This window comes from Variovorax sp. AC194 (genome assembly GCF_979257995.1).
In genome coordinates, this window is sequence record NZ_OZ409823.1 from 3818276 (window position 1) to 4040178 (window position 221903).

The 221903-nt window shown below is 67.4% G+C and carries 216 protein-coding genes and 2 tRNA genes (1 of these 218 cut by a window edge); 98 read left to right on the forward strand and 120 right to left on the reverse strand.

Annotated elements, in window-relative coordinates:
- On the forward strand, positions 1-2669 hold the 3' portion of the coding sequence (locus tag ACZYRS_RS18155; RefSeq protein ID WP_463420364.1) for a bifunctional acetate--CoA ligase family protein/GNAT family N-acetyltransferase. It extends 31 nt beyond the left edge of the window; 2669 of the gene's 2700 nt are visible here — the last part of the coding sequence; its start codon lies beyond the left edge, outside the window; its stop codon occupies positions 2667-2669.
- 21 nt (positions 2670-2690) lie between these two features.
- On the opposite strand, the gene ACZYRS_RS18160 is transcribed toward ACZYRS_RS18155, so the two are convergent.
- Positions 2691-5822 carry an amidohydrolase family protein gene (locus ACZYRS_RS18160; protein WP_463420365.1) on the reverse strand — a complete coding sequence of 1044 codons (3132 nt, stop codon included), beginning with the start codon at positions 5820-5822 and terminating at the stop codon, positions 2691-2693.
- A gap of 228 nt (positions 5823-6050) precedes the next feature.
- On the opposite strand from ACZYRS_RS18160, the gene ACZYRS_RS18165 reads away from it, so the two are divergent.
- Genes ACZYRS_RS18165 through ACZYRS_RS18180 form a run of 4 tightly spaced genes read left to right on the forward strand, consistent with a single transcriptional unit; the run spans position 6051 to position 9805 of the window.
- Positions 6051-7091 carry an Lnb N-terminal periplasmic domain-containing protein gene (locus tag ACZYRS_RS18165; protein ID WP_463420366.1) on the forward strand — a complete coding sequence of 347 codons (1041 nt, stop codon included), beginning with the start codon at positions 6051-6053 and terminating at the stop codon, positions 7089-7091.
- A gap of 14 nt (positions 7092-7105) precedes the next feature.
- Positions 7106-9106, forward strand: a complete 2001-nt coding sequence (locus ACZYRS_RS18170; protein ID WP_463420367.1) for an esterase/lipase family protein — start codon at positions 7106-7108, stop codon at positions 9104-9106.
- Between the two features lie 29 nt (positions 9107-9135).
- The gene (locus ACZYRS_RS18175) at positions 9136-9528 is read left to right on the forward strand and encodes a hypothetical protein (RefSeq protein WP_463420368.1); all 393 of its coding nucleotides are present in this window, start codon (positions 9136-9138) and stop codon (positions 9526-9528) included.
- Between the two features lie 31 nt (positions 9529-9559).
- Positions 9560-9805, forward strand: a complete 246-nt coding sequence (locus tag ACZYRS_RS18180) for a hypothetical protein (RefSeq protein WP_198783905.1) — start codon at positions 9560-9562, stop codon at positions 9803-9805.
- 121 nt (positions 9806-9926) lie between these two features.
- Here the strand turns inward: ACZYRS_RS18180 and ACZYRS_RS18185 are convergent, their stop codons facing one another.
- The 9 genes from ACZYRS_RS18185 to ACZYRS_RS18225 all read right to left on the reverse strand — a co-directional run bounded on the left by ACZYRS_RS18185 (position 9927) and on the right by ACZYRS_RS18225 (position 18474).
- The gene (locus ACZYRS_RS18185; RefSeq protein WP_463420369.1) at positions 9927-10976 is read right to left on the reverse strand and encodes an LLM class flavin-dependent oxidoreductase; all 1050 of its coding nucleotides are present in this window, start codon (positions 10974-10976) and stop codon (positions 9927-9929) included.
- Between the two features lie 17 nt (positions 10977-10993).
- Positions 10994-11935 (reverse strand): ABC transporter substrate-binding protein, encoded by a 942-nt coding sequence (locus tag ACZYRS_RS18190; RefSeq protein WP_463420370.1) that lies wholly within the window; start codon positions 11933-11935, stop codon positions 10994-10996.
- 12 nt (positions 11936-11947) lie between these two features.
- Positions 11948-12877, reverse strand: a complete 930-nt coding sequence (locus ACZYRS_RS18195; RefSeq protein WP_198783908.1) for an ABC transporter substrate-binding protein — start codon at positions 12875-12877, stop codon at positions 11948-11950.
- Between the two features lie 30 nt (positions 12878-12907).
- On the reverse strand, positions 12908-14746 hold the full coding sequence (locus ACZYRS_RS18200; RefSeq protein ID WP_463420371.1) for an amino acid ABC transporter permease/ATP-binding protein: 1839 nt from the start codon (positions 14744-14746) through the stop codon (positions 12908-12910).
- Positions 14743-15279: a GNAT family N-acetyltransferase gene (locus ACZYRS_RS18205; protein ID WP_463420372.1), complete on the reverse strand. Its 537-nt coding sequence runs from the start codon at positions 15277-15279 to the stop codon at positions 14743-14745. Before ACZYRS_RS18205 ends, ACZYRS_RS18200 begins: the two co-directional genes overlap by 4 nt.
- Complete coding sequence (locus ACZYRS_RS18210) at positions 15279-16619, reverse strand: LLM class flavin-dependent oxidoreductase (RefSeq protein ID WP_463420373.1); 1341 nt, start codon at positions 16617-16619, stop codon at positions 15279-15281. The genes ACZYRS_RS18205 and ACZYRS_RS18210 overlap by 1 nt, the downstream gene beginning before the upstream one ends.
- A 50-nt stretch (positions 16620-16669) precedes the next feature.
- Positions 16670-17674: an LLM class flavin-dependent oxidoreductase gene (locus ACZYRS_RS18215; RefSeq protein ID WP_463420374.1), complete on the reverse strand. Its 1005-nt coding sequence runs from the start codon at positions 17672-17674 to the stop codon at positions 16670-16672.
- Between the two features lie 100 nt (positions 17675-17774).
- The gene (locus ACZYRS_RS18220) at positions 17775-18275 is read right to left on the reverse strand and encodes a P-loop nucleotide/nucleoside kinase family protein (protein ID WP_463420375.1); all 501 of its coding nucleotides are present in this window, start codon (positions 18273-18275) and stop codon (positions 17775-17777) included.
- 1 nt (position 18276) lies between these two features.
- Positions 18277-18474, reverse strand: coding sequence for a hypothetical protein (locus ACZYRS_RS18225; protein WP_463420376.1), 198 nt, complete (start codon positions 18472-18474; stop codon positions 18277-18279).
- Between the two features lie 151 nt (positions 18475-18625).
- On the opposite strand from ACZYRS_RS18225, the gene ACZYRS_RS18230 reads away from it, so the two are divergent.
- Positions 18626-18832 (forward strand): dodecin, encoded by a 207-nt coding sequence (locus tag ACZYRS_RS18230; RefSeq protein ID WP_093432557.1) that lies wholly within the window; start codon positions 18626-18628, stop codon positions 18830-18832.
- Between the two features lie 26 nt (positions 18833-18858).
- Here the strand turns inward: ACZYRS_RS18230 and ACZYRS_RS18235 are convergent, their stop codons facing one another.
- From ACZYRS_RS18235 to mgrA, 10 genes are all read right to left on the reverse strand, one after another.
- Positions 18859-19194: a hypothetical protein gene (locus ACZYRS_RS18235; protein WP_463420377.1), complete on the reverse strand. Its 336-nt coding sequence runs from the start codon at positions 19192-19194 to the stop codon at positions 18859-18861.
- 8 nt (positions 19195-19202) lie between these two features.
- A complete protein-coding gene (locus ACZYRS_RS18240) occupies positions 19203-19625 on the reverse strand; it encodes a hypothetical protein (RefSeq protein WP_463420378.1) in 423 nt (140 codons plus the stop codon).
- A gap of 10 nt (positions 19626-19635) precedes the next feature.
- Positions 19636-20214, reverse strand: a complete 579-nt coding sequence (locus ACZYRS_RS18245) for a tail fiber protein (RefSeq protein WP_463420379.1) — start codon at positions 20212-20214, stop codon at positions 19636-19638.
- An 85-nt stretch (positions 20215-20299) separates the two neighbouring features.
- A complete protein-coding gene (locus ACZYRS_RS18250) occupies positions 20300-20959 on the reverse strand; it encodes a hypothetical protein (protein ID WP_198783918.1) in 660 nt (219 codons plus the stop codon).
- Between the two features lie 138 nt (positions 20960-21097).
- Positions 21098-22033 (reverse strand): FHA domain-containing protein, encoded by a 936-nt coding sequence (locus tag ACZYRS_RS18255; protein ID WP_463420380.1) that lies wholly within the window; start codon positions 22031-22033, stop codon positions 21098-21100.
- A 26-nt stretch (positions 22034-22059) separates the two neighbouring features.
- Positions 22060-24207 carry a TOMM precursor leader peptide-binding protein gene (locus ACZYRS_RS18260; RefSeq protein ID WP_463420381.1) on the reverse strand — a complete coding sequence of 716 codons (2148 nt, stop codon included), beginning with the start codon at positions 24205-24207 and terminating at the stop codon, positions 22060-22062.
- The gene (locus ACZYRS_RS18265) at positions 24197-25048 is read right to left on the reverse strand and encodes a class I SAM-dependent methyltransferase (protein WP_463420382.1); all 852 of its coding nucleotides are present in this window, start codon (positions 25046-25048) and stop codon (positions 24197-24199) included. The genes ACZYRS_RS18260 and ACZYRS_RS18265 overlap by 11 nt, the downstream gene beginning before the upstream one ends.
- The gene (locus tag ACZYRS_RS18270) at positions 25026-25814 is read right to left on the reverse strand and encodes a BMA_0021/BMA_0022 family TOMM bacteriocin (RefSeq protein WP_463420383.1); all 789 of its coding nucleotides are present in this window, start codon (positions 25812-25814) and stop codon (positions 25026-25028) included. The genes ACZYRS_RS18265 and ACZYRS_RS18270 overlap by 23 nt, the downstream gene beginning before the upstream one ends.
- A gap of 17 nt (positions 25815-25831) precedes the next feature.
- Complete coding sequence (locus tag ACZYRS_RS18275) at positions 25832-29947, reverse strand: TOMM system kinase/cyclase fusion protein (protein WP_463420384.1); 4116 nt, start codon at positions 29945-29947, stop codon at positions 25832-25834.
- A gap of 164 nt (positions 29948-30111) precedes the next feature.
- The gene (gene mgrA / locus ACZYRS_RS18280; protein ID WP_463420385.1) at positions 30112-31152 is read right to left on the reverse strand and encodes an L-glyceraldehyde 3-phosphate reductase; all 1041 of its coding nucleotides are present in this window, start codon (positions 31150-31152) and stop codon (positions 30112-30114) included.
- A 152-nt stretch (positions 31153-31304) separates the two neighbouring features.
- On the opposite strand from mgrA, the gene ACZYRS_RS18285 reads away from it, so the two are divergent.
- The 5 genes from ACZYRS_RS18285 to ACZYRS_RS18305 are packed head-to-tail and all read left to right on the forward strand — an operon-like array spanning position 31305 to position 35394.
- On the forward strand, positions 31305-32375 hold the full coding sequence (locus ACZYRS_RS18285) for an ABC transporter substrate-binding protein (RefSeq protein ID WP_463420386.1): 1071 nt from the start codon (positions 31305-31307) through the stop codon (positions 32373-32375).
- Between the two features lie 12 nt (positions 32376-32387).
- Positions 32388-33197 carry an ABC transporter ATP-binding protein gene (locus ACZYRS_RS18290; protein ID WP_463420387.1) on the forward strand — a complete coding sequence of 270 codons (810 nt, stop codon included), beginning with the start codon at positions 32388-32390 and terminating at the stop codon, positions 33195-33197.
- The gene (locus tag ACZYRS_RS18295) at positions 33194-34021 is read left to right on the forward strand and encodes an ABC transporter permease (RefSeq protein ID WP_463420388.1); all 828 of its coding nucleotides are present in this window, start codon (positions 33194-33196) and stop codon (positions 34019-34021) included. Before ACZYRS_RS18290 ends, ACZYRS_RS18295 begins: the two co-directional genes overlap by 4 nt.
- Positions 34014-34871: a substrate-binding periplasmic protein gene (locus ACZYRS_RS18300; protein ID WP_463420389.1), complete on the forward strand. Its 858-nt coding sequence runs from the start codon at positions 34014-34016 to the stop codon at positions 34869-34871. The genes ACZYRS_RS18295 and ACZYRS_RS18300 overlap by 8 nt, the downstream gene beginning before the upstream one ends.
- Positions 34872-34920: 49 nt before the next feature.
- Positions 34921-35394, forward strand: coding sequence for a hypothetical protein (locus ACZYRS_RS18305; RefSeq protein WP_463420390.1), 474 nt, complete (start codon positions 34921-34923; stop codon positions 35392-35394).
- A gap of 3 nt (positions 35395-35397) precedes the next feature.
- On the opposite strand, the gene ACZYRS_RS18310 is transcribed toward ACZYRS_RS18305, so the two are convergent.
- The 4 genes from ACZYRS_RS18310 to ACZYRS_RS18325 form a co-directional block, all read right to left on the reverse strand.
- On the reverse strand, positions 35398-36885 hold the full coding sequence (locus ACZYRS_RS18310; protein WP_463420391.1) for an MFS transporter: 1488 nt from the start codon (positions 36883-36885) through the stop codon (positions 35398-35400).
- A gap of 238 nt (positions 36886-37123) precedes the next feature.
- Positions 37124-38356, reverse strand: a complete 1233-nt coding sequence (locus ACZYRS_RS18315; RefSeq protein WP_463420392.1) for a class I SAM-dependent methyltransferase — start codon at positions 38354-38356, stop codon at positions 37124-37126.
- 123 nt (positions 38357-38479) lie between these two features.
- The gene (locus tag ACZYRS_RS18320; RefSeq protein WP_463420393.1) at positions 38480-39421 is read right to left on the reverse strand and encodes a cation diffusion facilitator family transporter; all 942 of its coding nucleotides are present in this window, start codon (positions 39419-39421) and stop codon (positions 38480-38482) included.
- Between the two features lie 14 nt (positions 39422-39435).
- A complete protein-coding gene (locus tag ACZYRS_RS18325; RefSeq protein WP_463420394.1) occupies positions 39436-40440 on the reverse strand; it encodes an AraC family transcriptional regulator in 1005 nt (334 codons plus the stop codon).
- 246 nt (positions 40441-40686) lie between these two features.
- Here ACZYRS_RS18325 and ACZYRS_RS18330 point away from each other — a divergent pair, with 246 nt between their 5' ends.
- Positions 40687-41721 (forward strand): aldo/keto reductase, encoded by a 1035-nt coding sequence (locus ACZYRS_RS18330; RefSeq protein WP_463420395.1) that lies wholly within the window; start codon positions 40687-40689, stop codon positions 41719-41721.
- Positions 41722-41840: 119 nt separating this feature from the next.
- Here ACZYRS_RS18330 and bioD read toward each other — a convergent pair whose 3' ends face one another.
- From bioD to ACZYRS_RS18360, 6 genes are all read right to left on the reverse strand, one after another.
- Positions 41841-42581, reverse strand: a complete 741-nt coding sequence (bioD, locus tag ACZYRS_RS18335; RefSeq protein ID WP_463420396.1) for a dethiobiotin synthase — start codon at positions 42579-42581, stop codon at positions 41841-41843.
- Positions 42578-43810: an 8-amino-7-oxononanoate synthase gene (gene bioF, locus ACZYRS_RS18340; protein ID WP_463420397.1), complete on the reverse strand. Its 1233-nt coding sequence runs from the start codon at positions 43808-43810 to the stop codon at positions 42578-42580. The genes bioD and bioF overlap by 4 nt, the downstream gene beginning before the upstream one ends.
- Positions 43794-45176 carry an adenosylmethionine--8-amino-7-oxononanoate transaminase gene (gene bioA, locus ACZYRS_RS18345; RefSeq protein WP_463420398.1) on the reverse strand — a complete coding sequence of 461 codons (1383 nt, stop codon included), beginning with the start codon at positions 45174-45176 and terminating at the stop codon, positions 43794-43796. The genes bioF and bioA overlap by 17 nt, the downstream gene beginning before the upstream one ends.
- Before the next feature lie 305 nt (positions 45177-45481).
- Entirely contained in the window at positions 45482-46345 is an 864-nt protein-coding gene (locus ACZYRS_RS18350; protein WP_463420399.1) for an NmrA family NAD(P)-binding protein, read from the reverse strand.
- Positions 46346-46356: 11 nt separating this feature from the next.
- Positions 46357-46668, reverse strand: a complete 312-nt coding sequence (locus ACZYRS_RS18355; protein ID WP_463420400.1) for a plasmid stabilization protein — start codon at positions 46666-46668, stop codon at positions 46357-46359.
- 81 nt (positions 46669-46749) lie between these two features.
- Positions 46750-47667 carry a LysR substrate-binding domain-containing protein gene (locus ACZYRS_RS18360; protein ID WP_463420401.1) on the reverse strand — a complete coding sequence of 306 codons (918 nt, stop codon included), beginning with the start codon at positions 47665-47667 and terminating at the stop codon, positions 46750-46752.
- A 148-nt stretch (positions 47668-47815) separates the two neighbouring features.
- Here ACZYRS_RS18360 and ACZYRS_RS18365 point away from each other — a divergent pair, with 148 nt between their 5' ends.
- From ACZYRS_RS18365 to ACZYRS_RS18390, 6 genes are all read left to right on the forward strand, one after another.
- On the forward strand, positions 47816-48946 hold the full coding sequence (locus tag ACZYRS_RS18365) for a C45 family autoproteolytic acyltransferase/hydolase (protein ID WP_463420402.1): 1131 nt from the start codon (positions 47816-47818) through the stop codon (positions 48944-48946).
- 54 nt (positions 48947-49000) lie between these two features.
- Positions 49001-49888, forward strand: coding sequence for a hydrolase (locus tag ACZYRS_RS18370; RefSeq protein ID WP_198783939.1), 888 nt, complete (start codon positions 49001-49003; stop codon positions 49886-49888).
- Positions 49889-49920: 32 nt separating this feature from the next.
- Positions 49921-50865, forward strand: a complete 945-nt coding sequence (locus ACZYRS_RS18375; RefSeq protein ID WP_198783940.1) for an ABC transporter permease — start codon at positions 49921-49923, stop codon at positions 50863-50865.
- Positions 50866-50873: 8 nt separating this feature from the next.
- Positions 50874-51701 carry an ABC transporter permease gene (locus ACZYRS_RS18380; RefSeq protein ID WP_463420403.1) on the forward strand — a complete coding sequence of 276 codons (828 nt, stop codon included), beginning with the start codon at positions 50874-50876 and terminating at the stop codon, positions 51699-51701.
- Positions 51702-51715: 14 nt separating this feature from the next.
- Positions 51716-53368: an ABC transporter ATP-binding protein gene (locus tag ACZYRS_RS18385; protein ID WP_463422504.1), complete on the forward strand. Its 1653-nt coding sequence runs from the start codon at positions 51716-51718 to the stop codon at positions 53366-53368.
- A 79-nt stretch (positions 53369-53447) separates the two neighbouring features.
- Positions 53448-55013: an ABC transporter substrate-binding protein gene (locus tag ACZYRS_RS18390; RefSeq protein ID WP_463420404.1), complete on the forward strand. Its 1566-nt coding sequence runs from the start codon at positions 53448-53450 to the stop codon at positions 55011-55013.
- On the opposite strand, the gene ACZYRS_RS18395 is transcribed toward ACZYRS_RS18390, so the two are convergent.
- Genes ACZYRS_RS18395 through ACZYRS_RS18410 form a run of 4 tightly spaced genes read right to left on the reverse strand, consistent with a single transcriptional unit; the run spans position 55010 to position 58069 of the window.
- Positions 55010-55708, reverse strand: a complete 699-nt coding sequence (locus ACZYRS_RS18395) for a glycosyltransferase family 2 protein (protein ID WP_463420405.1) — start codon at positions 55706-55708, stop codon at positions 55010-55012. The genes ACZYRS_RS18390 and ACZYRS_RS18395 overlap by 4 nt on opposite strands.
- On the reverse strand, positions 55705-56316 hold the full coding sequence (locus tag ACZYRS_RS18400) for a class I SAM-dependent methyltransferase (protein WP_463420406.1): 612 nt from the start codon (positions 56314-56316) through the stop codon (positions 55705-55707). Before ACZYRS_RS18400 ends, ACZYRS_RS18395 begins: the two co-directional genes overlap by 4 nt.
- Positions 56313-57071: a PIG-L deacetylase family protein gene (locus ACZYRS_RS18405; RefSeq protein ID WP_463420407.1), complete on the reverse strand. Its 759-nt coding sequence runs from the start codon at positions 57069-57071 to the stop codon at positions 56313-56315. The genes ACZYRS_RS18400 and ACZYRS_RS18405 overlap by 4 nt, the downstream gene beginning before the upstream one ends.
- On the reverse strand, positions 57059-58069 hold the full coding sequence (locus ACZYRS_RS18410) for an acyl-CoA dehydrogenase family protein (RefSeq protein WP_463420408.1): 1011 nt from the start codon (positions 58067-58069) through the stop codon (positions 57059-57061). Before ACZYRS_RS18410 ends, ACZYRS_RS18405 begins: the two co-directional genes overlap by 13 nt.
- Positions 58070-58329: 260 nt before the next feature.
- Here ACZYRS_RS18410 and ACZYRS_RS18415 point away from each other — a divergent pair, with 260 nt between their 5' ends.
- The 3 genes from ACZYRS_RS18415 to ACZYRS_RS18425 are packed head-to-tail and all read left to right on the forward strand — an operon-like array spanning position 58330 to position 59536.
- Positions 58330-58545 carry a hypothetical protein gene (locus ACZYRS_RS18415; protein ID WP_463420409.1) on the forward strand — a complete coding sequence of 72 codons (216 nt, stop codon included), beginning with the start codon at positions 58330-58332 and terminating at the stop codon, positions 58543-58545.
- Positions 58542-58871: a four-helix bundle copper-binding protein gene (locus tag ACZYRS_RS18420; RefSeq protein WP_463420410.1), complete on the forward strand. Its 330-nt coding sequence runs from the start codon at positions 58542-58544 to the stop codon at positions 58869-58871. Before ACZYRS_RS18415 ends, ACZYRS_RS18420 begins: the two co-directional genes overlap by 4 nt.
- Positions 58871-59536 carry a UdgX family uracil-DNA binding protein gene (locus ACZYRS_RS18425; RefSeq protein WP_463420411.1) on the forward strand — a complete coding sequence of 222 codons (666 nt, stop codon included), beginning with the start codon at positions 58871-58873 and terminating at the stop codon, positions 59534-59536. Before ACZYRS_RS18420 ends, ACZYRS_RS18425 begins: the two co-directional genes overlap by 1 nt.
- Before the next feature lie 3 nt (positions 59537-59539).
- Here the strand turns inward: ACZYRS_RS18425 and ACZYRS_RS18430 are convergent, their stop codons facing one another.
- Together ACZYRS_RS18430 and ACZYRS_RS18435 are read right to left on the reverse strand one after the other, a co-directional pair.
- Complete coding sequence (locus ACZYRS_RS18430) at positions 59540-60160, reverse strand: alpha-ketoglutarate-dependent dioxygenase AlkB (protein ID WP_463420412.1); 621 nt, start codon at positions 60158-60160, stop codon at positions 59540-59542.
- Positions 60147-62483: an ATP-dependent DNA helicase gene (locus tag ACZYRS_RS18435; protein WP_463420413.1), complete on the reverse strand. Its 2337-nt coding sequence runs from the start codon at positions 62481-62483 to the stop codon at positions 60147-60149. Before ACZYRS_RS18435 ends, ACZYRS_RS18430 begins: the two co-directional genes overlap by 14 nt.
- A 144-nt stretch (positions 62484-62627) precedes the next feature.
- On the opposite strand from ACZYRS_RS18435, the gene ACZYRS_RS18440 reads away from it, so the two are divergent.
- The 13 genes from ACZYRS_RS18440 (at position 62628) to ACZYRS_RS18500 (ending at position 76447) form a co-directional block, all read left to right on the forward strand.
- Positions 62628-66125 carry a response regulator gene (locus ACZYRS_RS18440; protein WP_463420414.1) on the forward strand — a complete coding sequence of 1166 codons (3498 nt, stop codon included), beginning with the start codon at positions 62628-62630 and terminating at the stop codon, positions 66123-66125.
- 80 nt (positions 66126-66205) lie between these two features.
- Positions 66206-66988, forward strand: a complete 783-nt coding sequence (locus ACZYRS_RS18445; RefSeq protein WP_198784866.1) for a CheR family methyltransferase — start codon at positions 66206-66208, stop codon at positions 66986-66988.
- Complete coding sequence (locus ACZYRS_RS18450) at positions 66985-67590, forward strand: chemotaxis protein CheB (RefSeq protein ID WP_463420415.1); 606 nt, start codon at positions 66985-66987, stop codon at positions 67588-67590. The genes ACZYRS_RS18445 and ACZYRS_RS18450 overlap by 4 nt, the downstream gene beginning before the upstream one ends.
- On the forward strand, positions 67580-68842 hold the full coding sequence (locus ACZYRS_RS18455; protein WP_463420416.1) for a hybrid sensor histidine kinase/response regulator: 1263 nt from the start codon (positions 67580-67582) through the stop codon (positions 68840-68842). The genes ACZYRS_RS18450 and ACZYRS_RS18455 overlap by 11 nt, the downstream gene beginning before the upstream one ends.
- Positions 68843-68915: 73 nt before the next feature.
- A complete protein-coding gene (locus ACZYRS_RS18460) occupies positions 68916-69278 on the forward strand; it encodes a response regulator (RefSeq protein ID WP_463420417.1) in 363 nt (120 codons plus the stop codon).
- 21 nt (positions 69279-69299) lie between these two features.
- The gene (locus ACZYRS_RS18465; protein ID WP_463420418.1) at positions 69300-69818 is read left to right on the forward strand and encodes a hypothetical protein; all 519 of its coding nucleotides are present in this window, start codon (positions 69300-69302) and stop codon (positions 69816-69818) included.
- Between the two features lie 94 nt (positions 69819-69912).
- The gene (locus tag ACZYRS_RS18470; RefSeq protein WP_463420419.1) at positions 69913-70644 is read left to right on the forward strand and encodes a FadR/GntR family transcriptional regulator; all 732 of its coding nucleotides are present in this window, start codon (positions 69913-69915) and stop codon (positions 70642-70644) included.
- An 83-nt stretch (positions 70645-70727) separates the two neighbouring features.
- The gene (locus ACZYRS_RS18475) at positions 70728-71558 is read left to right on the forward strand and encodes a substrate-binding periplasmic protein (RefSeq protein WP_463420420.1); all 831 of its coding nucleotides are present in this window, start codon (positions 70728-70730) and stop codon (positions 71556-71558) included.
- A 26-nt stretch (positions 71559-71584) separates the two neighbouring features.
- A complete protein-coding gene (locus ACZYRS_RS18480; RefSeq protein ID WP_463420421.1) occupies positions 71585-72250 on the forward strand; it encodes an amino acid ABC transporter permease in 666 nt (221 codons plus the stop codon).
- Positions 72250-72909, forward strand: coding sequence for an amino acid ABC transporter permease (locus tag ACZYRS_RS18485; protein ID WP_463420422.1), 660 nt, complete (start codon positions 72250-72252; stop codon positions 72907-72909). Before ACZYRS_RS18480 ends, ACZYRS_RS18485 begins: the two co-directional genes overlap by 1 nt.
- The gene (locus tag ACZYRS_RS18490; protein ID WP_463420423.1) at positions 72909-73673 is read left to right on the forward strand and encodes an amino acid ABC transporter ATP-binding protein; all 765 of its coding nucleotides are present in this window, start codon (positions 72909-72911) and stop codon (positions 73671-73673) included. Before ACZYRS_RS18485 ends, ACZYRS_RS18490 begins: the two co-directional genes overlap by 1 nt.
- 54 nt (positions 73674-73727) lie before the next feature.
- Positions 73728-74939 carry a D-mannonate dehydratase ManD gene (gene manD / locus ACZYRS_RS18495; RefSeq protein WP_463420424.1) on the forward strand — a complete coding sequence of 404 codons (1212 nt, stop codon included), beginning with the start codon at positions 73728-73730 and terminating at the stop codon, positions 74937-74939.
- A gap of 2 nt (positions 74940-74941) precedes the next feature.
- Positions 74942-76447 carry a mannitol dehydrogenase family protein gene (locus tag ACZYRS_RS18500; protein ID WP_463420425.1) on the forward strand — a complete coding sequence of 502 codons (1506 nt, stop codon included), beginning with the start codon at positions 74942-74944 and terminating at the stop codon, positions 76445-76447.
- A 28-nt stretch (positions 76448-76475) separates the two neighbouring features.
- Here ACZYRS_RS18500 and ACZYRS_RS18505 read toward each other — a convergent pair whose 3' ends face one another.
- The 6 genes from ACZYRS_RS18505 to ACZYRS_RS18530 all read right to left on the reverse strand — a co-directional run bounded on the left by ACZYRS_RS18505 (position 76476) and on the right by ACZYRS_RS18530 (position 82430).
- On the reverse strand, positions 76476-77111 hold the full coding sequence (locus ACZYRS_RS18505) for a CAP domain-containing protein (RefSeq protein ID WP_463420426.1): 636 nt from the start codon (positions 77109-77111) through the stop codon (positions 76476-76478).
- A 47-nt stretch (positions 77112-77158) separates the two neighbouring features.
- Positions 77159-77485 (reverse strand): hypothetical protein, encoded by a 327-nt coding sequence (locus ACZYRS_RS18510; protein ID WP_463420427.1) that lies wholly within the window; start codon positions 77483-77485, stop codon positions 77159-77161.
- Positions 77486-77517: 32 nt separating this feature from the next.
- Positions 77518-78993, reverse strand: a complete 1476-nt coding sequence (locus ACZYRS_RS18515; protein ID WP_463420428.1) for a DUF1501 domain-containing protein — start codon at positions 78991-78993, stop codon at positions 77518-77520.
- Between the two features lie 16 nt (positions 78994-79009).
- On the reverse strand, positions 79010-80836 hold the full coding sequence (locus ACZYRS_RS18520) for a DUF1800 domain-containing protein (protein ID WP_463420429.1): 1827 nt from the start codon (positions 80834-80836) through the stop codon (positions 79010-79012).
- Positions 80837-81047: 211 nt separating this feature from the next.
- The gene (locus ACZYRS_RS18525; RefSeq protein ID WP_463420430.1) at positions 81048-81401 is read right to left on the reverse strand and encodes a hypothetical protein; all 354 of its coding nucleotides are present in this window, start codon (positions 81399-81401) and stop codon (positions 81048-81050) included.
- An 81-nt stretch (positions 81402-81482) separates the two neighbouring features.
- Positions 81483-82430, reverse strand: coding sequence for an adenylate/guanylate cyclase domain-containing protein (locus ACZYRS_RS18530; RefSeq protein WP_093432461.1), 948 nt, complete (start codon positions 82428-82430; stop codon positions 81483-81485).
- A gap of 265 nt (positions 82431-82695) precedes the next feature.
- On the opposite strand from ACZYRS_RS18530, the gene ACZYRS_RS18535 reads away from it, so the two are divergent.
- Positions 82696-83034, forward strand: a complete 339-nt coding sequence (locus ACZYRS_RS18535; RefSeq protein ID WP_463420431.1) for a hypothetical protein — start codon at positions 82696-82698, stop codon at positions 83032-83034.
- A gap of 68 nt (positions 83035-83102) precedes the next feature.
- On the opposite strand, the gene ACZYRS_RS18540 is transcribed toward ACZYRS_RS18535, so the two are convergent.
- The 8 genes from ACZYRS_RS18540 to ACZYRS_RS18575 all read right to left on the reverse strand — a co-directional run bounded on the left by ACZYRS_RS18540 (position 83103) and on the right by ACZYRS_RS18575 (position 89669).
- Entirely contained in the window at positions 83103-84068 is a 966-nt protein-coding gene (locus ACZYRS_RS18540; protein ID WP_463420432.1) for an LD-carboxypeptidase, read from the reverse strand.
- Complete coding sequence (gene tadA, locus ACZYRS_RS18545; protein WP_463420433.1) at positions 84065-85186, reverse strand: tRNA adenosine(34) deaminase TadA; 1122 nt, start codon at positions 85184-85186, stop codon at positions 84065-84067. The genes ACZYRS_RS18540 and tadA overlap by 4 nt, the downstream gene beginning before the upstream one ends.
- Positions 85176-85409, reverse strand: coding sequence for a hypothetical protein (locus ACZYRS_RS18550; protein WP_463420434.1), 234 nt, complete (start codon positions 85407-85409; stop codon positions 85176-85178). Before ACZYRS_RS18550 ends, tadA begins: the two co-directional genes overlap by 11 nt.
- A gap of 1 nt (position 85410) precedes the next feature.
- Positions 85411-86055, reverse strand: coding sequence for an FMN-binding negative transcriptional regulator (locus ACZYRS_RS18555; RefSeq protein WP_463420435.1), 645 nt, complete (start codon positions 86053-86055; stop codon positions 85411-85413).
- A gap of 44 nt (positions 86056-86099) precedes the next feature.
- The gene (locus ACZYRS_RS18560; protein WP_463420436.1) at positions 86100-86771 is read right to left on the reverse strand and encodes an ankyrin repeat domain-containing protein; all 672 of its coding nucleotides are present in this window, start codon (positions 86769-86771) and stop codon (positions 86100-86102) included.
- A 28-nt stretch (positions 86772-86799) separates the two neighbouring features.
- Positions 86800-87294: a GlcG/HbpS family heme-binding protein gene (locus ACZYRS_RS18565; RefSeq protein ID WP_463420437.1), complete on the reverse strand. Its 495-nt coding sequence runs from the start codon at positions 87292-87294 to the stop codon at positions 86800-86802.
- A 261-nt stretch (positions 87295-87555) separates the two neighbouring features.
- Entirely contained in the window at positions 87556-88194 is a 639-nt protein-coding gene (locus tag ACZYRS_RS18570; protein WP_463420438.1) for a response regulator transcription factor, read from the reverse strand.
- Positions 88191-89669, reverse strand: a complete 1479-nt coding sequence (locus tag ACZYRS_RS18575) for a sensor histidine kinase (RefSeq protein WP_463420439.1) — start codon at positions 89667-89669, stop codon at positions 88191-88193. Before ACZYRS_RS18575 ends, ACZYRS_RS18570 begins: the two co-directional genes overlap by 4 nt.
- A gap of 61 nt (positions 89670-89730) precedes the next feature.
- On the opposite strand from ACZYRS_RS18575, the gene ACZYRS_RS18580 reads away from it, so the two are divergent.
- The gene (locus tag ACZYRS_RS18580; RefSeq protein ID WP_463420440.1) at positions 89731-90804 is read left to right on the forward strand and encodes a DUF72 domain-containing protein; all 1074 of its coding nucleotides are present in this window, start codon (positions 89731-89733) and stop codon (positions 90802-90804) included.
- 3 nt (positions 90805-90807) lie between these two features.
- On the opposite strand, the gene ACZYRS_RS18585 is transcribed toward ACZYRS_RS18580, so the two are convergent.
- From ACZYRS_RS18585 to ACZYRS_RS18615, 7 genes are all read right to left on the reverse strand, one after another.
- A complete protein-coding gene (locus ACZYRS_RS18585) occupies positions 90808-91302 on the reverse strand; it encodes a RidA family protein (RefSeq protein WP_463420441.1) in 495 nt (164 codons plus the stop codon).
- A 92-nt stretch (positions 91303-91394) separates the two neighbouring features.
- Positions 91395-91715, reverse strand: coding sequence for a non-heme iron oxygenase ferredoxin subunit (locus ACZYRS_RS18590; RefSeq protein ID WP_463420442.1), 321 nt, complete (start codon positions 91713-91715; stop codon positions 91395-91397).
- A gap of 19 nt (positions 91716-91734) precedes the next feature.
- The gene (locus ACZYRS_RS18595) at positions 91735-92694 is read right to left on the reverse strand and encodes a Bug family tripartite tricarboxylate transporter substrate binding protein (RefSeq protein WP_463420443.1); all 960 of its coding nucleotides are present in this window, start codon (positions 92692-92694) and stop codon (positions 91735-91737) included.
- On the reverse strand, positions 92691-93059 hold the full coding sequence (locus tag ACZYRS_RS18600; RefSeq protein WP_463420444.1) for a chorismate mutase: 369 nt from the start codon (positions 93057-93059) through the stop codon (positions 92691-92693). The genes ACZYRS_RS18595 and ACZYRS_RS18600 overlap by 4 nt, the downstream gene beginning before the upstream one ends.
- Before the next feature lie 3 nt (positions 93060-93062).
- The gene (locus ACZYRS_RS18605; protein ID WP_463420445.1) at positions 93063-93548 is read right to left on the reverse strand and encodes an aromatic-ring-hydroxylating dioxygenase subunit beta; all 486 of its coding nucleotides are present in this window, start codon (positions 93546-93548) and stop codon (positions 93063-93065) included.
- Positions 93545-94804, reverse strand: coding sequence for an aromatic ring-hydroxylating dioxygenase subunit alpha (locus ACZYRS_RS18610; RefSeq protein WP_463420446.1), 1260 nt, complete (start codon positions 94802-94804; stop codon positions 93545-93547). Before ACZYRS_RS18610 ends, ACZYRS_RS18605 begins: the two co-directional genes overlap by 4 nt.
- A gap of 30 nt (positions 94805-94834) precedes the next feature.
- Entirely contained in the window at positions 94835-95833 is a 999-nt protein-coding gene (locus ACZYRS_RS18615) for a 2Fe-2S iron-sulfur cluster-binding protein (protein WP_463420447.1), read from the reverse strand.
- Positions 95834-95971: 138 nt separating this feature from the next.
- Here ACZYRS_RS18615 and ACZYRS_RS18620 point away from each other — a divergent pair, with 138 nt between their 5' ends.
- The gene (locus ACZYRS_RS18620) at positions 95972-96886 is read left to right on the forward strand and encodes a LysR family transcriptional regulator (protein ID WP_463420448.1); all 915 of its coding nucleotides are present in this window, start codon (positions 95972-95974) and stop codon (positions 96884-96886) included.
- Positions 96887-97133: 247 nt separating this feature from the next.
- On the opposite strand, the gene ACZYRS_RS18625 is transcribed toward ACZYRS_RS18620, so the two are convergent.
- The 4 genes from ACZYRS_RS18625 to ACZYRS_RS18640 all read right to left on the reverse strand — a co-directional run bounded on the left by ACZYRS_RS18625 (position 97134) and on the right by ACZYRS_RS18640 (position 99238).
- Positions 97134-97634, reverse strand: coding sequence for a hypothetical protein (locus ACZYRS_RS18625; protein WP_463420449.1), 501 nt, complete (start codon positions 97632-97634; stop codon positions 97134-97136).
- Positions 97635-97733: 99 nt separating this feature from the next.
- Positions 97734-98273: an endonuclease V gene (locus ACZYRS_RS18630; RefSeq protein ID WP_463420450.1), complete on the reverse strand. Its 540-nt coding sequence runs from the start codon at positions 98271-98273 to the stop codon at positions 97734-97736.
- Complete coding sequence (locus ACZYRS_RS18635; RefSeq protein WP_463420451.1) at positions 98270-98875, reverse strand: 2'-5' RNA ligase family protein; 606 nt, start codon at positions 98873-98875, stop codon at positions 98270-98272. The genes ACZYRS_RS18630 and ACZYRS_RS18635 overlap by 4 nt, the downstream gene beginning before the upstream one ends.
- 78 nt (positions 98876-98953) lie before the next feature.
- Positions 98954-99238, reverse strand: a complete 285-nt coding sequence (locus ACZYRS_RS18640; protein ID WP_198783995.1) for a hypothetical protein — start codon at positions 99236-99238, stop codon at positions 98954-98956.
- 300 nt (positions 99239-99538) lie between these two features.
- Here ACZYRS_RS18640 and ACZYRS_RS18645 point away from each other — a divergent pair, with 300 nt between their 5' ends.
- Both ACZYRS_RS18645 and ACZYRS_RS18650 read left to right on the forward strand, forming a co-directional pair.
- Complete coding sequence (locus tag ACZYRS_RS18645) at positions 99539-100147, forward strand: TetR/AcrR family transcriptional regulator (protein WP_463420452.1); 609 nt, start codon at positions 99539-99541, stop codon at positions 100145-100147.
- Between the two features lie 64 nt (positions 100148-100211).
- The gene (locus tag ACZYRS_RS18650) at positions 100212-101249 is read left to right on the forward strand and encodes an MBL fold metallo-hydrolase (RefSeq protein ID WP_463420453.1); all 1038 of its coding nucleotides are present in this window, start codon (positions 100212-100214) and stop codon (positions 101247-101249) included.
- Between the two features lie 22 nt (positions 101250-101271).
- Here ACZYRS_RS18650 and guaA read toward each other — a convergent pair whose 3' ends face one another.
- From guaA to guaB, 4 genes are all read right to left on the reverse strand, one after another.
- A complete protein-coding gene (guaA, locus tag ACZYRS_RS18655) occupies positions 101272-102888 on the reverse strand; it encodes a glutamine-hydrolyzing GMP synthase (protein ID WP_463420454.1) in 1617 nt (538 codons plus the stop codon).
- An 11-nt stretch (positions 102889-102899) separates the two neighbouring features.
- Complete coding sequence (locus ACZYRS_RS18660) at positions 102900-103319, reverse strand: type II toxin-antitoxin system VapC family toxin (RefSeq protein WP_198784867.1); 420 nt, start codon at positions 103317-103319, stop codon at positions 102900-102902.
- Between the two features lie 11 nt (positions 103320-103330).
- Positions 103331-103579: a type II toxin-antitoxin system Phd/YefM family antitoxin gene (locus ACZYRS_RS18665; protein WP_093432414.1), complete on the reverse strand. Its 249-nt coding sequence runs from the start codon at positions 103577-103579 to the stop codon at positions 103331-103333.
- Between the two features lie 165 nt (positions 103580-103744).
- The gene (gene guaB, locus ACZYRS_RS18670; protein WP_198784001.1) at positions 103745-105214 is read right to left on the reverse strand and encodes an IMP dehydrogenase; all 1470 of its coding nucleotides are present in this window, start codon (positions 105212-105214) and stop codon (positions 103745-103747) included.
- Positions 105215-105343: 129 nt separating this feature from the next.
- Between guaB and ACZYRS_RS18675 the strand changes: the two genes are divergently transcribed.
- The gene (locus ACZYRS_RS18675) at positions 105344-105874 is read left to right on the forward strand and encodes a DUF4124 domain-containing protein (protein ID WP_463420455.1); all 531 of its coding nucleotides are present in this window, start codon (positions 105344-105346) and stop codon (positions 105872-105874) included.
- Positions 105875-105890: 16 nt separating this feature from the next.
- Here the strand turns inward: ACZYRS_RS18675 and ACZYRS_RS18680 are convergent, their stop codons facing one another.
- Together ACZYRS_RS18680 and ACZYRS_RS18685 are read right to left on the reverse strand one after the other, a co-directional pair.
- A complete protein-coding gene (locus tag ACZYRS_RS18680) occupies positions 105891-106226 on the reverse strand; it encodes an RnfH family protein (RefSeq protein ID WP_463420456.1) in 336 nt (111 codons plus the stop codon).
- The gene (locus ACZYRS_RS18685; protein WP_463420457.1) at positions 106226-106672 is read right to left on the reverse strand and encodes a type II toxin-antitoxin system RatA family toxin; all 447 of its coding nucleotides are present in this window, start codon (positions 106670-106672) and stop codon (positions 106226-106228) included. The genes ACZYRS_RS18680 and ACZYRS_RS18685 overlap by 1 nt, the downstream gene beginning before the upstream one ends.
- Positions 106673-106734: 62 nt before the next feature.
- On the opposite strand from ACZYRS_RS18685, the gene smpB reads away from it, so the two are divergent.
- From smpB to ACZYRS_RS18715, 6 genes are all read left to right on the forward strand, one after another.
- Complete coding sequence (gene smpB, locus ACZYRS_RS18690) at positions 106735-107211, forward strand: SsrA-binding protein SmpB (RefSeq protein WP_198784005.1); 477 nt, start codon at positions 106735-106737, stop codon at positions 107209-107211.
- Positions 107212-107316: 105 nt separating this feature from the next.
- Positions 107317-107706, forward strand: a complete 390-nt coding sequence (locus tag ACZYRS_RS18695) for a COG4315 family predicted lipoprotein (protein ID WP_463420458.1) — start codon at positions 107317-107319, stop codon at positions 107704-107706.
- Positions 107707-107733: 27 nt separating this feature from the next.
- The gene (locus ACZYRS_RS18700; protein ID WP_463420459.1) at positions 107734-108249 is read left to right on the forward strand and encodes a sigma-70 family RNA polymerase sigma factor; all 516 of its coding nucleotides are present in this window, start codon (positions 107734-107736) and stop codon (positions 108247-108249) included.
- Positions 108250-108265: 16 nt separating this feature from the next.
- A complete protein-coding gene (locus ACZYRS_RS18705) occupies positions 108266-109096 on the forward strand; it encodes an anti-sigma factor family protein (RefSeq protein ID WP_463420460.1) in 831 nt (276 codons plus the stop codon).
- 73 nt (positions 109097-109169) lie between these two features.
- Complete coding sequence (locus tag ACZYRS_RS18710) at positions 109170-109562, forward strand: COG4315 family predicted lipoprotein (protein WP_198784009.1); 393 nt, start codon at positions 109170-109172, stop codon at positions 109560-109562.
- A gap of 85 nt (positions 109563-109647) precedes the next feature.
- The gene (locus tag ACZYRS_RS18715) at positions 109648-111072 is read left to right on the forward strand and encodes a hypothetical protein (RefSeq protein ID WP_463420461.1); all 1425 of its coding nucleotides are present in this window, start codon (positions 109648-109650) and stop codon (positions 111070-111072) included.
- Between the two features lie 23 nt (positions 111073-111095).
- On the opposite strand, the gene ACZYRS_RS18720 is transcribed toward ACZYRS_RS18715, so the two are convergent.
- The 12 genes from ACZYRS_RS18720 to ACZYRS_RS18775 all read right to left on the reverse strand — a co-directional run bounded on the left by ACZYRS_RS18720 (position 111096) and on the right by ACZYRS_RS18775 (position 127371).
- Entirely contained in the window at positions 111096-112025 is a 930-nt protein-coding gene (locus ACZYRS_RS18720; RefSeq protein WP_463420462.1) for a DMT family transporter, read from the reverse strand.
- A 15-nt stretch (positions 112026-112040) separates the two neighbouring features.
- Positions 112041-113879: a translational GTPase TypA gene (gene typA / locus ACZYRS_RS18725; RefSeq protein WP_198784012.1), complete on the reverse strand. Its 1839-nt coding sequence runs from the start codon at positions 113877-113879 to the stop codon at positions 112041-112043.
- On the reverse strand, positions 113876-114844 hold the full coding sequence (gene truB, locus ACZYRS_RS18730) for a tRNA pseudouridine(55) synthase TruB (RefSeq protein ID WP_463420463.1): 969 nt from the start codon (positions 114842-114844) through the stop codon (positions 113876-113878). The genes typA and truB overlap by 4 nt, the downstream gene beginning before the upstream one ends.
- Before the next feature lie 2 nt (positions 114845-114846).
- Positions 114847-115218, reverse strand: a complete 372-nt coding sequence (gene rbfA, locus ACZYRS_RS18735; RefSeq protein WP_198784014.1) for a 30S ribosome-binding factor RbfA — start codon at positions 115216-115218, stop codon at positions 114847-114849.
- A gap of 21 nt (positions 115219-115239) precedes the next feature.
- The gene (infB, locus tag ACZYRS_RS18740) at positions 115240-118212 is read right to left on the reverse strand and encodes a translation initiation factor IF-2 (protein WP_463420464.1); all 2973 of its coding nucleotides are present in this window, start codon (positions 118210-118212) and stop codon (positions 115240-115242) included.
- 24 nt (positions 118213-118236) lie between these two features.
- Complete coding sequence (gene nusA / locus ACZYRS_RS18745) at positions 118237-119730, reverse strand: transcription termination factor NusA (RefSeq protein ID WP_198784016.1); 1494 nt, start codon at positions 119728-119730, stop codon at positions 118237-118239.
- Positions 119731-119746: 16 nt separating this feature from the next.
- Positions 119747-120394 carry a ribosome maturation factor RimP gene (gene rimP / locus ACZYRS_RS18750; protein WP_463420465.1) on the reverse strand — a complete coding sequence of 216 codons (648 nt, stop codon included), beginning with the start codon at positions 120392-120394 and terminating at the stop codon, positions 119747-119749.
- Between the two features lie 213 nt (positions 120395-120607).
- Positions 120608-121804 carry a YbfB/YjiJ family MFS transporter gene (locus tag ACZYRS_RS18755; protein WP_463420466.1) on the reverse strand — a complete coding sequence of 399 codons (1197 nt, stop codon included), beginning with the start codon at positions 121802-121804 and terminating at the stop codon, positions 120608-120610.
- Positions 121805-121823: 19 nt separating this feature from the next.
- A complete protein-coding gene (locus tag ACZYRS_RS18760) occupies positions 121824-123455 on the reverse strand; it encodes an ABC transporter ATP-binding protein (protein ID WP_463420467.1) in 1632 nt (543 codons plus the stop codon).
- A 5-nt stretch (positions 123456-123460) separates the two neighbouring features.
- Positions 123461-124510 (reverse strand): ABC transporter permease, encoded by a 1050-nt coding sequence (locus ACZYRS_RS18765; RefSeq protein WP_463420468.1) that lies wholly within the window; start codon positions 124508-124510, stop codon positions 123461-123463.
- Positions 124494-125534 (reverse strand): microcin C ABC transporter permease YejB, encoded by a 1041-nt coding sequence (locus ACZYRS_RS18770; RefSeq protein ID WP_198784021.1) that lies wholly within the window; start codon positions 125532-125534, stop codon positions 124494-124496. Before ACZYRS_RS18770 ends, ACZYRS_RS18765 begins: the two co-directional genes overlap by 17 nt.
- A 25-nt stretch (positions 125535-125559) precedes the next feature.
- Positions 125560-127371: an extracellular solute-binding protein gene (locus ACZYRS_RS18775; RefSeq protein ID WP_463420469.1), complete on the reverse strand. Its 1812-nt coding sequence runs from the start codon at positions 127369-127371 to the stop codon at positions 125560-125562.
- Between the two features lie 37 nt (positions 127372-127408).
- Between ACZYRS_RS18775 and fabI the strand changes: the two genes are divergently transcribed.
- Entirely contained in the window at positions 127409-128191 is a 783-nt protein-coding gene (gene fabI / locus ACZYRS_RS18780; protein WP_463420470.1) for an enoyl-ACP reductase FabI, read from the forward strand.
- Positions 128192-128261: 70 nt separating this feature from the next.
- On the forward strand, positions 128262-129116 hold the full coding sequence (locus tag ACZYRS_RS18785) for a DNA ligase (protein ID WP_463420471.1): 855 nt from the start codon (positions 128262-128264) through the stop codon (positions 129114-129116).
- Between the two features lie 6 nt (positions 129117-129122).
- Here ACZYRS_RS18785 and ACZYRS_RS18790 read toward each other — a convergent pair whose 3' ends face one another.
- Positions 129123-131432, reverse strand: coding sequence for an Orn/Lys/Arg family decarboxylase (locus ACZYRS_RS18790; protein ID WP_198784025.1), 2310 nt, complete (start codon positions 131430-131432; stop codon positions 129123-129125).
- 197 nt (positions 131433-131629) lie between these two features.
- Between ACZYRS_RS18790 and ACZYRS_RS18795 the strand changes: the two genes are divergently transcribed.
- The 5 genes from ACZYRS_RS18795 (at position 131630) to ACZYRS_RS18815 (ending at position 134193) form a co-directional block, all read left to right on the forward strand.
- Positions 131630-132055: an NfeD family protein gene (locus ACZYRS_RS18795; RefSeq protein ID WP_463420472.1), complete on the forward strand. Its 426-nt coding sequence runs from the start codon at positions 131630-131632 to the stop codon at positions 132053-132055.
- A 34-nt stretch (positions 132056-132089) separates the two neighbouring features.
- On the forward strand, positions 132090-133019 hold the full coding sequence (locus ACZYRS_RS18800; RefSeq protein WP_042579791.1) for an SPFH domain-containing protein: 930 nt from the start codon (positions 132090-132092) through the stop codon (positions 133017-133019).
- 24 nt (positions 133020-133043) lie between these two features.
- A tRNA-Ser gene (locus tag ACZYRS_RS18805) sits at positions 133044-133134 on the forward strand.
- A 212-nt stretch (positions 133135-133346) separates the two neighbouring features.
- On the forward strand, positions 133347-133703 hold the full coding sequence (locus tag ACZYRS_RS18810) for a hypothetical protein (protein WP_463420473.1): 357 nt from the start codon (positions 133347-133349) through the stop codon (positions 133701-133703).
- A gap of 100 nt (positions 133704-133803) precedes the next feature.
- Positions 133804-134193 carry a response regulator gene (locus ACZYRS_RS18815; protein ID WP_198784028.1) on the forward strand — a complete coding sequence of 130 codons (390 nt, stop codon included), beginning with the start codon at positions 133804-133806 and terminating at the stop codon, positions 134191-134193.
- A 103-nt stretch (positions 134194-134296) separates the two neighbouring features.
- On the opposite strand, the gene ACZYRS_RS18820 is transcribed toward ACZYRS_RS18815, so the two are convergent.
- From ACZYRS_RS18820 to ACZYRS_RS18835, 4 genes are all read right to left on the reverse strand, one after another.
- On the reverse strand, positions 134297-135505 hold the full coding sequence (locus ACZYRS_RS18820; protein ID WP_198784029.1) for a branched-chain amino acid ABC transporter substrate-binding protein: 1209 nt from the start codon (positions 135503-135505) through the stop codon (positions 134297-134299).
- 137 nt (positions 135506-135642) lie between these two features.
- Positions 135643-136038 (reverse strand): hypothetical protein, encoded by a 396-nt coding sequence (locus ACZYRS_RS18825; RefSeq protein ID WP_198784030.1) that lies wholly within the window; start codon positions 136036-136038, stop codon positions 135643-135645.
- Positions 136038-136481, reverse strand: a complete 444-nt coding sequence (locus tag ACZYRS_RS18830) for a DNA polymerase III subunit chi (protein WP_463420474.1) — start codon at positions 136479-136481, stop codon at positions 136038-136040. The genes ACZYRS_RS18825 and ACZYRS_RS18830 overlap by 1 nt, the downstream gene beginning before the upstream one ends.
- Positions 136478-138007, reverse strand: a complete 1530-nt coding sequence (locus ACZYRS_RS18835) for a leucyl aminopeptidase (RefSeq protein ID WP_463420475.1) — start codon at positions 138005-138007, stop codon at positions 136478-136480. Before ACZYRS_RS18835 ends, ACZYRS_RS18830 begins: the two co-directional genes overlap by 4 nt.
- Before the next feature lie 21 nt (positions 138008-138028).
- On the opposite strand from ACZYRS_RS18835, the gene lptF reads away from it, so the two are divergent.
- The 8 genes from lptF (at position 138029) to ACZYRS_RS18875 (ending at position 143946) form a co-directional block, all read left to right on the forward strand.
- Positions 138029-139168, forward strand: coding sequence for an LPS export ABC transporter permease LptF (gene lptF, locus ACZYRS_RS18840; protein WP_463420476.1), 1140 nt, complete (start codon positions 138029-138031; stop codon positions 139166-139168).
- Entirely contained in the window at positions 139165-140274 is a 1110-nt protein-coding gene (lptG, locus tag ACZYRS_RS18845) for an LPS export ABC transporter permease LptG (RefSeq protein WP_198784034.1), read from the forward strand. Before lptF ends, lptG begins: the two co-directional genes overlap by 4 nt.
- Entirely contained in the window at positions 140271-140648 is a 378-nt protein-coding gene (locus tag ACZYRS_RS18850; protein ID WP_463420477.1) for a sirohydrochlorin chelatase, read from the forward strand. Before lptG ends, ACZYRS_RS18850 begins: the two co-directional genes overlap by 4 nt.
- Before the next feature lie 62 nt (positions 140649-140710).
- The gene (locus ACZYRS_RS18855) at positions 140711-141652 is read left to right on the forward strand and encodes a CysB family HTH-type transcriptional regulator (RefSeq protein ID WP_198784036.1); all 942 of its coding nucleotides are present in this window, start codon (positions 140711-140713) and stop codon (positions 141650-141652) included.
- Positions 141649-142821 carry a pyridoxal phosphate-dependent aminotransferase gene (locus ACZYRS_RS18860; protein WP_463420478.1) on the forward strand — a complete coding sequence of 391 codons (1173 nt, stop codon included), beginning with the start codon at positions 141649-141651 and terminating at the stop codon, positions 142819-142821. Before ACZYRS_RS18855 ends, ACZYRS_RS18860 begins: the two co-directional genes overlap by 4 nt.
- Positions 142822-142849: 28 nt before the next feature.
- Positions 142850-143224, forward strand: coding sequence for a rard protein (locus ACZYRS_RS18865; protein ID WP_463420479.1), 375 nt, complete (start codon positions 142850-142852; stop codon positions 143222-143224).
- Positions 143225-143235: 11 nt separating this feature from the next.
- Positions 143236-143688, forward strand: coding sequence for a DUF3592 domain-containing protein (locus ACZYRS_RS18870; RefSeq protein ID WP_463420480.1), 453 nt, complete (start codon positions 143236-143238; stop codon positions 143686-143688).
- A 99-nt stretch (positions 143689-143787) separates the two neighbouring features.
- Positions 143788-143946 carry a DUF3309 family protein gene (locus ACZYRS_RS18875; protein WP_013541242.1) on the forward strand — a complete coding sequence of 53 codons (159 nt, stop codon included), beginning with the start codon at positions 143788-143790 and terminating at the stop codon, positions 143944-143946.
- 45 nt (positions 143947-143991) lie between these two features.
- Here ACZYRS_RS18875 and hrpA read toward each other — a convergent pair whose 3' ends face one another.
- The gene (gene hrpA / locus ACZYRS_RS18880) at positions 143992-147855 is read right to left on the reverse strand and encodes an ATP-dependent RNA helicase HrpA (protein ID WP_463420481.1); all 3864 of its coding nucleotides are present in this window, start codon (positions 147853-147855) and stop codon (positions 143992-143994) included.
- A 381-nt stretch (positions 147856-148236) separates the two neighbouring features.
- Here hrpA and ACZYRS_RS18885 point away from each other — a divergent pair, with 381 nt between their 5' ends.
- From ACZYRS_RS18885 to ACZYRS_RS18900, 4 genes are all read left to right on the forward strand, one after another.
- Entirely contained in the window at positions 148237-150228 is a 1992-nt protein-coding gene (locus ACZYRS_RS18885) for an AAA family ATPase (RefSeq protein ID WP_463420482.1), read from the forward strand.
- A gap of 40 nt (positions 150229-150268) precedes the next feature.
- Complete coding sequence (gene argA, locus ACZYRS_RS18890) at positions 150269-151615, forward strand: amino-acid N-acetyltransferase (RefSeq protein ID WP_198784042.1); 1347 nt, start codon at positions 150269-150271, stop codon at positions 151613-151615.
- A 25-nt stretch (positions 151616-151640) separates the two neighbouring features.
- Positions 151641-152279 (forward strand): LysE family translocator, encoded by a 639-nt coding sequence (locus tag ACZYRS_RS18895; RefSeq protein WP_463420483.1) that lies wholly within the window; start codon positions 151641-151643, stop codon positions 152277-152279.
- 135 nt (positions 152280-152414) lie between these two features.
- Positions 152415-153416, forward strand: a complete 1002-nt coding sequence (locus tag ACZYRS_RS18900; protein ID WP_463420484.1) for a DUF3829 domain-containing protein — start codon at positions 152415-152417, stop codon at positions 153414-153416.
- Positions 153417-153422: 6 nt separating this feature from the next.
- Here ACZYRS_RS18900 and ACZYRS_RS18905 read toward each other — a convergent pair whose 3' ends face one another.
- On the reverse strand, positions 153423-154430 hold the full coding sequence (locus ACZYRS_RS18905) for a zinc-dependent alcohol dehydrogenase family protein (RefSeq protein ID WP_463420485.1): 1008 nt from the start codon (positions 154428-154430) through the stop codon (positions 153423-153425).
- Positions 154431-154523: 93 nt separating this feature from the next.
- On the opposite strand from ACZYRS_RS18905, the gene ACZYRS_RS18910 reads away from it, so the two are divergent.
- From ACZYRS_RS18910 to ACZYRS_RS18945, 8 genes are all read left to right on the forward strand, one after another.
- Complete coding sequence (locus tag ACZYRS_RS18910) at positions 154524-155390, forward strand: LysR family transcriptional regulator (protein WP_463420486.1); 867 nt, start codon at positions 154524-154526, stop codon at positions 155388-155390.
- Positions 155391-155422: 32 nt separating this feature from the next.
- Positions 155423-156634: a succinyldiaminopimelate transaminase gene (gene dapC, locus ACZYRS_RS18915; protein WP_463420487.1), complete on the forward strand. Its 1212-nt coding sequence runs from the start codon at positions 155423-155425 to the stop codon at positions 156632-156634.
- Positions 156635-156687: 53 nt separating this feature from the next.
- Positions 156688-157521: a 2,3,4,5-tetrahydropyridine-2,6-dicarboxylate N-succinyltransferase gene (gene dapD, locus ACZYRS_RS18920; RefSeq protein ID WP_198784048.1), complete on the forward strand. Its 834-nt coding sequence runs from the start codon at positions 156688-156690 to the stop codon at positions 157519-157521.
- Positions 157522-157575: 54 nt separating this feature from the next.
- A complete protein-coding gene (locus ACZYRS_RS18925) occupies positions 157576-158724 on the forward strand; it encodes a PilT/PilU family type 4a pilus ATPase (protein WP_198784049.1) in 1149 nt (382 codons plus the stop codon).
- Between the two features lie 16 nt (positions 158725-158740).
- A complete protein-coding gene (gene dapE, locus ACZYRS_RS18930) occupies positions 158741-159916 on the forward strand; it encodes a succinyl-diaminopimelate desuccinylase (protein ID WP_463420488.1) in 1176 nt (391 codons plus the stop codon).
- A complete protein-coding gene (gene prmB / locus ACZYRS_RS18935; RefSeq protein ID WP_463420489.1) occupies positions 159913-160794 on the forward strand; it encodes a 50S ribosomal protein L3 N(5)-glutamine methyltransferase in 882 nt (293 codons plus the stop codon). The genes dapE and prmB overlap by 4 nt, the downstream gene beginning before the upstream one ends.
- Before the next feature lie 141 nt (positions 160795-160935).
- On the forward strand, positions 160936-162924 hold the full coding sequence (locus ACZYRS_RS18940; protein ID WP_463420490.1) for an ABC-F family ATP-binding cassette domain-containing protein: 1989 nt from the start codon (positions 160936-160938) through the stop codon (positions 162922-162924).
- A gap of 50 nt (positions 162925-162974) precedes the next feature.
- A complete protein-coding gene (locus tag ACZYRS_RS18945; protein WP_463420491.1) occupies positions 162975-163484 on the forward strand; it encodes a hypothetical protein in 510 nt (169 codons plus the stop codon).
- A 181-nt stretch (positions 163485-163665) separates the two neighbouring features.
- Here ACZYRS_RS18945 and ACZYRS_RS18950 read toward each other — a convergent pair whose 3' ends face one another.
- The gene (locus ACZYRS_RS18950; RefSeq protein ID WP_198784054.1) at positions 163666-163905 is read right to left on the reverse strand and encodes a helix-turn-helix domain-containing protein; all 240 of its coding nucleotides are present in this window, start codon (positions 163903-163905) and stop codon (positions 163666-163668) included.
- A 63-nt stretch (positions 163906-163968) separates the two neighbouring features.
- Here ACZYRS_RS18950 and ACZYRS_RS18955 point away from each other — a divergent pair, with 63 nt between their 5' ends.
- Entirely contained in the window at positions 163969-164679 is a 711-nt protein-coding gene (locus ACZYRS_RS18955) for a helix-turn-helix domain-containing protein (RefSeq protein WP_198784055.1), read from the forward strand.
- A 296-nt stretch (positions 164680-164975) separates the two neighbouring features.
- On the opposite strand, the gene ACZYRS_RS18960 is transcribed toward ACZYRS_RS18955, so the two are convergent.
- The 3 genes from ACZYRS_RS18960 to ACZYRS_RS18970 form a co-directional block, all read right to left on the reverse strand.
- The gene (locus ACZYRS_RS18960; RefSeq protein WP_198784056.1) at positions 164976-165536 is read right to left on the reverse strand and encodes a fasciclin domain-containing protein; all 561 of its coding nucleotides are present in this window, start codon (positions 165534-165536) and stop codon (positions 164976-164978) included.
- Positions 165537-165669: 133 nt separating this feature from the next.
- Entirely contained in the window at positions 165670-165990 is a 321-nt protein-coding gene (locus ACZYRS_RS18965) for a hypothetical protein (protein WP_463420492.1), read from the reverse strand.
- A gap of 115 nt (positions 165991-166105) precedes the next feature.
- Positions 166106-166909, reverse strand: coding sequence for a MetQ/NlpA family ABC transporter substrate-binding protein (locus ACZYRS_RS18970; protein ID WP_463420493.1), 804 nt, complete (start codon positions 166907-166909; stop codon positions 166106-166108).
- A gap of 296 nt (positions 166910-167205) precedes the next feature.
- On the opposite strand from ACZYRS_RS18970, the gene ACZYRS_RS18975 reads away from it, so the two are divergent.
- The 6 genes from ACZYRS_RS18975 to ACZYRS_RS19000 all read left to right on the forward strand — a co-directional run bounded on the left by ACZYRS_RS18975 (position 167206) and on the right by ACZYRS_RS19000 (position 173272).
- The gene (locus ACZYRS_RS18975) at positions 167206-168723 is read left to right on the forward strand and encodes an amidohydrolase family protein (protein ID WP_463420494.1); all 1518 of its coding nucleotides are present in this window, start codon (positions 167206-167208) and stop codon (positions 168721-168723) included.
- A 59-nt stretch (positions 168724-168782) separates the two neighbouring features.
- A complete protein-coding gene (locus tag ACZYRS_RS18980) occupies positions 168783-169838 on the forward strand; it encodes an ABC transporter substrate-binding protein (protein WP_463422505.1) in 1056 nt (351 codons plus the stop codon).
- A complete protein-coding gene (locus tag ACZYRS_RS18985) occupies positions 169835-170704 on the forward strand; it encodes an ABC transporter permease (RefSeq protein WP_463420495.1) in 870 nt (289 codons plus the stop codon). Before ACZYRS_RS18980 ends, ACZYRS_RS18985 begins: the two co-directional genes overlap by 4 nt.
- A 47-nt stretch (positions 170705-170751) precedes the next feature.
- Positions 170752-171534, forward strand: a complete 783-nt coding sequence (locus ACZYRS_RS18990; protein WP_463422506.1) for an ABC transporter permease — start codon at positions 170752-170754, stop codon at positions 171532-171534.
- A 151-nt stretch (positions 171535-171685) separates the two neighbouring features.
- Positions 171686-172546 carry an ABC transporter ATP-binding protein gene (locus tag ACZYRS_RS18995; protein WP_463420496.1) on the forward strand — a complete coding sequence of 287 codons (861 nt, stop codon included), beginning with the start codon at positions 171686-171688 and terminating at the stop codon, positions 172544-172546.
- A gap of 345 nt (positions 172547-172891) precedes the next feature.
- Positions 172892-173272, forward strand: coding sequence for a hypothetical protein (locus ACZYRS_RS19000; protein WP_463420497.1), 381 nt, complete (start codon positions 172892-172894; stop codon positions 173270-173272).
- Between the two features lie 222 nt (positions 173273-173494).
- Here ACZYRS_RS19000 and ACZYRS_RS19005 read toward each other — a convergent pair whose 3' ends face one another.
- Positions 173495-173710 (reverse strand): hypothetical protein, encoded by a 216-nt coding sequence (locus tag ACZYRS_RS19005; protein WP_233101481.1) that lies wholly within the window; start codon positions 173708-173710, stop codon positions 173495-173497.
- A 354-nt stretch (positions 173711-174064) separates the two neighbouring features.
- On the opposite strand from ACZYRS_RS19005, the gene ACZYRS_RS19010 reads away from it, so the two are divergent.
- The 8 genes from ACZYRS_RS19010 to ACZYRS_RS19045 all read left to right on the forward strand — a co-directional run bounded on the left by ACZYRS_RS19010 (position 174065) and on the right by ACZYRS_RS19045 (position 182771).
- The gene (locus ACZYRS_RS19010) at positions 174065-174268 is read left to right on the forward strand and encodes a hypothetical protein (RefSeq protein ID WP_198784067.1); all 204 of its coding nucleotides are present in this window, start codon (positions 174065-174067) and stop codon (positions 174266-174268) included.
- Positions 174269-174365: 97 nt separating this feature from the next.
- On the forward strand, positions 174366-175322 hold the full coding sequence (locus tag ACZYRS_RS19015) for a LysR family transcriptional regulator (protein ID WP_463422507.1): 957 nt from the start codon (positions 174366-174368) through the stop codon (positions 175320-175322).
- A gap of 115 nt (positions 175323-175437) precedes the next feature.
- Positions 175438-176187: an SDR family NAD(P)-dependent oxidoreductase gene (locus ACZYRS_RS19020; RefSeq protein WP_463420498.1), complete on the forward strand. Its 750-nt coding sequence runs from the start codon at positions 175438-175440 to the stop codon at positions 176185-176187.
- Between the two features lie 536 nt (positions 176188-176723).
- Entirely contained in the window at positions 176724-177086 is a 363-nt protein-coding gene (locus tag ACZYRS_RS19025) for a response regulator (RefSeq protein ID WP_463420499.1), read from the forward strand.
- 205 nt (positions 177087-177291) lie between these two features.
- Positions 177292-178095: an alpha/beta fold hydrolase gene (locus ACZYRS_RS19030; protein ID WP_463420500.1), complete on the forward strand. Its 804-nt coding sequence runs from the start codon at positions 177292-177294 to the stop codon at positions 178093-178095.
- Between the two features lie 9 nt (positions 178096-178104).
- Positions 178105-179226: a PAS domain-containing sensor histidine kinase gene (locus tag ACZYRS_RS19035; protein ID WP_463420501.1), complete on the forward strand. Its 1122-nt coding sequence runs from the start codon at positions 178105-178107 to the stop codon at positions 179224-179226.
- A 343-nt stretch (positions 179227-179569) separates the two neighbouring features.
- A complete protein-coding gene (locus ACZYRS_RS19040; protein ID WP_463420502.1) occupies positions 179570-181072 on the forward strand; it encodes an ATPase domain-containing protein in 1503 nt (500 codons plus the stop codon).
- A 4-nt stretch (positions 181073-181076) separates the two neighbouring features.
- Positions 181077-182771, forward strand: coding sequence for a response regulator (locus ACZYRS_RS19045; RefSeq protein ID WP_463420503.1), 1695 nt, complete (start codon positions 181077-181079; stop codon positions 182769-182771).
- Between the two features lie 300 nt (positions 182772-183071).
- Here ACZYRS_RS19045 and ACZYRS_RS19050 read toward each other — a convergent pair.
- From ACZYRS_RS19050 to tolB (ACZYRS_RS19075), 6 genes are all read right to left on the reverse strand, one after another.
- Positions 183072-183147: transfer RNA gene (locus ACZYRS_RS19050), tRNA-Lys, on the reverse strand.
- 50 nt (positions 183148-183197) lie between these two features.
- Positions 183198-184028 (reverse strand): tRNA threonylcarbamoyladenosine dehydratase, encoded by an 831-nt coding sequence (locus ACZYRS_RS19055; protein WP_463422508.1) that lies wholly within the window; start codon positions 184026-184028, stop codon positions 183198-183200.
- 31 nt (positions 184029-184059) lie between these two features.
- Positions 184060-184809, reverse strand: coding sequence for a tol-pal system protein YbgF (ybgF, locus tag ACZYRS_RS19060; protein ID WP_198784111.1), 750 nt, complete (start codon positions 184807-184809; stop codon positions 184060-184062).
- Positions 184809-185330, reverse strand: a complete 522-nt coding sequence (pal, locus tag ACZYRS_RS19065) for a peptidoglycan-associated lipoprotein Pal (protein ID WP_463420504.1) — start codon at positions 185328-185330, stop codon at positions 184809-184811. Before pal ends, ybgF begins: the two co-directional genes overlap by 1 nt.
- 24 nt (positions 185331-185354) lie before the next feature.
- The gene (gene tolB / locus ACZYRS_RS19070; protein ID WP_463422509.1) at positions 185355-186524 is read right to left on the reverse strand and encodes a Tol-Pal system beta propeller repeat protein TolB; all 1170 of its coding nucleotides are present in this window, start codon (positions 186522-186524) and stop codon (positions 185355-185357) included.
- 190 nt (positions 186525-186714) lie between these two features.
- On the reverse strand, positions 186715-188031 hold the full coding sequence (tolB, locus tag ACZYRS_RS19075) for a Tol-Pal system beta propeller repeat protein TolB (RefSeq protein WP_463420505.1): 1317 nt from the start codon (positions 188029-188031) through the stop codon (positions 186715-186717).
- Positions 188032-188194: 163 nt separating this feature from the next.
- On the opposite strand from tolB (ACZYRS_RS19075), the gene msbA reads away from it, so the two are divergent.
- Positions 188195-189979 carry a lipid A export permease/ATP-binding protein MsbA gene (gene msbA, locus ACZYRS_RS19080; protein WP_463420506.1) on the forward strand — a complete coding sequence of 595 codons (1785 nt, stop codon included), beginning with the start codon at positions 188195-188197 and terminating at the stop codon, positions 189977-189979.
- 9 nt (positions 189980-189988) lie between these two features.
- Here the strand turns inward: msbA and rng are convergent, their stop codons facing one another.
- From rng to ACZYRS_RS19120, 8 genes are all read right to left on the reverse strand, one after another.
- Positions 189989-191515, reverse strand: a complete 1527-nt coding sequence (gene rng / locus ACZYRS_RS19085; protein WP_198784114.1) for a ribonuclease G — start codon at positions 191513-191515, stop codon at positions 189989-189991.
- Positions 191516-191522: 7 nt separating this feature from the next.
- Positions 191523-192125, reverse strand: coding sequence for a Maf family protein (locus ACZYRS_RS19090; protein ID WP_463420507.1), 603 nt, complete (start codon positions 192123-192125; stop codon positions 191523-191525).
- A 112-nt stretch (positions 192126-192237) separates the two neighbouring features.
- Entirely contained in the window at positions 192238-192705 is a 468-nt protein-coding gene (gene rlmH, locus ACZYRS_RS19095) for a 23S rRNA (pseudouridine(1915)-N(3))-methyltransferase RlmH (protein ID WP_042579728.1), read from the reverse strand.
- A complete protein-coding gene (gene rsfS, locus ACZYRS_RS19100) occupies positions 192702-193391 on the reverse strand; it encodes a ribosome silencing factor (RefSeq protein ID WP_463420508.1) in 690 nt (229 codons plus the stop codon). Before rsfS ends, rlmH begins: the two co-directional genes overlap by 4 nt.
- The gene (nadD, locus tag ACZYRS_RS19105) at positions 193391-194020 is read right to left on the reverse strand and encodes a nicotinate (nicotinamide) nucleotide adenylyltransferase (RefSeq protein WP_463420509.1); all 630 of its coding nucleotides are present in this window, start codon (positions 194018-194020) and stop codon (positions 193391-193393) included. Before nadD ends, rsfS begins: the two co-directional genes overlap by 1 nt.
- Complete coding sequence (gene hemF / locus ACZYRS_RS19110) at positions 194017-194934, reverse strand: oxygen-dependent coproporphyrinogen oxidase (RefSeq protein WP_463420510.1); 918 nt, start codon at positions 194932-194934, stop codon at positions 194017-194019. Before hemF ends, nadD begins: the two co-directional genes overlap by 4 nt.
- A complete protein-coding gene (gene purD, locus ACZYRS_RS19115; RefSeq protein ID WP_463420511.1) occupies positions 194934-196232 on the reverse strand; it encodes a phosphoribosylamine--glycine ligase in 1299 nt (432 codons plus the stop codon). The genes hemF and purD overlap by 1 nt, the downstream gene beginning before the upstream one ends.
- A 45-nt stretch (positions 196233-196277) precedes the next feature.
- Positions 196278-197003, reverse strand: coding sequence for a YebC/PmpR family DNA-binding transcriptional regulator (locus ACZYRS_RS19120; RefSeq protein ID WP_198784120.1), 726 nt, complete (start codon positions 197001-197003; stop codon positions 196278-196280).
- A 117-nt stretch (positions 197004-197120) separates the two neighbouring features.
- On the opposite strand from ACZYRS_RS19120, the gene ACZYRS_RS19125 reads away from it, so the two are divergent.
- The 4 genes from ACZYRS_RS19125 to ACZYRS_RS19140 are packed head-to-tail and all read left to right on the forward strand — an operon-like array spanning position 197121 to position 200531.
- Complete coding sequence (locus ACZYRS_RS19125; RefSeq protein WP_463420512.1) at positions 197121-197909, forward strand: class I SAM-dependent methyltransferase; 789 nt, start codon at positions 197121-197123, stop codon at positions 197907-197909.
- Between the two features lie 2 nt (positions 197910-197911).
- Positions 197912-198946, forward strand: a complete 1035-nt coding sequence (locus ACZYRS_RS19130; protein WP_463422510.1) for a chorismate transformation FkbO/Hyg5 family protein — start codon at positions 197912-197914, stop codon at positions 198944-198946.
- Between the two features lie 44 nt (positions 198947-198990).
- Positions 198991-199788: a lysophospholipid acyltransferase family protein gene (locus ACZYRS_RS19135; RefSeq protein ID WP_463420513.1), complete on the forward strand. Its 798-nt coding sequence runs from the start codon at positions 198991-198993 to the stop codon at positions 199786-199788.
- Positions 199755-200531: a glycosyltransferase family 2 protein gene (locus tag ACZYRS_RS19140; RefSeq protein ID WP_463420514.1), complete on the forward strand. Its 777-nt coding sequence runs from the start codon at positions 199755-199757 to the stop codon at positions 200529-200531. The genes ACZYRS_RS19135 and ACZYRS_RS19140 overlap by 34 nt, the downstream gene beginning before the upstream one ends.
- Here the strand turns inward: ACZYRS_RS19140 and ACZYRS_RS19145 are convergent.
- The 11 genes from ACZYRS_RS19145 to ACZYRS_RS19195 form a co-directional block, all read right to left on the reverse strand.
- Complete coding sequence (locus tag ACZYRS_RS19145; RefSeq protein WP_463420515.1) at positions 200522-201949, reverse strand: efflux transporter outer membrane subunit; 1428 nt, start codon at positions 201947-201949, stop codon at positions 200522-200524. The two genes, ACZYRS_RS19140 and ACZYRS_RS19145, sit on opposite strands and share 10 nt — an antisense overlap.
- Positions 201906-203888, reverse strand: coding sequence for a macrolide ABC transporter ATP-binding protein/permease MacB (gene macB, locus ACZYRS_RS19150; RefSeq protein ID WP_463420516.1), 1983 nt, complete (start codon positions 203886-203888; stop codon positions 201906-201908). The genes ACZYRS_RS19145 and macB overlap by 44 nt, the downstream gene beginning before the upstream one ends.
- Entirely contained in the window at positions 203885-205048 is a 1164-nt protein-coding gene (gene macA, locus ACZYRS_RS19155) for a macrolide transporter subunit MacA (RefSeq protein ID WP_463420517.1), read from the reverse strand. The genes macB and macA overlap by 4 nt, the downstream gene beginning before the upstream one ends.
- 204 nt (positions 205049-205252) lie before the next feature.
- On the reverse strand, positions 205253-205756 hold the full coding sequence (locus ACZYRS_RS19160; RefSeq protein ID WP_463420518.1) for a disulfide bond formation protein B: 504 nt from the start codon (positions 205754-205756) through the stop codon (positions 205253-205255).
- Positions 205753-206850 carry a sulfate/molybdate ABC transporter ATP-binding protein gene (locus tag ACZYRS_RS19165; RefSeq protein WP_198784128.1) on the reverse strand — a complete coding sequence of 366 codons (1098 nt, stop codon included), beginning with the start codon at positions 206848-206850 and terminating at the stop codon, positions 205753-205755. Before ACZYRS_RS19165 ends, ACZYRS_RS19160 begins: the two co-directional genes overlap by 4 nt.
- 21 nt (positions 206851-206871) lie before the next feature.
- Positions 206872-207774 (reverse strand): sulfate ABC transporter permease subunit CysW, encoded by a 903-nt coding sequence (cysW, locus tag ACZYRS_RS19170; protein ID WP_463420519.1) that lies wholly within the window; start codon positions 207772-207774, stop codon positions 206872-206874.
- Between the two features lies 1 nt (position 207775).
- Entirely contained in the window at positions 207776-208663 is an 888-nt protein-coding gene (gene cysT / locus ACZYRS_RS19175) for a sulfate ABC transporter permease subunit CysT (protein ID WP_198784130.1), read from the reverse strand.
- Positions 208664-209680, reverse strand: coding sequence for a sulfate ABC transporter substrate-binding protein (locus ACZYRS_RS19180; protein ID WP_463420520.1), 1017 nt, complete (start codon positions 209678-209680; stop codon positions 208664-208666).
- On the reverse strand, positions 209677-210252 hold the full coding sequence (locus ACZYRS_RS19185; protein WP_463420521.1) for an RBBP9/YdeN family alpha/beta hydrolase: 576 nt from the start codon (positions 210250-210252) through the stop codon (positions 209677-209679). The genes ACZYRS_RS19180 and ACZYRS_RS19185 overlap by 4 nt, the downstream gene beginning before the upstream one ends.
- Before the next feature lie 22 nt (positions 210253-210274).
- A complete protein-coding gene (locus tag ACZYRS_RS19190) occupies positions 210275-210916 on the reverse strand; it encodes a peroxiredoxin (RefSeq protein WP_198784133.1) in 642 nt (213 codons plus the stop codon).
- Between the two features lie 78 nt (positions 210917-210994).
- Positions 210995-211963, reverse strand: coding sequence for a LysR family transcriptional regulator (locus ACZYRS_RS19195; protein ID WP_198784134.1), 969 nt, complete (start codon positions 211961-211963; stop codon positions 210995-210997).
- A 130-nt stretch (positions 211964-212093) separates the two neighbouring features.
- On the opposite strand from ACZYRS_RS19195, the gene ACZYRS_RS19200 reads away from it, so the two are divergent.
- Positions 212094-212741 (forward strand): FMN-dependent NADH-azoreductase, encoded by a 648-nt coding sequence (locus ACZYRS_RS19200; protein ID WP_463420522.1) that lies wholly within the window; start codon positions 212094-212096, stop codon positions 212739-212741.
- Between the two features lie 67 nt (positions 212742-212808).
- Here the strand turns inward: ACZYRS_RS19200 and ACZYRS_RS19205 are convergent, their stop codons facing one another.
- Complete coding sequence (locus ACZYRS_RS19205) at positions 212809-213366, reverse strand: NADPH-dependent FMN reductase (protein ID WP_463420523.1); 558 nt, start codon at positions 213364-213366, stop codon at positions 212809-212811.
- A gap of 132 nt (positions 213367-213498) precedes the next feature.
- Here ACZYRS_RS19205 and solA point away from each other — a divergent pair, with 132 nt between their 5' ends.
- From solA to ACZYRS_RS19220, 3 genes are all read left to right on the forward strand, one after another.
- The gene (gene solA / locus ACZYRS_RS19210; RefSeq protein WP_463420524.1) at positions 213499-214728 is read left to right on the forward strand and encodes an N-methyl-L-tryptophan oxidase; all 1230 of its coding nucleotides are present in this window, start codon (positions 213499-213501) and stop codon (positions 214726-214728) included.
- 63 nt (positions 214729-214791) lie between these two features.
- A complete protein-coding gene (gene panE, locus ACZYRS_RS19215) occupies positions 214792-215724 on the forward strand; it encodes a 2-dehydropantoate 2-reductase (RefSeq protein WP_463420525.1) in 933 nt (310 codons plus the stop codon).
- A gap of 17 nt (positions 215725-215741) precedes the next feature.
- Positions 215742-216452, forward strand: a complete 711-nt coding sequence (locus tag ACZYRS_RS19220) for an Asp/Glu/hydantoin racemase (protein WP_463420526.1) — start codon at positions 215742-215744, stop codon at positions 216450-216452.
- A gap of 8 nt (positions 216453-216460) precedes the next feature.
- Here the strand turns inward: ACZYRS_RS19220 and ACZYRS_RS19225 are convergent, their stop codons facing one another.
- Complete coding sequence (locus ACZYRS_RS19225; protein WP_463420527.1) at positions 216461-217819, reverse strand: NAD(P)/FAD-dependent oxidoreductase; 1359 nt, start codon at positions 217817-217819, stop codon at positions 216461-216463.
- 121 nt (positions 217820-217940) lie between these two features.
- On the opposite strand from ACZYRS_RS19225, the gene ACZYRS_RS19230 reads away from it, so the two are divergent.
- Positions 217941-218945, forward strand: coding sequence for an alpha/beta hydrolase family protein (locus ACZYRS_RS19230; protein WP_463420528.1), 1005 nt, complete (start codon positions 217941-217943; stop codon positions 218943-218945).
- A 5-nt stretch (positions 218946-218950) separates the two neighbouring features.
- Here the strand turns inward: ACZYRS_RS19230 and ACZYRS_RS19235 are convergent, their stop codons facing one another.
- Entirely contained in the window at positions 218951-220831 is a 1881-nt protein-coding gene (locus tag ACZYRS_RS19235) for a family 2A encapsulin nanocompartment cargo protein cysteine desulfurase (protein ID WP_463422511.1), read from the reverse strand.
- 63 nt (positions 220832-220894) lie between these two features.
- On the reverse strand, positions 220895-221827 hold the full coding sequence (locus ACZYRS_RS19240; protein WP_042579703.1) for a family 2A encapsulin nanocompartment shell protein: 933 nt from the start codon (positions 221825-221827) through the stop codon (positions 220895-220897).
- Positions 221828-221903 lie beyond the last annotated feature (76 nt).

Genomic DNA, 221903 nt, shown 5'->3' on the forward strand with positions numbered 1-221903 from the left:
CGCCGGCCTCGGCCGTGGCCTTCGTCGGCAATGCCAGCGACCCCGGCGGCCAGACCGCAGCGGGCCGCGTGCTGCGCGAGGCCTTTCGCGCCAACCGCTTCGACGGCACGCTGCGCTTTCTCGACGTGCGCACCAAGGGCACGCTCGAAGAACTCTCGCAGACGCATGCCGACCTCGCCCTCATCGCGCTCGCGCCGCAGGACGTGGCGGCCGCTCTCGAGATCGCCGGCCGCATCGGCTGCAAGGCCGCGGTGGTCATCTCCAACGGCATCGCGCCGGAACAGGCCGCCCAGTGGCGCAAGATCGCGCGCCGCGAAGGGGTGCACCTGCTCGGGCCGAATTCGCTGGGCTTCCAGCGCCCGCTGCTGCACCTGAACGCGAGCGTCGCGGGGCCATTGGCCAAGGCCGGGCCGCTCGCGCTGGTGTCGCAATCGGGTGCGCTCACCGCCTCGATGCTCGACTGGGCGCGGCAGAACGGCGTGGGCTTTTCCAGCGTGGTGTCGCTGGGCCCACACACCTCGGTAGACATTCCGCAGGTGCTCGACTTCCTGGCCAACGACCAGGCCACGCACAGCATCATCGTGTACCTGGAAGGCATCTCTGACGCGCGCCGCTTCATGAGCGCGCTGCGTTCGGCCTCGCATGCCAAGCCGGTGGTGGTGCTCAAGGCCGGGCGCAAGCCCGCCGGCAACGCGGCGGCGCAGACGCACAGCGCGGCCATCGTGGGCAGCGACGACGTGTTCGATGCCGCGCTGCGCCGCGCGGGCGCCGTGCGGGTGCGCTCCTTCGTCGAGCTTTTCTCTGCGGCCAAGTGCCTGGCTTCGCGCTACCGGCCCGTGGGCAAGCGGCTCGCGGTGGTCACCAACGGTGGCGGCCCCGGCGTGCTGGCGGCCGACTGGATCAACGAGATCGGCCTCGATCTGGGCAAGCTCTCCGCGCCCGCGCAGAAGCTGCTGCAGCCCGCGCTGCCGCCGCTCGCGTCGCTCACGGACCTGATCGACCTCTCCGAAGACGCCACGCCCGCGCACTTTCGCGCCGCGATCGACACCGCCTCGGCCGACAGCCAGGTCGATGGCGTGCTGGCCATCTTCTCGCCCAAGGCCGGCGTCGATGCGGCCGCCACGGCGCGCGCGCTGGCCGACATCCCGCGCCCCATGAACAAGCCGCTGCTCGCCTGCTGGATGGGCGACGCCTCCGTCGGACCCGCGCGCAGCGTGCTGGCCGAAGCCACCATCCCGAGCTTTCGCACGCCCGAGGCGGCCGTGGGTGCGTTCGGCAACATCGCGGCCTTCTATCAAAACCAGCAGTTGCTGCAGCAGACGCCGCCGCCGCTCTCCGCGCTCGCCAAGCCCGACATCGAAGGCGCGCGCCTGATCATCGAAAGCGTGCTGGCCGAGCGGCGCAAGGTGCTGACGGAAATGGAGTCGAAGTCGCTGCTGTCGTGCTTCCACATTCCGATCACGCGCACCCTGCTTGCGCGCAGCGCCAACGAGGCCATGATGATCGCCACGCAGCTGGGCTTTCCGGTGGCGCTGAAGATCGATTCGCCCGACATCAGCCACAAGTCCGACGTCGAAGGCGTGGCGCTCAACGTGCTCAACGGCACCAGCGCGCGCGACACCTACGTGGAAATGATGGAGCGCGTGGCCCGCCTCGCGCCCGAGGCGCGCATCAATGGCGTGACCGTGCAGAAGATGGTGAAGGCGCGGCGCGGCCGCGAGATCTACGTGGGCCTGGTGACCGACGAGCCCTTCGGCCCGGTCATCGTGTTCGGCGCGGGCGGCACCATGATCGAGCTCATGAACGACCGCGCGATGGAGCTGCCGCCGCTCAACCAGTTTCTCGCGCACCGCCTCATCGAACGCTCGCGCGTGGCCCAGACGCTGGGCGAATGGCGCGGCGCCCATCCGGTGAACATGGAGGCGCTCGAAGACGTGTTGCTGCGCGTGTCGGAAATGGTGTGCGAGCTGCCCGAGCTGCGCGAGATGGACATCAACCCCATCATCGTGGACGAGCACGGCGCGGTGTCGGTCGATGCGCGCATCGTGGTGGACAGCAGCCCTCAGGCGGTGGCAGGCCACGTGGGCAGCGGCTACCAGCACCTGGCCATCATGCCGTACCCCGCGCGCTACCGGCGCGAATGGCCGCTTCCCGGCACGGGCGGCGACCTCTACACCGTGCGGCCGGTGCATCCGAACGACGCGCAGATGCTGCAGGCGCTGGTGCAGGGTCTCTCGCCCGAGAGCCGGTGGTTCCGCTTCGTCTCGCGCTTCCACGAACTGCCGCCCTCGATGCTCTCGCGCTTCACGCTGATCGACTACGACCGCGAGATGGCGCTGGTGGCCGTGGTGATGGAGCGCAGCAACGCGCCCGACGGCACCATCCTGGACAGCGAGCGCATCGTGGGCGTGTCGCGCTACGTCACCAACCCCGACCAGACCAGCTGCGAGTTCTCGCTGGTGGTGGCCGACGAGTTCAGCGGCAAGGGCATCGGCTCGCGGCTGCTCGAAAGCATCATCGACGTCGCGCGCGACCGGGGCCTGGCGGAAGTCGACGGGCTCGTGCTCGCCAACAACCCCGACATGCTCAAGCTGGTGCGCCGCATCGGCTTCACCGTGAAGTCGTTCCCCGAAGATCCGGACTTCAAGCTGGTGACCTACCAGCTGTAGGTCACCAGCGCGCCGCCGCGTTCAATCGGCGTGGTTCATGTCCGCGCAGTCGTGCGGATCGGCGCGGCACAGCTTCTCGTACGCGACCACCGCCTTCCTGCGCTCGCTCAGGGCGGCCGGCGTGCGGAACGGCGCGAGGATCTCGCCGAGCGACATGCTCACGCCGTTCTTCACCACGTACTCGACGGCGGCCGCGGCCTTCAGGTCCTGCAGCGGATTGCCGCGCACGATCACCAGGTCGGCCAGCTTGCCCACTTCCACCGTGCCCAGGTCCTGCTCGACGCGGCTCATCCGCGCGGCGTTGAGGGTCACGTTCTGCAGTGCCTGGTGGTTCGAGGTGGCCATGCCCGCCGCGCGCAGGTTGGTCTGCAGCGCGATGCCCGGCGCGACCAGCGGCGTGTCGGTGCCGATGGCCAGGAGGCCGCCCGCGCGCTGCACCTTGGCCGATTGCTCGGCGTCCTTGCGCGCGAGTTGCAGCACGGCCGGCGTCGGCGTCGCGGTGCCGCTCAGGCCCGCGAGGAAGTTCGGCGGAATCAGCAGCTTGAAGCGGTCGTCGCTGGTCATCAGCGGGTCCTGCCCCACCAGCGCGAGCGAGGAGAAGAGCGTATCGACCAGGTGGAAATCGGCCTTCGCATGCAGGTCGTAGGCGTCCTGGTAGGTGAAGCCGCCGACCGATTTCGACCAGCCATAGCCCATTCGCTGCGTCGCCGACAGGTGCGTGGTGCCGCCGATGCCGGCCGCCGCGCCCGGCGCCAGCATGTGCGTGCCGGTGGGCACCCCCATGTCGAGCCCGGCCTGCGCGATCTTCACCATGATCGGGATCGGCGCGCGCACGTACGACTTCAGGTAATCGACGCCCATGGCCTTGGCCTTGGCGATCTCCAGGTCGGCCACCTCGGGCCTGCGCAGGGTCCGCGCGAAGCTGTAGAAAAGCCGGTTGCCCTCCCACAGCGGCGGTGAGACGAACAGGCGCGGGCCCACGAGGTTGCCCGCCTCCAGCGCCTCGCGCATCTCGATGCTCTGGTGCAGCGGCCCCGCGACCGATTGCGTCGAGGTGATGCCATAGGCCAGCATCGACGCGGCCACCTGCCCGTACTGCCCGCCCTGGTACAGCGTGAGCGGATGGAAGTGCGGGTCCCACAGGCCCGGCATCACGGTGAGCGCCGAGGCGTCGATGTACTTGCGGGCGCGCCGCGCAGCCGCCGGGTCGTGCGGGCGGATCGCGGTGATGCGGTTGCCGTTGATCACGATGTCGACATCGGTGCGCAGGGTCTCGCTGTTGCCGTCCCACAGGCGGCCGGCGCGCACGACCGTGGTTCCGGTCGACACGGCCTGCGTCCACGAGAGATCGAGCGGAATCTCCCGGGCGCCCGAACCGTCGGCCGCGATGGTCTTGAGCTTGTCGGTCGCCTTGTAGAGGATGGTGCGCGAATCGCCCGCCCACGAAGGCATGTCCGCCGTCTCTGCCGCGAGCTTGATCGGCGCGCCGAAGGGCGAGCCGTCGGGGTTCAGCTGCATCACGTGCAGCACCGAATCCATGATGAAGGCCACCTTGGTGCCGTCGGGCGATACGACCGCAGCGCCCTCCTCGCGGTCGGAGATCTGCATCGGCGCCTTGGCCACGGCGTGGAAGGTGCCGGTCTTGCCCGCGATGTCGATCACGCGCAGCTTGTTGTAGCCCTCGCGAAAGCGGTTGTTGATGCGCTCGTTGTCCACCAGCACCACCCGCTTGCCGTCCGGCAGCCACGAGGGCGTGCTGACCTGCGAGCTCACCTGCGCGATCACCACCTGCGGCGTGCGCGAGGCGATGTCCCACACCTCCAGCTGGCCCGAGCCGGTGGTGTAGGCGATGCGGTCCCCCGTGGGCGACATCTTCGGCGTGACCATCGACTTGGCGGGGATCGCCGCGAGACGCGTGCGCCGCTTGGAGCCGATCTCCACCTGGTCGATGGCCAGCGCGCCGCCGTTGCCCTTCTCGGTCGAGAAGTACACGGCGCGCCCGTCGGGCGTGAACTGCGGGCTGCCGTCGCGTGCCTTGTCGTTGGTCAGGCGCACGGGTGACTGGCCGATCGTCATCACCCACACGTCGTTGAGCGCGACGAAGGCGATGCTCTGTCCGTCGGGCGAGATCACCGGTGCGCTGATGCCGCGCACCGGCTGCGGTCCCAGGGTGTCGAAGCCGCGGTCCTTGCGCTTGTCGATGACGGGCCGGCGCACGGTGAGCGTCGCGCTGAACGGCACGTTGGCCGGCGCCTCGCCGGCGGCGTTGCGGATCTTGATCTGGCCGTCCGCCGTGTACATGAAGCGGCCGTCCGCAAGGTGCCGCACGGGGAACGGAAAGAAGTCTTCGTTCTGCGCGATGTCCTTGCCGCGCACGCTCAGTGTCTTGCGGTCGGTCTGGAACACCAGGCCCGAGCCGTCGGGCGCCCAGGCGGGCATGGTGCCGGGGCCGATGAGCTTGGGCGCCTCGGTGCCGCCGACCGGGCGGGTGAAGACGCGCGCCGTGTCCACGAAGGCAAGCTGCTTGCCGTCGGGCGAGAGGACCGGGTTGCTTTCTGCGCCGGGGCCCGAGGTCAGCCTCGTGTAGACCGCGTCCAGCGACACGCGCCAGATCTTGTAGTTGCCGTCGTTGCTGCGGTCCGATGCGAAGACCAGGCCCTTGCCGTCCGGCGTCCATGCAGGCTCGCGGTCGTCGTTGGGACCGGTGGTGACGCGCCGCAGGCCCGACCCGTCGGGGTTGACGACCCACAGGTGGTAGTTGCCTTCCGCGTCGTAGTTCTGGAACGCGACGAGGCTGCCGTCGGGCGACCACACCGGCGCGGTCGGCTCCATGTCCCAGCTGGTGATGCGCGTGGCGATGCCGCCGCGCAACGGCAGCATCCAGAGCGCGCCCATCGCGGTGAACGCGATGCGCTTGCCGTCGGGCGACGGTGCGGCGGCCATGTTGGTGCCTTCGTGGAATTCCACCGACACGTCCCTGGTCGAGCCCTGCAGCGTGTTCACGCTGGTCACCGGCACGGCGGCCTTCGTGACACCCGAGAAATCGGTACGGGAAACGAGGCCGCTGCCGCTGCCGTCGGTGCCGCATCCGGCGATCAGCACCGAGACGGCCACGGCAACAGCCAGGGCCGGCGCATGTTTGCGCATCTTCATGAGGGAGGTCTCCTGTTGGTCTTCTTGTTCCGCACATTCGCCTGCGGACGGGCGGCACACCGGGGGGGCGCCAGATCACTCTGTGTGCGCTTTCTGACAGCGCGCTTACCCGTTACCGGTGGAGACCAGAAGCCCTGCAAGGCACCGGCGCGTCGTAAGCTCCGGCGTCGCGTTGCGCGCTTCCGCGTAATGAATTCGTTGCAAGTCTTCCCTTTCCTTCTCCTCTCCATGATCCGAACGTTCCTGCGTATCTCCGGCCGCCTCGTCGCGTCGCTCGCCGTGCTGCTCTCGGCCGCGTGGGCCTGCGCGGCCCTGTGGTACCAGCTGCCGGCAACACCGGCCGTCAAGATCGCGGCCGGCGTGCTCTGGGCCGGCTTCGGCCTCGCGGCGATCGCGCTGCTGTGGCGCGGCACGGCCGCGCGCGCCCTGCTCTCGTATGCCGTGGGCTTCGCCATGGTGCTGGCCTGGTGGGGCACCATCCTGCCGTCGCAAAACCGCGCCTGGTCCGACGACGTGGCGCGGCAGCTCATCGCGCGCGTCGAGGGGAACAAGGTCACGATGCAGAACGTGCGCAACTTCGACTGGCGCACCGACACCGACTACACCCCGCGCTGGGAAACCCGCCGCTACGACCTCGACCGTCTGCGCTCGGTCGATGTGTCGCTCTCGTACTGGAGCGGCCCGGCCATCGCGCACACGCTCGTCTCATTCGGCTTCGACGACGGCCAGTTCGTCACCTTCTCCATCGAGATCCGCAAGGAGCGCGGCGAGAGCTTCTCGTCCATCGGCGGCTTCTTCAAGCAGTTCGAGACCAGCCTCGTCGCGGCGGACGAGCACGACATCCTGCGCGTGCGCACCAACGTGCGCGGCGAAGACGTCTACATGTACCGCGTGCGCCTGCCGCAACCGGAGATGCGTTCGCTGTTCCTCGGCTACCTCGGCGAAGGCGCGGCGCTGGTGCAGGCGCCGAGCTTCTACAACACGCTCACCGCCAACTGCACGACCATCGTCTACGCGCTCGCCAAGCATGTCGTGCCCGGCCTGCCGATGGACTGGCGGCTGCTGGCTTCGGGCTACCTGCCCGAGTACCTGCACGACGTCGGCGCCCTGACGCCGCGCCTGGACATGGAAGAACTTCGCGCGGCCGGTCGCATCACCGAGCGTGCGCGCGCCTACGACACCCACCCCGGCACGGAAAGCTTCTCGCAAGCCATCCGGAACGACTTGCCCGGTGTCGAAATGGCGGTGGATGCCGGGGCCAGGCCATGATGTTTTCGCGCTTCATGGCACTGCCAGCTTTGCTGTGCGCCGCGCTGCTGACCGGCTGCGCGGGCGTCACCGTCGGCTCGATCTCGCCGGCCGAATACCTCGCGCAACGCCGCGGGGACGTGCTCACCACCGGCAAGCTGAGCACCTCGGCGCAGGAGGTGCTGCGCGTGATCGGCTCGGACGCCGATCTGTGCCGCAAGAACGGCCAGGCCTGCCGCCAGTCGCTGGCCGACTCGTCCGGCATCACCGACGAGCAGCGCCTGTCCGCGCTCTCGGAGGTCTGGCTGCAGGTGGCGCTCGCGGCCGGCAAAAACGGCGGCACAGGCGCCGGCCCCGCTGCGCCCGAGGCCATCGAGGCATGGCTGGAGAGCGCGCGCCATGCCTACGCGTACCTCTTCTTCACCACGCGCAAGCCGCGCGACCGGGCCTTCGAAGACCGCCAGACGCAGGTGCGCGACTACTACAACTACGCGGTGCAGCAAGCCATCACGGGCCTCTTCCGGCGCTACCGCCAGGACGGCCGCCCCGACGACAACGCGCTGCCGCGCGTGCCGCAGGTGGGCGACTGGCGCATCGACGTCGACCTCTCCGCGCTCGAGCTGCGCCCCGGCGACCCGGTGCCGCAGGAGCTGATTCCCGCCGCCTCGCTCACCTTCTCGGGCCTTCGCAACACCTACCGGCGCGACGGCTTCGGCGCCGAGCTGGTGGTGGCGACCAACCAGCCGGCTGTCGCGCCCCACCCTGCGACCACTGCGACCACTGCGACCACCACGGCCGAAGACGACACCCCGTCCTACAGCGAAATGCCCTTCCCCGGCCTCACCGCGCTGCTGCGCTTCGAGGGCGCGGACCTGCGCGCGGTGCTCGCCACGCACACCGCGCGCATCGTGGTGTTCGACCCCTACCGCACCTCGACCACGCGCCTCGCGGAGCAGGACATTCCGCTCGCGGCCAACTTCACCTCCGGCTACGGCCTCTGGCTCGCGCGCTCGGACTTCGCGCGGCAGGCGCTGCGGAGCCTGTTCGGCAGCGCCGACGGGCTCACCCGGCCGCGCATCTACCTCATGCAGCCCTATGACCCGAACCGGCGCACGGTCATCATGCTGCACGGCCTGGCGAGCAGCCCAGAGGCGTGGATCAACGTGGCCAACGAGGTGCTGGGCGACGAAACGCTGCGCCGCCGCTACCAGATCTGGCAGGTCTACTACCCGACGAACGCGCCGCTGCCGATCAACAACTTCGCGATCCGCCAGGCCATCACCGAGACGCTGGCGCACTTCGATCCGACAGGCCAGGCCGAGGCCTCGCGCAACATCACGCTGATCGGGCACAGCATGGGCGGCGTGCTCTCGCGCCTCCTGGTGTCCTCGTCGGGCGACAAGCTGTGGGACGCGCTCCTCACCAGCTACCCCATGCAGGGCGCGCAGCAGCAGCGCATCGAGCAGCGGCTTGCGCCCTACCTGCGCTTCGAGCCGCTGCCGCAGGTGAGCGATGCGATCTTCATCGCCTCGCCGCACCGCGGCACGCCGTTCGCCAACAACCGCGTGGCGCGCTGGGTGGCCAACCTCATCACGCTGCCGGTGGCGATGCTGGGTCAGTTGAACGACATCTCGCGCGAGCTCATGCGCATCGCGCCCGGCAAGCAGGACATCGGGCCGCTGCGCATTCCCAACAGCATCGACAACCTGAGCGACCGCGACGCCTTCGTGCAGATGTCCTCGGGCCTGCCGATGAACCCGCGCGTGCGCTTCCACTCGATCATCGGCAACGACACGCCCGGTGTCGTGCAGGCGCTGTCGAGCGACGGCATCGTGCCCTACGAGAGCGCGCACCTGGAGGGCGCGGCGTCCGAGCTGGTGCTCGCGTCGGCGCACAGCGTGCAGGAGAACCCGCTGGCGATCCTGGAGATACGGCGAATCCTCCGGGAGCAGTTGCTGCTGACACCACGTTGTCAGGACACCCCTGTCAAGCTTCCTGGCGTGGGCGCGGCCGAAGGGCCGCCCTGCTCACCATGAAACGCGATGAAGCAAGACGAGGAAACCCAGTGACCCATTCAGCCACCGTTCAAAACTATTCTTCCGCATGGGCCCAGGCCACCGAACGGGACATCCGCGAGGCGCTCGCGCTGTGCTGGACACCCGCCAGCACCTACACCGACCCGATCACCCCGACCGCCACCGGCCCCGAGGAACTGGCCGCCGTCATCCTCGACTTCCGCGCACGCTATCCCGGCGCCTTCATCGTGCCGGCCAGCCAGCTGGACGTGCACCATGCGGTCGGCCGTTTCGCGTGGCTCCTGAAATCGCCGGCGCCGCTGGAGGTCGATGGCACGGCCTATGGCCTGGAGATGGATGGCTTCGACTACGTAGAGTTCTCGCAAGACGGCAGCCGCATCCTCAAGATCACCGGTTTCTTCGGTCCGTTGCGGGCACGGTGAACGTAATACTGGCGTGCGTTAATAGCGCCCCATGGACAACTTGCAAGCATTGCAGTCGCTCGGCATCACGCTGCCGAGCCCGGCCTACATCTTCGGCGCCGTGCTGTTCGGCCTCGCGGGCATCGCGGCCTACCGGTGGGGCAAGCGCTCCGGCCGCCGGCGCAGCAAGTGGCTCGGCGTGGCGTTGATGCTCTACCCCTATGCGGTCCCGTGGACCTGGCTGCTCTACGTCGTCGGCATCGCGCTGTGCGCGGGCGTGTTCATCGACCACGACTGAAGCTGCGGCGCATCCAAAAAAACGGGCCCGAAGGCCCGTTAAAAGTCGTCCATCAGGCTGGCAGGAAGACAACCCGACTCCGACTCACCTCGAACTCATCCAGTCCGGCCTTCCCGGTTTGTTATCCGGGCTCCAGTGTTTCTTCGCGCGCAGCAGTTGCCGCAACCGGCGATCGCCACCCCAGCTCCGGTGCGATGCGGCGCGCGATGTCGTCCAGGATCTGCGCGTACTCCTCGCTCGCGAAGTTGTAGGGCAGCTCCACGCGCAGCTCGCTCACCTGCGGCAGCACGGGGTCCTTGCGCAATCGCGCCAGGATTTCGTCGGACGTGCCCACCAGGTCCATCGCGAAAAGCGTGCGCCGCTCGCCCTGCGGCGCCAGCGTGCGCTCGATGCGGCCCGCAGCGAACTCGCGGTAGCGCCGTCGCGTGGCCGTATCGGCGCCGTCGAGCGGCACGATCACGCGGCCCAGCGCCACCCGTCCCGCGCGCGGCCCGGCTTCGCTCGCGCGGTAGCGTTCGATGAGCGCCGACTGCGCCTGCAGGAAATCGTCCGTGTGCTCGCCCGAGAGCACGTTGCCCAGGAGCAGGTTGAAGCCGTTGCGCCCCGCCCATTCGGCCGAGCGCAGCGATCCGCCGCCGTACCAGAGCCGGTCGGCCAGCCCGGGCGCATAGGGCTGCACGCGCGGTCGCACGCGCCCGCCGGCCGATTCGACGAAGGTATCGTCGTCGCCGAGCAGCACGTCTTCGAGGTTGGCCCTCAGGCGCGCCACGCGCTTGTGCGTGAAGTCGATGGTGTTGGGCGCCGCGTCGTAGAAGCGGCTGCCCAGCAGCGCGCCGTGCGGCGGCACGCCCGCGCTCAGGCCCACCTGCAGCCGGCCGCGCGAAAGCACGTCGACGGTGGCCAGGTCTTCGGCGAGGCGAAACGGGTTTTCATAGCCCATCTGGATCACCGCGGCGCCCAGTTCGATGCGGTGCGTGCGCTGCGTCGCGGCCGCCAGGATGGTCGTGGCCGACGACACGCCGCGCTCCAGGTGGCGCTGTCGCACCCAGGCACTGTCGAAGCCGCGCCGCTCGCCGAACTCGAAGAGCGCAAGCGCCGCCTCGAGACCGGCCAGCGGATTCGCCTCGGCGTAGTTGCCGGGCGTGAGAAAACCGATGTGATGGATCGCCATGGCGTCGCCCCTCTTGTTCAGAACTTGGGCAGGCCGGGTGGATTGATCTCGGACTTCGGCAGCGCCTCTTCCGCCAGGCTCCAGCGCGCGAGCGCCTTGCCGTAGGTGCCGTTGCGGATCAGGTTGTTGGCCGCGACGCTCAACGCTGTCGCCAGGCCGCTGCCCTTGCGCGTGGCAATCGCCACGTCGGACTTCAGCGGCCAGCCCGCGTTCACCGTGCCGACCAGCCGCAGCTGCCCGTTCTTGGCGGCCTCGTAGGCCTGCGGCGCGTTGGGGTTGAAGTTGGCATCGACGCGCTTGGTGGTCACCGCCAGCCAGCGCGTCACATCGTCGTCGTAGTACTGGATCGCGATCGGCTTCAGGCCCGCGGCCACGTTCTGCCGGTCCCATTCGAGCAGGATGCGTTCCTGGTTCGTGCCCGCGCCGGTCGTGAGCTTCAGGCCCGCCACGTCCTTCGGCTCCTTGATGGACTTGATGGCGCTGTCCGTGCGCACGTAGAAGCCGTGCAGGCCGAGGCGGTAGGTCGAGAAGTCGAACTTCTCCTTGCGCTGCTCGGTCACGCCCACGTTGGAGATCACCGCGTCGTACTTGCCCGAGGCCAGGCCCAGCGGCCAGTCGGGCCATGCGACGGGCTGCAGCTCGAGCTTCAGGCCCAGCGATTCGGCGATGAGGAGCGCGAAATCGGGATCGAAGCCGACGACGGTCTTCGCATCGGTAGCGTAGGTGGAGATGGGCGGCGCGAACGGCGCGATCGCGATGGTCAGCACGCCCTCCTTCACGAACTTGAAGCTGGGCGGAATGGCGTTGACCGCCTCCGCGTCCTTGCCCGTGTGCAGGCGGCCCTTCTGCTCGGGGCTGAAGTCGAACTTGTCGGCGGCGTGTGCCGTCGCCATCACCGTCGTCATCGCGATGAAACCGAAGGCGAGCAATGCTGCGCCGGCTTTGCTTCTGAAAGACATGGTGGCGCGGCCTCAGTTCTTCGGCAGGCCGGGCGGGTTGGTGCGCGCCACCTCGATCGCCTCGGAGCCCAGACTCCAGCGCGAGAGCGCCTTCGCGTAGTTGCCGTTCTTGATCTGCGCGTTCAGCGAAACCGTGATGGCCTCGGCGATGCCCGAGCCCTTGCGCGAAGTCACCGCAATCTCCGCGTTCAGCGGCCAGCCGCCAGAGACCAGGCCCGCGAGCCGCGTCTTGCCGTCGCGCGCCTCGTAGGCCGCGATGGCGTTGGGGCCGACATACGCATCGGCGCGGCCCGACTGCAGCGCCAGGCGCTGCACCACATCGTCGTCGTAGTACTGGATCTCCACGGGCTTCAGGCCCGCCGCCACGTTCTGCTTGTTCCAGCGCAGGAGGATCTGCTCCTGGTTCGTGCTGGCCGCCACGATGAGCTTCAGGCCCGCGATGTCCTTGGGCTCCTTGATCGCCCCCAGCTTGCTGTCGGACTTCACGTAGATGCCCAGCTGGTCGTTGCGGTAGGTGGAGAAATCGAACTTCTCCTTGCGCTCCTCGGTCACCGTGACGTTGGACACCACCACATCGAACTTGCCCGACTGAAGGCCCAGCGGCCAGTCGGCCCACGCCGTGGAGACGAGTTCGAGCTTGCGCCCGAGGCTGTCGGCCACGAGTTGCGCGATGTCGGGCGCGTTGCCCACGGGCGTCTTGGTGTCGGTCGCATACGCGGCGAACGGCAGCCGTCCGGTGGTGGTGCCGACGACGAGAACGCCCTCCTTCTGGAACTTGAAATCCTTGGCGAGCCTGATGGCCTCGTCCAGCTTCTGCGCGCGCGGCCGGCCGGCCTGCTCGGGGCTCAGGTCGGTGGCGGGCTGCGCCGAGGCCGCCAAGGGAAGCAGCAGCAGCATGGCGGCGCCCAGGAGCGCGGAGAGGAGGTTCTTGCGATGGATCATGGGAGGGATTTCAGTCAGGGGAAAAATGGGTCAGAGCACCTTGGCCAGGAACTCGGCCGTGCGCGGATGCGAGGGCGCGTTGAACACCTTGTCGGGCGTGCCGGTCTCCAGGATGCGGCCCTGCTCCATGAAGACGATGGTGTCGGCCACCTCGCGGGCAAAGCCGATCTCGTGCGTCACGATGACCAGCGTGGTGCCCGAGCGCGCGAGCTCCTTGATGACGGCCAGCACCTCGGCCACCAGCTCGGGGTCGAGCGCGGAGGTGGGCTCGTCGAACAGCAGCACCTTGGGCTTGAGCGCGAGCGCGCGGGCAATGGCCACGCGCTGCTGCTGGCCGCCCGAGAGCTGGCGCGGATAGGCATGCGTCTTGTCGCCCAGGCCCACGCGCACGAGCAGTTCCGACGCCAGCGCCTGGGCCTCCTCGCGCGCCAGGCCGCGCACCGACACCGGCGCCTCCACGATGTTCTCCAGCACCGTCAGGTGCGGGAACAGGTTGAAGTTCTGGAACACCATGCCGACGTCGACGCGGCGCCGCAGGATCTCCTTCTCGTGCAGCTCGTACAGCGTGTCTTCGTCGCGCCGGTAGCCGATGAGTTCGCCGTCGATCGCGATGAAGCCGTCGTCCACGCGCTCCAGGTGGTTGATGGAACGCAGCAGCGTCGACTTGCCCGAGCCCGACTGCCCGAGGATCACCGTCACGCTGCCTTGCGGCACGGTGAGCGTCACGTCGTCGAGCACCTTGAGCGCGCCGAAGCTCTTGGACACGCCATGGATCGTGACCTCGCCGCCCAGCGTGAGCGGGTCGGTCCAGCGCGGTACCAGCACCGGTGCGGGCGGCGAAGACACCACGGCTTCGGCCGCTGCCGGCGCCTTCGAACGCCACAGCCCGCGCGCCACGCCGGCCAGCCGCGAGCGCGGCGGGTTGCGCAGCGCGCCGCGCGAGAAATGCCGCTCGATGTAGTGCTGCGCGACCGACAGCACCGTGAGGATCACCAGGTACCACACCGTGGCCACCATCAGGAGCGGAATCACCTCCAGGTTGCGCCGGTAGATGATCTGGATCGTGTAGAACAGCTCGGGCAGCGCGAGGATGTAGAGGTTCGACGTGCCCTTGGCCAGGCCGATGATGTCGTTGAAGGCCGTGGGCAGGATGGTCCGCATCGCCTGCGGCAGCACGATGCGAAAGGCCTGCCGCCTGCGCGAAAGCCCCAGCGCCGCCGCCGCTTCGAGTTGCCCCTGCTCCACCGAAAGAATGCCGCCGCGCACGATCTCCGAAGCGAAGGCCGCCTGGTTCAGCGTGAGGCCCAGCAGCGCCGCGACGAACGGGCTGATCAGCTGCGTGGTCGGGTACGAGAAGAAGGTGATGTCGGTGCCCGGAATGCCCAGCGCCACCGTCTCGTAGAGATAGCCCAGGTTGTTGATGATCAGCAGCAGCACGATGATCGGCACCGAGCGGAAGAGCCAGGTGAACACCCACGACATCCGCGCCAGCAGCGGCGAACGCGAGACCCGCGCAAGCGCCAGGCCCGTGCCCAGCACGAAGCCGAAGACCGCGCCCAGCGCCGTCAGCAGCAGCGTGCGGCCGAGCCCGGCGAGCACCGGCTCGGCGAAGAACCACTGCGCGAAAACGCTCCATCCCCAGCGCGGATTGGTCAGTACCGAATGCAGCACGATGCCGATGAGCAGCACCGCGAACACGGTGCCCACCGTGCGCGCCGGGTACTTGGCCGGCACCACGCGGAAGTGCGAGTAGTCGCCTTTGGCGGGCGCGGCCTGGTGCGGCGCCGAAGGCTCGGGCCGGGCCACGGGGCGAGCCGGCGCCGGGTTGCGCGGCTCGGGGCCGACGTCGAGGATGGTGGTCGTGTTCATCGCTGCGCCGCCTCGCTCAGGGACGCAGCGGGCTGGCCATGGTGACGCGGCAGCACGAGGTGCTTTTCGAACGGCAGCTTGCGCGGCGTCTCAGGGTCCACCGCTTCCTCGAACAGCGCGGTGTAGCCATGGCCGCGGTACAGGCCCACAGCCTCGGGCTGTCGAAAGCCGGTCGTGAGATAGATGCGCTCGTAGCCCTGGCGCCGTACCAGTGCCTCCAGCTCCAGCAGCACCTTGCTCGCAAGGCCTTGCCGGCGCAGGTCGGTGCGCGTCCACACGCGCTTGAGTTCGGCGGTGCGTTCGTCATGCCGCATGAAGGCGCCGCCGCCGATGGCGATGCCGTCCCGCAGCAGCAGCACGAAGTTGCCGTGCGGCGGTGCGAACACCTCGGGCGGATAGCGGTCGATTTCTCGCGGCGCGCCGGGCTCGCGCAGCACGTCGCCGTAGCGGCTGTCGTACTCGAAGCTCAGGCCTTCCAGCAGCGGCTGGGCGCGCGGATCGAGCGGCGTGGTGTAGACGAACTGCTCGCTCATCACGCGGCCTTTCGCGCGGTGTCGATGGCGTTGTCCGCCGCCGCATGGCGGCTCGCCTTGCGTGGCAGGCCGAGATGGTCGCGCAGCGTCTGCCCGGGCAGTTCGCGCTGGTAGCGGCCACGCGCCACCAGCACGGGCACGACGAACTCGATGAAGTCGTCCAGCCCCTGCCCCAGCACCGGGAAGCCGAGGATGAAACCGTCGGCCGCGCCCTCGTCCACCCAGCGGATGATCTCGTCGGCAATGCGCTCGCCCGTGCCCACGAACTGCGTGCGCGGCGTGGCGACTTCGAGCGCCACCTCGCGCAGCGTCTGGCCGCCGGCCTTCGCCTTGGCCTTGATGCGGTCGGTGGTCGAGCGAAAGCTGTTGCGGCCGATCTCGCCCAGCTCGGGGAAGGCCTCGTCCAGCGGGTACTGGCTGAAATCGTGGTGATCGAAGAAGCGGCCCAGGTACGCCAATGCCTCTTCGATGGTCAGCAGTTCGCGGATCGCGCGGTACTTGGCCTCGGCCTCTTCCTCTGTGGCCGCAACGACGGGGCCGATGCCGGGAAAAATCTTCACGTCGTCGGCCTGCCGGCCCTGCGCCACCGCGCTGGCCTTCACCTGCTTGAGAAAGGTGCGCGTTTCCTCGATGGAAGGCGAATGGGTGAACACCGCATCCGCGTACTTGCCCGCGAGGCCCACGCCCGCGTCCGACGAGCCGGCCTGGAAGATCACCGGCTGCCCCTGCGGCGAACGCTGGATGTTCAGCGGCCCCGCCACCTGGAAGAAACGCCCCTTGTGGTCCAGCGCGTGCAGCTTCTCGCGGTCGAAGAACTGGCCGCTCTCGCGGTTGCGCGTGAAGGCGTCGTCGTCCCAGCTGTCCCACAGGCCCTGCGTGATCGCGAGGTATTCGTCGGCGATCTCGTAGCGCAGCGCATGCTCGGGATGCACGCGGCTGTAGTTCTTCGCGCTGCCTTCCAGCGGCGTGGTCACCACGTTCCAGCCCGCGCGCCCGCCGCTGATCAGGTCGAGCGATGCGAACTGGCGCGCCACGGTGAACGGGTCGCTGTACGAGCTGGAGACCGTGCCCGCCAGGCCGATCTTCGAGGTGACCGTCGCGAGCGCCGACAGGATCGAGATCGGCTCGAAGCGGTTGAGAAAGTGCGGGATCGACTTCTCGTTGATGTAGAGCCCGTCCGCCACGAAGGCGAAGGCGATGCCGTTGTCTTCGGCTTTCTTCGCGGTGCGCACGAAGAAGTCGAGGTTCACGCTGGCATCGGCCGGACCGCCCGGGTGCTTCCATGAATTCATGTGGCTGCCGGCCCCTTGCAGCATGACGCCGAACTTGATGTTGCTCATCGCGATGTGTTCTTCTCGAGGTGGAAAAAAAGGGGAAAAGGTGAAGGCGCTCAGGCCAGCGCGGGCTCGCGCGCCTGGGCCAGCAGCTCGACGGCGGTGGCGCGCTCGGCAAAACCGGCCACGGGAATGTCGATGACGAACTCCTCGATGCCGTAGCGCTCGCTCAGCGCATCGAGCGCGTCGCGCACCTCGTCGGCCGTGCCTGCGATCACATGCGGACGCCGTTCTTCGGTGCGGTAGTCGGTCACGCCGGCCTGCCGCGCAAACTCGGCGGCGGCTTCGAGGCTCCCGAGGTTCACGCTCTGCCCACTCGGCAGATGCACCTTGAAGCTGCGCAGCGCGCCGACGAGTTCGGCCGCCTTCTCGTGCGTCTCGGCCGCGAAGGCGAAGAGCGCGAGCAAGGGCGCGCGGCCGGTGGCCGAGCGGTAGGCCTCGATGGATTGCCCGATGTTCACCGGGTCGCCATTGAAATGGCCCGCGTAGACGAACGCCCAGCCCAGGCGCGCCGCGAGCGCCGCGCTCTCCGGCGTGCCGCCGAGCAGCACGCGCTGCGGCAACTGCGGAGGGTTCGGCGTGGCGAGCGCACCGGCCAGCGCATGGTCCGCGGCGACACCGTCGTGCAGGAATGCATCGAGCTCGGCGAGGCGAAGCGCGAAGTCTTCTTTCTGCTTCACCGGATCGTGCAACCACTGCAGCGCCTTGCTGGTGAGCGGCAGCCCGCCGGGCGCCTTGCCGACGCCCAGGTCCACGCGGCCCGGCGCGAGCGACGCGAGCACACGGAAGGTTTCCGCGACCTTGAACGGGCTGTAGTGCTGAAGCATGACGCCGCCGGTGCCCACGCGAATGCGCGAGGTTTTCGCGAGCACATGCGAGGCCAGCACTTCGGGCGCCGAGCCCGCATAGCCGCGGTTGCCGTGGTGCTCCGCGAGCCAGTAGCGGCGATAGCCCAGGCGCTCGGCGCTCTGGGCCAGCGCGATCGTGTGCTGGAACGCCTGGGCGGCGTCGGCGCCTTCGGGAATCAGGCTCTTGTCGAGGAGGGACAGCGAATAGGACACGGTGTGCAGCGATGACGCCCTTGAAAGAATTGCTGCGAATTCTCTTGGGCATCGCGCGCACCGCTTGCGCTGATTTCCTCTATCGATATCTGCATATTGTTCAGGGGCGGGCTGCTGCCGCGATCCGCTGCACCGCATCGGCTACGTCGACGGTGGCCGTGTCGACGACGAGGCGATCCGTGGTCCATGGCGCGTAGTCGTGCCGCAGCACCGACGCCCAATCGGGCAGCACGTGGCCCGGAATGTCGGGCGCGCGCAGTTCCACGCGCCGACGGTGTTCCGCCGCATCCGAACAGACGATCTCGACCTCCAGCACGCGCGACGAGGTGCTCGCCGCGACCTCGCGCCACGCCTCGCGCGTGACCGGCAATGGGTTGACGCAATCGGCCACTACCGTGAGGCCGAGCGCAAGGTTGGAGCGGGCAAGCGCATAGGCGACCTCGTAGCCTGCGGGGCCGACTTCCCCGGCCAGCACCTTCGCCGACACCAACGCCTGCTCGATGGCATCGATGCGCAGATAGACGGCCGAAAGCCGAACCGCGAGTTCGCGTGCGACGGTGGTCTTGCCCGAGCCGGGCAAGCCGGAGAAGACGATCAGCATCTCACCATGAGTGCGGCAGCAAGGCCAGGGCCGTTGCCGCGTGGAAACGCCGCAGGGCGCGGATCGGCACATAGCCATGCGGCGCACGCCGCGCCACCTCGTGCGGAGAAGACGGCGCGATGCGCCACGCTGCGGTGGTCAGCGCGAGAACGTGGCGGGCCTGGGCCGCCGGAGATACATAGGGACTGCGCTGTGGCATGGACAACTTCCGGGTGAACGCTGGGGGCGATTCTGCGCAAGCACTGGCCTTTCTCAAAGAAGGATTGCGAGTTACATGATGCAGAAAATCCCCCCCGCCGCGGCACGCCGTGACTACGATGCCCCTACGCCAATTTACAAGGAGCAGAGACATGTCCAACCACGTCTACAAGTCCCTCGAGCTGACCGGCTCGTCGCCCGTCGGCATCGAGGATGCGGTGCAGACCGCCATCGCCAAGGCCCACGAGACGGTGCGCAACATCCAGTGGTTCACCGTCACCGAGACGCGCGGCCATGTCGTGGACGGCAAGATCGCGCACTGGCAGGTGACGGTGAAGATCGGGTTCACGCTGGAGTAGCGCGCACCCGGCCTTGCGCTCCGGCCTCAGTCCGCGATCACGTGCAGGCTGTGGTTCTCGCGGTGCGCCCGCGCGCACATGCGCGAAAGCGCCAGCAGGAACTCGAACACCGCCGGCTTGCCCGAGCAGGCCGGCGCGACCGCCATGATCTCCTTGCGGAACACGGCCACCTCGCGCCCGGCGATCACCATCTCGGCGGAGGCGCCGTAGTAGTGCTTCCAGAAGGTCTGCAGCGTGCCGCTGTCCAGCTCGTCGATGACCAGCGAATAGCCGTCCTCCCAGACGGTCTCTTCCATCGGGAGGCTGTGCAGGCCCGGCATGTCGGGCCCGACGCCTTCGGGCACCTGGATGATTCGACGCATGCCGGATGCTATTGGCAATTGCCGGGTGCGCCGGCGAGTTCCGGAAACTCCGTGACCACCGTGCCGTTGGCCGCGCCCTCGATGATGAGGCGGCCGCATTTCTCGCCGGCCGTGCCGACCACCTGGCCGAGGTTGGCGTCGTAGCGGATGCGGTTGTCGGGCTGGACCACGCGGGTCTTGTTGACCGCGCCTTGCACCATCCGGCAGAAGTTCTGCGCCGCGGCCGCGTTGGTGCAGTACTGCGGCAGCAGCTGGCTCGCGCCCGACGACGCGGTGCAATGGCGCGCGAAGATGTGCTGGTAGCCGGCCGGCGTGACGACGCACTGCGCATCGACGAGGGCGGCTTCGGGCGCCGACGCGAGGCCCTGGCAACCGCTCAGGAAGGCCAGCGCCGCGGCGCACAGCAAGGCAAGTTGGTTCGTTCTTTTCATGATGTCGCCCTCAGCGAAATTTGATGATGTAGTTGATCGACAGGTTCTTCGGCCGCGTCTCCGAGGTGAGGCGCGCGGGCTTGTTCGGCACCGTGGTCTCCAGGTCGCCCGAGGACTGCCCCGCCGCATTGCCGCTCTGCGACACCGCGGCCAGCGTGACGGCCTTGTAGGTGTGGGTGTGCGTCTGCATGGCATCGCACTGGTAGGAGCCCACGCCGTTGACGGTGCCGCTGCCCGTGGGGCCGATGCGCGCCGCCGCATCCGGGTCCATGCCCGAGCCGGCATCGTTGCCGCGCAGGAACAGGCCCCGGTAATCGGGAATGCAGAAGTCTTCGCTCGCGCCGCCGTACAGGTAGCCCAGCGCGGCGAACAGCTCCGGGTACGCGCTCGCCTTGAGCTTGCGTCCGTCGCACAGCATCCAGCCCTGCTGCTCGAGGTAGCTGATCGGGATGTCGTCGCGCCGGGGCGCGGTCACCGAGTTCTGGCTCGTGCATGCGGTGTTTTTCCAGATGTTGTTGGCGTCGCCCGAAACGGGGTTCACCTGTCCGGCAAAGCCGCAGACGCTGCCGATGAGGCATGCATCGAACATGTCGAAGTCCTTTCAGCCCGGCCCTGGGCGAACTGCGGCAACCGCCGTCGCGCTTCGGGCCGGTGGGTGTGACAGGCTGGGGGGCTCAGGCCGCTTCGAGCAGCTGCAGGCGCTTCTGGTTGGCCTGGGCCAGCGTGGTGGGGTTGTCCCACGTGCCGTCGACATTGAGCGTCGTGGTCAGCGCGTAGACGCCGGTGGGGTACGCCAGGCGCAGCGGATTGTTGACGCTGCTGACGTCGATCACGTCGCCCTCGACGTAGTCGCCGTAGGCGATGAAGTACTCGGGGTGCGGCGAGAAGGTCAGGTTCTGGTTGGGACGCGCCTGCACCGCATACACGGTGCTGCCCGACATGGTCACGCCGACGGCGGCTTGCGACTTGAGCGGGATGCTCTTGGTCTCGGCCAGGTAGTAACGGTCCTTGTCCGCACCCGCGGCCGGGTCGATGAACTGGTAGGCGCCGTTGTAGTCGAGCGTGATCTTGTTCAGCCCGTTGTGCGGAATGTAGAGTTCGGTCGCGGCGAACTGGATGCCGGGCTTCAGTTCGCCCGTTTCGGCCCACGAGAAGCCGGTTTCGACGGACCACTCGAACTTGACGCGCGCGGTCGTGCTCGGGTTCGAGTACTTGGCGAACCAGGCGAGCGACAGGGCGTTCGGCGACCAGCTTGTCGGGTCGTTTTGGAACACCATGAAAAATGCCGAATGGCTTGCACGGTTGTTGACGGTGATCGAATAAGTCTTGCCCATGACGCTCTCCAGAAGAAGTGGTTGGTTGAACAGTTCGCGCCACAGTGGCTGCGAACTGGAACCGACTCTAGGGAGCCGTCGCCCTCAACGGAATTACAGGCAATTACACCCACCGCAGTCTGCGGAATGCACAGCCCTTCAGCCCTGCGCACCGCCCTGGATGAGAAACGGAAAACTGCCGAAACGCACGTCGCCGCGCCGCCGCTCGACCAGCTGCGCATCGGCCGGCTGCGCGGGCAGCGCATTGAGGATCTGGTGCTTCGCGCGAAAGATCTGGATGTTCACGTACGAGGGCTCCACGCCCAGCATGCGCGAGAGTTCGTCCAGCGCGATCCAGCCCTGGCTCTGCGGCGCCAGGCCGCGTTGCGCGTCCTGCGAACGCACGCGCGCGAGGGTCACGAGCGTGTAGTGGTGGATGCGCTCGCCGAGCGAAACCGACCTGCCGCCCGTCACCAGGCTCAGGCTCGTGTGCTCCTCGTTCTGGCTCACGTTGAAGTGCAGCGCAACGTCCACGGGCTGGGGCGATGCCGTCGCGATCGTGTTCACGGCGGTCGATTCCAGGTCGTCGCACAGCACGAACTCCCACGTGCTGCCGGCGGTGCGGACCATCGCGCCATCGGCCAGGCGATCGATGCCGTCGATGTGCTCATGCACCCATTGGCCTTCATGGAAATAGACGTTCGCCTCGGGCCGGTTCGCATCCGGCAGCAGGTTCTCGCGCAGGCTCAACGGCAACGGCATGCCGTGCCCTTCGCCCGAAAAAAGACAGGTGACCGGCGGTGCGAGATCCTCGGCGATCCACACCGATTCCTCGCCCAGGCCGAGGCGCACTTCGGCACCTGGCGGCAGCACGGTCCAGCGGCCGTTCGGCAGGCGCTCGCCGTTCAGCGTGGTGCCGTTGCGGCTCTGGTCGACGATCTCCCAGGCCTGCCGGTTCCACCGGACCAGCGCGTGGATCTGCGAGATGTCCGGCGCCTGCAGCACCGTCTGGCAGGCCGAGGGGCGGCGGCCGAACGCATGCAGGGGGCGCAGCACGGTGCCGCGTTGATCGAGCTTGTTCCTGAAGACGGCCATCGTTGCTTTTTTCCTTCTGCCTTGCGTCAGACGTAGAGCGCCTGCGGATTGAGGTCGCTCTCCTGCAAAGGCGCGCTGCGCCATCCCATGGCGACCGGCACGCGGTACAGGCGCGGGTTGCCCAGTTCGGGCCAGATGTGGCACAGGCCCGGCACGACCACCTTCACGGTGCACAGCGGGATGTCGGGCCGCGTGTGGTCGAGCACCACGGTCTCCATGCCGAGGGCCGAGGCGATGCCGACGCAGCGGGCGATCTCCTGCGCGATGTCTGCTTCTGCGGCACAGGCGGCCGGACGCATCGGCGTTGCGTCGCCTGGCATGAGAAAACGTGGCGCGCCGTTCGCATCGTCCGAATGCGGGACAGCGAACTTCTTTTCAGCCGCGATCAACTGGCTCATTTCCGTGAGCGCGCGTTCGCAGGCCAGCACGGGACTCGGACTGCAGCCGAAGCCGATGGCCCAGTCGCCGGTCGTTCGGTGGCGGCCGATGGCGGCCACCACCGGAATGCCGAAGTCGTGGGTGATGTCGAGAGCCCAGTAGTGCCACGACGGCCCGAGGCCGCGTGCGACCCGCGCGAGGCTTTCGGCGGACAGGATGCCGAGGTCGATGGCCGGCCTTTGAATCCGCCCGTACCACCAGATGGCCGCGGCATCGCGCTCCACGAGTTCGAGGAAGCCTTGAAGAATGGCCTCCTCGCGCGTGTTGCCGGCGGCGCAGCCGTTCGATGTCCATATGGCGTGGCGTTGGCTCTCTGCAGGTGCGTTGGCGTAGCAGTAGGACAGTGGGAGGTAGCAACGCTCGTTCGATGTCAGCGACCACGCCGGTGCCCACCAGGCGGTGTCGTTCGCCGAGGCGGCCTGCGGGGCGACCGCGTGCGGCGGCCTGTTCCCCTCTTCGCGCTGACGTTCGCTGAAGCGCGCGAGTTCGGGCGCCCGGATGCAACGCGCGTCCAGCGCCGATGGTGCCGCGACGACGGCGGCTTCATCGCCTTGATGGAAGGCGGCATACCGTTCGATCGCCTCGCACATCGCGCTCGCACGCGACTGCGCGGTGGATATGCCCTTGCCGAGGCACACCTGCACGAGCGCGTTCGCGGAAGGGGCGCCGTGCGCGGCCGGCGTCCTGAAGATCTCGCTGCGGTAGACCGTCAGCGCGTCTTCCACTTCTGCGCCCAGCGGCACGACCCGCGCGATGACACCGCACAGCGGATCGAGGTGCGGAGCCAGGCGCGCGACCGTGGCCGACGCAGGCATCGTGCGCCAGCCGCCGTCGGGCCGAGCGCTGGCAAGACATGGCGCGAGCGTGACCGGCTCGCGCTGCAGGCGTGCCATGAGCCCGGCGTCTCCGCAGTGCGGACATTGGGGCCGCGCCACGACGGCATGCGGCTGCAGAGGGTCGAGCGTCCACAGTTGCTGACTGCGTTGTGTGACGGCGCCCTTCGCCAACGCAAGCAAGTCCTTCAACCGTGCCTCGACGAGTTCGCGGTCAGCGCGCACCGGCACGCCGATGGCTTCGCCGCCATGCCGGGCTTGCCACCAGGCCCGTGCAGGCTGGTTCCGCAGCAGGCGGTGCGCGAGGCAATGCCAGCATGCCGTCGCTTCGTGCGGCGTGAACAACGGCCCGACCATCGCTTGCTCTCCGCTCGGCTTGACCAGCAGCCAGGGCCTTTTGTCTGCCCGCTGCTTTGCGTCGATCTGCCCGAGCCTGGGATCGAGGTAGTCGTCGCAGAACACGATCGTCAACGCATCGCAGCCGGCCGCCTCATGCTCCCAGCGCAAGGCCGCTTCTTCGTCCACCGCCTTCGACAGCACGACGACATCCGCCTGCTCATTCAATCGCACACGCGTGGCCGGCAACGAGAAGTCCGGAACGACATACCGCGCCGCGCCATCACCGCGCACCGGCCTCACGAGGCCCTGCCGAACCAGCGCCTCCAGCGCATGCAGCATTTCCGCCAGCAGCGCGGGCGGCCCCTCGGTGCGGCAGTGCGAAGCCAGGCTCACGCCTTCGCGCAGCACGCGTTCGACGGCCAGCACACCCGGCGAGCCGAGTGAGAGCAGTTCGGTCTCGCTCAGCAGCAGCAGGTCGTCCGGCTGCACCAGCGGCGGCAGGTACCTGTCGTGCCACTGGAAGACGTCGGTGAAGAGGTCCATCGGCGGCGGGCTACGCGTCATGCGGCGATCCCAATGCGAAGCGGGCGACCGTATAGGGCCATTGGCCGGTCGTCGCCTGGAAGTCGGTCTCGAAGAGCCGGTGCTGTTCGGAGAACTGCGCATAGAGGTGGTCTTCGGAGCGCACGCGGATCGACGGATGGATGGCCGCGACACGTGCCGAATCCTCGAACCCCGACACCACCGGCAGGTGCATGCCGCCCACCTGCACGGGCATGCGCGCGAGGATCGGGTGGACGTAGTCCATCACGAGCACGCACGTCGCCGAACGCCGGCCGAACCACTCGGCCATGCGATGCAGCATGGCCTCCAGCGGCGCCTGTGGCAGATAGGGGCACACGCCCTCCAGCATCAGCAGCACGGGACGATCGCCGTGCAACGCCACCGCGTCGAGCCACGCGGGGTCCAGCACCGAGCACGCGAGGTTGCGCTCCTGTTCGGCGGGCGCCAGATGCGCTTCACGCAGCCGGACGGCATCGGGCAGGTCGACGTTGAGCCAGTCGACGCCACTGTGCCCGCCCAATCGACTGCGGCGCGTGCACAGCCCCGCGCCCAGCGTGACGCCGATGCCGTGCGGATGCGCCGTGAAGAACTCCGCCGCGAAGCGATCGATCAGCGCGGCCCGCGAGACCACGCCCCGCACGAACGCCGCATCCCCCGCATACGCTGCAAGGTCGAGCGCCATCGCCGCGGCGATGCGCTCCGCTTCGGGATCGGAGAACACCGACCCCGCGGCATCGTGGATTGCACCGCTCGCACCGGCGCGCGCGGCCAGCGTCAGCAGCAGCGTCGCCGTGGCGCCTTGCAGCGCGGTCTTCGGCTCAGCAGGTGAACGGATAGGCACTGCCCGTGTTGTTGTAGGCGGTGAGCGCGATCGCGCGCATGCCCTCTTCCACCGGCGGCTGCGGGTAGTTGAGCTGGATGGCGTTCTTGATCAGCGCCCCGTCGCTCCCCTTCAGGTTCCACGCGCCGCGCTTGGCATCCCAGGTGAGTTGCGGGTTGGTGGCCATGCGGATCTCGAAGTTGAACGGGTTGTTGTAGCCCAGCCATTGGCTCAGCACCGGGGCCTTGTCGGTGCCCGGCGCGCGCGTGAGCTCGGCCAGGAACTCCGGCGACTTCCAGGCGAGCGCGATGGCGCGCAGCACCACGCCGCCAAAGGCCAGCAGCGAATCCGCGCCGCCGCCCGGAATACCCAGGCCGGTGGGCAAGGCGCCCTGCACCGGTCCGGGCGGCGTGGGCGGCGGATCGAACGCGGCCGCCGAGCCCATGAAGTTGGGGAACACCTGGTAGTAGGCCGCGAGCGCCTCGGGCGCGAGCGCCGTCGGCGCCTCCGGCAGCACGATGACGAAGGCGTCGTCGGGGCCGATCCAGCCGGCCGTGAGCATCGGCTTCCACTCGGCCCACATCGCGGGGTTGCTGTCCACGTGCAGGCTGATGTCCAGCTGCGGCCAGAGCGTCGGCAGGCCGAAGTCGCGGTGCAGCAGGGGCTGGATGTCTTGCTGGTCGAGCAGTTCGCGGCGGTACGCATCGTCCTGCCACGATCGCGCGATGGCCCTGAGGTAGGCGAGGCGGAATTCGAGCAACGGCTCGGCACTTTGGCGCTGGGTCATGATGACTTCTTCCTTGTTCAAGAAAATTGCGCAGGCGGTCGCTTGCGCGGGGACAACTCCGGCCGCATCGCGGCCAGATCCTTCATGCGGTCGCGGGCCTCGTCGCTCACGGGCGCGAGGGCCTGCAGTGCGGTGAGCGCGTCGAATTCGGTGCGGTGCTTGCCGCCCTCGCGCGCCAGCGCCGCGGCATGCGAAAGGCTCTGGACCGCCGCCGCGCGGTCGCCGCCCGCACCCAGCAGGTAGCGGGCCTTCTTCAGGTGCAGCTCGGCGCTGTAGAGCCCCTCGTTGAGCTGCGCCACCAGCTGCAGGCAGTCGTCGATGCGCGCGATCGCCTCGGCCCATCGCTGGTGGCTCGCGAGCGTTTCGGCGGCGAAGGCGCGGTAGTAGGTCTGGCAGTAGCGGCACCCCATGTTCCACAGCGCCTGCACGGTGCCGTCGGCCTGCGCGATGTCCGCCAGGTCGCCGGTCGACCAGCAGCGGATGATGTCCGCATAGCCCTGGAACGCCGGCAAGCCGTAGCGCGCGGTGATGTCCAGCAGCTCGGTCGTGCTCGCGAGCGCCGCCGCCCGGTCGCCGCGCGCCTGATGGCCCAGGCTCTGGTAGAGCAGCGCCATGCTCAGCGACGGAATGTGCGACATCTCGCGCGCCCACTGCACGGCCTGCGCCGCATCGGCGCGCGCGGCCTCGTCGTGGCCGGCGAACCAGCGCACCAGCGAGCGCCCGGTGGTCGCCCACACGCGCGTGTCGAAACCGAATTCGGCCGCATGGTGCGCATGCGCCTCGGGGCTGTAGCAGTCGATGGCGTCCGTGAGCGCCACCTCGGCCACGGCGAAGCGGCCGTCGGAATAGTGCGCCAGGCCCAGGTAGGTCTGCGCGGCGACGTACACGCCCTTGTCCTCCTGCTGCCGCGCATGGCCCAGCAGCCGGTGACTGAGCCGCCGCACCTCGTCGCGGTTGCTCGCGACATGGTGGAAGGTGATCATGGTCCACAGGTGCTGCACCTGCTTCTCGCGCGCCACCGTGTCGTTCAGCAGTTCCTGCGAGAGCGCGATGCGGTCCACCACCTGCGCGTGGGCCCAGCCGTGCTTGTTCATCATCGCCTGCGTGACGTAGCTGTTCACGTCGAGCCGGGCCTCGCGCTGCGCGTTGCCGTCCAGCCGCGCGACCCAGCCGTCGATGTGCTGCGCATAGGCGATGGTCTCGTCGTTGAGCGAGCGGTGCTGCGTGAGGCGAAGCTGCCGCACCGCGAGCGCGACCGCCTGCGCGTGGTCGCCCGCGTCGGCCCAGTGCTGCGCGACGCCGCCCGGCTCACTGGCCACGCGCTGCGGGTAGCGGCGCATCAGCGTCTGCGCCACGCGCTCGTGCTGCTGGCGGCGCTGCGCGACCAGCATGCATTCGTAGGCGGTGTCGCGGATCAGTGCATGCCGGAAGATGAAGGCGCCGCTCTCCGCGGCGGACGGCTCGGCCGGCATGACCAGGCCGGCCTCGCGCAGGGCTCGCAGTTCCCAGTCCACCGCCTCGCGGCTCCTGCCCGAGCAGGCGGACAGCAATTCCGCATCGAACTGCCGCCCGACGGTGGCGGCCAGCTGGAGCAGGCTCTTGGCCGCGCCGAGCCGGTCGAAGCGGCTGACCAGCGAGTCGCGCAGCGTGACGGGAATGGCCGCCGGCTGCACCGCGTCCTTGAAGACCCAGGTGCCGCCGGCTTCCACCAGGTAGGTGTCCAGCAGCATGCGCGCCATCTCTTCGACGAAGAGCGGCACGCCGTCGGTGCGCGCGACGATGTTGCGGATCACCGCGGCATCGACTTCCCTCGGCGCGAGCACCTGGCGGGCCAGTTGGGTTGCCTGCGCGTCGTCGAGCCTTCGCACCTCGATGCATTCGGCCTCCAGGGCCGGCGGCTTGGTCCACTCGGGCCGCGCGGTCAGCACGAGCAGCACGCGCCGGTCCACGAGTTGCGCAACCAGGCTCTCGAGAAATTCGATGCTCGTCGGATCGGCCCAATGCACGTCTTCGACCACCAGCAGCAGCGGCGCCGACGCGGCCATGTGCAGCAGCCATTGCGCGGTCGATTGCAGCAGCAGCGCCTTCTGCATCGCGGGCGACATCTGGCTCGCCTCGTGCGCGCCCAGCGGCAGCGACAACCACGCGCAGAAGATCGGGACCACGGCGTGCGCGTCGCAACCGGCGGCCTGCAATGCCTCCTGCAAGCGATCGCGGCGGATATCTGGTGACGCACCTGGCACGGCATCGAGCTGCTGGCGCAGCAGCGAGAGAAACGGCGTCAGCGCGTTGTTCTGGTGTTCGGGCTGGCACTGCGCGCCCACGGACCTTCGGCCTTCTTGCGCCACGTGCTCGCGCAGCACGTCGACGAGGCAGGACTTGCCGATGCCCGGCTCGCCGCGAATCCACACCGCGCGCCCCTGGCCCTGGCAGGCCTCCGCCCATTGGGTGCGCAGCAGTTCGAGTTCCGGGTCGCGCCCGATGCAGCGGTGGCCCAACGCGCCCGCAACGGCGATGGGCGGCGAGAACGACGGCTTCTGCGGATTGAGCCTGAAGGTCTGGATGCCCGCCGATTGCCCCGGCAGGCTCACGCTGCCGGCCGCATCGAAATGCGCGTGGCGCGACAGCAGGCGGTAGCTGCTCTCGCTGGCCAGCAGCGTTCCCATGTCGGCCACGCCTTCCAGGCGCATCGCGACACTCACCGCATGGCCCGAGGGGATCTCGCCCGCGGCCACCACGGCCATGCCGGTGTGCATGCCCATGCGGATGCCCAGGTGCGCCCCATGCGCCTGGCGGATGGCCTCGGCCCGGCTGTGGCCGAGGGCCGTGAGCTCCAGCGCCGTCATGCTGGCCTGCCGCGCGTCGGTGTCGCTCGCGTGCGGATAGCCGAAGAGCACGATCATCCGGTCGCCCAGCGTGCCCGCCAGCAGGCCGCCGCGCCGCGTGGCCACGTCGGAGAAACGGCCGAGCTCCTCGCGCTGCAGGAGCTCGAGTTTCTCGATGTCCGACGGCGGCACGGTGCCTTCGACGTCTTCGCTGTCTTGGCCCTCCCCGGCATCGGGCCAGACCGCGACGCTGCAGCACAGCACCGTGAGCTGCCGTTTCTCGGAGAAGGCCCGCGGCGACGCCACGGTGCGCGTGAGCGGATCGTCGTGCAGCTGTTGCTGCTGCTGCGCGGACCGCAGCGCGCCCACGAGGTTGTCGAGCCTGAGCCGCCCGAGTTCGGCCAGCAGCGTGGCCGCCGAACCGCAGCGCTCGTCGGCCTTCTTCTTGAGTGCATGCCGCAGCAGCGCCGCCACGGGATGCCCGGCGATCTCCGCCGGCAGCGGCACCTCCAGCGGACTGAGCTGCTGGTGAAAGATCTCGGCCGTCGATTCGCCTCGCACGGCGGGTGAACCCGTCAGGCATTCGAGGAACATCAACCCCCAGGCATAGAGGTCCGAGCGCACGCTGGGCGGCTCGCCGCGCAGTTGCTCGGGCGCGGTGTACGAGGGCGTGCCCAGGCACTCCTCGGCCATCGTGAGCGTTGGAAACTGCAGGCCCCTGTGCAGCGGGATCACGGTGCTGATGCCGAAGTCCAGCACCTTCGCGTGCGGCATCGCGCCGGTGAAGGTGACCATCACGTTGTCGGGCTTGAGGTCGCGGTGCACGATGCCGGCGCGGTGCGCGCAGTCCAGCGCATCGAGCACCTCGGCCATGAGATGCCCGGTTTCCGTCGCGGTCAGCGAGCCTCGGCGCCGCACCAGGCTGCGCAGCGTTTCGCCGGGCACGTATTCGAAGACGCCGTACACGCAGTCGCCCTCTTCGCCCTTGTCGAGCAACTGCACGATATGCGGGTGGTGCAATGCTGCGCAGAGCTTGGTCTCGCGGTGAAAGCGTGCGACGCGCTGCTTGCCGTCCTCGACCTTCACCACCTTCACGGCAACGACGGTGCCCGTGTGGCGCTGCATGGCGCGATAGACCGTGCCATAGCCGCCCGCGCCCAGCACGTCCAACAGGTCGTAGCCGGGAATGTGCTGTGCGACCGACTCGCTTGCGTCGCCGCGGCCAATGACGGCGTCCTGCATTTCAGCCCCCATCTTCTTGTTGATCGGCAAACGCCATCCGACGGGCGCCGCAACAAGGATTGCCACGCAACACCATCGTTTGAAACACGATTTGTTACTGTAGCTGACGGGGTGATTTTTCCGATCGAAAAATCTTTAAAAGAAGCCGCCGCGCAGGGGCTCTGGCGGTCTTTCTATTACGTGTGTGACCGCTATTACGCTGAAAGAATTCGCGCGTGCGGCCGCTGCGTTCAGGCGAAATCGGTCGACGGTTTTTCCCAGAGATTCACGCCGCCTTCCACCGCGTATTTGTCGATCTCCGCGAGCTCTTCGGCACTCAACGGCGCGTGGCGCAGCGCTGCGACGTTGTCGACGATCTGCTCGGGCCGGCTCGCGCCGATGAGCGCGGAACTCACGCGCGGATCGCGCAGCGTCCACGTCAGCGCGAGTTGCGCGAGGCTCTGTCCGCGGCGCTGGGCGATCTCGTTGAGCGCGCGTGCGCGTTCCACGTTGTCGTCCGACAGGTGTTCGTGCTTGAGCGAGCCGCCGCCCGGACGGTTGATGCGTGCATCGACCGGAATTCCCTTCAAGTACTTGTCGGTGAGCAGCCCTTGCGCGAGCGGCGTGAAGGCGATCACACCCGCGCCGAGTTCGCCGGTGGCATCGAGCAGGTCCTTCTCGATCCAGCGGTTGAACAGGTTGTAGGCCGGCTGGTGAATAAGCAGCGGCACCTTCCACTCGCGCAGCAGCGCCGCGATCTCGCGCGTCTTGCCCGCGGAGTACGACGAGATGCCGATGTACAGCGCCTTGCCTTGCTGCACGGCCTGCGCCAATGCGGAGGCGGTTTCTTCCAGCGGCGTGTGCGGATCGAAGCGGTGCGAATAGAAGATGTCGACGTAGTCCACGCCCATGCGCTTCAGGCTCTGGTCGAGGCTCGCGAGCACGTATTTGCGGGAGCCGCCGCCCTGGCCGTACGGGCCGGGCCACATGTCCCAGCCGGCCTTGCTGGAGATGATGAGTTCGTCGCGGTAGGCCTTGAAGTCTTCGCGCAGCAGGCGGCCGAAGTTGGTCTCCGCGCTGCCGTAGGGCGGGCCGTAGTTGTTGGCCAGGTCGAAGTGGTTGATGCCCAGGTCGAACGCGGTGCGCAAGAGCTTGCGCTGCACGTCGATGGGCGTGCTGTCTCCGAAGTTGTGCCAGAGCCCGAGCGAGATGGCGGGCAGCACGAGCCCGCTGCGCCCGACGCGGCGATAGGGAATGGCGTCGTAGCGCTCGGCGGCGGCAAGGTAGGTCATGGCGTGAGCAGAAGAGTGGGAAGGGAGCGACATGATGCCCGCGTGTTTGCGCATATGCATGCGCGGTTTTCTTCGTTGGTGACGCGCGCAGGGCTTTCTAGGATCGTCGCTTCCCAACCAGCCCCACCGCTCCCGTACCGGAGCGCGCCGTCATGCCCATCGAGACGCTCTCCGAGACGCCCTCTTCCATTCCTTCGCGCCGCGTGGCGCTCAAGGCGCTTGCATCTCTCGCATCCGTCACGGCCATCGGCAGCCTGGCCCTGGCGGGCTGCTCGCGGGAAGACAAGGCGGCAGCGGCCAGCGGCCCGGCCGTGGTGAAGAAGACCGGCGACAAGGTCGCCTTCAAGTACCCCAACAACCCGTCGTTCGACCTCATCTACCTGGCCGACGAGCTCGGCTACTTCGAGGGCACCAACACCCACCCCGAGTACGTCGGCAAGATCGCCGCGCCGCAGATCATTCCGCTCGTGGGCACGGGCGAGATCGACTTCGGCAGCCGCATGGTGCCACTGGTGATCTCGGCCATCGCGTCGGGCGCGGACCTCAAGGTGGTGGCCGCGGGCGGCAAGACGCTGCAGGAAGCGCCGCACATGAAGTACTTCGTCCGCAAGGACTCGGGCATCCGCAATCCGAAGGACCTCGAAGGCAAGACCATCGGCTTCAACAGCTTCGGCGCCTGCGCCGAGTTCGTGACCAAGAAGTACCTGCGCCAGCACGACGTGGATGTGACGAAGATCAACTTCGTCGTCATTCCCGACGAGCAGGCCGAGCAGACGCTGGTGACGGGCAACACCGATCTCGCGATCATCCATGCGCCCTTCTCGGGCCGCGCGGACAACGCCGAGTCGCTGGTGCGCCTGTGGAGCGACTTCGACCTCGATGGCGGCCTGGGCGGCATGGCGCCCTACAGCGCGCACGGCCAGTTCATCCGCCAGCACCCCGAGGCGGTGCGCGATGTGGTCGCCGCGCTCGCCAAGGCCGGCAACTGGGTCAACGCCAACACCGAGGAAGCGCGCAAGCTCGTGGCCAAGCGCATCAACATGGACCTGAAGAACGTCGACCGCTACGCCTATGTCGACGACCTGGTGGTGACCGAGCCGCCGATCCAGTACTACATCGACATCCTGCAGTCCGAGGGCAAGCTCGCCACGGGCAAGGTGGCGGTGAAGGACGTGTACACCAACGAATTCAACCCCTTCGCGCAGCCGGCCGCGAAGTCCTGAACCGCGCGCGCCATGAGCCTCAAGATCTCGGCCCGCGAAGTGCGGATGGACTACGCCGCGCGCGGCGCGAGCGAGCGCGTGCGGGTTCTCGAAGGCTTCGACCTCGATGTGCGCGAGGGCGAATTCCTCTCGGTGCTCGGCCCCTCGGGCTGCGGCAAGTCGACGTTCCTGGGCATCCTGGCGGGGCTCACCGAGCGCACCGGCGGGCGCATCGCCATCAACGGGCAGCCGCTCGCGGGCATCAACCGCAACCAGGGCGTGGTGTTCCAGGGCTATGCGCTCTTTCCGTGGCTCTCGGTGCTCGACAACATCGCGGTCGGGCTCGAGATACGCGGCATCGGCAAGACCGAGCGCCGCCGCACCGCGCACGCGTACCTCGAACTGGTCGGCCTGCATGGCTTTGCCGATCGCTACCCACACGAGATCTCGGGCGGCATGAAGCAGCGCGTGGCCATCGCGCGCTCGCTGGCCTACAAGCCCGACGTGTTGCTGATGGACGAGCCCTTCGCCGCGCTCGATGCGCAGACGCGCGAGATCCTGCAGGGCGAGTTGCTGCGCATCTGGGAGCAGTACCGCAAGACCATCGTCTTCATCACGCACAGCCTGGAGGAAGCGGTGTACCTCTCGGACCGCGTGGCGGTGATGACGCAGCGGCCCGGCCGCATCAAGGACGTCATCGACATCCCGCTCGCGCGCCCGCGCTCGGCGGAGATTCGCCATTCGACCGAATTCGCCGCGCTGCGCCAGCGTGCGTGGGAGGTGCTCAAGGATGAAGTGCAGGCCGGGCTGAAGCCGCGATCGCTGGAAGGTGTGGTGTCATGAGCGCCGTGCTCGACGCGCCCGCAGCGCGCACGCCCCACCGCTTCATCAAGCTCGCGCGCAGCTTCGCCCGCGTGGCCGAACGCGGCATCGGCATCGCGATCTTCCTGGCGCTGTGGGAGGCGCTACCGCGCCTGGGCATCGTGAGCGACGCCTACCTGAGCCCGCCCTCCGCCGTCATCGCCAGCATCGCGCAGCTCGTGGACACCGGCCAGCTCTGGAAGCACCTGGCCGCGAGCCTGCAGCGCTCGCTGTGGGGCCTGCTGCTCGCAAGCTTCTTCGGCGTGGTGCTAGGTTTGCTGATCGGCAGCTCGAAGCGGCTGGCGGCCATCGTCGATCCGGTGCTGCAGCTCTTCAGGCAGACCTCGGCCTTCGCGCTGTTTCCGGTGTTCATCCTGTTCCTGGGCATCGGCGAGCTGTCGAAGGTGGCGATCATCTTCTGGGCGTCGTTCTGGCCCGTGCTGCTGAGCACCGTGAGCGGCGTCAAGCAAGTGGATCGCCTGCTCGTCAACTCGGCGCTGTCGATGGGCGCCTCGCAGCGCTTCATCTTCTTCAAGGTGGTGCTGCCGGCCTCGCTGCCGTCGATCTTCACCGGCGTGCGGCTCGCGGGGGCCTACAGCATCACCGCGCTGGTCGCGGCCGAGATGATCGGCGCGCACTCGGGCCTGGGCTTTCTCACGCTCAATTCGCAAGAGACCTTCCAGATCCCGACGATGTACGCCGGCATCCTGCTGCTGGCCGTGCTCGGGCTGCTGCTCAACTACCTGCTCGCCTTGCTGGAGCGGCGGCTGCTGCGCTGGCGCAAGGGGCTGAGCCTCGATGACTGAGCGCAAGCTGGCGGCGGCAGGCGCGGCGCTCATTGCGGCCGTGGCGCTCGCGGGCATCGGCGGCGCCTGGGCCTTCGCGACGCCCTCGCTGTCGAGCCTGCCGAAAGGCCCGGTGCTCGCCCGCGCCATCGAACGCGGCAAGCTCGTCGTCGGCGTGCGTCGCTATCCACGTCCCGCCCCGCCCGAGGCGCCGACGCCGCCCGAGCCCGATGGCTTCGACGCCACGCTGGCCCGGCAGGTGGCGCAGTCGCTCGGGGTGCCGCTGGAACTGGTCGGCCTCGATGCGGCCGCGCAGGAAGCCGCGCTGCGCGAAGGCCGCATCGACCTGCTGGTCGCCGGCGTGCCCGCGCAGACTGCGCAGGACATCGCCGCCGCACCCGGCAGCTACGACATCGGCCGCGGCCTCGTGGTCGCGCTGCGCCGCGGCAAGGTGCAAGCGGCGTCCGCGCTGCGCGGTGCCACGGTATGCGTCGGCGAAGGCTCGGGCTATGCGGGCGCGGTGTCGGAGCGCTATGGGGCCGAGCCGCGCAGCTATCCGTCGTCCGTACATGCGGCATCGGCCTTCATGGCCGGTGAATGCGCCGCGCTCGCCGAGGACGGCGAGGTGCTGGAGCGGCTCATGCAGAACGAGGAATGGCGCTTCTACAAGCCGCTGGCGAGCGACCTGCGTCCGCCAGCGGATGCAGCCATCCGCTTGCCGGAGGGCGATAGCGGGTCACGCGATTACCTGGCCGCGGCGCTGCGGCAATGGCGCGCCGATGGCACGCTGAGCAAGGCGCGCGGTGCGCGGGCGGGCAACCTGCAGTTCGAGATCACGCTGCTCAAGGATGGGTTTGTCTGCCACTCCTAGACTGAGGGCCGCCGATGTCCAGGCTCCGCATGACGGCAGAATGGCCGCCATGGACGAACTCATCGGTCTTCTCTTCGCCCTTCTGCTCTGGCGCGTCGTGCTTGCCGCGCTGTTCGGTTTCGCAATCGGCATGGCGCTCGCGCAGGTCTTCCCTGGCTTTGGCGCGGGCGCCGTTGCCACAGTCACGCTGCTCGCGCTGTTCGGCGGTGTCATGTGGCATGCATCGGCGATCGCCGCGGCCGCGCCGGCGGGCGCGCCCAAGGCCGAGCAGCAGCCGATATCGCGGCCCATCGCCTTTCTGGGCATCGCGCTCGTCGGCCTTCTGGTCGGCGGCGTGTACGACTACCTGCTCTCGTCGGGCCCGATCGCGCTCTCGGTGCTGGTCGTCTCGTCGATCGTGCTGGTTTCGGTGGGTGGGGCGATCACGAAAACGCCTGTCTATCTCAAGGACCTGCTGTTCATGGTCGCAGCCTTGGTCACCGGCTTCGTGGTGCCGTGGGCCATCGCCACGCTTCTGCGCTGAGCCCTACTTCTGCGCCGCCTTGGCTTCTCGAGCGGCCGAACTCTCCAGCCCTTCCTTCGGCAGCCACAACGCCAGCGCCACCACGCCCAGGCTCACGACCAGCATCATCAGGAACGTGAGGTGCAGCGAACTGCCCAGCGCGAGGCGGATGCCCGCATCGCCCGCGACGGAGCCGTGCACGCCCTGCAGCAGCAGGCGCAATTCGTCGTCGGTGAACATCATGCTGCCGTCGCCGCGCGTCAGGCCGAAGTTGAAGACCGCGCCGAAGAACGCCGCACCCAGTGCGCTCCCCAGGTTGCGCGAGAACACGTTCGAGGCCGTGGCGATGCCGCGCTGCGAGAGCTCCACGCCCTCCTGGATCAGGATCAGCGAGCTCAGGCTCATCACGCCCATGCCCAGGCCGATGATGAACGAGCCGATGGCCGGCAGCACCGGCGAGCTGCCGGCACCGAGCAATGCGAAGGTCGCGGTGCCCACAGGAATCAGCGCGGCGCCGACGACCACCATGCGCCAGAGGCCGATGCGGTGGAAGGTGCGCGAGGTCAGCGTCGCGCCGATGGGCCAGCCCAGCATCACCATCGTGAGCGTGAGGCCGGCCGTGACCGACGAGCGCTCCAGCACCACCTGCACGTACATCGGCAGGAAGGTGGTGATGCCGATCAGCACCATGCCGGCGAGCATCGCCGCGCCGTTGACCGTAGCGATCATCCGCGCGCCCCAGAGCTTGAGCGACACCATCGGGTCGGCCGCGCGGCGCTCCTGTGCGATGAAGAGCGCAAGCGTGACCGCGAAGAGCCCGGCCCATGCGAGCGCAACGCCCGAGTTGCCGACACCGAACTCGGTCAGCGCAATCATCAGCGACGCGATGCCGACGGTGAACAGCACCGCGCCCACCATGTCGATGGACGAGCGGCGCACCGTCGGCGCCTCGTGCAGGAAGAACCAGAAGCCCGCCGCCGCGGCCAGGCCGATGGGCACGTTGACCCAGAAGATCCAGGCCCACGACAGCTTCTGCACGATGAGCGCGCCGATCATCGGCCCCACGACGGCCGATACGGCCCACACGCTCGCCAGGTAGCCCTGCACCTTGCCGCGTTCGCGCACCGGATAGAGGTCGCCGACGATGGTGAGCGACACCGGCTGGATGGCGCCCGCGCCGATGCCCTGGATGAGCCGGAAGCAGATCATGGCCGGCATCGACCACGAGAAGCCCGCCAGCACCGAGCCGATGATGAAGATCGCGATGCCCACGAACATGATGGGCTTGCGGCCGTACAGGTCGGAGAGCTTGCCGAACACCACGGTCATCGCGGTCTGCGCGAGCAGGAATGAGGCGAAGACCCAGCTGTAGAGATGCAGTCCGCCGAGTTCGGAGGCGATCTGCGGCATGACGGTGGAGACGATGGTGGCTTCGATGGCGACCATGGCCATGGAGGCCATGATCGATGCGATGACCAGGGGGCGGTTTGTAGTTTTGGTGCTGGCGCTCATGGGGTGTGTCGGGCCTGAAGCTGCCCCGGACGGAGGTGTCCGGCAAGCTGAGGTGAGGTGGCGGGGCCGCGAGGCGTCGATGCTATCGGGGCGCGCGTATTCGTGCTGGCGCTCGGGCACTCGCGCTGTCTTGTTCGCGCGATCGAACGGGCTTGCGATATCGCCTTGTCGCCAGAGGATTCGATCCGGGCGCAACAACATCGAGGCCGGCTTTCGCGGCCCCGCGTAGCGCGCCGGCTCAGCCCGCGTTCAGCGCCGAGGTGCCGTCGTAGATGTAGCGGCGCGACCAGGGCAGCGTCTTCGCCGCGCGCCCCGCCTTGCGTCCCACGATCTGGTAGATCGCCACGTCGTCGTTCTCGAAGGCATAGGCGCAGCCCGCGAGGTACACGCGCCAGATGCGGAATTTCTCCTCGTCGACCATCGTGTGCAGCTTGTCGCTGTTGGCTTCGTAGCTGTCGCTCCAGTAGCGCAAGGTCTGCGCATAGTGGCGGCGCAGGTTCTCGATGTCGAAGGCTTCGAGCCCGCCCTGCTGCATGGCCTGCAGCGCGAGGCTGATGTGCGGCAGCTCGCCGTTGGGAAACACATAGCGGTCGATGAAATCGCCGCCGCCGTAAGAGACGCCACCGCCCTCGGGGTCGGACGAGGTGATGCCATGGTTCATCACCACGCCGTCGTCGGCCAGGAGCTCCTGCACCCGCTTGAAGTACGCGGGCAGGTTCTTGCGGCCCACGTGCTCGAACATGCCCACGCTGGTGATGCGGTCGAACTGGCCGGTCACGTCGCGGTAGTCCTGCAGGCGGATCTCAATGCGGTCTGCCAGGCCCGCGGCCTTCACGCGCTCGGTGGCCAGGTCGAACTGGTTCTGCGAGAGCGTGACGCCCACGCAGCGCGCGCCGAATTTCTGCGCGGCACGGATGACGAGTGCGCCCCAGCCGCAGCCGATGTCCAGCAGCGTCTGGCCTGGCCGGAGGTCGATCTTGGTGAGGATGTGATCGATCTTCTTCAACTGCGCGGTCGCGAGGTCTTCGTCGCCGTTCTCGAAGTAGGCGCACGAATAGACCATGTTCGGGTCCAGCCACTGCTGGTAGAACGCGTTGGAAACGTCGTAGTGGTACTGGATGGATTTCTTGTCCGACGACTTGGTGTGCGTGAAGTAGCGCGCCATGTTCTGCAGCGCCCCGCCCTGCTTGTCGATCGAGGTCTTCGCCAGGCCGTAGGCGATATCGATCACGTCGCTGAGCTTGCCCTCGATGTCGATCTTGCTCTTGACGTAGGCCTCGCCCAGGTTGTCCAGCGTGGGCTGCAGCATCAGCGACAGCGCGGCAGGTGTCTTGACGTGCAGCGTGACCGAGGGCCCGCTGAAGTTGCCGAAGTCGTACGACTGGCCGTCCCACAAGGTCAGGCGCGCCGGCAGGTTGGCGCGGTCACGAACGGCGGCGCTCCACTGCGCCAGCTTTTTTTCCCAAAGCATGCATCTCTCCGTGTTGTTAGGTTCACCCGGCGCCAGTGCGCCGGGGTGCTGCAGCGAGCAAAACAATAACGAAAAAATTTGAAACCTGCATGGTCGTGACGACGCAAGAAATCGCAGCAAGTGCTACAAGGCGCCGCCGTCTTTCGCAGGCGTTGCGCCGGCCTGCGGGGCGTCGGTCGCCTCGATGAAGATGCGCTTGATCGTCGGGAAACGCGCGCGCACCTGCGTCTCGATGGCGGCAACGGCCTCGCCCGCCTCGCCCGTGGAAATGTCGTCCCTGAAGTTGACATCGACGATCACCAGCGCCTCGTCGGCGCCGATGTACATCGACAGCACATGCCCCACGTCCTCGACGCTGGGCTGTGCCATCGCGAGCTCGCGGATGGCGCGCGCCGTCTCGGGCCGGATGCCCTCGCCGATCAGCAGGCCCCGCGCCTGCGCGATGAGCAGCACCGCCACGCCGGCCAGCAGCACGCCGATGACCACCGAGGCCACGCCGTCGAGCGCCGGCATGTCCAGCGCGTGGCTCAAGTAGATGCCGAGCCCGGCCACCACGAGGCCCACCAGCGCGGCCGAATCCTCGGCCAGCACGGTGTAGGTGGTCGGGTCCTTGCTGCGGTCCAGCGCCTGCCAGAACGGCGTGCCGTTGGCCTGCGCGCGGAACTGCCTGAGCGCAATGAGAAAGCTGGTGCCTTCGAACACGAAGGCGGCCGCGAGCACGACGTAGTTCCATGTCGGATCGCGCATCGGCTCCGGCGCGCGGATGTGCTGGATGCCCTCGTAGAACGACACGCCGCCGCCCAGCCCGAAGATCAGCACCGCCACGATCAGGCTCCAGAAATAGAGCTCCTTGCCGTGGCCGAACGGATGCTCGGGTGTCGCGGGCCGCTTGCTCAGCTTCAGGCCCACGAGCAGCAGCACGCCGTTGAAGGTGTCCACCGCCGAGTGGATGCCCTCGGACAGCATCGCCGAACTGCCGGTGATGCCCGCCACGACGAACTTGGTGATGGCGATCGCCACGTTGGCGCCGATGGCGCCGTAGATCGCGACCTTGGATTCGGCCATCCGGCTCAGGCCCCTTAGGCCGCTTCCATCGACGCGGCACCCATCGCGTCGTTGCCCGCCTCCGAGAGCCAGCGCTGCTTGTCGCGCAGCGGCGGCGCACCGAACATGCGGCCGTACTCGCGCGCGAACTGCGAGGGGCTTTCATAGCCCACGCTGTGTGCGGCGCTCGCCACGTCGGTGCCGGTCATCAGCATCTGGCGGCGCGCTTCCTGCAGGCGCAATTGCTTTTGGTACTGCAGCGGGCTCATCGCGGTCACGGCCTTGAAGTGGTGGTGGAACGACGACACGCTCATGTGCACCGCGCGTGCCATGTCCTCCACCCGCAGCGACTGCGCATAGTTCACGCGCAGCGCGCTGATGGCCTTGGCGATGCGCTGGGTGTGGCTGTCCTGCAGCGCGATCTGGCGCAGCCGCGCGCCCTCGCCGTTCACCAGCAGGCGGTACATGATCTCGCGCTTGATGAGGGGCGCCATGATCGGCACGTCCTCCGGCGTCTCGACCAGCCGCAGCAACCGAAGCACCGGCTCCAGCACCGGCATCGCGATGCGGTTGACGTACATGCCGCGGGAAGCCGGCGCGTTGGCCTTGGCGGGCAGCTTCTCGTCGCCGATGAGCTCGCCGATTTCGTCGAGCGCCAGCTCCAGCCGCACGCCCAGGTACGGCTCGTTCTCGCACGTGAGGCGCACCTGGCCGCACACGGGCAGGTCCACCGAGGTGACCAGGTAGTGCATCGGGTCGTACACGTAGATGTCGTCGCCCACGATGATCCGCTTGGAGCCCTGCGCGATCAGCCCGAGCGCGGGCGTCGCGAAGGCGTGCTTGGGGCCGTCGGGCTTGCTGATGCAGAACACCTGCAGGCCGGTCACCGGCGTTTCCACCGTGCCGTCGCGCCCGCCGGTGATGCGGTTGATGAGCGCCACCAGTTCCTTCCTGGCTTCGTCGAGTTCGGGCTCCAGCGGCATCGGCTGGGCCAAGGCTCCAGCGATTTCGGCAGCGATTTCGGGTGTTTCGTCGGACATGTAGGGGGCCTTGTCGCGGTGAAGGTCACGGTGGCGGGCACCGTGGAGGATCGGGTGGTTTACAGCTTAGCGCCGCTCCCATGAATCTGCACGCCCCCGGAAGGAGGTCTGGAGAAATAGGCAAAGACTTTGCAGGAACGCGCTCGCCGCGCCGCGGGCCGCGGGCGGATACTTTTTGCCAGTGCCTCACCCGGCATCCCCCGACACCCTCCCACAACACCCTCCCCCAACACAAAGGACCTCTCCATGCAGTACCGCAAATTCGGCCGCACCGGCCTCCTGGTTTCCGAACTCTGCCTCGGCACGATGACCTTCGGCGGCGCCTCGGGCATCTGGAGCCAGATCGGCGACCTCCAGCAGGCCGAGGCCGAAGGCCTGGTCGGGCGCGCCATCGACGCCGGCATCAACTTCATCGACACGGCCGACGTGTACTCCGAAGGCCAGTCGGAAGTCATCACCGGCCAGGCGCTCAAGAACCTGAAGATCCCGCGCGACAGCGTGGTGGTGGCCACCAAGGTGCTCGGCGAAACCGGCAGCAAGGGCCCCAACTCCAGCGGCGCCTCGCGCTTTCACATCATGGACGGCGTGAAGGCGAGCTTGAAGCGCCTGCAGCTGGACCACATCGACCTCTACCAGATCCACGGCTTCGATCCGCTCACGCCCATCGAGGAAACCGTGCATGCGCTGGACAACCTCGTGCAGCAGGGCCACGTGCGCTACGTGGGCGTGTCGAACTGGGCCGCCTGGCAGATCGCCAAGGCGCTGGGCATCGCCGAGCGCGACCGGCTCGCGCGCTTCGAGTCGCTGCAGGCCTACTACACCATCGCCGGGCGCGACCTGGAGCGCGAGCTGGTGCCGATGCTGCGCAGCGAAAACGTCGGCCTCATGGTCTGGAGCCCGTTGGCCGGCGGCCTCTTGAGCGGCAAGGTCGACCGCCATACCGAGACCGAAAAGGGCACCCGCCGCGCCAGCTTCGACTTCCCGCCGGTGAACCGCGACCGCGCCTACGACTGCATCGACGCGATGCGCGTGCTGGCCGAGGCCCGCAAGGTGTCGGTCGCGCAGATCGCGCTGGCGTGGCTGCTGCACCAGCCGGTCGTCACCAGCGTGATCATCGGCGCCAAGCGCGTCGAGCAGCTGGACGACAACATCGCGGCCACCGCCATCGAGCTGTCAGCCGACGAGCTGGCCACGCTCGACAAGGTGAGCGCGCTGCCGGCCGAGTACCCGGGCTGGATGCTGGAGCGCCAGCGCGCGAACCGCGACAAGCACCTGGCCTGATTGGCTCATACCAGGTTGCTTCAAAAGAGAAATCCGTTCACGCTGAGCTTGTCGAAGCGCCGCGCGAGGCTTCGACAGGCTCAGCCCGAACGGCTTTGGCAAATCGAACGCAATTTCTATCAGGCCAACGCCAACGCCGATGCCAGCGCGGCCGAGCGCCGCGCGGCGTGGGCCGCCGTTGCGCGCAGTGCGCGCAGATCGAGGTGCCGCGCGGCGCTGGCCGCATCGGGCGCAGCCAGGTGCGGCACCACACCGAGCAAGGGCGCGCCGAGCCGGTCGCGCAAGGTTTGTAGATTCGCCTCGGGCGACAGCATCCGCGGCTCGATGACGCTCGCGACCCAGCCGGCCAGCACGAGGCCGCGCGCCCGCACGGCTTCGGCCGTGAGCAGCGCATGGTTCAGGCAACCGAGCCTGAGGCCAACCACGAGAATCACCGGCAGCCCGAGCGCCACGGCCAGGTCGGCGCTGCCCAGGTCGTCGCCGAATGGCACGCAGAACCCGCCCACGCCTTCGACGACCACCGCGTCCGCGCGCTGCGACAGCGCCTCGAAGGCCGACAGCAGCGGCGGCAATTCGATGCGCACGCTTTCTTCCCGCGCCGCGAGGTGCGGCGACATCGGCGCGCGCAGCAGGTAGGGGCAGCGCAAGGCCAGCGGCGCATCGACGTTGCCGGCCGCGCGCAGTTGCTCGACGTCTTCGTTCCGCCACGCACCATCCACCCGTTCCAGGCCCGCGGCCACCGGCTTCATGCCGACCGCGCGCAGGCCCGAGGCGGCCAGCAGGCTCAGCATCGCGCTGCTCACCAGCGTCTTGCCGACGCCCGTGTCGGTGCCCGTGACGAACCAGCGGCGCTGCGTCATGCGGCCTCCTTCCACGGCTGCGCCAAGGCGTCGCCCAGCGCATCGACCAGCCGCGTCACGTCGGCCTCGCTGTGGCTGGCCGACAGCGCGATCCGCAGGCGCGCGGTGCCAGCCGGCACGGTCGGCGGGCGGATCGCGCCGACGCGCAGCCCGCGGGCATCGAGCTGCGCCATCGTGCGCATCGCGCGTGCGTTGTCGCCGACGATCAGCGGCTGGATCGCGGTGGGCGAATCGGGCAGCCAGGCGCTGCCGTCCGGCGGAAGGACCGCGTTCAGGCCCCGGCGCAGCTGGGCGATGCGCGCCTTCAATTTCGCGCGGCGCTCGTCACCCTCTTCGCCTTCGATCAGCGCGAGGCTCGCGAGCAGCGCATGCGCAATGGCCGGCGGCGCGGCCGTGGTGAAGATGTACGGCCGCGCCCGCTGCACGAGGTAATCGATGACGGTGCGGTGCGCCGCCACGAACGCGCCCGACACCCCCGCCGCCTTGCCGAGCGTGCCGATGAGCACCAGCCGCTCCGAGCGCAGCGCCATCGCCTGCAGCACGCCCCGGCCCGTCGCGCCCAGCACGCCGAAGCCGTGGGCGTCGTCCAGCACCAGCCAGGCATCGTGGCGCTCCGCGAGCGCGAGCAACTCGGCCACCGGCGCGATGTTGCCGTCCATGCTGAAGACCGCATCGCTCACGATCAGCTTGACCGGCGCATCGCAGGCGCCCAGCTGCGCATCGAGCGCGGCCACGTCGCAATGCGGATAGCGCGCCACGCGCGCCTTGGCCAGCCGCGCGCCGTCGATGAGCGAGGCGTGATTGAGCGCTTCGGAAAAGATCACCGCCTCCGCGCCGCCGAGCGCCGACAGGACCGCGAGGTTGGCCATGTAGCCGGTGCAGAAGAAAAGGCTGCGCGCCTCGGGGATGAACGGCGCCATCCAGCCGGCCAGACGCTCCTCGAGCTCGGCGTGCGCGCGCGAATGGCCCAGGATCAGGTGCGAGCCGCCGCTGCCCGTGCCGTAGCGCGCCGCGCCTTCGGCCAGCGCCGCGGCCAGCGCCGGATGCGCGGCCAGCCCCAGGTAGTCGTTGCTGCTGAAGCCGAGCATGGTGCGCGGCGCGGTCGTGCCGGCCAGCGTCAGCGACTGCTCGGGTGCGCAGGCGGTCTCGGCGATCTGCCGCCGGCGTCGCAGCGCCTGCGTATCGAGCGCGGTGATCTCGTCCTGCAGGCGTTCAAGCAAGCGCAACATCGCGGCCTCCTTCTGCGGGCGCGCGAGCGGACACCGCCTGCAGCGTGGCCAGCGTGCCATCGACCAGCCGGTCGATTTCGTCGTCGCGAATCACGTAGGGCGGCATCAGGTAGACGGTCGAACCGATGGGGCGCATCAGCAGCCCGTTCGCGCGCGCTGCGAGGTGAAAGCGCTCCGCGAACCCGGCGCCAGGCTCGCGCACGTCGAAGGCCGTGATCATTCCGCGCTGGCGCAGGTGGTCGACCGGCATGCCGCGCAGCCCTTCGCGCAGCCGGCCGATCAATCGTTCGGCGCGGCCACGATTGCGGCGCAATGCATCCTCGCGCTCGAACAGGTCGAGTGTCGCGAGCGCGGCGCGGCAGGCCAGCGCGTTGCCGGTGTACGAATGCGAATGCAGGAAGCTGCGTGCCACGTCGTCGTCCACGAAGCCTTCGTAGATCGCATCGCGCGTCATCACCAGCGCAAGCGGCAGGTAGCCGCCGCTGATGCCTTTGGAGAGACACAGGAAATCGGGCCAGATGCCGGCCTGCTCGCAGGCGAAGAAGCTGCCGGTGCGGCCGCATCCCACCGCAATTTCATCGGCGATGAGGTGCACCTCGTAGCGGTCGCAGAGGGCACGCACGAGGCGCAGGTAGTCGGGGTCATGCATCGCCATGCCGGTGGCGCATTGCACGAGCGGCTCGACGATCACGGCCGCGATGGATGCATGGCTTTCGGCCAGCAGCGCTTCGAGTTCCGCGGCGGCACGCCGCGCCACGGCGCTGGCATCCTCGCCCGCCAACGCGGCTCGCGCATCCGGCGACGCCACGAGGTGCGCGTTCGCGAGCAGCGGCGCATAGGCATCGCGGAACACGGGCACGTCGGTCACATGCAGCGCGCCCAGCGTTTCGCCGTGGTAGCCGCGCCGCAGCGCGACGAAGTGCTGCTTGCCGCTGCGTCCCGCGTTGCGCCATGCGTGAAAGCTCATCTTCAGCGCGATCTCCACGGCCGAGGCGCCGTCGGAGGCGTAGAAGCAATGGCCCAGTTCGTGACCGGTCAGCGCGGCAAGCCGCTCGGCCAGTTCGACGGCCGGTGCATGCGTGCAGCCCGCGAGCATCACGTGCGAGAGCGCGTCGAGCTGGTCCTTCAGCGCCGCGTTGATGGCCGGGTGCGCATGGCCGAAGAGATTGACCCACCATGAGCTCGTCGCGTCGAGATAGCGGCGGCCGTCATGGTCGATGAGCCAGACGCCCTCGCCCCGCGCGATCGGCAACGGCGGCACCGCTTCGAGACGGATGCTCTGCGTGCACGGATGCCACACGTGGCGCCGGCTGCGCTGCTGCCAGTCGGTGTTGGCGGAGGGGGAAAAAGCAGTCGATGGCGGCATCCGCGCATTCCTTTGTGGGAGGCAAGGCGCGGGATCGTATCGACGCTTTACAGGCACGACAAACCGCCTCGGCGCTGGCGGATTGCAGCGTGCTTGGACGACGATGGACGGCGTAGCAATCGCGTTGCGAACAAGCTCGTGCAACGCGACAGCATTGAGCCGGAGGGGCCTCGGCGGGCCGGTCGCAAGTTGTCCGGTCAGCGCCAAAGATAACTGGGGAATGTCGGAGGTGCGCCAGATATCAGGCACATCGCGCCTCATCGGACACGTGAATGTCCGATTGAGGCAAACCGCTCTCCCGACGCTCAGCCAGCGCTCTTCTTCACCAGCGCCGTGATGTAGTCGCGCAGCGAAGTCGCCCCGCGCTCGGGCTTTTCGGGCTCTTCCTTGTTGTCCAGCGTGATGCGCGTCATCGCCGCATAGGACCTCGCCGCGGCCTCCGAAAACCCCAGCGACCGGTACGCCTGCTCCCATTGCTCGGGCGGCGTCACCACCACTTCCACCGGCCGCCCCAGCGCGTCCGCAAAGGCTCGCGCGACATCGGCCGGCGAATAGCGCTCCGGCCCTTCGACGTAGTGCGGCCCCGATGCCTCGGCCGCGCCCAGCATCAGCCGCGCGGCGAATTCGCCCAGGTCGTGCGGCGCCACCATCGGCAGCGTGAAGTCGGGCGGGTACATGCTGTGCAGCTTGCCTTCGTTCCGGGCAGTTTCGAGCGAGGCGTCCCAGTTGCTCATGTAGTAGGCCGCGCGCAGGGGGCTGACCGGCGCCTTGCCGGCCTGCAGCGCCTGCTCCATGTCGTACAGCACGCCCAGGTCGCCGATGCCGTTGCCCGGCTGTGCGCCGTAGGCCGATTCGCAGACGATCTTCTCGAGTTTGCAGCCCTCCAGCGCGTCCACGATGGCGTACAGGCTCCTGCGCTCTTCGGCGACCGTGTCGGTCGACGGGGGCGCCGGCGGGTTGAGCACGAAGAGCCGGTGCCCGCGCGCGATCACGCGGTGCAGCGCGGGCGTGTCGAACACGTCGACCTGCGCCACATGGGCGCCCTTGGTCTTGAGCGATTCGGCCTTGCTCGCATCGCGCGTGACCACGGTGACGGGCTCGTTGCGCGCGAGCAGCGCCTGCGCCAGCGACGAGCCGACATGGCCCGTGGCGCCGAGGATGATGTGCATCGCCATCTCCCCTACGACCGCTTTTCCGCGTTGCGCTTGCGCGTGGCGGCGCCCTTCTTCGCGGAGGCCGAGCGCTCGGCGGCCGTGCGGGATGCCGCGGCCGCACCGCCCTTGTGGCCGCCCTTGTGCGAGGGCGCATGGTTCTCGGCCTTGCCGCGGCCCGAGCCGCTCTTCTTGCCGCCGCCGGTCTCGGCATTCACCGTGGCCCAGGCGCGGCGCTCGGCCTCGCCCTTGCCGACGCCGCGGTGCTCGTAGCCTTCCTCGATGTGCTCGGCCTTGCGTTTCTGCTTGTCCGTGTAGGACGACTTGTCGCCTCTTGGCATGTCAGCGCTCCTTCAGGTTGAGAAGCCTTCATGCTGGGCGCACCGCCAGCGCCGCGGGTAAGAAGACGCACGCGCTGCGCGTCAGCGCTGTCTGTCGCGGGACGGCTCGGCCGCCGCCTTCATGCGCCGCAGGTGCGCCAGCATTTCCTCGCGCACGACGCTGGTGATGTGGCTGCGCTTGCCGTTCTCCAGCATGCCCAGCCGGCGCGCGACGGGGCGTCCGGGCAACTGCAGCACGCACAGCGCGGGGTCGCTCTCCCAGTCGAAGTTCTTCAGGAGCGGCGCCATGGTGAAGCCCACGTTCTTTCGCACCAGTTCCGCGATGGCCAGCAGCGAGTTGAGTTCGAGAAACTCCTTCGGCACGAACTGCAGCCGCCGCAGGATCCTGTCGATGCGCGCCCCGGTCGGCGTGCGCCGGTCGAAGCGGATGAAGGGATGGTTCGCGAACAGGCTCGCGATGGGCGTCTCGGGCGAGGCGATGCCCGAATTGGCGATGACGGTGAGCGACTCCTCGTAGCACGGCGTCCACAGGAGGCCCGGCACCTCGGGCCACTGGCGCTCGACAACCACGGCCGCATCGAGCTCGCCGCTGATCACGTCCTGCATCAGCTGCGACTGCTCGCGCACGCGCAGCTCGACTTCCAGGTTCGGGTGCAGCGACTTGAGCACCGCCAGCGTGCCCGACAGGAGGCCCATGGCCGAGATGAGCGAACCCAGCTTGATGGTGCCGGCGATCTGCCGCTGGTCCTGCAGGTCGCGGCGCATCGACTCGTACTGCGCGAGCAGCGCTTCGGCGCGCGGCAGCAGCAGGTGGCCGGCGGGGCTCAGCACCATGGTGCGGCCGGTCTTGTCGAACAGGGTCTTCTTCATCTCGGATTCGAGGGCGCGCATCTGCTGGCCCACGGCCGCCTGCGTCAAGGCCACCTCGTCGGAGGCCGCGGCAAAGGAGCCGCCACGGGCCGCGGCCACGAAGGTGCGGAGAAAACGAATGGAGCTCATGGTCGGAAGATAAACAAATCCTTTATCAACTCTAAATGATTTTTAAATTTATTTTTTCCTGTACCTGCAAAACAATGCGGCCATCGGCACTGAACTACCGCACTCCCGCGGCAGGCAGATGACAACCCGCAACGCCACCCGCCACGCCATGCCCACTCCTGAATATTTCCCCCTCGTCGATGTTTCCGGCACGTCCCACGCCCGCGGCGTGCAGCACGGCCGCGCCGTGCCCGAGCGCGTGGCCGGGGGCGTGGCGCTCTACCGCGCCCAGCTGGGCCGCCGCGGCCTGGACGACGCCACCATCCGCCAGCTCGCGCAATCGATGCTGCCGGTCATCGAGGCCTACGACGCGAGCTATCTGGAAGAGATGCGCGGCATCGCCGAAGGCGCGGGCGTCTCGCTCGAAGACGTGGTGATGATCAATTGCCGCACCGAGATGCTGTTCGGCTATGCCGACATGAAGCAGACCCAGGCGGCCGAACCTGTGCCCAGCGAAGACGGCGACTGCACCGGCCTGGTCGTGCTCCCCGCGCGCTCGGCCACCGGCCGCCTCATGCACGCCCACAACTGGGACTGGCGCCAGGAATGCGTGGACACGGGCATCGTGCTGCGCATCCGCGGCAACGGCAGCGGCCCCGACATGCTCACCTTCACCGAAGCCGGCGCCCTCGCCCGCCACGGCTTCAACAGCCACGGCGTCTCGCTCACCGGCAACTCGCTGACCTGCGACGAAGACTTCCGCAAGGGCGCGGGCGTGCCGCTGGTGCTGCTGCGCCGCCGCGTGCTCGAAGCCGCGAACCTCGCGCAGGCGATGAAGACCATCTGGGCATCGAAGCGCTACTGCGCCAACAACATGATCCTCGCGCAAGCCACGGGCAACGACGGCTCGGGCATCAGCCTGGAGACCTCGCCCGGCGAGATCTTCTGGACGCTGCCGGAGAACGACCTGCTGGTGCATGCCAACCACTGGATGTCGCCCTCGGCCGTGATCAAGCTGCGCGACCCCGGCCTGCCGCAGCGGCCCGACAGCATCTACCGCCAGCACCGCGTGGAAAACGCGCTCGGCCGCATCGAGGGCCGCATCGACTGGACTCACGTGAAGGCCGCGCTGGCCGACGAGTTCGGCCAGCCCGACGGCGTGCTGCGCACACCCAAGCCGGCGGACTTCAGCAGCATCTCGGCCACCGTGGCCACCACGCTCATGGACGCGGCCAACCGCGTGATGTGGGTGGCGCGCAAGCCCTACGAGGCGCGCAACTTCCAGGAATACACGCTGTAGTCCGCACCCCGGCGCCCCTTCTCCTGTTCTTTTTTCATCCGCAGATTCCTTTTCATGACCGCCCTCATCGAAGTCCCCGAAATTCCGCCGAGCCAGGCCGAGCAGCGCGCCCGCGCCATCTACGACCTGGGCCACAGCACCATCTATGCGTCGCGCAGCGATGCGCGCTTTTCGTACTGCACCTACGTGCCTGAGCACATCGGCCAGGCCGGCACGCGGCCGATGCAGCTGGTGGTGGTGGTGCACGGCACCGGCCGCGCCTTCGTCAACTACCGCGAGGCCTTCAGCGGCTTTGCCAAGTGGAACGACTGCATCGTGCTGTGCCCGCTGTTCCCGGCGGGCGTGCGCGGCGACGGCAACCGCGACGGCTTCAAGCACCTCATCGAAGCCGACATCCGCTACGACGAAGTCCTGCTGGACATGGTGGCCGAGGTGGGCGAGAAGTTCGACTGCGACTTCAACCGCTTCGCGCTCTTCGGCTATTCGGGCGGCGGGCAGTTCGTCAACCGCTTCGCGATGCTGCACCCCGAGCGCCTGTGGGCCGCGTCCATCGGCGCGCCGGGCTCGGTGACGCTCATCGACCCCGAGCAGGGCTGGTGGGTCGGCACGAAGGATTTCGAAACCCGCTTCGGCAAGCCGATGGACCTCGCGGCCCTGCGCCGCCTGCCGGTGCACATGGTGGCGGGCAAGGCCGACATCGAGACCTGGGAGATCACGCACCGCGAAGGCGGCAAGTACTTCATGCCCGGCGCCAACGACGCCGGCCGCACCCGGCCCGAGCGCCTGGAAACGCTGCGCCGCTCGTTCGAGGCGGCCGGCGTGAAGGTGGCGTTCGACCTGCTGGACAACGTGCCGCACAACGGCCTGGCCTGCGTGGGGCATGTGCAAGACTTCTTCGCGAAGGCCCTGCACGCGCTGCGCGCCGCGCCGTCGCGGGCCTGACGTTCAAGAAACCACACAAGGAAAGAAGGCCCATGTTCCGTTTCGCAGCGGCCCGCATCGCGATGGCGATACCCACATTGCTCATCGTGGCGGTGTCGGTGTTCGTCCTGATACGGCTCATTCCCGGCGACCCCGCGCAGTTGCTGCTCGGCGACCTGGCCACGCCCGCGAGCCTGGCCGACCTGCGCGCCCGGCTCGGGCTGGACCGTTCGCTGCCGGCGCAATTCGGCATCTGGTTCGGCCATGTGCTGCAGGGCGACCTGGGCACCTCGATCAACAGCGGGCAGGACGTGCTCTCGCTGGTGGCCGACCGCTTCCTCATCAGCGGCCGCATCGTGCTGGTGGCCGTGGCGCTGGCCGCGATGGTGGCCGTGCCCGCCGGCATGATCGCCGCGTGGAAGCAGAACCGCGCGCCCGACCTGCTCCTGGTCGGCTCGGCGACGCTGCTGGTGTCGATTCCGACCTTCTGGCTCGGCCTGTTGCTGCTGCTTTTGTTCGGCCTGAAGCTCGGCTGGCTGCCGGTGGTGGGCTACGTGGGCATCGCCGAAGACTGGAAGAACGGCCTCCTGTACCTGGTGCTGCCGATCCTCACGCTGTTCCTGCACGAGATCGGCGTGCTCATGCGCATGGCGCGCGCCAGCACGCTCGAGGTGCTGCGGCTGGACTACATCACGCATGCGCGCGCGAAGGGCCTGTCGGAACGCGCGGTGCTGATGCGCCACGCCTTCAAGAACGCCTTCGGCCCGACCTGGACGCTGATCGGCCTGGTGCTGGGCAACCTCCTGGGCGGCATCGCGGTGGTCGAGACGGTGTTCACCATTCCGGGCCTCGGCCGGCTGCTGGTCGATGCGATCTTCGCGCGCGACTATCCGGTGATCCAGGGCTGCCTCTTGTTCGTCGCCGTGATCTATGTGGTCGTGAATCTCGTGATCGATCTTTGCTACCCCTTGTTCGACCCTCGCGTCGCTGTCGAATGAGCACGAAGATGACCCGCAAGAAACGCATTCCCCTCAACGCCCTCATCGGCATCGTCATCGTCGGCCTGATCGTGGCCGCGGCGCTCGTGAGTCTCGTGTGGACGCCGCACGATCCGCTGCGCATCAACTTCGGCTCGCGCCTGAAGCTGCCCGGCGGCCGCTACCTGCTTGGCACCGACGAGTTCGGCCGCGACGAGCTCTCGCGCCTCATGGCCGGCGCCGCCACCAGCGTGTGGATCGCCGTGCTCACGGTGAGCTTCTCCATCGTGGTGGGCAGCATCGTCGGCGTGCTCACGGGGTTCCTCCGCGGCTGGACCGACCGCATCGTGATGGCCTTCAACAACGCGCTGCTGGCCTTCCCCGGCCTCCTGCTGGCGCTGGGCCTGCTCGCGGTGGTGGGCGCGAACCAGTACGGCATCGTGCTCGCGCTGGGCCTGGCCTACACGCCCTCGGTGACGCGCATCGTGCGCGGCACGGTGCTGTCGCTGCGCGAGAAGGAGTTCATCGAATCCTCGCGCGTGCTCGGCAACTCCGAGCTCTACACGATGGTGCGCCACGTGCTGCCCAACTGCACCGCGCCGCTCACGGTGCTGGCCACCTCGATGTTCGGCTGGGTGATATTGGCCGAGAGCGCGCTGTCGTTCCTCGGGCTGGGCGTGCCGCCGCCGGCGCCGACGTGGGGCAACATGCTCGCCTCGGCCCGCCCGTTCATGGCACAGGCCAGCTACCTCTCCATTCTTCCGGGCCTGTGTATCGCGCTCACGCTGCTGGGCATCAACCTGCTGGGCGACGCGGTGCGCGACTGGCTCGATCCGCGCATGAAGGGCGTGCAATGAACCCGACCACCTCCATGACGAACACGCCGCTTGTCAGCGTCGAAGGCCTGACGCTCGCCGTCGGCCTCGGCGGCCGCGAGATCGTGCGCAACGTGTCCTTCGACATCGCGCCGGGCGAGATGGTGGGCATCGTCGGCGAATCGGGCAGCGGCAAGACGCAGGCCGCGCGCGCCCTCATGGGCCTCACGCCGCCGCCGCTGGTGCGCACCGCGGGCCGCATCCTCTTCGAGGGCGAAGACCTCGCGCAGGCCAAGCCGTCGCGCCTTCGCGAGCTGCGCGGCGCGCGCGTGGGCATGGTGTTCCAGGAGCCGATGACGTCGCTCAACCCGTCGATGACGATCGGCGAGCAGCTGGGCGAAGCGCTCGCGCTGCACCGCCGCGACCTCTCGGCCCCCGCACGGCAGGCGCGCATCCTCGACATGCTGGCGCGCGTGGGGATCCGCGACCCCAAGGGCGCGCTCACCGCCTGGCCGCACGAGTTCTCGGGCGGCATGCGCCAGCGGATGATGCTGGCCTCGGTGATGCTGCTGGAGCCCGCGCTGCTGATCGCCGACGAGCCCACCACCGCGCTCGATGCCGTGGTGCAGCGCGATGTGCTGGAGCTGATGGTCGGCCTCACGCGCGAACACCAGACGGCCGTGCTGATGATCAGCCACGACCTGCCGATGGTCGCGCGCTTCACGCAACGCATGGTCGTGATGCGGCACGGCGAGGTGAAGGAAACCGGCCGTACCGACGACCTGCTCGAACACCCGAAGCACGCCTACACCCGAGAGCTGCTGCAGGCGATGCCGCGCCGGCTGCCCGCGCGCGCGGTGGTCGACGAGGCGCCGGTCGTCCAGGTGCGCAACCTCGTGGTCGACTATCCCGGCCACCGCCGCCTGTTCGCCAAGGCCGTGCCCAAGCGCGCGCTGCATGGCATCGACCTCGTGGTGCGGCCGCGCGAAGTGGTCGCGGTGGTCGGCGGCTCGGGCTCGGGCAAGACCACGCTGGGCCGCACCATCGCCGGGCTCTTGAAGCCCAGCGGCGGCGAGATCCTGTTCCGCGGCCGCCCGATCGCGCGCTCGGACGCCGGTTGGTCCGACTACCGGCTGCAATGCCAGATGGTGTTCCAGGACCCGTACGCCTCGCTCGATCCGCGCATGACCATCGGCCAGCTGGTCGGCGAGGGGCTGCGGCTGGTCAAGGGCATGTCGTCCGCCGACAAGGGCAAGCGCGTGGCCGAGGTGCTCGATGAAGTCGGCCTCGGCACGGCCTATTCGCCGCGCTATGCGCACGAACTCTCGGGTGGCCAGCGCCAGCGCGTGGCGATTGCGCGGGCGCTGGTGCGCCGGCCCGCCTTCGTGATCGCCGACGAGCCGGTGTCGGCGCTCGATGTGACGGTGCGCGCGCAGGTGCTGGAGCTCTTCGCCGAGCTGCAGAAGCGCCACGGCTTCTCGTGCCTGTTCATCAGCCATGACCTCGGCGTGGTCGAGCAGGTGGCCGACCGCGTGATCGTGATGCAGGACGGCCGCATCGTCGAGCAAGGCTCGCGCGACACCGTGTTCGATGCGCCCCAACAGGACTACACGCGCAAGCTGCTCTCGGCCATTCCGGCGCTGGAGCCGACCGAGACCGGTGGCGTGCGGCTGCGCTGGCGCTTCGGTGCCCAAGCCGCGATCGCCTGATCGCCTGATCGCCTGATCGCCTGATCGCCTGATCGCCTGATCGCCCAACCCTTTTCGTTTCTGTCTGCAGGAGTACTTCATGCCCAGTCCCTTCTTCCGAATCGCAGCGCTCGCCGGCGCCGGTCTTGCATGTGCCACGGCACTTGCACAGACCTCCGTGACCGTCGCCCAACCGGCCGACATCCGCTCCACCAACCCGGGCGTGAACCGCGACAACACCACCGACGGCATCGTGCTGAACATGGTCGAGGGGCTGGTGGGCTACAGGCAGGACGGCAGCGTCGGCCCGCTGCTCGCGCAGTCGGTCGATGTGTCGAAAGACGGCCTCACCTACACCTTCAAGTTGCGCAAGGGTGTGAAGTTCCACAACGACGCGCCGCTCACCTCGGCCGATGTCGCCTGGAGCTGGAAGCGCTACATGGACCCCAAGACCGACTGGCGCTGCATGAGCGAGTACGACGGCCGCAACGGCCTGAAGGTGGTGGAGACCGCGACGCCCGACGACGCCACCTTCGTGATGAAGATCAACCGCCCCTCGGCCGTGTTCCTGGACACGCTCGCGCGCTCGGACTGCGGCATGACGGCCGTGCTGCACAAGAGTTCGGTCAAGCCCGACGGCAGCTGGGACAAGCCCGTGGGCACCGGCCCCTTCAAGTTCGGCGAATGGAAGCGCGGCGAGTACGTCACGGTGACGGCCTTCAAGGGCTACACCTCGTCGCCCGGCGCCACCAAGGCCGACGGCTACGTGGGGCTGAAGGCGCCGCTGGTGGACAACGTGCGATTCCTGGTCGTGCCCGATGCGGCCACCGCCGCGGCCGGCCTGAAGTCGGGCGCGATCGATGCAGGACAGATCACCTCCAGCGACGCGCAGGAATTGAAGACCGACCGCAACCTCGTCGTGCAGGCGCCCACCGAAGCGGTGAAGAACACCCTGCTCTTCCAGACCCGCGATCCGCTGCTCAAGAACGTGAAGCTGCGCCAGGCGATTGCCGCTTCGCTCGACATGGAGCAGATCGTGGCGGCCGCCTCCGAGGGCCTGGGCTCGGTCAACAACTCGGCGATCCACAAGGGCTCGGCCTTCTACGGCGCGGCCGAGAAGAAGGGCTACCACTACGACCCTGCGCTCGCGGCAAAGCTCTTGCGCGAGGCCGGCTACAAGAACGAGAAGATCACCATCCAGACCAACAAGCGCGCCCACGTGCCCAGCTACACAGTGGCGGTGCTGGCGCAGGCCATGATGCAGTCGGTGGGCATCAACGCGCAGATCGAGGTGCTCGAATGGGCCACGCAGCTGGACCGCTACAACAGCGGCAACTACCAGATGAGCTCGTTCAGCTATTCATCGCGCCTCGATCCGGCGCTGAGCTTCGAGCAGTTCTCCGGCCCCAAGGACAAGCAGTCGCGCAAGGTCTGGGAAGACCCGCAGGCGCTCAAGCTGCTGGACGAGAGCTTCACCGAGACCGACCGCGCCAAGCGCCAGGCCCTGTTCGACCAGCTCCACGCGCTGATGATCCAGCAGGTGCCGATGATCATGCTGTTCAACGGCATCGACGCCTGGGGTGTGCGCAAGCGCGTGAACGGCTTCTCGGTGTGGGAAGGCAAGCCGCGGCTGTGGGGCGTGTCGGTGGCGGCTAAGGCTGGCTAAAGCGGACTGAGCCCAGGTTCCGCCGGTTTCGCGAGCGACGCGACCATCGCCAGGATCGTGTCGCCGAAGCCGCCGCGGGCGCGCGCATCGGTGCGCGCGCTGGTCGTCACGCGCGGGCCCGCGCTCCATGCGATGCGCGCGCCGGCGGCCTGCAGCGCCTCGACCAGCGCCACGTCCTCGCTGCAGGCCAGCGGCTGGAAACCGCCCACGCGGCAGTAGGCCTCGGTCGACACGCCCAGGTTGGCGCCGTGGATGTGCCGGTGGCCGTCGGCATCGACGTAGTGCCGCGCGAAATGCGCCTGCACCGCGCTGCCTTCCAGGCCGTACGCGCCCCAGTCTTCCACCCCGATCGAGCCGCAGACGACATCGGCGTTCTCGGCCAACTGCTTGACCAGCCAGTCCGGCGAAACGAGCGTGTCGGCGTCGGTGAAGGCGAGCCATCGCGCGCCGGCGCCGATGAACAGGTTGGCGCCCCGGGCCCGCGCGATGCCGACGTTGCGGGCTTCGAGCGCGATGCGCGCCACGGGGTACTGCGCGGCGACGGCGTCGGTCGCGTCGCTGCAGCTGTCGAGCACCACGGCCACGCCGACCGATTCGCCGAGCAACGCCGGGTGTGCCGCCGCGCGCAGCACCGCTTCGAGCGCCGCGCCGATGCGCTCGCCCTCGTTGTGCGCGGGAATGACGACGCCGATCACCGGATGCCCTCGCGTTCGGCCACCGAGCGGCTGTCGCGGGTCCAGACCTGCAGCACGAAATCGTCTTCCTCATGCAAGGCCAGGCGCGCCAACCCGAGCGCGGCGAGCGCGGCGTGCACGTCCTTCGTGGACAGGCTGCGCTGCGCGAAATCGGGGCGCCAGTCGCAGGCAACGAGGGTGCCATCGGCCTCCAGCGTTTCTTCGCAGCACCGGGCCAGGCGCTGCATGTCGTTGCGGTCGAGAAAGTAGCCCAGCTCGCTCAGCACGATGAGGTCGAAGCGGCCGTCCTCGCGCGGCCAGTCGGCGGGCAGCACGTGCTGCGCGACGCGCACGTTGGGGCGCCCTTCGGTGCGCGTGCGCGCGAGCGCCACGGCATGCGCCGAGAAATCGCTCGCCAGCAGGTGGTCGCAGCGGTGCGACAGCGCCAGCGTGAGCTCGCCGATGCCGCAGCCCGGCTCGTACACCCGCCGGTAGCGCGCCTGCGGCAAGGCGGCCAGCAGCAGCGCCCGCTTGCGCGCCTCGTACCAGCGCTGGCGCAGCGCATAGGGGTCTTCGCTGGCCGAATAGAGCGCATCGAAATACGGCCGCTGGTCGTTGCCGGTGCTCACAGGAAGATCACCTCGAAGGGACGCGCCGCGCGCTGGACGGTGGTGGCGCGCAGCACCGGGCCGGAGCCGGTGGACGCATCGCGCCGCAACTGGCTGGTGAATGCCTTGACGGCCGCGCGCTTGCGCCGCACGGCCTCTTCGCTGAGCGGCAGGCGGAAGGCGTGCTGCCACGGCACGCGCACGTCGCCGGGGCGCGACCAGTGCCAGCCCCACACGGGCACTTCCGCGAGCCGCGCGCCGGTGCTCGCGGCCGCCAGCGCACAGGCCTCGCCGGTCGCTTCGTGGTCGGGGTGGCCGTCGCGGCGCCAGGTGGTGAACACGACGTCGCCGGGGCGCAGCAATGAAACCAGGCGCGCCGCGAGCACGGCGCGCAGCGCCTTGAGGCCGCCGTCGGGCAGGCCCAGCCGGATCGGTTCGATCGCGAGGCCCAGGCACTGCAAGGCCTTGCGGCTCTCGCGCGGCCGCGTGCGCGCGAGCCGCTCGACGGGCCATTCGGTCGAGCCGCGGTGGCTGGCGGTGCCGTCGGTGACCGCGATCACCTCGACGGGCCGGCCGCATTCGGCCAGTTGCGCGAGCAGGCCGCCGACCGAGAGCACCTCGTCGTCGGGATGCGGCGCGACGACCACGGCGCGGGCGTTCTTCGGGACCAGGTCCTGCGGCGCGATCGCGGGCAGGCGTGCGAGGCCGGGCCAACGGCTCCACTCGGCCTCCGTGGTGCCCTCTCCCCGGATGGCGCGTTGCGCTACAGCGTCCATGACGATGGCTCCTCTTGCTCGTTGGCGGCGAATTGGCCGAGTGCGGCGAGGTCGCGTTCGGCGTGGCTCTGGCGCAGGAAGACCGGCAGGTCCGCCATCGCGCGGGCGAAGCGCGGATCGCGGCACAGCGGCCCCGCGCCGACGGCGCGGCCGGCGTGGTGGATCACCTCGTTGGCCGCTTGCTCGACGGCCAGGCGGGCGCGCAAGGCGATGCGCTGCGCGTTGTCTTGCGGATGGCTGTCGATCCACGCAGCGGCTTCACGCAACTGCGCCGCCGCTGCGGTCAATGCCACGTCGATGGCGCCGAGGTGCGCGAGGCGATGGGCGTCGGGCTTGGGGCCCTTGCGCTGCTGGACCATGCGTGCGATGCCGAGCAAACCGCCGAACCAGCAGGCCGCGATGCCCGCGCCGCCCTGCCAGAAGCCGGCGCGGCTCACGTAGTCGCCGGGCCGGCCGACCTGCGTGGCCACGGCACGGTTGAACCGCACATCGACGCTGGCGCTCGCGGCCATGCCGACGGCGTGCCAGCCGTTCTCGGTCACCCAGACGGCGGGCTGGTCCATGGCGACGGCCGCGAGGCACGGCTCGCCGGACGCATTCCAGCAGCTCACGACGGCATGCGACACGGTCGCGGCGCCCGAGCACCAGGCCTTGGTGCCGGTCAGTCGGCCGTGGCCGTTCGCCTGCGCATCGAACGCGACGCGCGCATCGGGCGGCTCCGCGCACCATGTGCCCCAGGAGGCGCCGGCAGGAGCGTCCTGTGCGCCGCCGAGCTCGGCCAGGATGGCGAGCGCATCGGTGTGCCCTTCGAACAGCTTCGCGAGCGAAAGGTCGTGCGCCGCCACTTCGGCCAGCACCCGCCAGCGCGCCAGGGTCTGTCCGGTGCCGGGCCTGGGCAGCGCGTCGATGCGCGCATCGACCAGATGCTTCAGCGCCAGGTCGCCGCCGTGGCGAAGCTGCAACTGCAGGAGGGCATCGTCGGGAGCGGCTTGAAGCATGAGAGTGGGACCACGTGAATCGAAAGAAAAAGAAACTTCGAGCCAAGGTAGGCAAGCCATGCAACGCGAATCGTCGGTGGGCGGCTTTCGCCCGTGTAGGAGGAATTGAGGAACGCCGCTGCTGCCGCCATTGCCTGCAGGCGGCGGCCCCGCGCGGCATGACCGACGGACGGGGTCGGCCTCCTCCCACATGACAGGGCCGGCCGCGGGAAGAGAAAGAGGTTTTTCACCCTCTGACCATCCACCCGCAAGGAGCCCTGATGACGAAGCCCACCACCATCGATACCCGCGACGACGACACGAACGAACGCGACGACAGCGACACCACGCAACCCTCGGCGCACAACAAGGCCGGCCACCAGCAGCCCACCTCGCGCAACGAGCCGCGCCGCACGCCCGAGAGCCGCCATGACCGCGAAAGCCATGTCGGCGGCGGCAACCAGATCCAGTCCCGCCGGGGAGGCGGTTCGCGATGACGCCGTCGGACTTCTCGCGCTGCATCGCGCTGTGCAACGCCTGCGCGGCGGCCTGCAACCACTGCGCCGCCGCATGCATCAAGGAGGCGTCGGACACCATGTCGCGCTGCATCGCGCTCGACCTGGATTGCGCGGCGATGTGCACCACCGCCGCCGGCGCCATGGCGCGCGGCAGCGAAAACGCCGGCCTCTTCTGCAGCCTGTGCGCCGACGTCTGCCGGCTCTGCGCCGCCGAGTGCGGCACGCACGACATGGACCACTGCCAGCGCTGCGCCGAGGCCTGCAGGCAATGCGAAACGGAATGCCAGCGCATGGCGACCGTCTGATGACTTCGCCCACCATCGCCCTGCATGAACTGGCCCGGGCGACCGATGCCTGCCGCGAGTGCCCGCTCGGCGCGCACGCGACGCAGTCCGTGTTCGGCGAAGGGCCGGTGCACGCCCGGCTCATGGTGGTCGGCGAGCAGCCGGGCGACAAGGAGGACCTGGAGGGCCGGCCTTTTGTCGGCCCGGCCGGGCGGCTGTTCGATCGCGCGGTGGCCGAACTGGGCTGGTCGCGCGACAGGCTCTACGTGACCAACGCGGTGAAGCATTTCAAGTACGAGCTGCGCGGCAAGCGCCGCATCCACAAGACGCCCGCCCAGCGCGAGGCCGAGGCCTGCCATCACTGGCTGGAAAGCGAGATTGCGCTGGTGAAGCCAGAGGCGCTCATCGCCCTGGGCGGCGTCGCGGCGCGCTCGCTGCTCGGGCGCCATGTGGCGGTGATGAGCGAGCGCGGCCGTTGGCACGAAGACGCCGAGGGCCGGCGCGTGCTCGTGACGCTGCACCCGTCTGCGCTGCTGCGGGGCGATCCTGCGCAGAAGGAAGCGGCGTGGAAGGCGTGGCTGCACGACCTGTCGCTGGCCTCGGAAGTGCTCGACAAGGCACCATCGCCCGCGCGAAAGAAACCCCGCGCCACGCACGCACCAAGGCGCACGGCGGCAACGGCCTAGGAATCAACGTCGTCCGCGAGACGGCGTGCGCAGCGTGATCGAGTAGCGCAGCGCTTCGGTCGGCGCAATCGCGTGCTGCCAGGCCCACCGCGCCGGACCGCGCAGCAAATAGATCGAACGCGGCTCGATGAGGAACTGCACGTTGCCCGTGTCCGAAGTCGACGCCCCGCCCGGTCGGTACGGCCGGAACTGCATCACCGCGTCGCCTTGCAGCGAAACGCCCACGATGTCCTCGAAATCCGGCACGTCGCGGTGCCAGCCGAGCGGCGTGCCGGGCTGGTATTCGGCGATCAGCATGTGGGTGAGTTCCTCGGGCGCGACGCCGAGCCACGAGGCCGCCCTCGCCCGCAGCGGATGCAGCGCCTCGGGCAGCGGCGCGCCGGGCTTCAGGCGATTCGTGTCGAAGTCGTAGCTGCCGCCGAAGCTGATGCCGCGTCGGCGCGCGGTGTATTCCTTGTAGCGCATCTCCTTGAGCGGCAGCGCCTGCACGGTGCGCAGCAGCCCGGCCTCTTCGCCCCGCGACAGGAATTCGCGCTCGTAGCGCAGGCCCTCGACAACGGCCGCGGGCGCGCCGCCGAAGAGGTCGTCCTGCCCCGCGTGTTCGAGGCGTCTAGCGGCGCGCATCGCCGGCCCTCCCCACCTGCACGTGCCACCAGCGCGGCAGCAGCTCGCGGATTTCCGTGCGCGCGAAGCGGTCGTCCAGGAGGTGCAGCACGCCCCGATCTTCTTCGGTGCGGATCACGCGACCGGCCGCCTGCACCACCTTCTGCAGCCCCGGATAGAGATAGGTGTACTCGTAGCCCTTGCCGAAGCGCGACTGCATGCGCTCGCGCGTGATCTCGTTGAGCGCGTTGTACTGCGGCAGCCCCAGGCTCGCGACGAAGGCGCCGACCAGGCGGCTGCCCGGCAGGTCGATGCCCTCGCCGAACGCGCCGCCGAGCACGGCGAAACCGATGCCCCGGCCGCCCTCCTCGAAGCGCGCGATGAAGCCGTGGCGGTCGGCCTCGAGCATGCCGCGCGTCTGCGTCCACACGGGCACGCCCGGGTGCCGCGCCGAGAAGGCGGCGCGGGCGCTCTCCAGGTACTCGAAGCTGCTGAAGAAGGCCAGGTAGTTGCCGGGCATGCGCTCGAACTGGGCGCCGATGATGCCCGCCACATTGCCCAGCGACCCGGCGCGGTCGCGAAAGCGCGTGGAGACGTCCATCGCCACCTCCACGCGCAACTGCTGGCTGTGGAACGGCGAGGCCACATCGAGCAGCGCGGTGTCCGCCGGCAGGCCGAGCGCATCGCGGTAGAAGGCGAACGGCGAGAGCGTGCCCGAGAAGCAGGTGACCGACACCGCATCCGCGAAGCGGCCTTCCAGGAACGCCGCGGGCACGAGGTTGCGGATGGCCAGGGTGCGGTCCTGTTGCGTGGCGCCCATGCCCAGGCCCAGCGTGCGCTCGAACACCGAGTGGTCGCCGAACACCTCGGCCAGGCGCGCGAAGTGCAGCGCATCGAAGAAAAAGCGTTGCAGCGGACCCTGCGCGGCCTCGGGCTTGGCGGCGAAGTACTCGGCCATGGCGGTGTTGGCGGCCTGCAGCGCGCGCACGAAACGCTCGGGAATCTCGTCGGCGGTTTCGTAGTTGGCGGTCTGCGATTGCTGCACGGTGTCCCACTCGCGAAAGAGCCGCGCGAGCGGGCCGCGCACCGGGGCGGGCGCGATGCGGTGCGCCTCCTCGAGCGCCCCGCCTTCGAGTTGCGCGGTGTACATGCCGCGCGCCCGCTCCAGCAGGTTGTGGGCCTCGTCCACCAGCACCGCGACGCGCCAGCCCGCGTCCTTCATGGTGCCGAAGAGGAAGGCGCTGCCGTCGAAGTAGTAGTTGTAGTCGCCGACGATCACATCGCTCCAGTGCGCCATTTCCTGCGCGAGGAAATAGGGGCACACCGTGTGCTGCAGCGCGACCTGCCGCAGCGCCTGCCGGTCGAGCCAGCGGACCTGTGCGGCCTCGATGCGGGCGGCGGGCAGGCGGTCGTAGAAGCCCTTGGCGAGCGGGCAGGAGTCGCCGTTGCAGGCGCGGTCGGGGTACTCGCAGACCTTCTCGCGCGCCGCGAGTTCGAGCACGCGCGGCTGCGCGCCGTCCGCTGCACAGCCCTTGCCCAGCACCCGCAGCGCATCGAGCGCCACCGGGCGGCCGGAGGTCTTGGCGGTGAGGAAGAAAACCTTGTCCAGCTTCCCTGCCGCACGCGCCTTGAGCAGCGGGAAGATGGTGGCCAGCGTCTTGCCGATGCCCGTCGGCGCCTGCGCCATGAGGCAGCGCCCGCCGGCGGCGGCGCGGTAGACGGCTTCGGCGAGTTCGCGCTGGCCGGTGCGAAAGGACGCGTGCGGGAATGCGAGCTGCGCCAGCGTCCGGTCGAGCGCGCCGTGGTGGTCGGCCTCCTGCTGCGCCCAGGCGGCGTAGCGATCGCACAGCGATTCGAAGTGCTCCCGCAGCGCGTCCCAGGTATGGCGCTCTTCGAGCACCGTTTCCTCGCCGGTGGCCAGATCGAGGTAAACGAGCGCGACCGTCATCTGCGCATGCCCGTGCTGCTCGCACAGCATCCATCCGTAGGTGCGGGCCTGCGCCCAGTGCAGCGCGCGGTGGTTGCCGCGGATGGCGTCGAAGTCGCCGCGGAAGGTCTTGATTTCTTCGACGCGCGGTTCGCCGGGCTCGTAGCCGTCGGCGCGGCCGCGAACGCGCAGCGCGCCGTGCCGGGATTCGAGCGACACCTCGCTCTGGTAGCTGCCGCCGCGCCGCCCCTGCACCAGCGCGTGGCCCGCCATGCCTTCGAGCGCGCTGGGCGCGGGCACGAAGCGCAGGTCGAGGTCGCCCGCCTTCGCGCCGAAAGCGCAAAGCGCCTTGACGGAAACGACGTACGCAGCGGGGGCCAGGTCTGGCGAAGTGGAGGTGGAGGAAGCCGGGGCCATCTCTCGAATCACTGTATGAAACTACAGTATAACGAGCGACAAGGTGTTGCCGTTGAGGTTCAATCGACCGTCTCGGGGTCTTCTCCGACAGGACCACCCTCCCTTTTCGGCAAAACTTGACAAGTTTTGCTTACAAATGTGCCGATGAAAACTCCCTCCGCCATCGATCCCCACGACTTCGACCGCCTGCTCAGTCGCAACCTCAAGCTCCCGATGCTGGGGGGACTGTTCGGCGCCGTGGTGTTCGTCGGGCTCATCCTGTTCCTGCTCTCGACCATCAGCTGGGTGGAGCACACCGACCGCGTGACCCGCTCGGCCAGCGAGCTGCAGCGCCGCGGCATCGACATGGAAACGGGCCTGCGCGGCTTCCTGCTCACCGGCGAAGAGAGCTTCCTGGAGCCCTACCAGAGCGCCCTGCCGCGCCTGAAGGCCGACACCGATGCACTGCGCAAGCTGGTGTCGGACAACCAGCAGCAGGTGGAACGGGTCGACCGCATCGCCGGCCTGCAGGACGCCTGGAACGACTTCGCCCGCGAGATGATTGCGGCCCGCCGTGCCGGCGGCGACATGCAGGCCATCGTGCGGTTGGGCCGCGGCAAGCGGCTGACCGACGACATGCGCGCCGAATACACCGCGTTCATGGACACCGAGCAGGCCCTGCGCTTCCAGCGCAACAACGACGCCAACCGCACCAGCTGGTGGGTGGTCGGGCTGTTCCTGTTCTTCACGCTCACGCTGACCGGGCTCATCGCCTACTTCGGCCGCCGCCAGCTGGTGCGGCTGTCGGACAGCTACGACGTCGTGCTCAAGGAACAGGCGGCGCATTCGCAGCGGCTCTCGGAAGAGGCGTGGCTGCGCGGCGCGCAGACCGAGCTGGTGGGCGAACTGGTGGGCGAACTGAGCGCGCCGGACATGGGCCGCAAGATCCTCGCGTTCTTCTCGCGGCACCTGGGCAGCAGCGTCGGCGCGATGTACGTGCGGGAGCGCCACGGGCCGCTGCGCCGGGCCGCGAGCTACGGGTTCTCGGCCGATGCGGAGGCGTCGCCGCAGGTCTTCTCGCCCACCGAGAGCCTGGTGGGCCAGGCCGCGGCCGAGCGCCGCCGGATGCTGGTCGACCCGATCGGCGCCAGCTACCTGAAGGTCAATTCGGGTCTCGGCGACATGGCGCCCAGCACCGTGCTGCTGATGCCGGTGATGAGCGACGGCATCGTCAACGGCGTGGTCGAGCTCGGCCTGCCCGGCGCGCCCGACGAGCGCGCGAGCCAGCTGCTGGAGGTGGTGTGCGACGACATCGGCACCTCGCTCGCGGCGGCGCGCTATCGCGAACAGCTGCAGGACGTGCTGGCCGAGACGCAGCAGCTCAACGAAGAGCTGCAGGTGCAGCAGGAAGAGCTGCGCACCGCCAACGAAGAGCTCGAAGAGCAGTCGCGGGCACTGCGCGCCTCGCAGGCCATGCTGGAGAACCAGCAGGCCGAGCTGGAGCAGACCAACAGCCAGCTCTCCGAGCGCACCGAGGCGCTGGACCAGCGCAACACCGCCCTTCGCCGCGTGCAGCGCGACCTGGAAGACCGCGCCGACGAGCTGCAGCGCGCAAGCCGCTACAAGTCGGAGTTCCTCGCGAACATGTCGCACGAGCTGCGCACGCCGCTCAACAGCGCGCTCATCCTGGCCAAGCTCCTGGGCGACAACCCGCAGGGCAACCTCACGCTGGAGCAGGTGAAGTTCGCCGAGTCGATCTATTCGTCGGGCAACGACCTCTTGGTGCTGATCAACGACATCCTGGACATCGCCAAGGTCGAGGCGGGCAAGCTCGAGGTGGTGCCCGAGGACGTGTCGCTCGAGCGCCTCGCGCAGAGCCTGGAGAGCACCTTCAGCCCGCTCGCGATGCAAAAGAGCCTGAGCTTCCGGCTCCAGGTGCAGCCGGGCGCGCCGGTCTCGCTGGTCACCGACCGCCAGCGGGTCGAGCAGATTTTGAAGAACCTGCTGTCCAACGCGCTCAAGTTCACCGACAAGGGCGAAGTGGCGCTGGTGGTGTCCGCCGCGGCCAACGGCGGCGCGGCCTTCGCGGTGTCCGACTCGGGCATCGGCATCGACCCGCAGCAGCACGAGCTGATCTTCGAGGCCTTCCGCCAGGCCGACGGCACCACCAGCCGGCGCTACGGCGGCACGGGGCTGGGGCTGTCGATCTCGCGCGACCTCACGCACCTTCTGGGCGGCACGCTCACCGTGCAGAGCGAGCCCGGCAAGGGCAGCACCTTCATCCTGCAGCTGCCGGCGCTCGCGCCGCAGGCTTCGGCACAGCAGATGGCCGCCCCAAGAGCCGTGCCGGCGTATGCGCCGGGCGGACGCAGCCCGGCCGCCGCGCCCCTCACCGTCGCACCGCAGGCGCCCACGCCACCGGCCGCGGTGCCGGCGCCGCAGTTCGCCGACGACCGCGCGATCCCGCGCGACCAGGTGCGCCGCGTGCTGGTGATCGAGGACGAACCCCAGTTCGCGCACATCCTCTACGACCTGGCGCACGAGCTGGGCTACCGGTGCCTGGTGGCGCACGGCGCGGCCGACGGCTTCGAGCTGGCCACGCAGTTCGTGCCCGACGCGATCCTGCTGGACATGCGCCTGCCCGACAGCACCGGCCTGGACGTGCTGCAAAGGTTGAAGGACTCGCCGCACACGCGCCACATCCCGATCCACGTGGTCTCGGCGGCCGACAACGCGCAGGCTGCCGCGCTGCACATGGGCGCCATCGGCTTCGCGCTCAAGCCGGCCACGCGCGACGAACTGATGAAGGTGTTCGGCCGGCTCGAAGACAAGCTCACGCAGAAGGTCAAGGTCGTGCTGCTGGTGGAAGACGACGCGCTGCAGCGCGAAGCCGTGATCAAGCTGATCGGCGACGACGACATCGAGATCGTGGCCGTCGGCTCGGGCGAAGAGGCGCTGGAGTTGCTGCGCACGCGCGTGTTCGACTGCATGATCACCGACCTGCGGCTGCCCGACATGCAGGGCAGCGAGCTGCTCAAGGCGATGGCGGCGGAAGAGATCGTGTCGTTCCCGCCGGTCATCGTCTACACCGGGCGCAACCTCACGCGCGACGAGGAGACCGAGCTGCAGCGCTACTCGCGCTCGATCATCATCAAGGGCGCCCGCTCGCCCGAGCGCCTGCTGGACGAGGTGACGCTCTTCCTGCACAAGGTGGAGGCCTCGCTCTCCACCGAGCGCCAGGGCATGCTCAAGACCGCGCGCGGGCGCGACCGCATCTTCGAGGGCCGCACCATCCTTTTGGTGGACGACGACGTGCGCAACATCTTCGCCCTGACGAGTGCGCTGGAGCAGCGCGGCGCGGCCGTGGAGATCGGCCGCAACGGCCGCGAGGCGCTCGAAAAACTCGACCAGGTGCGCGAGATCGACCTGGTGCTGATGGACGTGATGATGCCGGAGATGGACGGCCTGGAAGCCACGCGCCGCATGCGCGCCGACCCGCGCTTCGAGAAGATGCCGGTGATCGCCATCACCGCCAAGGCCATGAAGGACGACCGCGACCAGTGCCTGGCCGCCGGCGCCAACGACTACCTGGCCAAGCCCGTGGACCTGGAGCGGTTGTTCTCGCTGCTGCGCGTGTGGATGCCGAGAATGGAGCGGCTGTGACCGACAAGCCGCCCTCTCCCCCCTCCCCACCCTCGCCTCTCCAGCCGCTGAGCGACACCGAGATCGAGCTGCGCCTCCTCATGGAGGCCATCTACCTCAAGTACAGCTACGACTTTCGCAACTACACGACCGCCTCGCAGAAGCGCCGCGTGCTCTATGCGCTCGAGCAGCTCGGGCTGCCGAGCATCTCTGCGCTGCAGGAAAAAGTGCTGCGCGATGCGAGCCTCTTCGGCCGGCTGCTGCAGTTCCTGACGATTCCGGTGAGCGAGATGTTCCGCGACCCGGCGTACTTTCTCGCGCTGCGCGAGCACGTGGTGCCGATCCTGCACACGTACCCGTCGGTCAAGGTGTGGGTGGCGGGCTGCAGCACCGGCGAAGAGGTGTTCTCGCTCGCGATCCTGCTGCGCGAAGAAGGGCTTCTGGAGCGCACGCAAATCTACGCGACCGACATCAACCCGGCCTCGCTGGAGAAGGCGCGCCAGGGCATCTTTCCGCTCGAGGCCATTCGCGGCTACACCACCAACTACCAGCGCGCGGGGGGGCGCAGTGCGTTTTCCGATTACTACACCGCCGCCTACGACGCCGCCCGCTTCGACCCGACGCTGTGCGCCGACGTGATCTTCGCGGACCACAGCCTGGCCACCGACAGCGTGTTCGCCGAGACGCAGCTGGTGTCGTGCCGCAACGTGCTCATCTACTTCAACCGGCTGCTGCAGGACCGCGCGCTCGGGCTCTTTCACGAGTCGCTGTCGCACCGCGGCTTTCTCGGGCTGGGGTCGAAAGAGAGCATCGATTTCTCCGCGTACGCGGACCGCTTCGCGCCGCACGCGCGCGCCGAGCGCATCTACCGCAAGGCGACATGACGGCACCGCCCCGTTCCCTCACCCGCAAGCGCGTGGACGCTGTCGTGATCGGCGCCTCGGCCGGCGGCATCGATGCGTTGCTGGTGCTGCTGGCGGACTTGCCCGCGAGCTGGCGCATCCCGATGACCGTGGTGCTGCATCTGCCCGAGAACCACGACAGCCACCTGGCCGAGATCTTCGCGCTGCGCCTGCCGATCGCGGTGCGCGAGGCGGCCGACAAGATGCCGCTCGTGGCCGGCAGCCTTTACTTCGCGCCGCCGGGCTATCACCTGTCGATCGAGCGCGAGCGCTGTTTCTCGCTCAGCTGCGAGGCGCCGGTGCTGTTCTCGCGGCCGTCCATCGACGTGCTGATGGCCTCGGCCGCCGACGCCTACGGCCCCGCGCTGGCCGGTTTTCTCCTGACCGGCGCCAACGACGACGGCGCCGAAGGCCTGTACCGCATCCACCTGGCCGGCGGCCTCACCGCCGTGCAGGAACCGAAAGAAGCCCTGATTTCCATCATGCCCAACGCCGCCATCGCGCGACACGCCCCCGACTACGTCCTGCCGCTGCGCGATCTTCGCGCCCTGCTCCTGCAACTGGAGGCCGCCCATGCCCATTGACGTCCAAAGCAAGCTGCTGATCGTCGATGACCTGCCCGAAAACCTGCTGGCGCTGGAGGCGCTGATCCGCGCGCCGGACCGCCTCGTGTACCGCGCGGGCTCGGCCGAGGCGGCGCTCTCGCTGCTGCTGGAGCATGAATTCGCGCTCGCCATCGTGGACGTGCAGATGCCCGGCATGAACGGCTTCGAGCTGGCCGAGATGATGCGCGGCACCGAGCGCACGCGGCACATCCCGATCATCTTCGTGAGCGCCGCGGGACGCGAGCTGAACTACGCCTTCCAGGGCTACGAGAGCGGCGCGGTCGACTTCCTGCACAAGCCGCTGGACCCGCACGCGGTGGTCAGCAAGGTGAACGTGTTCGTCGACCTGTACCAGCACAGGAAGGCGCTGCGCCACGAGATGGAACTGCTCGCCGCCGCGCACAGGAAGCAGGAAGAACTGGTGCAGCAGCTGCAGCACACGCAGCACGAGCTGGAGCGCGCGGTGCGCATGCGCGACGACTTCATGTCGATGGTCTCGCACGAGCTGCGCACGCCGCTCAACACGCTGTACCTGGAGGCGCAGCTGCGCCAGCTGCATCTCTCCAAGGGGAACCTGGCGAACTTCTCGCCCGAGCGGCTGCCCGCGATGATCGAGCGCGACCAGCGGCAGATTCGCAACATGGTGCGGCTGATCGACGACATGCTCGACGTGACGCGCATGCGGCGCGATGCGCTCTCGATCCAGACCAAGCCGGTGGACCTGGCGGTGCTGGCCCGCGCCGTGGTCGAGAGCCTGCGCCAGCAAGCCGAGGCCGCGGGCTCGGTGATCACGCTCGAAGCGCCGGCCGAACTGCGCGGCGTGTGGGACGAGTTCCGCATCGAACAGGTGCTCACCAACCTCCTGACCAACGCGCTGCGCTACGGCGGCGGCAAGCCCGTCCAGATGGTGGTCGAGCAGGCCGGCGGCACGGCGCGCGTGAGCGTGCGGGACAACGGCATCGGCATCGCGCCCGAAGACCAGGCGCGCATCTTCGAGCAGTTCGAGCGCACCGAGCACAGCCGGCAGCACGCGGCGGGACTGGGTCTCGGGCTCTACATCACGCGCAAGATCGTGGACCTGCACGCCGGGCAGATCGGCGTGGAGAGCGCGGCCGGCCAGGGCGCGCGCTTCACCGTCGAGCTGCCGCTGCAAGGCGAGGCCGCAGCGCCAGAGACGCCCGCAGCGCCCGCAGCGCCCGAAGCGCCCGAGACGCCCGAGGCGGCCGCGTAGGAACACCCCTACGAGGCCCGGGACACAATCCGTTGATACTGCTTCTTTCGCCTTACGAGAAAGAAAAACCGCTGTGAACGTGCTGATCGTGGATGACAACGAAGCCGCTGCCGACCTGCTGCAGGAACTCCTCACCCTGCAGGACCACACGGCCCGCTGCACCTACACGGCGCAGCAGGCGATGGACGCGGCGGCCGTCGAGCACTTCGATGCCGCGCTGATCGACCTCACGCTGCCCGACTTTCCGGGCACCGAGGTGGCGCGGCGGCTGCGCGCCAGCACCGCCGAAGGCACGCCGCGTCTGCTGGTCGCGATCTCGGGTTTCTCGGCGCAGGACGCGGCGGGCGAATCGGCCAAGGGGCTGTTCGACCACCACCTGCAAAAGCCGATCGACATCGCGCAGCTCGATCGCATCCTGGCGCAGCCGGCGCGCTAGGCCCCCTCGGAGGCCATGCCGATGCGCCGCCTCTTCCTCGTTCTCCCGCTTCTCTTGCCGCTCGCATCGACGGCGGGATGGACCGATGGCGCCGGCAAGCCGATTCCCGATTCCGAGTCCATGCGAAGCGATGGCGAGTTTCTCGTCCAGCTGGTCATCACCCCGGACGAGGCCGAGCTTCGCAAGGCCTGGAATACCTCCAGCCCCGCGCCGGCGCTGCGCACCGTCGAGAGCGTCAAGCGCGCGGTCAGCTCCAGTGCGATGCTGATCCTGCGCGGCTGCGCGCCGAACGCCATCGGCCAGTGCGAGGTGGTCGTCGAATTCTTCGTGGTCACGCCCAGCGGCAAGCGCGTGCCTGCCGGGGGCGGGCCGCTCTGGACGTCGGAGCCGCCGCGGGCCACGCTGGTGCTGGGTTCGGCGAGCATGAACTTCGGCTTCGGCGCGACGGATGAACCGGGCCTGTACAGCGTGCAGGCGAAGGTGACCGACCGGATCGGCCAGCGCATGCTCGAGCTTTCCAGGCCGCTTCGGCTGGAGTAGCGCACGGGCCGCGCGTTGCCCGACGCGCTTCAAAGCCTAGTGGTAAACCACGAAAGCTAAATTGGTGAACCACTTTTAGACTGGCTCACCAATCATGGCCACGCTCATCGAATCCTCCACCCCGCCGGCCGCCGACGCGGACACCGACCGCACCTACCAGCGGCTCGCGGCCCGCATCGCCGGGCTCATCACCGAGGGCGAATTCAAGCCGGGCGACCGCCTGCCCTCCGAGCGCGCGCTGGCCGACCGCTTCGGCGTGAGCCGCACGCTGGTGCGCGAGGCGATCATCGTGCTGGAGATCCAGGGCAACGTCGAAGTGCGCGGCGGCTCGGGCATCTACATCTGCGCGCCGTCGCCGGGCGCCGCGCCGGCCGCCTCCGCCTACACGCTGTCGCCGGGCCCCGGGCCTTTCGAGCTGCTGCGCGCGCGCAGCCTGATCGAATCGGAAATCGCCTCCGTCGCGGCCGAGAACCGCAAGGACAGCGACATCGACCGCATCTACGCCGCCCTCGCCGCGATGCGCGAGCACATGCAGGACAAGGCGGCCAACGAAGCGGCCGACCGGCTGTTTCACCTGCGCATTGCCGAATCGACCGGCAACAGCGTGCTGCTGCAGATGGTGACCGCGCTGTGGGACCACACCAAGGCGCCCATCTGGTCGCAGATGGAAGCGCACTTCCACACGCCCGAGCTGCGCCGCGCCTCGCAGGACGACCACCAGCGCGTGTTCAACGCGCTGCTCGAGCGCGACCCCGCGGCCGCCCGCGCCGCGATGCGCGGCCACATCGATCGCGTGATCGCCGAGTTCGCGCAGGCCTGGCGCTGAACGGCCGGCCCGGCGGCGGGCGCATCCCTTTTCCCCTCGCCCGATCCGGGCCGCACGTAGAACCCCAGAACTGGAGACTGAAGATGACAACGACGAAGACCCTGCTCGCCGCCCTCGTGGCCGCGGCGTTTGTCGGCCACGCGGTGGCGCAGACCGTGCCCCTGCCGGCGCCCGGCACGAGCGCGCGCATCGACGCCATCAAGAAGTCCGGCGTGCTGCGCGCGGGCGTGCTGTCCAACCCGCCGTGGCTGGTGGAGAACACCACCGGTTCGGGCGACGCATGGGCCGGCCCGGCCTGGCTGCTCGCCAACGAAATGGCCAAACAACTGGGCGTGAAGCTGCAGGCGGTTCCCGTCTCGCACGAGACCAAGGTGCCGGTGCTCGCATCGAACCAGGCCGACATGACGATCTCGCCGCTGTCGGTGACGCCCGAGCGCCTGAAGGTGGTCGACTTCGTGACCTATTCGCGCACCGCGCTGTGCGTGTTCGGCCGCGCCGACAACCCCAAGGTGGCCAACGCCAAGTCGATCGACGACTTCAACAACCCCAACATCACGGTGGCCTACTTCACCGGCGGCGGCGAGGAGAACTGGGTCAAGAAGCGCTTCCCGAATGCCAAGCTGCGCGGCGTGTCCACCGCCGGCACCGCGGCGCCGGTGGAAGAAATCATGGCCAGGCGCGCCGACGTGACGCCGATCAACCGCGTGCCATGGCAGGCGCTCACCCGCAAGGTCAAGGGCCTGAAGGCGCTGCCCGAGGGCAACAACTGCCAGGACTCCACCGAGATGGCCACGCCCATCGGCCTGGCCATCGACAAGAACCAGCCCGAGTACCTGAACTGGCTCAAGGCCGTGAACGACCAGATGAAGCCCAAGCTGGACGCGGACGAGGCCCGGATCATCAACACGATGTGAGCCTGGGCTCGCAGCCTGGCGATCTCATGGATCTAGATTTCTCTGCGCTGATCGACAGCTGGCAGTACCTGCTGGGCGGCCTGGGCGTCACGCTGCTGCTGTCGGTGCTCACCGCCGCCGGCGCGCTGGTGCTGGGCACCGCGCTGGGCCTGGGCCGCGTGTACGGCGCGGCCTGGCTGCGCATTCCGATCGTGTTCTACATCGACACCCAGCGCGCGATTCCGGTGCTGGTGATCCTGGTGTGGTTCTATTTCGCGGTGCCCATCCTCACGGGCATCAGCTTTCATCCGTTCTGGGCGGCGCTGATGGCGCTCACGCTGCACATCGCGGCCTACGTGGCCGAGATCGTGCGCGCGGGCATCGAGTCGATCCGGCCCGGCCAGGTGCGCGCGGCGCTCGCGCTGGGCATGTCGCGCGCGCAGATCGTGCGCAAGGTGGTGCTGCCGCAGGCGCTGGTGCGCATGCTGCCGGCCTTCGGCTCGATCCTCTCGATCACCATCAAGGACACGGCCATCGCCACCGTCATCGCCGTGCCCGAACTCATGAAGCGCGCCGAGACCATCGCGGGCCAGAGCTACCGGCCGATCGAGGTGTTCACGGTGGTGATGTGCATCTACTTCATCATCCTGTTCCCCGGAACACGGCTGATCGATGCGCTCTACAAGCGCGTTGCGCACCTGGGGAGGTCGTGATGGGGCTGGACTGGAGCATCGTCTGGGACCACCGCTTCGACCTGCTGCACGGCGCGCTGCTCACGGTGGTACTCACCGTGCTGACCATGGTGGTGGCCGTGCCGGCGGGCATCGTGCTCGCGCTGATGCGGCTGTCCAGATCCAGGGTGTTGTCGGGCGCGAGCCAGGCCTTCGTGGAGTTCTTTCGCAACCTGCCGCTGATCCTGGTCGTGTACTGGGCCTTCTACGTGATGCCGGTGCTGCTGCACATCGAGTTCTCGGCCTTCACCACGGGCCTAGTGGCGCTGTGCCTGAACGTGTCGGCCTACAACGCCGAGACCTTCCGCGCGGGCATCAACTCCATCCGCAAGGGCCAGACCGAGGCCGCCATCGCGGTCGGCATGAGCCGCTGGCAGGCCATGCGCAAGGTGGTGATCCCGCAGGCCTGGCGGCGCGTGCTGCCGGTGCTGGCGAGCACCTGGGTGTCGCTCTTCAAGGACACCTCGCTGGTGTCGGTGATCGCGGTGGGCGAGCTCGCGCACGTGGCGCTGCAGATCCGCTCGTCGAGCTTTCGCGTGCTGGAGATGCTCACGGCCATGGCCGCCATCTACTGGCTCATGGGCTATCCGCAGGCCAAGCTGGTGGACTGGGTACAGAAGAAATTCGAGGTCAAGGAATGATGAGCGAACGCAAATCGGCGGGCCAGGCGCCGGTCGTCGTGTACGACAACGTGCGCAAACTCTATGGCGACTTCGTCGCGCTCGACGGCATCACGGTGCAGGTCAACAAGGGCGAGGTCATGTGCCTCATCGGCCCTTCGGGCTCGGGCAAGTCGACGCTGCTGCGCTGCACGAACGCGCTGGAAACCATCGACGGCGGCCGCGTGCTGATCGACGGCGTGCCCCTGCCCACCGACGAGCGCCAGGCGCGCAAGGTGCGCCAGCGCATGGGCATGGTGTTCCAGAACTTCGAGCTCTTTCCGCACAAGAACGCGCTGGACAACGTGGCCATCGGCCCGGTCACCGTGCTGGGCATGAGCGAGGCGAAGGCGCGCGAGCGCGCGATGAAGCTGCTCGAGAAGGTGGGCCTGGCCAACAAGGCAATGAACTTTCCGAGCGGGCTTTCCGGCGGCCAGCAGCAGCGCGTGGCCATTGCGCGCGCGCTGGCCATGGAGCCCGAGGTGATGCTGTTCGACGAGCCCACCTCCGCGCTGGACCCCGAGACCATCGGCGAAGTGCTCAACGTGATGAAGAAGCTGGCCGACGAGGGCATGACCATGGTCGTGGTGACCCACGAGATGGCCTTCGCCCGCAGCGTGGCCGACTGGGTCGTGGTGTTCGACCACGGCAAGGTCGTCGAGCAGGGGCCGCCCCGGCAGATCTTCGAGGCGCCGCACGCCGAGCGCACGCGCGACTTTCTCGGCCATCTCGGCTGGCAAGGCTAGTCCTGGTCCTGGCCCGGGCCGAACTCCCACCCTCTTTCCTGAACCGCAACCCTCATGAAAATCACCAACGCCCGCATCATCGTCTGCAGCCCGGGCCGCAACTTCGTCACCCTCAAGATCGAGACCGACGAGGGCCTGACCGGCATCGGCGACGCCACGCTCAACGGGCGCGAGCTCTCGGTGGCGGCCTACCTCACCGAGCACGTCATTCCCTGCCTCATCGGCCGCGATGCGCACCAGATCGAGGACATCTGGCAGTACCTGTACAAGGGCGCCTACTGGCGCCGCGGCCCGGTGACGATGACCGCGATCGCCGCGGTCGACACGGCGCTGTGGGACCTGAAGGCCAAGGCCGCCAACATGCCGCTCTACCAGTTGCTCGGCGGCAAGAGCCGTACCGGCGTGATGGTGTACGGCCACGCCAACGGCCGCGACATCGAGGAGACCGTCGACGAAGTGCTGCGCTACAAGGAAGACGGCTACCTCGCGATCCGCGCGCAAAGCGGCGTGCCGGGCCTGGAGAAGGTCTACGGCGTGGGCGGCGGCACCATGTTCTACGAGCCGGCCGACGCCGACCTGCCGGGCGAGCACGACTGGTCCACGGCCAAGTACCTGGAGCACACGCCCAAACTCTTCGAGGCGGTGCGCAACGCGGTCGGGCCCGACACGCACCTGCTGCACGACGTGCACCACCGGCTCACGCCCATCGAGGCGGCGCGGCTGGGCAAGGCGCTGGAGCCTTGTCGCATGTTCTGGATCGAGGACGCCACGCCGGCCGAGAACCAGGAGGCCTTCAAGCTGATCCGCCAGCACACCACCACGCCGCTGGCCGTGGGCGAGGTCTTCAACAGCATCTGGGACTGCAAGGACCTGATCCAGAACCAGCTGATCGACTTCATCCGCACCACCGTGGTCCACGCGGGCGGCATCACGCAGCTGCGCCGCATCGCGGACCTCGCCTCGCTCTACCAGGTGCGCACCGGCTGCCATGGCGCGACCGACCTGTCGCCGGTGTGCATGGGCGCGGCGCTGCACTTCGACCTGTGGGTGCCCAACTTCGGCGTGCAGGAGTACATGCGCCACACCGACGAGACCGATGCGGTGTTCCCGCATTCCTACACCTTCGCCAACGGCATGCTGCATCCGGGCGAAGCGCCGGGCCACGGCGTGGACATCGACGAGGCGCTGGCCGCCAAGTACCCGTACCAGCGCGCCTACCTGCCGGTGAACCGGCTGCAGCACGACGGCACGCTCTGGAACTGGTGAGCATGGCGCGCCTGCATCCCGACACCCTGCCCCACCTTCCGCCGGACCTTCCGCCGGACCTTGCGCGGCCGCTGTACCCGCGCGCGTCGCTGCAGGCGGGCATCGTCCACCTGGGCGTGGGCGCGTTTCACCGCGCGCACATCGCGGTCGTCAACGAGGCGGCGCTGCATGCGAGCGGCGACCTGCGCTGGGGCACCGTCGGCGTGTCGCTGCGCGCCGGCGACACGCGCGATGCGCTGCGCCCGCAGGGCGGTCTCTACACGCTGGCGCTGCGCGATGCGGCCGAGGACGGCAGCCCGCGCGAGTCGCTGCAGGTCATCGGCAACCTGCTCGACGTGCTGGTCGCGCCGGAAGACCCGCAGGCCGTGCTCGAACGCATCGCCCATCCGGACACGCGCATCGTCAGCCTGACGATCACCGAGAAGGGATATCACCACGATCCGGCCACGGGCGCATTGCGGCTGGACGACGCCGACATCGCCCACGACCTTGCGCACCCCGAGGGGCCGCGCACGATGCCCGGCTTCGTTGCGCATGCGCTGAACCTGCGCCGCGGCCGCGGGCTCGCGCCGCTCACGCTGCTGTCCTGCGACAACCTGCCGGCCAATGGCGACACGACGCGCGGCATCGTGCTGGCATTCGCGCAGCAGGTGGACGCGGGCCTTTGCGAATGGATCGAGGCGCACTGCACCTTTCCCAATTCGATGGTCGACCGCATCGTGCCGCGCACCACCGACGCGGACCGCGCCCGCATCGCGGCGCGCCTTGGCATGGAGGACGCGTGGCCGGTGATCGGCGAGCCCTTTCTCGAATGGGTGGTGGAAGACCGCTTCGCGAACGGCCGGCCCGACTGGACCGCGGGCGGCGCGCGCTTCGTCGAACACGCCGAGCCCTTCGAACGCCTCAAGCTGCGCATGGTCAACGGCAGCCATTCGGCGCTCGCTTATCTGGGCGCGATGGCCGGGCTTCGCACGGTGGACCGCGCGATGGCAGAGCCGGCGCTGCACCACTACATCGACGCGCTGATGCGCGAAGAAATCGCGCCGACGTTGCCCGAGATGCAGGGCATCGACCTGGACGGCTATCGCACGCGGCTGCTGCAGCGCTTTGCGAACCCCGCGTTGCAGCACCAGACGAAGCAGATCGCGATGGACGGCTCGCAGAAACTGCCGCAGCGCCTGCTCGGCACGGTGCGCGACCGGCTGCGTGCCGGGCAACCCATCGACCGCCTCGCGCTGGCGGTGGCGGCATGGATCCATTACCTGCGCGGTGTCGATGAAACCGGCGCGCCGCACGAGATCCAGGACCCGCTGGCGGGCGCATTGGCGGCACGGCGCGCGCAGGCCGGCACAGCCCGCTCAGTGCACGACCGCGTCGCGTTTTTCACCGGCTTTGCGCCGGTCTTCGGCGAGTTGGGTGGGGAGCCGCGTTTTGTTGCGGCAGTGGCGCATCAGGTGCAACGGCTCGAAGAGCGCGGTGTGATAGCCACGCTGGAAGCGATGCCCTGACGCATCGCCCCGCGCGCCCGGCTGCCGGTCAGGGCGTTCCGAGCACCATCGTCCAGTAGAACGGGTAGGCGTTGCCCGCGCCGCCGCGCACGCACGCAAGCGCCACGTGCTTGTAATTCGCGCCCATCAGGTTGCGGCAGTGGCCTTCGCTGCCCTGCCACGAGTTCATGGCCGAGGCGACGCTGTTCTGCCCGGCCGCGATGTTCTCGCCGACGCCCGACCACTTGTAGCCCGCGTCGGTGGCACGGGTGCCCACGGTGCTGCCGTCCGAACCGGTGTGGTCGAAGAAGTTCTTGGCGACCATGTCGCGCGAATGGCGTGTCGCGGCCGCATCGAGCTGCGCGTTCCATGCCACGGGCGCGGCGGCCGGAAACGAGGTGGCGCCGCAGGTCTGGGCCTGGCTGCGGAACTGGTTGACGCGGGTGATCGTGTCCTGCACGAAGTCCGGCAGGCCGCAGCTCTCCAGTGCGGTGGGGCCGGGGGCCGGCGCCGGATCGGCGGCCGGTGCCGGCGCGGGAGCCGGCGCGGCCGCGGGCGGAATGCCCAGGCCGACCGGCGCTGCGCCACCACCACCGCCACCCCCTCCCCCACCGCAGGATGCAAGCAGCAGGATCGCGAGGACGTTGAGCGTGCCGATGGCGGCGCAATGGAATTTCGAACGCATGGTTTCCGGCAATCCTTGTGAAAGAAAAAAAGACAGAGACAACGGCCTCAGGCCCGGCGCATGGCCTTGAAACGATAGCGCCGGAACCCGTTCTTCTGCATGAAGCTGATGGGCTCCCAGCCGCGCGCGAGCGCCCGGTCGGTGATCTGCGCCATCTGCACGCCCAGGTAGTCCTGCAGATTGTCGGACACCGAGAGCTCGAACTCCCTGAGGCCGCGGTCCAGCGCGTCGATGGCCGCGATGGCGCCCTCGACGCTGGAGAAGGGGTGCATGGGCGTCAGGTCCGCACCGTGAACGCGCAGCGACGTCTTCCTCGCGCCCTCGGACGGAAAGGACACGCGCGTGCCGCCGTCCTGCCCGTTCAAGCCCTTCATCCCGTTCATTCCCTTCATGCCGCCCGCGTCGTTCATGCCATGAACCCCACGTTGCGTGGATAGACGATGCCGCTGGGCGCCGTCATGCCGAAGTTCTTGAGATTCGGCAGGATGCCGTCGAGCTGGTCGTCCGGCACGCCGAACCAGCGCGCGAGCGTGCCCGCGTACTGGTCCACCGAGGTGGTGGGCAAGAGGCGCCCCTGCCCCACGTGCCACTGGTCGATGTCGGAGGCGGTGTTGGTGATGCTCACCGGCGGCGCCGTGCCGTACAGCGCCTTGCCCTTGACCGCGCCGCCGACCACCAGGTGGTGGCTGCCCCAGCCGTGGTCGGACCCATTGCTGTTGCTCGAGAGCGTGCGGCCGAAGTCCGAGGCTGTGAACGCCGTGACCTTGTCGGCCACGCCGAGCACGCCCATCTGGGCGTGGAACGCGACCAGCGCATCGGACAGGTTCTTCATGAGCCCGGGCTGGCGCGCGATCAGGTCGTCGTGCAGGTCGAAGCCGCCCATCGAGACGAAGAACACCTGGCGCTTGACGCCCAGCGCAACGCGCCCGCGGACGAGGCGCGCGACCATCTTGAGCTGGTCGGCCAGGTTGTTCTGTTGCGGGAAGGTGCCGTTCGGGAAATCCGACTGGATCGCGTCGGTGATCTTTCCCTCGGCCGAGACCGCGCGCCGGATGACCTTGGTGTATTCGTTCTCCAGCGTGTGGCCGCTCTCGCGCTGCACGATCTGCTGCATCGCGGCCTTCACCGTGGCCGAGCCGAAGAGGTTGCCGCCGGTGCCGCTCACCGCGCCGATGCGCACCGCGCCGCCCGTGCCCACCTGGTACTGCAGCGCCTGGTCGCCCGAGAGGAACACCGCATTGCCCGCGACCGACATGCAGGTGAAGAGCGAGCCCCCGTTCGGTCCGAGCGCCAGGTCGCCCAGGTTGCCGCCCCAGCCGACGGTGGAGCCTTCGGGCGAAGACGATTGCCACACCGACTGCTGGTCGTTGTGCGAGAAGAGCTTGGGCGGAATCGGAAAGTCGCGGCGGTTGCTGCTGTTGTACTGCGCGCGCGTCAGCGGCTTGATGAGCGGGCCGACGTTCAGCTGCACCGCCACCTTGCCCTGGTTGTTGAAGAGGTCGGCCAGCCCCGTCATCGACGGATGCAGCGCGTACGCGCGGCCGCCGGGCAGCGCCTGCGTCGGCTTGAGCTCGGTCGCGGCGAGCGCGGCGCGCGCGATGGCGATGCCGCCGCCCGCCTCGCCGTCGCCGCCGCGGATCAGGCTGTACTGGCCGTAGCTGTCGGCGTCGTAAGTGACGACGGTGTTCGCATAGTCGTTGCCGCCGAAGAGAAACACGCACACCAGCGCGCGGTAGTCGTCGCCGGGCGCGGCCTGCGCGGCGGCCTCTCCCATGGCGGCGAGGTTGAGCGCGAACGGCAGTGCGGTGCCGGCCATCGCGAGCTGGCCCGTGCGGCGAAGGAAGGCGCGGCGCGTGTGCCGCGCGGGGTCGATCAGGTACATGGAAAAACGCTCCGCTTTATTTCTGGACCAGGTATTCGGGCGAACCCATCACCAGGAGGATCGCGGCGCAGATGCGATTGAGCTTCGCGCCGTCGTTGCTCGCCGTCGTGACATTGGGCGTGGCGAGCGCGGTGGTGATGAGGGCGACGGTCGATGGCAGCAACTGGTTGCCGGTCAACAGCAGGTTGAGCCGCCGCACGAGCGCCGCGGGGTCGAACACCAGCGCCCGCTCGGCCGCGTAGCTGGCCATCACGTCCTTGCCGTTGAAGCCGTTCGGCAGCACGCCCTGCATGAAGTTCAGATACCCGCCCACGCTGCTTTCGTTGACCAACTGGAACTCGGGCGCGACCAGCCTGTTGGCGGCGATGGCGGTGGACGGCGGCACGTAGCCGGGCCGGAAGAAGTTGAAGACCGAGGGCGAGCGCAGCGGGCTCTGGCCGAGGCCGAAGCTCGCGTCCGAGAGGATGCCGATCTTCCACGCGTCGGTGGCCGAGGCGATGCCGCAGGTGCGGCCCCATTGCACGAAGCGCAGCATGGGCTCGCGCAGGCGCCCGAAGTTCGGGTCCGAGAGGCCGGCCGGGCTGCGCGCGTCGTCGTCCAGCAGGATGGCCGCGAACACGCTCTTCATGTCGCCGCGCAGGCCCGCGCCGTTGTTGGCGAAGACATCGGCCACGCGCTTGACGTAGCCCGGGCTGGGGTTGCTGGTCACCAGCCGCTGGATCAGCTGCTTGCCGATGAAGGGGCCCACGTTGGGGTGGTTGAAGAGCGCGTCGAGCGCGATCTTCAGCGCCGCCGGGCCGGGCGTGCCGCCGGGCACGGTGGTGCCGAGGAACTTGGCCTCCATCGTCGAATGGTTGGCGGCCACGTAGGCCATGGGGCGGGTGGTCCAGTCCTTGGTGTCGATGGGGCCGCCGCCGCTGGGCGGGGTGAAGCCGGTGCGCTCGGCGCCGCGGATGTCCAGCACGTAGCCGGTGAAGACGCGCGCAAGGTTCGTCACGTCGTCCTGCGTGTAGCTGTCCAGCGGCTGGCCGTCGGGGCCGGTCTTCACGGTGCCGTCGGCGTTGAGCTGCGACAGGCCGATGGTCATGAGCTGCATGACTTCGCGCGCGTAGTTCTCGTCGGGCTGCCGGCCGCGGCCGTCTTCCTTCCTGTTGTCGCGGGTGTTCAGGTAGAAGCCCATCGCGGGGTTGAGCGTCACGTCTTCCAGCAGCGTGCGGAAGTTGCCTGTGACGCCGGCCACCAGCGTGTCGAAGTACTGGGCCATCATGGCGTGGGGCCAGTTCGAGCCGATCTCGTTGGCCGAGACCACGAAGATCTCGCTGAGCGCGAGCGCCATGCGCTTGCGCACCGGATCGACCGACGCCATCAGCTGGCGCCAGATGGCCGCGTCGATCGCAGCACTGTCCCAAGGCTTGCTATCGAGCCACTCCCAAGCCGACTGCGCGCGCGGTGCACCGAACTGCTCGCTGAGCCAGGGCAGGTAACCCTTGTTGCGCACGTCGGCGATCTCGGCATCCGAGGCCGAGAACTGGGCCTGCAGCAGGAAGCGCGCGGCCTCGTCGTCGGTCTTGGCCTGCGGGTAGCGGTAAGGGCCCTCGTCCGTTCCGGTGCCGGCGCCCGGCGGAAGAAAGCCGCCGGCGAATCCAACACCGCCACCGCCGCTTCCGCCGCCACCCCCACCGCAGGCCGCGAGCGCGGCTGCGATGGAGAACGTTGCCAGGGCCTTCAAGGACACGGGCGCGGACGAGGTTTTGCTCGCGGCTGTGTCTGTTTTTGCCGGCGCATCGACGTACGCCAATTCGTCGGCCACGCTTGCGCAACCGGCTTCGATCCGTTCCACCATAGTTCCTCGCTCCTGCGGCGTCCCGACGCCGGTAGCGCTCATCAAGGCAAGTGCCGTGCCCTGTGGATTTCGGTGGTGAGAACCTTTGACGACGGGGTCGTCAATCCAATATTTGTGACTTTATGTGACTTTTTCGTCACTTCAGAAACAAAATTGACAACTTCCAAGACCTATTTGGGCAAGTCTTAAGTTAACGCGGCTTGCAAGTTCTTTAGTCCCGCTCGTCGTCCCATTCGTCGCCATTCGGCGGTCGGTAAGGATAGCCGGGACCGTAATAGATGCGTCCGGGCGGCGGGCTGTAGACGGGTGCCGGGCGGTAATAAACCGGCGGCGGCGGCCGGTAATAGACCGGGGGTGCGGGCTGGTAATAGATCGGTGCCGGGTAATAAACCGGCGGCGGCGCGTAATACGGCGCCGGATAACCACCGCCCACATAACCGGGCGTGCCGATCTGCACCGACCAATGGCCGCGCGCATTGGCGGCGCCCGCGGCGAGCAATGCGCCGGCAGCGATCGCACCGAGGGTTGCCCATTTGAAAACAGAAGAATGTCGTTTGAAGTTCACAGCGGCTCCAGGGCCAAGGGCGAACAGCGCCCGGCTCGACAAGCAACGCCCGACGCGCAGCGCCGGTGCACTCAGAGGCCTTCAGGGGCCTACTTCGCGGCGCGAGAGCATCACCTCGCCGCCGGTCGTGTTGAAGGCGATGGTCGGCGCGCTGAAGTCGCTCAGCGGCGCGCCCAGGCCGATTTCGCCGCGGCCGTGCAGCACGCACTCTTCGCGGCGCAAGGCGATCTCGGTGCTCGGCCCGCCGTTGCCGTGAAAGCGAACCCAGGTGCCGTAGGTGCTGATGTCGATCAGCACGCAACTGCCCTGCCGCATCTCGATGCGCGCATGCAGCCGCGAGACGCGCGGGTCGTTGACCACGAACTGCGCGTCGTCCACGCGCCCCAGGTGAATCGGCAGTTCTTCGCTGCTGAACATGGAGCGCACATCGAGCCAGGAGAGCTCGATCTGGCCGAACGAGGAGTCGGGCATCCGCAGCGGCGCGAGCGCGGCCGGCACGGTGAGAAAGGAGGTCACATCCTCCTGCCAGTCGATGCGGTGCACCACCGACATTTCGCTGCGTCCGCGGATGTTGATGAGCCCCAGGTCGCGGTGCTGCACCGCGCCTTCGCGCAGCTGCGAGATCACCGCGTCGGTAACCCAGATCTGCCCCGGCCCGGCCAGGTCGCTCAGCCGCGACGCGAGGTTGACGGCATCGCCGAAGCAGTCGCCTTCCAGCTCGACCACCTCGCCGCTGGCCACGCCGATCTGCAGCGCCATGCGCAGCGGCGCGGGCCAGACCTGCAGGCGTTTCTGGTGGTAGCGCTGCAGTTCGATCACCGCGTGCGTGGCGGCCGCGCCGCTCGTGAAGATGGCGAACACGCCGTCGCCCAGCGACTTCACCACGCGGCCACCGTGCGCCTGGCAGACGCCGCCGATCCATTGGGTCAGGCGCGTCACCGTCTCGGTGGCTCGCGCATTTCCCATGGCTTCGAAGACCCGGGTGCTCCCCGTCAGGTCCGCGAAAACGACTGTGGCATTGACACCCATACTGTTCTGTATCTCGGTAGCGATCGCTGGTGGATTATGGTCAGGAAGCCTCGCGGACTCCTGCCGGTGTTTTATTTGACATATGCCCAATCACCGGCGCGTTGGAAGATGTAGTACTTTCGATATCAAATTTCAATACACGCTTTAAGTGATACGTAAAGTTTGTTGTTTGCAAACAAGAAACAATGTTTCACAGCTTGTGTATTGGTTAACTGAAGCTTAAGGTAGCGGCCGTCCTGGCTTCCGGCAATACGCTATTCGTCACATGGTGCTCCTCCGCCGCATTTTTCGTCTGCTGAACGTGCCCGGTTTCGGATCCCGCCAAGCGGCTGAAAGCCAATTGGGGCGAATTCGCACGGCCATGCTGTCGGTGCTCCAGGCCCATGGCGGCCATTCGATCCAGCGCGTGAGCCAGCGCGTGCGGTTCGCCACCGATGTCGAAGCCCTCTGGTATCTGCGCCAGGACGTGATGACCGCGCTGAGCGCCATCGACGGCGAATCCGCCGCGCGGCGCCAAATGAAGGGCATCAACAGCATGTTCAAGGGCGGCCTGCCCGGCTCGATGGGCCCGCGCGCCCATCAGCGTTTCACCAACAACGGCTGAAGGCGGCGCGGCCTCGGACGGCCTGCTCGCCCCTCTTTCCCACCGCTCATCGCTTGCCGGCACCGCACTCAGTGCGCGTGGTCATGGTGATGATCGTGGTCGTGCGAAGGGGCATGCCGATGTCCCCACACGAGGAACACGTCGCGCCCTTCGGCCGCCATCGCCACCTTCGCGCCCACCGGCAGCAGCACCTTCGTGGGCACATGGCCGAACGGCAGGCCCGTGAGCACCGGCACCTTCTTCAACGACGCGCGCAGCCGGTCGACCACCGTGTCCAGGCCAAAGCCGCGGTCGTAGCCCGGCACCTTGCGGATGCCCGTGAACTGGCCGAACACGATCGCCTTTTGGCTGGCGAGCACGCCGGCCATCTTCAGTTGGTCGAGCATGCGTTCGATGCGGTAAGGGTGCTCGTTGGTGTCCTCGATGAAGAGGATGCCCTTGTCGACCGACGGAAAGTACGGCGTGCCCAGCAGGCTCGTCAGCACGCAGAGGTTGCCGCCCCAGAGCACCGCGTCTTCCACGGGCTTGAACTTCAGCTCGGCATCGCGCGCCGGCATGCGCCAGCCGGTGCCTTCGCCCTGCCCGCTCAACAGGTCGTCGAAGCAGGCTTCCATGATGTCGTCGGCGCCGGCCTCGGCGCCGAAGTCTTCGCCGACCGCGGGGCCCGACCAGGTGACGCCGCCGTTCTTGGCGAGCAGCGCGTTCTGCAGCGCGGTGAAGTCGCTGCAGCCGACGAACTCGGTGCCATGCTGGATCGCCTTGGCCACGGCCTTGTACGGAATCTGGTCGAGGATGCGCGTGAGCCCGTAGCCGCCGCGCGCGATGAGCGCGATGTGGGCGCCGCTCGCGGCGGCCCGGGAAATCGCGGCGAGCCGCGTGGCATCGTCGCCCGCGAAACGTTGGTGAACGGAGAGCGCATCGGGGTCGATCTCGACCTCGTGGCCCAGGGCCTGGAGCCTCTTCACGCCGCGCCGGAAGGCGGCCTTGTCGCGGATCGCGCTGGAGGGAGAGTAGATGTAGATGTGTTTGGTCACGAGGCCGAGTATCCCATTGCGTTGCGCGCGAGCCGGGCAATCGCCAGCGCCTCTGCGCCGCCCGGGCCCGAGGACGAAGCGATCGGCCCGAGCGCTCGCAGCGCGGCTTCGTAGCCGCGGTCGGGATACGGCGCGCGCCATGCGTCCTTGATGCGCTCGCCGCCATCGGGCGCGACGATCGCGGCCACGAAACGATCGGCCGCTGCGTCTTGCAACAGCGATGCGATACCCGCAGCGGCATTGCTGTGCACCAGCACCACAGGCTGCGGCCGTGGCTGCACTTGGTCCAGCCATTCGATCAGCACGTCGCGGTGCCATTCGGGCTTGTGCGCGGCTTCGCGCTTGGGCTTGTCGCTCTTGCCGAAGCCGATGAGGTCGGGCACCAGCGTGCGCAGCCCCTGCGCGCCGACGAGATGGCGGAAGAAGTAGCCCCATTCGCCAGGACCGTGCAAGCAAAGGCAGGAGGCCATCTGGCCGTCTGCGCCCGGCGCGCCCTCTTCCTCCACGTAATGCATGCGCCAGCCTTGAAGGCTCGGCAGATCGTTCATGTAGTGCGGCGCAAAGGCGTAGCCACCGAGCGCCGCGAATCGCTCGGCCGGCGTGCGCAACGCATCGTCGCGCAGTGGCTCGGCCTGCTCGCGCGCCACACTGCGCCGCTGCTGGAAAAAGCCCTGCAGCACCGCTGCGCACTCCTCCGCAAGCACCCCGCCCTGCACCTGCGTGCGGTGGTTCAGCCGCGGCTCGGCAAAGAGATCGAGCACAGACCCCGCCGCCCCGGTCTTGGGATCGGCCGCGCCGAACACCACCCGCGCGAGCCGCGAATGCAGCATCGCGCCCGCGCACATCGCACACGGCTCGAGCGTGACGAACAGCTCGCAGCCATCGAGCCGGTAGTTGCCCAGCGCGGCGGCACCGGCGCGCAGCGCGTTGATCTCCGCATGGGCGCTCGGATCGTGCTGCGCCACGGGCGTGTTGCGGCCGGTCGCGACGACCTGGCCGCCCTTGACCAGCACCGCGCCCACCGGCACCTCGCCGGCCTCGGCCGCAAGGCGCGCCTCGGCCAGCGCGAGCGCCATCCAGTGCGCGTCGTCCGGCTGCGAGGGCAACTCAGTTTTCATCCGGCATCTTGCGCGCCTGCGCCGCGGCGTCGAGCGCGTCCTTGACCTGCTGCTGGACCTGCTGGCTCTGCGTGCGCACATCGGCGGGTGCGTCGCTCGGTGCGGGCGCCGCTGCGCCGGGCACCGAAGGCAAAGGCGCCGCCGCCGTCGTCAACTGCTTCTTCGCGATGAGCCCGACGATCAAGAGCGCCAGCACGAGGCCGAGCAATCCGAACACGCGCATCTCAGCTTCCTTCCGCCACCGGCGCTTCGGCGTTCATGCCGAGCCGGTCCATCCACACGGCCAGCGCCTGCTCGTCCGGCGTGCCGGCGCCGTACATCGCGCGCATGGCCGCATGCGATTCCTTGCGGTGCTGGTTGATCTTGACCTTGCACTGCAGCGCCGTCACCCGCAGCTCGAAGCCGACGATGCCATTCAGCATCTTCAACTGGAACTCCTCGCCCAGGTCGCGCCACTGCTGCGCATAGGCGGGCTCGTGCTCGCCGATGAGCTTCTTGAGCAGCACGTCCTTCTCGGCGGGCTCTTCGATCAAGCGGGCCTCGACCGTGCAATGCACCGCGAGGTAGTTCCACGTCGGCACGCGCGCGAGATCCGGATAGACCTGGGGCGACAGGTACGAGTGCGGCCCGAGAAAAGTCGCGACCGCCTGCGGCCGCGCCTGCAGGTAGCGCCAGTGCGGATTCGGCTTGGCGCAATGCCCCCACAACACCAGCTGGCCGTCGGCGCCCTGCTCGGCCACCAGCGGCAGGTGCGTGACGTACGGCAGGCCGTCGTCGTCGTTCGAGATCAGGCTGGCGAACGGGTGCGAGCGCATCAACTCCAGCGCGATGGCCGGGTCCTTGGCATTGAACTGCGGGGGCATGTACATGGGGTGTTTTCCTCGTGGCGAACCCCGATTGTCCCCGAGCCGGCCTATCTTGCGCGCGGCGCTTCCAGGAGCCTGGCCATCGCGCCGTAGCCGCGCGCCTTGGCCAGCTGCAGCGGCGTGTTGCCCTGCCGGTCGGTGAGCTTCACGCTCGCGCCCGCATCGAGCAGCGCGGCCAGCGTGCGCTGGTGGCGCGGGCCGCCATCGCCGAGCACGATCGATTCGATCACCGCCGTCCAGTGCAGGTTGTTCACGTGGTCGAGTGGCGCGCCGGCCGCGATCAGGCGGCGCACCACTTCGTCGTGGCCCAGGTGCGCGGCGGCGATGAGCGCGGTGCCGTCGTAGCGGCTGGTCGTCTGACCGGCCTTGGCGTCGAGCGAGAGCAGCAATGTGAGCGTGGTCACGTCGTCGGCGACCGAGGCGATGGTCACCGCGTCATAGCGGTCGTCTTCGAGCAGGTCGAGGTTCGCGCCCGCCTTGGCAAGCAGCTTGATGGCCTCGCGCTGCCGCGCGTAGGTGGCCACGTGCAGCGGCGTGCGGCCCTTCGCATCGCGCGCATCGAGGCTCGCGCCCGAGGCGACCAGCGCCTTGAGTTTCGGCACGTCGCCATGCCATGCCGCCTTGTGCAGCCCTTCATAGGCCAGCACCTCGGCCGCGAGCGGCGGCACCTGGGCCGACACGCCGGCCGCAGCGCCCAGGCCGAGCGCGCCAGCCAGCATGAGGGTCCGGATACCGCGCTTCATCGCATCAGCCCAAGAGGCCCTTGACCTTCTCGAGCGCCGCGTTCGCGCACTGGTCGTCCAGGTGGCCGCCCGGCGCGCCGCCCACACCCACCGCGCCGATCACTTCGTTGCCCGACTTCACCGGCACGCCGCCGCCCAACAGCAAGAAGCCCGGCAGGTACACGAGGTTCGCGGCGCCCGCGCTCTTCTGCGCGCCTTCCATCATGGCCTGCGTCGCGCTCTTGGCCGATGCCGAGGTCCAGGCCTTGCGCTCGCTCGAGGCCAGCGTGTGCGGGCCGGCGTTGTCGGCACGCTGCACGGCACGCACGGTGCCGGCACGGTCGACCACGGTGGCGGCCACGTTGTAGCCGTTGGCGGCGCAGGCGGCCACGGCTTCGGCCGCGATCTGGTTGGCCAGCGCGAGCGAGATGTTCTTCTCGGTGCGCACGGCGGGCGCCGGCGTCTGGGCTTGGGCGGCCGATGCGCCGAGCAGGACGGCGAGGCAAAGAATGGAACGCATTGTTGATTTCTCCAGTGGATGCAGGGTGTCTGCGCCGGCCCCTTTTGTGTTGGCCGACGGCTGCGCCACTGTAGAAAAAGCCGTGCGCCGCGGCCATTCGTACGGCTACGCCCGCCGCTCCGTAGAACTACGGAGCGCGCCCCTCAGACGAAATTTCGTTCGATCCGCCAAAACCGTTCGGGCTGAGCTTGTCGAAGCCTCGCGCGGCGCTTCGACAAGCTCAGCGTGAACGGATCTATTCCCTTTCGAACGCGATCGGTATCAGCCTTCCACGCTCACCAGCACCGCATACCGCCGGATGAGCTGCGCGAGCGAATCACAATCGAGCTTGGCGAACAGGTTGGCCCGGTGCGTCTCGACCGTGCGCGGCGACAGCGCCAGCGTGCGCGCGATCTCCTTGTTGGTGAGCCCCTGCACGATGAACGCCAGCACCTCGCGCTCGCGCTCCGACAGCTGACCCACCCGCTCGCGTGCGGCGTTGTCGGCCTGCGAGCGTTCGCGCGTGCGCACATGCTGGCGCACCGCCTGCTGCAGCGCCTCGAGCAACTGCTCGTCGTCCACCGGCTTCTCGAGAAACTCCGCCGCGCCGGCCTTGAAGGCGCGGCGGCACATCTCGACCGTGCCGTGGCCGGTCAGCATGATCACCGGCTGGTCCACGCCCTGTGCCATCAGGCGGTCGAGCACCGTGAGCCCGCTGATGCCGGGCATGCGCACGTCCAGCACGATGGCGCCGACGCTCGCTCGGTCGAAGCCGTCGATGAAGGCCTGCGGATCGGCCCAGCCCTGCACGCGCAGGCCGACGGTGCCGATGAGAAGCGAGAGGCTGTCGCGCACCGCCTGGTCATCGTCGATCAGGTGGATCAACGGCGACTGCGGTTGATGCGTGGCGGGTGTGTTCATGTGGACTGCGCCACCAGCGGCAGCAGCAAGGTGAAGCGCGCGCCGCGCAGCCCTGCATTCGCCGCCGTCAGGCTGCCGCCCATGCCGCTCGCCAGCGTCTCGCTCAGGCTCAGGCCCAAGCCGAGGCCCCCCTCGCGCGTGCTGAAGAATGGCTCGAAGAGCCGCGGCATCGCCTCGGGCGAAATGCCGCGGCCGTTGTCGGTCACGGTCAGCACGCCCTCCTGGCCATTCCGCCCGACCGACACCACGAGCCGCCGCTCGGCGGCCGGCACGAGGTCCAGCGCCTGCAGCGCGTTCATCAGCAGGTTGTGCACGATCTGCTCCAGCGCCACCGCCTCGGCCTGCACGCGCACCGGCGCCTGCGCGCCCGCATCGAACTGCGCGGCGACACCGCGCTGCGCGAACTCGGGCGCGAGCAGGTGCATCGCGCTGCGCACCACCTCCTGCAGCACCAGCGGCTTCACGTCGCCGCCGGCCTCGGGCCGCTCGATCACGCGGCGCAAACGGCCGACCACGCCGGCCGCGCGGCGGGCCTGCTCCACGGCCTGCCCCATCGCATCGCGCGCGGTGGCGAGGTCGGGCGGATCGTCGTCGAGCAACCGGAGCGCGGCCTGCGTGTTGGCCAGCACGGCGGTGAGCGGCTGGTTGAGTTCGTGCGCAAGGCCTGCCGACAACTCGCCCAATGCATTGAGCCGCGCGACCTGCCCTAACCGCAGCAACTCCTCGGCGCGCCGGCGCGCGATGCGCTGGCGCTGCGCCATCCACAGGCCCGCCAACAGCAGCGCCATCGCCACGGCCCATCCGGCGATGCTGCGCCACGGCAGCTCGCCCCAGCCGACCTGGCGCTCGGCCACCAGATCGAACGGCTGGCTCGGTGAGGCCAGTGCCTTGGTGAGACCGAAGCGCCAGCCGCCTTCGCCCAGCCGACCGGGCTGCAACACGAGTTGCTGCCCATCGCGCTGCAGGCTCACGCGCACCGGGCTCGTCTGCGGATTCATCGGCCAGTCGCGCCACGGCACGGAGCCGGCCAGGTCGATTTCGAGCGCGTAGCTGAAGGGCGTGGCGCCCATCACGAGTTGGTAGCGGCCCTCTGCGAGATTGACCGATGCGAGCTCGGCGCGCTGCTGGCTGCGCGATCGCGCCTCGGCGGCGACCAATGCGCCCGTCGGTTTTTCATCGGGCCACGGCTCGTCGCGCGCGCGGCGCTGCACCTTCAGGATCGACGCGTACACCGAGGGCAAGCGCTGCTCCGGCTGCCCCGCATCGGCGCCGGGCTCCAGCAGCGCGAGCGTGGCGAGCACCGCGTCGTACTGCACCACCTGCTGGCTCATGAGCCGGTGCGCGATGCGCGCGTCGGTCTCGAAGTCCTGGTGCAGCTGCGCGAGCTCCGCGCGCGCCAGCCACACCGCGCCCACGGCCGTGAGGGCCAGCCATGCCAGCCACCAACCACCCTGCGCGCGCAACCACTGTTTCATGGCGCGGATTGTGCCCGCCGCTGCGGGGCGGATCGAAGTGGGCCCAGAATGCGGCCCCAGCATGAGCGAAGTCCAGGACACCCTCTTTCCCGATCTCCCGCGCCCGCAGGAGGCGCCTGTGGCACCGCCGCCCCTCGAGGTTGAACAGCCCGCGAAGAAGAAATCGCGCGGCGCCACCGTGGTCCCGATGCCCGCCGATCCGGCGCTCGTCGAACTGGCCTCGGCGCTCTCGCCGAACCTGCGCCTGGGCACCTCGTCATGGAGCTACCCCGGCTGGGCCGACCTCGTGTGGGACGGCGAATACGCCGAGACCGTGCTCTCCAAGAACGGTCTCGCGGCCCTCGCGCAGCACCCGCTGTTCCGCACCGTGAGCCTTGACCGCAACTTCTACCGTGCCCTCACCGCGAGCCAGTACGCGCGCTACGCGGCCATGGTGCCCGCCGACTTCCGCTTCGTCGTGAAGGCCCCGAGCCTCGTGACCGATGCCACCGTGCGCGACGAAAGCGGCCGCGGCACGCAGGTGAACCCCGTGTTCCTCAACAGCGAGATCGCGATCCAGGAGTTCGTGCAGCCCGCGCTCGACGGCCTGGGCGACCGCATCGGCGCGCTGGTGTTCCAGCTGAGCCCGATCCCTTCGCAGCTGCTGGCCGACCAGCCCGCGCTGCTCACGCGCATCGGCGACATGCTCGAAGCGCTGCCCGGCCTTGCGCAGAGCGCGCCCGACGCGGTCATCGCCGTCGAGGTGCGCGACCCGCAACTGCTGTGCCCCGCCTTCGCCGACATGCTGCGCAGCGTGGGCGCGACCTTCTGCATGGGCCTGCACGCGAAGATGCCGCCGATCGAAGACCAGCTGCCGATGCTGCGCGCGCTGTGGCCCGGTCCGCTCGTGTGCCGCTGGAACCTGCACCGCCGCCACGGCCGCTTCGGGTATGAAGATGCGGAAAAGCTCTACGGCCCGTTCGACAAGATCGTGGACCCCGACCCCGAGACGCGCGCGGCCCTGGCCAAGGTGATTGCCGGCACCACGCGCGCCGGCCAGAACGCCTTCGTCACCGTGAGCAACAACGCCGAGGGCTGCGCGCCGCTGACCATCGCCTCGCTCGCGCGGGACATCGTCCAGCTGCAGCCGCGCTAGGCGCTAAGCGTTGTCGCCCTTGGCGGCGACCGTCATCTCCAGCTCGACGCTCGCGTTCTTGGGCAGCTGATACACACCGACCGCCGTGCGCACATGCACGCCCGCATCGCCGAAGACGCGGTGCAGCAGATCGGACGCCGCATCGGCCACTTCGCTCTGTTGCGTGAAATCGGCTGTGCACTGGATGAAGACGCCCACGCGCAGCACCTTCTCCACGCCATCGAGCGAGGCGAGTTCGCGGCGCAGCAGCGTGAGGCAGCGCAGCGCGCAGATCTGCGCGGCCTCGCGCGCCTTCTCCAGCGACACCGCATCGCCCACGCGGCCGGTGACCACCACCGTGGTGCCCACGCGCGGCACCTGCCCGCTCGTGTAGAGCGTGCGGCCGTCGCGCACGATGGGCACGTAGTGCCCGCCCGCAAGCATCTCGCCCGCGAAGCTGTGGCCGAGCTCGGCGGCGATCTGGTCGGCAATCTGGTCTCGGCTTTGCGCTGTCGTCATATGTGTTCCATGAAACGGTGGGCCATTGTCGCCAACAGCGCGCGGGGAAAACAGATACAGATCGCGTGGACCGGAGGCGGAACAGATGGCCGCTAGGCCTCGAACGCCAGGAACACCCGCCCGCCCTCGATCTTCACCGGATAGCTGCGCAGGTCTTCGGTGAGCGGCGCGCACATCGCCTTGCCCGTGCGCACATCGAAGCGCCCCTGGTGCAGCGGGCACTCGATCTCGTGCCCCTCGAGAAACCCGTCGCACAGCCGCGCATGGCCGTGCGTGCAGATGTTGTCGGTCGCGTGGATGCCGTCTTCGGTGCCGTAGAGCGCGATGTCGCGGCCCTGCACCTCGATGCCCATCACGTCGTCGGCGGGAACGTCGTCGACCGCCGCGGCGTCGATCCATGTCATCGTGCTCATGTGTTTTTTCCTTCGCTTGTCAGTTGTCGGGCTTGAGGCCGGCGCGCTGGATCACCGGCTTCCAGCGCACGAGCTCCTCGCCCATGAACTTGGCCAGTGCTTCGGGCGTGCTGCCCACGGGATCGAAGTACGCGGTCTGCAGGCGCTTGACCGTCTCGGGGTCTTTCAGCACCACGGCGATCTCGCGGCTCATGCGCTGCACCACTTCATTGGGCGTGCCCTTGGGCGCCATGTAGGCGAACCACGGCACGGCCTGGATGTCGGGCAGGCCCGATTCGCGCAGCGTCGGCAGTTCGGGCAGCAGGGCCGAGCGTTCGGCCGACGTCACGGCCAGTGCCTTCAATCGCCCGGCCTTGGCCTGCGGCATCACGGTGACGGGCGGCAGGCACGCGTACTGCACATCGCCCTGGATGATCGCGGTGACCGCCTGCCCCGACGACGCATACGGAATGTGCACCGCGAACGAATTGGTCTTGAGCTTGATGAGCTCCACGCCCAGGTGCGAGATCGAGCCGTTGCCCGTCGAGGCGAAGTTGAACTTGCCCGGGTTCTGCTTCATCGCCGCGAGCCAGCCTTTCACTGAATCGACGTTCATCGAATTGGAGACCGCGCACACGTTGGGCGTTGTCGCCGCGAGCGACACCGGCACGAGGTCCTTGAACGGGTCGTACGGCAGGTTCTTGTAGAGCACCGTGTTGTAGACGAGCGGCGCATTCACCGAGAGCAGGAAGGTGTAGCCATCGGGCTGCGACTTGCTCGCCTGGTCGGTGCCGGTGTTGCCGCCCGCGCCGGGCTTGTTGTCGACGATGAGCGGCTGGCCGATGCGCGCCGCGAGCTTGTCGTTGACGATGCGCGCGAGGATATCGGGCGACGAGCCGGCCGCGAACGGCACGACGATGCGCACCGGGCGCTGCGGCCAGTCCTGCGCATGGGCCGCGGCGGCCAAGGCCACGATGGTGAAAACGACGGCGCGCTTCATGGCTTGGCCTCCACATCGACCATGCCCTGATGGTCCCGCTGCTCGCGCGCGATGAAGCCCGCAATCAGCGCGCGGTACGCCGCCTCGACCACCTCGGGATACGCGCCCTCCTTCTCCGCCAGCACCCGCACCTTGTCGATCACCTCCTGCTGGCGCTGCGGCGCCGACACCTGGAAGGCATCGCGCTTGAAGCGCGCCGCGTCCTTCACAAAGCGGCCGCGCTCGGCCAGCAGCGCGACGATCTGGCGGTCGAGCCGGTCGATGTTCTCGCGCACCTCGGCGAGGTTGCCGCACAGCGGCTGGTAGGCCGGATCGGTGAAGCGGCGCAGCGGCGCGCCGTGTGTCTCGGGTTCTTTTTCTTGCATGGCTCAGAGGGGGTAGATGATGGAGTTCGGGATCATTTCGCTGTCGAACACACACAGGCGCGAGGCGAACTTCAGGCCTTCGGGCGTGGGCACGACCTTGTCGATGTAGCGGCCGACGTTGAACACGGTCGAGGGACCGTCGAGCTTGGTGCGGAACACCGCGTAGTTGGCTTCGCTGTGGATCGCGCCGTCGTCATCGATCTTGTGCACCACCGGCAGGCCGACCACATGCCGCTGGTAATACGGGTCATGGAACAGCGTCTCCTGGATGCCGTACACGCGGTCTTCGAGCATGCCCCGGCTCTCGAACGACAGCGTGGCCAGCGGCAGGTTGCGCTCGTGGTTCTCGCGCGGTTGCAAACGGTAGCTGCATTCCTCGATGAAGAACGCGGGCCACAAATCCCATTGGCCCGAATCGACCGCATGCGCATAGGCCGCATAGAGGCCGGCCAGTTCGAGGTAGGCGTCAGCGTCGAGCTTCTTCGTCATGCCGCCTCCATCACTTCGCGCCAGTAGCGGTACATGCCGCGGATCAGCGTCTCGGTCACCATGTGGTCGGTGTTCTCGACCTCGCGCCCGCCCAACTCCGCGAGCGTGCGGTGATAGGGCTTCTGCTCGAAGCCCTGCTGCGAGAACTCGATCACCTCGCCGTCGTCGGCCGAGACGAAGCCCGCCGGGCCGAACAGGTTGGCCTGGCGCAGGCGGCGCTGCGTCATCTCCTCGGTGTCGTCCTCGAAACCAAAATGCGTCCACACGAAATCGAAGGCGTCGTGCCCGACCGGCTGGATGTGCCGCGTCGACACGCTGTTGACCTGCTGCTGAAGAATCAGGCTCGGGAACAGCGTCATCATCACGGCCGTCGGCCCGCCCCACCAGGGCTCGGGCACGATATCGAGGAAGCGCGGGTCCTTCAGCTGCATGCTCTCCTTGAAGCTGGAAACCTGCGTCACCTGCGCGGCCTTGCCCGCGTTGCCGCGCGTGGAAATCATCGCGGCATGGCGGCTGCGCGCGTCCATCTTCAGCTCCGACTTGTTGTCGGCGCGCCAGAGTCCGAAGGTCACGAACCAGGTGTGCAGGAGGCCCGGGTGGTACGGGTCCTTGATGTTCTCCTGCATGAGCTTCCAGTTGCCCGGAATGCGCTGGCGGCTGTAGCCGAGGATGGTGAGCTTGCGCCCGTCGAAGAGGCGATCGAAGTAGTGAAGGATGTCAGGCCCGAGGAATTCCTCGAACGACTCGACCTCATGGTCGAACGACGCGAACACCACGCCGCCGCGCGAGGCCACCTTGAGCTTGTTGAGGCCGTGGTCCTCGGTCTTGAAGTCCGCGGGCATGCCGCCGTGGACCTTGCCGTCCTGCTTCACGCCGCGGCGGAACGGCACGCCCTGCAGGTCGCCCTTGAGCGTGTAGTTCCACTGGTGGTAGGGACAGACGAATTCCTTCCTGTTGCCATGGCGCTCGCGGCAGAACTGCATGCCGCGGTGCGCGCAGACGTTCTCGAACACGTGGATCGCGCCCTCCTCGTCGCGCGACATCACGACCGAGCGCTCGCCGATCGCCGTGCGCTTGAAGTCGCCCGGGTTCGGAATCTCGGCTTCGAGGCCGACGTAGCACCAGTGCTTTTCGTAGAAGAAGCGCTGCAACTCTTTCTTGTGCAGCGCCTCGTCGGTGTAGGCCATGAAAGGGATGCGGCTGGTCTTGTCGCTCTCCCAATGCAGCTCGATGGGGAACACAGGTGGCGTGGTCATCGCGGGTCTCCTTTTCTTCTTCGGGATCTGTCAGGTGCCTTGCAGGTAGAAGGCATCGGCATGGGTCTGTTCGGGCGCAAGGCCACGGGCGCGCACGAGCTGCGCCGCGGCTTCGACCATCGGTGGCGAGCCGCAGAGATAGGCGCGCCAGCCGTCGAGGCTGCCGGGCCAGTCGGCGCGGATGGCATCGGTGATGAGGCCGACGCGCTGGCCCTCGCGCGCGACGCCGGTGACGACCACCACATGCACCTTCAGGCCCGGGTGCCGGGCCTGCAGCTCGCGCAGTTCGTCGAGGCCGTAAACGTCCGCGTCGGAACGCACGCCCAGGTACAGATGGATCGGCTGCATCAGCCCGCCCGCAATCGCGCCGCGCACGATCGACAGGATCGGCGCGAGCCCGGTGCCGCCCGCCGCGCAGAGCATCGGGCCGCGGTGCTTCGTGCGCAGGTACGCCGTGCCGAGCGGCCCGCTCACGCGCACCGCATCGCCGACGCGCAGTTGCTCGAAGATGTGCGCCGTCACGCGCCCGCCCGGCACGCGGCGCACATGGAATTCGAGCTCCGCGTCGCGGCTGAGGCCGGCCATCGAATAGGGCCGTGCGAGATCGGGCGCGAACTGCAGTTGCGCGTACTGCCCCGGCGAAAACGCCAGCGGCTTGTTCGGCTTGAGCCGCAGGCGCCGGATGTCGTGCGTGAGCACGTCGATGCCCGTGACGGTCGCCTTCAGGATGCGCGCCGGATGCACCACCACCTCGTCGGGCTCGGGGATCTCGATGGCGCAGCTTTCGGTCAGCGTGCTCTGGCAGGCCAGCACATAGCGCTCGCCCTGCCCGTCCGGGCCGTCCGGGCGGATGGCGTCCTGCCCGCCGTCCAGCACCTGGCCCGACACCACCTTGCAGCGGCAGGTGCCGCAGCGCCCCGACATGCAGCTGTACGACACCGGCACATGGTGCTCGCGCAGCACCTCCAGCAGGTTCGCGCCGGGGCGGACCTGGAGGGTGCGGGCAAGGGGGTGAATGTGCAGGTCCATCGTGGGGCTCTCGGTTTTTGTCCGACGCCGGCATCGTGGGCCGGCTTGTCTCTGAAAGCGGATGATGCGCGGCCGCCGCAGATTGACCAATAGAATCTCGTGAATCGACCCCATCACGGATATGAATAAAGGTCTGGCATGCACCTGAAGGACATCGACCTCAACCTGCTGCTGGTGTTCGACCGCATGCTGGCCGAGAAGCGCGTCTCGGCCGTGGCCGAATCGCTCGGGCTCTCGCAGCCCGCCATCAGCAATGCGCTGGCGCGCCTGCGCAAGCTCCTGGGCGACGAGCTGTTCCTGCGCACCGCGCGCGGCATGGAGCCCACGCCCTTCGCGCTGCAGCTGGCCGAGCCGGTCGCCTACGCGATGGGTGCGCTGCACACCGCGCTCAACCAGCAGGTGGTGTTCGAGCCGGCCACGAGCACCCGCAGCTTCACGCTCGCGATGACCGACATCGGCGAGATCTACTTCACGCCCCGCTTGATGGAGGCGCTGTCGGTCGCGGCGCCGGGCGTGACGATCAGCACGCTGCGCAACAACACCGCGACCAACCTGCGCGACGAGCTGGAGGCCGGGCATGTGGACATCGCCATCGGCCTGTTGCCGCAGTTGAAGGCGGGCGTGTTCCAGCGCCGGCTCTTTCTGCAGCGCTACGTGTGCCTGTTCTCGGCATCGCACCCGCTCGCGCGCAAGCGCAGCGTGTCATTGAAAGACTTCAGCGCCGCCGACCACGTGCTGGTGCAGGCCGCCGGCACGGGCCACGGCAAGGCCGACGACGTGATGGCTGCGCAGGGCATCCACCGGCGCATCCGCCTGAAGGTGCCGCACTTCGTGGCGATCGGCCACATCCTGCGCTCGAGCGGCATGATCGCGACCGTGCCCGAGCGGCTCGCAGAGAGCATCGCCGAGCCCTTCGGCCTCGTGTGGCGCCCGCATCCGGTGGCGCTGCCGCAGATCGCGATCAACCTGTTCTGGCACGCGAAGGTGCACCGCGATCCGGGCAACCAGTGGCTGCGGGGACTGCTGTTCGACAGCTTCGCGGACAAGGACTGACGACGGTTGCTCGGCCTGTCAGGCGGCAGTAGCGCGCGCGGTCCGTAGCGGCTTACCGAAAAAGGCCTTGCTCACGCCCTTCTCGGGTCTCACGCGCGTCATCGCGGAGGCGCCGCCAACGCCTTTGCGCCAGAGGTTGTGGCTGGAGGATGAGTTGGGAGGTCGCGTGCAGCCTGCCAATTCACTCAAATTCATCGGATTAAATTCCCGGCAATTCGCCGCCCCATCCGTTCAAACAAATATCTTTTCACTCGTTGGAGAAAACAACCAATTTGCCGGAAGAAATCCTTCCATCCCAGCCACACGGGAATCCATCAAGAAAATAGACGTCCCGTATTTTTTTCCAGACTTCCGGGAAATGATCGTTTGCATAGCAATGCAGCAAAATTCGCATGTCCCTGAGCATGAGTTCCACGAGCAGGCACGCGCCTTCATCGGTCCATTTTGAATCGGCGCCGTGGAAATTTTTCTCGCTCAGATCGAAGTAATTGTTTTTTTGCAGGTTGTAGTCGATCCATCGCTCCCATTCGAAATCGTCCGGAAAAACAGAAGGTGAATCGCTGACGGTTTGCCATTCGTCGAATTTGTCGAACGAATCGTCCGTTGCATATTCGATTCCCAGAGATGCATCGGCAATTACCAGGCTTTCGTTTCTATCACCCGAATATGTGCGATCAAAATAATCCCGGCGCCGGAGAAAATCAATCAATGGCTGGGCTTTGATCAGCAATTCATTCCAGTTGTCCATGGTCATGTCCTCTTATGTAATCCTTGATGGAATTTATCTGGGGCACCGAGGAATTTTCGGGAAACGTGATGAGGTTGCCGGCGTCATTCACATCGAAATTCAGAGCTTGAGAACGGTTCCGGTGCGGTCGGGCATTGCCGAGCGGCGCGCGAGCTGGTCGACCGCGCGCAACAAGGTCGGCACGCGGTGCTCGCCGTGCATGCGCTTCACTTCGGCCGCCGCGGTGGCGAGGTCGATGCCGATGGCCGTCACGAAGAGCGGCGATGTGCTCTGGCCGCGCAGCACCTCGGCCACATCGCTCGCGCTGCGGTAGGCCGTTTTTGCAACGCCGACCACGGGCACCTTGCGATCGAGCGCGTCGTGCAGGTGCGCGCCCAGGCCCCGGTGCCCGGGTTCCAGCGAGACGTAGCCATCGACGATGACGATGTCCGCCAGCGGCCCCTCGCGCAGCACGCCGAGCAGGCAGGGCAACTCGCGGCGATAGAACGCGCCGGGCTCGTACGCGGCCACCTCGCCAAAGCCCGCGATGGCCTGCGCCTCTTCGTGCGGTGCGGTCCATCCGCAAAACCAGAGGCCCGCGGCCACCGCGGTGTCGGCGCGGTAGTCGACGTCCAGGCACACGATCAACGGCTCGCTCATGCAAGCCACTGCCCGAGCACCTCGTGCACGCCCTCGCCGACGTGGCTGTCGATGAGCGCGAAGGAGCCCGCGGTCCAGCGCACCGGATCGATCGCGTGCTTCTCGATCTTGCGGCGCGTGTAGGCGAGCGTCATGTGCGGCGTGAAGCTGCGCTCGGGCTTGAGGCCCGCGTCGGCCAGCGCTTCGCCCAGGTGCTGCCGGAAGTCGGCGAGCGCATCGGTGCCCTCGTCGCCGCACAGCACGAAGGCCTTGCTGTTCGCGTAGGTCATGGCGCGGTCGAAGACGACGTCGAACGCCGGTGGCGCAACGGCGGCCGCAGCCTCGAGCGCGGCCTGCACCTTCTTGCGCGGCACCGTGTCGTAGCCACCGAGATCGTGCAGCGTGACATGCAGTCGCTGCGGCTCGGTCAGCGTGCCCTTGAGCGCATGGCGGTCATCGAACTGCGCACCGAGCGCCGCGAGCGATGCGGCGTCTTCGGCGTTCGGAAAGATCGCGAAGAAGAGCGTGTGCGGCAGCGGCTCCTTGCGGCGCGCCTTGGTTCGGGGTCGCGGCAGGGGCCGCGGCGGGGGATCGATTCCGGGGAGAAGAAGCTGTTCTGACATGCGTCGATCATCGCGCATGGTTTGCCCGCTTCACGAGGCCGTCGGCGAGCGCCCCGCCAACGCATCGCGCGCGAACTTCTAGGCTTCGAGGCGGGTAGCCGCAGCGCCCAGGTTCACCGAGATGTTGTCCTGGTTCACGGTGATGTTGACCAGCGCGACGTTGCCGTACACCTCCACCTTGATGGACAGATGCGTGGGAATGGTGGTCTTGAAGACGGTCAGGTCCCATATCCCTTCGGGCACGTTCTGCGCCGTGCCCAGCGGCGCGGTGCCGTTGTGGCCCCACCGGACCGTGCCGATGGTCACGGCGGTCGTGTTTTCCTTGTCGGCTCCGCCGACGATGTTGACGGTTACGCTGGTCATGTCGTTCTCCATGGGTGTGGGGTCGTGGTGTAAATCCTCGAATCGACCTGCGGGTCGTCGAGGAGAAATCACTGTAGGGACGCACCTGCCGAAAAACCATTACGGGTCATTACAGGGCCCGGGCGTTCGCTTCCGGCTGCGCCGGTTGCGATGGCACCAACATGACCAACTTGACAAAATAGATCAAACTTGTAAAGTACGGTTTTCGCCTTCAACGACCGGCATCCAGTGTTCGCGCCGGTCCCCATCGAACAGCACCATGAATATCCGCCCTCCTCATTCCGCCGGAGCCATCCGCTGATGGCCGCCGCCGCACCAGCCGCCGCCCCCGAGCGCCGCGTGGCCATCATGGAATCGGCGATCGGCGTCTTCCTGCGCTACGGCTTCCGGAAGACGTCGATGGACGATCTCGCGCGCGCCGCGGGCATCTCCCGCCAGGGCCTCTACCTGCACTTCACGTCGAAGGACGAGCTCTTCAAGGAGGCCGTCACCTGGTTCGCGCAGCAGGGCCTCGCGGCCATGCGGGCTGCGCTGGCGCGCAAGGACCTGCCGATCGAGGAGCGGCTGGTCGGCGCCTTCGCGGCGCTGCATGCGCAGAACGACGGCTCGCAGATGTCGCTGGAACACATGAACGAGATCGTCGCGACCGCGCGCGAACTCGTCGGCCCGGTGCTGGAGGAGTTCGACCAGGCCGTTCCGAAGGAACTGGCACGGGCCATCCAGTCGAGCGAGCCCGCCGTTCCGTGGCGCGCCGCGGGCCTTTCGGCCAAGTCGCTCGCGCAGCACCTGTATGCGGCCTCGCACGGCTTGAAGCACTACGCCCGCACGCCGGCCGAGTACCAGGCCGGCATCCGCACCGCGGTGCGCCTGGTGTGCGGCAGCCCGTCGGCGGCCGCGCCTCGCGCGTGAGCTTCTTCGGATGAAGCGCACGGCCCGCACCGTCTTTCACATCTTCATGACCGGAGTCATCGCCATGTCCACCTTCTCCCTGTGTGCCTGCAGCCCGCGTCTCGCGGCCAACCCCCAGTCGCCGCAACAACGCGACGGCCTCTACCGCAACGTCGTGCCGCGCGTGCCGCTGGGGTTCCTGAAGACCGTCGCGATCGGCTGGCAGTTCCTCACCGGCAAGAGCGACGCGACCGTGCCGAACGTGCCGATTCCGGTGCAGCCGCTGACGGCTTCAGCGCTGCTCGCCGCGCCGGACGGCAGCCTCTACCGGCTGGGCCACTCGACCTTGCTGCTCAAGCTGGGCGGCGAGTTCTGGCTCACGGACCCGGTCTTCTCGGAGCGCGCATCACCGGTGCAGTGGGCCGGCCCGAAGCGCTTTCACGCGCCGCCGATCGACATCGACGACCTGCCGCCGATCAAGGGCGTGATCCTCTCGCACGATCACTTCGATCACCTGGATCGCCATGCCATCGCGCGGCTCGCGCCGAAGGTCGAGGTGTTCGTCACGCCGCTGGGCGTGGGCGAGCGGTTGATCGCGTGGGGCGTCGACGCGGCGCGCGTGCGGCAGCTCGACTGGTGGGGCGAGACGACCGTCGGCGGCGTGCGCCTGGCCGCAGTGCCTGCGCAGCATTTCTCGGGGCGCAGCCTGCTCGACGAGGACCGCACGCTGTGGGCGTCGTGGGTGATCGAAGCGGATGGGCTGCGGCTTTTCTTCAGCGGCGACACCGGCTACCACGCCGACTTCAAGACCATCGGCGATCGCTACGGTCCCTTCGACATGACGATGATCGAGACCGGCGCGTACGACAAGCAATGGGCCGACGTCCACATGCAGCCGGAGGAAACGCTGCAGGCCCATCTGGACCTGCGCGGCCGTTGGCTGCTGCCGGTGCACAACGGGACGTTCGACCTCGCGCTGCACCCGTGGGACGAGCCCTTCGAGCGGATTCAGGCGCTGGCGAAGGCGCGCGATGTGAAGCTTGCGACGCCGGTGATGGGCGAGCGCGTGGCGCTCGAGGCGCCGCAGGCGGGCGGTGCCTGGTGGGTGCGCGTCAGGGACTGAGCCTGAACGCGCGCCCGGCGGATCACTCCCACTCGATCGTCGCCGGCGGCTTGCTCGACACGTCGTAGGTCACGCGGTTGATGCCGCGCACTTCATTGATGATGCGGCCCGACACCTTCTTGAGCAGCGCGTACGGCAGCTCCGCCCAGTCGGCGGTCATGAAGTCGCTGGTCTGCACGGCGCGCAGCGCGACGACGTAGTCGTAGGTGCGGCCGTCGCCCATCACGCCCACGCTCTTGACGGGCAGGAACACGGTGAAGGCCTGGCTGGTGAGGTCGTACCAGGTCTTGCCGCTCTCGTCCTTGAAGTTGCGCAGTTCCTCGATGAAGATCGCGTCGGCGCGGCGCAGCAGGTCGGCGTATTCCTTCTTCACTTCGCCCAGGATGCGCACGCCCAGGCCCGGGCCGGGGAACGGATGGCGGTAGACCATCTCGGGCGGCAGGCCGAGCGCCACGCCGAGTTCGCGCACTTCGTCCTTGAACAAATCGCGCAGCGGCTCCAGCAGCTTGAGGCCCAGTTGCTCGGGCAGGCCGCCGACGTTGTGGTGGCTCTTGATGGTGACGGCCTTCTTGCTCTTGGCACCGCCCGACTCGATGACGTCGGGGTAGATCGTGCCTTGCGCGAGGAACGTGGCGCCCTTGTGGCCGCCGTCGCCGGCCTTCAACTTTGCGGCTTCCTGCTTGAACACGGTGACGAATTCGCCGCCGATGATCTTGCGCTTGGCTTCGGGCTCGCTCACGCCCGCGAGCTTGCCGAGGAACAGGTCGCTGGCATCGACGCGAATGACCTTCGCGTGCAGCTTGCCCTCGAACATCTCCATGACCATGTCGCCTTCGTTCAGGCGCAAGAGGCCATGGTCGACGAACACGCAGGTCAGCTGGTCGCCGATGGCGCGGTGGATGAGCGCGGCGGCCACGCTCGAATCGACGCCGCCCGAGAGGCCGAGGATGACCTCTTCATCGCCCACCTGCTCGCGGATCTTCTGGACGGCTTCGGCGATGTGGTCGCGCATGACCCAGTCGGGCTTGGCCTCGCAGATGCCGAGCACGAAGCGCTCGATGATCGCCTTGCCCTGCACCGTGTGCGTGACTTCGGGGTGGAACTGCAGGCCGTAGTAGCGGCGCGCCTCGTTGGCCATGCCGGCGATGGGGCAGCTGTCGGTGCTGGCCATGAGCTTGAAGCCCGGGGGCAGCTCGGTGACCTTGTCGCCGTGGCTCATCCACACGTTGAGCATGCCGTGGCCTTCAGGCGTGGTGAAGTCCGAGATGTCCTTCAGGAGCGCCGTGTGGCCATGCGCGCGCACGGCCGCGAAGCCGAACTCGCGCTTGTGGCCGCCCTCGACCTTGCCGCCCAGCTGGTGCGCCATGGTCTGCATGCCGTAGCAGATGCCCAGCACGGGCACGCCCAAGTCGAACACGGCCTGCGGGGCCTTGTCGGTGGTTTCTTCGTACACGCTCGCGTGGCTGCCGGAAAGGATCACGCCCTTCAGGTGGCCGTCGGCCGCGTACTCGCGCACCCATTCGTCGGTGACGTCGCAGGGGTGCACTTCGCTCAGCACATGGGCCTCGCGCACGCGGCGTGCGATGAGCTGCGTGACTTGCGAGCCGAAATCGAGGATGAGGATCTTGTCGTGTTGCATGGCGAGAGGACTCAGAGCGTTGAAATGTCGAACAGCTTCACGCCCGCCTTGGGCGCTGCCTGGATGAGGTGCTCGTCGAAGGTGGCGAGCGGGAGATTGAGCGACTTGGCGAGCCACAGGTAGCCCGCGTCGTAGGTCGAGATGCCGGCGTCGATGGCGACCGCAAGCACAGCCTTGTGCTGGGCGGGTGCGAGCTCGTGCAGCTCGACGCGGTGGCGGATGGCGTCGAGCACGCTCCACAGCCCCTCGACCGCGGCGGTCGGGATGCGGCCGCTGCGCACGCCGTTGGCGAGGATGTTGGCGCACTCCCATTGCCAGGCATTGGGCGCCTGCGGCTCGACCTCGTCGCGGCGGATGGCGGCGTAGAGCTTGCGGGTGTGTTCGCTGGCCTGGTCGGGCAGGAGCCAGGCGGCGGTGACGGAGGCGTCCATGACGAAGGCTGTCACGATCGGCGCCCTTCGTCGAGCAATGCGCGAAGGGAAAGACCGGGCTGGATGGTGGCGTGCAGCGCGTCGATCTGGCCGAGTTCGCGTGCGATCTGCTCGTCGGTGATGACCGGCTTGCGGCGCACCGGCAGCATGCGCACGACTTCCTTGCCGTGGCGGGTGATGCGAACCTCCTCGCCCTTTTCGACCAAGTCGATCAGGGCGGAGAAGTTGTTCTTGGCTTCAGCGATGCCGATGGATTGCATTTGGGCCAGAAAAATTGAATCTGGCCCAAATTCTAAACCGAGTCTGGCCTGACTTTCAAGGTCTGGCCAGATTGGGCTTCAGGCCGGCGCCGGGCGGCCCCAAGGCGGCCTGTGCCCCCTCGGGGGGCAGCGCCCCACACGCAGTGGGGGCGCGTGGGGGCCACATTACTCAGCCCGATAGTTCGGCGCTTCCTTCGTGATCTGCACGTCGTGCACGTGGCTCTCGCGGATGCCGGCCGTGGTGATCTCGACGAACTCGGCCTTGTTCTTCATGTCCTCGATGGTCGCGCAGCCGCAGTAGCCCATGCTGGCGCGCACGCCGCCGGCCATCTGGTAGACGATCGAGACGATCGAGCCCTTGTAGGGCACGCGGCCTTCGATGCCCTCGGGCACGAGCTTGTCGGTGTTGGGGTTGCCCGTCGTCGATTCCTGGAAGTACCGGTCGGCGCTGCCCTGCTGCATCGCGCCGATGGAGCCCATGCCGCGGTAGCTTTTGTAGCTGCGGCCCTGGTACAGCACGATTTCGCCGGGGGCCTCTTCGGTGCCGGCGAACATGCTGCCCATCATCACGGTGCTGGCGCCTGCGGCGATCGCCTTGGCGATGTCGCCCGAGTAGCGCACGCCGCCGTCGGAGATCAGCGGAATGCCCGTGCCCTGCAGCGCGGTGGCGACGCTATCGACCGCCATGATCTGCGGCACGCCCACGCCGGCCACAATGCGGGTGGTGCAGATGGAGCCCGGGCCGATGCCGACCTTGACCGCATCGGCGCCGACATCGGCCAGCGCACGCGCGGCGTCGCCGGTGGCGATGTTGCCGCCGATGACGTCGACCTGCGGATAGTTGCGCTTGACCCAGCGCACGCGCTCGATCACGCCGGCGCTGTGGCCGTGGGCGGTATCGACCACGATGGCATCGACGCCGGCCTTCACCAGCGCTTCGACGCGCTCCTCGGTGCCGTCGCCCACGCCGACCGCCGCGCCCACGCGCAAACGGCCGCTCGCGTCGCGTGCGGCGTTGGGGAAGCTGGTCTGCTTGGTGATGTCCTTGACGGTGATGAGGCCCTTGAGCTCCCAGTCGTTGTTGATGACCAGGAGGCGCTCGAGCTTGTACTTGTTGAGCAGCGCCTTGGCATCGGCCAGCGTGGTGCCGTCGGGCACGGTGATGAGCTTGTCGCGCTGCGTCATGATTTCGCTGACGGGCACGTCGTAGCGGGTCTCGAAGCGCAGGTCGCGCCCCGTCACGATGCCGACGACCTTGCCGCCGTCGACCACCGGGAAGCCCGAGATACCGAGCTGGTCGGACAGCGCCATCACCTGGCGCACCGAGTGCGTCGGCGTGATCACCACCGGATCGCGCAGCACGCCCGATTCGTAGCGCTTCACGCGGGCCACTTCGGCGGCCTGCTGTTGCGCGGTGAGGTTCTTGTGAACGATCCCGATGCCGCCCTCCTGCGCGATGGCGATCGCGAGGCGGGCTTCCGTCACGGTGTCCATGGCCGCCGAGACAAGCGGCAGGTTCAGCGTGATGTTGCGGGAGAGTTTGGTGGCGAGGGAGGTGTCCTTGGGCAGGACCTGGGAGAACGCTGGCACCAACAACACGTCGTCGAAGGTGAGCGCTTTGCCGAGAAGGCGCATGGGTGAAGCTCCAAAAGACGGATTGTAACGAGGCGCCCGCACCGTTCGCCGGCCCGGGCTTTTCACAACCGTTGCAAAAGCACCCCACCCAGGATGTTGCAAGAAGTAAGGCACGGCTAAACTTCGGGCATGAAATTCATGCACTGGCTGCTGATGGGATGTGTCGTGGCGCTGCCGCTCTCTGCGAGCGCGCAATGGCAATGGATCGACAAAGACGGCAAGAAGGTCTTCAGCGACCAGGCGCCGCCGCCCGATGTTCCCGAGAAGAACATCCTGCGCCGTTCGGGCACGCCGCCGCCGCGGCCTGCCACCGGCATCTCCGCGCCGGATGCGCCGGCGGCCGAGGGCACCGAAGCCGCTGCGGCCAAGCCGCGCGAAGGCGCCGCGGCGCCCAAGCCGAGCGGCGTCGACAAGGAGCTCGAAGAGAAAACCAAGAAGGCCGAGGCCGAAGAAAAGGCCAAGCGCGCCGCCGAAGAGGCGAAGGTCGCCAAGGCCAAGGCCGACAACTGCGCCCGCGCCCGCGAAGGCAAGTCCACGCTGGACAGCGGCATCCGCATTGCGAAGGTCAATGCCAAGGGCGAGCGCGAGATCATGGACGATGGCGCCCGCGCCGCCGAGCAGAAGCGCGTTCAGTCGGTCATCGACAGCGACTGCAAATAAGCCGAAGCCGGCAGCCTCAGTAGCCGGCCTTGCCGCCCTTGCGGCGGTTCGCGAAAAGGCCGGCGCTCCCCGCGCCTTGGCGCTTGAATCGTTCACGGCGCGCGACCTTCGGGTCCACCGTGAGCGGGCGGCACAGCTCGATGCGATCGCCGTCTTTCAGGGCCTGACTCCACTCGACCGCCTTGCCCCAGATGCCCGGCGTCATCGCATGTCGCCAATCGAGATCGGGAAAGTGCAGCGACAACCCGCTCGCTTTCACCGCGTCGCTCAAGACGATGCCATCTTCCAGCTGCAGGACCTGCTCGAACACCTCGCGCGCCGCGGGCGAGCAGCTCAGCGTGACCTGGATCATCAGGGGCTGCCGTAGACCTGCTCGGCGCGCTTGACGAAGGCCTCGACCAGGCTAGATGCGATCGTGTCGAACACCGGCCCCACGAGCGCCTGCAAGGCGAAGTTGCTGAAGCCGTAGCTCATGTGCAGTTCGACGCGGCAGGCGCGTTCGCCCGCTTCCCCCACGGGCACGAACTTCCAGTTGCCGTCGAGGTTGGAGAACGGGCCATCGACCAGTTTCAATTGCACCTCGCGCCCCGGCACGTGGGTGTTGCGGGTGGTGAAGCTCTGGTGAAAGCCGCCGAAAGCGAGGCCCACTTCGGCGGTCATGCCCGCCGCGTCCTCTTCGATGATCCGAGCCTTGTCGCACCACGGAAGGAACTGCGGATACTTCGCCACATCGGTGACGAGCGCGTACATCTCTTCGGCGCTGTACCAGATAAGGACGGACTTGTTGACTGTTTTCATAGAATCGGTGCAGCGTGCGCGACGGATTGTATTGAAGCCATGCGTCCCCATCTTCCCGAGCCATGGCCACAAAGAAACAAGATAACTCCTCCCGCATCGCCGACAACAAGAAGGCCGCGTACAACTATTTCTTCGAAGAACGCTTCGAGGCCGGCATGGTGCTCGAAGGCTGGGAGGTCAAGTCGCTGCGCGAAGGCAAGGTGCAGTTGACCGACGGCTACGTGGTGATCCGCGATGGCGAACTCTACGTCGTGGGCCTGCAGATCAACCCGCTCAAGAGCGCTTCGACGCACGTCAACCCCGATTCCATCCGCACCAAGAAGCTGCTGCTGCACAAGGAAGAAATACGCCGGCTGGTCGGCAAGGTCGAGCAAAAGGGCTACACGCTGGTGCCGCTCAATCTGCACTGGAAGGCGGGCAAGGTCAAATGCGACATCGCGCTGGCCAAGGGCAAGGCCGAGCACGACAAGCGCGACACCATCAAGGACCGCGAAGGCAAGCGCGAGGTCGAGCGCGCGATGAAGAGCCGCAGCCGCTAGGCATTCTTTTCATTCTTTTTTTCGCGGCATGGAATAAAACGCGCGCTGCGGGCGTTTGTGCGGTGTCATCGGATTGCCGATGCCATCCAACCCAGGAGTCTTTCCATGTCGCCCCTTCGCGTGTTTCGAATTTCCTCCGCCGGCATTGCAGCCGCCCTGCTCGGCAGCCTGCTCGCCCTTCCCGCAGTCGCCCAGCCCAAGCCCGCCGACGGCGCGCTGGTCGGTGCGACCGGCATGACGCTCTACACCTTCGAGAAAGACACGGCCGGCAACGGCAAGTCGGTCTGCAACGGCGGCTGCGCCACCAACTGGCCGCCCTTCATGGCCGCCGACAGCGACAAGCCGAGCGGTGACTTCACCATCGTCACGCGCGACGACGGCAAGAAGCAATGGGCCGCCAAGGGCTGGCCGCTCTACTACTGGGTGAAGGACACCAAGCCGGGCGACAAGACCGGCGACGGCGTGGGCGGCAACTGGAAGACCGCCAAGCCCTGACCCGCACGCGCATCCTGCCACCCGCCCATGGACGCCCGCCTGCTGGTCGACCACATCCCGAGCCTGCGCCTCTATGCGCGCGCGCTCACGGGCAATACGTGGGCGGCCGACGACCTGGTGCAGGACACCCTCGAGCGGGCCTGCAGCAAGTGGCGCCTCTGGGTGGTGGGGAGCGACCTGCGCGCATGGCTCTTCACGGTCATGCACAACATCTTCGCGAGCCAGGTCCGGCGCGCGCCGCCGCCGCACAGCGTGGTGTCGCTGGACGAGACCACGCACGAGTTGCACGGCGGCATCGATCCGGGCCGCGACCAGGGCGCGAGCCTCGACTTGCAGCGCTGCCTCATGCAACTGCCCGAGGAGCAGCGCGCCGTGCTGCTGCTGGTGACGCTCGAAGACCTGTCCTATGCCGAGGTGGCGAAGGTGCTGGGCATTCCCGCCGGCACCGTGATGTCGCGCCTCTCGCGCGCCCGCGTGCGGCTGCAGGAGCTGCTGGACGGCGCCGCCGCCGCGAACCGCCCCGGCCTGCGCCGCCTCAAGTGAAACCCGCCGCCGCACCATGAACCGCCCCGCCCCGCCCTCCACCGACGTCACCGACGACGAACTGCACGCGCTGGTCGATGGCCAGCTCGCCCCGGATCGCCGGTCCGCCATCGAAGAGGCCCTGGCGCGCGACCCGGCCATGGCCGCGAAGGTCGCGGCCTGGCACACGCAGCGCGATGCCCTGCGCCGCCTGCACGGCGAGTTGCTGGACGAACCCATTCCCGCGCCGCTGATGAGCGCGCTCGAGCGCCATCTGCCGCGGCAGGCGCAGCGCAGCAGCTGGATGCGCTGGGGCGGCATCGCGGCCGGCGTGCTCGTCGCCTTTGCGGCGGGCTGGCTCGGCAATGCGCAATGGTCGGCATCGCGCGCCCCATCGACCCAACTGGCCAAGGCACCCGCGATGCGCGAGTTCGTGCACGACGCATCGATCGCCCACGTCGTCTACGCGCCCGAGAAAAGGCACCCGGTCGAGGTGGCCGCCTCCGAGCAGCAGCACCTCGTGCAGTGGCTCTCCAAGCGCCTGGACAGGCCGCTCAAGGTGCCCGACCTGAGCACCCTGGGCTACACGCTCGTCGGCGGTCGCCTGCTGCCCGGGGAAACCGGCGCGCGCGCCCAGTTCATGTTCGAAGACACCGCGGGCGAGCGCGTCACGCTCTACATCGGCACCCTCGACGCCCGGGCGCCGGATTCGGCGGCCGCGCGCGAGACCGCCTTCCGGTTCACCTCCGACGGTCCGGTGCCGAGCTTCTACTGGGTCGACCAGGGCTTCGGCTATGCCGTAGCCGGCAAGCTCCCGCGTGATGTTTTGCTGAAACTCGCGACCCTTGCCTACCGCGATTTGTCGTGAGCCCGGCATAAACTGCTCGGTCGCGCAATCACCAGCCTTGTTGTCGCGATTTTTCAACTGAAGGAGAAACTGCATGAAATTGCTCAGCGCCTCGATCCTCGCGGCGGCCCTGCTCGCCGGCTGCGGCGGCATGTCCAACAAGACCGCCAGCGCGCCCGACACGCCCACCCGCACCGCCGACGGCGTGCTGGTCGGACCGAACGGCATGACGCTCTACACCTTCACCAAGGACACGTCCGGCGCCGGCACCTCCGGCTGCAACGCCCAGTGCGCCGCCAACTGGCCGCCGCTCCCCGTGGCCGAAACCGCCAAGCCCATCGGCGGCTACACCATCATCATTCGCGAAGACGGCAAGCGCCAATGGGCCTACAAGGGCTGGCCGCTGTACTACTGGGCCAAGGATGCCAAGCCGGGCGACAAGACCGGCGACGGCGTGGGCGGCAACTGGAAGATCGCGCGCCCCTGAACGGCACGGTGATCACCTGATCGCAAAGGCTCCGGCACACGCCGGGGCCTTTTTCTTGGTGCATGCGCCACGGCAGAATCGCCGCATGAATCCTGCAGCTGCGAATCCGGATGCGTTCCTCGCCCTTCTCTCCCACGGCCTGATCACCGACGCGCAGCACGACACCGTGCTCGCCCATCCCGAGACCGCGGCGCTCCCGCCGATTCCCGGCCCCGCGCACGCACTGGCCTGGATGTGCGTGAAGGGCTTGGTCACCCAGGAAGAAATCGACGCCGCCGTCGAACGGCTCGAGGAGGCCTCGCCGCCCGTCGCCACGGCCGACGATGCAGCGGACATCGCCTACGACGCCGAGGATTTCGTGGAGCTCGGCGACCGCGGCATCACGCACGAGGCGGTGAACGCGCTCTTCAACGACGGCCTCGTCGATGCCGAGACGCGGGACATGGCCCTGGAGGAAACGCCGCTGGTCGGCAGCGTCCCCGCCGCACCGAGCGCCACGCTGGCCTGGATGGTGATCGACGGACCGCTGGAGAAAGAACTGTTCGAGGCCACGCGCGCCGAAGTCGCGGCCGAGCCCGCCTTTGCCATGGCGGCAGACCGAGCCCGCATCGTGGCCGAGGCGCAGCAGGAGATCGCAGCCGATGAAAAGTCGACCGGCGCATGGCAGGCCCGCGCGCAAGGCAAGCGCCGCTGGGGCACCTGGACCTTCTGGCTGCTCGCGCTGTGCATCGCTGGCGGGTGGGCTTGGGATCTCGTCGTGCCGGACAGCGTGCCGGCCTGCAACGGCGACGCCGCGCGCAAGATGCTGCAGAGCCAGATGCGCCGCCTGTCGATCGATGCCCGCATGCAGACGCCGGACTCGCGCGAGAGATCCGATCTCACCACGCCGACTGTCAGCGGGCTGCGCGAAGTCGGCTACCGCAAGGACGAGCGCACCCGCGGGTGCATGGCGACGATGATCCTGGAAAACGGGACCAAGTCGATCGGCTACACGATCGGCCCGGTCCCCGCTGACAACGGCCAGATGACGGTGCGCAGTGCCGACCCGGTCATGGTGGAGGCCCGCTTCGGCAATCTGGATGCCAAAGGCAAGCCGCTCTACAACGCCGAGCCCATCGGGCGCGTGGCGGCGGAGAAGGCCTTCCGAGCCGGCGTGACCGCCCTGCCGTCGAGCTCGGCCGCCGCGGCGATGCTTGAACGCCAGCGTCGGCGTTCCGGCACGGGCCTCGCGGCCGCTGTCCCGGAGATCACCGGCCTCGAGCCCACCGGCCCCTGTCGCGCGCATGAAGACGGCGTGAGCCGGGTCTGTCCGCTGGTCGTCGAATACAACGACCGCGTGCTGGGCACCCTCGGCCGTGCGCAATCGCTGCCGCTGACCGGCGACTTCACCTTCGTGCCGGACAACGGCGCCTGGCGCATGAGCGACGATTTTGCGAAGCGCTTCAACCGCGCCGTGCTGGAAGCCCGCCTCACCCGAATGGGCGTGACGGACGCTGCGATGCCCGAGTAGTTCTTTGGGCGCCTGGTGGGCGCCTAGTGCGCGCCCGGCAGCGCGTTGTCGGCCGCCGTCGTGCGGCGCCCGCGCAGCGCCAGCAGTTCGTTGAACACCAGCGCGCCGATGACCAGCGCACCGCCGGTCAGCACGCTCGCGGCGGGCTCCTCGCCCGCGCCGATCCAGGCCAGCGCGATGCCGAAGATCACTTCGAGCAGGGCCAGCAACGCGACCTCGGGCGCCTTCAGCACCTGCGCGCACAGCACCGACAGCACGCACGGAATCGCGAGCTGGAACACCCCCAGGAAGGCCAGCAAACCCAGGTCGTGTGCGCTCGCCTGGAACGGCAAGGCGAAGGGCAAGGTGAACAAGGCGGTGAGCACGGCGCCGATCAGCACCGCGGGCACCAGGTCGATGTCATGCCCCTTGGCATGCGCATGCTGCACGACGGTCCAGTTGGTGGCGCCGGCGATCGGCACACACAACGCAACGAGCGTCCCGGGCAGCGAGCCGCCCACACCGCCCGAGGCGCCCTGCACCAGCTGCGTGCCGTACATCCAGCCGATGCCCACCCCGGCCACCACGATGGCGACCCAGGTGCGCGCAGGCAGCCGATGCCCGATGAAGACGCGCGCGGCCAGCGCGGTGAGCAAGGGCCCGAGCGACATCGTGACCAGCACGCTCGCCGTCGAAGCCATCGTGAGCGCCACCATGAAGGCCGTGAACATCACGGCCCAGCAGACGCCCGAGACCCAGAGTTCGCGCCCGCCGCTGCGCAGCTGCGAGAACACGGCGCGCCCCCGCCAAAGCGGCAAGATCACCAGCAGCGCCAGCGTCGTGAAGAGGCTGCGCCAGAAGGTGATCTCGAAACTGTGCGCCTGCGTGAGATGCCGTGTGACGACGCCCGCCGTGCCCCACATCAGGGTCACGACGACCATCAGCCACACAGCCCCGCCGTGCGTCAGGCGCATGGAACCCTCAGGGGGTCAGGCGGCCTGGGTGTCGCGGCCGGCGCGCTTGCGTTCGTTTTCCTTCAGGAAGCGCTTGCGCAGGCGCACGCTCTTGGGCGTGATTTCGACCAGCTCGTCGTCCTCGATGAACTCGACGCCGTATTCCAGCGTGAGGTCGATCGGGGGCGTGATCTTGATCGCGTCTTCCTTGCCGCTCACGCGGAAGTTGGTCAGCTGCTTGGTGCGCGTGGCGTTCACCACGAGGTCGTTGTCGCGGCTGTGGATGCCCACGATCATGCCTTCGTACACCGGATCGTTCGCCTTGACGAACATGCGGCCGCGGTCGTCCAGCTTGCCCAGCGCGTAGGTGAAGATTTCACCGTCGTCCATCGAGATCAGCACGCCGTTCTTGCGGCCGCCGATGTCGCCCTTGTGCGCTTCGTAGCTGTCGAAGATGTTGCTGATGAGGCCCGAGCCGCGCGTCAGGTTCAGGAATTCGTTGGTGAATCCGATCAGGCCCCGCGCCGGAATGCGGTACTCCAGGCGCACGCGGCCACGGCCGTCCGGTTCCATGTTGACCAGTTCGCCCTTGCGCTCGCCCAGCGCCTGCATCACGCCGCCCTGGTGGCCTTCTTCGATGTCGGCCGTGACCATTTCGATGGGCTCGTGCTTTTCGCCGTTCACGGTGCGGAACACCACGCGCGGCTTGGACACGGCCATTTCAAAGCCTTCGCGGCGCATGTTTTCCAAGAGGATGGTCAGGTGCAGTTCGCCGCGGCCCATGACTTCGAAGATGCCTTCTTCATCGGTCTCGCTCACGCGCAGGGCCACGTTGTGCTGCAGCTCTTTTTGCAGGCGGTCCCAGATCTGGCGGCTGGTGACGAACTTGCCTTCGCGGCCGGCCAGCGGGCTGGTATTCACGCAGAAGTTCATGGTCAGGGTCGGTTCGTCGACCTTGAGCATGGGCAGCGGCGCGGGCTTGTCCTTGTCGGTCACGGTGACGCCGATGCCGATATCGGTGATGCCGTTGATCAGCACGATTTCGCCGGGGCCGGCTTCGGTCGATTGCACGCGGTCCAGGCCCTGGAAGGTCAGCACCTGGTTGACGCGACCCTTGATGGCCTTGCCGTCCGGACCTTCCATGACCAGCACGTCGGTCATGGGCCGGAGCGTGCCCTGGCTGATGCGGCCCACGCCGATGCGGCCGACGAATGTCGAGAAGTCCAGTGCGGAGATCTGCAGCTGCAGCGGCGCTTCAGGGTCGCCCTTCTGTGCCGGCACGTGCTTCAGGATGGTGTTGAAGAGGGCCGACATGTCGGGACCCCACTGCTCGCCCGCAGCGCCTTCTTCGAGCGACGACCAGCCGTTGATGCCCGAGGCGTACACCACGGGGAAGTCCAGCTGTTCGTCGGTCGCGCCGAGCTTGTCGAACAGGTCGAAGGCGGCGTTGACCACCTTGTCGGGGTTCGCGCCGGGCTTGTCCACCTTGTTCACGACCAGGATGGGCTTCAGGCCCAGGGCCAGCGCCTTCTTGGTCACGAAGCGCGTCTGCGGCATCGGGCCTTCCTGCGCGTCGATCAAGAGCACCACGCCGTCGACCATCGAGAGCGCGCGTTCCACTTCACCGCCGAAGTCCGCGTGGCCCGGGGTGTCGACGATGTTGATGTGCGTGCCTTCCCAGGTCACGGCGCAGTTCTTGGCCAGGATCGTGATGCCACGTTCCTTTTCGATGGCGTTGTTGTCCATTACCGTGTCCACGACCTTCTCGTGCTCGGCGAAGGTGCCGGACTGGCGCAGCAGCTGGTCGACCATCGTGGTCTTGCCATGGTCCACGTGGGCAATGATGGCGATATTGCGGATTTGCTTGGTACTCATGGTGTCGCTTCTGTCTGTTGTGCGTTCAAAAGAATTTGCTGAATTTCGATGGGGTTCAGCAAGCGCCCCGGGATCAGTTCGTTGGCGGCGATGTGCGCCGTACCGAGAAAGGCGGGCGGCGTGTCGCCGAATACCGCCACGTGGTCGGCCTCGGGCCAGGCGCCACGGCGGCGCAGGCCGGACAAAAAGCGCCCCGCATCTTCGCTGCCGAGCGTGACGATGGTGTGGCCTTCGACCAGGGATTCGGCAGGCAACAATTGGGCCAGCCGCTCCTCTTCGCCCATGGCTTCGAGCGCCTCGAGCGTGATGCACTGCGCCACGCCGAAGCCGCCTGTGGCGGTGCGGCGCAGCGACGTGAGGTGGGCGCCGCAGCCCAGCGCCTCGCCGATGTCTTCGCCCAGCGTGCGGATGTAGGTGCCCTTGCTCACGGAGGCCACGATGCGGATGGCGTTGCCAGCTGATTCAGAAGCGGCCTGCGTGACCTTCAGCGCGTGGATCACCACGTCGCGCGGCGCGCGTTCGATCTCAATGCCTTCGCGGGCGTATTCGTAGAGCGCCTTGCCATCCTTCTTGAGGGCGCTGTGCATCGGCGGAACCTGGCGGATCGGGCCGGTGAACTGCGCCTCGGCGCGGGCCAGGTCTTCAGCGGTGACGTTCACCGGACGCTCGGCAATCACCTCGCCCTCGGCATCGCCGGTCGAGGTCTTGATGCCCAGGCGTGCCGTGGCCTCGTAGGTCTTGTCGGCGTCCAGGTGCAGCTGGCTGAACTTGGTGGCCGCGCCGAAGCACAGCGGCAAGACGCCGGTGGCCAGCGGATCGAGCGTGCCGGTGTGGCCCGCCTTTTCGGCACGCAGCAACCACTTGGCCTTCTGCAAGGCCTGGTTGCTGGAGAGTCCCAGCGGTTTGTCGAGCAACAACACCCCATGCACAGGGCGCCGCTGCACCCTTGTGCGTGGCGCATTCATCGCTAGTCGTCTTTCGAGCGCGAAGCGACGGCCTGCGCGATGAGCGCGTTCATGTCGGCCGCACGCTCGGTGGTGCGGTCGAACAGGAAGTGCAGCGTCGGCACGGTGTGAATATGGAGGCGCTTGAACAGGCCGTTGCGCAGGAACCCTGCGGCCTGGTTCAGCGCGTCGGTGGTCTCGGTCACGTCGCCCGTGAGCATGCTGAAGTAGATCTTCGCGTGCGCATAGTCGGGCGTGACCTCGACCGCCTGGATCGTGACCATGCCCACGCGCGGGTCCTTCAACTCACGCGCGATCAGCTCCGTCAGATCCCGCTGGATCTGGTCGGCAACCTTGAACGCGCGGTTGGGGGCGGCGGCTTTTCTCTTGGGCATGGACTCTTTCGCTTCGAACGCTTACAGCGTCCGGGCGATTTCCTTGATTTCGAAGAATTCGAGCTGATCGCCTTCTTTGATGTCGTTGTAGTTCTTGAGCTTGATACCGCACTCAAAACCTTCGCGGACTTCGCGGACATCGTCCTTCATGCGCTTGATCGAGTCGACTTCGCCGGTGTAGATCACCACGTTGTCGCGCAGCAGTCGGAAATGCGCACTGCGGTTGACCGATCCCGAGGTGATGTACGAACCTGCGACCGTACCGATCTTCGAAGCCACGAACACCGTGCGGATCTCGGCCGAGCCGATGATCTCTTCGCGACGCTCCGGTGCCAGCATGCCCGACATCGCAACCTTGATCTCGTCCACGGCGTCGTAAATGATGCTGTAGTAGTTCAGTTGCACGCCGTTGTTCTCGGCCAGCTTGCGCGCACCGGAATCGGCCCGCACGTTGAAGCCGATCACGATGGCCTTGGAGGCGATTGCGAGGTTGATGTCGCTCTCGCTGATGCCGCCGACGCCGGCGTACACCATCTGCACCTTGACTTCTTCGGTCGCCAGCTTGAGCAGCGACTGGGCCAGCGCTTCCTGCGAGCCCTGCACGTCGGCCTTGATGATGATCCGCAGCGTCTGCACTTCGCCGGCCGAGAGATCGGTGAACATGTTCTGCAGGTTCGCGGCTTGGGCCTTCGCCAGCTTCGTGTTGCGGAACTTGCCGGCACGGTAGGTGGCGATTTCGCGCGCACGGCGCTCGTCGGCCATCACCATGAACTCGTCGCCCGCTTGCGGCACTTCGGTCAGACCCTGGATTTCGACCGGGATCGACGGACCCGCGGTCTTGATGGTCTTGCCGTTCTCGTCCAGCATGGCGCGCACGCGGCCATAGGTGGAACCGGCCAGCACCACGTCGCCGGTCTTGAGCGTGCCCGACTGCACCAGCACGGTGGCGACCGGGCCGCGGCCCTTGTCCAGCTGCGCTTCGATGACCAGGCCCTTGGCGGCGGCATCCACCGGCGCCTTCAGTTCCAGCACTTCGGCTTGCAGCAACACCTGCTCGAGCAGGTCGTCGATGCCCTGTCCGGTCTTGGCCGACACCGGCACGAACGGCACGTCGCCGCCGTACTCTTCGGGCACGACCTCTTCGGCCACCAGTTCCTGCTTCACGCGGTCCAGGTTGGCGTCGGGCTTGTCCACCTTGTTGATCGCGACCACGATCGGCACACCCGCCGCTTTCGCGTGCTTGATGGCTTCCTTGGTCTGGGGCATGACGCCGTCGTCGGCCGCCACCACCAGGATCACGATGTCGGTGGCCTGCGCACCGCGGGCACGCATGGCGGTGAACGCCTCGTGACCCGGGGTGTCGAGGAACGACACCATGCCGCGTTCGGTTTGCACGTGGTACGCACCGATGTGCTGCGTGATGCCGCCGGCTTCGCCCGCTGCGACCTTGGCGCGGCGGATGTAGTCCAGCAGCGAGGTCTTGCCGTGGTCGACGTGACCCATGACGGTCACGACCGGTGCGCGCGGCAGGGCTTCGGCCGTTTGCGCCGACACGTCCTCGTCGGTGAAGGCTTCCGGATCGTCCAGCGCGGCAACCACCGCGTTGTGACCCATTTCCTCCACCAGGATCATGGCGGTATCCTGGTCGAGCGACTGGTTGATGGTCGCCATCTGGCCCAGCTTCATCAATTGCTTGATGACTTCGCCGGCCTTGACGGCCATCTTGTGCGCGAGCTCGGCCACCGTGATGGTTTCGGGCACGTGCACTTCCAGGATGCGCGCCTCGACCGGTGCGGCCGGTGCGTGCTCCTCGTGACCGCCGCGGTCGTTGCCGCGACGACCGCGCGGGCCTCCGCGCCAGTTGCCGCGACCGACACCACCGCTGGCATCGCCGCGGGTCTTGATTTCCTTCTTCTTGGCAGGATCGCCCGCCCAGCTCGAGGAGAGCTTGGCCGACTTGACTTCCTTGCCGGCACCGGCTGCGGCGCCAGGGGCTGCAGCAGCACCCGGAGCGGCCGGCGCGCCGGGACGCGCTGCGGGCGCGGCCGGCTTGTGCAGCGTGCCCTTGACCGCGGCCTTTTCGGGCTGCGGCTTCTCGGGCGCCTTGTGCGGCACCAGCACGCGGGCCGGTGCATTCATCATGGCGCGGATGGCTTCGGCCTCGGCGAGGGCCTTGCGGCGACGCTCGTCCAGGTCCTTGGCGCGGGCGGCTTCCTCGTCGGCACGGGCCTTCGATTCGGCGGCGGCCTTGGCCTTCGCGTCTTCCTTGGCTTGCGTGGCGGCGGTCTGGGCGGCCAGCTTGGTATCGGCGGCTTGCTGTTCGGCGGCGGCAGCAGCAGCGGCCGCGGCGACTGCAGCAGGCGCCTCGACCGGCTTGGCGGCTTCCTTCGCGGGCGCAGTGGCGGCTTCGGCGGCAGCCTTGGCAGCCTTCTGTTCGGCGGCGACGCGCGCGGCTTCCTGCTCGGCCTGTTCGGCGCGCTCGGCCTTTTCGGCCTGCTCGCGTTCGCGGGCTTCGGCTTCTTCGCGCAGGCGCCGCTTCTCGACCAATTCTTCTTCCTGGCGGCGGATCAGTTCGGCCTGGCGGCGTGCCTCTTCCTCGCGGCGGGCCAGCTCGGCCTCGTCGACGTGGGGCGCGGCCGGCGCGGCGGCGGGCGCCTCGGCGACTTGCTGCACCGGCTCGGCCGGGTGGCCTTCGTCGCGCTGGATGAAGGTGCGCTTCTTGCGCACTTCCACCTGGATGGTGCGGGCGCGGCCGGTGGCGTCGGCCTGCTTGATCTCGCTGGTCGACTTCTTGGTCAGCGTGATCTTCTTGCGCTCGGGCTCGGCGGTGCCGTGGCTGGCTTTGAGAAAGCCGAGCAGGCGCTGCTTGTCAGCCTCGGTGAGTGCATCGGTGGGTGCCGCTTTGGGCACGCCTGCGCTCTTGAGCTGGTCAAGCAAGGTTTCGGGAGTCTTCTTGAGCTCGTTCGCGAACTCGGCGACAGTGGTACTGGACATATTGGTTTCGTGCCTCCATGACCATCACTCTTGGCCGGCGAACCAATGTTCGCGGGCTTTCAAGATGAGGGCTTTGGCGTCATCGGCGCTGTGGCCGGTGATCTCGGTGAGTTCATCGACCGCGAGGTCGGCGAGGTCGTCACGGGTGTTCACACCCGCTTCGGCCAACTTGGGAATCAGCTCGGGGTCCAGGCCTTCGAGGTCGCGCAGGTTCTGCGACACCGGCGACTGGGTCTCCACGCCCTCTTCCTTGGCGATTTCCATGGTCAGCAGCGCATCCTTGGCACGCGAGCGCAGCTCATTGATGGTGTCTTCGTCGAACGCTTCGATCTCCAGCATTTCGGAAATCGGCACATAGGCGACTTCTTCCAGGCTGTTGAAGCCTTCGGCGATCAGGATGTCGGCGATTTCTTCATCGACATCGAGCTTTTCCATGAAGAGCTTGCGGCTGGCATCCGTTTCGGTCGCCTGCTTCTGGGCCGACTCGTTGGCATCCATGATGTTGATCTTCCAGCCGGTGAGGTCGGAAGCCAGGCGCACGTTCTGGCCGCCGCGGCCGATGGCGATGGCGAGGTTTTCCTCGTCGACCACCACGTCCATGGCGTGCTTTTCTTCGTCCACCACGATCGAGGACACGTTGGCCGGGGCCAGGGCGCCGATCACGAACTGGGCCGGGTCTTCACTCCACAGCACGATGTCCACGCGCTCGCCGGCGAGCTCGTTGGTCACGGCGTTCACGCGGGTGCCGCGCACGCCGACGCAGGTGCCGATCGGATCGACGCGCTTGTCGTGCGAGAGCACGGCGATCTTGGCGCGCGAACCCGGGTCGCGGGCGCAGCTCTTGATTTCGAGGAGGCCCTGTTCGATTTCGGGCACTTCCTGGCGGAACAGCTCGATCATGAACTCGGGCGCCGAGCGCGACAGGATGATCGGCGCGCCGCGCAGCGTCAGGTCGACTTCCATGATCATGGCGCGCACGCGGTCGCCGTTGCGCAGGTTCTCCTTGGCGATCATCTCGCTGCGGCGCAGGCGCCCTTCGACGCGGCCGGCCTCCACGATGATGTCGCCCTTGTCCAGGCGCTTGACGGTGCCCACGAAGATCTTGTCGCCGCGCGACATGAAATCGTTGAGCAGCATCTCGCGCTCGGCGTCGCGGATCTTCTGCAGGATCACCTGCTTGGCGGCCATGGCGCCGATGCGGCCGATCGGCACCGAGTCCACCGCTTCTTCGATGTACTCGCCGACCTCGATGTCCGACATTTCTTCCTTGGCTTCGAACAGGAGGATTTCCTGGTCGGGCAGCTGCAGGCCGGCCTCGTCGGGAACGACGTGCCAGCGGCGGAAGGTTTCGTAGTCGCCGCTGTCGCGATCGACCGCGACGCGGATGTCCACGTCGCCCTGATGGAGCTTCTTGGTGGCTTGCGCCAGTGCGGATTCGACCGCGCCGAAGACGACGTCACGTTCGACGTTCTTCTCGCGCGAGATCGCATCCACCAACATCAACATTTCGCGATTCATGCCACCACTCCTCTGGTCAGTCCGGAACATTCGTTCCGTCGTCAATATCCGAAAAACCCGGTTGGGTTTTGGCCTTGCGGCCCTTGAAATCCACAATGGGCGCGAGCCGCGCGTCGCGCAGCTCGTCCAGCACGAAGCCCAGCGCCCGCAACGGTGCAGGCGCGCGCTTCTTGCTCACTTTTTGACCCGGCTTGGGCTCGGGCGCATCGCTCCAGACGATTTGCCAGCCCGGGGCTGAGTCAGCCCCTTCTGCCTTTTCAGCACGCTCCAGCGTGCCGCGAAATTTCTTGCGGGTGGCGGACACCTGGCCCGCCGCCGCCGCGCCCATGGGCGCCTTGAGCGTGATGTCGATCACCGCGCCCACGAAACGCTCGAAATCCTGCTCGTTGCGCAACGGCCTGTCGATACCGGGCGAGGACACCTCGAGCCGCTTGTAATCGACACCATCGACCTCGAGCGCGAACTGCAGCTGGCGCGTCACCTTCTCGCAGTCCTCGACCGTCACGAAAGGCTCCGGCACGCCTGCAGCCACAGCTTCAGAGGTGGGGGCCGTCCAGGGCAAATCAATCGTCACGCGCAGCAATCCCCCGGCCGAGCGTTCGATCTCGACCAGGTCGTAGCCAAGACCGGCCACGGTTTGTTCCACTATTTGCTGCAATGCCACGTGTTCGAAAGTGCCTTTTAAATACTCAATTCGCCGAATTCGCGATATCCGCCTCTGCGAATACGGCGAATGCCTGATGCTGAAATCACTCAGCGACGTAACGAATGATCAAGAATGCATAGACCAAAAAAAACGGGCGGTTGGTACCCGCCCGTTTGGTCGTGAGCCTCGAATTATATGCTATTCGTGTGATAAATGAAGGGGCATTGCAGCTCAGACAGTCATTGGACGACGAGATTTCGACCAGACCACTGCAAACAACACCGCCCCGAGCGCCAACGCCGCCGCCGCAACCAGCAACGGCTGCTCGAAGGAGCCGGTGCGCTGCGCCAAGGGCGCCGCGAACAGCGGCCCGATGATCTGCCCCACCCCATAGGACGCAGTGGCATAACCGATCAGCCCGGCCGCCGCATTGCCGCGCAGCCGGCGCGCCTCCCGCATCGCGAAAAGCGTGATGGCGGTGAACGGCATGCCCAACAGCAGGCTCCCCAGCGCAAAACCAACGATCGTGGGCCATGCCACGGAAAGCACCACCCCCAGCGCCTGCAACGCATAGGCGGCCGCCAGCAGCAGCCGGTTGTCCCAGTGGATGGGCGCGCGGGCGCCGATCAATGCGCCCGGAATGATGGCCGCGCCAAACAATGGCCAGAAGAAATCAGGCCACGACGATCCCGGCAGCGCCTGGCGCGCGATCACCGGCAGGAAGGTGGCCGTGATGATGTAGCCGAAGCCCGCCAGCCCATAGAGCGCGACCAGCCAGATCGCATCGCTGCGATCCGCGCCGGATGCGGTCACGCTGCTTGCGGTCACCGAGGCTTTCGCACCGCCGCCCTGCGCCGATTCACCGTCATCGAACACCCGCCAGATCACCGCGATCAGCACCACGGCCAGCAGCCCCAGGCCGATCCACCCCACCTCGGAACCCCAGCGCCCCAGCGCGCCACCGAGCAGCCCGGTCATGGCGATCCCGATGCCCGGCCCGGTGTAAACCACGCCAGCCAGCGTCGGCGAATTCGTTTCGGCCAGCCGCCGCAAACCCCAGCCCGAAGCGAACACGAAGACCCAGGCGCTCATCACACCCGCCGCCGCGCGCAGGATGCCCCAGCCCGCAAAGCTGTGGAGCAGCCCCATGCCGATCAGCAAAGCCGCGGTCGCGGCCAGCCCGCCCCGGACCATGCTCGACGCCTTGATCCCGATGGCGGCGCAGCTCACCGCCCCGAGGAAATAGCCCAGGTAATTGAGCGACGCCAGCACCCCGCCCCCGGCCAGCTCCAGTTTTCCCTCGCCCAGCATGATGGGCAGCATGGGCGTGAAGGCGAAGCGCCCGAGGCCCATCGCCACCGCCAGGGTGACCATGCAGGCCAGCGCCGCGCGCCAGGCGCCGCGGCGGTCCCGTCCGTTTACCGACATTTCTTCTTCTCTTTTCGTTCTATTCCAGCAGCGCAGCGGCCACCAGTTTCTGCGTATAGGGATGCGCGGGCGCATCGAGCACGCGCTCGACCGACCCGGTTTCGAGGATCGCCCCGTCCTTCATCACGATGACCTGGTGCGCCATGGCGCGGATCACCTCGACGTCGTGGGTGATCAAGAGGTAGCTCAGCCCGCGCTCCCGCTGCAGCCGTTGCAGCAGGCCCAGCACCTGCTTCTGAATCGTCACGTCGAGCGCGCTGGTCGGCTCGTCGAGCACCAGCAGTTGCGGATCGACGATCAGCGCGCGCGCGATCGCGAGCCGCTGCCGCTGGCCACCCGAGAACTCGTGCGGATAGCGGTCGAGCAGCGCGGGAAACTGCGCCTCGGTCAGCCCCACGTCCGCCAGCGCCGCGAGCGAACGGGCCCGGCGCGCCTTCGCGTCGAGTTCGGGCGCGTGAACGCGCAGCCCCTCCCCCACGATCTGCTCGACTGTCATGCGCGGCGAGAGCGAGGAGAACGGGTCCTGGAACACCACCTGCATCGTGCGGCGAAGGGCCAGGTCCGACGCGCGATCGACCGCCCACCGCTTGCCGTCCACCTTCAGCTCGCCCCCATGCTTGAGCAGCCCGAGCGCCGCGAGCGCCAGCGTCGACTTGCCCGAGCCCGATTCGCCGACCACGCCCAGCGTCTCGCCCGGCACGATGCGGAAATCGGCGCCCTGCACGGCAATGAATTCGCCCTTGCGGAACCAGCCGGCAAAGCCCGGCCGCGCCACGGGATAGCTCACGCGCAAGGCCTTGGCCTCGAGCACCGGCGCGGCATCGGCCCGCGCGGCCACCGCCGCCACGTCGCGCTCCGGATGGCTGTCGATCAGCTTGCGGGTGTAGGCGTGCTGCGGAGCATCGAACACGGTCGCCACGGCACCGTGCTCGACGATGTGGCCGTTCTCCATCACCGCCACGCGGTCGGCGAAACGGCGCACGAGGTTCAGGTCATGGGTGATCAGCAGCACGGCCATGCCGTACTTGCGCTGCAACTCGGCCAGCAGCTCGAGGATCTGCGCACGCACCGTGACGTCCAGCGCCGTGGTCGGCTCGTCGGCCAGCAGGAGGCGCGGCTTGCAGGCGAGCGCCATCGCGATCATGGCGCGCTGGCGCTGGCCACCCGAGAGCTGGTGCGGAAACGACCGCGCCCGCCGCGCCGGCTCGGGAATGCCGGTGTCGGCCAGCAGCTGGACGGCCGCCGCCTGCGCCGCGCGGGCCGACAGCCCCTCGTGCAACTCGAGCACCTCGGAGATCTGGTCGCCCACGCTGTAGAGCGCGTTGAGCGCGGTCATCGGCTCCTGGAAGATCATCGCGATCTCCTTGCCGCGGATGCCGCGCAGCTCGCGCTCCGGAATCGCCAGCAGGTCGCGCGCGCCCTGCGACGGCTCGGGGCCGAAGAGCCGTGCGACGCCCGCAAGATCGGCGTTCTGCACCAGCCGCAGCAGAGACAGCGCCGTGACGGTCTTGCCCGAGCCCGATTCGCCCACCAGCGCGAGTTTTTCGCCCGCGCCGATCTGGAAGTCGACGCCGTGCACGACCTCCTTGCCACCGAAGGAAACCCGCAGGCCCTTCACGTCGAGCAGGGGCTTCTTCGTTGTTGGATTCATGTCGCTCACTTGTCGGCCTTCCGCGGATCGAGCGCATCGCGCAGCGCGTCGCCCATGAAGGTCAGCAGCATGAGCGTGACGACCAGCACGCCGAAGGTGGAGAGCGAAATCCACCAGGCGTCGATGCTCGACTTGCCCTGGTTGAGCAATTCGCCCAGCGACGGCGTGCCCGGCGGCACGCCGAGGCCGAGAAAGTCGAGCGAGGTGAGCGCCAGGATCGCCGCGCTCATGCGGAACGGCAGGAAGGTGACGACGGGCACCATGCTGTTGGGCAGGATGTGGCGCCACATGATCTGCAGGTTGCTCACGCCCAGGGCGCGAGCTGCGCGCACGTAGTCCATCTGGCGGTTGCGCAGGAACTCGGCGCGCACGTAGTCGGACAGGGCCATCCAGCCGAACAGGCTCAAGAGGATCAAGAGCAGCGTCACGCTCGGCTTGAAGATGGCGCTGAAGATGATCAGCAGGTAGAGCTCGGGCATCGAGCCCCAGATCTCGATGAAGCGCTGGAACGCCAGGTCGATCCGGCCTGCGAAGTAGCCCTGCACCGCGCCGGCCGCCACGCCCAGCACGGTGCCGATGACCGTCAGCGCGAGGGCGAACAGCACGCTCACGCGAAAGCCGTAGATCAGCTGGGCCAGCAGGTCGCGGCCGCGGTCATCGGTGCCGAGCCAGTTGTCGGCCGACGGAGCGGCCGGGCTCGGCGCCTTGGCGAAATAGTTGAGCGTCTTGGCGCCATAGGTGTTGGGCGCGAAAACCGCCCAGTTGTCGCCCGCGGTGATCCGTTCGCGGATGAAGGGGTCGAGGTAGTCGGCCGGCGTTTCGAAGTCGCCACCGAAGGTCTTCTCGGAGTAGTCGCGCAGCACGGGGAAATAGGTTTGCCCCTGGTAGCGCACGACGAGCGGCTTGTCGGTGGACAGCACCTCGGCAAAGAGGCTCAGCACCACCATCAGCGTGAAGACCACCAGGCTCCAGTAACCAAGCCGGTTGCGCTTGAAGCGCATCCAGGCGCGGCGGCCGGGCGAGATGTGCGGGGCCGTCTCAGTCGAATTTGACACGCGGATCCACCCAGACGTAGCAGAGATCGGAGATCAGCTTGGTCACCAGGCCGATCAGCGTAAAGATGTAGAGGGTGCCCAGCACTACGGGGTAATCGCGCCGGATCACGCTTTCGTAGCCCAGCAGGCCTAAGCCGTCGAGCGAGAACAGCGTCTCGATGAGCAGCGACCCCGCGAAGAACGAGCCGATGAAAGCCGCCGGCAGCCCGGTGATGATGGGAATGAGCGCGTTGCGGAACACATGCTTCCAGAGCACCTGCCGCTCGCCCAGCCCCTTGGCGCGCGCGGTCAGCACGTACTGCTTGCGGATTTCCTCGAGGAACGAGTTCTTGGTCAGCATCGCCGTCACCGCGAAGCTGCCGAGCACCATGGCGGTGACAGGCAAGGTGATGTGCCAGAGGTAGTCGACGATGCGGGCGCCCCAGCTCAGTTCGTCCCAGTTCGAAGAGGTCAGCCCGCGCAGCGGAAACCATTGCAACTGCCCGCCGAAGATCACCAGCAGCGCCACGCCCAGCACAAAACCTGGAATGGCATAGCCGATCAGCACGATCAGCGTGGTGACGAGGTCGAAGCGCGAACCGGCGCGCACCGCCTTGGCCACACCCAGCGGCACGGCCACGCCGTAGCTGATGAAGAAGGTCCAGAGGCCCAGGCTGATCGACACGGGCAGCTTCTCCAGGATCAGCGTCCACACGTCCTTGTTCTGGAAGAAGCTCTTGCCCAGATCAAAACGCGCGAACTGCCCGAGCATCTGCCAGAGGCGCTCGTGCGGTGGTTTGTCGAAACCGTAGAGCGCCTTGATCTGCGCCAGGCGCTTGGGATCGACACCCTGGTTGCCCCGGTAGGAGCCGCCGCCCGATTCGAACCCGCCGCCTCCGCCGCCGACGCCCGCGGTCTTCGCTTCGGCCAGGTACTGCTCCACCGGCCCTCCGGGCACGAACTGCACCACCGCGAACGTGACCAGCAGCACGCCCAGCAGCGTGGGAATGAACAGCAGCAGCCGCTTGAGGACATAGGAGAGCATCGACGGGTTCCTTCTCTTCTATGTTCTAGGGCTTCGGCGGCCTGGCCCACCAGGTGCCCATGATCCAGCCCTCGGCGGCGGCATACGGCGGCATCGGCGCCTTGAACGCCAGGCGCCAGTCGTCGTACACGACGCGGTGCGAGCTCAGCGTCCACTGGGGAATCAGGTAGTGGCTGTGCATGATGACGCGGTCCAGCGCCCGGCAGGCGGGTAGCAGTTCGGCCTTGGTGTCGGCATCGACGATGTCCTTGAGCAAGGCATCGACCGCGGGCGTGGACACGCCCATGTAGTTGCCCGAGCTCTCCGTCTTGGCCGCCTTGCTGCCGAAGATTTCGAGCAGTTGCTGGCCCGGGTTGTTGGTGCCGGGGAAATTGATGGTGGTGATGTCGAATTCGAACCGATCGAGCCGCTCCTGGTAGAGCGCGAAATCGACGGACGAGAAATTGAGCGCGATGCCCAGCTTCTCGAGATTGCGCACCCACGGCGACACCGTGCGCACGCCGCCTTCCCTGCTGTCCAGGTACTCCAGCGTCATGGCCTCGCCCTTGGCGTTGCGCAGCGCGCCGTCGCGGTATTCCCAGCCGGCTTGCTTGAGCAGTTCGCGCGCGCGGCGCAGGTTGTTGCGCAGCGACTGGTCCGCGCCCTCGGTCGTGGGCGGCGCGTACATCGGCCCGAAGCTTGCGTCGGGAATCTTGCCGCGCCAACGTTCGAGCAGGGCTTTTTCTTCTGGAGAAGGCAGACCTTGCGCTTCGCAGTCGGTGTTGCCGAACAGGTCCTTCACGCGTGGATAGCCGCCGTAGAACATCTGGCGGTTCATCCACTCGTAGTCCAGCGCCAGCCCGAGCGCCTCGCGCACGCGCGGGTCCTTGAGCTTGTCCCGCCGGCTGTTGAGCACGTAGCTCTGGAAGCCCGCAGGCTTCTTGTGCTGGAACTCGTGCTTGATGAGCTCGCCGGTGTCGAAGCGCTTGCCGGTCACCCGCCGCGCCCAGTCGCCGGCCGAGTAGAAGCTCATCATGTCGAACTCGCCGGCCTTCAATGCCTCCAGGCGCGCCGTGTTGTCCTTGTAGATCTTGACGGTGATGCGGTCGAAGTTGTAGCTGCCGCGGTTCACCGCGAGGTTGCGGCCCCAGTAGCCGGGGTCGCGCACGTAGGTGATGTCTTTGCCGAAGCGCACGGGCCCGATTCTGTAGGGGCCGCTGCCGATGGGGACGTCCATCACCACCTGGTCGAAGGGCTTGGCCTTGCCGTTCTCCATGCCCCAGTCGCGGCTGAAGACCGGCAGGCTGCCCACGGTGAGCGGCAGTTCGCGGTTCGGCGTCTTGAAGCGAAAGCGGATGGTGCGCGCGTCGATCACGTCGGCGCCCTCGACCTCCTGCAGCAGCGTCTTGTAGCCCGGCGCGGTGAAGGGGCCGATCAGCGTGTCGTAGCTGTGCTTCACATCGGCCGCCTCGACCGGCTTGCCGTTGTGGAATTTGGCCTCGGGCCGCAGGCGAAAGGTCACGCTGCGGCGGTCGGGCGCGACCGCGATGTCCTCGGCGAGCAACCCGTAGCCCGAGGCGGTTTCGTCCATGGAGCCGGCCAGCAGCGTCTCGAAGATGAGGCTGTCCAGGTAGGCCGGTGCCGAGCCCTTGATGGTGAACGGGTTGTACTTGTCGAAGGTGGAAACGCGCAGGTTGCTCACCAGACGCAGCTCGCCGCCCTTGGGCGCGTCGGGGTTGACGTAGTCGAAGGCGGTGAAGCCGGGGGCGTACTTCAGGTCGTCCCAGAGTGCATAGCCATGCGCCGCCCACGCGGGCGCCGCACACACCAACAACCACCAGACCCGAAGAAACCGCATGCGAGAATTCTGCCCAAGATTTTCACGAGGCAATTTCATGAGCTTTCTTTCCGGCAAAAAACTGTTGATCACCGGCGTGTTGAGCAATCGCTCGATCGCTTACGGCATCGCCAAGGCGTGCCACGAACAAGGTGCGGAGCTCGCCTTCAGTTATGTCGGCGAACGATTCAAGGACCGTATCACCGAATATGCCGCAGACTTCGGCTCGAGCCTGATTTTTGATTGCGACGTGGGCGACGACGCCCAGATCGACAAGCTCTTCGCCGACCTCGCCCAGACCTGGCCGAAGTTCGACGGCTTCGTGCACAGCATCGGCTTCGCCCCGCGCGAAGCCATCGCCGGCGACTTCCTCGATGGCCTCTCGCGCGAAGGCTTCCGCATCGCGCACGACATCAGCGCCTACAGCTTCCCGGCGATGGCCAAGGCGGCCCTGCCCTACCTGAACGACAAGTCGGCCCTGCTCACGCTGACCTACCTGGGCGCCGAGCGGGCGCTGCCCAACTACAACACCATGGGCCTGGCCAAGGCCTCGCTCGAAGCCTCGGTGCGCTACACCGCCTCGTCGCTGGGCCCCAAGGGCATGCGCGTGAACGGCATCAGCGCCGGCCCCATCAAGACGCTGGCCGCGAGCGGCATCAAAGGCTTCGGCAAGATGCTGGCCGCCGTGGCCGACGCCTCGCCGATCCGCCGCAACGTGACGATCGAGGAAGTGGGCAACGTCGCCGCCTTCCTGCTGAGCGACCTGGCCAGCGGCGTGACGGCCGAGATCACCTACGTGGACGGCGGCTTCAGCAACGTCGTCGGGGGCATGGCGGAGTAAGCCTGCCTTCTGTCCGAAGGACAGCGGCGATCGTCGAACGGTCGCTGGCCGCTACCCATTGAATGGCATCGTGCTGAATCGACGTTCCCTCCTGCTCGCGGCTCTGGGCGCGGCCCTGACCGCTCCGGCGCTCGCGCGCAATGCCGCGCCTTCGCTGATGCTGGCCGACGTCTACCGCCCCGGAATGTCGCTGGCCGACTACTGGGTCAGCGAAAAGTACGACGGCGTGCGCGGCTACTGGGACGGCAAGCAGCTCTGGACACGCGGCGGCGAGCCGGTCGCGGCGCCCGCGTGGTTCATCGCGTCGCTGCCGAGGCAACCGCTCGACGGCGAGTTGTGGGCCGGCCGCGGGCGCTTTGCGCACGCGGTGTCCACGGTGCGCAGCCAGACGCCGAACGACGTCGCCTGGCGCGAGATGCGTTTCATGGTGTTCGACATGCCGGCCCAGCCCGGCGACTTCACGACGCGCCTGGCGGCCTTGCGCAAACTGCTGCCGATCACCGATGCGCCGTGGGTCACCCTCGTGCCGCAGGAGCGCGCCACCACCGAGGCCGAGCTGCAGGCCCTGCTCGAAAAGACGGTGAAGATGGGCGGCGAAGGCCTGGTGCTGCACCGCGGCGGCTCGCTCTACCGCGGCGAGCGCAACCACGACCTGCTCAAGTTCAAGCCCTACGACGATGCCGAGGCCCGCGTGGTCGGTCACATGACCGGCAAGGGCCGCAACAGCGCGCGGCTCGGCGCGCTGATCGTCGAGACGCCCGAGGGCAAGCGCTTTCGCATCGGCAGCGGCCTGACCGACGCCGACCGCGAGCACCCGCCCGCCATCGGCAGCTGGGTCACCTACCGCTTCAACGGCACGAATGCCAGCGGCCTGCCCCGGTTCGCGCGCTTCATGCGGGTGCGCGAAGACGCCCCGCACTCCTGAACGACATCAGCCGGCCCTGCGCACGCAGTCGGCGTAGTAGCGCTTCTTGCCCGTCTCGTCGACGCGCGCCACGAGGCCGTGGATGTCGGTCTCGAAGCCCGGGCACTGCAGGTTGAATTCGCGCGAGAACTTCAGGTAGTCGACGATCTTCTTGTTGAACACTTCGCCCGGAATCAGGAGCGGAATGCCCGGCGGGTACGGCGTGATCAGGCTGGTCGTGATGCGGCCTTCGAGCTCGTCGATCTCCACGCGCTCGGTCTTGCGGTGCGCGATGTGGGCGAAGGCGTCGCTCGGCTTCATGGCCGGCGTGAGGTCGCTCAGATACATCTCGGTGGTCAGGCGCGCCACGTCGTAGCGGGCGTAGAGCTGGTGGATGTGCTGGCACAGGTCGCGCAGGCCCAGGCGCTCGTAGCCCGGGTGCTGCTGGCAGAACTCGGGAAGGATTCGCCACATCGGCTGGTTGCGCGCGTAGTCGTCCTTGAACTGCTGCAGCGCCGTGAGCAGCGTGTTCCAGCGGCCCTTGGTGATGCCGATGGTGAACATGATGAAGAAGCTGTAGAGGCCCGTCTTCTCCACGATCACGCCGTGCTCGGCGAGGAACTTGGTCACCACGCTCGCGGGAATGCCGGTCTCGGCGAAGTTGCCTTCCAGGTCGAGGCCGGGCGTCACGATGGTCGACTTGATCGGGTCGAGCATGTTGAAGCCGTCGGCCAGGTCGCCGAAGCCGTGCCAATTGCGCGGCGTGTTCTTGTTCTTGCCGCGCTTGGAGGTCTGGCCTTCCTTCTCGCCCTTCATGATCCAGTCGTCGGCGCGGCCGATGCCTTCGTCGACAAGCTTCTCGGGGCCCCAGACCTTGAACCACCACTCGTCCTTGCCGAACTCTTCCTCGACCTTGCGCATGGCGCGGCGGAAGTCGAGCGCCTCCAGGATGCTTTCCTCCACCAGCGCGGTGCCGCCGGGCGGCTCCATCATGGCGGCGGCCACGTCGCAGCTGGCGATGATCGCGTACTGCGGGCTGGTGGACGAGTGCATCAGGTAGGCCTCGTTGAAGAGGTCGCGGTCGAGCGCGCGGTTCTGCGAGTCCTGCACCAGCACGTGGCTGGCCTGGCTGATGCCGGCCAGCAGCTTGTGGGTGGACTGCGTGGCGAACACCAGCGAATCCTTGGGCCGCACGCGGCGCTTGCCCATCGCGTGGTAGGCGCCGTAGAACGGGTGGAAGGCGGCGTGCGGCAGCCAGGCCTCGTCGAAGTGCAGCGTGTCGACGTAGCCGTCGAGCATGTTCTTGATGGTCTCGGTGTTGTAGATCACGCCGTCGTAGGTCGACTGGGTGAGCGTCATCACGCGCGGCTTGACCTTCTCGTGGTCCACGTCGGCCAAGAGCGGATTGGCCTTGATCTTGGCCTTGATGGCGCTCTGCTCGAACTCGCTCTTGGGGATCGGGCCGATGATGCCGAAGTGATTGCGCGTGGGCTTCATGAACACGGGAATCGCGCCGGTCATGATGATCGCGTGCAGGATCGACTTGTGGCAGTTGCGGTCCACCACCACCACGTCGTCGGGCGCCACCGTGTGGTGCCACACCATCTTGTTGCTGGTGCTGGTGCCGTTGGTCACGAAGAAGCAATGGTCGGCATTGAAGATGCGCGCGGCATTGCGCTCGCTGGCCGCCACCGGGCCGGTGTGGTCGAGCAGCTGGCCCAGTTCTTCCACCGCGTTGCAGACGTCGGCGCGCAGCATGTTCTCGCCGAAGAACTGGTGGAACATGCGGCCCACCGGGCTCTTGAGAAACGCCACGCCGCCCGAGTGGCCGGGGCAATGCCAGGAGTACGAGCCGTCTTCCGCGTAATCGATCAGCGCCCTGAAGAACGGCGGCTGCACGCCTTCCAGATAGCTCTTGGCCTCGCGGATGATGTGGCGCGCCACGAACTCCGGCGTGTCCTCGAACATGTGGATGAAGCCGTGCAGCTCCCGCAGGATGTCGTTGGGGATGTGGCGCGCGGTCTTGGTCTCGCCGTAGATGTAGATGGGCACGTCCGCGTTCTTGCGCCGCACCTCGCCGATGAAGGTGCGCAGGTTCAGCACGGCCGGATCGAGGTCGGGGCCGACGGTGAACTCCTCGTCGTCGATCGACAGGATGAAGGCGCTGGCACGGCTTTGCTGCTGCGCGAACTGGCTCAGGTCGCCGTAGCTGGTGACGCCCAGCACCTCGAAGCCCTCGCTTTCGAAGGCCTGCGCGAGCGCGCGAATGCCGAGGCCCGAGGTGTTTTCGGAGCGGAAGTCCTCGTCGATGATGACGATGGGAAAGCGGAATTTCATGAGCGGGGCTCCGGACAGGCAATGAGGCGCGAAGTGTACGGAATTCAGATGAAGGATTTGGTCAGCCTCGTGCAAGACATTCGAGCGATGGCGGCATGAGGCACGCCCCTGGCGCCAGTACCCCTACGTGGGGCAAGCGCTTGGCGCCGTATGCCTCAGAATGGCGCGCATCGAACAAGCAAAAAAGAGGAGTTGTCATGGCGAATTCCACCATCTGGTGGCTGATCGCGGGCGCCGCCATCGTGGTCGAGCTGCTCTCGGGCACGGTGTACCTGCTGCTGCTGGCGGCCGGCTTCGCAGCCGCGGCAATCGCCGCGCACCTGGGCTTCGGAACCATCACCCAATTGATCGTCGCGGCCGTGATCGGCGTGGGTGCCGTGCTGGTCTGGTACTCGGTCCAGCGCAAGCGTCCGCGGGCCGCGGCCGCCGGCACCAACCGTGACGTGAACCTGGACATCGGTGAGAGCGTGCATGTCGATGCATGGAACCCTGACGGCACCGCCACCGTGCGCTATCGCGGTGCCCAATGGACCGTCGTGCAGCGCGCGGGCCATGCGCCCTCCACGGGCGAGCACCGCGTGGTCGAGGTGGTCGGCAGCCGCCTCGTCGTCGACAAGATCTAGTCAACAGAACAAAGCTTAGAAAAGGAAGAGCACCATGGAATTCTCGGTCCCCCTCATCATCCTGGTCATTGCGATCATCTTCATCAGCCAGTCGGTCAAGTTCGTGCCGCAGCAGAACGCCTGGGTGCGCGAGCGCCTGGGCAAGTACCACGGCACCATGACGCCAGGGCCCAATTTCCTGATCCCGTTCATCGACCGGGTGGCCTACAAGCACAGCCTGAAGGAAATCCCGCTCGATGTGCCGAGCCAGATCTGCATCACGCGCGACAACACGCAGCTGCAGGTCGACGGCATCCTCTACTTCCAGGTGACCGACCCGATGCGCGCGAGCTACGGCTCGTCGAACTACATCGTGGCCGTGACGCAGCTGGCGCAAACGTCGCTGCGCAGCGTGATCGGCAAGCTCGAGCTCGACAAGACCTTCGAGGAACGCGACGTCATCAACGCCCAGGTGGTGGCCGCGATCGACGAGGCTGCGCTCAACTGGGGCGTGAAGGTGCTGCGCTACGAAATCAAGGACCTGACGCCGCCCAAAGAAATCCTCCTGGCCATGCAAGCGCAGATCACCGCCGAGCGCGGCAAGCGCGCGCTGATCGCGGCCTCGGAAGGCCGCCGCCAGGAGCAGATCAACATCGCCACCGGCGAGCGCGAGGCCTTCATCGCCCGCTCCGAAGGCGAGAAGCAGGCGCAGATCAACAACGCCCAGGGCGAAGCCGCCGCCATCACGGCCGTGGCCACCGCGACGGCGGACGCCATCGAGCGCGTGGCCGCCGCCATCCAGCAGCCCGGCGGCGAACAGGCCGTGCAGCTGAAGGTGGCCGAGCGCGCAGTCGATGCCTACGGCAAGGTCGCGGCCGATTCCAAGACCACGCTGATCGTGCCGAGCAACATGAGCGAGACCGCGGCGCTCATCGCCTCGGCGATGCGCATGGTTCAGGCCGGCAAGCCGTCGAATCCGAGCTGAGCGACTGCTATAATCGTGGGCTCAGGAGCGGTGGATGAGCGGTTTAAGTCGCACGCCTGGAAAGCGTGTGAGGGTTAATAGCCCTCCGCGGGTTCGAATCCCGCCTGCTCCGCCAGAGATTGATTGTTCGTAACCGTTCACGAACATGCAGAGAGACAGCAAGAAGCCCAAGTCGCCACAAGCACTTGGGCTTTTTTGTCGTCCAGGGTGTCATATGACACGTTGCTTCACTGCAACTGGGGTCAAGGCTGCGGGCGCATTCGTCTGGCGGTACGATCCAAAGGTTTTACTTTTTCAAAGCCGGCAAGAGCCGCAAAAGGAGCCTCGATGGCTGGACAGACCCAAACCGCGCCGCGTGGCAAGACCCCCCTGGACAAGACGCTTCAAAAGAGCGAAGAAGTCGCCGCCGATGTGCAACGGGCATCGGACAACCTCGCCGTGGTGAGCACGGTGCTCGAGCAGGAACTGCCCGACGAGATCCAGGTCGGCGAAGTGGCGCAGGCCATCGAGCACACCAGCCAGCTCGAAGAGAAGCTGGCCAGGTCGGCGGAAAAACTGGCCGAGGTGAACGCAGCGCTGAGCGAGGAAATCGAGAAGCGCATCGAGGCGACGGCCGAGCGCGACGAAAGCCAGGCGCTGGCCGAGAAGCTCAAGGCCAAGATCCGCGCCAACGGCTCGGACTGAACGGGCGACAGAACAACGTTCCCTCGGTCCGTCTCCCTTCTCCTACGCTGCGACCGCGTTCGGCACGCTACGCTATTGGTTCTCAAAGCGAAACCAAGGCATGTCCCTCATCACGTTCCTCGTCGAGGACAACAAGACCATCAGAGACAACCTGGTCCCGGCACTGGAGGATCTGGTCAATGGACATGTGGTCGGATTTGCCGAAACGGAGTCGGATGCGCTGGCGTGGCTGGCGGCCCACCCGAATGACTGGCAACTGTTGATCGTCGACCTGTTCCTCAAGGAAGGCTCCGGCCTGGGCGTGCTGGCCGGCTGCAAGGCCCGCTCGGCGGGCCAGCGCGTCGTTGTGCTGAGCAACTACGTGACCGTGGACATCCGGGCCCGCTGCCAGGCGCTGGGGGCCGACGCGGTGTTCGACAAGTCGCGCGACCTCGATGCCTTCATCGAGTACTGCAACACCGACCGCCCCTCGGGCCTCGCCGCACTCTGACGACGTCGTGGTCGCGCTCGCGGCGCACCATGAAAAAAGGGCCCGAAGGCCCTTTTCTTTTTAGCCGGCAAGCCGCGCAAATTTGCGCGACTGCCAATGCGCTTCAGCGCACCACGGCGATCTGCGTGCGCACGCCACCCTTGTACGTGAACAAGGTCAGCGCGCCGTTCTTGATGTCGCCCTTTTCGTCGAAGGCGATCGGGCCGGTCACGCCCTTGTATTGCAGCTTGCCGATTTCAGGCAGGTACTTTTCCGGCTCCGACGAACCGGCCTTGACCATGGCTTCGGCCAGCACGTTGACCGCGTCATAGACGTACGGTGCATAGATCTGCACTTCGACGCCGTTCTTGGTCTTGAAGCGGGCCTTGAAGTCTTCCAGCGGCTGCTTGAAGTCGCCGTCGACACCGCCGGCTTCGGCGCACACCACCATGTCTTCGCCGATGGCATCGCCAGCCAGCTTCGGCAGTTCGCCGGTGCACAGGCCGTCGCCGCCCATGAACTTGACGTTCAGGCCGAGTTGCTTGACCTGCTTGAGCATCGGGCCGCCAACGGCGTCCATGCCGCCGAAGAACAGGACGTCGGGCTTGGCAGCCTTGAGCTTGGTCAGGATGGCGTTGAAGTCGGTCGACTTGTCGGTGGTGAATTCGTGGCCCACGATGGTGCCGCCGGCGGCCTTGGCGGCCTTCTCGAATTCTTCGGCAACGCCTTGGCCGTAGGCCGTGCGGTCGTCGATCACGGCAATGTTCTTGCCCTTGAGCGTGTCGACGGCGTACTTGCCGAGCGTGCCGCCCAGTTGCGTGTCGTCAGCCACCACGCGGAACGTGGTCTTGAAGCCCTGGCGCGTGTACTTGGGGTTGGTTGCCGACGGCGAGACCTGCGGAATGCCGGCGTCGCTGTAGAGCTTGGAGGCGGGAATGGTGGTGCCCGAATTCAGGTGGCCGACCACGCCGTTGACCTTTTCGTCGACCAGCTTCTGCGCAACGGCCGTGCCTTGCTTCGGATCGCCGGCATCGTCTTCAGGCACCAGCACGAACTTGGCAACCTTGTCGCCGATCTTGAGGCCCTTTGCATTCAGGTCTTCGATGGCCATCTTGGCGCCGAACTCGTTGTCCTTGCCGAGGTGGGCAATGGGACCGCTGGTCGGGCCGACGTGACCGATCTTCACGACCAGTGCATCGGCAGGAGGTGCTGCGGGTGCGGGGGCAGCCGCCGTGGGCGCCGGCGTTGCAGCGGGTGCAGCAGCTTCTTCTTTCTTGCCGCAAGCCACCAGCGTGAGTGCAGCCAGTGCGACCGCAGTCCATTTCAATTGCATGGGAAACCTCCAGAACTTGGATGAAAACAATAAAAAACCGGTCGTGTGATCCGGGCGCGCAGACCTCGCAAGTTTCGCGCCGCAGACCAGCGGCACCCTCACGCCATTCCGACCTGCGGCGCAGTTTAGCCGAGGATTTATGCGCCGGAAGCTGGCGTAGACCCTGTGTTTTCGGAGAGTTCGGCGGCCATCGATTCGATCACCAGCGCGCGCAGAACGGCCTCGATTTCACCGCGCAGCCGCGGCACCATGTCGTCCAGTTGCTGCTGCACCGCGGCGGACACCGCATCGCTCAATCGCTCTTCCAGAGACAGGTCCACGCGCTGCAGCACGCGATGCAGAAGCTGCTCTTCGAGGCTCACGATTTCGGCCTGCGTGAGTTGCGCCGCGGGCGGCAATGCGACCGCGCTGGCCGCATCGGGTTGTGGCGCCGGCGCGTCGGCCGGCTCGGCGCTCGCGGGCTCCGCCGGGATCTCCAGCACCGTGGTCAGCGTGGGAACGAACCGGGGCGGCGTGCGCAGCGTGCTGGCCATCAGGAGGCGCTCCTTGCGAAGTCGTGCGGCTGGATCGTGTAGCCGCGGTCGGCGTAGTGGCGCCAGCGCGAGCGGCCGACCTGCCGGTCGTTGGCCTCGTCGCTCACGATGTCGATCAGGCGCTCGAAGCGCTCGAAACCGGCGGGCACTTCGAGGCCCAGGTTCACCAGCATCTCGCGGTGCGGCAGCGATGCCGCGTCGGCGCCTTCGGAAGAAAGAATCACCGGCGAGCGGGCCACCACGTGGGCCTGCGCGTCGCTCCTGCAATGCGCGACGAAGTCGACAGGCGACAGCTGCCAGAGCGCGGCGTCCACCGCGTCGAGCGCCTGTGCGTCGCCGACCACCACCACCCGCAGGCCGCGTGCATTCACGGCCTTGCGAACGAGCCGGCAAGCGTAGTTCAGCTTGTCGGGCGCGTTGAAGTGAAAGCCGATTTCCGTCACTTGGAGGACCGGGCCTTCCCGGGCGGCGCCGCCTTCGGTTCGGCCTTGGCCTTGGGCTTGGCTTGAGGTGAAGCCGAAGCAGTCTTGTCTGCCGCGCGTGTCGTCAGGTAGGACACCAGAAGCCCCACCGGCCGCCCCGTCGACCCCTTGGCCGCCCCGCTCTTCCACGCGGTGCCCGCGATGTCCAGGTGCGCCCATGCGTAGTCGGCGGCAAAGCGCTGCAGGAACTTGGCCGCGACGACCGCGCCACCGGCACGCCCGCCGATGTTGGCCACGTCGGCGAAGTTGCTCTTGAGGCCTTCGGCGTACTCGTCGTCCAGCGGCAGGCGCCAGCAGCGGTCCTGCGATTGCTCGCCCGCCGCCTGCAGGGCCGTGGCCAGCCTCTCGTCGCTCGCGAAGAGGCCGCTGCGCACGCCGCCCAGCGCGATCACGCAGGCGCCCGTGAGCGTGGCGACGTCGATCACCGCGGCCGGCTCGAAGCGCTTGGCATAGGTCAGCGCATCGCACAGGATGAGCCGACCTTCGGCGTCGGTGTTGAGCACCTCGATGGTCTGCCCGCTCATGCTGGTGACCACGTCGCCGGGCTTGACGGCCTTGCCGTCGTTCATGTTCTCGCACGAGGGAACGAGGCCGACCACGTTGATCGCCGGCTGGATCTCGCCCAGCGCGCGGAAGGTGCCCAGCACGCTCGCGGCGCCGCACATGTCGAACTTCATCTCGTCCATCTCGGCCGCGGGCTTGAGCGAAACGCCGCCCGTGTCGAAGGTGATGCCCTTGCCGACCAGCACCACGGGCGCCTGGTCCTTGGGCGCGCCCTGGTAGCGCAGCACGATGAAGCGCAGCGGCTCGGCCGAGCCCTGTGCCACCGCGGCGAAGGAGCCCATGCCCAGCTTCTCGACTTCTTTCGGCCCGAGCACTTCGCACTTGATGTTGGGAAGCTTGGCCAGCCCCTTGGCGGCTTCGGCCAGCAGCGTGGGTGTCGCGTAATTGGCGGGGCGGTTGCCCCACTCCTTGGCCAGCTCGATGCCCAGCACGGTGGCGCGGGCTTCGTCGAAGGCCTGGCTCGCACCGGTTGCGTCTGCAACGCCGAGCGTCAGGTGGCGGATGCTGCGCGCCTCGGCCTTCGGCTTGGTGGTGGTGTAGACATAGCTGGCATCGGCCGCGGCGGTGACCGCGCAGGCCACGGCAGCGCCATCGGCCGGCTGGGCGAACACGATGACGGCCCGCTTGGGCCGATGGGCCTTGGCGGCATTGACCGCCGCGATCACCCCGCTGCGCACCGACGCGGGCTTGCCGTCGCCGATGGCCGCGAGCACCACGCGGGAGGCCACGACGTCGTCGGGGCGGTAGAGTGCCAGGAGCTTGCCGGCCTTGTCGGGCAGGTCGCCGGCCTTGCGGGCGCTGGCGGCCAGCACGGAAAGCGCGTCCTTGGAGGTGATGGGAGCGCTGCCGACGAGCACGATGAGGACATCGGATTTTTCGGCTGCGGCCTGGGCGACGGTGAGGGGCTTGAGTTGAAAGTCCATAATCCTTTTTTTCCTCGAACGATGTTATTCCATTCTTCATTACGCAAGGAGCTGTCCCGCAGCTTCGGAGCGACCCTCGTGGTTCTGGTCACCATCGTGATGACCATGATGCTCATCCGTACCCTCGGCCTCGCGTCCAAGGGCAGTGTGAATCCGGCCGATGTCTTCATCGTGATGGCCTACACGGTGCTGGGCTACATGCCCACCATCCTCAGCCTGAGCCTGTTCATCGCCATCGTGGGCACGCTCTCGCGCATGTACCGCGACAGCGAAATGGTGATCTGGTTCTCCAGCGGCCGGGGGCTGACCGACTTCATCGAGCCGCTGTTCCGCTTCGCCTGGCCGGTGCTCATCCTGATCGCCGCCATGGCGCTGGTGGGCTGGCCCTGGGCCAACTCGCAGACCATCGGCATGCGCCAGCAGTACGAGCAGCGCGGCGACATCGAACGCGTCACGCCCGGCGAATTCCGTGAATCCTCGGGCCGCATGCGCGTCTTCTTCATCGACAAGGACACGCCGGACGGCGCCACCGCCACCAACGTCTTCATCTGGGCGATCGAGCGCGGCCTGCAGATCACCACCTCGGCACGCAGCGGCCGCGTCGAGAACGTGGGCGCCAACCAGTTCATCATGCTCAGCAACGGCCAGCGGCTGGAACGCCCGCTGCTGCCGACCTCGGGCCTGAAGATCAGCGAATTCAAGACCTACGGCACCCGCTCCGGCGGCAGCGCCGGTGCCGGGACCGACGCCACGCCGGCGCGCGCGCGCACCACCCTGGCGCTGCTGCGCGACCGCAGCACCGCGAGCCTGGGCGAACTGGGCTGGCGCATCGGCATGCTGCTGGCGGCCATCAACTTCGTGCTGCTGGCGCTGACCGTCTCCAGCGTCAACCCGCGCGTGGGACGCAGCGGCAACCTGCTGTTCGCGCTGTTCGCGTTCGTCATCTACTACAACCTGCTGAACCTCGGCCAGAGCTGGGTGAGTTCCGGCCGCTACGGCATGGGCACCTTCCTGCTGATGCTGCACGGCGGCGTGTTCCTCATCGGCACGGCGTGGCTGGTGCTGCGCAACAACAACTGGGGACAGCGCAAGACCCCCGCACATGCGACCGGCGGCAACGCACCGGCCCCGCAGCCCTCCAAGATCGACCCCACCTCGTGAAAACCATACGACGCCTGATCTACGTGGAGGCCCTGAAGTCGGTGGCCTTCGTGACGCTCGGCTTCCTGAGCCTGTTCTTCTTCTTCGACTTCGTCGACGAACTGCAGTCCGTGGGCAAGCCCGAGAGCCTCGCCTACGGGCCGATGCAGGCGCTGGCGTACGTGGCGCTGCTGGTCCCCAGCCACCTCTACGAGCTGCTGCCGATCACCGTGCTGATCGGCTGCATCTTCGTGATGGCGCGCCTCGCGCAAAGCTCCGAATACACGATCCTGCGCACCAGCGGCCTGGGGCCATGGCGCGCACTGCGCACGCTGCTGCTGCTGGGCCTTGGGTTCGTCATCCTCACCTTCGCGGTGGGCGACTACATCGCGCCGCTGTCCGGACGCACCGGCCAGTTGCTCAAGTCCAAATACCAGGCGCCCTACACGCTGGTGGGCAACACCGGCGCCTGGCTCAAGGAGAAGCGCGACAACGTGTCCTATGCGGTCAACGTGCTGTCGATCTCGCGCGACGGCACGCTCAAGAACGCGCGCATCTTCGAGTTCGACGCCAACGGCTACGTGAGCAAGCAGCTGGTGGCCAAGTCCGCGCGCATCCTGGACGGGCATTGGGCACTCGCGGACATCGAGAAGCAGGACTACGACACGCGCAGCGCCGCCGACAAGGCCCGCATCGTCACCACCGAAATCCCGCAGATGGACTGGCCCACGTCGCTCACCGCCGAAATGGTCTCGGTGGCGCTGCTGCGGCCGGACCGCATGAGCACCATCGACCTGTTCGACTACATCCGCCACCTGGATGCCAACGGCCAGACCGCGCAGCGCTACGAGATCGAGTTCTGGCGCAAGGTGTTCTATCCGCTGTCGTGCCTGGTGATGGTGGTGCTCGCCCTGCCCTTCGCCTACCTGCACTTTCGCCAGGCCGGCATCACGACCTACGTGTTCGGCGGCGTGATGATCGGCATCAGCTTCTTCCTGCTGAACAACGTGTTCGGGTACCTGGGCAACCTCAGCAATTGGTCGCCCTGGCTCACGGCGGCGGCGCCGGGAATGATCTATTCGGTGATGTCGTTGACGGCCTTCAGCTGGCTGGTGCTTCGAAGATGACCGGGACGCTGGCATCGCGGGGCACCGTCCTGCTGGCCCACGGCTCCCGCGACGAGCGCTGGCGCGAACCCATCGAGGCCGTGACCGCGCGGGTGGTCCAAGACGACCCGACCGCGCGCGTCGTGTGCGCGTACATGGAGTTGGCCACGCCGGACCTGCTATCGGCCGCAGCCGGCCTGATCGCCGATGGCGCCACCGCCATCCGCGTCGTTCCGCTGTTCCTCGGCATGGGCAAACATGCCCGCGAAGACCTGCCCGTGCAGCTCGACGCGCTCCGCAAGACCTGGCCGCAGGTCGATTTCTCCCTCGCCCGCATCGTCGGCGAGGAGCCTGAGCTGGTCGAGTTGCTGGCGAGAATTGCGGTCAAATCCTGAGACCCGGCAATTTCGATAGATTGCGAAGGCATAATGAATTCCGCAATAAGACGGAATTTGATATGAATCTGCACCAATTCAAGTTTGTTCAGGAAGCCGTGCGGCGCAACCTGAACCTTACCGAGGCGGCCAAGGCGCTCCACACCTCGCAGCCGGGTGTCTCCAAAGCCATCATCGAACTCGAAGAAGAGCTGGGCGTCGAAATCTTCGCGCGCCACGGCAAGCGCTTGAAACGCGTGACCGAGCCGGGCCAGCATGTCATCGCCAGCATCGAACTCATCATGCGCGAGGTCGGCAACCTGAAGCGCATCGGCGAGCAGTTCAGCGCGCAGGACAGCGGCACCCTCTCCATCGCCACCACCCACACCCAGGCGCGCTACGTGCTGCCGGTGCCCGTGGCCAATTTGCGCGAGGCCTATCCGAAGGTCAATGTGAGCCTGCACCAGGGCTCGCCCGACCAGGTGGCGCGCATGGTGATCGACGAGATCGCCGAGATCGGCATCGCCACCGAATCGCTGGACGGCTACGCCGAGCTCGTGACCCTGCCCTGCTACGAATGGCAGCACGTGCTGGTGCTGCCCAAGGACCATCCGCTGGCGGCCAAGGAGCGCATTTCGCTCGAGGACCTGGCGAGCGAGCCGATCATCACCTACCACCCGTCGTTCACCGGCCGCACGCGCATCGACCACGCCTTCGCGCAAAAGAAACTCGCGCCGCGCATCGCGCTCGAGGCGATCGACTCCGACGTGATCAAGACCTACGTGCGCCTGGGCCTGGGCGTGGGCATCGTGGCCGAGATGGCAGTGCGCGACGAGTCGAACGCCGATCTCGTGGTCCGCCCGATGGGCCATGTGTTCGGCCAGAATATTGCCCGTGTCGCGTTCAAGCGGAGCGCCTACCTGCGCAACTTCGTCTTCAAGTTCGCCGAGCTGCTGTCCGACCGGCTCGACCGCAACCTGATCGCCAAGGCCTTGAGCGGCCATCAACAAGACTACGAACTATGAGTACTGTGCTTTCCCCACGCACGCCCGAGATCACGACGAAGCTGCCGGCCGTCGGCACCACCATCTTCACGGTCATGTCGGCGTTGGCCGCCGAGAAGAACGCGGTCAATCTCGGGCAGGGCTTTCCGGATTTCCACTGCGATCCGAAGCTGCTCGAAGACGTGACGGCCGCGATGGCCGCGGGCCACAACCAGTACCCGCCGATGCCGGGCATCCCGGCGCTGCGCGAGGCCATCGCCGCCAAGATTTCCGCGCTCTACGGCCACAGCTACAGCGCCGCCACCGAGATCACCGTCACCGCGGGCGCAACGCAGGCCATCATCACCGCCATCCTGGCCATCGTGCGGCCCGGCGACGAAGTGATCGTGCTGGAGCCCTGCTACGACAGCTACGTGCCCAACATCGATCTGGCAGGCGGCAGCGTGGTGCGCGTGCCGCTCGTGCCCGGCACCTTCCGCCCCGACTTCGACAAGATCGCCGCCGCGCTCAGCCCGCGCACGCGCGCGATCATCATCAACACGCCGCACAACCCGAGCGCCACCGTCTGGACCGCGGACGAGATGCGCAAGCTCCAAGAGTTGCTCGCCCCCACCGACGTGTTCGTGATCGCCGACGAGGTCTACGAGCACATGGTGTTCGATGCGGCGCGCCACGAAAGCGTGGCCCGCTTCCCGGGTCTGGCGGCGCGCAGCTTCATCGTCAGCAGCTTCGGCAAGACCTACCACGTGACCGGCTGGAAGGTCGGCTACGTGGCCGCGCCCGCGCCGCTGATGGCCGAGTTCCGCAAGGTGCACCAGTTCAACGTGTTCACCGTCAACACGCCGATGCAGCATGCGCTCGCGCAGTACATGGCCGAGCCCAAGCCCTACGTCGAGCTGCCGGCCTTCTACCAGCGCAAGCGCGACCTGTTCGCCGCGGGCCTGGCCGAGAAGACGCGCTTCAGGCTCTTGCGCAGCGAAGGCAGCTACTTCCAGTGCGTGGACATCTCGGCCGTGAGCGATCTCTCCGAAGCCGACTTCTGCCTGTGGCTCACCGGCGAAATCGGCGTGGCAGCGATTCCGCTGTCGGCGTTCTACGGCAACGGCTTCGACCAGCGCGTGGTGCGCTTCTGCTTCGCCAAGAAGGACGAGACGCTTCTCGCGGCGCTGGACCGGCTCGCGAAGCTCTGACGACGGCCGCCAGGACCCGGGTGCCGCGATGACGATGAACCGGCCGCGCTGGATCCTCCTGGTCCTGGGCCTCTCGTTCCTCGTGGTGGGCGTGGCCGACGCCTTCATGCCGCCCGTGCGCGGCAAGGACTACACCGTGCTCGACGTAGCGCACGCATTCCTGATCTCGGCGCTTTGCTACACGTGGTGCCGGGCCGAGGGCCTCGCGCGCGGCGTGATCCCGCCGGGCCGCTCGGCGCTGTGGGCCGGGGTCTTTCCGCTGCTGGGCATTCCGGTCTATTTCTTTCGCACGCGCTCGTGGCGACGCGCGTTGCTGTCCACGTTGGGAGCGGTGGGTTTCCTGGCCGTGGGCCTGGTGCTCGCGGCCGTCGGCACCCTGTTGACCGAGTTGACGCGAAGCTGAAGGCCATCCGAATGAAGTCCGCCAACATCGTCAAGCTCGTCTTCGGCCTCGTCGGCGTGCTGATGCTCGCCGGCGCGTGGCTGCTGTACCAGAACACCGCGAAGTTCATCGCCTCGGCTGGCAGGGCGCAAGGCGAGGTGATCGAGCTGCTGCGCGTGGAGAGTTCGCGCCGCAACAGCTCGGACACCTGGCGTCCGCTGGTGCATTTCAAGGGGCCGTCCGGCGAAACCATCGAGTTCGCGCCGTCGAGCAGCAGCAGCCCGCCCGCCTACGACAAGGGAGAGGTCGTGGGCGTGTTCTTCGACCCCGCCGATCCGAAGGATGCCCGGCTCGACGGCTTCTTCGACCTCTGGGGCGGCGCGACCATCGTCGGCGGGTTGGGTACCGTGTTCCTGGCGTTCGCCGTGGGCATGCACTTCCTGCTCTCCGACGAGGCAGGCGCCAGGCGCCGACGTCCACGGTAGGACTGTCCTGACCGCCGAAGGGGCGGCTCTCCGGCGCTTCGCGCGCCCCGGGACGATGAGCATCAAGGCTCGTTACAACAAACGTCCCAGGAGAAAACCATGTCCCTCTCGTTCATTCTGCTCATCGTCCTGATCCTGATACTGATCGGCGCGCTGCCGAGCTGGGGTTACAGCCGCTCCTGGGGCTACGGGCCAAGCGGTGGCGTCGGCCTGATCGTGCTGATCGTCGTCATCCTGGTGCTGATGGGCCGCATATAGCACCCACCCCTCAATGAAAAAAGCCCGCCTCGCCGCGGGCTTTTTTCATGCCTGCAGCTGGGCCCAGGCCTTGTCCAGCCGCTTGACGCTCACGGGCTGCGGCGTGCGCAGTTCCTGCGCGAAGAAGCTCACGCGAAGCTCTTCGAGCAGCCAGCGGAATTCGAGCATGCGATCGTCCACCACGCCCTTGCGCTCGGCCACCAAGCGCCAGTAGCGCTGCTCCTGCGGGCGCAATTCGGCCAGCTTGGCGGTGTCGCGCGCGGGGTCGGCGCGCAGCTTGTCCAGGCGCAGCACGATGGCCTTCAGGTAGCGCGCGAAGTGCTGCAGCTGCGTCCACGGCGAGTCGGCGATGAAGCGTTTGCCGACGAGTTTCTGCAGCTGCTGTCCAGCGTCCTGCACCGCCTCGGGCTGGATCTTGGTGTCCTTGATCTTGCGTGCGGCAGCGGCGTATTCGACGAGGATGGTGGACGCAAGGCGCGCCACCTCGTTCGCGATCAGCGTGAGCCGCCCTCGCCCCTCTTCCAGCCGGCGCTTGAAGGCGAACTCGTCGGTGGGCAGCGGCTCTTGAAGGAACGCGCGGTCGATCGCCACGTCGATGATCTGCGCGCGCAGTTCCTCGGAGGTGCCCAGCGGCATGTAGGCCACGGCCATCTTCTGCAGGTCGGGGATGTTCTTCTCGAGGTACTTGAGCGCGTCCTTCAGCTGCAGCGCGAACAGGCGGCGCAGGCCCGCGCGGTGCTTGGCGGCTGCGACGGCGGGCTCGTCGAACACCTCGATCGTCACCGCGTCGCCTTCGTCGCGCAGCGCGGGAAAGCCGATGAGCGATTGCGCGCCGCGGCGCACTTCCATCAGCTCCGGCAGTTCGCCGAAGGTCCAGGCCGTGTAGCGCTGGCCCGCGGGCAAAGCGGGTGTCGCCTTTTCGGGCGCCGCGCTTTTCGCGGGCGCCTTGCCTTCATCGACGGCAGAGGCTTTGGGCGCCGGCGACGCTTTCACGTTGAGCCCCGCGAGCGCCTGGAAGGCCCCGCGTGCCTGCGCACCCAGCTCCGCCTTCAGCGCGCCGAGGTTGCGCCCCATGCCCAACTGGCGGCCATGCTCGTCGACGATGCGCAGGTTCATGAACAGGTGCGGCGCCAGCATGTCGAGCTTGAAATCGGCGCGCTTCACGTCGATGCTGGTCATGTCGCGCACGCGCTTGAGCAGCACGTCGGTGAGCGAGCCGCTGCCGAACAGCTCGGGCACCGAGAGCGCCTCGGCCAGCTTCGCCGCCGATTCGGGCAGCGGCACCAGCCGCGAGCGCGGGCGCTGCGGCAGGCTCTTGAGCAGCGCCTGGATCTTGTCCTTGAGCATGCCGGTCACCAGCCACTCGCAGCGCTCCTCGCTCACCTGGTTGAGCACGAAGAGCGGCACGCTGACCGTGAGGCCGTCCTTCGCGTCGCCGGGTTCGTGCAGGTACGCCGCCGCGCAATCGACGCCGCCGAGCCTGAGCGTCGGCGGGAACGACTGCGTCGTGATGCCGGCCGCCTGGTGGCGCATCAGCTCCTCGCGCGTGAGGTACAGCAGGCGCGGCTGTTCCCTGGACGCGTGGCGGTACCAGTTCTCGAAGCTGATGCCGCTCGCCACGTCGGCGGGCAGCTGCGCGTCGTAGAACGCGAAGATCAGTTCCTCATCGACCAGCACGTCCTGCCGGCGTGCCTTGTGCTCCAGCCCCTCGACTTCGCGCACCAGCTTGCGGTTGGCCGTGAGGAACGGAAACTTGCTTTCCCACTGGCCGGCGACCAGCGCTTCGCGGATGAAGATCTCGCGCGCGGCAACCGGATCGACCTTGGTGAAATCGACGCGCCGCCCGCTGTACACCACGAGGCCGTAGAGCGTCGCGCGCTCCAGCGCCGAGACCTGCGCGCCCTTCTTCTCCCAATGCGGATCGAGCAGCTGCTTCTTCAGCAGATGCCCCGCCACCTGTTCGAGCCACTGCGGCTCGATGTTCGCGATGCCGCGGCCGAAGAGGCGCGTGGTCTCGACCAGTTCGGCCGCGACGATCCAGCGGCCGGGCTTCTTCTTCAGGTGCGCGCCCGGGTGCTTGTAGAACTTGATGCCGCGCGCGCCGAGGTACGCCTCGTCGTCTTCGAGCTTCCAGCCGACGTTGCCCAGGAGGCCCGCGAGCATCGACAGGTGCAGCGGCTCGTAGCCGGCCGGCTCGGCGTTGATGCGCCACTTGTGCTCGGTGACGACCGTGAGCAGCTGCGAGTGGATGTCGCGCCACTCGCGCACGCGGCGGATGTTGATGAAGTTCTGGCGCAGCAGTTGCTCGTACTGGCGGTTGCTCAGCTTGTGGGTGTCGCCATGACCGCCGCGCGCGTCGGCGATCCATTTCCACAGGCGCAGGTAGCCGCTGAATTCGCTCTTCTCGTCGTCGAACTTCGAATGCGCCTGGTCGGCCTGCTGCTGCGCTTCCATCGGGCGGTCGCGCACGTCCTGCACGCTGAGGGCCGAGGCGATGACCAGCACTTCTTCGAGCGCACCGCGCGTGCGGGCCTCCAGGATCATCCGGCCCACGCGCGGGTCCAGCGGCAGCTTGGCGAGCTCGCCGCCGGTGGCGGTGAGCTCGTTCGCATCGTCGACCGCGCCGAGTTCGTTGAGCAACTGGTAGCCGTCGGCGATCGCGCGTGGCGACGGCGCTTCGAGGAACGGAAAACGCGCCACGTCGCCCAGGCGCAACGACTTCATCCTCAGGATCACGCCCGCGAGCGAGGAGCGCAGGATTTCCGGATCGGTGAAACGCGGACGGCCGTCGAAATCCTTCTCGTCGTAGAGCCGGATGCAGATGCCGTTGGCCACGCGGCCGCAACGGCCCGCGCGCTGGTTGGCCGCGGCCTGGCTGATCGGCTCGACCAGCAACTGCTCGACCTTGCTGCGGAAGCTGTAGCGCTTGACGCGCGCCGTGCCGGTATCGATCACGTAGCGGGTGCCCGGCACCGTGAGCGAGGTCTCGGCCACGTTGGTGGCGAGCACGATGCGCCGGCCCGTGTGGCTGTCGAAGATGCGGTCCTGCTCGGGGCCCGAGAGCCGCGCGAACAGCGGCAGCACCTCGGCATTGCGAAACAGCGGCTGGTGGCTCAGGTGGCGGCGCAGATGGTCGGCGGCCTCGCGGATCTCGCGCTCGCCGGGCAGGAAGACGAGGATGTCGCCCGCGTTGTGCGGATCGCGCCAGAGCTCGTCGACACCGTCTGCGATCGCGTCGTTCAGGTCGTGCTCGCGCGACTCCTCGAAGGGACGGTAGCGCTGCTCGACCGGGAAGGTGCGGCCCGAGACATAGATGATCGGCGCCGGTCCCTTGGCCGAGGCGAAGTGCTGCGCGAAGCGGTCGGCATCGATGGTCGCCGAGGTCACGATCACCTTCAGGTCGGGACGGCGCGGGAGGATCTCGCGCAGGTAGCCGAGCAGGAAGTCGATGTTCAGCGAGCGCTCGTGGGCCTCGTCGATGATGAGCGTGTCGTAGGCCTTGAGCAGCGGATCGGTCTGCGTCTCGGCCAGCAGGATGCCGTCGGTCATGAGCTTGACCGAGGCGTCGCGGCTCAGGCGATCCTGAAAGCGCACCTTGAAGCCGACCACGTCGCCCAGCGGCGTCTTCAGCTCTTCGGCGATGCGCTTGGCCACGGAGCTTGCGGCAATGCGTCGCGGCTGCGTGTGGCCGATGAGCCGGCCCTTGCCCGGCTCCGCGTTGATCTTGCCGCGGCCGAGCGCGAGCGCGATCTTGGGCAACTGCGTGGTCTTGCCAGAGCCGGTTTCGCCGCACACGATCACGACCTGGTTCGCCTGGATGGCGGCCATGATCTCATCGCGCCGGCCGGAGACGGGAAGCGATTCGGGGAACTCGATGCGCAAGGGGGCGGAGGGTGTCGTGGTCGTCAAGGGAGAGCAGTCGTCGTCGGCACGCGGCGGGCAAACCGTCGATTATCGGCGCGCACCGGCTGTTGCACAGCTTCCACAGTACGGCGCCACGGCTTGTTGTGTGACGTAAATAGTCTTTACTCTACCGCAACCCGCCGATAGGATCGCGTCCATGTCCTTCCTTGCCCTCACCCCCCTGCGCAGCCGCTGCGCAGGCCATGCGCTCTGCGTGCATGGCCGGGTCAGGTTGCTCCGCCCGGCCTGAGGTCCGCGCCACTTTTTTCCAGTTGCGCGCTTCAGGCACCGAAGCGCAGCAACCGTCCCTTTCAAGCGTCTGCCTGCCGCTCCTTCATTGCGAAGGGGTGGCCGCTTTTTCGTACCCGTTTTTCAAAGAATCAATCCATGTCCAACGACATCCATTCCGAACTGCATGCCGAGCTCGCCGAGCGCACGAAGCACCTGCAGAACGTCGCCCGATCGCTGAAGGAAGAACTCTTCGGCATCGACGACATCATCGATCGCGTGGTCGAATCGCTGCGCGCCTGGTATGTGCTGCCGCAGCTCATCAGCCGCCCGGTCATCGTCTGCCTCTGGGGCCTGACCGGCACCGGCAAGACGCAACTCGTGCGCAAGCTCGCCCAGCACCTGGGCTTCTACGACCGCTTCATCGAAGTGCAGATGGACGGCTTCAGCCACGGCTCGGGCCACGGCAGCCGCGGCTCCATCTCGGCCATGCTGGCCGAGTCGGGCATCGTCGAGGGCACGCCGGGCATCCTGGTGCTCGATGAGTTCCAGCGTTTTCGCACCGTGGACGGCAACGGCCACGACGCCAAGGTCGAGCGCTACCAGGACGTGTGGGCGCTCCTGTCCGACGGTCGCCTGCCGCCCGCGCTCTCGATGCTCGGCGAGATCGAGTCTTCGCTCGCCTACGCCGAGTACGAGCAGGACCGCGACGGCCCCGCCGACAAGAAGAAGCTCAAGAAGCGCAAGCTGCACCTGGCCCCGTGGGAGGCGCGCGAAGTCAAGCGTTGCCTGAAGCTGCCCGAGACCCTGCTGCAGATCATGGCGTGGAAGCCCGCCGAGGTGCATGCGCGCCTGCGCGCCTTCCGCGACACGCAGCAAAGCTGGGAGACCGACTACAGCAAGCTCCTGGTGTTCGTCTCGGGCAACCTGGACGAGATGTACGCCGAGACCGCGCAGCGCGTGGAGGACTGCGACACCGACGCCGACATCTTCCACACGCTCACCAAGAAGCTCTCGGTCATCGACGTGAAGAAGGCGCTGGCCGGGCGCTTTCGCCCCGAGCAGATCGCGCGCCTGGGCAACAACCATGTGATCTACCCGTCGCTCAACCGCGCGACGTATGTGCAGCTGATCCTGTCGATTTGCGACCGCTACGTGAGCGAGATCCAGGAAAGCTCCGGCGTGCGCTTCGTGCTCGATGCAGTCGTGTACGAGCAAATCTACGCCAACGCCGTGTTCCCGGCGCAGGGCACGCGCCCGCTGTTCTCCTCGATCCACGCGATCCTGAGCGCGACGCTGGTCAACGCGGCGCTGTGGGCGCTGGAGCGCGGCGCCGGTGACGGTGATGGCGGCGAGCCCGTGTGGCTCACGCTCGATGCGAGCGTGCCGTGCATCGTGGCGAAGTACCGCAAGGCGCGCCGCCAGTTCCCGGTGGCGCTGGAACTCAATCGCCTGAAGCAACGCTCGAGCGAGGACTTCCGCGCCCTGCTCGCGGTGCACGAGGCGGGCCACGGCGTGATCTACGGCGTGCTCTTCGGCCGCGCGCCGCAGGAGATCAAGATCAACGTGGCCTCGTTCGAGGGCGGCTACAACAGCTATGAGCAGCGCAAGACCTGGTCCAAGAAAAACCTGCGCGACCGCATCTGCGTCGGCCTGGCGGGCCGCGCCGCCGAAGAGATGGTGTTCGGCGCCGAGGCCTGCACCTCGGGCGCCTCGCAGGACTTCATGCAGGCCACGTCCTTCGCCGCGCAGTACGTGCGCCACTACGCCTTCGGCGCGCGCTTGAGCCGCACCGACGTCGCGAACGACGCCGAGGACAACCTGAACACCGACCTCGAAGCGACGAACCCGGAGATCGAGGCGCTGCTCGCGCAGCAGCACGCACGCGCACTCGCGCTGCTCGAGACGCATACCGCGGCGCTGATGGCGGTGGTCGATGCGCTCATGCGCGAAGGCTCGATCGCCCCGGCGGAACTGGCCGCGATGCTCGACCTCGCGCCCGCGCCCGCCGGCGAGCCGACCGACGCCTACGCAGCGCTGCTCGCGACCTTCCGCGCCCGCAAGGGCGGCCTGCCGCTTCCAACGCCCGAACCCGTGCCGGGCGCGGGCCCGCCGGCGGTCGCGGCCCGCGTGCTGCGCGCATTGGCCTGAACCGTACGAAACCCTTTCCAAGAATGCACAATCACGCCCCATGTCCACCGTCTTCAATTTCACCTTCGTGCCCTGGTTCCGCTCGGTCGCGCCCTACATCCACACGCACCGCGGTAAGACTTTCGTGGTCGGCCTGGCGGGCGAGGCAATCGCGGCGGGCAAGCTGCAGAACATCGCGCAAGACCTGGCGCTGATCCAGAGCATGGGCGTGAAGATCGTGCTGGTGCACGGCTTCCGTCCGCAGGTCAACGAGCAACTGGCCGCCAAGGGCCACGAGGCGCGCTACTCGCACGGCATCCGCATCACCGACGAGGTGGCGCTCGACTCGGCGCAAGAGGCCGCCGGCCAGCTGCGCTACGAGATCGAGGCCGCCTTCAGCCAGGGACTGCCGAACACGCCGATGGCCGGCTCGACGGTGCGGGTGATCTCGGGCAACTTCATCACCGCGCGGCCCGTGGGCGTGGTCGACGGCGTGGACTTCAAGCATTCGGGCCTCGTGCGCAAGGTGGACGCCTCGGGCATCCGCCGCACGCTGGACTTCGGCGCGATGGTGCTCATGTCGCCCTTCGGCTTCTCGCCCACCGGCGAGGCCTTCAACTTGACGATGGAAGAAGTCGCCACCAGCGTGGCCATCTCGATCCAGGCCGACAAGCTGATCTTCCTGACCGAGATTCCCGGCATCCGCATGGACAGCGAACTGCCCGAGAGCGAAGACAACCCGATCGACACCGAACTGCCGCTGGACGCCGCCGAAAAACTCCTCGCGTCGCTCCCCCCCGCGCAGAAACCCACCGACACCGCCTTCTACCTGCAGCACTGCGTGAAGGCCTGCAAGGGCGGCGTGGAGCGCAACCACATCCTGCCGTTCGCGCTGGACGGCGCGCTGCTGCTGGAGGTGTACGTGCACGACGGCGTCGGCACCATGGTGATCGACGAAAAGCTCGAGAGCCTGCGCGAAGCGACCGTGGACGACATCGGCGGCATCCTGCAACTCATCGAGCCCTTCGAGCGCGACGGCACGCTGGTCAAGCGCGACCGCACCGAGATCGAGCGCGACGTGGGCCACTACACGGTGATCGAGCACGACGGCGTGATCTTCGGCTGCGCGGCGCTGTACCCGTACCCCGAGGCGAAGACCGCCGAGATGGCCGCGCTCACGGTGTCGCCGCTGTCGCAGTCGCAGGGCGACGGCGAACGCATCCTCAAGCGCATCGAGCACCGCGCCAAGTCCATGGGCCTGGAAAGCATCTTCGTGCTCACCACGCGCACGATGCACTGGTTCCTGAAGCGCGGCTTCCAGCAGGTCAACCCCGACTGGCTGCCCGAGGCCCGCAAGCGCAAGTACAACTGGGACCGCAAGAGCATGGTCCTGGTCAAGAAAATCTGAAGCACACCCAGACGGAGACACCCCGATGACGCTCGCCACCGCCCTGCTGTTCGCCATCGTGGCCTTCGCGGCCATCGCCACGCCCGGCCCCACCGTGCTGCTGGCGCTGAGCAACGGCTCGCGCCACGGCGTGCGGCGCGCGCTGCCGGGCATGCTGGGCGCGGTGCTGTCGGACTTCGTGCTGGTCGGTGCCGTCGCGCTCGGGCTCGGCGCGCTGCTGGCGGCCTCGGAGTTCTGGTTCTCGATGCTGAAGTGGTTCGGCGCGGTCTACCTGGCCTGGCTCGGTCTGCGCATGCTGCGCTCCAAGGGCGGCTTCCAGTTGCCGACCGCGGATGGCGCCGCGACGGTCACGGCGGGCGAAAGCCGGCGCATCTTCTTCAAGTCGTTTCTCGTGGCGGTGACCAACCCCAAGGGCTACATCTTCTGCTCGGCGCTGCTGCCGCAGTTCATCGACCCGACGGCCGCGCAGGCGCCGCAGTACCTGATCATCGCGTTCATCTTCGCGGGCCTGGACACGCTGGTGATGCTGGCCTACGCCTTCGTCGGCGCCCGCGCGATCCGGCTCCTCACGATCTCGGCCACGCGCTGGATCGACCGCGCCTGCGGCGGCATGCTGCTGGCGCTGGCGGGCTCGCTCGCCTTCTACCGGCGCAGCGCCGCCTGATTCCCCGACCGCTGTCCTCAGGCAGCGGCGCCCCTCCCCACGATGTTTCCCCGGGGCCCGAATGGGCTCCGATGTTTTTCGGCAAGCCTTGCCATGGCTTGCCTGCGCTATTTTTCAACCGGAGGAAAAGAAAGAATGAAGTACCAGACCCTTTTGGGAGCCACCCTCGTCGCCGCCTCGGCGCTCGTCGCCGGCTGCGGCGACAAGGCGGACAAGACCTCGCAAGCCCAAGCCCAGGCCCCGTCTCAGCCCCAGGTCACCGCCAAACAGCCCGGCAACGAGCAGCAGCTCGTCGAGAAATACAACATCTACGTCGACGTGTCGAACAACCTGCGCACCTCTTTCCAGGAAGCGCGCGAGAGCTACGTCCAGGGCCAGCTGCCGCTGCTCCAGGCCAAGGCGCCGCTGACCAGCCTGCGCATCCAGAACGACATCCTCGTGGACCGCTCGGCCAAGAAGCTGGACGCGGCCGCCGCCATCGCCGCGCCGCTCGCCGAAATCGACGATTCGGCCAAGGCGTTCTCGGCCGCGCTCAAGGTGCTGTCGCCGCTGAGCCGCGAGCTCAACGACTACGCCAATTCCAAGGGCTACCTCGCCGACAACGGCGACAAGGCGCGCCTGCTGAACAAGGACTACCTGGCCGCGCTCACCACCGTCGCCGAGGCCGAAGCCGCGTTCGACAAGGGCCTGGGCGCCCGCGACCAGGCGCTCACCAAGGAAGCCTTCGAGAAGGCGCCCAAGGACAGCGCCGCCTACTACCGCGCCGGGCTCGTCTACCACGGCAAGCTCAACCACGCCGATGCCGGCGCGTTGTTCGCGGCGCCCAACGATCCAAAGGCGCTCGCCGCCTTCGAAGCGTCGCTCGCGCTGGTGGCCGACTCGGCCGCGGGCTGGAGCAAGAAGATGGCCGAGCAGTCGACCCAGAGCGGCAAGAGCTGCAGCAGCGGCATGCTGCAGATCAACGAGTTCATCGGCCAGTCGCGCTCGGTGGTCAAGGACGTGAAGGACGGCGCGTTCAAGCGCAAGGAGACCGGCGCGATGGCCCGCATGGGTCGATCGGGCATCGCCGACGCGGCCAACCGCTACAACCAGAACTTCGCCAACATGATCGGGCAGTTCAACCACCCGCTCTGCTGACGCGGTTCAGGCGGCGATGTCGACCACGATGCGGCCGCGGGCCTTGCCCGATTCGACCGCTTCGTGGGCCGACGTGGCCTCGCCGAGCGTGAAGCGGCGCGCGTCCATCAGCGGCACGAGCTGCCCGGCTTCGGCCAGCCGCGCCGCCGCTTCCAGGATCTCGCCGTGGTGCGCGCGGCCCCGTCCCAGGATCATCGGCAGCAGCGTGAACACGCCCGAATAGGTCGCCGCGCGGAACGACAGCGGCGCCAGCTTGTGCGTGCCCCAACCCAGGCAACTGACGACATGGCCGCCGTAGCGGCGGGCGGCGGCGAACGACGCATCGAGCACCGCGCCGCCGACCGTGTCGTAGACCACGTCGAAGCCTTCGCCGGCCGTGTGCTGCGCCACATAGTCCTCCACCGACGTCGTCGTGAAATCGATCGGCGTCGCGCCGAAGCGCCGGATGGTTTCGGCCTGTGCCGGTGAGCCGGTCGCGAACACCCTGGCGCCCAGCGAACGCGCCAGTTGCACCGCCATGTGGCCGACGCCGCCCGCGCCGCCGTGCACGAGCACCGTCTGCCCGGCCTGCGTCTTCGCGCGGTCCACGAGCCCTTCGTAGGCGGTGATGAACACCAGCGGAATCGCCGCCGCCTCGCGCATGCCGAGGTTGTGCGGCTTGAGCGCGACGAGGTCGGCATCGACGGCCGCGTATTCGGCGAGCGTGCCTTGCAGCCCGCCGATGCCACCGGCCATGCCGTAGACCTCGTCGCCGCGCTTGAACCTCGTCACGCCCGGGCCGACCGCTTCGACCACGCCGGCCAGGTCCATGCCCAGCACCGAGGGCAACGGTTGCTGCGCATGCGCGGCCTGTCCGGCGCGGATCTTGGTGTCCAGCGGGTTCACGCCGCTCGCGTGGACGCGCACCAGCACCTCGTTGCGGCCGGCCGTGGGACGCGTGAGTTCGGCGTTGCGAAACGGCTGGCCGGCGGCATCGAGCACGGCGGCGCGCATGGTGGAAGAAGAAGCTGTCATTGGGAAATCCTCGAAGTTGTGAGTGGATGGATCGATTGTTCGATCAACACAACTGCAAGTAAATTGCCAGAACTGCAGGTTTATCATTCATAAATGAATGACACCCCCATGGAATGGAGCGACGTGAAGGTCTTCCTGGCCATCGCCCGCACCGGCACGCTGATGGCCGCGGCGCGGCAGATCGGCCTCTCGCAACCGACCATGGGGCGGCGCCTGAAGGCGCTCGAGGCGAGCCTCTCGCTCACGCTCTTCCAGCGCACCAGCGACGGCTTCGTGCTCACGGCCGAGGGCGAATCGGTGCTCGGCCACGCCGAGCGCATGGAAGAACAGGCGCTCGCCTTCCAGCGCGAACTCCAGGGCAGCGAACAGCAGCTGGAGGGCTCGCTGCGCGTGTCGTCCTCGGACTGGTTCGGCGTGTACGTGCTCTCGCCGATGCTCGCGGGGTTCATTCGCCAGCACCCGGGCGTGAGCGTCGAGTTGCTGACCGACACGCGCCTCCTGAACCTCGCACGCCGCGAAGCGGACCTTGTCTTTCGCATCCAGCCCTTCGACGAGCCCTACATCCTCCAGCGCAAGCTGATGCACATGGACTACGCGGTGTTCGGCGCCGAGGGGCAGGAAGCGCCGAAGCCCGGCGACGGCACCGGCACTGCGCTCGTCACGCTCGACACGGCCTACCGCGATTTCCCCGACGTCGTCTGGCTGCGCCGAATGCTGCCCAACGCCCGCATCGCCTTCGCCAGCAACAGCCGCGAGGTGCAGGCCCGGCTCTGCGCAGCCGGCATCGGCCTCGCGGTGCTGCCCGCGGCTCTCGGCGACCTGACGCCCGGCCTGCGGCGCATCGAGCTGGGCGAATTACCGCCCGGGCGCGACGTCTGGCTCGGCTACCACCGCGACCTGCGGCGCCTCGCGCGGCTTCGGGCGCTCATCGACTGCACGATCGACGCCCTGGCGTCGTGAACCCGACACCCCCGTCGCCGATAATCCAGCGCATGAATCCCTTGCTTTCCAGGTTGCAGCCGTACCCCTTCGAGCGGCTGAAGCAACTGTTCGCGGGCGTCACGCCCCATCCCGAATACGCACCCATCAGCCTGGGCATCGGCGAACCCAAGCACGCCACGCCGGCTTTCATCAAGGAAGCGCTGAGCGCCAGCCTCGGCGCGCTGGCCGCCTACCCCGCCACCGCCGGCGACCTGAAACTGCGCACCGCCTTCACCGACTGGCTCCAGGCCCGCTACAGCCTCGCGCTCGATCCGGCCACGCAGGTGCTGCCGGTCAACGGCTCGCGCGAGGCGCTGTTCGCGCTGGCGCAGACGGTGATCGACGCCACCGTTTCGCCGCAGCCGGTGGTGCTGTCGCCCAATCCGTTCTATCAAATCTACGAGGGCGCGGCCCTGCTCTCGGGCGCCGAGCCGTATTACGTGCCGAGCGTGCCGTCGCGCAATTTCGCAGTCGACTGGGACAGCGTGCCCGATGACATCTGGGCCCGCACGCAGCTGGTGTTCGTCTGCTCGCCGGGCAACCCGACCGGCGCGGTGATGGCGCTCGACGAATGGCAGAAGCTCTTCACGCTGTCGGACCGCCACGGCTTCGTGATCGCAGCCGACGAGTGCTACAGCGAGATCTACTTCCGCGACGAGCCGCCGCTCAGCGGCCTCGAAGCGTGCGTGAAGCTCGGCCGGCCCGACTTCAAGAATTTGATCTCCCTCACCTCGCTGTCCAAGCGCAGCAACGTGCCGGGCCTGCGCAGCGGCTTCGTGGCGGGCGACGCGGCCATCATCAAGAAGTTCTTGCTCTATCGCACCTACCACGGCAGCGCCATGAGCGGCACCGTGGCGGCCGCCAGCATCGCGGCCTGGGGCGACGAGGCGCACGTGGTGGAGAACCGCGCCAAGTACCGCGCCAAGTTCGCCGCCGTCACGCCGCTGCTCGAACCGGTGCTCGACGTGCGGCTGCCAGACGCCAGTTTCTACCTCTGGGCGGGCGTGCCCGAAGTGTGGGCTGGCGACGACGAAGCCTTCGCCCGCGCGCTCTACGCTCAATACAATGTCACGGTTCTGCCGGGGAGCTATCTGGCGCGCAACACGACGCACAGCGCCAACCCCGGCCGGGGCCGCATCCGCATGGCCCTGGTGGCCGAAACGGCCGAGTGCGTGGAAGCCGCCGAACGCATCGTCCGCTTCGTGCAGGACGGCCGGCGCTGACGCTCTGCTTCCAAGGCTCCCCTGGCCCCGATTTTTCACCCGAGACTCTCTCCATGACCCAGCAACTGCAACAAATCATCGACGCCGCGTGGGAAGACCGCGCCAACATCTCGTCCTCCGCCGCCTCCGCCGAAGTGCGCGACGCCGTGGAGCACGTGATCACCGAGCTCAACAACGGCAAGCTGCGCGTGGCCACCCGCGAGAGCGTCGGCAAGTGGACGGTGCACCAGTGGATCAAGAAGGCCGTGCTGCTGTCGTTCCGCCTGAAGGACAACGAGCAGATGCAGGCCGGCTCGCTCGGCTTCTACGACAAGGTGCCCACCAAGTTCTCGCACCTGTCGGCCGGCGAGCTGAAGGAATCGGGCGTGCGCATCGTGCCGCCGGCCGTGGCCCGCCGCGGCAGCTACATCGCCAAGGGCGCGATCCTGATGCCCTCCTACGTGAACATCGGCGCCTACGTGGGCGAAGGCACCATGGTCGACACCTGGGCCACCGTGGGTTCCTGCGCGCAGATCGGCGCCAACGTGCACCTGTCGGGTGGCGTGGGCATCGGCGGCGTGCTCGAGCCGCTGCAGGCCGGCCCGACCATCATCGAAGACAACTGCTTCATCGGCGCCCGCTCCGAAGTGGTCGAAGGCGTGGTGATCGAAGAAAACTCCGTGCTCGGCATGGGCGTGTACATCGGCCAGAGCACCCCCATCTTCAACCGCGACACCGGCGAGACCTCCTTCGGCCGCGTGCCCTCGGGCAGCGTGGTCATCAGCGGCAACCTGCCCAAGAAGACCAAGTCGGGCCAGGACTACAGCACCTACGCCGCGATCATCGTGAAGACGGTCGATGCGCAGACGCGCTCCAAGACCAGCCTGAACGACCTCTTGCGCGACTGATCACCCCTTTGCTTTTGTCCCGTTAGAAAACAACAGACCCGAGGAGAGAGACCGATGAACATGATGGAGCGAATTCTTCGTTTGATGGCCGAGCGCAAGGCCTCCGACATCTACCTCTCGGCTCACTCCCCGGTGATGATCCGCATCAACGGCATCTGCGTGCCGATCAATGCGCAGGTGCTGCCCGCGACGGCGCCGCTCGCGCTGCTGTCCGAGGTGGTGCCCGAAGCCCGCATCCAGGAGCTGGAGAACACGGGCGAACTGAACATGGCCGTCGCCCTGGAAGGCGCCGGCAACTACCGCATCAGCGCCATGCGCCAGCGCGGCACCTATGCGGTGGTGGTGCGGCACATCGCCTCGGTCATTCCGAGCTTTGCCGACCTGAACCTGCCCGACATCCTGAAGACGCTGATCATGGACAAGCGCGGGCTGATCCTGATGGTCGGCGCGACCGGCGCGGGCAAGACCACCACCCTGGCCTCGATGCTGGACTACCGCAACGAGAACGCCAGCGGCCACATCCTCACGGTGGAAGAGCCGATCGAGTTCACCTACACCAACAAGAAGTCGCTGGTGAACCAGCGCGACGTGGGCAGCGACACCACCTCGCTGCACATTGCCCTGAAGAACGCGCTGCGCCAGGCGCCCGACGTGATCCAGATCGGCGAAATCCGCGACCGCGAGACCATGACGGCCGCCATCGCCTACGCGCAGTCGGGGCACCTGTGCGTGGCCACGCTGCACGCCAACAACAGCTACCGCGCGCTGAACCGCATCCTGAGCTTCTTCCCGGTGGAAGTGCGCCCCACGCTGCTGGGCGACCTGGGCGGCGCGCTGCGCGCCATCGTGTCGCAGCGGCTCCTGCGCACGCCGGCCGGCGCGCGCGTGCCGGCGCTGGAAGTCATGCTGAACACCGCGCTCGTGGCCGACCTGATCGAAAAGGGCGACTTCTCCGCCGTCAAGGAGGCCATGCAGCAGTCGATGGCAGAAGGCTCGCAGACCTTCGAGGAAGACATCGCCCGCCTCATCACCGAGGAGCGCGTGACGCGCGAAGAGGGCCTGGCCCACTCCGATTCGCCCACCAACCTGCTGTGGCGCCTGCAGAACCGCGCTGCGCCGAAGCAGCAAGTCGACGACCGCAATCTCACCGATCAGGTCGACGAACCCACCTTTACCGACATCACGCTAGACGTGAAGTTCTGAACGAACCTTTCCCCCGATGTCCCGCACGCTCCAGCTCGCCGAACAACTCATCTCGCGCCCCTCGGTCACCCCTGACGACGCGGGCTGCCAACAGATCCTCGGCGAACGGCTGGCGCAACTGGGCTTCGCGCTCGAAACCATCGAGAGCGGGCCGGCCGACTTCCGCGTGACCAACCTCTGGGCGGTGCGCCGTCCGGCGAACGTCACGGGCAGCAAGACGCTGGCGTTCGCCGGCCACACCGACGTGGTGCCCACGGGCCCCGTCGAGCAATGGACCAGCCACCCGTTCACGCCCACGCACCGCGACGGCAAGCTGTACGGCCGCGGCGCCTGCGACATGAAGACCTCGGTGGCCGCGTTTGTCGTGTCCATCGAAGAATTCCTGCAGGCCACGCCCGACCCGAAGCTCACGCTGGCCCTGCTGCTCACGAGCGATGAAGAAGGCCCGGGCGTGGACGGCACCGTCATCGTCTGCAACGCGCTGGCCGCGCGCGGCGAGGTCATCGACTACTGCATCGTCGGCGAGCCGACGGCCGTGGAGCGCTGCGGCGACATGATCAAGAACGGCCGCCGCGGCACCATGAGCGGCAAGCTCACGGTCAAGGGCGTGCAGGGGCACATCGCCTACCCGCACCTGGCGAAAAACCCGGTGCATGCGGTGGCGCCCGCGCTGGCCGAACTGGTGGCCCTCAACACGGCCGGCGGCTGGGATGCGGGCAACGACTATTTCCAGCCGACCAGCTGGCAGATCAGCAATTTCCATTCGGGCACGGGTGCGAGCAACGTGATTCCGGGCCATGCGGTGATCGATTTCAACTTCCGTTTCTCGACCGAATCCACGCCCGAGTCGCTGCAGCAGCGCGTGCACGCGGTGCTCGATGCCCATGGTGTGGACTACACGCTCGCGTGGACGGTCGGCGGCCTGCCCTTCTTGACCACGCCCGGCGAACTCGTCACCGCGGTGCAGGCGGCCATTGCCGACGAGACCGGCATCGCGACCGAGCTCTCGACCAGCGGCGGCACGAGCGATGCGCGCTTCATCGCCAAGATCTGCAAGCAGGTGGTCGAGCTCGGCCCGGTCAACGCCAGCATCCACAAGATCGACGAGCACATCGACGTGGCCGAGATCGAGACGCTGAAGAACATCTACCGGCGCACGCTCGAGACGCTCGAAGCCTCGCTCGCCCGATGAGCACCGTCATCGAACTCATCGAGGCCGGCGCCAAGCGGCTGGAAGAAGCCGGCGTGGCCTTCGGGCACGGCACGGCCAATGCCTTCGACGAAGCCGCGTGGCTGGTGCTGTGGCGCCTGAAGCTGCCGCTGGACAACATCGACGCGGTGGCCGACACGAATGTTTCGCCGGCCGATGCCGGCAAGGTCGCCGCGCTGCTGGACGAGCGTATCGCCACGCGCAAGCCCGCCGCCTACCTCACGAAAGAAGCCTGGCTGCAGGGCGTGCCCTTCTACGTGGACGAGCGCGCCATCGTGCCGCGCAGTTTCATCGCGGAGCTGATCGCCGACGGCAGCATCGACTACTGGCTCGGCGTGCACACCGAGCGCGTGCTCGACCTGTGCACCGGCAACGGCAGCCTGGCCGTGCTCGCGGCGCTGACGTACCCGGACGTGACGGTGGATGCGGCCGACCTCTCGGTCGAGGCGCTCGAAGTCGCGGCAATCAATGTCACCCGGCACGAACTCGATGCGCGCGTGAAGCTGGTCGAGTCCGATGGCCTGGCCAACCTGCCCGGCCCCTACGACCTGGTGCTGTGCAACCCGCCCTACGTGAACAGCGCCAGCATGGCCGCCCTGCCCGCCGAGTACCGGGCCGAGCCTGAACTCGCGCTGGCCGGTGGCGCCGACGGTATGGACTTCATCCGCCAGCTGTTCGCCGACGCGCCCTCGCGCATGAGCGACGAGGCGGTGCTGGTGCTGGAAATCGGCAACGAGCGCGACTACTTCGAGGCGGCATTCCCGCAGCTGGAGGTGGTGTGGCTCGAAACGTCGGCGGGCGAGGACCAGGTCCTGCTCGTGACCCGCACCGCCCTGCTGGCCGGTGCCGGCGCGCGTTAGCTGCGCTAACCCAAGCCCCTTTTTTCACCGCTTTTCGCAGCCCGGCTGCGCTCCCCTTGACCGGGTAATGCCCCTCTTTTGCCCCCTCGCGCCAGGCCGCCCGGGGCCGGACGGGATAATCGCCCCTACGGTTCCTATTTCATGATTACTCTCAAAAACGTCATTCTTCGCCGCAGCGCCAAGAAACTTCTCGACGGCGCCACCGTCAACCTCAACCCCGGCGAAAAGGTCGGACTCGTGGGGCGCAACGGTGCCGGCAAGTCGTCGCTGTTCGCGCTGTTCAACGGCTCGCTGCACGAAGACGGCGGCGATTTCTACGTGCCCAAGCAGTGGCGCATGGCCCAGGTGGCGCAGGACATGCCCGAGACCGATGAATCGGCCACTGAATTCGTCGTCGGCGGCGACACCCGCTTGACCGAGTTGCGCGCCACGCTGGCCGCCATCGAGGCCGCCTACGAAGCCAACCCCGACGACGCCGACATCGGCATGGAACTGGCCCACGCCTACACCGACCTGGCCGATGCCGGCGAACACGACGCCGTGCCGCGCGCGCAGGCGTTGATCCTCGGGCTGGGCTTCAAGTCGCACGAACTCGAGGGCGCCGTCAACAGCTTCTCGGGCGGCTGGCGCATGCGCCTGCAACTGGCCCGCGCGCTGATGTGCCCGAGCGACCTGCTGCTGCTGGACGAGCCCACCAATCACCTGGACCTGGACGCGCTCGTGTGGCTCGAAGCCTGGCTGCAGAAGTACGCCGGCACCATGATCGTCATCAGCCATGACCGCGAGTTTCTGGACGCCGTGACCGACGTGACCCTGCACATCGCCAACGCTCAGCTCACGCGCTACGGCGGCAACTACAGCGCCTTCGAAACGCTGCGCGCCGAGCAGATGGCGCTGCAGCAGACGGCCTTCAGCAAGCAGCAGGACAAGATCGCCCACCTGCAGAAATTCATCGACCGCTTCAAGGCCAAGGCCAGCAAGGCCAAGCAGGCGCAAAGCCGCGTGAAGGCGCTCGAGCGCATGGAAAAGGTGGCGCCGCTGCTGGCCGAAGCCGATTTCACCTTCGAGTTCAAGGAGCCGGGAAACATTCCTAACCCAATGCTCTCGATCAGCAATGCGAGCTTCGGCTACGAGATCGAGGACGAAGCGCCCAAGACCATCCTGCGCGGCGTGAGCCGCTCGGTGCTGGCGGGCCAGCGCATCGGCATCCTGGGCGCCAACGGCCAGGGCAAGTCGACGCTGGTGAAGACCATCGCGCGCGAAATGGGCGCGCTGGCCGGCGAAGTCACCGAAGGCAAGGGACTGAACATCGGCTACTTCGCGCAGCAGGAACTGGACGTGCTGCGCCCGCAGGACAACCCGCTCGAGCACATGGTGCGCATGGCCCGCGAACTGGGCAGCGCCGCGAAGGAAAGCACCGGCGAGCAGGCGCTGCGCGGGTTCCTGGGCAGCTTCAATTTCAGCGGCGACATGGTCAAGCAGCCCGTGGGCACCATGAGCGGCGGCGAAAAGGCCCGCCTCGTGCTCGCGATGATGGTCTGGCAGCGCCCCAACCTCCTGCTGCTGGACGAGCCCACCAACCACCTGGACCTGGCCACCCGCGAGGCCCTGGCCGTGGCGCTCAACGAGTTCGAAGGCACGCTGATGCTGGTGAGCCACGACCGTGCGCTCCTGCGCTCGGTGTGCGACGAGTTCTGGCTCGTGGGCCGCGGCGTCGTCACCGATTTCGACGGCGACCTGGACGACTACCAGCGCTACCTGCTGGACGAAGCCAAGCGCCTGCGCGAAGAGGCCAAGATCGCGGTGCGCGAGGCCGAGAGCGCCGTGGTGGCCGCGGCAGCAGCTGCGGCGCCGGCCAAGTCCAAGGCCCAGAACACCCAGAACGCCCAGGACCGCCAGCAGCGCAGCGACCAGGCCAAGCCGATCAAGCGCGAAATCGCCCAGATCGACGAGCGCCTGGCTGCCGCGGGCACCGAGCGCACCGCGCTGGAAGCGCGCCTGGCGCAACCCCTTCCCTCCGCCGAGATCGCCGATGCGGGCAAGCGGCTGAAGGCCCTGAACGACGAAATCGCCAGGCTCGAAGAGCGCTGGCTGGCCCTTTCGGACCAGCTGGAGGCTCTGGTCGCCTGAGCCCCATCTGACCCACCGGTCTCACCGGTCCCACCAAGGAGACACGTCGCATGCCGTCCGCGATCGAACTGGCCCACGGTGACGAAAAACTCATCGCGGCCATCCACCGCAGCCGGCGGCTGATCGGCCGCAAGGCCCTGATGGCGGCGGCCGCCAGCGCGATCCCGCTGCCGGGCATCGACTGGGCGGCCGACGCGGCGCTGCTCTCGCGGCTGGTGCCGCAGATCAGCGCCGAATTCGGGCTCTCGGTCACCCAGGTCGAAAAGCTCGCGCCGCACCAGCGCGAGCGCATCCAGAAAGCCGCGACCACCGTGGGCGCGCTGCTGGTCGGGCGGCTCGTCACGCGCGACTTGCTCATCAAGCTGGCCAAGCATGCCGGCGTGCGCCTGACGGCCAAACAGGCCACCAAGTACGTGCCGATCGCCGGGCAGATCGTCTCCGCGGCGCTCGGCTACGCAGCCCTGCGCGCCCTCGGCGAGCAGCACATCAAGGACTGCGTGCGCGTCAGCGCCACACTCGGTCTAGAGCCTCCCGCACCGCACGTTCCCGTCGGCGCGTAGCGCCGTCGAACAGCACGCACGCGACCCAGGCGGCCCCGGTCAGGCCGAACACCGCCATGCCGATGAGCGACGGATCGCCCGTCAGCGCTCCGCAGAGCAGCGCTGCGAGGGACAGCAGCACCAGCAGCGCGCACAGCGCGCGGTCGAGCCAGAAGCCCGATGACGCAGAACGGCGCACCGCTCAGTCATGGATGCGGGGCCAATGGAAGGCGGTCGGCACCGGCGCCGGCGCTGCCGCTTGCACCTTGATCTGCTGCTCGTAGGCCGTCAGCAGCGCCACGTAGTGCCGCGACATGACGTCGCGCACTCGCCCCAGGCCGATCTTGCTGACGGTGGGTTGTGGAATTCCAGTTCTTTCCTGAATCTGCTTTTGCGTCAGGCCCATGGCCCTGAGCGCCAGCACCAACTCGCGTGGCTTCATAAAAACTCCCATTTTTATATTTTTCAGTCTAACTATAATATTCATAGCAGCTTAAATATCGTCATGGACACCATAGCCAAACGAGCGAAGGCGGCACGCCTTTACGCCAACCTCACCCAAAAAGAAGCCGAAGTCGCCTCCGGCGTGAAACAAGGGAGCATTTCGAAGATCGAGCGCGGCGCAACCTTGCGCACGATCGGCCTGCTCGCGCTGGCGCGCATCTACCGCGCCGACGTGAACTGGCTCGACAGCGGCGACGGCCCGGCCCCCTGGGACCCGATCCAGATCCGCAAGGCGCAGCACTACGCCAACGAGCCTGCGGCCATCTACCGGGTCGTGCGCGTACCGCCGGAACTGCCGTGCTTTGCGCCCGGCACGCCCGACACGGTGCCGCTGATTTCCTGGTTTCAGGCGGCCAGCTGGGAAAGCGCCGGCAAGCAAAGCGCCGATCGCTGGATTCCCTGCATCGCCCACCACGCCCCGGACAAGACCTACGCACTGCGGGTGGAAGGCGACAGCATGGCCGCGGCGAGCGGCGAGTTGAAGAGCTATCCGGAAGGCTCGATCATCTTTGTCGACACCAACCTCAAGACCCCCGACGAAGGCGAGCGCGTGGTCGCCCTGCTCACCGAGAGCAACAAGCTCACGTTCAAGGAATTCAAGGAGCAGGACGGCCCGCGCTGGCTGCTGCCGCTGAACCCGAAGCACGAGCCGATCCGCGCGCCGTTCGTCGTGCTCGGCACCGTCATCGGCAAGTGGGAAGACGAGGACTGAGTTAGGAGGAAATGAGGGCCGAGGGAGGGCCGGAAGAGGTCAGGTTGCGTACAGCTTGGCCGCGCATAGTCAGGGCTCTCCCGTGACCTGCAATCCTCTCTGATCCTCCCTCCTCCAGCAGGTCACCTTCCAGCCCGCCTCGTGCGGGCTGTTTTTTTGGGGGCTGTTGCTCACCCCCAGGCTGCGCGCACTTCGTGTCGCTACGCCTACCCCCTACCGGGGGCAACACCTGCGGCCTGGCGAAGCCAGTTCCGCGGTGTTCCTGGAATGAGAGAGGACGCCGATACCGCTCGGCCTTATTTCGGCAGCAGCACCTTGTCGACCACGTGGATCACGCCGTTCGACTGGTAGACGTTCGGGATCGTGACAGTGGCGGTGCCGCCCTTTTCATCGGTGAGCGTGATCTTGCCGCCCTTGCTCTTGGCAATGAGCGTGCCGCCGGCAACGGTCTTCAGTTCGGCGGAGCCCTTGCCGGCCTTGATCTCCTTCTTCAGCTCGGCCGCGTCGAGCTTGCCCGACACCACGTGGTAGGTCAGCACGCCGGTCAGCGCATCCTTGCTCTCGGGCTTGAGCAGCGTGTCGACGGTGCCGGCCGGCAGCTTCGCGAAGGCCGCGTTGGTCGGTGCGAACACGGTGAACGGACCCGGGCCCTTGAGCGTGTCGACGAGGCCCGCAGCCTTCACGGCCGCCACCAGCGTGGTGTGGTCCTTGGAGTTGACCGCGTTGTCGATGATGTCCTTGGTGGGCAGCATCGGCGCGCCACCGACCATGACGCTGGCCGCCATGGCCGAATAGGCGCCGGCTGAAAGTGCGACGGCGAGGGTGACGGCTGCGAGGCGATGAAGTTTGCTGTGCATGAAGGTGCTCCTGTTGTGTGACGGGGCACGCCGCGAAATGCGCGACGGCTGCCTTCAATACGGCGCCTTGCGCACAGCAGATTCGTTCATCGACGAAAAAAGAAAACGGCGCCCGATCGCGCCGAAGCAAAGCTCAGAACCGGAACGAGCCCAACGTCCGCCAGTGCGCACGCAGTTCGGAGCGCGGCGTCTTCTTCGCATACGCCAGCGCCAGGATCAGGCCGACGCCCGTCGCGGCCGCGCCGCCCAGCACCACGGGGTTCAAGAGGAAACGCCCGATGCGCGATCGCGCCCGTTCATTGCCCTGCCCCTCACCGGACGCCGCGCGCTCCAGCGGCGTGACCGCACGCAGGGCGCTCGGGTTTTCTTCTCCTTCGAGAATGCCCTGGGAAATTTCCAGCGGCGTCAGTTCTTCTGCAATCGGGCCCGAAAGCCGGGTGTCATTGGCGCGCATGGGAAAGCCTTTCCTCGTAGGTTGATCTTGCGGTCAAGCCTCGCCCGCGAACCCGCCGGCCCTGCTCAGCGGGCGGCGGACATTCGCGTAGGCCGAAGGCGCGCGCGATGCGAGATCAGAAGGCCGGAATCACCGCGCCCTTGTACTTGTCCTGGATGAACTTGCGCACCTGCGCCGTGTGCAGCGCCGCCACCAGCTTGGCGACGGCTGGCGATGCCGCGTTGTCCTTGCGCGAGGCGATGAAGTTGGCATACGGCGAGTTGCGGCCGTCCTCGATGAAGAGCGCATCCCTGCTCGGGTCGAGCTTGGCTTCGAGCGCGTAGTTGGTGTTGATGAGCGCCAGGTCCACATCGGGCAGCGCGCGCGGCAGCTGCGCCGATTCGAGCTCGCGGATCACCAGCTTCTTCGGGTTGGCGACGATGTCGCGCGCCGTCGACTTGATGTTGCTCGGGTCCTTGAGCGTGATGAGCCCCTCGCGCGCGAGAAGCGCCAGCGCGCGGCCCGAGTTCGACGGATCGCTCGGGATCGCGACGACGGCGCCCTCGCGCAACTCGGAAGCCTTCCTGATCTTCTGCGAGTACGCGCCGAAGGGCTCGATGTGCACGTCGCTGCCCGGCACTTCCACGATGTCGGTCTTGCGGTCCTTGTTGAAGGACTCCAAGTACGGACGGTTCTGGAAGAAGTTCGCGTCCAGCTGCTTGTCGCTCACGGCCAGGTTCGGCTGCACATAGTCGTTGAACACCTTGACCTGCAGGTCCACGCCCTGCGCCTTCAACTGCGGCCGGATGAATTCGAGGATCTCGGCGTGCGGCACCGGAGAGGCGGCCACGCGCAGCACCTCTTGCGCCTGCGCGGTGGCGCCAAGCGCGGCGATCGAAAGCGTCATCACGGACAGTGCGCGTCGGATGGAAAGCAACATGGTTCTGGGTTCCCTCAAGAGATGGATCGATAGGTTCTGTTCGCTCGCCTTCTCCATCGCGATGACGAAGATGAAGAAGAAGGCATGGGCGCCGCAGGTTAGTCGCGCAGCCTTCGACGCCAAACAACGGATGGGCGCTTCGATATCTGTTTTCCGCATGCGGCCCTTGCCCGATGGCCTATATGCACGCAGCGGCTAAGCAATCCCAAAAGCCTTCTTTGGCGAGCGCGCATGCCACGCGTAGCCTGCGCCGTTCCCTTTCCTTTCCGCTCCTTTCCCCACCGAGGAATTCGCAGATGAACGATCGTTTGAACCGCGTGCACGCATCGCGCTCCGCCGCCGTGAAGGCCGGCCTCGACCATCCCGTGATCGACACGGATGTCCACGTCAACGACTACGCCCCCGTGCTCGAGGATTACGTGGCGCAGTACGGCGGCAACAAGCTCGTCGATGCGCTGCGCAAGGCCCTGGGCGGGCGCTTCGTCACGCGCAGCAATGCCGGCAAGGACTGGTACCAGCAGACCCCCGAGGAGCGCCAGTTCCATCGCACGCTGCGCGCGCCCTGGTGGGCCCGCGTGACGCGCAACACCTACGACCTGGCCACCTACACGCTGCCCGCGTTGCTGCACGAACGCCTGGGCGAACAGGGCTCGGACTACTCGATCCTGTTCCCCAACGACGTGCTCTCTCCAGCCGCGGCCGGCAGCGAATACCGCCAGCCGCTGCACCGCGCGATCAACCACTTCCACGCCGACCAGTACCGCCCCTACGCCGACCGCTTGACGCCCGTGGCGGGCATCCCGCTGCACACGCCCAAGGAAGGCATCGAGGAGCTGGAGTTCGCGGTCAAGACGCTCGGCCTGAAGGTCATCAACATCGCCGGCGGCGTGCGCCGGCCGATCCGCGCCATCGCCGAGAAGTACCCCGCCGCCGAGCACCCGGAGATCGCTAAGCAGGCGGGCTACATCGACTTCTACGGCATCGACAGCGAGCACGACTACGACCCGTTCTGGGCCAAGGTGGTCGAGCTGGGCGTGCCCGTGACCACGCACTACGGCAGCCAGGGCTGGACCGGCCGGCAGTCGATCAGCAACTACATGAACAACCATGTGGGCCACTTCGCCGACGGCTCGCAGGCCTTTGCCAAGGCGCTGTTCTTCGGCGGCGTGACGCGGCGCTTTCCGGGCCTGCGCGTGGCCCTGCTCGAAGGCGGCGCGGACTGGGGTTCGCACGTCTACACGCACCTGGTGGACCGCTGGGAAAAGCGCAACAAGAATGCGGTGCGCAACTACGACCCGGCCGAAGCCGACATCGAACTGCTCGCCTCGCTGTTCGAGCGCTACGGCGGCGACCTGCTCAAGGGCCGCACCATCGACAAATCGACGCTGCTGCGCGACAGCCTGGGCATCTCGGCGCTCCCGCACAGCCGCGAGCCCAACGACTCGGAGATCGACGACTTCGCGCTCGCCGGCATCGAGAAGGTCGAGGACATCCGCGACCGCTGGGTCAACAACTTCTACTTCGGCTCCGAGGCCGACGACCGCACCGTGGCGGCTGCCTTCAACACCAAGGTGAACCCGCTGGGCACGAAGATCAACGCGATCTGGTCGTCCGACGTGGGTCACTGGGACGTGCCCGAATTCACCGAGCCGCTGGCCGAAACCTGGGACCTCGTGGAACAGGGCGTGATCTCCGCCGCGGATTTCAAGGCCTTCGTGTTCGAGAACCCGCACCGCTTCTACACCGAGGCCAATCCGCGCTTTTTCGAAGGCACCGAAGTCGGCCGCAAGCTGGGCCTGAAAGGCGCGAAGTGAAAGCAATCGTGCTCACGCTCCTTCGCCGCTGGACCGCACCGCTCGGCGCTCTCGCGCTGATGGCCGCTGCCACGCTGCCTGTGCAAGTGGCCCACGCAGCGCCCGACACCATCCGCATCGGCGTCGCCACCGCGGGCGGCGGAGATCCCGTCACCTGGGGCGGCTCGCCCGGCGGCGTGGCGCGCGTCAACAACTGGCTGGAGGACGAGTTCAAGGCCTCGGGCGTCAAGGTCGAGTGGCTGTTCTTCAAGGGCGCGGGCCCGGCGGTGAACGAGGCGCTCTCGAACAAGCAGATCGACTTCGCCTACCAGGGCGACCTGCCCGCGATCGTCGGTCGCTCCAACGGCCTGAAGACCAAGCTGCTGGTGGTGAGCGGCGCGCGCAACAACCTTTACCTGGTGACGCCGCCCAAGTCGGATATCCGATCGATCAAAGACCTGAAGGACCGCAACGTCTCGATCTTCCGCGGCACCAACGGCCACATCGTCGCGATCAACGTGCTGGCCGCCAACGGCCTGGCCGAGCGCGACATCAAGGGCGTGAACCTGGACACCGGCAGCGCGCAGGCGGCGCTGGTGTCCAACGGGGTGGACGCGGCCTTCGGCGGCTACGAGTGGTTCAAGGTACGCGACCAGGGGTTGGCCAAGGTGGTGTATTCGACCCGCGGGCAAGACCCGTCTTACACGCGGCAGGCGGCGCTGCTGGTGCGCAGCGACTTCGAGCAGGCCAACCCGGCCGAAGTGCAGCGCGTGGTCGACGTGTTCGTGCGCGCGGCGCACTGGTCGTCGGACGAGAAGAACCGCGAAGAGCTCTTTCGCATCTGGGCGCGCAGCGGCACGCCGGTCGCCTCGTGGGTGGCGGAGTTCGACCAGCAGCAGCTCGCGCTGCGCAACTCGCCGCTGGCGGACGACTTCATCGTCGGGCGCTACAAGGCCGTGGTGGCCGATGCGCTCAAGCTCAAGCTGATCCGCCGCGAAGTGACGGTGGACGACTGGTTCGACACGCGCTACCTGAAGAACGCGCTGAAGAAGCAAGGGCTGGAGAACCACTGGGCGGCCTACGACGCCAAGGGCAATCCCAAGGGCGGCCCGGTCGCATCGGTCGCGGCCCGATGAGCGCCGAAGCGGAGTTGACGGCCGTCCTGCAGCCGCGCGACGACGCGCCTGCGTCCGCCAGGGCGCGCACGTTCGCGTCGTCACTGGCGCAGTTGCCCTGGCGCCGCATCGGCGACGCGGCCCTCCCTTGGCTCCTGCCCATCGCGCTGCTGGCGCTCTGGTTCACCGGTGCCGAGCAGGGCTGGATCTCGCCGCAGGTGCTGCCGCCGCCGCAGTTCGTGTGGGAAACCCTGCGCGACCTCGCCACGAGCGGCGATCTCTGGCTGCATGTGAGCACCAGTTTCACGCGCGTGGGCGTGGGCTTCGCGGCGGGCACGCTGCTGGGCGTGGTGCTGGGCTCGGCCATGGGCCTGTCGCGCAGCGTCGAGGCCTACCTGCTGCCCAGCTTCAATGCGCTGGTGCAGATCCCGGTGCTGGCCTGGCTGCCTTTCGTGCTCCTGATCGTGGGCATCGGCGAGCCGCTGAAGTACATCCTCATCGCCAAGGCGGCGCTGGTGCCCGTGGCGCTGAACACGCTGCAGGGCTTTCGCCAGACGCCCGCCGCGCTGCGTGAGGTGGGCGTCGTCTACGGCTACAGCCGGCGCCAGCAGGTGCTGGAGATCGTGCTGCCGCACGCCGTGCCCACGCTCTTCACCGGCGTGCGACTGGGCTTCACCAAGGCCTGGCTCTCGCTGGTGGTGGTGGAACTCGTGGCGTCGAGCGAAGGGCTGGGCTACCTCATCGTCTACGGCCGCCAGCTGTTCCAGCTCGACCTGGTGATGGCCGCGGTGATCGTGGTGGGCACCATCGGCTATGCGATCGACCGGCTGCTCGACCGGCTCGAAGGCGCGGTGCACCGTCGCCGCCCCGGCGGAGGCGCTCCGTGAGCGCTACACCTACCGCGACCCGCACCGCTGCCCGCGATGCGGCCGAGCTGGCCGCCGTGCAGCCGCTGCGGCCCCAGCAGCGCAGCCGCTGGCGCGGCTTCGTGCTGCCGGTGGTGGCCGTCGTGCTGTGGTGGCTGCTGTCGTCGCTTGATGTCGTCAACTCGGCGCTGCTGGTCTCGCCGGCCAAGGTGTTCGACACCGCGGTCGACCAGGTCGCGAGCGGCCGCCTCTGGCGCGCGCTGAGCGCCAGCCTTGCGCGCGAGGCCACGGGCTTTTTGATCGGCACGGCCTCGGGCCTCGTGCTCGGCGCGCTGCTGGGCCTGTCGCCCCTTTTCAACCGCATCGCCGGCCCGAGCTTCAACACCTTCAAGCAGATCTCGCTGTTCGCGTGGATTCCGCTGATCTCGGTGTGGTTCGGCCTCGGCGACGTGGCCAAGGTGGTGTTCCTGTCGCTGGCCGCGCTGGTGCCGGTGGTGGTCAACACCTGCGACGGCATCCGCACCGCGCCGGCGGGCCTGCTCGAAGTGGCGCGCGTCTACGGCTACACGCGCTGGCAGGCTGTCACGCAGGTGGTGCTGCCGTCGGCGCTGCCCTCGATCTTCACGGGCGTGTACCTCGCGCTCATCTATTCCTGGCTCGCGACCATCGGCGCCGAATACCTGCTGGTGGCCGGCCGGGGCATCGGCAACACGCTGATCGAGGGCAGCGAGCATTTCCAGATGGACCTGGTGATCTTCGGCATGTTCGTGATCGGCCTGGTCGGCTGGCTCATGAACGCCTCGGCCCGCGCACTGGAGCGCCGCTTGTCGCGCTGGACCGGGCGTGCCTGAACCCACTTGTGCCTGGCAAAGAGACTCCAACCCGTTCACGCTGAGCTTGTCGAAGCGCCGCGCAAGGCTTCGACAAGCTCAGCCCGAACGGTTGTGCGCCCTCTGCGCGGCAAAACCCCACCCGTATGAAATCGCCTAACCCATCGAACCCATGAGCAACGCCACCGTCACCGCCTCGAACGAACTCGACATCCGCGCCCTCGGCAAGCGCTACGCGAACACGCAGTCCGACGGCGGCGAGCTGCAGGTGCTCGAAGGCATCGACCTGCATGTGCCCGCCGGCCGCTTCGTGAGCATCGTGGGCGCGAGCGGCTGCGGCAAGTCGACGCTGCTGCGCCTGGTGCTCGGGCTCGACGACCAGTACGAAGGCCAGATCCTCCTGGGCGGCCAGCCCATCTCGGGCACGGGGCGCGAGCGCGGCATCGTGTTCCAGGACCACCGGCTCTTTCTGTGGCTCACCGTGGCGCAGAACATCGCCGTGGGCCTGCGCAACGCACCCTGCAGCGCCAAGGAAAAGGCCGAGCTGGTGGCCGAGCATGTGGCGCTGGCGGGCCTGGGCGGCTTCGAGCGCTCGTGGCCGCACGAGATTTCCGGCGGTATGGCCCAGCGCGTGGCCATTGCGCGCGGGCTGGTCAACCGCCCGCGGGTGCTGCTGCTGGACGAGCCCTTCGGCGCGCTCGATGCGCTCACGCGCTCGCGGCTGCAGAACGAGCTGCAGCGCATCTGGCAAAAGGAACAGATCACGATGCTGCTGGTGACGCACGACGTGGAAGAGGCCGTGTTCCTCGGCGACCGCGTGGTGGTGATGCAGCCCTCGCCGGGGCGCATCCGGCGCATCGTCGATGTCGACCTGCCGCATCCGCGCAACCGGAGCGATCCGGCGTTCATCCGGTTGCGGGACGATGTGCTCGGCGATTTCCTGGACACCGAGCCGCAGTCGCGGGTGCCGCTGCCACCGCGCGGCGGGCTTCCCGTCGGGGGCGTGCCGCAGCGGCTGCAACTGGCCTGGTAGAAAAACGCAAGCGCCCGCGCTCAGGCGGCCGCGCGCTCCTGCGGCTCGCCCAGCGACAGCATCAACCGGTTGGCCCAGTTGAAGAAGGCCGCGCCGTGGGTCGGTGCGGGTGCGCGCGCCCAGGATGCCGGGGTTGCGCGGCATCCGGATGAGACGAAGGTCGTCGCAGCGCCTCCGAGTCTTGCGCGCGAGGCGGGCTGCAGGGAAACCCGGTTTTTCGTGCTTGGGTATGCGGTTTGCACGTACCGCGCGCGAGCGGCGCGCTCATGCCGCTCTGCACGAGGCATCGAAGCGACTTCGCGGACGTCTATATTCGGTGCACCGTTTTTTCCCCTGCAAACCAAGATGCCGTTGAATGCACTCGAACTGAAGCAGCTCGCCGAAGCCGGCGAACAATCGGCACAACCCGTTTGCGCTTGCTGGCTGCACCGGACACAGGCGTGGGAGAGCTTCACCGAAGACCGCTGGCCTGCCGGGCTGATGCAGCGCGTGGGCACGCTGCGCGCCGAAGACATCGACGAGCCGACCTTCGAGGAATTCCATCCGCACGGCACGCGCTACGACGCGGCGGATGCGCCGATCTCGGTGGCGCACTTTCCGTTCAACCGCTGCGACGTGTTCCGGTGCAGGACCTGCGCGCGGCTGGTGCTGCGCTACACCGAGTTCGGCGGCTACTACGTCGATCACCGCGCGCGGCAGGTCGATGCGGCGCTGGTGATCGTCTAGGCCCCAGTAACCCCTTCCAGCAGAGCCGCGCCGCGGCCGGCACGGGGCGCATCTGCGTCGTGTGCGCGCTGAGATGGCGACGGCTCGCACAGATCGCCAGGATGTCGAAGAGCGGCATGCGATAGCCCGACATGACCGCCACCAATCGGCCGGCCAGCACATCCTCACCGCTCGCCCCGCCCAAGAACGGCGGTGGTGGCAATGGGTCACGCGTTGATGAGTTCAAGCGCGGCGCGGCCGCGGGTCCTTCTCGTAGATCCAGCGATCGAGCTCGGCCATGCCCTCTGCAGTGATGCAAAGGACGGTCGCAGAGCGCGACAGCGCATACGACTTCGTCCATTCGAGGGCGTGGATCTCGGCTTCGATCAGCCCCGTCGCCTTGAGCACCGAGACGAGCTTGATCTCCTCGCGCGTTTCGACGCGCAGGGGCAGTTGCATGTGTTGGAGCCTCATGAGGAAGTAAAGCGGCATGGTGATCCCTGTGCTGTCGACCGTCCGCAGACGAACGCTGCAGACATGCAAGCTCGACGCCAAGAAGCCCCGCGCAGTTGCATCAACGGCGCGGAAAGAGCGTCGGTGCGTGAACCAGGTCACGGAAATCTCGAAGGGACCGCGTCCCAGGCTTGGCCGACTGCAGGGCTGCGGGCTGCCGTCCGACGCGTCCCATCCCACCCAAAACATTAACTTAAGTACTCCTAACGCAAAGCCGCGCCCGGTGCGGAGAGTGGGTAGTTCGTTGCGCGGGGTGCAGCCCGACATCCCACCGCGCCCCAGCCAAGATTCAGAATTCTCATGACGCTCAAGAAACCAGACAACCTCGCGCGACTGCGCCACAAATTTTCTGTACCGGCCCGCAGAGGTGGTGCGGTCGAGGTGCTAGGACGCTGCGGAATCATCACAGGCGTGGTCGGCGACTGCGTGCGGGTCAGGCTGATCGGCACGAAAAGAGGCATCCCGTTCCATCCGCACGAAATCGTCTATCTCGCTCCATCCTGAGAAGACGTTGCCCCGGCTGCTGATCGCGCCCGAGCATGCCTTTCAGATCAACCCGCGGGTCACGGCCATGCAGTTTCCGTGCGGCGAGAATGCCGCAATGGATCGCTTTGCTTCGTTCGACACGTTCGTCACGGTCTATGAGACGGGATCGTTTTCAGCCGCCGCGCGCAAGCTCGCGGTGGGGCAGCCCGCCGTGTCCAAATCGGTCGCGCTCCTCGAATCGCACTTGGGTACGCGCCTGCTGACACGATCGTCCCGCAAGCTGGTACCGACAGAAGCGGGGCATCGCTTCTACATGCACGCCCGCCAGGCCATCGAGGCGGCGGCGGCGGCGGCTGCAGAGCTTGCGGCGCGCGGTTCTGCAGCGAACCTGCGCGGCCAGGTGAGCGTGAGTGCCGCGACCACTTTCGCGCGCCTGCACATCATCCCGCGCCTGCCGCTGTTTCTCGCCCAGCATCCTGAGCTTTCGGTCGACATCCAGCTGGATGATGGCAACGTCGATTTGTTTGCAGAGGGGGTCGAAGTCGCATTGCGTATGGGTGACCTCGCGGATTCAGGGCTGACCGCGCAACGCATCGCGCGCGGTCGGCGTGCGGTCGTCGGGACACCGGCTTACTTCGAAGCACGGGGCGAACCACGCGCCCCCCAGGAGCTCATGACGCATGAAGCCATTGTCTACAGTCGGGGCGGCGGCGGTGCGAATTGGTCATTCCAGCGCGACGGCATCGACGTCTCCGTCGCTGTGCACGGGCGTGTGACCGTATCGGTCTCCGAAGGCGTGCGCGCCGCCGTTCTGGCCGGCGTCGGGCTGGCAATCGCCTCGGAATGGATGTTCTCGCCAGAACTCGCCTCAGGTGAAGTAAGGCGAGTTCTCACCGACTGGTCTCTCCCTTCTATCGACTTGTGGGCCGTGTATCCGGCAGGCCGGATGGCTACCGCCAGGGCGAGAGCGTTTGTCGAATTCGTACGCGAGTCGCTTGATGTCGATGACGGCCAAGTTAACGCCGCGCCAGCCCCTCAGGATGCAGTAGCCGCGGTGTTGCGGCCATCTTGAACATTCCGATCAGGCATAGACGCTATGCCCGCTGCATGACTTATCAGGCCGGCCACGCGGCCGCATCCTTGGTGCTTACCGCTGCCATTGGGGCAGCGAAACAAAGGTGAAAGTCATGTCGAATCTTGAAGGAAAAGTTGCCGTCATCACGGGTGGGTCGAGCGGTATCGGATTGGCGACCGCAAAGCGCTTCGTGCGTGAAGGCGCCTATGTATTCATCACAGGTCGGCGCCAGGCCGAACTAGACGCTGCGAAGAATGAAATCGGCCGCAACGTGACCGCCGTACAAGGCGACGTTGCCAACCTTGCGGATCTCGATCGCCTCTACGCCGCCGTCAAGGCCGAAAAAGGCGTGCTCGACATCGTGGTCGCGAACGCGGGCTTCATAGAGCACGCCGGTATCGGCGAACTGACCGAAGCTCATTTCGACAAGACCATCGACATCGACCTGAAAGGGGTTGTCTTCACGGTTCAAAAGGCATTGCCGCTGATGGCGCGCGGTGGTTCGATCGTTGTCCTGTCTTCGGTCATCAACTCGAAGGGAGTGGCCGCGCATGGCGCCTATGCCGCAGCGAAGGCCGGCGTGCGCGCGCTGGTTCGCGTCTGGACGCAGGAGCTCAAGGGCAAAGGTATCCGCGTCAACGCATTGAGCCCGGGGGCGACCGAGACGCCGATCATCCGCGGCCAGTTCGACAGCGACGAGGCTTCGGAGGCCGCAAAGAAGGCATTCAGCGCCGTCACGCCGCTGGGTCGTCTCGGCCGGGCGGAAGAGATCGCATCGGCAGCCTTCTTCCTCGCCTCGGACGAGTCGAGCTATGTGGCCGGGATTGATCTGCCTGTCGATGGCGGTCTGGCGCAGGTCTGAGACGCATGCGCCGCGTTTGTCCACGCTGCGCGCAGCGTGCATGGTCCATCGTCACCGGTCAGACCAACGGTGGCCGGGCGCGGATCGTCCGCTCGTGGCGCAGCAATTGCACCGCCGCGGCGCCCCGCTGTGATCCGCGGCGAAAGATGTCGCCAAAGTGGGGGGCGCGATCGCCGGTAGTTGAATTTCGCGAGTTCCTCGCGCCCCTTCCGGGTTACGGCCAGCACCTGCGCGGCAGCGGCAGAGTCCGAGAAGGACAGCGAATTTGAGGACGCGGGAACAAGCGCGATGACGCGCCCGGCGGCCCGAAGTACCCTGATCGCGTCGATGTCCTCGGCGCGAAGTGACGGAAACGCTCAAGGCCGAAGTGATGGCTCAAAAATCTCAGTAAGTCGGACCCCTGCAGTAGTCAAGCGAATGGACTACAGATTCGGAGGTGCCGCGTTCTTATAAAAGGAAAAGGTGGTTACTTAAGTCGGCAGGGTATTTGCCCTGTGTTGAGAAATATTGATCGACGCTAACGGCGTATGTGAACGATGTCTCTCACTACGGTCCTCGTCGAGGACAGCAAAACCATCCGGGACAACCTGATCCCCGCGCTCGAGTTCTTCTTGGAAGCAGAGGTGGTCGCGGTTGGAGAGACCGCTGACCAAGCGTTGGAAATACTCTCGGGCAACGAGTGGAAGCTCGCGGTTGTGGACCTCTTTCTCAAGGAAGGGTCCGGCCTCACGGTTCTGCGTGCGGTCCAGAAGCGGTCGTCTGAAAAACACGTGGTCGTCCTGACGAACTACCCGACCTCCGACATGCGGGCGCGGTGCCTGGCACTCGGTGCCGACGCGGTCTTCGACAAGTCGACGGAACTGGAGCTATTTTTTGAGCATTGCCAGCGCTATCGCTGACGCGCGACCACCGGTCGTTCGCCTTCTGGGAGCTGGATATTGATCGAGAGCAAGCTGCGCCTGTTGGCCTACATTCTTTTCGCGCAATCTGCTGCATGCTCATGGGCTTCCCCCGCAGTGCGAGCCCAGCCGAGCCACCTCAGAACCGCCGCGCCAGCGGCCCACTGAGGTATCCATCCCAACTACTCGCGAAGGACCTCCGCAAGTGAGCGTGCAAAGGCGAAACAACATCCGAGCGGCCGGCAGCGGTCTCGCGACCCTCTTCTTCGCCCATGGTTTCGGGTGTGACCAGAACATGTGGCGCCTGCTTGAGCCCGAGTATCGGAAGGGCTACAAGACGGTGCTCTTCGATCTTGTAGGCAGCGGAGGATCGGACCTTGCCTCTTTCGATCCCGACAAGTATTCATCGCTGGACGGGCATGCCAGTGACGTCGCCGAGATCGTGAAGGCCTACGGGGAAGGGCCCGCCGTGTTCGTTGGGCACTCGGTCAGCGCGATGATCGGCGTCCTCGCAGACCTGGCAAACCCCGGGCTCTTAGCCGCGCACGCGATGGTGGGCCCTTCGCCGCGCTATATCAACGATGGCGACTACGTCGGCGGGTTCGAACAAGCGGACATCGACTCTTTGCTGCACACCCTGGAAAGCAACTATCTGGGCTGGTCGAGCACGATGGCACCCGCCATCATGGGCGCGCCAGATCAGCCCGAACTCGGCGTCGAGCTGACAAACAGCTTCTGTCGCACCGACCCGGAGATCGCGAAGCATTTCGCGCGCGTGACCTTCCTGTCGGACCACCGCGCCGCAGTGGCAAAGTTGCAGACACCGTCACTTATTCTTCAATGCGACGATGACCTGATCGCGCCGATTGCAGTCGGCGAATACATGCACAAGGTCATGCCCAACAGCATGCTCAAGATCATCGAAAACGTTGGGCACTGTCCGCATCTCAGCCGCCCGGGCCCCAGCAGCGAGGCGATCGATGCTTTTCTTTCGCAGCGCGGCCTGTAGACCGTTTACGTGGCCACGCTCGACTCCGACTGCGAAGAACTCCTCGACGGCGCACCCTGCGGGCTGATGGAGACAGACGCAAAAGGACTTTTTCTCCGAGTGAACAAGCCTTTCTGCACATGGCTCGGGTACGAGAAGGCGGACCTGATTGGCAAGAAGCGCCTCCAGGAGCTGCTGACGATGGGCGCACGAATCTTTCATCAAACGCACTGGGCGCCGCTTCTGGAGATGCAAGGCTCGATCTCCGAATTGAAGCTTGACGTCAGGCATCGGGACGGACACTCGGTGCCGATGGTCCTGAACGTTGTCCGCCACGGTCATGGCCCTGAGCACATCCAGAAGGTCGCTGCATTTGTCGCTCATGACCGGGACAAATACGAGCAAGAACTGCTGTCGGCTCGGAAAAGGTTGGAGGCGCACGTCGCAGAAGTGGAGCGGCTTCAGGCTGCAACGAAGGACAGAGCGCTTTTTGCCGAGCAGATGATCGGCATCGTGAGCCATGACCTGCGCAACCCCTTGTCCGCAGTTCATACGGGAATTCAGGTCCTGTCCCGAACTGCACCGACGGACAACCAGACACGTGTGCTATCGCGAATGGCGCAATCCGTTGATCGGGCAAATCGGCTGGTTTCCGACCTCCTGGATTTCACGGTCGCTCGCGTGGGAAAAGGCATCGCGATCAACGTCCGCCGGGTCGACCTTCACGAGGTCGTGGCACAGAGCGTGGCGGAACTCTCACTGGCGTTTCCACAACGAAGGTTGCGCCATCAGTCCCTGGGCGACGGCGAGTGCAGCGTCGACCCCGATCGACTGGCGCAACTCGTCGGCAATCTTGTTGCGAACGCAGTAGCCTACGGTGATGCAAGCCGGGAAGTCATCGTCAAGACCTCGGTGCTCGCGCCACACATCGAGATTTCTGTGCATAACTGGGGCCCCAGCATTCCTCGCGACGCAATCTCCTCCTTGTTCCAACCGATGGTGCGCGGCACGGTGGCCGGTTCCGGGCGGAGCGTCGGGCTCGGCCTCTTCATCATCATGGAAATTGCCAGAGCCCATGGTGGCACGGTGAATGTTGACTCGAGCGATGACGCAGGCACGACCTTTTCGGTGGTCATTCCTCTGCAGTTGTAGATCGGCAAATCCTCGACATGAGCGCTAGCTGTCAGCGACCGTGCTGACCTCTCGATCTACTCCCAGCTCAATGATGGCTTCAGCCGCGCGACGCCTGTCTGGTCGGCTCCCGATTCAATTCGCCCTGACCCTGCCCTGACGCTCGGCTTTCGCGCGCACCAGCGTCTTCGTCACGCCTTGGGTGCGATACGGCCCCTGCGTGACACGCGCATAGCCCGGGTGGCCGCGTACATATCCACAAGCTTTAGGCCTACACGGGGCTGCGCCTGGCAACGCGGCGGGAGGGCGACGGGCTTCGCTAAATTCCACGTTGCCATTCATCAATTTTCAATGGACAGCTTCCATGACGCTTTCATCCAAACAAGCTGTGCCACCCAATCTCGAACCTACGGGGGTTCCGGGCCTGGACGATGTGACCGCAGGCGGACTGCCTGCCGGTCACCTGTATCTGGTTGAAGGCACCCCGGGGGCCGGCAAGACGACGCTGGGACTGCAGTTCCTTCTTCAAGGCCGCGCGCTTGGGCAGAAAGGCCTGTACATCACGCTCTCCGAAAGCTCGCAGGAATTGGCCGAAGGCGCGCTCTCCCATGGCTGGAATCTGGAAGGCCTCGATGTCTTCGACCTGATCAGCGACGATGGGTTGAGCGTCGAGGCCGAGCAGAGCATCTTCAATCCCTCCGAGTTTGAACTGGGCGAGACGATCCGCCGCGTCATGCAGGAGGTGGAGCGCCTGCGGCCGCAGCGCGTCGTTTTCGACAGCTTGTCCGAACTGCGACTTCTGGCCCAGGATCCGATGCGATACCGGCGCCAGATCCTGGCGCTCAAGCGCTTCTTCCTGGGCCAAGGGTGCACGGTGCTGCTGCTCGACGACAAGGCGCGCACCGCCGAGGGCATGCACCTTCACAGCATCGCGCATGGCGTATTGCAGCTTGAGCAGAAAACCGGCACTTACGGCTCCGACAAGCGCCGCCTGCGCATCTTGAAAATGCGCGGCGTCAAGTTTCGGGAAGGCGAGCACGATGTCAGTCTGGACCGAGGCGGCCTGCGCGTATTCACGCGGCTGGTGGCCATCGAGCATGGACGAGCCTTTGCGAGCGAGCCGCTCAGCTCGGGCAACCAGGACCTGGACCGTTTGCTCGGCGGTGGTCTGACCCCGGGCACCAACCTCCTGTTTGCGGGCCCGGCCGGCGTCGGCAAGACGACGACAGCCGTGTGCTGCGCGCGGGCCGACGTGCAGCGCGGCGGCAAGGCGGCCATCTTCCTCTTCGACGAGGGCGTCAAGACGCTGATGACGCGATCGCGCGCCCTGGCGCTGGGCATCGACGAGTACATCGCGTCAGGACGGCTGGCCGTGCATACCATCGACCCGGCCGAGATCTCGGCGGGCCAGTTCTCGCACCGCGTGAGGGACGCCGTCGAGCGTGAGGGTGTGACGACGGTTGTGATCGATACGCTCAATGCATACCTGATCGCGATGCCCGGCAGCAATTTCCTGATGCTTCAGATGCACGAACTGCTGACCTACCTCAATCTGCAGGGTGTCAGCACCATCCTCGTGCTGTCGCAACATGGTATTTCGGGCGAGGTGCCCAACGATGTGGACCTGAGCTACCTGAGCGATTCGATGCTCCAGTTCCGGTACTTCGAGGCACGCGGGCAACTTCTGAAGGCCGTGTCCGTGGTCAAGAGCCGCTCGAGCGCGCATGCGACGACGATCCATCAGTTTCGGCTCGGCCCGACGGGGCTGGAGATCGGCGATGCGCTCACCGACTTTGAAGGCGTGATGGCGGGACTGCCGCGCTATCGAGGCCGCACTGCGTTGCTTGGCGACGCCGAGCGGGCCTGACAAGGTGGAGAACCGAATCCTCATCTTCGCGCCCTTCGGGCGCGATGCGCGGCTGATCCTCGACGCCCTCGCCACGCGCAGCGTCGACGCGTTCGTGTGCCAGGACGTGCATGCGCTCGTGCGCGAGATCGGCAAGGAGTCCGCCGCGACCATCCTGACCGAGGAATCTCTCGACGAGGAGACCGTGGCTGCGCTGCGCGAAGTTCTGGCCAACCAGCCGCCCTGGTCGGACTATCCCTTTGTCGTGCTCGCAGCACGGCAAACGGTTCGCCGTTCGGAGCGCGCGCGATCTGCACTGCAAGACCTCAGCAACCTGGTGCTGCTCGAGCGCCCGGTGAATGCCGACACGCTGATCAGCGCCGCGCAGTCCGCGCTTCGGGCGCGTCGACGCCAGTACCTCACCCGCAAGCATCTGGCCGAGCTGGAGACAGCCAAGGCCAGCGTCGAGCAACTCAACAGCGCGCTGGAATCGCGCATCGCCGAGCGCACGGCTGACCTGGCCAGCGCCAACGACCGGTTGATGCGCGAGATGCTTGAGCGCGAGCGCATCGAAAACTCCCTGGTCCAGAATCAGAAGATGGAGGCGCTTGGCCGGCTGACCGGTGGCATCGCCCATGACTTCAACAACCTGCTGCACGTGGTGAATCTGAACCTGCAGCTGATCGAGCGATTGCAGGTCGGCGAGCATCGGGTTCGTGACTACGCAATGCGGGCCAAGCAGGCCGTGGATCGCGGCTCGCGCTTGACGGGGCAACTGCTCTCCTTTGCCCGCACGCAGAGCCTGGTCCCGAAGCTGCACGACATGAATGCGTTGATCCGCAACATGGCGGAGCTGGTTTCCATCTCGGTCGGATCGCATGTGAAGCTGACGCTGTCGCTGAGCGCGCAGCCGGCCTTCGTGATCGTCGACGCGGCGCAGATGGAAATGGCCATCCTCAACCTTGCGGTCAACGCACGCGACGCCATGCCTCAGGGCGGCACTCTCGAGATCCACACCGAGGTATCGCCACCCCGCGCGAACGGCTCCCCGGTCGAGCCCGGCTATCCCCTAGGCTCCGCCCACGTGGTGGTGCGCGACAGCGGTACCGGCATCCCGGAGAACTTGCTGGACAAGATATTCGATCCTTTTTTCACGACCAAGCAGCATGCAGGCACAGGCCTGGGGCTCAGCCAGGTCTACGGTTTCGCGCGGCAGTCGGGAGGCAGCGCGATTGTGGAAAGCGAGATCGGCGTGGGAACCTCGATCAAGCTGCGCTTTCCACTGGCGCCCGAGCCCGTCGAGGCTCCGCAGGGCCCTAAAGCCGCCGACCAGGCGATCGCGGATGCTCGGCAAGCCGAGATCCTTGTGGTCGAAGACGACCCGGGCGTGCGCCGCAGCATGGTCGAGAGTCTGCAGGTGCTCGGATTCCGCGTCCGGCAGGCAGCGGACGGCACATCCGGTCTGCTCGAACTGCAAAAGGCAAGGCCCGACCTGCTGTTGGTGGACTACCTCATGCCGCACATGAACGGCGCCGAGCTGATCGCCCACGCGCAGGAGCTCTTCAGCGATCTGCCGATCCTGATGGCCACGGGCTACGCCGACATGAACGCGGTCGAGCGGCTGATCGGCCCGCAGTCGGTGCTCGCGAAACCGTTCGACCTCGACACGCTCGGCACGGCCGTGGCGACGGAACTCCGGCGCCGGAAATCGCCGCCTTAGCGTCTCAGAGTGCCGCTCGCCGTGGGGGGCCGGCCTCGCGGCAAGCAGTGGCTGCGCTTGAGCCTCGGGACGGCGACATGCCGCCACGCGAGAGGCAACTGCACTTGCTTGGCGACGCTGTCGCGCCCAGATCCGCCCTCGTATCGGAAGAAGCGGCCCTGATGCAGACGTTGCGCTGCATGTGCTCGCCTCGGCTTCGCATCCGCCCAACGTGCGAACGGTGGCTATGCAGTCTTGGGGCGGGCGTGGGGCAAAGAAAAAGGATTAGCAGGCACTTACCTGCTAATCCTCGATTTTTGTTGGTAGGACGTACTGGATTCGAACCAGTGACCAACGGATTAAAAGTCCGCTGCTCTACCAACTGAGCTAACGTCCCGGAACCATTTTTTTGCTTCTTGCCGATGTTGAATCCGGCAAAGCCAAAGATTATAGCGTGGCGTTGCTCGCGATTTTGTCGAGAACCCAACCCGCCGCACATTGTCCGAAGGTGGCCGTGACACTCACCACCGAGCCGTAGCCATGGCAATTGAGCGAACCGTCGCCCTCTTCGATCGCGCAGGACGCATCGGGTGGCGCAACGCTTTCGCGGCTGAAGACGCAGGTGACGCCGATCTTGCGGCCTTCGCGCGGCGCGCCGTGGTCCTTGCGCAGGCGCTGGCGAAGCTGGGCCAGCAGCGGGTCGTGCGTGACGAGCGAAAGATCGTCGATGTCGACCTTGTGCGCCTGCCGCTTGCCGCCCGCCGCGCCCACCGTGATGAACGCCGCGCGCGATGCGCGTGCCCATGCGGCCATGGTGAGCTTGGCCTTCACCTGGTCGCAGGCGTCGATGACTGCGGTGGCCGGGCCGTTCGCGGCATTAGCCGCGTCGAGCAATGCAGTCCAGTTGCCGGGCTCCACGAACTCGTCGAGCGCGAGCACCTTGCAGTCCGGGTTGATCTGCGCGATGCGATCGCGCATGGCCTCGACCTTCGCCTGGCCCACGGTCGTATCGAGCGCGTGGATCTGGCGGTTGATGTTCGATTCCGAGACGTGGTCCAGGTCGACCAGCGTCAGCCGCCCCACCCCGCTGCGCGCCAGGGCCTCGACCGCCCACGACCCCACGCCGCCGATGCCGGCGACCAGGACATGGGCGTTGCGGATGCGCGCGGCACCGGCCACGCCGTAGAGGCGCTCCAGGCCGCCAAAGCGGCGCGCAAAGTCAGGCGCCGCGGTGTCGGTGACGACATCCGCGGCGGCTGGTGTGAACGCTGCAGGCAGGGTGGCGTTCAAGCGGCGTGCTCCGCCGGCACTAGCGAAGGCGCGAGAGACGCTCTCGGCCTGCCTGTGCGGCTTCGGACTGCGGATACGCCTTGGCCAGGTCTTCCAGCGTGCGGCGTGCCGAGCGCGTGTCCTTCAGCTCGATCTGGCAGTTCGCGATCGACAGCACGGCCTCGGGGGCCTTGGCGTGATCGGGCGCGAGCGAGAGCATCGAGCGGAAGTTCGCGATGGCCTCGTTGTAGTTGCGCGTGGCGTACTGCGCATTGCCCAGCCAGAACAGCGCCGAGGCGTTGTAGCCGCTTTGCGGGTAGCGCTTGACGAATTCGGCGAAGGCCGTTTGCGACTGCGCGAACTGGCCGGCACGAAAGATGCCGAGCGCAGCCTCGAAGTCGGCCTTCTCCTTGGGATCGGCGTTGAACTCGCGGCCGTCGACCGTCACCTTGGACGGCTCGTTCTGCTTGAGCTTGTCGTCGATGGTGCTCTGGCGCGACTGCATTTCGCTCAGCGTGCGCGTGAGCTGCTCGTTCTGGCCGGTCATGCGCGCCAGGTCGCCCCGCATCTGCTCGATCTGGTTCTGCAGGTCGAGCAGGCTGCGGCGCAACTGGCCGTTCTCGTCGGTCAGCCGCTGGTCGGTTTGCTGGCGCATGGCCTCGACGCGCTGGCGCAGATCGAGAATGGCCTTGCGAGCCTCGTCATCCTCGAACAACGCGGCCTGCGATCCCATCGAGACGCACAGCAGGGCGGCAGCCAGCGCCGCGCCCCGCAACAGGACGCGTGGCATCACCGGGTGGTGTAGCGGATTTCAGCGCGGCGGTTCTGTGCCCACGCCTCTTCACCGGAGCCCTGCACGGCCGGCTTTTCCTTGCCGAAGCTCACGGCTTCGATCTGGCTGTCGCTCACGCCCAGCAGGGTCAGTGCGCGACGCACGGCTTCGGAGCGCTTCTGGCCGAGGGCCAGGTTGTACTCACGGCCACCGCGTTCATCGGTATGACCTTCGATCGAGATGCGACGCTGCGGAGCGCTCTTCAGGAAGCGCGCGTGGCCGTCGATGATCGACTGGAACTCGGGCTTGACCGTGTAGCTGTCGTAGTCGAAGTACACGATGCGCGCGACGCCCACCGGGCCTTGTGCCGTGCCCGCGTTCGGGTCGGCGTTGACCGGGGTCACGGCGCTGGCGCTGCCGCCTTGCTGGCCCGCAGAGCCACGGCCGTCGGTCACGGGCGTGTCGGTGAGCTTCGTGCCCGACGAGCAACCGGCGATAAGGGCCACGATGGCCAGCGAATAAATTGTGCGTTTCAACATTTCGAACTCCTCAAATAAACCTGATCATTGCTTTTGAAACGGACCCCAGTCCGGTTCCCTGATGTCTCCCGCCTGTCCCGCCAGTCGTGCCTTTATTTTTCCGTCGAGCGTGGTCGTCATGAGCGCTTCGCGGTCCTGAAGGCGCGTTGCGTAGACGATCAGCTTGCTATTGGGGGCAAAACTCGGGCTCTCGTCGGCGGTGGTGTCGGTGATGGACGCAACTTTGCCGGTCGCCAACTCCATCACCTGGAGTTTGAAGGCAGTGTCCACGCGCGCGATGTAGGCCAACCACCGGCCATCGCCGCTGACGGACGGAGAAATGTTGTAGGTGCCGCTCGTGGTAACCCGTGTCGGGTTGCCGCCGCTGGCATTCATCTTGTAGATCTGGGGCGTGCCCGCGCGGTCGCTCACGAAATAGATGGTGCGGCCGTCGGCCGAGTACGCGGGCTCGGTGTCGATGCTCGTGCTCTGGGTTAGCCGGCGGGGCTCGCCGCCGCTGGCCGGCACCGTGTAGAGCTGCGAGCCGCCGTCGCGGGTGAGCGTGACGGCCAGTGTGTTGCCGTCCGGCGCCCAGGCCGGCGCGCTGTTGGAGCCCCTGAAGTTCGCCAGCAGTCGGCGTTGTCCGCTGGTCACGTTGTGCACGTAGACCACGGGCTTGCGCGACTCGAAGGACACGTAGGCCAGTTGCTGGCCGCTGGACGACCAGGTCGGCGAGATGATCGGCTCGGGGCTCGCGAGCGCGGCCTGCGCGTTCTCGCCGTCGGCATCGGCCACCCACAGCGTGTTGCGGTTGCCGCCCTTGGTGACGTAGGCGATGCGGGTCGAGAAGATGCCCTTCTCGCCGGTCAGCTTTTCATAGACGAAGTCGGCGATGCGGTGCGACGCGAGACGCAGGTCGCCCTGCGGCACGGTGTAGCTCTGGCCGCCCAGGTCCTGACCCTTCACCACGTCCCAGAGGCGGAACTTCACATCGAAGCGGCCGTCGGCCAGCCGGGTGACGCTGCCCACCACGAGCGAACCGGCGGTGCGCTGGCGCCACAGCGACAGGTCGGGGCGCGAGGCCTCGTCCAGCGCCTGGCCCGAGGCATCGACGCCGCGGAACTGGCCGCTGCGTTCCAGGTCGGCCTGGACGATGTCGGATATCTTCTGGGATGAGCCGTCCTGGCCCTTGAAGGGCACGAACGCGACCGGCAGGCCCCCTTCGACGGCGGCAGGCTTCGCAGCGCTTGCGCCGTCTTGCGGGCGCGCACTGCTGCTGCGATCGGGCACCGCCGCTTCATCGGGCTTGGTGTTCGACGCGCAGCCGGCGATCAAGGCCACGATGACCAGCGAATAAATCGTGCGTTTCAATGTTTCGAACCTCTGGGGATGCATCTGGTTCTGGTCATTGCTTGCGGAACGGTCCCCAGTCGGGTTCTCTGATGTCGCCGGCCTGCCCCGCCAGGCGCGCCTTGATCTTTCCGTCGAGCGTGGTCGTCATGAGCGCTTCGCGGCCTTGCAGGTGCGTTGCGTAGACGATCAGCTTGCTGTTCGGCGCGAAGCTCGGGCTCTCGTCGGCGCTGGTGTCGGTGATCGAGGCCACATTGCCGGTCGCCAGTTCCATCACCTGGAGCTTGAAGGCGCCGCCCACGCGGGAGATGTAGGCCAGCCAGCGGCCATCGCCGCTGATGGCGGGAGAGATGTTGTAGCTGCCGCTGAAGGTCACCCGTGCCGGATTGCCGCCGCTTGCGCCCATCTTGTAGATCTGGGGCGCGCCGCCGCGGTCGCTCACGAAGTAGATGGTGCCGCCGTCGGCCGAATACACCGGCTCGGTGTCGATGCTTGCGCTCTGCGTCAGCCGGCGCGGCTCGCCGCCGGCCGCGGGGATCGTGAAGAGCTGCGAGCCGCCATCGCGGCTGAGCGTGACGGCGAGCGAACCGCCATCGGGCGACCAGGCCGGCGCGCTGTTGGAGCCCTTGAAGTCGGCCACCTTTCGGCGCTGTCCGCTGGACACGTTGTGCACGTACACCACGGGCTTGCGCGATTCGAAAGACACATAGGCCAGTTGCTGTCCATCGGCCGACCAGCGCGGCGAGATGATGGGTTCGGAACTGGCGAGCGCGGCCTGCGCGTTCTCGCCGTCGGCATCGGCCACCCACAGCGCATAGCGGGCGCCGCCCTTGGTGACGTAGGCGATGCGGGTCGAGAAGATGCCTTTTTCGCCGGTCAGCTTTTCATAGACGAAGTCGGCGATGCGGTGCGCCACGAGGCGAAGGTCGCCCTGCGGCACGGTGTAGTTCTGGAAGCCCAGTTCCTGCCCCTTCACCACGTCCCAGAGGCGGAACTTCACATCGAAGCGGCCGTCGGCCAAGCGCGTGATGCTGCCGCCCACCAGCGAGTCGGCAGTGCGCTGGCGCCACACCGACCAGTCGGGGCGCGAGGCATCGTCGACCGCTTGGCCGGAGGCATCGACGCCGCGGAACTGGCCGCTTCGCTCGAGGTCGGCCTGGATGATGTCGGAGATCTTCTGCGGCGCGGCGTCCTGGCCCCTGAAGGGCACGAGCGCGATCGGCAATTGCGTCAGCCCGACGCCCGACACTTCGACCCGGAACTGGGCCAGCGCAGGAAGCAAGGGGGTGGCAGCAAGGGCCGCAATGAGCGTGCGGCGTGCAAATAGCGATGAAGAAGGAGTTGGAGTAGGTGTTGTCAACGGCTTGTTCATGCGGTTCGGAGAGGTTTTCGGACAAAAAGTTTCGGTCCGACGCAACGGGCCACATGTTACACACTGGCCCGGCGGCCCCGTCACAAAACGTTTATCCATCGGTGCGGTCCTACACGACTCCTGCGAAAAGCCATCCCCGGGGCGACCCGTAGAATCCGCCGCCATGCAAGCATCCCCTGGCAGCGAGAACGCGCGCCCTCCCCTGATGCGCCGTCTGGCGCGCCTCATGACCTGGTTCGGCAGCTCGCGCAAATGGTGGGCCGTGGGCCTGTCCGGGGCCATGCTGGCGGCGATCACCGAGCCGCTCATGGCCGCCCTTCTGAAGCCTTTGCTCGATCGCGGCTTCACCCGCGGCGAGATGCCGCTGTGGTTCGTGCCCGCCGCCGTGCTCATGCTTTTCGCGGTGCGCGGCATCGCGCAATTCATCTCTCAATATGCGCTCTCGCGTATTGCCAACGAAGGCATGCAGAAGCTGCGCCGGGTGCTGTTCGAGCGCCTGCTCGGCGCCGAGCTCGCCCTCTTCACGCGCCAGTCGGCGAGCGCGCTTTCGAACACCGTGGTGTACGAGGTGCAGACCGGCGCGATGCTGCTGGTGCAGGCGCTGCTCGGGCTCTCGCGCGACGGCTTCACGCTGATCGCGCTGCTGGGCTACCTGGTCTACCTGAACTGGAAGCTGACGCTGATCGTCGCCTTCCTGGTGCCCAGCATCTCGTGGATCATGAAGGTGTTCTCCAAGCGCCTCTACAAGCTCACGCAGCAGGGCCAGCAGGCGACCGACGAGCTGGCCTACGTGGTCGAGGAAAACGTGCTCGCCCACCGCGTCGTGCGCCTGCACGGCGCCGAAGAGGCGCAGGAGCGCCGCTTCGAGCAGCTGAGCCAGCGCCTGAACCGGCTGGCCGTGAAATCCACCATCGCCCAGGCCGCGACCACGCCGCTCACGCAGATGATGGCTTCGCTCGCGCTGTCGATCGTGGTGATGATCGCGCTCTGGCAAAGCGGCAAGCAGGGCTTCACCGTGGGCGGATTCGTCGCCTACATCACGGCCATGCTGATGCTCATCGCGCCGATCCGGCGCCTGGCCGAAGTGGCCGGGCCGATCACGCGCGGCCTGGCCGCGCTCGAGCGCGGCCTGATCCTGGTCGACGAAGTCGCGCCCGAATCGCAGGGCAGCTTCGAGATGGGGCACGCCGATGGTCATATCGAGCTGCGCAACGTGCAGGTCAGCTACCGCGGCGACGACGAACAGCGCGCGCTCGACGGCGTGAGCCTGACCATCCAGCCCGGCCAGGTGGTGGCCTTCGTCGGGCCTTCGGGCTCCGGCAAGACCACGCTGGTCAACCTGCTGCCGCGCTTCGTGCAGCCCAGCGGCGGGCAGGTGCTGCTCGACGGACACGACACCAGCGAATGGCAATTGAAGAGCCTGCGCGCGCAGTTTGCGATGGTGAGCCAGGACGTGGTCATGCTCAACGACACGCTGGCCGCCAACGTGGCGCTGGGCTCGGAAATCGACCGCGAGCGCGTCAACGAATGCTTGGTCGCCGCCAACCTCAGCGCTCACGTCGAGAACCTGCCGCAGGGCATGGACACGGTGCTGGGCCACAACGCCACGCAGCTCTCGGGCGGCCAGCGCCAGCGGCTCGCCATTGCGCGCGCGCTTTACAAGAATGCGCCCGTGCTGCTGCTGGACGAAGCCACCTCGGCGCTCGACACCGAATCGGAACGGCTCGTGCAGGACGCCCTGCAGCGCCTGATGCAGAACCGCACCACGTTGATCGTGGCCCACCGCCTCTCGACCATCCAGCATGCGGACCGCATCATCGTGATGGAGCAAGGCCGCATCGCCGAGCAAGGCAGCCACGCGCAGCTCCTGGCGCTGGACGGGCTCTATGCGCGCCTGCAGACGCTGGCGGTGCGCAGCGCCACGCCGGGACAAGACCCGACGCTCTGAGCCGCTCGCTCAGAGCAGCACGATGTCGTACTGCCCCTGCCCGATCGCGGGCTCGGACTGCAGCGAAATCGGCTTGCCGATGAAGTCGCTCAGCCCCGCCAGGTGCTGGCTTTCCTCGTCGAGAAAAAGCTCGATCACCTGCGGCGACGACACGATGCGGAACTCGCGCGGCGTGAACTGCCGGGCTTCCCGCAGGATCTCGCGCATCACGTCGTAGGCCACGCTGCGCGCGGTCTTCACGATGCCCTGCCCGCCGCAGGCCGCGCACGGTTCGCACAGCATGTGGGCCAGCGATTCGCGCGTGCGCTTGCGCGTCATCTCGACCAGCCCGAGCTGCGAGAAGCCGCCGGCTGTGGTCTTCACCCGGTCGCGCGCCAACTGCTTGCGGAACTCCGCCAGCACCTGCTCGCGATGGTCGTCGCGCCCCATGTCGATGAAGTCGACGATGATGATTCCGCCCAGGTTGCGCAACCGCAACTGCCTTGCAATCGCTTGCGCCGCTTCGAGATTCGTCTTGAAGATCGTGTCGTCGAAATTGCGCGCGCCGACGAAGCCGCCGGTATTCACGTCCACGGTCGTCAGCGCCTCTGTCTGGTCGACCACGAGGTAGCCGCCCGACTTGAGCTCGACGCGCCGGCCCAGTGCCTTGGCGATTTCCTCGTCCACCGAATACAGGTCGAAGATCGGCCGCTCGCCCTTGTAGTGCTGCAGCTTGCCGGCCGCCTGCGGCATGAATTCGAGGCCGAACTTCAGCAGCACCTCGAACTGCTCGCGCGAGTCGATGCGGATGGTCTGCGTGTCTTCGATGGTCATGTCGCGCAGCACGCGCTGCAGCAGGCTCAGGTCCTGGTGCAGCAGCGACATCGCGGGCAGCTTGCTCGACGCGTCGCGGATGCGCGACCAGGTCTTGCGCAGGTAGGCGATGTCTTCGGCCAGCTCGGCATCGGACGAGTCTTCGCCGTTCGTGCGCAGGATGAAGCCGCCGGTGTTGGCCGGCACCACACCGCCGCTGTCGGCGGCCGCTGCCGCCTCGATGAGCGTCAGCATGCGCGTGCGCAGCGACTCGCGCTGCTCCGAAGGAATCTTCTGCGAGACGCCGATGTGGTTGTCCTGCGGGAGGAACACGAGCAAGCGGCCCGCGATGCTGATCTGCGTCGACAGCCGCGCGCCCTTGGTGCCGATCGGGTCCTTGATCACCTGCACCAGCAGCGACTGCCCTTCGAACACCTGCTTCTCGATCGGCACCATCGGGCCGCCGTTGCGGTGATCGCGCTCGGGTGCCGGCGCGCTCGGCCGCGAGCCCGGCGTGAACGGCGCGACGATGTCGGCCACGTGCAGGAAGGCCGTGCGCTCCAGGCCGATGTCGATGAACGCCGACTGCATGCCCGGCAGCACGCGCGAGACCTTGCCCAGGTAGATGTTGCCGACCAGCCCGCGCTCCAGCGTGCGTTCGACATGCAGTTCTTGCACCGCGCCGTGCTCGACCAGCGCCACACGGGTCTCTTGGGGCGACCAGTTGATCAGGATGTCTTGCATGGAATTCTTAAGTATTGAAACCGGCGCTGCGAAGCAGCTGCGCGGTCTCGAACATCGGGAGTCCCATGATGCCCGAATAGGACCCGCTGATGTGCTCGATGAAGGCCGCCGCGGCGCCCTGGATCGCATAGGCGCCGGCCTTGCCGAGCGGCTCGCCGCTGGCCGCATAGCCGGCGATCTGCCTCTTCGTGATCGCGGCGAAGCGCACGCGCGACACGCTGAGCGCCGCATGGCGGCGGCGGCCGTGCTGCAGCGCGACGGCGGTCAGCACGCGGTGGGTGCTGCCGGACAGGAGCGCCAGCATGCGCTCGGCGTCGCGCGCGTCCTCGGGCTTGCCGAGGATGGTGCGGCCGAGCGCGACCGTGGTGTCGGCGCAGAGCACGGGCGCGTCGGCCAGGCCCAGGCGCTTGCGCCGCGCGACGGCGGCATCGAGCTTGAGGGCGGTCACGCGTTGCACATACGCCGTCGGCGATTCATTGGGCAGCACGACTTCGAGCGACTCGGCGTCTTCTTCGGGCGTGGCCAGCAGCAGTTCATGGCGAACGCCGAGCTGGCCGAGCAGTTGGGCGCGGCGCGGGCTTTGCGACGCGAGGTAGATGAAGTCGGGCAAGTTCAAGGCTCCGTGAGATGCCAGACCCACGCATGCGGCGAGCGCGCAAGTCCGAACAGAAAGTGAAGGACGCGCCGGCGGACGATGGGCATGGCCGCACCGGGCGAGCGCGTCATTCCCGGTGGTACGGATGGCCCGCGTTGACCGACCACGCCCGGTACAGCTGCTCGACCAGCAGCACCCGCGCCATCGCATGCGGCAGGGTCAGGTCCGAGAGACGGATGCGTTCGTGCGCCGCGGCCTTGAAGGCAGGGTCGAGGCCGTCGGGCCCGCCGATGACCAGGGCCACGTCGTCGCCCTCGCCCTGCCAGGCCTGCAGGCGCGCCGCGAGCGCCTTGGTGGTGAGCGCGGTGCCGCGCTCATCGAGCGCCACGATGCGCATGCCGCGGGCGATGGCACCCTCGATGCGTTCGCGTTCGGCGGCGTAGAGCGTCTCCAATGACTTGGAGCCGCGGGGTTCGGTCTTGACGGCGCGCAACTCGAGCTTGAGCTCGGGCGGGAAGCGCTTGGCGTAGTCGTCCCAGGCAGTCTGCGCCCAATCGGGCATGCGCTGCCCGACGGCGACCACCAGGAGCTTCATGCGCGGCGGGCGGGCGCCTTCTTGGCAGGCGCCTTCTTTGCCGCGGGCTTGGCCGCAGTCTTCTTCGCGACGGGCTTGCCGATGATCTTGACCGGCGTGCGCGCGGTGGTCGAGGTCTTGCGGGCGGGCGCCTTCTTCGCGGCGGTCTTTCGTGCGGGCGAGCGGCGGGCCTTCTCTTCCCGGGCTTCCTGCTCGGCGGCCTTGACGGCCGTCTTGGCGGCGCTCGCGCGGCGCAGCGAAGGCTCCTTGGCGGCGGGCTTTTTCTTCTTGTCGCCCGCGTCTTCGGTGCTCGACGAGGTGCTGGCGGCAGGCTTGGCGCCGCCGAGCTTGGCGCGCACCGGCTTGTCGCCCCAGATCTCTTCGAGGTGGTAGTACTGGCGGATGGCGGGCTGCATGATGTGCGCGACGGCGGCGCCGCAGTCCACGATGATCCACTCGCCGTTGTCCTCGCCCTCGATCCGCGGCTTGCCGAAGCCGGCCTCGCGGACCGCGTCGCGCACGCTGGCGGCGAGCGCCTTGGTCTGGCGGTTGGAGGTGCCCGAGGCGACGATCACGCGCTCGAACAGCGGCGACAAGTGCTCCGTGTCGAATACCTGGATGTCCTGCGCCTTGACGTCTTCGAGACCATCGATGATGGCTCGCTGGAGTTTCTGGGTGTCTTTCTTGGCGGCGGCTTCAGTGGTCATCAGGCAGAGCGGTAGAGGTGGTGTTGGTCAATATAGCGTGCAACCGTGGGCGGAACCAGCGAGGAAATGTCCACGCCCAGTGCAGCGCGCCGCCGAATCTCGGTGGCGCTGGTGTCCATGGCAGGCAGTTCTAGCGCCTCGAAACGCGCGCCAGCCGGGAGGTTGGGCAGCATGTTCGGATCAAAACGGGCAATGCCGCCCGTCGATAGTGCGCGATACGCTACAGAAACGATAGCAATGCCGAGTATAGCCTGCCAGCCATGCCAGCTGGGCAGCGCGCCCGCCTGGTCGGCGCCCATGATCAAGACGAGCTGGGCGCCGGGCTGCTCTTTCTGCAACTCGTGCAGGGTGTCCAGCGTGTAGGTCGGGCCGTCGCGCAACACTTCGCGGCTGTCGATGACGACCTTGCCCTTCAAGCCGTTGAAAGCCAGCCGCGTCATCGCGAGGCGATCTTCCTTCGGCGTGAGCGTGCGGCTCTTGTGCCATGCCTGCCCTGTCGGAATGACGTGCAGCTCGGCCAGGTCGAGCTGCGCCAATGCGGCTTCGGCCAGCGCGACGTGCGCGTTGTGCGGCGGATCGAACGCGCCGCCGAAGACGCCGATGCGCGGGGCCGTGCCGGAAGAATTCACAACCAGTCGCGCCTCGGAAGAAAGTCGCTGTAGAGCGCAGCCTCGGGGCTGCCCGGCTCGGGCTGCTGGCGGTAGGCCCAGCTTGCGAGCGGCGGCATCGACAGCAGGATCGATTCGGTGCGCCCGCCCGACTGCAGCCCGAAGTGCGTGCCGCGGTCCCACACGAGATTGAACTCGACATAGCGCCCGCGCCGGTAGAGCTGGAATTCGCGCTCGCGCTCGTCGTAGTGCGTGTGGCGGCGGCGCTCGACCAGCGGCAGGTACGCCGGCAGGAAGGCATCGCCGACCGCGCGGATCAGCGCGAAGCCGTTGTCGAAACCGCCCTCGGCGAAATCGTCGAAGAAGATGCCGCCGATGCCACGCTGTTCGTTGCGGTGCTTCAAGAAGAAATATTCGTCGCACCAGGTCTTGAAGCGCGGGTACTTGTCGTCGCCGAAGGGCGCGAGCGCATCGCGGCACGTGGCGTGGAAATGCACCGCGTCTTCCTCGAAGCCGTAGCAGGGCGTCAAGTCCATGCCGCCGCCGAACCAGCAGACCGGCTCGCCGCCCTCGGGCAGCGCGGCCAGCATGCGCACGTTCATGTGGACGATCGGCACGTACGGATTGCGCGGATGGAACACCAGCGACACGCCCATCGCCTCGAACGGCGCACCGGCGAGTTCAGGCCGGTTCTGCGTGGCCGAGGGCGGGAGCTTCGGCCCGCGCACCTGCGAAAAGCCGCAGCCCGCGCGCTCGAACAGCGCCCCGCCTTCGAGGATGCAGGTGAGGCCATTGCCCTGCAACGGCTCGCCCGGCGCCTTGTGCCACGCATCGTGCAGGCAGGTGCCGCCGTCGGCCTTCTCGACCGCCGCGATGATCGACTGCTGCAGCCCACGCAGGTAGCTGCCGACTGCCGCGGGGTTCGTCTGGTGCATCAGGCTTGGGGTGCGTTGCGCGCATGCACTGCGCGGAATCCGATGTCCTTGCGGTATTGCGCGCCGTCGAAGCGCACGCGCGCCGCGACCTCGTAGGCGCGCTGCTGCGCGAGCTTCACGCTGTCGGCCAGCACGGTCACGCAGAGCACGCGGCCGCCGCTGGTCTTGAGTTCGCCGTCCTGCATGGTCGTTCCGGCATGGAACACCACGGCATCGGGCGCTTCGGGCGGAATGCCGGCGATGCGGTCGCCCTTGCGCGGCGAGAGCGGGTAGCCGTGCGCCGCCATCACCACGCCGAGCGCGACGCGCCGGTCCCACTGCAGCTCGACCTGGTCGAGCGTGCCGTCGGTGGCGTGCCAGAACACCTCGAACAGGTCCGATTTGAGCCGCATCATGATCGGCTGCGTCTCGGGGTCGCCCATGCGGCAGTTGAATTCGAGCGTCTTCGGATGGCCGGACGCATCGATCATGAGGCCCGCATAGAGGAAGCCGGTGTACGGGATGCCGTCCTTTTCCATGCCCCGGATCGTCGGCAGGATGATCTCGCGCATCGCGCGCGCATGCACTTCGGCCGTGACCACTGGCGCAGGCGAATAAGCACCCATGCCGCCGGTGTTGGGGCCTTCGTCGCCGTCGAGCAGGCGCTTGTGGTCCTGGCTGGTGGCGAGCGCGGTGACGTTCTTGCCGTCGCACAGCACGATGAAGCTGGCTTCTTCGCCTTGCAAAAATTCTTCAATCACCACGCGCGCGCCGCCGTCGTTGTGCGACACGCCGAACTTGTTGTCGACCAGCATGAAGTCGACGGCCTCGTGTGCTTCTTCCGAGGTCATCGCGACGACCACGCCCTTGCCTGCGGCCAGGCCGTCGGCCTTGACGACGATCGGCGCGCCCTTGGCGTCGATGTAGGCGTGGGCTGCAGCAGCGTCGGTGAAGGCCTCGTATTCGGCCGTCGGAATCTTGTGGCGCTTCATGAACGCCTTGGAGAACGCCTTGGAGCTCTCCAGCTGCGCGGCCGCCTGCGTCGGGCCGAAGATGCGCAGCCCGTGCGCGCGGAATTCGTCGACCACCCCCGCCGCGAGCGGCGCCTCGGGGCCGACCACGGTCAGCGAGATCTTTTCCTGGATGGCCCACTCGCGCAGCGCGGCGGGCTCGGTGATGTCGATGCAGTCGTAGCGCTCGTCGCTCACGGTGCCGCCGTTGCCCGGCGCCACGTACACGCGGCTCACGCGGCTGGCCTGCGCCAGTCGCCATGCCAAGGCGTGTTCACGGCCCCCTCCTCCAATAACCAGTACCTTCATTCGTGGGCCTTCTTCATTCGCTGTGGATCAATGTTCATTCATTCGCTATTCGGCGAGCAGGGCGTTGTGGAAGACCGCCTGCACGTCGTCCAGGTCCTCGAGCACGTCGAGCAGCTTCTGCATCTTCGCGGCGTCTTCGCCAGTCACGTCCACCGTGTTCTCGGCGCGCATGGTGACTTCGGCCACTTCGGGCTTCAGGCCCGCGGCTTCGAGCGCGTTCTTGACGGCTTCGAATTCCAGGGCGGCGGTGATCACTTCGATGGCGCCGTCGTCGTCGGTGACGACATCTTCGGCGCCCGCTTCGAGCGCCACTTCCATCACCTTGTCTTCATCGGTGCCGGGGGCGAAGATGATCTGGCCGCAGTGCTTGAACTGGAAGGCCACCGAGCCTTCGGTGCCCATGTTGCCGCCGTGCTTGGAGAAGGCGTGGCGCACTTCGGCCACGGTGCGCACGCGGTTGTCGGTCATGGTGTCCACGATGATCGCGGCGCCGCCGATACCGTACCCCTCGTAACGAATTTCCTCGTAGTTGACGCCTTCGAGGTTGCCCGTGGCCTTGTCGATGTTGCGCTTGACCGTGTCGATCGGCAGGTTGACCGCCTTGGCTTTTTCGACCGCCAGCCGCAGCCGCGGGTTGGCGCTCAGGTCGCCGCCGCCGGCGCGCGCGGCCACGGTGATTTCACGGATGGCGCGGGTCCAGAGCTTGCCGCGCTTCTCGTCCTGGCGGCCCTTGCGGTGCTGGATGTTTGCCCATTTGCTGTGTCCGGCCATGGCTTTCTATCTCGCTGTCTTGTGTTTTCAAAGCAAGCTGCGAGTTTACTGTCCGGCGCACACAACGCCCGCCGGCGGCCCCGAATTCGGGCCGGGGCTTTTGGCGATAATCTTTCGATGACGCCATCGCCTACCGTCGGAACCGGGAATCCCGACACCCTCGCGCCTCACGCGCCCCTTCCGCTTTATTACAAGAACGAGGCAGAGCACCAGGCCTTTCTTCGCCGCATCTTCGACAGCACCGCGGCGGACTACGACCGCATCGAGGCCGTGCTGGCCTTCGGCACCGGCCCCTCGTACCGCCGCGCTGCACTGCAGCAAGCCGGCCTCGCCGCGGGCGCACAAGTGCTGGACGTGGGCATCGGCACCGGCCTCGTGGCGCGCGAGGCGCTCAAGATCATCGGCCCCACGGGCAAGCTCACCGGCGTCGATCCCAGCGCCGGCATGATGGAACAGGTCAAGCTGCCCGGCGTCGAACTGCTCACGGGCGTGGCCGAGGCGCTTCCCCGCCCCGACGCCAGCTGCGATTTCGTGAGCATGGGCTACGCCATGCGCCACATCAGCGACGTGGCCGCCGCCTTCAGCGAGTTCCATCGCGTGCTGCGTCCGGGCGGCCGCGTGATCGTGCTCGAAATCACCAAGCCCGAGGGCCGCATCGCGACGGCCCTCCTCAAGGGCTACATGCGCGCCGTGGTGCCGCTGATCGCCCGCATGGTCGGGCGCCAGCGCGACACCTCCGAGCTGTGGCGCTACTACTGGGACACCATCGAGGCCTGCATTCCGCCCGAGCGGGTGATGCAGGCGCTGGGCGATGCGGGCTTCACCGACGTGCGCCGCTACCCGAGCCTGGGTGTCTTTTCTTCCTACACCGCCCGCAAACCAGAACAGATTGCTAAGGCCGCTTGACAGTGCGAGTTCAGGACGACACCTTTTCTTCCCACCTGCGCGTCGAGCGCCTTTCGCTGGCCGACAGCCTGGCGCTGGCCACGAACGGCAAGGCGCCCTTCGCGGCTCTCGGCTATGGCACGCCGCACAGCGTGGCATGGATGCCGACCGTCAATGCGCGCGTGCTGTCGTCGCACGGCGCCATGGCCGACGTGTGGCATGTGACGGGCGCGCACATCGAGTCGGGCACCACCGGCATCGCGCGCTGGCGCACCGACGGGCAGTGGCTCCTGGGCGCCATCGACCTGGACGAAGCCGCCGAGAAGCAGGGCCTGGCCGAACTCGCGCACCGCGCCTACCGCGATCTCTTCAAGACGCTCGCGCAGGCCGGAACGCCCCACCTGCAGCGCATCTGGAACTACCTGCCGCAGATCAACGCCGATGGCGGCGGTCTGGAGCGCTACCGCCAGTTCAACCTCGGCCGGCAGGAGGCCTTCTTCGAAGCCGGCCGCGCCGCGTTCGAGGGAGCGCCTGCCGCGTGCGCGCTGGGCATCCACCAGGGCATGCTGTCGATCCGCTTCCTCGCGGGCCAGGTGGCGCCGCTGCCGGTCGAGAACCCGCGGCAGGTCTCGGCCTACCGCTATCCCGAAACCTACGGACCGCGCTCGCCGACCTTCTCCCGCGCCGCGCTCTCGGACATCGGCGACGGCAACATCGCGCTCTTCATTTCGGGCACCGCGAGCATCGTCGGGCACGAGACGCAGCACCACGGCGACGTGCAGGAGCAGACGCGCGAGACGCTGCGCAACCTGCAGGCCGTGATCACCGCCGCCAACGAGCGCGTCACCGCGAACTTCTCGCTCGCCGGGCTCGATGTGGTGGTGTACGTGCGCCACCCTTCGGACACCGAAGCGGTGCGCGGCGTGATCGAGGATGCACTGGGCGCCGACGCCCCGATGGCGCGCGATGCGGTGTACCTGGAAGCCGACATCTGCCGCAGCGACCTGCTGGTCGAGATCGAGGCGCACACGGTCGCAGCCGGTGGACTGCGGCCCTGAGCCGCCGCTCGACCGATCGAGGCCCGACCATTCCTTCCTCCATGATGACCCGCGTGCTGCGCACTCTCTGGGCGATCCCGCTCGCGCTGATGCTCTACGCGCTCTTGCTGTTCCTCGGCCTCATTTCGCTGGTCTGGAATTTCGTCGCGATGCTGCTCTACCCGGTGATGCCGATGGGACCCGCGCGCACGCTGGGGCGCATGACGATCGCCTTCGCCTACCGCATGTTCTGGTGGCTCGCCTCGGTGACCGGCATGATGCGCATCGATGCCGCGTGCCTGGACCCGATGCGCGACGAGCCCGGCGTGATCTTCGTGGCCAACCACCCGACGATGCTCGATGCGCTCTTGCTGGTGGCGCGGCTGCCGCGCAGCGCCTGCATCATGAAGGCGGACCTGCTGCGCAACATCTTCCTGGGCGCGGGCGCGCGCCTGGCGCGCTACATCAGCAACGAATCGGCGCGCACGATGGTGCGGCTGGCAGTGAACGACCTGCGCAGCGGCGGCCAGCTGGTGATCTTTCCCGAAGGCACGCGCACCGTGACGCCGCCTCTGAACGCATTTCGCCCGGGCGTGACGCTGATCGCCAAGCTTGCGCAGGCGCCGATCCAGACGGTGTTCATCGACACCGATTCGCCGTATCTGAGCAAGGGCTGGCCGCTGTGGCGCGTGCCGCCGCTGCCGATCGTCTTCACCCTGCGGCTGGGCCAGCGCTTCTCGCCGACGCCGGACAGCGACATCCTGCAGGCCGACCTCGAACAATACTTTCGCCAAAACATGGAGCAGCGCGCCACCGACGCGTCCCCCGAATGCCAGACGCCTCGCGCACCCACCTTGTCCTGATCCCCAGCTACAACGCGGGCGAACGCCTGTTCTCCACGGTCCAGGGCGCGCGCGCGCAGTGGAACCCGGTGTGGGTGGTGGTCGACGGCAGCGACGACGGCACGGGCGAGCGCCTGCAGCAGATGGCGGCCAGCGATCCGGGCCTGCGCGTGTGGGTGCTGCCCCAGAACCAGGGCAAAGGGGCCGCCGTGCTGCACGGGCTGCGCATGGCGAAGGACGCCGGGTTCACGCATGCGCTCACGATGGATTCCGACGGGCAGCATCCCGCCGACCTCATTCCCTCCTTCATGCAGGCCTCGCTGGCCCGGCCCGAGACGATGGTGCTCGGGCGGCCCGTGTTCGATGCCAGCGCGCCACTGTTGCGTGTGCGCGGGCGACGCGTGTCGAACGGGTGGACGCAGCTGGAGACGCTGTTCGCGGGGATCGGCGATTCGCTCTATGGCTTCCGCGTGTATCCCATCACTGACCTGATCGCCGTGATGGCACGTCAGCCGTGGATGCGCCGCTTCGACTTCGATACCGAAGCGGTCGTGCGCCTCGCGTGGCGCGGCGTGAAGCCCGTGAACATCGATGCGCCGGTGAAGTACCTGACAGCCGAGGAAGGCGGGGTTTCGCACTTCCGCTATGGGCGCGACAACGTGCTGCTGACGTGGATGCACGCGCGGCTGATGGTCGAGTTCGTCCTGCGGCTGCCCGCGCTGATTTTTCGCAAGCTGCGCGGGGCGCCGCCTTTTCAGGACTGATCGGTTGCCGCGCCGCCCAGCGCCTTGTAGAGCGTCATCGTCGCGTTGAGCTGGTTCAAGCGGTTGAGGGCCAGCGACACCTCTGCCGACCGGCGCCTGTCTTTCGCGTCGAGCACCGGTTGCAACGCGGTCGCGCCGGCGCGGTAGCGCACTTCGGACAGGGTCTCCGCGCGCTGCGCCTGCTGCAGCGCCACCACCAGTTTCTCGCTCTCGTCGCGCAACTGCGAGCGCGACGACAAGGTGTTCTCCACTTCCGACAGCGCCGTATAGAGCGATTGGCGGAAGCCGAGCACCGCCTCTTCGTACTGCGTCTGCGAGACGGCCACGCTCAGCCGCGCGGTGTTCCATTGCAGGAAAGGCAGCGCCAGCCCCGCGCCGAGCGTGGCGACGGGGTTCTTCAACAATTCGCCCAGTGCAGTGCTCGTCGTGCCCAGTGAACCGGTGAGGCTCAGCGCCGGATAGAAGCTGGTGCGCGTCGCATCGACGTTTGCCAGCGATCCGCGCAAGCGCTGCTCCGCGGCGCGCAGGTCGGGTCGGCGGCCGAGCAGGCTGGCGGGCAGGCCGGCGTCGATCACTGGCAGGTCGATGTTCGGGAGTTGCGACGGCTCCTGCGCCGCGGTCTCCGGCGGACGGTCGAACAGAATCGCCAGGGCGTTGCGCGCCTCGACGCGCTGCTGCAGCAGTTGCGTGTGCGCCGCTTCCTGGCTTGCCAGGTTCTGCCCGGCCTGCGCCACATCGAGGCCCGACACCGCGCCTGCAGCGTACTTGGCGCGCACCAGCGCAAGGATGCGCCGCGCATCCTCCATGCCCGCTTCGCTCAACGCAATCCGCTGGTTGAGGTAGCCCACCTGCCAGTAGAGCCCCGCGGTCGTGCCCACCAGCGAGAGTGCCGTGGCTTGCCGGTCCGACTCGGTGGCTTTCAGCTCCCAGTCGGCCGCGCTGCGCTGCGCCGCAAGCCGCCCCCAGAGGTCGAGCTCGTAGCTCAGCGTGACGAGCGATGTCGAACTCGACCCAGCCACGCCGCCGCGCTTCAGGTCGTAGCTGCGCCCCGTGCTGGCCTGCCCCACCACGCTGGGCGTGAGGTTGGTGTTCGCGAGCCCCGCCTGCAACTGCGCGCGCTGAACGCGGATGCCGGCGGCGGCGAGGTCGTTGTTGGTGCGCAATGCATCGTCGATCAGCGCATCGAGCTGCGGATCGTTGAACGCGCCCCACCAGCGCGCTGGAAACGCCGCGGCCGCACTCGGCGTGCCGGGCTGCGGCTGCTGCCACACCTGCGGCACCGCCAGCGGCCGCTGCTCGCGCCGCTCCGGCTGGAACAGCGTGCAGCCGCCCAGCGCCAACGCCACGGCGAGCGCACCCAGGGCAAAGCGCGCGCTACTCACGGGCCAACGCCTCGATCGGATCGAGCCGCGCCGCATTGCGCGCCGGCAAATAGCCGAAGAGCACGCCGATCAGCGACGCACACAGAAATGCCGACACCACGGCCCCCATCGAAAAGATCATTTGCCATTGCGTCACGAAGAGCGAAAACAGAAAGCTGATGCCATACGACAGCAGCACGCCGATCAACCCACCCACGAGGCACACCAGCACCGCCTCGGTCAGGAACTGCTGCAGCACGTCGCTCTGCCGCGCGCCCACGGCCATGCGGATGCCGATCTCGCGGGTGCGCTCGGTCACCGACACCAGCATGATGTTCATCACGCCGATGCCGCCCACCACCAGCGAGATCACCGCGATCAGCGACAGCAGCAGCGTGAGCGACTGGCTCGTGCGCTCGGCCGTCTTCACGATGCTGTCCATGTTGAAGGTGAAGAAATCCTTCACGCCATGGCGCAGCGTGAGCAGCCGCACGATGCTGTCCTCGGCCGCCTTGGTCGGCTGGTCGTCGCGGATGCGCACGGTGATGCCGTCGAAGTGCTGCTGCCCGAAGAGGCGGCTCGCGCCAGTGCTGTAGGGCAGCCAGATGTTGAGCGACTTGTTCTCGCCGAACACGCTTTTCTTCTCCTGCGCCACGCCGATCACCGTGCACGGCAGGTTGCCCACCAGGATCACCTTGCCGACCGGCTCGGTGCCGTCGGCAAAGAGCTTGCGCCGCGTGTTCTGGTCGATCACCACCACCTGCGACTGATGCCGCACGTCCTCGGCGGTGAAGGCCGCGCCGCTGGCCATGTGCATGTCGCGCACGCGAAAGAACGCGTCGCTCACGCCGTTCACGTTGCCGTTGATGTCGGCGCTGCGGTAGCGCAGGCGGAGGCTGCGCATCGTGGCGGGCGTCACGCTGTGCACATAGGGCTGCGCGGCGATGGCCTGCAGGTCGGGCGGCGTCAGCGTGCGAATGCTCGCGGCCTTGTCGTCGCCGAAGTCGCGGCCCGGGTACACGTCCAGCGTGTTGGTGCCGATGGCGCGGATGTCCGAGAGCACGAAGCGCTTGGCGCCCTCCCCGATGGCCACGATCGACACCACCGAGGTGATGCCGATGACGATGCCCAGCATGGTGAGCGCCGTGCGCATGCGGTGCGCCATCATCGAGCGCCAGGCCATGCGGAAGGCCTCGGCGAAGCGGGCCCAGCCGGTGCTGAAGCGTGCGATGCCGAGCTTGGGCTTCGTCATCGCGGGCGGCGGCGACGCATCGGCGCCGACTGCCTGCGTTGGAGCCGCGACGGTCGGCACGTTCGGCCGGTCGCCCACGATCACGCCGTCGGCGATCTCGATGATGCGTTCGGTGCAGCTGGCCACCTGCATGTCGTGCGTCACGATGATGATCGTGTGGCCCTGCGCATGCAGCTCGCGCAGGATGCCGATGACCTCCTGCCCGCTCTTGCTGTCGAGCGCGCCGGTCGGCTCGTCGGCCAGGATGACCTGCCCGCCATTCATCAGCGCGCGCGCGATGCTCACGCGCTGCTGCTGGCCGCCCGAGAGCTGGCTCGGCCGGTGCTCGGTGCGGTCTGCGAGGCCCAGGCGCGCGAGCAGTTGCCGCGCCCGCGCATCGCGCGCCGCGCCCTCGGTGCCGGCATAGACGGCGGGCACCTCGACGTTGCCCGTGGCCGTCAGGTGCTGCATCAGGTGGTAGCGCTGAAAGATGAAGCCGAAGTGCTCGCGGCGCAGTTGGGCGAGCGCGTCGCTGTCGAGCGTGCCCACATCCTGGCCCGAGACGGTGTAGGTGCCGCTGCTCGGCCGGTCCAGGCAGCCGAGGATGTTCATCAGCGTCGACTTGCCCGAGCCCGAGGCGCCGACGATGGCCAGCATTTCGCCGTTGCCGATGTCCAGGTCGACGTCCTTGAGCACCTGCACTTCCTCGTCGCCCGAGGGAAAGCTGCGGCCGATGCCTCGCAGCTTCAGCAGCGGCTCGGTCACTGGCGCTTTCCTCTGTTGCCGCCGCCTTCGCCGCTGCTGGCCGGGTCGAGCGCAGAGGCATCGCCGGTGATGACCGTGTCGCCCTCCTTCAGCCCCTCGAGCACCTGGGCCTGGAAGTTGTTGCTGATGCCCACGCGCACCTGGCGCTTTTCCACGCTCTGGTCGGGCTTGAGCACGCGCACCTCCTGGCGGCCGTCCTTGTCGCGCGCGCCCAGCGCGGTGAGCGGCACCGTGAGCGCGTGTTTCGCCTCGCCCAGCAGGATGGCCACTTGCGCGGTCATGTCCACGCGCAGCGTGCGGTCGGGGTTGGGCACATCGAACAGCGCATTGAAGAACACCGCGTTGTTGATCTTCTCGGGCGAGGGCTGCACCGCGCGCAGCGTGCCGTGGTATCGCTTGTCAGGGTCGCCGAGGATGGTGAAGTACACCGGCAGCCCCGCCTTCACGCGCACCACGTCGGCTTCGGACACCTGCGCCTTCACGGTCATGGTCGAGAGGTCGGCCAGCTTCATCAGCGTGGGCACCTGGAAGGCAGCCACCACGGTCTGGCCTTCGAGCGTGCTGATGGAGACCACGTCGCCGTCGATGGGCGCGACGATGCGGGTGTACGAGAGGTTGGTCTGCGCGGAGGCCAGGGCCAGCCGCTGCTGGCGGATCTGCGCTTCCAGCGAGACGCCGTCGGCACGCAGCGCGCGCAGTTCGGTGTCGGCGCTTTCCATGTCCTGGCGCGGCGCGGCGTCCTGCGCCAGCATTTCGCGCTGCCGGGCCCAGGTGAGCTCGGCCTGCTTGACGCGCACTTCCTTGGCGAGCTTCTGGGCCTGCAGGTTCTCCAGCTTGGCCTGCTCCTGCGCGAGCGTGTTCTGCGAGATGACCGGATCGATCTCGGCGAGCCAGTCGCCCTTCTTCACGGTCTGCCCCAGCACCACTTTCAGCGACTTGAGCTGGCCGCTGACCTGCGCGCCCACCTCCACCTGCTTGAGCGCCTGCAGCACGCCGGTGGCGAGCACCGCGTTTTCGAGGTCGGTGCGCTGCACGGTGGCGGTGAGGTATTCGGTTTTCTTGGCCGGGCTCAGCCAGAAGAAAGCGATGACGGCCAGGACGACGAGCGCTGCAATACCGAGAAGGACTTTGCGCGATCGCCGCGGTGGGTTGTTTGGCATGCAATGAGGTGAAAGTGAAACACGCGGCGGGAGGGGATCGGATCGATCCTAGCCCCGCTTTCTGAAGGCCTGCTAAAGAGGGAGTTCCCTCGAAGGGCTACTTCGTGCCATTGTTGCCGCCGGCGTGCATGAAAAAACGGCGTGGCCCGCCGCCCCTTCCAGGGCCGGCGAGCCACGCCGTTTTTTGGGATGCGAAGAAAGAACTCAGCGCACGGTGCGGCGGCGCAGGAGCAGCGTGATCAGCATCAGCGAGAGCACCACGAACGCGATGAACGACCAGTTCGCCAGCGTCAGCCCGAACAGCGTCCAGTCGACCTTGGAGCAGTCGCCGCCGCCGCGGAAGATCAATGGCAGCGCGCGCTTGAGCGGAAAGGTCTCGATCATCCCGTAGAGGTCGCGCCCGCACGAGACGACTTCGGGCGGATACCACTGCAGCCAGCTCTGCGAGGCCGCCGTGTAGGCGCCGCCCACCGCCGACACCAGCGCCAGCACCCCGCCGGTCACCTGCAGCGCGCGGTGGCGGAAGATGGCCGCCAGCCCGGTGAAGAGGGCCACCAGCACCAGCGCATACCGCTGCACGATGCACATGGGACAGGGTTCGAGCCCCACCACGTGCTGCAGATACAGCCCGAAGGCCAGCATGAGGACACAGGCCAGGCAGATCAGCCCGAGCGCGCGGCGCGGCGCGCCGAAGTACCAATCGATCAAGGAGACACCCAATCTTCTTCTACGAACACCCTGGCCTTGCGCGGATTGGCAACAACGGTGTCGCCCTCCTTCAAGCCCAGGTCACGGAACTGTTGCGCAGGGAGTTGCGCCTCGATGATGGTTCCGGAGCCCGGATTATCTGGATTCGATTCGGTGGGCTCAAGTTCCAGCCGAGCGATCGGGCCGACCACGATCGCGCGCGACAGCGTGGCGACGATGCCGGTGGCGCCCGGCACGTAGCGTGTCACATCCAGGTCATGCGGACGCACATAGGCCATGGCCTTGGCGTCGCGCGCGCCGCTGTGCTCGGGCGAGTCCAGGCGCATGCCGTCAAGCTGCACCTGGCCGTTGTCGGCGCGGCCGTGAAAGAGGTTCACGTCGCCCAGGAATCCGTAGACGAAAGGACTCGCGGGCTTGTCCCACACGTCCTGCGGCGAGCCGACCTGCTCGATCTGCCCCTTGTTGATGACCACCACGCGGTCGGCCACCTCGAGCGCCTCTTCCTGGTCGTGCGTGACGAAGATCGAGGTGACGTGCAGCTCGTCGTGCAGGCGCCGCAGCCACCGGCGCAGTTCCTTGCGCACCTTGGCGTCGAGCGCGCCGAAGGGTTCATCGAGCAGCAGCACCTTGGGCTCCACCGCGAGCGCGCGGGCCAGCGCAATGCGCTGGCGCTGGCCGCCCGAGAGCTGCGACGGATAGCGGTCGGCCAGCCAATCGAGCTGCACGAGCTTGAGCAGGTCGGTCACCTTGGCCTTGATCTGCGCGTCGCTCGGGCGTTCCTTGCGCGGCTTCACGCGCAGGCCGAAGGCGACGTTCTCGAACACGGTCATGTGGCGGAACAGCGCGTAGTGCTGGAACACGAAGCCCACCTGGCGCTCGCGCACATGCACGTCGGTGGTGTCCTCGCCGGAGAAAAGAATGCTGCCGGTGTCGGCCGTCTCCAGCCCCGCGATGATGCGCAGCAGCGTGGTCTTGCCGCAGCCCGAGGGGCCGAGCAGCGCGACGAGCTCGCCCGACTGCACGTCGAGGTTCACGTCGCGCAGCGCGCGGAAGTCGCCGAACTGCTTGCTGATGTTGCGGATTTCGATGCTCATGATTTCTTCTCTGTCTTTCTCTCAGGCGGCCGTGGCTTCAGGCGGGCGTTCCGGCGGCAGCTCGGCAATGGCCTTCATCTCGCGCTCGTGGCGCCACTCGATCACCGACTTGATCACCAACGTGACCAGCGCCAGGATCGCCAGCAGCGAGGCCACGGCGAACGCGGCCACTGACTGGTATTCGTTGTAGAGCACTTCCACGTGCAGCGGCATGGTGTTGGTCTGGCCGCGGATGTGGCCCGACACCACCGACACCGCGCCGAACTCGCCCATCGCGCGCGCGTTGCAGAGGATCACGCCGTACAGCAGGCCCCATTTGATGTTGGGCAGCGTCACGCGCCAGAAGGTTTGCCAGCCGGTCGCGCCGAGCACGATGGCCGCCTGCTCCTCGTCGGTGCCCTGCGCCTGCATCAGCGGGATCAGTTCGCGTGCGATGAAGGGGAAGGTCACGAACACGGTTGCCAGCACGATGCCGGGCACGGCGAAGATGATCTTGATGTCGTGCTCGGCCAGCCACGGGCCGATCCAGCCCTGCGCGCCGAACACCAGCACGTAGATCAGGCCCGCCACCACCGGCGACACCGCGAACGGCAGGTCGATCAGCGTGGTGAGAAAGGCCTTGCCGCGGAACTCGAACTTGGCGATGGCCCAGGCCGCCGCCACGCCGAACACGAGGTTCAGCGGCACCGTGATGGCCGCCGTGATCAGCGTGAGGCGGATCGCGCTCCACGCGTCGGGCTCCTTCAGCGCCTCCAGGTACGCCGAGACGCCCTTGCGCAGCGCCTCGGTCGCCACGGCCGCCAGCGGCAGCACGAGGAACAGGAACATGAACGCGAGCGCAATGCCGATCAGCGTCCAGCGCACCCAGGCCGCTTCGGTGGTGCCGGCCTGCGCGCGGCGGATGATTTTGGAAGGTGCACTCATGTCATGCCCCTCCGCGCTTGCGTTGCCAGGCCTGCAGGCCGTTGATGACCAGCAGCAGCAGGAACGAAATGACCAGCATCACCAGCGCGACCGCGGTGGCGCCCGCGTAGTCGTACTGCTCCAGCTTGCCGATGATGATGAGCGGCGTGATCTCCGAAATCATCGGCATGTTGCCGGCGATGAAGATCACCGAGCCGTATTCACCGATGGCGCGCGCGAAGGCCATGGCAAAGCCGGTGAGCAGCGCCGGCGCGATCGACGGAAAGATCACCTTGGTGAAGGTCTGAAAGCGCGTCGCACCGAGCGAGGTGGCGGCTTCTTCGAGTTCCTTCTCGGCGTCTTCGAGCACCGGCTGCACCGTGCGCACCACGAACGGCAGCCCGATGAAGATCAGCGCGATCACGATGCCCGCCGGCGTGAACGCCAGCTTGATGCCGTGCGGCTCGAGCAGTTGCCCGATCCAGCCGTTGCCCGCGAGCAGCGCCGTGAGCGAGATGCCGGCCACGGCCGTGGGCAATGCGAATGGCAAATCGACCAGCGCATCGACGATGCGCTTGCCCGGAAACTTGTAGCGCACCAGCACCCAGGCCACCAGCAGCCCGAACACCGCGTTCACGAGCGCGGCGATCAGCGAGGCGCCGAAGGTGAGGCGGTAGGACGCCATCACGCGCGGCGCGGTCACGGCCACCCAGAACTGGTCCCAGGTCAGCGTGAAGGTCCTGAAGACCAGCGCCGACAGCGGGATCAGCACGATCAGGCTCAGGTACAGGATCGAGAAGCCGAGCGTGATGTGGAAACCGGGCAGCACGCGCTTGGCGCCCCCCGCCCGGTTGGCACGCGAAAAAGGCGCTCCCGCGGACGGGAGCGCCGAAGAGACTGCGCCGCTCATTTACTTTGCGCCGGGCGTGTACAGCTTGTCGAACTGGCCGCCGTCGTTGAAGTGCACCTTCTGCGCTTCGCCGAGGCTGCCGAACAGTTCCTGCACCGTGAAGAGCTGCAGCGGCTTGAACGTTGCGGCGTACTTCTTGAGTACAGCCTGCGAGCGCGGGCGCAGCGCGTGCTTGGCGGCGATTTCCTGCGCTTCTTCGGAGTACAGCCAATCGAGGTAGGCCTTGGCGAGTTCGCCGGTGCCCTTCTTGGCGACGGTGCGCTCGACCACGGCGACCGGGTTCTCGGCCACGATGCTGATCGACGGGTACACCGAGTCGACCTTGCCGGTGCCGAACTCGCGGTCGATGGAGACCACTTCCGACTCGAAGGTGATCAGCGCATCGCCGATGTTGCGTTGCAGGAAGGCGGTGGTGGCGTCGCGGCCGCCGCGCGCCAGCACCGGCGTGTTCTTGAAGAGCTTGCCCACGAACTCGGCGGCCTGCGCATCGGTGCCGCCCTTCTTCTTGATGTAGCCCCAGGCGGCCAGGTAGGCATAGCGCCCGTTGCCGCCGGTCTTGGGGTTGACGATCACGACCTGGATGCCGGGCTTGATCAGGTCGTCCCAGTCCTTGATGCCCTTGGGGTTGCCGTTGCGCACGAGGAACAGCATGGTCGAGGTGGTCGGCGATGCGTTCTCGGGGAATTTTTTGGTCCAGTCCTTGGCGACCACGCCGGTGTTGGCCAGGAAGTCGATGTCGGTGGAGGTGTTCATGGTCACCACGTCGGCATCCAGGCCGTCGGCCACCGAGCGCGCCTGGGCGCTGGAGCCGCCGTGCGACTGGTCGATCTTCACGTCCTTGCCGGTGGCCTTCTTGTAGTGCGCCACGAACGCTGCGTTGTAGTCCTTGTAGAACTCGCGGGCCACGTCGTAAGACGCGTTCAGCAGCGTGGTGCCCTGCGCAAAAGCGCTGCTGCCGGCGAGTGCGGAGGACGCCAGCGCGAGCACGGCGACGAAGGTCTTGATTCTGGAAGTCATGTGGTTGCCAAGGTTTCTGAAAAATCACGGCCCGCCGACCAGGCGGCGGGCTCGTCGGTCAGGGATTGGAGCAAAGCCAGGCCGAGCGGCCAGTCTCCGTGCCCCGAATCGATGTTGATATGGCCCGCATTCTGCATGCGCACGAACTCGCTGCCCCAGGCCCGCGAATATGCACCCGCGAGCCGAATGGGACAGTAGGGGTCGTTGCTGCTGGCCACGACGATGCTGCGGTACGGCAGCGCGGCATAAGGCACGGGCGCGAAGTCCGACAGCACCGCGCGGCGCTCGGGGTCGGCCGGCGCCACCAGCAGCGCACCCTGGATGCGGGCGGCCGCCTCGGGCGGCAGGTGCGCGGTGGCGATGCAGCCCAGGCTGTGCGCCGCGATCACCACCGGGCCGGGGGTCTCCATCACCAGCTTGGCGAGCGCCGGCACCCAGGCGTCGCGCTTGGGCGAAGCCCAGTCGTCCTGCACCACCCGCGCGGCGCCCGGGATGCGCGCTTCCCACAGGCTCTGCCAGTGGCCGGGCCCGGAATCCCGCCAACCGGGCACGATGACGACGCGCGTCTGCATCTGCGAGTGCCGCCTCTGCCGCTTACTTGTTGGGCTGCGGCGTGATGCGCAGGTAGGGCTTCACGGCCTTGAAGCCCTTGGGGAAGCGCTCGGCCAGCTCGGCCGGGTCCTGGATGCTGGGGATGATGACCACGTCGTCGCCGTCCTTCCAGTTCACGGGGGTGGCCACCTTGTGACTGTCGGTGAGTTGCAGCGAGTCGATCACGCGGATGATCTCGTCGAAGTTGCGGCCGGTCGATGCCGGGTAGGTGATGGTGGTGCGGACCACCTTCTTCGGATCGATGATGAACACGCTGCGAACGGTGGCCGTGGCCGAGGCGTTCGGGTGGATCAGGTCGTACAGGTCGGCCACCTTGCGGTCGGCGTCCGCGATGATCGGGAAATTGACCGTGGTGTTCTGCGTTTCGTTGATATCACCGATCCATTCCTTGTGCTTGGTGGCCGGATCGACGCTCAGCGCGATGGGCTTGACGCCGCGCTTGGCGAATTCGCCCGACAGCGCCGCGGTCTTGCCCAGTTCGGTGGTGCACACGGGCGTGAAGTCGGCCGGGTGCGAGAAGAACACGACCCACGAATCGCCGGCCCATTGGTAGAAGTCGAGGGGGCCTTCGCTGGAGTCCTGGGTGAAATTGGGGGCGGTGTCGCCGAGTCGCAGAGTAGCCATGGTCGCTCCTGGGATGGATGGGAGCTTCGGATTGTGCGAACCCGGGCAAGGATGACAAACGAATATCTACTTGTTTGGTTATGGCGTTTTTCGCATAACGGGGTGCGAATTGCAGGGCTCGCCGTCCGGCCTCAGCAAAGGCGCACCCTCGATGCCCTGCAAATGCTCGAACAGGAAATCGATCAGACGCCGCACCGCCGGCACCAGCGCACGCCGCGGCGGAAACACCATGTGCGCGACGGCGTCCTCCGGTCCCCAGTCGCACAGCACCTTCTCCAGCCGGCCCGCCTCGATGTCGTCCGCGCACATGTAACCGGGCAGCAGCGTGGCGCCGATGCCGGCGATCGCGGCCACCTGCAGCGTCGCAATGTCGTCCGCCACGTAGCGCGGTGTGTGCGTGTGCACGTAGGCCTTGCCTTTCGGGCCTGAGAGCCGCCATTCGCTGCGGCCCTCGCCGTTGACCGACATCGCCATGGTGTCCAGCCGCGCAAGGTCGGCCGGTGTCTGCACCGGGCCCTGCCGCTGCATCAGCGCCGGACTGGCCACCAGCACCCCGCGTCCGGTGCCCAGGACCTTGGCCACCAGCGTGGCGCTCTCCTCCACGACCGGCCGCACGCGCAGCGCGATGTCGAAGCCCTCCTCGATCGGGTCCACCGGGCGGTTGATGACCCGCACGTCGACCCGCACCGCCGGATAGCGCTCCATGAAGAGCGGCAGCAGCTGGGCCACTCCGCTGTATGCCATCGTGATCGGGCAGCTCAGCCGCACCAGCCCGCTCGGCTCGTTCTGCACCTGCGCCACCGATTCGGCGGCGGCCTGCGCCGCGTCGCGCATGGCGGCGGCGTGCCGCAGGTAGATCTCGCCCGCGGGCGTGAGCGACAGGCGCCGGGTGCTTCGTTGCATGAGTTGCACGCCCAGGCGCTCCTCCAGTTCCGCCACCCGGCGCGAGAGGCGCGACTTCGGAATGCCGAGCGCCCGGCTGGCGGCGGCAAACCCGCCCCGCTCGGCCACTTCGGCGAAAAAAACCATGTCGTTGAGGTCTTGCATGGCTCAGATTGTCCCGCAATCAGGACGATCTATGCAAATTTTGGCTACTTATCAATCACTCGACCCAAAAATAGAATTCTCCCAGCGCCGGCCACTTTGAGCGCCGACCCCCTCCACGAAAGTGATTGACATGAAGCTGCTCCACATCGACTCCAGCATCCTCGGTGCCTATTCGACCTCCCGCCTGCTGACGGCCGAGACCGTGGCCGCCTGGAAGGCCGCGCACCCCGACACCACCGTCGAATACCTCGACCTCGCCGTCGACGCCCCCGCGCACTTCAGCGCCGACGCGCTGGCCATCAAGACCGGCCCGCAAGCCGAGCCCACCGAAGCCCAACAACGCGAGAACGCGCTGTCCGAAAAGCTGGTGAGCCAGTTCCTGGCCGCGGACGTGGTCGTCATCGGCGCCCCGCTCTACAACTTCTCGATCCCGACCCAGCTGAAGGCCTGGATCGACCGCCTCGGGCAAGTCGGCCGCACCTTCAAGTACACCGAGACCGGCCCCGTGGGCCTGGCCGGCGGCAAGACGGTGATCGTGGCGTCGAGCCGCGGCGGCGTCTACTCGACCAGCGACTGGGGCCAGGGCGCCGAGCACCAGGAGAGCTACCTGAAGGTGGTCTTCGGCTTCTTCGGCATCACCGACGTGCGCATCGTGCGTGCCGAAGGCGTGGCGATGGGCGACGAGCCCAAGGCTGCCGCACTGACCGCGGCGCGCTCCGACATCCTGGTGGCGACGGCTGAAGCCGCGAACCAGAAGGACGTGGCCCAGGTCGCCTGAACGCGCCCCGCGCCAAAAAAAGCCGCCCATCGGGCGGCTTTTTCATGCGCTTCGATCGCCGCGGTTGTCAGGCAGCCGAATGGCTCTTGATCCAGGCGACGTACTTGTCCATCCACCCCTGCAGGAATTTCTTGGAGCCTTCGTTGCCGATGTGGCCCTTGTCGTCGAACAGGTCGTCCTTGGTCTGCAGGAACACTTCGGGCGAACCCATCGTGGGCACATCGAGGTAGGCCAGGATGTTGCGCAGGTGCTGCTGCGCGAGCGCGGTGCCGATGGCGCCCACCGAGATGCCGACCACGCCGGCCGGCTTGCCGCCCCAGGCGTTCTGGCCGTAGGGGCGCGAGGCGTGGTCGATGGCGTTCTTCAGCACGCCGGGGATCGAGCGGTTGTATTCGGGCGTGACGAACAGGAGGCCTTGCGCGGCCGCGATTTCGCTTTTCAGGCGCTTCACCGCGGGTGCCTGGTTGCCGTCGTCGTCCTGGTTGTAGAGCGGCAGGTCGTCGATGCGCACGTGCTCGAAAGTGAAATCGGCGGGCGCGAGGTGGGCCAGCGCGAGCGCGAGCTTCTGGTTGAACGAATCCTTGCGAAGGCTGCCGACTACGACGGCGATGCGGGTCTGTGCCATGGATGAAACTCCTTGTGTGGTTGAAAGGGTCTGGAGGAAGGTCCGAAAGACGAAAGCGATTATGCGAATCGCCCATGACCTTTTCTGGAAAAGTTCTTGCGCCGTCGCGCGCCCTGCCAGATGCTGGAGGCCATGACTCCCTCCTCCCAGTCCACTCACTACGAAGTCATCGTCGTCGGCCTCGGCGCGCTGGGCGCGGCCACGCTCTATCAACTTTCGCAGCGCGGCGCCCGCGTGCTCGGCATCGACCAGTTCGCACCGCCGCACGACCAGGGCTCCTCGCACGGCGACTCGCGCATCACGCGCCTGGCGATCGGCGAAGGCGACGAGTACGTGCCCTTCGTGCAGCGCTCGCACGCGATCTGGCGCGAGCTCGAAGCGCGCACCGGCACGCCGCTCATGACCACCACGGGCGGCCTCGTCCTCGCGCCGCGCGACCGCGTGGCCGAGCACCACGGCAAGTCCGACTTCGTGCGGCGGACCATCGCCTGTGCCGAGCGCTTCGGCATTGCGCACGAGGTGCTCGACGCGGCCGGCATCCGCGCGCGCTTTCCGCAATTCCATCTGCAAGGCGACGAGATCGGCTATCACGAGCGCGACGCCGGCTTCGTGCGGCCCGAAGACGCCATCGGCGCGCAGCTCGCGGTGGCCCGCGCCTCGGGCGCCCAGACGCGCACCGGCGAGCGCGTGCAATCCGTCGAGCCGGTGGGCAACGGCGACGCGGTCCGCGTGCGTACCGATTCAGGCAGCTTCACGGCCGACCGCGTGGTGATCGCGGCGGGCGCGTGGCTGCCAGAACTCCTCGGCCGGCAGGCGCGCGCCGACTGGCAGGCGAACTTTTCGGTTCACCGGCAGGTGATGCACTGGTTCGACACCGGCAGCGCCGCCGGCGATTTCGCGCCCGGCCGCTTCCCCGTCTTCATCTGGATGTTCGGCGACGGGCAGGAGGACTACATGTACGGCTTTCCATCCTCCGACCCCGCGCATCCCGCGCTCAAGGTCGCGACCGAGCAGTACGTGGCCGCCACCACGCCCGACACCATCGACCGCAGCGTGCGCCCCGAAGAGACCGCCGCGATGTACCGCGACCGCGTGGCCGGCCGCTTCCCGCAGATCGATGGCCGCGCCCTGAAGGCGCGCGCCTGCATGTACACCGTGACGCCCGACCGGCGCTTCGTGATGGATGCGCTCGAGGGTCTGCCGAACGTGCTGATCGCCTCGGCCTGCTCGGGCCACGGCTTCAAGCATTCGGCGGGCCTGGGCGAAGCCATTGCCGACCACGTGCTGGGCCGCGCCATGTCGCACGGCCTCGATCTGCGACCCTTTGCCCGCCGGCGGCTGCTGGAGAAGGAAACTGCCTAGAGCAGCCCGGCGCGAACGCGGGCATCATCGTTCCCGATCTTTTGATTTCTGGAGCAATGCGCGATGAGATTCCTGGTGGTGGGTGCCGGTGCACTCGGTGGTTATTTCGGTGGCCGTTTGCTGGAGGCCGGGCGCGATGTGACCTTTCTTCTTCGTCCGCGCCGCGCGGCGCAGCTCGCGAAAACCGGGCTCGTGGTGCAAAGCCCTTTCGGCAACCTCGAACTTCCCGCGCCCAAGCATGTGCTGGCCGAGGACATCGACGGTCCCTATGACGTGGTCGTCGTCGGCAGCAAGGCCTACGACCTCGAATCGACGATGGATTCGTTCGCGCCCGCGGTCGGCCCGAACACCGTGATCCTCCCGCTCCTCAACGGCATGAAGCACATCGACCAGCTGGTCGAGCGCTTCGGAGACAAGCGGGTGCTCGGCGGCCTCTGCATGATCTCGGCCACGCTGGACGACGAAGGCCGCGTGCTGCACCTGAACGACCTGCATGGCCTGAGCTACGGTGAGCGCGCCGGCGGACGCTCGGCGCGCGTCGATGCCATCGCAGCCCAGTTCGCGGGCGCGAAGTTCGACGCCACCGCGAGCGAGACCATCGCGCAGGACATGTGGGAGAAGTGGGTCTTCATCGCCTCGGCGGCGGGCCTCACGAGCCTGATGCGCGCCGCCATCGGCGACATCGTCGCGGCCGGCGGGCAGGACGTGGCGCTCTCGATCTTCGACGAGTGCTGCGCCATCGCCACGCACAACGGCTTCGCGCCGCGCCCCGCCGCCATCCAGCGCGGCCGCGCGGTGGTGACGACGGCCGGCTCGCCGATGACGGCATCGATGTACAAGGACATCGTGCGCGGCGCGGCGGTCGAGGCCGACCACATCGTGGGCGACCTCCTGGGCCGTGCGCCCAAGAGTGATTCGCCCGTGCCCACGGCGCTGCGCACCGCCTACGTCCACCTCAAGGCCTACGAGGCCCGGCGCGCCCGCGAGGCCGGCTGACACCGGAGCAAAGCCCCATGGCCGACGCGCTCGCCTTCCTCCACACGGCGCAGCCGCATGTGCAGACCTTCGGGCGCCTGGTGCGCGACCTTGCGCCCGATCTCGAGGTGCGCCACCTGGTGATGGAGGAGCTCTTGGCCGACGCGCGCGTCGTGGGCATCGACAACGCGCCGCTGGTCAGGCGTGTGCACGAGGCCATGCGCGAGGCGGCATCGGACGGCGCCGCGGTCGTCGTTTGCACCTGCTCCACCATCGGCGGCATCGCCGAGAAAACCGCCACCGGCGGCGCCTTCTCGGCCCTGCGCATCGACCGCGCCATGGCCGACCGCGCGGTGCGCACCGGCCCGCGCGTGCTGATCGTCGCGGCGGTCGAAAGCACGCTGGAGCCGACGACGGCGCTGATCCTTTCGGCGGCGACGCAGGCCGGCGTCGGCACCCGGCCGAGCGCACTGCTCGTCGAGGAAGCGTGGGCGCATTTCCAGGCCGGCGACACCGGCCGCTATGTGGAGACGCTGGCCGCGGCGATCCGCGGCGCGGTCGGCAAGGCCGACGTGGTCGTGCTCGCGCAAGCCTCGATGGCGCCGGTGACGCCGCTGCTCGCCGACCTCGGGATCGATGTGCTCAGCAGCCCGGGACTGGGCGTGGCGCATGCGGTGGCGACGCTGCGGGCGTCGGGCAACGCGTGGACGGCCGGCAGCATGGGCATGCTGTCGGGGTCGCAAGGCTGAGCCGGCCGCTACTCCGACTTGAGGATCGTCTCCCCCTTCAGCGTTCCCATGTCCTGGGTGTTGAAGCGGTGCCGCTTCCACCCGGCCCAGGTGCGGCGGAAGTTCGCGATCGAGATGCCGTAGTACAGCACCTTGAACATGCGCAGCGCGCCCCACATCGGCGTGCCCTTGTAGATGTCGCCGGCCAGCAGCGACATCAGCGCCTCCTTCACCCGGAACGGATTGCCCGGGTGCATGAACATATCGCGGATGGTCGGGTTGGTCACGCGGTAGATGAACCATGAATACTCGCGCGGGCCCTTGCGCATCATGGCCTCGAAGCCCCGTCGCGCGGTCGCCAGTTCCGCCGGCTGGTCGAGCGCGGTGGCCACGAGCTCGGCGCCGTCGAAGGCGCTGTGCATCGCCAGGTACACGCCCGAGGAAAACATCGGGTCGATGAAGGTGAAGGCATCGCCCAGCAGCAGGTAACGGTCGCCCGTCGCGTGCGTGCTCGTGTACGAGAAGTTGCCGGTGGCATGCACCGCGTCGTCGACCAGCGTCGCGCCCTTCAGGCGGTCCTGCAGCACGGGGCACAGCGCGATGGTGTCGTAGAAGAAATCCTTCAGCGGCTTGTCGCGCGTCTTCAGGTAGTACGGCCAGCAGACCGCGCCCACGCTGGTGGTGCCGTCGGCCAGCGGAATGAACCAGAACCAGCCGTGCGGAAACCAGCAGATGCTGATGTTGCCTTCCTTCTTGCCCTCCAGGCGCTCGGCGTTCGTGAAGTGGCCGAAGACGGCGGTGCTGTTGTGGTCGGGGTTCTTTTCCTTGCAGCGGAATTTGTTGGCCAGCAGCGTGTCGCGCCCTGTGGCATCGACCACGAAGCGGGCGCGCCAGTTGCGCTTCGCACCGTCGTCCATCTCGGCCTGGACGGTCGCGCCGTCGGCGTCGAAGGCCACGTCGCGCACCTTGCAACCCTCGATCGTTTGCGCACCGCGCGTGGCGGCGTTGCGGAACAGCAGCTCATCGAGTTCCGAGCGGCGCACCTGCCAGGCGGAGTCGAGCGACTTGTCCCAGCCCTCGGCAAAGTCCACATAACTGCGGTGCTCGTGCTCGGGCGAGACGAACTCGATGCCGAATTTCGGCATGCCGATCTTCTCGACCTGGTCGCGCACGCCGAGCCTGTCGAACAGTTCGACGTTCGCCGGCAGCAGCGATTCGCCGATGTGAAAGCGCGGGTGGTGCGCCTTCTCCAGCAGCACCACCTTGCGGCCCTGTTGTGCCAGCAGCGCCGCCACGGTCGAACCGGCGGGGCCGCCGCCGATCACGATCACGTCGCAGGATTCGTTCGCGGCAGCGCCGGGTTCGGTGGCTTCAGTCGGGAGAGACATTCAGGCGGTACTACATTGTTTGACAATGCTGCGCAGCATAACGCCCTCGGCACAGGCACGGTCCCTGTGCCGACCCCCATTCCGCCGCAGATTGACGTTCGACCTTCACGCAGGATTCGCCATGCCCTTTCTTCGCTGTCTCGTCACCGGCGCCTTCGGTCTCCTTGCCGCATTCGCGCATGCCGCGGGCTTCGGCACCTTCGAGATACCGGCCGACGCCGAGGGCCCGGCGCTGCGCGGCGCGGTATGGACGCCCTGCGCCGCGCCGGCCGGCGAGATCAGGCTCGGTCTGTATGCGATTGCCGGCGTGCGGGACTGCCCGATCGCGGCAAGCGGCCCGCTGCCGCTGGTCGTGGTGTCGCACGGGTACGGCGGCTCCTTCCTCGGCCACCACGACACGGCGCAGGCGCTGGCCGATGCGGGCTTCGTCGTCGCGGCCATCAACCATTCGAACGACAACTTCCAGGTCCAGGGCAGCCCGAACGACAAGCTCTCGGCGCTCGCGACGCGCACCACCGACATCAAGCGGCTCGTCGACTACATGCTCGCGCAATGGCCCGCGCACGACCGGCTGGCGGCTGGGCAGATCGGCTTCTTCGGCTTCTCCAGAGGCGGCTTCACAGGCCTTGCGCTTGCCGGTGGCCGGCCGGATTTCGAGCGGCTTCCGTCCCGTGCCGCGGTGACCTGCACATCGGCGCCGGAGGGCGCGGCCTGCGTGCAGGCCCGGCAACGGTTGCGCGATCTTCTCGCCACGCCGGTGGTCCACGACGCCCGCATCAAGGCCGCCGTGATCGCCGATCCGCTCGCCATGGTCTTCGATGCCGAGCGCCTGAAGAACGTGACGATCCCGATCCAACTCTGGGCCTCGGAGCGCGGCGGCGATGGCGTGCTGCCCCGCGACGTGGATGCCGCGCGGCGCGCCCTGCCTTCGCCGCCCGACTACCGCGTGCAGCCCGGCTCCGCGCACTTCGCCTTTCTCGCGCCCTGCGGCGAGGCCATGGCCAAGACCCTGCCCGAGATCTGCAGCGACGGCGCCGGCTTCGACCGCGTGGCCTTCCATGCACAGCTGAATGCCGCGGTGCTCGCCTTCTTCAGGCAGCACCTCACGCCGGCATCCAAACCTTAGCCCAGCTAGCCGGCGCGCCGCTGCCCGGCGAGGCGCCGCACCACGGCGACCAGCCGGTCCACCTCGTCGAAGGTGTTGTAGAACGCGAGCGAAGGCCGCACCGTCGTTTCCACGCCGAAGCGCCGCAGGATCGGCTGCGCGCAGTGGTGCCCCGTGCGCACCGCGATGCCTTCGTCGTTCAGCGCATGGCCCACTTCCTCGGTGGTGTAGCCGTCGAGCACGAAGGACATCACGCTCGCCTTGTCGGCCGCCGTGCCGATCAGCCGCACGCCCGGGATCGCACCGAGCTGCGCCATGCCGTACACAAGCAGGTCGTGCTCGTAGCGCGCGATGTTCTCGATGCCGACCTTGTTGACGTAGTCGATCGCCGCGCCCAGGCCCACCGCATCGGCGATGTTGCCGGTGCCGGCCTCGAACTTGTTGGGGATCGGCTGGAACACGGTCTTCTCGAAGGTCACGTCGGCAATCATGTTGCCGCCGCCCTGCCAGGGCGGCATGTCCTCGAGCACTTCGCGCTTGCCCCAGACCACGCCGATGCCGGTCGGGCCGAACACCTTGTGGCCCGAGAACACGAAGAAGTCGGCGCCGATGTCCTGCACGTCCACGCGCATGTGCGAGACCGACTGCGCGCCGTCGACCAGCGCCTTGGCGCCGGCGCGGTGCGCGAGCGCGACGATCTCCTTGACCGGCACCACGGTGCCCAGCGCGTTGGAGACCTGCGTGACCGCGACGATCTTCGTGCGGTCGTTCAAGAGCTTTCGGTACTCGTCGAGCAGCACCTGGCCCGAGTCGTCCACCGGAATCACGCGCAGCTTCGCGCCTTTGGCGGCGGCGAGTTGCTGCCACGGCACGATGTTGGCGTGGTGCTCCAGGTTGGAGACGATGATCTCGTCGCCCTCGCCCACGTGCTGCCCGCCCCAGCTCTTGGCCACGAGGTTGATGGCCTCGGTGGTGCCGCGCACGAAGATCACCTCTTCGACTTCGGGCGCGTTGATGAACTTGCGTACACGCTCGCGCGCGCCTTCGTACGCATCGGTCGCGCGCGCAGCAAGCTCATGCGCCGCGCGATGGATGTTCGAGTTCTCGTGCGCGTAGAAATACGCGATGCGGTCGATGACCGACTGCGGCTTGTGCGTGGTGGCCGCGTTGTCGAACCACACGAGCTGCTTGCCGTTGACACGCTCCTGCAGGATCGGGAAGTCGCGGCGCACGGCGTGGACGTCGAACGGCGGATGCTGGCCGCTGCCGGCGAGCGGCACCGCATCGGGACCGCGCGGATCGGGCTTGGCCGGCGTAACGAAGCCGTTGGGCAGGCGCACCGCATCGACGAAGTAGAACTGCGCATCGCGCCCGGGCTGCGCCGACGGCGGGCTCGGCGGCAACGACGGTTGAGAGACAGGTGCCGCCAGACCCGCGAACGGATCGTGAATCGCGAAGCCGTCGCTGGCATCGGCCGTCGGATGCCCGTAGCTGTTGTTCAGGAAGTAGAACGGTGACGTGGCTGATTGCGGCGATGCGGGCGCACCGACCTGCTGCGGCACGCCCAGCACCGTGCCGCCCGAACGCGGCTCGAAGGCCGGCGCAACCGACAGCATGTTGTCCGGCACGCCATTGCCCGCCACCGCATGCGGCAGCAAGGCCGGCGCGCGATTGGCCAGCGATGGCAACTGGGTCGGCGATGCGGGCAACACATTGGCGCCCGGAATCTGCCCCTGCGGAATCGGCGTGCCCGGCACGCTCGGCCCGAAGCCCGCGGGGCTCACCAGCGGCGAGCCCGGCGGCGCGATGTTGGCGGGAAACTGCGCGCCCGGCACCAGCCCGCTCGCCACGCCGGGCAACGAGGTGGGTGGCGTGCCGGGCAACGCCGAAAACATGGCGCTGGCCATGCGCGCGAGGATGGCCGGATCGAACGGCGCCTCGCCCGGAATCGTGGGTGTGCTCACCGCGGCTTACTTGTAGGTGTCGGGATAGTCGTGGTACTTGCCGATCTCGACATCGTCGAGCACCGCCAGTGCGTCGGTGGTCAGCACCGCGAGCGAGCAGTACAGCGAGATCAGGTACGACGCGATCGCGTGGTTGTTGATGCCCATGAAGCGCACCGACAGCCCCGGGCTCTGCTCGCCCGAGAGACCCGGCTGGAAGAGACCCACCACGCCCTGGCGCTTGTCGCCCACGCGCAGCAGGAGGATCTTGCTCTTGCCGTCGGCCACCGGCACCTTGTTCGACGGAATCAGCGGAATGCCGCGCCAGGTGATGAACTGCGAACCGAAGAGGCTCACCGTCGGCGGCGGCGTGCCACGGCGCGTGGCCTCGCGGCCGAACGCGGCAATGGCCAGCGGGTGCGTGAGGAAGAACGCGGGCTCCTTCCACACCTTGGTGAGCAGCTCGTCCAGGTCGTCGGGCGTGGGCGCGCCGGTCAGCGGAAAGATGCGCTGCTCTTCGCTCACCTGCGCCAGGAGGCCGTAGTCGGGGTTGTTGATGAGCTCGCTCTCCTGGTTCTCCTTGATCGTCTCGATCGTCAGGCGCAGCTGCTCCTTGATCTGGTCGTGCGGGCTGCTGTAGAGATCGGAGATGCGGGTGTGCACGTCGAGCACGGTGCTCACGGCATTGAGGTAGTGCTCGCGCGGGTTCTCTTCGTAGTCGACGAAGGTGCGCGGCAGCTGGTTTTCTTCTTCGCGCGAGGTGCAGGTGACCTTGATCGACTCGGGGTTCTTGACCTTGTTGACGCGGTAGATGCCCGCCTCCACCGGCACCCATTGCAGGAGGTGCGTCAGCCAGCGCGGGCTGATCGTCTCCAGCTGCGGGACTGTCTTGGTGGCATTGGCTAGCTGGCGTGCGGCGTTGTCGCCAAGGGCGGTGGTACCACCGACTGTTGCGCTCATGGATCAAGGCTCCGGGGGTTGGAAAAGACACTGTGTGGGACGCCGATGCAGCGATGTGCATCGGCGCACCGAGTGT

Excerpts from the sequence above, each read along its gene's own strand:
- ACZYRS_RS18500 (WP_463420425.1), top strand. The coding sequence starts at position 74,942 with ATGGCGCGCCTGCATCCCGACACCCTGCCCCACCTTCCGCCGGACCTT.
- ACZYRS_RS19180 (WP_463420520.1), bottom strand. The coding sequence starts at position 209,680 with ATGACTTCCAGAATCAAGACCTTCGTCGCCGTGCTCGCGCTGGCGTCC.
- ACZYRS_RS18325 (WP_463420394.1), bottom strand. The coding sequence starts at position 40,440 with ATGTCCGACGAAACACCCGAAATCGCTGCCGAAATCGCTGGAGCCTTG.
- ACZYRS_RS18620 (WP_463420448.1), top strand. The coding sequence starts at position 95,972 with ATGCACCTGAAGGACATCGACCTCAACCTGCTGCTGGTGTTCGACCGC.
- ACZYRS_RS18665 (WP_093432414.1), bottom strand. The coding sequence starts at position 103,579 with ATGCAATCCATCGGCATCGCTGAAGCCAAGAACAACTTCTCCGCCCTG.
- ACZYRS_RS18290 (WP_463420387.1), top strand. The coding sequence starts at position 32,388 with ATGAGCCTCAAGATCTCGGCCCGCGAAGTGCGGATGGACTACGCCGCG.
- ACZYRS_RS18300 (WP_463420389.1), top strand. The coding sequence starts at position 34,014 with ATGACTGAGCGCAAGCTGGCGGCGGCAGGCGCGGCGCTCATTGCGGCC.
- ACZYRS_RS19145 (WP_463420515.1), bottom strand. The coding sequence starts at position 201,949 with ATGCGGCGCGGCTCGATCCGATCGAGGCGTTGGCCCGTGAGTAGCGCG.
- prmB (WP_463420489.1), top strand. The coding sequence starts at position 159,913 with ATGAGCACCGTCATCGAACTCATCGAGGCCGGCGCCAAGCGGCTGGAA.
- ACZYRS_RS18860 (WP_463420478.1), top strand. The coding sequence starts at position 141,649 with ATGAGTACTGTGCTTTCCCCACGCACGCCCGAGATCACGACGAAGCTG.
- ACZYRS_RS18315 (WP_463420392.1), bottom strand. The coding sequence starts at position 38,356 with ATGCTTTGGGAAAAAAAGCTGGCGCAGTGGAGCGCCGCCGTTCGTGAC.
- ACZYRS_RS18900 (WP_463420484.1), top strand. The coding sequence starts at position 152,415 with ATGAAGTACCAGACCCTTTTGGGAGCCACCCTCGTCGCCGCCTCGGCG.
- ACZYRS_RS18705 (WP_463420460.1), top strand. The coding sequence starts at position 108,266 with ATGAACCGCCCCGCCCCGCCCTCCACCGACGTCACCGACGACGAACTG.
- rsfS (WP_463420508.1), bottom strand. The coding sequence starts at position 193,391 with ATGACCACTGAAGCCGCCGCCAAGAAAGACACCCAGAAACTCCAGCGA.
- ACZYRS_RS18195 (WP_198783908.1), bottom strand. The coding sequence starts at position 12,877 with ATGATCCATCGCAAGAACCTCCTCTCCGCGCTCCTGGGCGCCGCCATG.
- ACZYRS_RS19000 (WP_463420497.1), top strand. The coding sequence starts at position 172,892 with ATGCCGTTGAATGCACTCGAACTGAAGCAGCTCGCCGAAGCCGGCGAA.
- nusA (WP_198784016.1), bottom strand. The coding sequence starts at position 119,730 with ATGAATCGCGAAATGTTGATGTTGGTGGATGCGATCTCGCGCGAGAAG.
- argA (WP_198784042.1), top strand. The coding sequence starts at position 150,269 with ATGTCCACCGTCTTCAATTTCACCTTCGTGCCCTGGTTCCGCTCGGTC.
- ACZYRS_RS18790 (WP_198784025.1), bottom strand. The coding sequence starts at position 131,432 with ATGAAATTCCGCTTTCCCATCGTCATCATCGACGAGGACTTCCGCTCC.
- ACZYRS_RS18520 (WP_463420429.1), bottom strand. The coding sequence starts at position 80,836 with ATGGTGGAACGGATCGAAGCCGGTTGCGCAAGCGTGGCCGACGAATTG.
- ACZYRS_RS18355 (WP_463420400.1), bottom strand. The coding sequence starts at position 46,668 with ATGCCAAGAGGCGACAAGTCGTCCTACACGGACAAGCAGAAACGCAAG.
- ACZYRS_RS18185 (WP_463420369.1), bottom strand. The coding sequence starts at position 10,976 with ATGGCGATCCATCACATCGGTTTTCTCACGCCCGGCAACTACGCCGAG.
- ACZYRS_RS18535 (WP_463420431.1), top strand. The coding sequence starts at position 82,696 with ATGGTGCTCCTCCGCCGCATTTTTCGTCTGCTGAACGTGCCCGGTTTC.
- ACZYRS_RS18320 (WP_463420393.1), bottom strand. The coding sequence starts at position 39,421 with ATGGCCGAATCCAAGGTCGCGATCTACGGCGCCATCGGCGCCAACGTG.
- ACZYRS_RS18650 (WP_463420453.1), top strand. The coding sequence starts at position 100,212 with ATGTCCACCTTCTCCCTGTGTGCCTGCAGCCCGCGTCTCGCGGCCAAC.
- dapD (WP_198784048.1), top strand. The coding sequence starts at position 156,688 with ATGACCCAGCAACTGCAACAAATCATCGACGCCGCGTGGGAAGACCGC.
- truB (WP_463420463.1), bottom strand. The coding sequence starts at position 114,844 with ATGAATGCGCCACGCACAAGGGTGCAGCGGCGCCCTGTGCATGGGGTG.
- ACZYRS_RS18490 (WP_463420423.1), top strand. The coding sequence starts at position 72,909 with ATGAGCGAACGCAAATCGGCGGGCCAGGCGCCGGTCGTCGTGTACGAC.
- ACZYRS_RS19225 (WP_463420527.1), bottom strand. The coding sequence starts at position 217,819 with ATGTCTCTCCCGACTGAAGCCACCGAACCCGGCGCTGCCGCGAACGAA.
- ACZYRS_RS18370 (WP_198783939.1), top strand. The coding sequence starts at position 49,001 with ATGACCGCCCTCATCGAAGTCCCCGAAATTCCGCCGAGCCAGGCCGAG.
- ACZYRS_RS18825 (WP_198784030.1), bottom strand. The coding sequence starts at position 136,038 with ATGGCCAGCACGCTGCGCACGCCGCCCCGGTTCGTTCCCACGCTGACC.
- ACZYRS_RS18475 (WP_463420420.1), top strand. The coding sequence starts at position 70,728 with ATGACAACGACGAAGACCCTGCTCGCCGCCCTCGTGGCCGCGGCGTTT.
- ACZYRS_RS18485 (WP_463420422.1), top strand. The coding sequence starts at position 72,250 with ATGGGGCTGGACTGGAGCATCGTCTGGGACCACCGCTTCGACCTGCTG.
- ACZYRS_RS18870 (WP_463420480.1), top strand. The coding sequence starts at position 143,236 with ATGAAGTCCGCCAACATCGTCAAGCTCGTCTTCGGCCTCGTCGGCGTG.
- ACZYRS_RS18985 (WP_463420495.1), top strand. The coding sequence starts at position 169,835 with ATGAGCGCCGAAGCGGAGTTGACGGCCGTCCTGCAGCCGCGCGACGAC.
- ACZYRS_RS18980 (WP_463422505.1), top strand. The coding sequence starts at position 168,783 with ATGGCCGCTGCCACGCTGCCTGTGCAAGTGGCCCACGCAGCGCCCGAC.
- ACZYRS_RS18420 (WP_463420410.1), top strand. The coding sequence starts at position 58,542 with ATGACGCCGTCGGACTTCTCGCGCTGCATCGCGCTGTGCAACGCCTGC.
- ACZYRS_RS18715 (WP_463420461.1), top strand. The coding sequence starts at position 109,648 with ATGAATCCTGCAGCTGCGAATCCGGATGCGTTCCTCGCCCTTCTCTCC.
- ACZYRS_RS18390 (WP_463420404.1), top strand. The coding sequence starts at position 53,448 with ATGCCCAGTCCCTTCTTCCGAATCGCAGCGCTCGCCGGCGCCGGTCTT.
- ACZYRS_RS18445 (WP_198784866.1), top strand. The coding sequence starts at position 66,206 with ATGGAGGCCATCTACCTCAAGTACAGCTACGACTTTCGCAACTACACG.
- ACZYRS_RS19025 (WP_463420499.1), top strand. The coding sequence starts at position 176,724 with ATGTCTCTCACTACGGTCCTCGTCGAGGACAGCAAAACCATCCGGGAC.
- rbfA (WP_198784014.1), bottom strand. The coding sequence starts at position 115,218 with ATGCCCAAGAGAAAAGCCGCCGCCCCCAACCGCGCGTTCAAGGTTGCC.
- ACZYRS_RS18465 (WP_463420418.1), top strand. The coding sequence starts at position 69,300 with ATGCGCCGCCTCTTCCTCGTTCTCCCGCTTCTCTTGCCGCTCGCATCG.
- ACZYRS_RS18555 (WP_463420435.1), bottom strand. The coding sequence starts at position 86,055 with ATGTACATGCCCCCGCAGTTCAATGCCAAGGACCCGGCCATCGCGCTG.
- ACZYRS_RS18425 (WP_463420411.1), top strand. The coding sequence starts at position 58,871 with ATGACTTCGCCCACCATCGCCCTGCATGAACTGGCCCGGGCGACCGAT.
- ACZYRS_RS18945 (WP_463420491.1), top strand. The coding sequence starts at position 162,975 with ATGCCGTCCGCGATCGAACTGGCCCACGGTGACGAAAAACTCATCGCG.
- ACZYRS_RS18580 (WP_463420440.1), top strand. The coding sequence starts at position 89,731 with ATGAGCGAAGTCCAGGACACCCTCTTTCCCGATCTCCCGCGCCCGCAG.
- ACZYRS_RS18380 (WP_463420403.1), top strand. The coding sequence starts at position 50,874 with ATGACCCGCAAGAAACGCATTCCCCTCAACGCCCTCATCGGCATCGTC.
- mgrA (WP_463420385.1), bottom strand. The coding sequence starts at position 31,152 with ATGACCTACCTTGCCGCCGCCGAGCGCTACGACGCCATTCCCTATCGC.
- ACZYRS_RS18660 (WP_198784867.1), bottom strand. The coding sequence starts at position 103,319 with ATGGACGCCTCCGTCACCGCCGCCTGGCTCCTGCCCGACCAGGCCAGC.
- ACZYRS_RS18410 (WP_463420408.1), bottom strand. The coding sequence starts at position 58,069 with ATGCTTCAAGCCGCTCCCGACGATGCCCTCCTGCAGTTGCAGCTTCGC.
- ACZYRS_RS19010 (WP_198784067.1), top strand. The coding sequence starts at position 174,065 with ATGACGCTCAAGAAACCAGACAACCTCGCGCGACTGCGCCACAAATTT.
- bioA (WP_463420398.1), bottom strand. The coding sequence starts at position 45,176 with ATGCCGCCATCGACTGCTTTTTCCCCCTCCGCCAACACCGACTGGCAG.
- panE (WP_463420525.1), top strand. The coding sequence starts at position 214,792 with ATGAGATTCCTGGTGGTGGGTGCCGGTGCACTCGGTGGTTATTTCGGT.
- rlmH (WP_042579728.1), bottom strand. The coding sequence starts at position 192,705 with ATGAAGCTCCTGGTGGTCGCCGTCGGGCAGCGCATGCCCGATTGGGCG.
- fabI (WP_463420470.1), top strand. The coding sequence starts at position 127,409 with ATGAGCTTTCTTTCCGGCAAAAAACTGTTGATCACCGGCGTGTTGAGC.
- ACZYRS_RS18685 (WP_463420457.1), bottom strand. The coding sequence starts at position 106,672 with ATGAAAACAGTCAACAAGTCCGTCCTTATCTGGTACAGCGCCGAAGAG.
- ACZYRS_RS18440 (WP_463420414.1), top strand. The coding sequence starts at position 62,628 with ATGAAAACTCCCTCCGCCATCGATCCCCACGACTTCGACCGCCTGCTC.
- ACZYRS_RS18895 (WP_463420483.1), top strand. The coding sequence starts at position 151,641 with ATGACGCTCGCCACCGCCCTGCTGTTCGCCATCGTGGCCTTCGCGGCC.
- ACZYRS_RS19195 (WP_198784134.1), bottom strand. The coding sequence starts at position 211,963 with ATGCAAGACCTCAACGACATGGTTTTTTTCGCCGAAGTGGCCGAGCGG.
- ACZYRS_RS19020 (WP_463420498.1), top strand. The coding sequence starts at position 175,438 with ATGTCGAATCTTGAAGGAAAAGTTGCCGTCATCACGGGTGGGTCGAGC.
- ACZYRS_RS19015 (WP_463422507.1), top strand. The coding sequence starts at position 174,366 with ATGGATCGCTTTGCTTCGTTCGACACGTTCGTCACGGTCTATGAGACG.
- dapE (WP_463420488.1), top strand. The coding sequence starts at position 158,741 with ATGTCCCGCACGCTCCAGCTCGCCGAACAACTCATCTCGCGCCCCTCG.
- dapC (WP_463420487.1), top strand. The coding sequence starts at position 155,423 with ATGAATCCCTTGCTTTCCAGGTTGCAGCCGTACCCCTTCGAGCGGCTG.
- ACZYRS_RS18695 (WP_463420458.1), top strand. The coding sequence starts at position 107,317 with ATGTCGCCCCTTCGCGTGTTTCGAATTTCCTCCGCCGGCATTGCAGCC.
- solA (WP_463420524.1), top strand. The coding sequence starts at position 213,499 with ATGACTCCCTCCTCCCAGTCCACTCACTACGAAGTCATCGTCGTCGGC.
- bioF (WP_463420397.1), bottom strand. The coding sequence starts at position 43,810 with ATGTTGCGCTTGCTTGAACGCCTGCAGGACGAGATCACCGCGCTCGAT.
- macA (WP_463420517.1), bottom strand. The coding sequence starts at position 205,048 with ATGCCAAACAACCCACCGCGGCGATCGCGCAAAGTCCTTCTCGGTATT.
- ACZYRS_RS18675 (WP_463420455.1), top strand. The coding sequence starts at position 105,344 with ATGAAATTCATGCACTGGCTGCTGATGGGATGTGTCGTGGCGCTGCCG.
- ACZYRS_RS18430 (WP_463420412.1), bottom strand. The coding sequence starts at position 60,160 with ATGCGCGCCGCTAGACGCCTCGAACACGCGGGGCAGGACGACCTCTTC.
- ACZYRS_RS18720 (WP_463420462.1), bottom strand. The coding sequence starts at position 112,025 with ATGCGCCTGACGCACGGCGGGGCTGTGTGGCTGATGGTCGTCGTGACC.
- ACZYRS_RS18800 (WP_042579791.1), top strand. The coding sequence starts at position 132,090 with ATGGAATTCTCGGTCCCCCTCATCATCCTGGTCATTGCGATCATCTTC.
- ACZYRS_RS18190 (WP_463420370.1), bottom strand. The coding sequence starts at position 11,935 with ATGTCTTTCAGAAGCAAAGCCGGCGCAGCATTGCTCGCCTTCGGTTTC.
- ACZYRS_RS19120 (WP_198784120.1), bottom strand. The coding sequence starts at position 197,003 with ATGGCCGGACACAGCAAATGGGCAAACATCCAGCACCGCAAGGGCCGC.
- ACZYRS_RS18455 (WP_463420416.1), top strand. The coding sequence starts at position 67,580 with ATGCCCATTGACGTCCAAAGCAAGCTGCTGATCGTCGATGACCTGCCC.
- ACZYRS_RS18385 (WP_463422504.1), top strand. The coding sequence starts at position 51,716 with ATGACGAACACGCCGCTTGTCAGCGTCGAAGGCCTGACGCTCGCCGTC.
- ACZYRS_RS18760 (WP_463420467.1), bottom strand. The coding sequence starts at position 123,455 with ATGAATCCAACAACGAAGAAGCCCCTGCTCGACGTGAAGGGCCTGCGG.
- ACZYRS_RS18565 (WP_463420437.1), bottom strand. The coding sequence starts at position 87,294 with ATGCGTTCCATTCTTTGCCTCGCCGTCCTGCTCGGCGCATCGGCCGCC.
- ACZYRS_RS18600 (WP_463420444.1), bottom strand. The coding sequence starts at position 93,059 with ATGCAAGAAAAAGAACCCGAGACACACGGCGCGCCGCTGCGCCGCTTC.
- ACZYRS_RS18995 (WP_463420496.1), top strand. The coding sequence starts at position 171,686 with ATGAGCAACGCCACCGTCACCGCCTCGAACGAACTCGACATCCGCGCC.
- ACZYRS_RS18285 (WP_463420386.1), top strand. The coding sequence starts at position 31,305 with ATGCCCATCGAGACGCTCTCCGAGACGCCCTCTTCCATTCCTTCGCGC.
- ACZYRS_RS18770 (WP_198784021.1), bottom strand. The coding sequence starts at position 125,534 with ATGCTCTCCTATGTCCTCAAGCGGCTGCTGCTGTTCATTCCCACGCTG.
- ACZYRS_RS18250 (WP_198783918.1), bottom strand. The coding sequence starts at position 20,959 with ATGGGCAAGACTTATTCGATCACCGTCAACAACCGTGCAAGCCATTCG.
- ACZYRS_RS18855 (WP_198784036.1), top strand. The coding sequence starts at position 140,711 with ATGAATCTGCACCAATTCAAGTTTGTTCAGGAAGCCGTGCGGCGCAAC.
- ACZYRS_RS18330 (WP_463420395.1), top strand. The coding sequence starts at position 40,687 with ATGCAGTACCGCAAATTCGGCCGCACCGGCCTCCTGGTTTCCGAACTC.
- ACZYRS_RS18365 (WP_463420402.1), top strand. The coding sequence starts at position 47,816 with ATGCCCACTCCTGAATATTTCCCCCTCGTCGATGTTTCCGGCACGTCC.
- ACZYRS_RS18165 (WP_463420366.1), top strand. The coding sequence starts at position 6,051 with ATGATCCGAACGTTCCTGCGTATCTCCGGCCGCCTCGTCGCGTCGCTC.
- ACZYRS_RS19240 (WP_042579703.1), bottom strand. The coding sequence starts at position 221,827 with ATGAGCGCAACAGTCGGTGGTACCACCGCCCTTGGCGACAACGCCGCA.
- ACZYRS_RS18955 (WP_198784055.1), top strand. The coding sequence starts at position 163,969 with ATGGACACCATAGCCAAACGAGCGAAGGCGGCACGCCTTTACGCCAAC.
- ACZYRS_RS18865 (WP_463420479.1), top strand. The coding sequence starts at position 142,850 with ATGACGATGAACCGGCCGCGCTGGATCCTCCTGGTCCTGGGCCTCTCG.
- ACZYRS_RS19140 (WP_463420514.1), top strand. The coding sequence starts at position 199,755 with ATGCCAGACGCCTCGCGCACCCACCTTGTCCTGATCCCCAGCTACAAC.
- ACZYRS_RS19200 (WP_463420522.1), top strand. The coding sequence starts at position 212,094 with ATGAAGCTGCTCCACATCGACTCCAGCATCCTCGGTGCCTATTCGACC.
- bioD (WP_463420396.1), bottom strand. The coding sequence starts at position 42,581 with ATGACGCAGCGCCGCTGGTTCGTCACGGGCACCGACACGGGCGTCGGC.
- ACZYRS_RS18160 (WP_463420365.1), bottom strand. The coding sequence starts at position 5,822 with ATGAAGATGCGCAAACATGCGCCGGCCCTGGCTGTTGCCGTGGCCGTC.
- typA (WP_198784012.1), bottom strand. The coding sequence starts at position 113,879 with ATGAGTACCAAGCAAATCCGCAATATCGCCATCATTGCCCACGTGGAC.
- ACZYRS_RS19185 (WP_463420521.1), bottom strand. The coding sequence starts at position 210,252 with ATGCAGACGCGCGTCGTCATCGTGCCCGGTTGGCGGGATTCCGGGCCC.
- cysT (WP_198784130.1), bottom strand. The coding sequence starts at position 208,663 with ATGAGCGGCGCAGTCTCTTCGGCGCTCCCGTCCGCGGGAGCGCCTTTT.
- ACZYRS_RS18575 (WP_463420439.1), bottom strand. The coding sequence starts at position 89,669 with ATGAAACAGTGGTTGCGCGCGCAGGGTGGTTGGTGGCTGGCATGGCTG.
- ACZYRS_RS18810 (WP_463420473.1), top strand. The coding sequence starts at position 133,347 with ATGGCTGGACAGACCCAAACCGCGCCGCGTGGCAAGACCCCCCTGGAC.
- ACZYRS_RS18515 (WP_463420428.1), bottom strand. The coding sequence starts at position 78,993 with ATGTACCTGATCGACCCCGCGCGGCACACGCGCCGCGCCTTCCTTCGC.
- ACZYRS_RS18965 (WP_463420492.1), bottom strand. The coding sequence starts at position 165,990 with ATGCGCGCCAATGACACCCGGCTTTCGGGCCCGATTGCAGAAGAACTG.
- ACZYRS_RS18205 (WP_463420372.1), bottom strand. The coding sequence starts at position 15,279 with ATGAGCGAGCAGTTCGTCTACACCACGCCGCTCGATCCGCGCGCCCAG.
- ACZYRS_RS18235 (WP_463420377.1), bottom strand. The coding sequence starts at position 19,194 with ATGCGTCGAATCATCCAGGTGCCCGAAGGCGTCGGGCCCGACATGCCG.
- ACZYRS_RS19135 (WP_463420513.1), top strand. The coding sequence starts at position 198,991 with ATGACCCGCGTGCTGCGCACTCTCTGGGCGATCCCGCTCGCGCTGATG.
- ACZYRS_RS18180 (WP_198783905.1), top strand. The coding sequence starts at position 9,560 with ATGGACAACTTGCAAGCATTGCAGTCGCTCGGCATCACGCTGCCGAGC.
- ACZYRS_RS18305 (WP_463420390.1), top strand. The coding sequence starts at position 34,921 with ATGGACGAACTCATCGGTCTTCTCTTCGCCCTTCTGCTCTGGCGCGTC.
- ACZYRS_RS18680 (WP_463420456.1), bottom strand. The coding sequence starts at position 106,226 with ATGATCCAGGTCACGCTGAGCTGCTCGCCCGCGGCGCGCGAGGTGTTC.
- ACZYRS_RS18505 (WP_463420426.1), bottom strand. The coding sequence starts at position 77,111 with ATGCGTTCGAAATTCCATTGCGCCGCCATCGGCACGCTCAACGTCCTC.
- ACZYRS_RS19040 (WP_463420502.1), top strand. The coding sequence starts at position 179,570 with ATGACGCTTTCATCCAAACAAGCTGTGCCACCCAATCTCGAACCTACG.
- ACZYRS_RS18970 (WP_463420493.1), bottom strand. The coding sequence starts at position 166,909 with ATGTTGCTTTCCATCCGACGCGCACTGTCCGTGATGACGCTTTCGATC.
- ACZYRS_RS18590 (WP_463420442.1), bottom strand. The coding sequence starts at position 91,715 with ATGAGCACGATGACATGGATCGACGCCGCGGCGGTCGACGACGTTCCC.
- manD (WP_463420424.1), top strand. The coding sequence starts at position 73,728 with ATGAAAATCACCAACGCCCGCATCATCGTCTGCAGCCCGGGCCGCAAC.
- ACZYRS_RS18435 (WP_463420413.1), bottom strand. The coding sequence starts at position 62,483 with ATGGCCCCGGCTTCCTCCACCTCCACTTCGCCAGACCTGGCCCCCGCT.
- ACZYRS_RS18225 (WP_463420376.1), bottom strand. The coding sequence starts at position 18,474 with ATGCCACAGCGCAGTCCCTATGTATCTCCGGCGGCCCAGGCCCGCCAC.
- purD (WP_463420511.1), bottom strand. The coding sequence starts at position 196,232 with ATGAAGGTACTGGTTATTGGAGGAGGGGGCCGTGAACACGCCTTGGCA.
- ACZYRS_RS18885 (WP_463420482.1), top strand. The coding sequence starts at position 148,237 with ATGTCCAACGACATCCATTCCGAACTGCATGCCGAGCTCGCCGAGCGC.
- ACZYRS_RS18450 (WP_463420415.1), top strand. The coding sequence starts at position 66,985 with ATGACGGCACCGCCCCGTTCCCTCACCCGCAAGCGCGTGGACGCTGTC.
- smpB (WP_198784005.1), top strand. The coding sequence starts at position 106,735 with ATGGCCACAAAGAAACAAGATAACTCCTCCCGCATCGCCGACAACAAG.
- ACZYRS_RS18550 (WP_463420434.1), bottom strand. The coding sequence starts at position 85,409 with ATGCGCGTGTTCGGATTGCTCGGCCTCGTGCTGGCGCTCTTGATCGTC.
- ACZYRS_RS18775 (WP_463420469.1), bottom strand. The coding sequence starts at position 127,371 with ATGCGGTTTCTTCGGGTCTGGTGGTTGTTGGTGTGTGCGGCGCCCGCG.
- ACZYRS_RS18875 (WP_013541242.1), top strand. The coding sequence starts at position 143,788 with ATGTCCCTCTCGTTCATTCTGCTCATCGTCCTGATCCTGATACTGATC.
- ACZYRS_RS18975 (WP_463420494.1), top strand. The coding sequence starts at position 167,206 with ATGAACGATCGTTTGAACCGCGTGCACGCATCGCGCTCCGCCGCCGTG.
- ACZYRS_RS18835 (WP_463420475.1), bottom strand. The coding sequence starts at position 138,007 with ATGGACTTTCAACTCAAGCCCCTCACCGTCGCCCAGGCCGCAGCCGAA.
- ACZYRS_RS18820 (WP_198784029.1), bottom strand. The coding sequence starts at position 135,505 with ATGCAATTGAAATGGACTGCGGTCGCACTGGCTGCACTCACGCTGGTG.
- ACZYRS_RS19005 (WP_233101481.1), bottom strand. The coding sequence starts at position 173,710 with ATGCAACTGCCCCTGCGCGTCGAAACGCGCGAGGAGATCAAGCTCGTC.
- tolB (WP_463420505.1), bottom strand. The coding sequence starts at position 188,031 with ATGAACAAGCCGTTGACAACACCTACTCCAACTCCTTCTTCATCGCTA.
- ACZYRS_RS18415 (WP_463420409.1), top strand. The coding sequence starts at position 58,330 with ATGACGAAGCCCACCACCATCGATACCCGCGACGACGACACGAACGAA.
- ACZYRS_RS18795 (WP_463420472.1), top strand. The coding sequence starts at position 131,630 with ATGGCGAATTCCACCATCTGGTGGCTGATCGCGGGCGCCGCCATCGTG.
- ACZYRS_RS18605 (WP_463420445.1), bottom strand. The coding sequence starts at position 93,548 with ATGACGAAGAAGCTCGACGCTGACGCCTACCTCGAACTGGCCGGCCTC.
- ACZYRS_RS19165 (WP_198784128.1), bottom strand. The coding sequence starts at position 206,850 with ATGAGCATCGAAATCCGCAACATCAGCAAGCAGTTCGGCGACTTCCGC.
- ACZYRS_RS18610 (WP_463420446.1), bottom strand. The coding sequence starts at position 94,804 with ATGACCACGCCACCTGTGTTCCCCATCGAGCTGCATTGGGAGAGCGAC.
- ACZYRS_RS18470 (WP_463420419.1), top strand. The coding sequence starts at position 69,913 with ATGGCCACGCTCATCGAATCCTCCACCCCGCCGGCCGCCGACGCGGAC.
- ACZYRS_RS18245 (WP_463420379.1), bottom strand. The coding sequence starts at position 20,214 with ATGTTCGATGCATGCCTCATCGGCAGCGTCTGCGGCTTTGCCGGACAG.
- ACZYRS_RS18905 (WP_463420485.1), bottom strand. The coding sequence starts at position 154,430 with ATGACAGCTTCTTCTTCCACCATGCGCGCCGCCGTGCTCGATGCCGCC.
- ACZYRS_RS18210 (WP_463420373.1), bottom strand. The coding sequence starts at position 16,619 with ATGAGCAACATCAAGTTCGGCGTCATGCTGCAAGGGGCCGGCAGCCAC.
- hemF (WP_463420510.1), bottom strand. The coding sequence starts at position 194,934 with ATGCACCAGACGAACCCCGCGGCAGTCGGCAGCTACCTGCGTGGGCTG.
- guaA (WP_463420454.1), bottom strand. The coding sequence starts at position 102,888 with ATGCAACACGACAAGATCCTCATCCTCGATTTCGGCTCGCAAGTCACG.
- ACZYRS_RS18570 (WP_463420438.1), bottom strand. The coding sequence starts at position 88,194 with ATGAACACACCCGCCACGCATCAACCGCAGTCGCCGTTGATCCACCTG.
- cysW (WP_463420519.1), bottom strand. The coding sequence starts at position 207,774 with ATGAGTGCACCTTCCAAAATCATCCGCCGCGCGCAGGCCGGCACCACC.
- ACZYRS_RS18200 (WP_463420371.1), bottom strand. The coding sequence starts at position 14,746 with ATGAACACGACCACCATCCTCGACGTCGGCCCCGAGCCGCGCAACCCG.
- ACZYRS_RS18220 (WP_463420375.1), bottom strand. The coding sequence starts at position 18,275 with ATGCTGATCGTCTTCTCCGGCTTGCCCGGCTCGGGCAAGACCACCGTC.
- ACZYRS_RS18940 (WP_463420490.1), top strand. The coding sequence starts at position 160,936 with ATGATTACTCTCAAAAACGTCATTCTTCGCCGCAGCGCCAAGAAACTT.
- ACZYRS_RS18815 (WP_198784028.1), top strand. The coding sequence starts at position 133,804 with ATGTCCCTCATCACGTTCCTCGTCGAGGACAACAAGACCATCAGAGAC.
- ACZYRS_RS18530 (WP_093432461.1), bottom strand. The coding sequence starts at position 82,430 with ATGGGTGTCAATGCCACAGTCGTTTTCGCGGACCTGACGGGGAGCACC.
- ACZYRS_RS18255 (WP_463420380.1), bottom strand. The coding sequence starts at position 22,033 with ATGGCCGTCTTCAGGAACAAGCTCGATCAACGCGGCACCGTGCTGCGC.
- ACZYRS_RS18635 (WP_463420451.1), bottom strand. The coding sequence starts at position 98,875 with ATGTCAGAACAGCTTCTTCTCCCCGGAATCGATCCCCCGCCGCGGCCC.
- ACZYRS_RS18850 (WP_463420477.1), top strand. The coding sequence starts at position 140,271 with ATGACCGGGACGCTGGCATCGCGGGGCACCGTCCTGCTGGCCCACGGC.
- ACZYRS_RS18350 (WP_463420399.1), bottom strand. The coding sequence starts at position 46,345 with ATGCACATCATCCTCGGCGCCACGGGCCATGTCGGCTCGTCGCTGGCG.
- ACZYRS_RS18710 (WP_198784009.1), top strand. The coding sequence starts at position 109,170 with ATGAAATTGCTCAGCGCCTCGATCCTCGCGGCGGCCCTGCTCGCCGGC.
- ACZYRS_RS19230 (WP_463420528.1), top strand. The coding sequence starts at position 217,941 with ATGCCCTTTCTTCGCTGTCTCGTCACCGGCGCCTTCGGTCTCCTTGCC.
- ACZYRS_RS18560 (WP_463420436.1), bottom strand. The coding sequence starts at position 86,771 with ATGCTGGCTGGCGCGCTCGGCCTGGGCGCTGCGGCCGGCGTGTCGGCC.
- ACZYRS_RS19220 (WP_463420526.1), top strand. The coding sequence starts at position 215,742 with ATGGCCGACGCGCTCGCCTTCCTCCACACGGCGCAGCCGCATGTGCAG.
- ACZYRS_RS19190 (WP_198784133.1), bottom strand. The coding sequence starts at position 210,916 with ATGGCTACTCTGCGACTCGGCGACACCGCCCCCAATTTCACCCAGGAC.
- ACZYRS_RS18405 (WP_463420407.1), bottom strand. The coding sequence starts at position 57,071 with ATGGACGCTGTAGCGCAACGCGCCATCCGGGGAGAGGGCACCACGGAG.
- ACZYRS_RS18585 (WP_463420441.1), bottom strand. The coding sequence starts at position 91,302 with ATGACGACAGCGCAAAGCCGAGACCAGATTGCCGACCAGATCGCCGCC.
- ACZYRS_RS18240 (WP_463420378.1), bottom strand. The coding sequence starts at position 19,625 with ATGAAAAGAACGAACCAACTTGCCTTGCTGTGCGCCGCGGCGCTGGCC.
- ACZYRS_RS18510 (WP_463420427.1), bottom strand. The coding sequence starts at position 77,485 with ATGAAGGGCTTGAACGGGCAGGACGGCGGCACGCGCGTGTCCTTTCCG.
- ACZYRS_RS18480 (WP_463420421.1), top strand. The coding sequence starts at position 71,585 with ATGGATCTAGATTTCTCTGCGCTGATCGACAGCTGGCAGTACCTGCTG.
- ACZYRS_RS18595 (WP_463420443.1), bottom strand. The coding sequence starts at position 92,694 with ATGAAGCGCGCCGTCGTTTTCACCATCGTGGCCTTGGCCGCCGCGGCC.
- ACZYRS_RS18950 (WP_198784054.1), bottom strand. The coding sequence starts at position 163,905 with ATGAAGCCACGCGAGTTGGTGCTGGCGCTCAGGGCCATGGGCCTGACG.
- tadA (WP_463420433.1), bottom strand. The coding sequence starts at position 85,186 with ATGAAAACTGAGTTGCCCTCGCAGCCGGACGACGCGCACTGGATGGCG.
- ACZYRS_RS18375 (WP_198783940.1), top strand. The coding sequence starts at position 49,921 with ATGTTCCGTTTCGCAGCGGCCCGCATCGCGATGGCGATACCCACATTG.
- ACZYRS_RS18260 (WP_463420381.1), bottom strand. The coding sequence starts at position 24,207 with ATGACGCGTAGCCCGCCGCCGATGGACCTCTTCACCGACGTCTTCCAG.
- ACZYRS_RS18910 (WP_463420486.1), top strand. The coding sequence starts at position 154,524 with ATGAATGACACCCCCATGGAATGGAGCGACGTGAAGGTCTTCCTGGCC.
- ACZYRS_RS19235 (WP_463422511.1), bottom strand. The coding sequence starts at position 220,831 with ATGGCCAGCGCCATGTTTTCGGCGTTGCCCGGCACGCCACCCACCTCG.
- ACZYRS_RS18960 (WP_198784056.1), bottom strand. The coding sequence starts at position 165,536 with ATGCACAGCAAACTTCATCGCCTCGCAGCCGTCACCCTCGCCGTCGCA.
- ACZYRS_RS18360 (WP_463420401.1), bottom strand. The coding sequence starts at position 47,667 with ATGAGCTCCATTCGTTTTCTCCGCACCTTCGTGGCCGCGGCCCGTGGC.
- ACZYRS_RS18925 (WP_198784049.1), top strand. The coding sequence starts at position 157,576 with ATGAACATGATGGAGCGAATTCTTCGTTTGATGGCCGAGCGCAAGGCC.
- ACZYRS_RS18700 (WP_463420459.1), top strand. The coding sequence starts at position 107,734 with ATGGACGCCCGCCTGCTGGTCGACCACATCCCGAGCCTGCGCCTCTAT.
- ybgF (WP_198784111.1), bottom strand. The coding sequence starts at position 184,809 with ATGCCACGCGTCCTGTTGCGGGGCGCGGCGCTGGCTGCCGCCCTGCTG.
- ACZYRS_RS18755 (WP_463420466.1), bottom strand. The coding sequence starts at position 121,804 with ATGTCGGTAAACGGACGGGACCGCCGCGGCGCCTGGCGCGCGGCGCTG.
- ACZYRS_RS19125 (WP_463420512.1), top strand. The coding sequence starts at position 197,121 with ATGACGCCATCGCCTACCGTCGGAACCGGGAATCCCGACACCCTCGCG.
- ACZYRS_RS18640 (WP_198783995.1), bottom strand. The coding sequence starts at position 99,238 with ATGACCAGCGTAACCGTCAACATCGTCGGCGGAGCCGACAAGGAAAAC.
- pal (WP_463420504.1), bottom strand. The coding sequence starts at position 185,330 with ATGTTGAAACGCACAATTTATTCGCTGGCCATCGTGGCCCTTATCGCC.
- lptF (WP_463420476.1), top strand. The coding sequence starts at position 138,029 with ATGTTATTCCATTCTTCATTACGCAAGGAGCTGTCCCGCAGCTTCGGA.
- ACZYRS_RS18645 (WP_463420452.1), top strand. The coding sequence starts at position 99,539 with ATGGCCGCCGCCGCACCAGCCGCCGCCCCCGAGCGCCGCGTGGCCATC.
- msbA (WP_463420506.1), top strand. The coding sequence starts at position 188,195 with ATGCAAGCATCCCCTGGCAGCGAGAACGCGCGCCCTCCCCTGATGCGC.
- infB (WP_463420464.1), bottom strand. The coding sequence starts at position 118,212 with ATGTCCAGTACCACTGTCGCCGAGTTCGCGAACGAGCTCAAGAAGACT.
- ACZYRS_RS18295 (WP_463420388.1), top strand. The coding sequence starts at position 33,194 with ATGAGCGCCGTGCTCGACGCGCCCGCAGCGCGCACGCCCCACCGCTTC.
- ACZYRS_RS18625 (WP_463420449.1), bottom strand. The coding sequence starts at position 97,634 with ATGGACAACTGGAATGAATTGCTGATCAAAGCCCAGCCATTGATTGAT.
- ACZYRS_RS18270 (WP_463420383.1), bottom strand. The coding sequence starts at position 25,814 with ATGACCCAGCGCCAAAGTGCCGAGCCGTTGCTCGAATTCCGCCTCGCC.
- ACZYRS_RS18230 (WP_093432557.1), top strand. The coding sequence starts at position 18,626 with ATGTCCAACCACGTCTACAAGTCCCTCGAGCTGACCGGCTCGTCGCCC.
- ACZYRS_RS18615 (WP_463420447.1), bottom strand. The coding sequence starts at position 95,833 with ATGGACCTGCACATTCACCCCCTTGCCCGCACCCTCCAGGTCCGCCCC.
- ACZYRS_RS18170 (WP_463420367.1), top strand. The coding sequence starts at position 7,106 with ATGGCACTGCCAGCTTTGCTGTGCGCCGCGCTGCTGACCGGCTGCGCG.
- rng (WP_198784114.1), bottom strand. The coding sequence starts at position 191,515 with ATGCAAGACATCCTGATCAACTGGTCGCCCCAAGAGACCCGTGTGGCG.
- guaB (WP_198784001.1), bottom strand. The coding sequence starts at position 105,214 with ATGCGCCTTCTCGGCAAAGCGCTCACCTTCGACGACGTGTTGTTGGTG.
- ACZYRS_RS18630 (WP_463420450.1), bottom strand. The coding sequence starts at position 98,273 with ATGAGCGAGCCGTTGATCGTGTGCCTGGACGTCGACTACCGCGCCGAC.
- ACZYRS_RS18310 (WP_463420391.1), bottom strand. The coding sequence starts at position 36,885 with ATGAGCGCCAGCACCAAAACTACAAACCGCCCCCTGGTCATCGCATCG.
- ACZYRS_RS19205 (WP_463420523.1), bottom strand. The coding sequence starts at position 213,366 with ATGGCACAGACCCGCATCGCCGTCGTAGTCGGCAGCCTTCGCAAGGAT.